Annotated in this window: 179 protein-coding genes (1 of these 179 cut by a window edge); 84 read left to right on the top strand and 95 right to left on the bottom strand. The window is 54.5% G+C overall.

Annotated elements, in window-relative coordinates:
- Positions 1-577, bottom strand: the start of a protein-coding gene (locus R3C20_20765) for a 3-oxoacyl-[acyl-carrier-protein] synthase III C-terminal domain-containing protein (protein MEZ6042942.1). The gene continues 632 nt to the left of window position 1, outside the view; 577 of the gene's 1,209 nt are visible here — the first part of the coding sequence; the start codon lies at positions 575-577; the stop codon falls past the left edge of the window.
- A gap of 322 nt (positions 578-899) precedes the next feature.
- A complete protein-coding gene (locus tag R3C20_20760; GenBank protein MEZ6042941.1) occupies positions 900-2,288 on the bottom strand; it encodes a Gfo/Idh/MocA family oxidoreductase in 1,389 nt (462 codons plus the stop codon).
- Positions 2,289-2,666: 378 nt separating this feature from the next.
- On the opposite strand from R3C20_20760, the gene R3C20_20755 reads away from it, so the two are divergent.
- From R3C20_20755 to R3C20_20740, 4 genes are all read left to right on the top strand, one after another.
- Entirely contained in the window at positions 2,667-3,455 is a 789-nt protein-coding gene (locus R3C20_20755; GenBank protein MEZ6042940.1) for an SDR family oxidoreductase, read from the top strand.
- 411 nt (positions 3,456-3,866) lie between these two features.
- Entirely contained in the window at positions 3,867-5,708 is a 1,842-nt protein-coding gene (locus tag R3C20_20750; GenBank protein MEZ6042939.1) for a cation:proton antiporter, read from the top strand.
- 149 nt (positions 5,709-5,857) lie between these two features.
- The gene (locus R3C20_20745; GenBank protein MEZ6042938.1) at positions 5,858-8,998 is read left to right on the top strand and encodes a PSD1 and planctomycete cytochrome C domain-containing protein; all 3,141 of its coding nucleotides are present in this window, start codon (positions 5,858-5,860) and stop codon (positions 8,996-8,998) included.
- Positions 8,999-9,120: 122 nt separating this feature from the next.
- Positions 9,121-10,551: a DUF1501 domain-containing protein gene (locus R3C20_20740; GenBank protein ID MEZ6042937.1), complete on the top strand. Its 1,431-nt coding sequence runs from the start codon at positions 9,121-9,123 to the stop codon at positions 10,549-10,551.
- Positions 10,552-10,655: 104 nt separating this feature from the next.
- Here the strand turns inward: R3C20_20740 and R3C20_20735 are convergent, their stop codons facing one another.
- Positions 10,656-11,216 (bottom strand): GNAT family N-acetyltransferase, encoded by a 561-nt coding sequence (locus tag R3C20_20735; GenBank protein MEZ6042936.1) that lies wholly within the window; start codon positions 11,214-11,216, stop codon positions 10,656-10,658.
- Between the two features lie 61 nt (positions 11,217-11,277).
- Positions 11,278-12,069: a copper homeostasis protein CutC gene (locus R3C20_20730; protein MEZ6042935.1), complete on the bottom strand. Its 792-nt coding sequence runs from the start codon at positions 12,067-12,069 to the stop codon at positions 11,278-11,280.
- Between the two features lie 181 nt (positions 12,070-12,250).
- Between R3C20_20730 and R3C20_20725 the strand changes: the two genes are divergently transcribed.
- From R3C20_20725 to rplX, 3 genes are all read left to right on the top strand, one after another.
- Positions 12,251-13,507: a PQQ-binding-like beta-propeller repeat protein gene (locus tag R3C20_20725; GenBank protein MEZ6042934.1), complete on the top strand. Its 1,257-nt coding sequence runs from the start codon at positions 12,251-12,253 to the stop codon at positions 13,505-13,507.
- Between the two features lie 505 nt (positions 13,508-14,012).
- The gene (locus R3C20_20720; protein MEZ6042933.1) at positions 14,013-14,324 is read left to right on the top strand and encodes a hypothetical protein; all 312 of its coding nucleotides are present in this window, start codon (positions 14,013-14,015) and stop codon (positions 14,322-14,324) included.
- 798 nt (positions 14,325-15,122) lie between these two features.
- Positions 15,123-15,464, top strand: coding sequence for a 50S ribosomal protein L24 (gene rplX / locus R3C20_20715; protein MEZ6042932.1), 342 nt, complete (start codon positions 15,123-15,125; stop codon positions 15,462-15,464).
- A 232-nt stretch (positions 15,465-15,696) separates the two neighbouring features.
- Here rplX and R3C20_20710 read toward each other — a convergent pair whose 3' ends face one another.
- The 3 genes from R3C20_20710 to R3C20_20700 all read right to left on the bottom strand — a co-directional run bounded on the left by R3C20_20710 (position 15,697) and on the right by R3C20_20700 (position 19,253).
- Entirely contained in the window at positions 15,697-17,073 is a 1,377-nt protein-coding gene (locus tag R3C20_20710) for a Gfo/Idh/MocA family oxidoreductase (GenBank protein MEZ6042931.1), read from the bottom strand.
- A gap of 429 nt (positions 17,074-17,502) precedes the next feature.
- A complete protein-coding gene (locus R3C20_20705) occupies positions 17,503-18,126 on the bottom strand; it encodes a phosphopantothenoylcysteine decarboxylase (protein ID MEZ6042930.1) in 624 nt (207 codons plus the stop codon).
- 260 nt (positions 18,127-18,386) lie between these two features.
- Positions 18,387-19,253, bottom strand: a complete 867-nt coding sequence (locus R3C20_20700) for an alpha/beta hydrolase (GenBank protein MEZ6042929.1) — start codon at positions 19,251-19,253, stop codon at positions 18,387-18,389.
- Positions 19,254-19,554: 301 nt separating this feature from the next.
- Here R3C20_20700 and R3C20_20695 point away from each other — a divergent pair, with 301 nt between their 5' ends.
- Together R3C20_20695 and R3C20_20690 are read left to right on the top strand one after the other, a co-directional pair.
- Positions 19,555-20,943: an SWIM zinc finger family protein gene (locus R3C20_20695; protein MEZ6042928.1), complete on the top strand. Its 1,389-nt coding sequence runs from the start codon at positions 19,555-19,557 to the stop codon at positions 20,941-20,943.
- Positions 20,940-24,107, top strand: a complete 3,168-nt coding sequence (locus tag R3C20_20690; protein ID MEZ6042927.1) for a DUF6493 family protein — start codon at positions 20,940-20,942, stop codon at positions 24,105-24,107. The genes R3C20_20695 and R3C20_20690 overlap by 4 nt, the downstream gene beginning before the upstream one ends.
- Positions 24,108-24,170: 63 nt before the next feature.
- Here the strand turns inward: R3C20_20690 and R3C20_20685 are convergent, their stop codons facing one another.
- The 7 genes from R3C20_20685 to pheA all read right to left on the bottom strand — a co-directional run bounded on the left by R3C20_20685 (position 24,171) and on the right by pheA (position 29,927).
- Positions 24,171-24,731: a flavoprotein gene (locus R3C20_20685; protein ID MEZ6042926.1), complete on the bottom strand. Its 561-nt coding sequence runs from the start codon at positions 24,729-24,731 to the stop codon at positions 24,171-24,173.
- A gap of 194 nt (positions 24,732-24,925) precedes the next feature.
- Positions 24,926-25,222, bottom strand: a complete 297-nt coding sequence (locus tag R3C20_20680) for a DNA-directed RNA polymerase subunit omega (protein ID MEZ6042925.1) — start codon at positions 25,220-25,222, stop codon at positions 24,926-24,928.
- Positions 25,203-25,796, bottom strand: a complete 594-nt coding sequence (gene gmk / locus R3C20_20675; protein ID MEZ6042924.1) for a guanylate kinase — start codon at positions 25,794-25,796, stop codon at positions 25,203-25,205. Before gmk ends, R3C20_20680 begins: the two co-directional genes overlap by 20 nt.
- 10 nt (positions 25,797-25,806) lie before the next feature.
- On the bottom strand, positions 25,807-26,682 hold the full coding sequence (locus tag R3C20_20670) for a YicC/YloC family endoribonuclease (protein ID MEZ6042923.1): 876 nt from the start codon (positions 26,680-26,682) through the stop codon (positions 25,807-25,809).
- A 109-nt stretch (positions 26,683-26,791) separates the two neighbouring features.
- Positions 26,792-27,343, bottom strand: a complete 552-nt coding sequence (gene secG / locus R3C20_20665; protein MEZ6042922.1) for a preprotein translocase subunit SecG — start codon at positions 27,341-27,343, stop codon at positions 26,792-26,794.
- A gap of 70 nt (positions 27,344-27,413) precedes the next feature.
- Positions 27,414-28,187: a triose-phosphate isomerase gene (gene tpiA, locus R3C20_20660; protein MEZ6042921.1), complete on the bottom strand. Its 774-nt coding sequence runs from the start codon at positions 28,185-28,187 to the stop codon at positions 27,414-27,416.
- 492 nt (positions 28,188-28,679) lie between these two features.
- A complete protein-coding gene (gene pheA, locus R3C20_20655) occupies positions 28,680-29,927 on the bottom strand; it encodes a prephenate dehydratase (protein MEZ6042920.1) in 1,248 nt (415 codons plus the stop codon).
- A gap of 565 nt (positions 29,928-30,492) precedes the next feature.
- Between pheA and dnaK the strand changes: the two genes are divergently transcribed.
- From dnaK to R3C20_20640, 3 genes are all read left to right on the top strand, one after another.
- Complete coding sequence (dnaK, locus tag R3C20_20650; GenBank protein MEZ6042919.1) at positions 30,493-32,394, top strand: molecular chaperone DnaK; 1,902 nt, start codon at positions 30,493-30,495, stop codon at positions 32,392-32,394.
- 205 nt (positions 32,395-32,599) lie between these two features.
- On the top strand, positions 32,600-35,218 hold the full coding sequence (gene clpB / locus R3C20_20645; protein ID MEZ6042918.1) for an ATP-dependent chaperone ClpB: 2,619 nt from the start codon (positions 32,600-32,602) through the stop codon (positions 35,216-35,218).
- Positions 35,219-35,338: 120 nt separating this feature from the next.
- Entirely contained in the window at positions 35,339-37,054 is a 1,716-nt protein-coding gene (locus tag R3C20_20640; protein MEZ6042917.1) for an ATP-binding protein, read from the top strand.
- On the opposite strand, the gene R3C20_20635 is transcribed toward R3C20_20640, so the two are convergent.
- Positions 37,017-37,754: a VTT domain-containing protein gene (locus R3C20_20635; GenBank protein MEZ6042916.1), complete on the bottom strand. Its 738-nt coding sequence runs from the start codon at positions 37,752-37,754 to the stop codon at positions 37,017-37,019. The two genes, R3C20_20640 and R3C20_20635, sit on opposite strands and share 38 nt — an antisense overlap.
- 4 nt (positions 37,755-37,758) lie before the next feature.
- Positions 37,759-38,247, bottom strand: a complete 489-nt coding sequence (locus R3C20_20630; GenBank protein MEZ6042915.1) for a hypothetical protein — start codon at positions 38,245-38,247, stop codon at positions 37,759-37,761.
- A 309-nt stretch (positions 38,248-38,556) separates the two neighbouring features.
- Here R3C20_20630 and R3C20_20625 point away from each other — a divergent pair, with 309 nt between their 5' ends.
- Positions 38,557-39,105, top strand: coding sequence for a DUF2617 family protein (locus R3C20_20625; protein ID MEZ6042914.1), 549 nt, complete (start codon positions 38,557-38,559; stop codon positions 39,103-39,105).
- Between the two features lie 161 nt (positions 39,106-39,266).
- Here the strand turns inward: R3C20_20625 and R3C20_20620 are convergent, their stop codons facing one another.
- The 3 genes from R3C20_20620 to R3C20_20610 form a co-directional block, all read right to left on the bottom strand.
- A complete protein-coding gene (locus tag R3C20_20620) occupies positions 39,267-40,715 on the bottom strand; it encodes an MFS transporter (protein MEZ6042913.1) in 1,449 nt (482 codons plus the stop codon).
- Positions 40,716-40,872: 157 nt separating this feature from the next.
- Positions 40,873-41,340 (bottom strand): putative colanic acid biosynthesis acetyltransferase, encoded by a 468-nt coding sequence (locus R3C20_20615; GenBank protein ID MEZ6042912.1) that lies wholly within the window; start codon positions 41,338-41,340, stop codon positions 40,873-40,875.
- Positions 41,341-41,540: 200 nt separating this feature from the next.
- Entirely contained in the window at positions 41,541-43,616 is a 2,076-nt protein-coding gene (locus tag R3C20_20610; protein ID MEZ6042911.1) for a hypothetical protein, read from the bottom strand.
- A 443-nt stretch (positions 43,617-44,059) separates the two neighbouring features.
- Between R3C20_20610 and R3C20_20605 the strand changes: the two genes are divergently transcribed.
- From R3C20_20605 to R3C20_20595, 3 genes are all read left to right on the top strand, one after another.
- Positions 44,060-44,644, top strand: coding sequence for a hypothetical protein (locus R3C20_20605; protein ID MEZ6042910.1), 585 nt, complete (start codon positions 44,060-44,062; stop codon positions 44,642-44,644).
- Between the two features lie 484 nt (positions 44,645-45,128).
- Positions 45,129-45,527, top strand: a complete 399-nt coding sequence (locus R3C20_20600) for a hypothetical protein (GenBank protein MEZ6042909.1) — start codon at positions 45,129-45,131, stop codon at positions 45,525-45,527.
- A gap of 441 nt (positions 45,528-45,968) precedes the next feature.
- A complete protein-coding gene (locus tag R3C20_20595; GenBank protein MEZ6042908.1) occupies positions 45,969-48,482 on the top strand; it encodes a zinc ribbon domain-containing protein in 2,514 nt (837 codons plus the stop codon).
- Between the two features lie 275 nt (positions 48,483-48,757).
- Here R3C20_20595 and R3C20_20590 read toward each other — a convergent pair whose 3' ends face one another.
- The 4 genes from R3C20_20590 to R3C20_20575 all read right to left on the bottom strand — a co-directional run bounded on the left by R3C20_20590 (position 48,758) and on the right by R3C20_20575 (position 52,680).
- Positions 48,758-49,309 carry a sigma-70 family RNA polymerase sigma factor gene (locus R3C20_20590; protein ID MEZ6042907.1) on the bottom strand — a complete coding sequence of 184 codons (552 nt, stop codon included), beginning with the start codon at positions 49,307-49,309 and terminating at the stop codon, positions 48,758-48,760.
- A 284-nt stretch (positions 49,310-49,593) separates the two neighbouring features.
- Positions 49,594-49,899: a hypothetical protein gene (locus tag R3C20_20585; protein MEZ6042906.1), complete on the bottom strand. Its 306-nt coding sequence runs from the start codon at positions 49,897-49,899 to the stop codon at positions 49,594-49,596.
- A 553-nt stretch (positions 49,900-50,452) separates the two neighbouring features.
- Positions 50,453-51,904 (bottom strand): DUF6513 domain-containing protein, encoded by a 1,452-nt coding sequence (locus R3C20_20580; protein ID MEZ6042905.1) that lies wholly within the window; start codon positions 51,902-51,904, stop codon positions 50,453-50,455.
- Positions 51,904-52,680: an SDR family oxidoreductase gene (locus tag R3C20_20575; protein ID MEZ6042904.1), complete on the bottom strand. Its 777-nt coding sequence runs from the start codon at positions 52,678-52,680 to the stop codon at positions 51,904-51,906. The genes R3C20_20580 and R3C20_20575 overlap by 1 nt, the downstream gene beginning before the upstream one ends.
- Positions 52,681-53,048: 368 nt before the next feature.
- Between R3C20_20575 and carA the strand changes: the two genes are divergently transcribed.
- From carA to ndk, 3 genes are read left to right on the top strand one after another with little or no spacing between them, the layout of a single operon-like run.
- Positions 53,049-54,188 carry a glutamine-hydrolyzing carbamoyl-phosphate synthase small subunit gene (gene carA, locus R3C20_20570; GenBank protein MEZ6042903.1) on the top strand — a complete coding sequence of 380 codons (1,140 nt, stop codon included), beginning with the start codon at positions 53,049-53,051 and terminating at the stop codon, positions 54,186-54,188.
- A 4-nt stretch (positions 54,189-54,192) separates the two neighbouring features.
- Complete coding sequence (locus R3C20_20565; protein ID MEZ6042902.1) at positions 54,193-54,387, top strand: hypothetical protein; 195 nt, start codon at positions 54,193-54,195, stop codon at positions 54,385-54,387.
- A gap of 34 nt (positions 54,388-54,421) precedes the next feature.
- Positions 54,422-54,886 (top strand): nucleoside-diphosphate kinase, encoded by a 465-nt coding sequence (gene ndk, locus R3C20_20560; protein MEZ6042901.1) that lies wholly within the window; start codon positions 54,422-54,424, stop codon positions 54,884-54,886.
- A 213-nt stretch (positions 54,887-55,099) separates the two neighbouring features.
- Here ndk and R3C20_20555 read toward each other — a convergent pair whose 3' ends face one another.
- Entirely contained in the window at positions 55,100-55,624 is a 525-nt protein-coding gene (locus R3C20_20555) for an MOSC domain-containing protein (protein MEZ6042900.1), read from the bottom strand.
- A gap of 202 nt (positions 55,625-55,826) precedes the next feature.
- Between R3C20_20555 and mch the strand changes: the two genes are divergently transcribed.
- The 3 genes from mch to R3C20_20540 all read left to right on the top strand — a co-directional run bounded on the left by mch (position 55,827) and on the right by R3C20_20540 (position 59,078).
- Positions 55,827-56,777, top strand: a complete 951-nt coding sequence (mch, locus tag R3C20_20550; protein MEZ6042899.1) for a methenyltetrahydromethanopterin cyclohydrolase — start codon at positions 55,827-55,829, stop codon at positions 56,775-56,777.
- 296 nt (positions 56,778-57,073) lie between these two features.
- Entirely contained in the window at positions 57,074-58,009 is a 936-nt protein-coding gene (locus R3C20_20545) for a RimK family alpha-L-glutamate ligase (protein ID MEZ6042898.1), read from the top strand.
- A 148-nt stretch (positions 58,010-58,157) separates the two neighbouring features.
- Entirely contained in the window at positions 58,158-59,078 is a 921-nt protein-coding gene (locus tag R3C20_20540; GenBank protein ID MEZ6042897.1) for an inositol monophosphatase family protein, read from the top strand.
- A gap of 159 nt (positions 59,079-59,237) precedes the next feature.
- On the opposite strand, the gene R3C20_20535 is transcribed toward R3C20_20540, so the two are convergent.
- The 5 genes from R3C20_20535 to R3C20_20515 all read right to left on the bottom strand — a co-directional run bounded on the left by R3C20_20535 (position 59,238) and on the right by R3C20_20515 (position 68,887).
- Positions 59,238-60,500, bottom strand: a complete 1,263-nt coding sequence (locus R3C20_20535; GenBank protein ID MEZ6042896.1) for a GspE/PulE family protein — start codon at positions 60,498-60,500, stop codon at positions 59,238-59,240.
- A gap of 146 nt (positions 60,501-60,646) precedes the next feature.
- Entirely contained in the window at positions 60,647-61,813 is a 1,167-nt protein-coding gene (locus R3C20_20530; GenBank protein ID MEZ6042895.1) for an STAS domain-containing protein, read from the bottom strand.
- A 375-nt stretch (positions 61,814-62,188) separates the two neighbouring features.
- Positions 62,189-63,661 carry a hypothetical protein gene (locus R3C20_20525; GenBank protein ID MEZ6042894.1) on the bottom strand — a complete coding sequence of 491 codons (1,473 nt, stop codon included), beginning with the start codon at positions 63,659-63,661 and terminating at the stop codon, positions 62,189-62,191.
- A 363-nt stretch (positions 63,662-64,024) separates the two neighbouring features.
- Entirely contained in the window at positions 64,025-67,231 is a 3,207-nt protein-coding gene (locus R3C20_20520) for a PSD1 and planctomycete cytochrome C domain-containing protein (protein MEZ6042893.1), read from the bottom strand.
- Positions 67,232-67,639: 408 nt separating this feature from the next.
- The gene (locus R3C20_20515) at positions 67,640-68,887 is read right to left on the bottom strand and encodes a hypothetical protein (GenBank protein MEZ6042892.1); all 1,248 of its coding nucleotides are present in this window, start codon (positions 68,885-68,887) and stop codon (positions 67,640-67,642) included.
- Positions 68,888-69,133: 246 nt separating this feature from the next.
- Between R3C20_20515 and arsD the strand changes: the two genes are divergently transcribed.
- Positions 69,134-69,520 carry an arsenite efflux transporter metallochaperone ArsD gene (arsD, locus tag R3C20_20510; GenBank protein MEZ6042891.1) on the top strand — a complete coding sequence of 129 codons (387 nt, stop codon included), beginning with the start codon at positions 69,134-69,136 and terminating at the stop codon, positions 69,518-69,520.
- A 99-nt stretch (positions 69,521-69,619) separates the two neighbouring features.
- Entirely contained in the window at positions 69,620-71,389 is a 1,770-nt protein-coding gene (gene arsA, locus R3C20_20505) for an arsenical pump-driving ATPase (GenBank protein ID MEZ6042890.1), read from the top strand.
- 263 nt (positions 71,390-71,652) lie between these two features.
- Here the strand turns inward: arsA and R3C20_20500 are convergent, their stop codons facing one another.
- The 4 genes from R3C20_20500 to R3C20_20485 form a co-directional block, all read right to left on the bottom strand.
- The gene (locus R3C20_20500) at positions 71,653-72,192 is read right to left on the bottom strand and encodes a DUF1697 domain-containing protein (protein ID MEZ6042889.1); all 540 of its coding nucleotides are present in this window, start codon (positions 72,190-72,192) and stop codon (positions 71,653-71,655) included.
- Positions 72,193-72,396: 204 nt separating this feature from the next.
- On the bottom strand, positions 72,397-72,603 hold the full coding sequence (locus R3C20_20495; GenBank protein ID MEZ6042888.1) for a hypothetical protein: 207 nt from the start codon (positions 72,601-72,603) through the stop codon (positions 72,397-72,399).
- 114 nt (positions 72,604-72,717) lie between these two features.
- Entirely contained in the window at positions 72,718-73,098 is a 381-nt protein-coding gene (locus tag R3C20_20490) for a hypothetical protein (GenBank protein MEZ6042887.1), read from the bottom strand.
- A 564-nt stretch (positions 73,099-73,662) separates the two neighbouring features.
- On the bottom strand, positions 73,663-73,935 hold the full coding sequence (locus R3C20_20485; GenBank protein ID MEZ6042886.1) for a hypothetical protein: 273 nt from the start codon (positions 73,933-73,935) through the stop codon (positions 73,663-73,665).
- 1,088 nt (positions 73,936-75,023) lie between these two features.
- Between R3C20_20485 and R3C20_20480 the strand changes: the two genes are divergently transcribed.
- Entirely contained in the window at positions 75,024-75,497 is a 474-nt protein-coding gene (locus tag R3C20_20480) for a DUF4279 domain-containing protein (protein ID MEZ6042885.1), read from the top strand.
- A gap of 270 nt (positions 75,498-75,767) precedes the next feature.
- Here the strand turns inward: R3C20_20480 and R3C20_20475 are convergent, their stop codons facing one another.
- Positions 75,768-76,238, bottom strand: coding sequence for a hypothetical protein (locus tag R3C20_20475; protein ID MEZ6042884.1), 471 nt, complete (start codon positions 76,236-76,238; stop codon positions 75,768-75,770).
- A 340-nt stretch (positions 76,239-76,578) separates the two neighbouring features.
- On the opposite strand from R3C20_20475, the gene R3C20_20470 reads away from it, so the two are divergent.
- A complete protein-coding gene (locus R3C20_20470; protein ID MEZ6042883.1) occupies positions 76,579-77,886 on the top strand; it encodes an enoyl-CoA hydratase-related protein in 1,308 nt (435 codons plus the stop codon).
- A gap of 218 nt (positions 77,887-78,104) precedes the next feature.
- Here R3C20_20470 and R3C20_20465 read toward each other — a convergent pair whose 3' ends face one another.
- From R3C20_20465 to R3C20_20455, 3 genes are all read right to left on the bottom strand, one after another.
- On the bottom strand, positions 78,105-78,695 hold the full coding sequence (locus R3C20_20465) for a hypothetical protein (GenBank protein ID MEZ6042882.1): 591 nt from the start codon (positions 78,693-78,695) through the stop codon (positions 78,105-78,107).
- A 44-nt stretch (positions 78,696-78,739) separates the two neighbouring features.
- Positions 78,740-80,371, bottom strand: coding sequence for a hypothetical protein (locus R3C20_20460; protein ID MEZ6042881.1), 1,632 nt, complete (start codon positions 80,369-80,371; stop codon positions 78,740-78,742).
- Positions 80,372-80,655: 284 nt separating this feature from the next.
- Positions 80,656-81,792: a hypothetical protein gene (locus tag R3C20_20455; protein ID MEZ6042880.1), complete on the bottom strand. Its 1,137-nt coding sequence runs from the start codon at positions 81,790-81,792 to the stop codon at positions 80,656-80,658.
- Between R3C20_20455 and R3C20_20450 the strand changes: the two genes are divergently transcribed.
- The 3 genes from R3C20_20450 (at position 81,791) to ruvB (ending at position 86,432) form a co-directional block, all read left to right on the top strand.
- Positions 81,791-84,232, top strand: coding sequence for a tetratricopeptide repeat protein (locus tag R3C20_20450; protein ID MEZ6042879.1), 2,442 nt, complete (start codon positions 81,791-81,793; stop codon positions 84,230-84,232). The two genes, R3C20_20455 and R3C20_20450, sit on opposite strands and share 2 nt — an antisense overlap.
- 254 nt (positions 84,233-84,486) lie before the next feature.
- Entirely contained in the window at positions 84,487-85,242 is a 756-nt protein-coding gene (locus tag R3C20_20445; protein ID MEZ6042878.1) for a YebC/PmpR family DNA-binding transcriptional regulator, read from the top strand.
- A gap of 5 nt (positions 85,243-85,247) precedes the next feature.
- A complete protein-coding gene (gene ruvB / locus R3C20_20440; GenBank protein ID MEZ6042877.1) occupies positions 85,248-86,432 on the top strand; it encodes a Holliday junction branch migration DNA helicase RuvB in 1,185 nt (394 codons plus the stop codon).
- Between the two features lie 207 nt (positions 86,433-86,639).
- On the opposite strand, the gene R3C20_20435 is transcribed toward ruvB, so the two are convergent.
- Positions 86,640-87,986 (bottom strand): PQQ-binding-like beta-propeller repeat protein, encoded by a 1,347-nt coding sequence (locus R3C20_20435; GenBank protein ID MEZ6042876.1) that lies wholly within the window; start codon positions 87,984-87,986, stop codon positions 86,640-86,642.
- 173 nt (positions 87,987-88,159) lie between these two features.
- Between R3C20_20435 and R3C20_20430 the strand changes: the two genes are divergently transcribed.
- The 3 genes from R3C20_20430 to R3C20_20420 all read left to right on the top strand — a co-directional run bounded on the left by R3C20_20430 (position 88,160) and on the right by R3C20_20420 (position 90,283).
- Positions 88,160-88,342, top strand: a complete 183-nt coding sequence (locus tag R3C20_20430; GenBank protein ID MEZ6042875.1) for a hypothetical protein — start codon at positions 88,160-88,162, stop codon at positions 88,340-88,342.
- A 113-nt stretch (positions 88,343-88,455) separates the two neighbouring features.
- Positions 88,456-90,054, top strand: coding sequence for a tRNA uridine-5-carboxymethylaminomethyl(34) synthesis enzyme MnmG (gene mnmG / locus R3C20_20425; protein MEZ6042874.1), 1,599 nt, complete (start codon positions 88,456-88,458; stop codon positions 90,052-90,054).
- A complete protein-coding gene (locus tag R3C20_20420; GenBank protein ID MEZ6042873.1) occupies positions 90,014-90,283 on the top strand; it encodes a hypothetical protein in 270 nt (89 codons plus the stop codon). The genes mnmG and R3C20_20420 overlap by 41 nt, the downstream gene beginning before the upstream one ends.
- Before the next feature lie 133 nt (positions 90,284-90,416).
- Here the strand turns inward: R3C20_20420 and R3C20_20415 are convergent, their stop codons facing one another.
- Positions 90,417-91,424, bottom strand: coding sequence for a Dabb family protein (locus tag R3C20_20415; GenBank protein ID MEZ6042872.1), 1,008 nt, complete (start codon positions 91,422-91,424; stop codon positions 90,417-90,419).
- A gap of 355 nt (positions 91,425-91,779) precedes the next feature.
- On the opposite strand from R3C20_20415, the gene R3C20_20410 reads away from it, so the two are divergent.
- A complete protein-coding gene (locus tag R3C20_20410) occupies positions 91,780-93,381 on the top strand; it encodes a sulfatase (protein ID MEZ6042871.1) in 1,602 nt (533 codons plus the stop codon).
- Positions 93,382-93,651: 270 nt separating this feature from the next.
- Here R3C20_20410 and R3C20_20405 read toward each other — a convergent pair whose 3' ends face one another.
- The gene (locus tag R3C20_20405) at positions 93,652-94,629 is read right to left on the bottom strand and encodes a hypothetical protein (protein MEZ6042870.1); all 978 of its coding nucleotides are present in this window, start codon (positions 94,627-94,629) and stop codon (positions 93,652-93,654) included.
- Between the two features lie 924 nt (positions 94,630-95,553).
- Between R3C20_20405 and R3C20_20400 the strand changes: the two genes are divergently transcribed.
- Complete coding sequence (locus R3C20_20400; GenBank protein ID MEZ6042869.1) at positions 95,554-96,018, top strand: hypothetical protein; 465 nt, start codon at positions 95,554-95,556, stop codon at positions 96,016-96,018.
- Positions 96,019-96,858: 840 nt separating this feature from the next.
- On the opposite strand, the gene R3C20_20395 is transcribed toward R3C20_20400, so the two are convergent.
- Positions 96,859-100,488, bottom strand: coding sequence for a YCF48-related protein (locus R3C20_20395; protein MEZ6042868.1), 3,630 nt, complete (start codon positions 100,486-100,488; stop codon positions 96,859-96,861).
- Between the two features lie 446 nt (positions 100,489-100,934).
- Between R3C20_20395 and R3C20_20390 the strand changes: the two genes are divergently transcribed.
- From R3C20_20390 to R3C20_20375, 4 genes are all read left to right on the top strand, one after another.
- Positions 100,935-101,591, top strand: a complete 657-nt coding sequence (locus tag R3C20_20390; protein ID MEZ6042867.1) for an OmpH family outer membrane protein — start codon at positions 100,935-100,937, stop codon at positions 101,589-101,591.
- A gap of 135 nt (positions 101,592-101,726) precedes the next feature.
- Entirely contained in the window at positions 101,727-102,644 is a 918-nt protein-coding gene (lpxC, locus tag R3C20_20385) for a UDP-3-O-acyl-N-acetylglucosamine deacetylase (protein MEZ6042866.1), read from the top strand.
- 209 nt (positions 102,645-102,853) lie between these two features.
- Positions 102,854-103,717 carry an acyl-ACP--UDP-N-acetylglucosamine O-acyltransferase gene (gene lpxA, locus R3C20_20380; protein ID MEZ6042865.1) on the top strand — a complete coding sequence of 288 codons (864 nt, stop codon included), beginning with the start codon at positions 102,854-102,856 and terminating at the stop codon, positions 103,715-103,717.
- On the top strand, positions 103,714-104,760 hold the full coding sequence (locus R3C20_20375) for a Gfo/Idh/MocA family oxidoreductase (protein MEZ6042864.1): 1,047 nt from the start codon (positions 103,714-103,716) through the stop codon (positions 104,758-104,760). The genes lpxA and R3C20_20375 overlap by 4 nt, the downstream gene beginning before the upstream one ends.
- A 168-nt stretch (positions 104,761-104,928) precedes the next feature.
- Here the strand turns inward: R3C20_20375 and R3C20_20370 are convergent, their stop codons facing one another.
- From R3C20_20370 to R3C20_20350, 5 genes are all read right to left on the bottom strand, one after another.
- On the bottom strand, positions 104,929-105,849 hold the full coding sequence (locus R3C20_20370) for a TIM barrel protein (protein MEZ6042863.1): 921 nt from the start codon (positions 105,847-105,849) through the stop codon (positions 104,929-104,931).
- Positions 105,850-106,965: 1,116 nt separating this feature from the next.
- Positions 106,966-108,024 carry a BON domain-containing protein gene (locus tag R3C20_20365; protein MEZ6042862.1) on the bottom strand — a complete coding sequence of 353 codons (1,059 nt, stop codon included), beginning with the start codon at positions 108,022-108,024 and terminating at the stop codon, positions 106,966-106,968.
- Positions 108,025-108,489: 465 nt separating this feature from the next.
- Positions 108,490-109,635 carry a PDZ domain-containing protein gene (locus R3C20_20360; GenBank protein ID MEZ6042861.1) on the bottom strand — a complete coding sequence of 382 codons (1,146 nt, stop codon included), beginning with the start codon at positions 109,633-109,635 and terminating at the stop codon, positions 108,490-108,492.
- A gap of 142 nt (positions 109,636-109,777) precedes the next feature.
- Complete coding sequence (locus R3C20_20355) at positions 109,778-110,716, bottom strand: hypothetical protein (GenBank protein MEZ6042860.1); 939 nt, start codon at positions 110,714-110,716, stop codon at positions 109,778-109,780.
- Positions 110,707-111,243, bottom strand: coding sequence for a sigma-70 family RNA polymerase sigma factor (locus R3C20_20350; GenBank protein ID MEZ6042859.1), 537 nt, complete (start codon positions 111,241-111,243; stop codon positions 110,707-110,709). The genes R3C20_20355 and R3C20_20350 overlap by 10 nt, the downstream gene beginning before the upstream one ends.
- A 139-nt stretch (positions 111,244-111,382) precedes the next feature.
- Here R3C20_20350 and R3C20_20345 point away from each other — a divergent pair, with 139 nt between their 5' ends.
- Positions 111,383-111,793, top strand: coding sequence for a (deoxy)nucleoside triphosphate pyrophosphohydrolase (locus tag R3C20_20345; GenBank protein MEZ6042858.1), 411 nt, complete (start codon positions 111,383-111,385; stop codon positions 111,791-111,793).
- Between the two features lie 118 nt (positions 111,794-111,911).
- Here R3C20_20345 and arfB read toward each other — a convergent pair whose 3' ends face one another.
- The 3 genes from arfB to R3C20_20330 form a co-directional block, all read right to left on the bottom strand.
- Positions 111,912-112,334 (bottom strand): alternative ribosome rescue aminoacyl-tRNA hydrolase ArfB, encoded by a 423-nt coding sequence (arfB, locus tag R3C20_20340; protein MEZ6042857.1) that lies wholly within the window; start codon positions 112,332-112,334, stop codon positions 111,912-111,914.
- Positions 112,335-112,474: 140 nt separating this feature from the next.
- On the bottom strand, positions 112,475-113,977 hold the full coding sequence (locus R3C20_20335; protein MEZ6042856.1) for an aldehyde dehydrogenase family protein: 1,503 nt from the start codon (positions 113,975-113,977) through the stop codon (positions 112,475-112,477).
- A 227-nt stretch (positions 113,978-114,204) separates the two neighbouring features.
- The gene (locus tag R3C20_20330) at positions 114,205-114,621 is read right to left on the bottom strand and encodes a hypothetical protein (protein ID MEZ6042855.1); all 417 of its coding nucleotides are present in this window, start codon (positions 114,619-114,621) and stop codon (positions 114,205-114,207) included.
- Between the two features lie 337 nt (positions 114,622-114,958).
- On the opposite strand from R3C20_20330, the gene R3C20_20325 reads away from it, so the two are divergent.
- The 3 genes from R3C20_20325 to R3C20_20315 all read left to right on the top strand — a co-directional run bounded on the left by R3C20_20325 (position 114,959) and on the right by R3C20_20315 (position 117,172).
- Complete coding sequence (locus tag R3C20_20325; protein ID MEZ6042854.1) at positions 114,959-115,453, top strand: hypothetical protein; 495 nt, start codon at positions 114,959-114,961, stop codon at positions 115,451-115,453.
- On the top strand, positions 115,407-116,165 hold the full coding sequence (locus R3C20_20320) for a hypothetical protein (GenBank protein MEZ6042853.1): 759 nt from the start codon (positions 115,407-115,409) through the stop codon (positions 116,163-116,165). Before R3C20_20325 ends, R3C20_20320 begins: the two co-directional genes overlap by 47 nt.
- Positions 116,166-116,266: 101 nt before the next feature.
- On the top strand, positions 116,267-117,172 hold the full coding sequence (locus R3C20_20315; GenBank protein MEZ6042852.1) for a DUF58 domain-containing protein: 906 nt from the start codon (positions 116,267-116,269) through the stop codon (positions 117,170-117,172).
- Positions 117,173-117,405: 233 nt separating this feature from the next.
- Here the strand turns inward: R3C20_20315 and R3C20_20310 are convergent, their stop codons facing one another.
- The 4 genes from R3C20_20310 to R3C20_20295 form a co-directional block, all read right to left on the bottom strand.
- Complete coding sequence (locus R3C20_20310) at positions 117,406-118,050, bottom strand: hypothetical protein (GenBank protein ID MEZ6042851.1); 645 nt, start codon at positions 118,048-118,050, stop codon at positions 117,406-117,408.
- 248 nt (positions 118,051-118,298) lie between these two features.
- Entirely contained in the window at positions 118,299-121,283 is a 2,985-nt protein-coding gene (locus tag R3C20_20305; GenBank protein ID MEZ6042850.1) for a serine/threonine-protein kinase, read from the bottom strand.
- Between the two features lie 229 nt (positions 121,284-121,512).
- Positions 121,513-122,217 (bottom strand): sigma-70 family RNA polymerase sigma factor, encoded by a 705-nt coding sequence (locus tag R3C20_20300; protein ID MEZ6042849.1) that lies wholly within the window; start codon positions 122,215-122,217, stop codon positions 121,513-121,515.
- A gap of 339 nt (positions 122,218-122,556) precedes the next feature.
- Complete coding sequence (locus R3C20_20295) at positions 122,557-123,153, bottom strand: hypothetical protein (GenBank protein MEZ6042848.1); 597 nt, start codon at positions 123,151-123,153, stop codon at positions 122,557-122,559.
- A gap of 250 nt (positions 123,154-123,403) precedes the next feature.
- Here R3C20_20295 and R3C20_20290 point away from each other — a divergent pair, with 250 nt between their 5' ends.
- The 3 genes from R3C20_20290 to R3C20_20280 all read left to right on the top strand — a co-directional run bounded on the left by R3C20_20290 (position 123,404) and on the right by R3C20_20280 (position 128,982).
- Positions 123,404-125,773, top strand: coding sequence for a PSD1 and planctomycete cytochrome C domain-containing protein (locus R3C20_20290; protein ID MEZ6042847.1), 2,370 nt, complete (start codon positions 123,404-123,406; stop codon positions 125,771-125,773).
- Positions 125,774-125,961: 188 nt separating this feature from the next.
- The gene (locus R3C20_20285; GenBank protein ID MEZ6042846.1) at positions 125,962-126,855 is read left to right on the top strand and encodes a DUF58 domain-containing protein; all 894 of its coding nucleotides are present in this window, start codon (positions 125,962-125,964) and stop codon (positions 126,853-126,855) included.
- Between the two features lie 87 nt (positions 126,856-126,942).
- Entirely contained in the window at positions 126,943-128,982 is a 2,040-nt protein-coding gene (locus tag R3C20_20280; GenBank protein ID MEZ6042845.1) for a BatA domain-containing protein, read from the top strand.
- Positions 128,983-129,045: 63 nt separating this feature from the next.
- Here R3C20_20280 and R3C20_20275 read toward each other — a convergent pair whose 3' ends face one another.
- The 3 genes from R3C20_20275 to R3C20_20265 all read right to left on the bottom strand — a co-directional run bounded on the left by R3C20_20275 (position 129,046) and on the right by R3C20_20265 (position 133,800).
- Positions 129,046-130,749 (bottom strand): alkaline phosphatase, encoded by a 1,704-nt coding sequence (locus tag R3C20_20275; GenBank protein ID MEZ6042844.1) that lies wholly within the window; start codon positions 130,747-130,749, stop codon positions 129,046-129,048.
- Between the two features lie 527 nt (positions 130,750-131,276).
- Positions 131,277-132,737, bottom strand: coding sequence for an MFS transporter (locus R3C20_20270; GenBank protein ID MEZ6042843.1), 1,461 nt, complete (start codon positions 132,735-132,737; stop codon positions 131,277-131,279).
- Positions 132,738-132,894: 157 nt separating this feature from the next.
- Positions 132,895-133,800, bottom strand: coding sequence for a sugar phosphate isomerase/epimerase family protein (locus tag R3C20_20265; protein MEZ6042842.1), 906 nt, complete (start codon positions 133,798-133,800; stop codon positions 132,895-132,897).
- Between the two features lie 81 nt (positions 133,801-133,881).
- On the opposite strand from R3C20_20265, the gene R3C20_20260 reads away from it, so the two are divergent.
- Entirely contained in the window at positions 133,882-134,868 is a 987-nt protein-coding gene (locus tag R3C20_20260) for an NAD(P)H-binding protein (protein MEZ6042841.1), read from the top strand.
- A gap of 67 nt (positions 134,869-134,935) precedes the next feature.
- Here R3C20_20260 and R3C20_20255 read toward each other — a convergent pair whose 3' ends face one another.
- The 3 genes from R3C20_20255 to R3C20_20245 are packed head-to-tail and all read right to left on the bottom strand — an operon-like array spanning position 134,936 to position 138,487.
- Entirely contained in the window at positions 134,936-135,904 is a 969-nt protein-coding gene (locus tag R3C20_20255) for a D-alanine--D-alanine ligase (protein ID MEZ6042840.1), read from the bottom strand.
- A gap of 14 nt (positions 135,905-135,918) precedes the next feature.
- On the bottom strand, positions 135,919-136,827 hold the full coding sequence (gene murB, locus R3C20_20250) for a UDP-N-acetylmuramate dehydrogenase (protein MEZ6042839.1): 909 nt from the start codon (positions 136,825-136,827) through the stop codon (positions 135,919-135,921).
- Positions 136,784-138,487, bottom strand: a complete 1,704-nt coding sequence (locus R3C20_20245; protein ID MEZ6042838.1) for a Mur ligase family protein — start codon at positions 138,485-138,487, stop codon at positions 136,784-136,786. The genes murB and R3C20_20245 overlap by 44 nt, the downstream gene beginning before the upstream one ends.
- Before the next feature lie 121 nt (positions 138,488-138,608).
- On the opposite strand from R3C20_20245, the gene R3C20_20240 reads away from it, so the two are divergent.
- From R3C20_20240 to R3C20_20190, 11 genes are all read left to right on the top strand, one after another.
- Positions 138,609-138,752: a hypothetical protein gene (locus tag R3C20_20240; protein MEZ6042837.1), complete on the top strand. Its 144-nt coding sequence runs from the start codon at positions 138,609-138,611 to the stop codon at positions 138,750-138,752.
- Complete coding sequence (locus tag R3C20_20235) at positions 138,749-139,153, top strand: hypothetical protein (GenBank protein MEZ6042836.1); 405 nt, start codon at positions 138,749-138,751, stop codon at positions 139,151-139,153. The genes R3C20_20240 and R3C20_20235 overlap by 4 nt, the downstream gene beginning before the upstream one ends.
- 154 nt (positions 139,154-139,307) lie before the next feature.
- Positions 139,308-140,591 (top strand): alkaline phosphatase family protein, encoded by a 1,284-nt coding sequence (locus R3C20_20230; GenBank protein ID MEZ6042835.1) that lies wholly within the window; start codon positions 139,308-139,310, stop codon positions 140,589-140,591.
- A gap of 126 nt (positions 140,592-140,717) precedes the next feature.
- Complete coding sequence (locus R3C20_20225) at positions 140,718-142,196, top strand: NAD-dependent epimerase/dehydratase family protein (protein MEZ6042834.1); 1,479 nt, start codon at positions 140,718-140,720, stop codon at positions 142,194-142,196.
- Between the two features lie 93 nt (positions 142,197-142,289).
- A complete protein-coding gene (locus R3C20_20220) occupies positions 142,290-143,240 on the top strand; it encodes a thioredoxin domain-containing protein (protein MEZ6042833.1) in 951 nt (316 codons plus the stop codon).
- Between the two features lie 113 nt (positions 143,241-143,353).
- Complete coding sequence (locus tag R3C20_20215) at positions 143,354-144,457, top strand: SDR family NAD(P)-dependent oxidoreductase (protein ID MEZ6042832.1); 1,104 nt, start codon at positions 143,354-143,356, stop codon at positions 144,455-144,457.
- A gap of 61 nt (positions 144,458-144,518) precedes the next feature.
- Positions 144,519-145,280: a class I SAM-dependent methyltransferase gene (locus tag R3C20_20210; protein MEZ6042831.1), complete on the top strand. Its 762-nt coding sequence runs from the start codon at positions 144,519-144,521 to the stop codon at positions 145,278-145,280.
- Between the two features lie 193 nt (positions 145,281-145,473).
- Entirely contained in the window at positions 145,474-146,427 is a 954-nt protein-coding gene (locus R3C20_20205) for a sulfotransferase (protein ID MEZ6042830.1), read from the top strand.
- Between the two features lie 12 nt (positions 146,428-146,439).
- Positions 146,440-147,927, top strand: a complete 1,488-nt coding sequence (locus R3C20_20200; protein ID MEZ6042829.1) for a hypothetical protein — start codon at positions 146,440-146,442, stop codon at positions 147,925-147,927.
- Entirely contained in the window at positions 147,927-149,303 is a 1,377-nt protein-coding gene (locus R3C20_20195) for a hypothetical protein (GenBank protein ID MEZ6042828.1), read from the top strand. Before R3C20_20200 ends, R3C20_20195 begins: the two co-directional genes overlap by 1 nt.
- A 32-nt stretch (positions 149,304-149,335) precedes the next feature.
- On the top strand, positions 149,336-150,586 hold the full coding sequence (locus R3C20_20190; protein MEZ6042827.1) for a DegT/DnrJ/EryC1/StrS family aminotransferase: 1,251 nt from the start codon (positions 149,336-149,338) through the stop codon (positions 150,584-150,586).
- A 41-nt stretch (positions 150,587-150,627) separates the two neighbouring features.
- Here the strand turns inward: R3C20_20190 and R3C20_20185 are convergent, their stop codons facing one another.
- The 4 genes from R3C20_20185 to R3C20_20170 all read right to left on the bottom strand — a co-directional run bounded on the left by R3C20_20185 (position 150,628) and on the right by R3C20_20170 (position 155,085).
- Positions 150,628-151,818 carry an aldose 1-epimerase family protein gene (locus R3C20_20185; GenBank protein ID MEZ6042826.1) on the bottom strand — a complete coding sequence of 397 codons (1,191 nt, stop codon included), beginning with the start codon at positions 151,816-151,818 and terminating at the stop codon, positions 150,628-150,630.
- Positions 151,819-151,958: 140 nt separating this feature from the next.
- Positions 151,959-152,261, bottom strand: a complete 303-nt coding sequence (locus tag R3C20_20180; protein MEZ6042825.1) for a zinc ribbon domain-containing protein — start codon at positions 152,259-152,261, stop codon at positions 151,959-151,961.
- A 76-nt stretch (positions 152,262-152,337) separates the two neighbouring features.
- Positions 152,338-153,600: a ribosome small subunit-dependent GTPase A gene (gene rsgA, locus R3C20_20175; protein ID MEZ6042824.1), complete on the bottom strand. Its 1,263-nt coding sequence runs from the start codon at positions 153,598-153,600 to the stop codon at positions 152,338-152,340.
- Positions 153,601-153,615: 15 nt separating this feature from the next.
- Positions 153,616-155,085 (bottom strand): DUF1501 domain-containing protein, encoded by a 1,470-nt coding sequence (locus R3C20_20170; protein MEZ6042823.1) that lies wholly within the window; start codon positions 155,083-155,085, stop codon positions 153,616-153,618.
- Positions 155,086-155,534: 449 nt separating this feature from the next.
- Between R3C20_20170 and R3C20_20165 the strand changes: the two genes are divergently transcribed.
- Positions 155,535-155,918, top strand: coding sequence for a hypothetical protein (locus R3C20_20165; protein ID MEZ6042822.1), 384 nt, complete (start codon positions 155,535-155,537; stop codon positions 155,916-155,918).
- A gap of 509 nt (positions 155,919-156,427) precedes the next feature.
- Here R3C20_20165 and R3C20_20160 read toward each other — a convergent pair.
- The 8 genes from R3C20_20160 to R3C20_20125 all read right to left on the bottom strand — a co-directional run bounded on the left by R3C20_20160 (position 156,428) and on the right by R3C20_20125 (position 167,620).
- Complete coding sequence (locus tag R3C20_20160) at positions 156,428-157,756, bottom strand: FAD:protein FMN transferase (protein MEZ6042821.1); 1,329 nt, start codon at positions 157,754-157,756, stop codon at positions 156,428-156,430.
- Positions 157,737-158,957, bottom strand: coding sequence for an NADH:ubiquinone reductase (Na(+)-transporting) subunit F (nqrF, locus tag R3C20_20155; protein ID MEZ6042820.1), 1,221 nt, complete (start codon positions 158,955-158,957; stop codon positions 157,737-157,739). The genes R3C20_20160 and nqrF overlap by 20 nt, the downstream gene beginning before the upstream one ends.
- 76 nt (positions 158,958-159,033) lie before the next feature.
- A complete protein-coding gene (gene nqrE, locus R3C20_20150; protein ID MEZ6042819.1) occupies positions 159,034-159,648 on the bottom strand; it encodes an NADH:ubiquinone reductase (Na(+)-transporting) subunit E in 615 nt (204 codons plus the stop codon).
- A 71-nt stretch (positions 159,649-159,719) separates the two neighbouring features.
- A complete protein-coding gene (locus tag R3C20_20145) occupies positions 159,720-160,346 on the bottom strand; it encodes an NADH:ubiquinone reductase (Na(+)-transporting) subunit D (protein MEZ6042818.1) in 627 nt (208 codons plus the stop codon).
- 5 nt (positions 160,347-160,351) lie between these two features.
- Entirely contained in the window at positions 160,352-161,143 is a 792-nt protein-coding gene (locus R3C20_20140; GenBank protein ID MEZ6042817.1) for a Na(+)-translocating NADH-quinone reductase subunit C, read from the bottom strand.
- Complete coding sequence (locus tag R3C20_20135) at positions 161,133-162,404, bottom strand: NADH:ubiquinone reductase (Na(+)-transporting) subunit B (GenBank protein MEZ6042816.1); 1,272 nt, start codon at positions 162,402-162,404, stop codon at positions 161,133-161,135. Before R3C20_20135 ends, R3C20_20140 begins: the two co-directional genes overlap by 11 nt.
- A gap of 68 nt (positions 162,405-162,472) precedes the next feature.
- On the bottom strand, positions 162,473-163,813 hold the full coding sequence (locus R3C20_20130; GenBank protein ID MEZ6042815.1) for a Na(+)-translocating NADH-quinone reductase subunit A: 1,341 nt from the start codon (positions 163,811-163,813) through the stop codon (positions 162,473-162,475).
- Positions 163,814-164,206: 393 nt separating this feature from the next.
- A complete protein-coding gene (locus R3C20_20125) occupies positions 164,207-167,620 on the bottom strand; it encodes a hypothetical protein (protein ID MEZ6042814.1) in 3,414 nt (1,137 codons plus the stop codon).
- Positions 167,621-167,837: 217 nt separating this feature from the next.
- Between R3C20_20125 and R3C20_20120 the strand changes: the two genes are divergently transcribed.
- Entirely contained in the window at positions 167,838-169,082 is a 1,245-nt protein-coding gene (locus R3C20_20120; GenBank protein ID MEZ6042813.1) for a threonine synthase, read from the top strand.
- 56 nt (positions 169,083-169,138) lie between these two features.
- Here R3C20_20120 and R3C20_20115 read toward each other — a convergent pair whose 3' ends face one another.
- Positions 169,139-170,356: an ABC transporter permease gene (locus R3C20_20115; protein MEZ6042812.1), complete on the bottom strand. Its 1,218-nt coding sequence runs from the start codon at positions 170,354-170,356 to the stop codon at positions 169,139-169,141.
- Positions 170,350-171,084, bottom strand: a complete 735-nt coding sequence (locus R3C20_20110; GenBank protein ID MEZ6042811.1) for an ABC transporter ATP-binding protein — start codon at positions 171,082-171,084, stop codon at positions 170,350-170,352. The genes R3C20_20115 and R3C20_20110 overlap by 7 nt, the downstream gene beginning before the upstream one ends.
- Positions 171,085-171,251: 167 nt before the next feature.
- On the opposite strand from R3C20_20110, the gene R3C20_20105 reads away from it, so the two are divergent.
- The 3 genes from R3C20_20105 to R3C20_20095 all read left to right on the top strand — a co-directional run bounded on the left by R3C20_20105 (position 171,252) and on the right by R3C20_20095 (position 173,192).
- On the top strand, positions 171,252-171,779 hold the full coding sequence (locus tag R3C20_20105) for a VOC family protein (GenBank protein MEZ6042810.1): 528 nt from the start codon (positions 171,252-171,254) through the stop codon (positions 171,777-171,779).
- A 164-nt stretch (positions 171,780-171,943) separates the two neighbouring features.
- Complete coding sequence (locus R3C20_20100) at positions 171,944-172,327, top strand: hypothetical protein (protein MEZ6042809.1); 384 nt, start codon at positions 171,944-171,946, stop codon at positions 172,325-172,327.
- Complete coding sequence (locus R3C20_20095) at positions 172,320-173,192, top strand: hypothetical protein (GenBank protein ID MEZ6042808.1); 873 nt, start codon at positions 172,320-172,322, stop codon at positions 173,190-173,192. The genes R3C20_20100 and R3C20_20095 overlap by 8 nt, the downstream gene beginning before the upstream one ends.
- 187 nt (positions 173,193-173,379) lie before the next feature.
- Here R3C20_20095 and R3C20_20090 read toward each other — a convergent pair whose 3' ends face one another.
- From R3C20_20090 to R3C20_20060, 7 genes are all read right to left on the bottom strand, one after another.
- Positions 173,380-174,318, bottom strand: a complete 939-nt coding sequence (locus R3C20_20090) for a type III pantothenate kinase (protein ID MEZ6042807.1) — start codon at positions 174,316-174,318, stop codon at positions 173,380-173,382.
- A gap of 6 nt (positions 174,319-174,324) precedes the next feature.
- Positions 174,325-175,725, bottom strand: coding sequence for an NAD(P)(+) transhydrogenase (Re/Si-specific) subunit beta (locus tag R3C20_20085; GenBank protein ID MEZ6042806.1), 1,401 nt, complete (start codon positions 175,723-175,725; stop codon positions 174,325-174,327).
- 64 nt (positions 175,726-175,789) lie between these two features.
- A complete protein-coding gene (locus R3C20_20080) occupies positions 175,790-176,170 on the bottom strand; it encodes an NAD(P) transhydrogenase subunit alpha (GenBank protein MEZ6042805.1) in 381 nt (126 codons plus the stop codon).
- 254 nt (positions 176,171-176,424) lie between these two features.
- Positions 176,425-177,618, bottom strand: a complete 1,194-nt coding sequence (locus R3C20_20075) for a Re/Si-specific NAD(P)(+) transhydrogenase subunit alpha (protein ID MEZ6042804.1) — start codon at positions 177,616-177,618, stop codon at positions 176,425-176,427.
- A gap of 326 nt (positions 177,619-177,944) precedes the next feature.
- A complete protein-coding gene (locus R3C20_20070) occupies positions 177,945-179,927 on the bottom strand; it encodes an NAD-dependent epimerase/dehydratase family protein (GenBank protein MEZ6042803.1) in 1,983 nt (660 codons plus the stop codon).
- 6 nt (positions 179,928-179,933) lie between these two features.
- Positions 179,934-180,896: a 3-oxoacyl-[acyl-carrier-protein] synthase III C-terminal domain-containing protein gene (locus R3C20_20065; protein ID MEZ6042802.1), complete on the bottom strand. Its 963-nt coding sequence runs from the start codon at positions 180,894-180,896 to the stop codon at positions 179,934-179,936.
- A 33-nt stretch (positions 180,897-180,929) separates the two neighbouring features.
- Positions 180,930-182,057: a DUF3419 family protein gene (locus tag R3C20_20060; GenBank protein ID MEZ6042801.1), complete on the bottom strand. Its 1,128-nt coding sequence runs from the start codon at positions 182,055-182,057 to the stop codon at positions 180,930-180,932.
- 156 nt (positions 182,058-182,213) lie between these two features.
- On the opposite strand from R3C20_20060, the gene R3C20_20055 reads away from it, so the two are divergent.
- The 9 genes from R3C20_20055 to R3C20_20015 all read left to right on the top strand — a co-directional run bounded on the left by R3C20_20055 (position 182,214) and on the right by R3C20_20015 (position 194,418).
- The gene (locus R3C20_20055; GenBank protein ID MEZ6042800.1) at positions 182,214-183,251 is read left to right on the top strand and encodes a Rieske 2Fe-2S domain-containing protein; all 1,038 of its coding nucleotides are present in this window, start codon (positions 182,214-182,216) and stop codon (positions 183,249-183,251) included.
- A 179-nt stretch (positions 183,252-183,430) separates the two neighbouring features.
- A complete protein-coding gene (locus R3C20_20050) occupies positions 183,431-183,988 on the top strand; it encodes a macro domain-containing protein (protein MEZ6042799.1) in 558 nt (185 codons plus the stop codon).
- 513 nt (positions 183,989-184,501) lie between these two features.
- Complete coding sequence (locus R3C20_20045) at positions 184,502-184,903, top strand: hypothetical protein (protein ID MEZ6042798.1); 402 nt, start codon at positions 184,502-184,504, stop codon at positions 184,901-184,903.
- A 170-nt stretch (positions 184,904-185,073) separates the two neighbouring features.
- Complete coding sequence (locus R3C20_20040) at positions 185,074-185,844, top strand: hypothetical protein (protein ID MEZ6042797.1); 771 nt, start codon at positions 185,074-185,076, stop codon at positions 185,842-185,844.
- Between the two features lie 167 nt (positions 185,845-186,011).
- A complete protein-coding gene (locus tag R3C20_20035; protein MEZ6042796.1) occupies positions 186,012-187,496 on the top strand; it encodes a RimK family protein in 1,485 nt (494 codons plus the stop codon).
- Positions 187,483-188,769, top strand: a complete 1,287-nt coding sequence (locus R3C20_20030; protein MEZ6042795.1) for a glutamate-cysteine ligase family protein — start codon at positions 187,483-187,485, stop codon at positions 188,767-188,769. The genes R3C20_20035 and R3C20_20030 overlap by 14 nt, the downstream gene beginning before the upstream one ends.
- Before the next feature lie 397 nt (positions 188,770-189,166).
- Entirely contained in the window at positions 189,167-190,753 is a 1,587-nt protein-coding gene (locus R3C20_20025) for a cation:proton antiporter (GenBank protein ID MEZ6042794.1), read from the top strand.
- A gap of 482 nt (positions 190,754-191,235) precedes the next feature.
- Positions 191,236-192,339 carry an ATPase domain-containing protein gene (locus R3C20_20020; GenBank protein ID MEZ6042793.1) on the top strand — a complete coding sequence of 368 codons (1,104 nt, stop codon included), beginning with the start codon at positions 191,236-191,238 and terminating at the stop codon, positions 192,337-192,339.
- A gap of 147 nt (positions 192,340-192,486) precedes the next feature.
- Positions 192,487-194,418, top strand: a complete 1,932-nt coding sequence (locus tag R3C20_20015; GenBank protein ID MEZ6042792.1) for a hypothetical protein — start codon at positions 192,487-192,489, stop codon at positions 194,416-194,418.
- 274 nt (positions 194,419-194,692) lie between these two features.
- On the opposite strand, the gene R3C20_20010 is transcribed toward R3C20_20015, so the two are convergent.
- From R3C20_20010 to R3C20_19990, 5 genes are all read right to left on the bottom strand, one after another.
- Positions 194,693-195,088, bottom strand: coding sequence for a DUF1801 domain-containing protein (locus tag R3C20_20010; protein ID MEZ6042791.1), 396 nt, complete (start codon positions 195,086-195,088; stop codon positions 194,693-194,695).
- A 178-nt stretch (positions 195,089-195,266) separates the two neighbouring features.
- Positions 195,267-195,512 (bottom strand): hypothetical protein, encoded by a 246-nt coding sequence (locus R3C20_20005; GenBank protein MEZ6042790.1) that lies wholly within the window; start codon positions 195,510-195,512, stop codon positions 195,267-195,269.
- Between the two features lie 631 nt (positions 195,513-196,143).
- Entirely contained in the window at positions 196,144-197,571 is a 1,428-nt protein-coding gene (locus R3C20_20000) for a DUF1501 domain-containing protein (GenBank protein MEZ6042789.1), read from the bottom strand.
- Positions 197,572-197,658: 87 nt separating this feature from the next.
- On the bottom strand, positions 197,659-198,582 hold the full coding sequence (locus R3C20_19995) for an alpha/beta hydrolase (GenBank protein MEZ6042788.1): 924 nt from the start codon (positions 198,580-198,582) through the stop codon (positions 197,659-197,661).
- Positions 198,583-198,796: 214 nt separating this feature from the next.
- A complete protein-coding gene (locus tag R3C20_19990; protein MEZ6042787.1) occupies positions 198,797-199,732 on the bottom strand; it encodes an SRPBCC family protein in 936 nt (311 codons plus the stop codon).
- Positions 199,733-200,075: 343 nt separating this feature from the next.
- On the opposite strand from R3C20_19990, the gene R3C20_19985 reads away from it, so the two are divergent.
- The 4 genes from R3C20_19985 to R3C20_19970 all read left to right on the top strand — a co-directional run bounded on the left by R3C20_19985 (position 200,076) and on the right by R3C20_19970 (position 206,444).
- Positions 200,076-200,942 (top strand): alpha/beta hydrolase-fold protein, encoded by an 867-nt coding sequence (locus R3C20_19985; protein MEZ6042786.1) that lies wholly within the window; start codon positions 200,076-200,078, stop codon positions 200,940-200,942.
- Between the two features lie 194 nt (positions 200,943-201,136).
- A complete protein-coding gene (locus R3C20_19980) occupies positions 201,137-202,087 on the top strand; it encodes an ABC transporter ATP-binding protein (protein MEZ6042785.1) in 951 nt (316 codons plus the stop codon).
- A 207-nt stretch (positions 202,088-202,294) separates the two neighbouring features.
- Entirely contained in the window at positions 202,295-204,640 is a 2,346-nt protein-coding gene (locus R3C20_19975; protein ID MEZ6042784.1) for an ABC transporter permease subunit, read from the top strand.
- A 463-nt stretch (positions 204,641-205,103) separates the two neighbouring features.
- Entirely contained in the window at positions 205,104-206,444 is a 1,341-nt protein-coding gene (locus R3C20_19970) for a DUF1501 domain-containing protein (protein ID MEZ6042783.1), read from the top strand.
- A gap of 102 nt (positions 206,445-206,546) precedes the next feature.
- On the opposite strand, the gene R3C20_19965 is transcribed toward R3C20_19970, so the two are convergent.
- Both R3C20_19965 and R3C20_19960 read right to left on the bottom strand, forming a co-directional pair.
- Entirely contained in the window at positions 206,547-206,708 is a 162-nt protein-coding gene (locus tag R3C20_19965) for a hypothetical protein (protein MEZ6042782.1), read from the bottom strand.
- A gap of 159 nt (positions 206,709-206,867) precedes the next feature.
- Positions 206,868-207,236 carry a hypothetical protein gene (locus R3C20_19960; protein ID MEZ6042781.1) on the bottom strand — a complete coding sequence of 123 codons (369 nt, stop codon included), beginning with the start codon at positions 207,234-207,236 and terminating at the stop codon, positions 206,868-206,870.
- A 505-nt stretch (positions 207,237-207,741) separates the two neighbouring features.
- On the opposite strand from R3C20_19960, the gene R3C20_19955 reads away from it, so the two are divergent.
- From R3C20_19955 to R3C20_19940, 4 genes are all read left to right on the top strand, one after another.
- Complete coding sequence (locus R3C20_19955; GenBank protein ID MEZ6042780.1) at positions 207,742-209,061, top strand: DUF1080 domain-containing protein; 1,320 nt, start codon at positions 207,742-207,744, stop codon at positions 209,059-209,061.
- Positions 209,062-209,261: 200 nt separating this feature from the next.
- Positions 209,262-209,873, top strand: a complete 612-nt coding sequence (locus tag R3C20_19950) for an SUMF1/EgtB/PvdO family nonheme iron enzyme (GenBank protein ID MEZ6042779.1) — start codon at positions 209,262-209,264, stop codon at positions 209,871-209,873.
- Between the two features lie 113 nt (positions 209,874-209,986).
- Positions 209,987-211,924 (top strand): sulfatase, encoded by a 1,938-nt coding sequence (locus R3C20_19945; protein ID MEZ6042778.1) that lies wholly within the window; start codon positions 209,987-209,989, stop codon positions 211,922-211,924.
- Between the two features lie 156 nt (positions 211,925-212,080).
- The gene (locus tag R3C20_19940) at positions 212,081-214,507 is read left to right on the top strand and encodes a sulfatase (protein ID MEZ6042777.1); all 2,427 of its coding nucleotides are present in this window, start codon (positions 212,081-212,083) and stop codon (positions 214,505-214,507) included.
- A gap of 16 nt (positions 214,508-214,523) precedes the next feature.
- On the opposite strand, the gene R3C20_19935 is transcribed toward R3C20_19940, so the two are convergent.
- Positions 214,524-214,952, bottom strand: a complete 429-nt coding sequence (locus tag R3C20_19935; GenBank protein MEZ6042776.1) for a VOC family protein — start codon at positions 214,950-214,952, stop codon at positions 214,524-214,526.
- Between the two features lie 210 nt (positions 214,953-215,162).
- Here R3C20_19935 and R3C20_19930 point away from each other — a divergent pair, with 210 nt between their 5' ends.
- Positions 215,163-218,195 carry a DUF1549 domain-containing protein gene (locus R3C20_19930; protein MEZ6042775.1) on the top strand — a complete coding sequence of 1,011 codons (3,033 nt, stop codon included), beginning with the start codon at positions 215,163-215,165 and terminating at the stop codon, positions 218,193-218,195.
- A gap of 121 nt (positions 218,196-218,316) precedes the next feature.
- Here R3C20_19930 and R3C20_19925 read toward each other — a convergent pair whose 3' ends face one another.
- The 7 genes from R3C20_19925 to R3C20_19895 all read right to left on the bottom strand — a co-directional run bounded on the left by R3C20_19925 (position 218,317) and on the right by R3C20_19895 (position 226,512).
- Complete coding sequence (locus tag R3C20_19925; GenBank protein MEZ6042774.1) at positions 218,317-218,721, bottom strand: hypothetical protein; 405 nt, start codon at positions 218,719-218,721, stop codon at positions 218,317-218,319.
- Between the two features lie 126 nt (positions 218,722-218,847).
- Entirely contained in the window at positions 218,848-219,882 is a 1,035-nt protein-coding gene (locus R3C20_19920; protein MEZ6042773.1) for an SMP-30/gluconolactonase/LRE family protein, read from the bottom strand.
- Between the two features lie 32 nt (positions 219,883-219,914).
- Positions 219,915-220,214 carry a MazG nucleotide pyrophosphohydrolase domain-containing protein gene (locus R3C20_19915; protein MEZ6042772.1) on the bottom strand — a complete coding sequence of 100 codons (300 nt, stop codon included), beginning with the start codon at positions 220,212-220,214 and terminating at the stop codon, positions 219,915-219,917.
- Between the two features lie 72 nt (positions 220,215-220,286).
- Entirely contained in the window at positions 220,287-222,863 is a 2,577-nt protein-coding gene (locus R3C20_19910) for a transglutaminaseTgpA domain-containing protein (protein MEZ6042771.1), read from the bottom strand.
- Positions 222,860-224,263 carry a DUF58 domain-containing protein gene (locus R3C20_19905; GenBank protein MEZ6042770.1) on the bottom strand — a complete coding sequence of 468 codons (1,404 nt, stop codon included), beginning with the start codon at positions 224,261-224,263 and terminating at the stop codon, positions 222,860-222,862. The genes R3C20_19910 and R3C20_19905 overlap by 4 nt, the downstream gene beginning before the upstream one ends.
- A gap of 148 nt (positions 224,264-224,411) precedes the next feature.
- The gene (gene hemQ / locus R3C20_19900) at positions 224,412-225,254 is read right to left on the bottom strand and encodes a hydrogen peroxide-dependent heme synthase (GenBank protein MEZ6042769.1); all 843 of its coding nucleotides are present in this window, start codon (positions 225,252-225,254) and stop codon (positions 224,412-224,414) included.
- 319 nt (positions 225,255-225,573) lie between these two features.
- The gene (locus R3C20_19895; GenBank protein MEZ6042768.1) at positions 225,574-226,512 is read right to left on the bottom strand and encodes an integron integrase; all 939 of its coding nucleotides are present in this window, start codon (positions 226,510-226,512) and stop codon (positions 225,574-225,576) included.
- Between the two features lie 683 nt (positions 226,513-227,195).
- On the opposite strand from R3C20_19895, the gene R3C20_19890 reads away from it, so the two are divergent.
- The 4 genes from R3C20_19890 (at position 227,196) to R3C20_19875 (ending at position 230,578) form a co-directional block, all read left to right on the top strand.
- Positions 227,196-227,588, top strand: coding sequence for a hypothetical protein (locus tag R3C20_19890; protein MEZ6042767.1), 393 nt, complete (start codon positions 227,196-227,198; stop codon positions 227,586-227,588).
- A gap of 438 nt (positions 227,589-228,026) precedes the next feature.
- Entirely contained in the window at positions 228,027-229,073 is a 1,047-nt protein-coding gene (locus tag R3C20_19885) for a hypothetical protein (GenBank protein ID MEZ6042766.1), read from the top strand.
- A 717-nt stretch (positions 229,074-229,790) separates the two neighbouring features.
- Positions 229,791-230,294 (top strand): hypothetical protein, encoded by a 504-nt coding sequence (locus R3C20_19880; GenBank protein MEZ6042765.1) that lies wholly within the window; start codon positions 229,791-229,793, stop codon positions 230,292-230,294.
- Between the two features lie 128 nt (positions 230,295-230,422).
- On the top strand, positions 230,423-230,578 hold the full coding sequence (locus tag R3C20_19875; GenBank protein MEZ6042764.1) for a hypothetical protein: 156 nt from the start codon (positions 230,423-230,425) through the stop codon (positions 230,576-230,578).
- The last annotated feature ends 108 nt before the right edge of the window (positions 230,579-230,686 follow it).

Here is a 230,686-nt window from a genome sequence, read left to right as displayed (position 1 = left end):
CGTCGATGCCGGGAATCCCCTGCAAAACGGCTGCGGCTGCCCCGGCCGATACAATTCCGCAGAACAAACGGTCCGATCCATCATGCCATGTTTCGGGGGTTTCCACGGCGAGAATGGCAATCCGAGTGTTCGGACTTCGATGCGATTCCAGCCATTCTGCGCCGTCCTGCAGCATTTTCAGAAAGCCGCAACAGCCGTAGTTGACGGGTTGGATGAGCGATCGAGGAAGCTCGTGCCGCCGCGTGAGCGTGCTTGCGAGATCGACCACTTCCTGACCACTGGTATGGGAATGACACAGAAAGACCTTCGCAAAATCCCCCAGCATGATGCCGGTGGTCGATTCCAGTCGATTGATCAGTCGTTCTGCCAGATCGATGGCGGTGCGGCCTGTTGCAAGAATCCGGCGGTTCGAAATGCCCGTCGATCGACGGATAGCATCTATGCTGGAGAAGCCGGATTGGTTGCCGAGCTTCGATAACTCCACAATGCGGTCGTTATTCAGCGATTCGAACAGATCAATCTGATCGAACACGTCGACAATGTGGGTCAATGCGGGATGTGTAAGCTGTGAAACCATCAGTGGCTACCAGAACTTGCTATTTGACTTGCCCGCGGAACATCGACAACACAACCATATCCAAGTGATCGCGTTAATGCTACGAACGAAGCGGCATTTCATTCTGAGTTGAACAGCGATAAGGGTCGATTTGCGGAATGGTCACTGCCAGCCTGGTCAGTTGTTAAGACAGCCAGCATACAGACAGTTTTCCCCGCGAGAAAAGTCGCCCCACCTTGCCCTTGTTTTGGGCCCGGTTGGCGTCAAAACCGCCCGGAACGAAAAAGTCGCAGCAGAGGATGCGTATGCCACTGCTGCGACCCGGATTCATAACCTGTCAGGCTCAAACCTGAATCTCGTAGCCTTTTCGTTGCTCACGGGCCTGCCACTGGGCTGCAGCAGCATCCCCAACGATCTGTTCTGTTTCAGGATTCCAGTTGATCGGCCGATCCAGACGAATAGCGATGTTCGCCAGGTGGCAAACGGTCATGGCACGATGGTGGCTGTAGACGTCACTGATTGGCTGGCTTCGATCGACGACACATTCGAAGAAGTTCTTCATATGGTCTCCGGGCTCTTTGCCTTTGTACAGAGTCTTCAGAGTTTCCTCTTTCAGCGGATTTTCTTTCAATCCATCAACCGCCGCCCCGGTGAGTTTACCTCTGTTCACGAAGATACGGCCTTCCGTGCCCTCGAGCATCAATCCGTTATCGAATCCCAGGTCGTCCGCTCGGTCGCGGATGTGAAGCACAGAACCGTTTTCGAAGGTCGCGGTCACATGGAATTTTGTCGCCGTGTTGTACTTAGTGTCATCTGTCGGAACGCCATCTTTCAGTGGGACGGGATGTGTCGAAGAAATCGGCTCGACCTTGACGGGGCCGGTATTTTCAAGATTGAAGGCCCACGCGGCGATATCCACGTGATGTGCGCCCCAGTCGGTCATCTTTCCACCGGAGTACTCGTACCACCAGCGGAATTCGTAGTGGCATCGTGAGTGCGGATAGCGTCCACCGGAGGCTCCGGAGCGATAATCCACTTTCGGTGCCTGACCGAGCCACATATCCCAGTTCAGACCGGCTGGCACATCCACAACCGGCAGAGAATCGCACGAAGGAGCCCCACCAATTGCACAAGTGACCGTTTTGAGATCACCGATGCGTCCCTCGCGAATGATGGCAACAGCATGCAGAAACCGGAGGGCCATTTCACTTCTTTGCTGCGTTCCGACCTGGAACACACGACCCGTCTCGTCCAGAACCTTTCGAATCTGTTTTCCTTCGTCAATAGTCAGGGTCAGAGGTTTTTCGCAGTAGACGTCTTTGCCCGCCTTCATGGCTTCAATCGCAATTTTGCTGTGCCAGTGGTCGGGCGTTACAATTGTGACCACATCGATATCACTGCGATCCAGAATCCTGCGATAGTCTTCGTGCATTTCGACCTGTCGGTCGACGCCTTTCTTCCCGTTCAGTTCGAGAGCTTTAGCCTTCCCTTTTTCCTTGTGCGCTTCGTCGACGTCGCAAACCGCCGCACATTCACTGAACTTCATCGCATTAGGACCAACGGCATTCCAGCGGTCCCCGGTGCCAATACAACCGAGCACAGGTCGATCGTTCGCACTTCGAAACGGGGCTGCAAAAGACGAAGGAGCAAACCAGTAGGGGCTTGAGGCTGCCGCCAATCCCGCAAGGCTTGTGTTCGTAAGAAATGACCGACGGGTTTCCTGACGCGGCATATGTTTGCTCCCCGAAATTAGAAAGTGGATGACTCGACTGTACGGATAAACTAAACATCAGACGGCGAACCGTCCAGCGAGACGCCCACAGCACCACTTGAAACCCTGGGTCAGATGCAGGCCGGATCTGAACCGACGGCTCTGTTTGAACCAGCCTTTGATTACTCTGAAAACCAGAACGCTCACCGGAATCTGGAAGTCACTCCTGTCCGCTGGTGATTTACGGCTAACTCCGCCACAATGATCAGCCAATTCCAAACGCTGTCCGGTGTTTGAACGTGCCTGCCGTCGGTTTCAGCGATGAGTGAAAGGCACAACATCGGATCTATAATTCCATTCCATCTGAAAATCATGGTCAGGATAACAGGGTAAGATCGCATGCACTTCGACTTTACAGGCAAGAATGCGCTGGTAACCGGTTCGTCCAAAGGGATTGGTCGCGCAGTGGCCATCGAACTTGCCAGGGGTGGCGCCAATGTCACCATCAATTGCAGTTCGAGCCGGGCGCAGGCCGACGATGTTGCAGACGAGATCCGAGCCATGGGGCGAAACGCGCTGGTCGTGGCATGTGATGTGTCAGACCAGAAAGCCGTTGAAGATATGGTCGCCCGGACCGTGAAGGAATTTGGCAGCCTGGACATCTTCGTCAGTAATGCCGTTTACAGTGACCGCCAGCTGATGGTGGAAGCCGATATGGATGGCTTTCGTCGAACCGTTGACGTCAGCATGTGGGGAGCGTTTTATGGGGTTCGCGCTTCATCCCAGCAAATGCTGAGGCAGGGCAAAGGAGGAGCAATCACCGTCATCAGCTCTCCCCATGCCATTATCCCGTTCCCGACTGCGATGGCCTATAACATGTCCAAGGCCGCAATCGATCATATGGCCCGCACCGCTGCCATCGAACTGGTGAAGCACGGGATTCGCGTCAATGTCTTTCATCCTGGCTGGATCGACACTCCCGGTGAACGCAAATTCTTTACCGAAGAACAACTGGCTGAAGGGGCGGCCAGCCTACCCATGCAACGCATGGGTTCACCGGAAGAAATGGCCTTCGGCGTTTGCTTTACTTTAAGCAAAGAGGGCGAATACATGACCGGCTCAACATTGACGATGGATGGCGGTGTCGGCCTGCCCTGGTGGTCGAAACGGACGGAAGGCAAGCAATAAGGCGTGCGCGACGTCCTCAGTCGATCTGCCAGTGTTTTCCCACTGCCAGTGTTTCCTGTCCTGTGAGTGATCTGAGACCGGTGGTCGGTTGGCAGAACCCGAAATCAGGCAGAACCTGAAATCAGGCAATGATGGCGGTGGGTGAAACGGTTTTCCAGGTTCAGGTAGCATGTCACGCTCCGGTTCCTTCCATCAAGCGCCATGTTCCCCGGTGGTGTTTTGCTCATGGAATTCAGCCATCGCGAAAGTCAAAAGCCATCTCAAACCTGTCTACATTCGTTCGAACCCCGCGTTTGTTCATGTTCCTTCATCCTTCAGAATGCCACGAAACACAGGCGAAGCTGCACAAGACGATCGACCTGAGTTGCGTTTGACAAGTCCAACATCACGGCACCAGGCCGGAGAACACCTGTGAACGAGCCCGACGTGCTGACATCACTTGCCGGGATGTTTGTGCTTGGCATTGGCAGCCAGTGGATTGCGTCACGCATTCGCCTGCCGTCAATCCTTCTTCTTTTGACAGCGGGTGTGATCGCCGGGCCGGTGCTGCAATGGATCAACCCCGATAAGCTGCTTGGCAATCTGGTTCTTCCCATTGTTTCCCTGTCCATTGCCGTCATTCTGTTCGAAGGCAGTATGAGCCTGCGGTTAAGCGACTTAAAGGCGATCGGTCGACCGCTCGCAATGCTGCTGACGGTGGGAGTTCTGGTGACGTGGGCGCTGAGTACGATTGCTGGTTTCTGGATACTGAATTTCCCGTTTTCTGTTTCGCTGCTGCTGGGATCAATTCTGACGGTCACCGGACCGACAGTGATCGGGCCCATGCTGCGGGACATTCGGCCGACAGGATCTACGGGGCCGATCGCGAGATGGGAGGGAATCGTAATTGATCCGATTGGTGCTGTCCTGGCCGTCCTCGTCTATGGAGCGCAGGAGGCATTGCTGCGGGGCGACGTGCAGAATGCGGCGACGTCGGCGATTCAGGGTTTTCTTGGAACCATGTTCGCGGGCAGTGTCGTTGGCCTGCTGCTCTCGGTGGCACTGTTGCAACTTCTCGCCCGACACTGGGTCCCTGATCATCTTCAAAGTCCCTTCACTCTGGCGGTGGTTATCGGGGGATTTACAGCGTCGAACCTGCTGTCACACGAATCGGGACTGGTGGCAGTCACGGTGATGGGCCTGTTACTGGCCAATCAGAAACGCGTGCCCGTGCGTCATATTTTTGAATTCAAAGAGAGCCTGAGTGTTCTGCTGATCTCAAGTCTTTTCATCCTGCTGACCGCGCGGCTGAACCCGGTCAGTCTGTTGAAACTGGGTTGGCGCGGTATTGGATTCGTCACGTTTCTGATTCTGGTGGTTCGCCCGGCCTGTGTCTGGATTTCAACGATTGGCTGTGGGCTGAAGAAGTCCGAACGTATTTTTCTATCGTGGCTTGCACCGCGCGGAATTGTTGCTGCCGCCGTCGCATCGGTATTCGCACTGGAAATGCAGAGAACCAGTCTGCCAGCGGAGGAATTCGCTGCAGCGACGTTCATGGTCATCATCGGTACGGTGATCGTCTATGGTTTAACAGCAGGAATACTGGCCAGAAAGCTTGGTCTGAGTTCGGCGAATCCACAAGGCATCCTGATCGCCAGCGGACATCCCGGCGCAAGGGCCATTGCGGTCGCATTGGTGAAGGAAAAGATTCCTGTCGTCCTGGTCGACAAGAATGCCCAAAATCTTTCCGTAGCCAGGATGGAAGGTCTGAATGTCTTTCACGCAGATATTCTGTCCGAAGCAATGCACCATGAAATTGATCTGGGAGGGATTGGGCGATTCCTGGCCCTGACGCCGAATGTGGAGGTCAACAGCATCGCCGCTCGCCGCTTCAGTGAGCTGTTCGGGCGTGCAGAAACGTATCGGCTTAGTTCGCCCACCCAGGGGCACGATCGCAGGAAAATCGCATCCGATGCGTTATTTGGCCGAGTCGCTTTTTCAGAAAATGCGACATACGAATATCTGGATCGACGATTCGAGTCCGGTGCGGTGATCAAGCGGACCCGCCTGACAGACGAATTTGATTTCGACGACTTTCGAGCCATGTATGGCCCGGACGCTTTAGTGCTGTTCGTCCTCGATGAAACGGGACGACTGTCGATCACCACAACGGACCGCGAGATCACTTATCGTGCTGGCCAGACTCTGTTCGCACTGACGGACCTGCCTCCGGAGCAATTACCTGCCGCTGAAGACTCGGGCGCACAGAGGTAAGATCCGGCCGCGACTCCCATGGCAAGCGGTTCGGCCGACGGATTCGCTGGTGACTTTCAAGGGGACTTTGGTATGCTGGCGGCAGCGCACTTCCCCAGTGGCGGCTCTGGCTGCCCAATCTCACCTGCCGACCCACCATTCCCACGACCATGAAGCATCTCCTTCCCAAATGCCTGCTTCGGCAAATCATCCTGATCGGCGTCCAGGCCCTGATTTGTGGAACAGGGACAGCGACAGCCGATGAATCTGGAATCGGGCAGGAAGAATCCGGAATCCGACAAGTCGATTTCGCTTCGGAAGTCCTTCCCATTCTGCAACGCCGCTGCCTGGAGTGTCATGGGCCGGACGCCCGCGAAGGCGGTTTTCGATTAACATCACGCGACGATTTACTGTTGCGAAACGATTCGGGTGAACCATCCATTGTGTCGGGAAAAAGTCGCGCCAGCGAATTGGTACGACGCATCAGGTCTGGTGATGAAGATCGTATGCCCCCCGAAGGTGACCGTCTGACTGACGAACAGATCCGGATGATCGAGCAGTGGATCGATGCCGGCGCCGAGTGGAACGTTGAGAGTTCACCGTCACCGGTCCATTGGGCATACGTGGCTCCACAAAAGGCAGACATTCCCTCCGATGTGCATCCGGTGGATCATTTTGTCAGGAAGACGCTGGCCGTTCATGCTGCCGGACTTCAGCCGTCTCCGGCGGAACTGCCGGCTCGACTGCTGCGCCGGGTTTATCTGGATTTGACTGGACTTCCACCGTCTCCGGAAGCCGTGGCTGCATTCGAAGCCGATCCTTCTTCAAGACATTTTGAACGCATTGTCGACGCACTTCTTTGCTCGCCACGCTACGGAGAAAAATGGGCCAGACAATGGCTCGACCTGGCTCGCTATGCAGATTCCAACGGATATCAGGCAGACCAGTTTCGATCTGTGTGGGCCTATCGCGACTGGGTGATTGATGCGATGAACAAAGACATGCCGTTCGATCAGTTTACGATCGAACAGCTGGCTGGCGATCTGATCCCCAATGCCACGATCGAACAAAAGATCGCCACCGGTTTTCATCGCCAGACAACGTGTAACGTCGAAGCCGGTGTCGATCCGGAAGAAAACCGAACCAATCAGGTCGCTGATCGTGTCACGACGACCGGAACTGTTTGGCTTGGCACCACCCTCGAATGCGCGCGATGCCACAATCACAAGTACGACCCGTTCACGCAACAGGACTTTTACCAGCTGTTTGCATTCTTCAACAACACTCCGATGGAAGTGGAAGCCCCCAAAGACGGCGGAGTACAGTTTGAAGTTGCAGGTCCGATGCTCGAGCTTCCGCTGAGTGAACAAGCACAGCAACGCCAGAAGCAATTACAACAGCAGATTCAGCAGCTAAAAGCACTGGCCCAAAAGCGAATGGATCAGCTTGCCAGACTGGATGCAGACTGGGAATCACAGATGCTCGCCAGGGCAAGTCAGCAGGCAACGTGGCATCCTTTGCCCATTTCGTCTTTCGAAACCGAAAGTCGTTCCTCGTATGAACTCCTCGACGACGGATCTCTGCTGCTGACCGGCAAGGCGGCAGACAAAGATGTTTACTCCGTTACGCTCGAAACCAGCGTGAGCGGTATCACAGCGATCCGGATGGAAACCCTGACTCACAAATCATTGCCAGGAAACGGACCGGGACGAACGGACGAAAAACGCCCCAATTTCGTGCTCTATGAGGTTGAAGCCGCAATTTCACCCGCCGGTGGCGACGGCAAATCAACCCCGGTTCGGTTCCGATCCGCGCAGGCTGATTACGCACAGCCAAAATGGGATCCTGCCGGGCTGATCGATGGAAAGCCGAATACTGGCTGGGCAATAGGCACGCAGTTCGGAAAATCACACCATGTGACCTTATTGACCGAGACTCCCATCGGATTTGAAGCGGGTTCGCGACTTGAAGTTCGGTTGCCCCAACACTTCGGAAGCGGTCGGCTCATCGGGCGGCTTCGATTTTCTGCCCTGACTGGTAACCCCGACATCACGATGATTCCCTCGGACATACTTGCCGCACTGAACACAGAGCCAACAGCTCGAGCCGGAGCTCAGGACCAATCCATTGCTGAATATCGTTGCCAGAATGACAAAGAGCTGGCCGAATTGACAGAACAGGTGAAATCGAAAGAAGAAGCACTGGCAGGGATTAAGCCGGAAGCGACAGCCATCATGACTGAGATGACCAGTCAGCGTGAATCGTTCATCTTCAAACGGGGCGATTTTCTGTCCCCCGGTACCAAAGTAAAACCGTGGACCCCAACGATCCTGCACAGTTTTGTCCCGAATCAGCCGGAAAAGTCGACCGCTGATCGACTCGATTTTGCCAGATGGCTGGTGTCTCACGAAAATCCACTGACAGCCCGGGTGACGGTGAATCGATGGTGGGCCCAGTTTTTTGGTCAGGGCATCGTAGATACACTGGAAGACTTCGGAACGCAGGGCAGCCGACCCACCCATCCCGAGTTACTCGACTGGCTGGCGGTTGAATTCATGGAGAGTGGATGGTCCATGAAGCACATCCATCGACTGATCGTGACGTCATCCACCTACCAGCAGTCCTCCCGCATTTCGCCCTTGCAGCTTGAAGCGGACCCGAATAACAAATGGTTGGCTCGGGGGCCACGGTTTCGCCTTCCGGCTGAAGTGATTCGAGACAACGCGCTGGCGTTAAGTGGTCTGCTGTCGGATAAAATGGGCGGCCCTCCCGTATATCCTCCGCAGCCGGAAAACATCTGGCGGCATGTTGGGCGCAATGCCCCCAAATACACGGCCAATCAGGACGAGAACAGATTCCGAAGGGGCATCTATGTTGTTTGGCGTCGCAGCGCGCCGTATCCGAGCTTTGTGAACTTTGACGCCCCGGACAGAGCGTCCTGCGTCGTCAAACGATCTCGCAGTAACACGCCCCTGCAGGCACTGACTCTGATGAACGACCCGGCCTACGTGGAAATGGCGATTGCTCTGGCAACCCGAATCGTTTCAGAAACACCGAACGGGGATTTGCGTTCGCGACTGCAGTACGCGGTGCGATTGTGTGTTGCAAGAGCACCGCAGGAAGAAGAAATTCAGACGTTGCAGCAGCTATGGGAACAGGAATCGGCACGATTCAGGAGCAACACAAAACAAGCGGAAAGCCTGATTCCAGCCGGCCAACGTCTCGGTCCATCAGAACTTTCAGAGCAGGCTGCATGGGTTAGCGTTGCCAACGTGCTGCTGAATCTGGATGAAGTCATTACAAAGAACTAGTGAATTCAGTCGCAGTGGAATTCGTGAGCATTCTTCTGCAGCTGTGAGTTTCCGCTGCGTGTTTTCCGCCAGAAGCAATGCCCACTGGTTTGGATCCTCTTTCACCTTTCTGGCCAATTGCCATGTTTCAGACATTGTCACGACGTCATTTGTTTCAGCATTCGGCTATGGGGCTGGGTTCGGTTGCTCTAAGCTCGCTGCTTGCCCGTGATTTGCCTGCCACCGAACAGGCGACAGATTCTGCTGCAGGCCATTCTGGTGGCGCAACCTATCTGCCTGCCCGCGCGAAGAATGTCATTTTCATTCACATGGTTGGAGCGCCATCTCATCTGGACCTCTTTGACTACAAGCCGGAATTGCAAAGGCTTGATGGAGAACTGGTACCGGATCAGCTTTGGGAAGGCCTGCGTTTGGCATTCATCCGCAAGCAACCCAGGCTGCTTGGGACACAGATGAAGTTTTCCAGGCACGGTGAATGTGGCATGGAAATGTCCGAATTGTTGCCGAATCTCGCAACAGTCACGGACGAAATCTGCATGATTAAATCACTGCACACCGAGCAGTTCAATCACGCGCCGGCACAGTTGATGTTTCAAACGGGCTTTGGCCAGTTTGGACGTCCGTCACTGGGATCCTGGGTCAACTATGGCCTCGGCAGTGAAAACGAAAATCTGCCCGGATTCGTCGTGCTGATCACCGGCAATGTCGCCGGAGCAGGGAATAGTTTGTGGGGAAGTGGATTTCTGCCAAGCACCCATCAGGGAATCGAATTTCGCAGCAGCGGAGACCCTGTGCTGTTCCTTTCGAATCCGGACGGGATCGATGCCTCAGCACGGCGCCGCATTGTGGACAACATTAATCGATTAAATCAGTTTCAGCTGGCAGATGCCGGTGACCCTGAAATCGCAACGCGAATCAGCCAGTATGAAATGGCCTTTCGGATGCAGTCTGCGGTTCCGGAATTGATGGATACGGCATCGGAATCTCAGGAAACGCATGAACTGTACGGGACCGAACCTGGAAAAAGCAGCTTCGCCAACAATTGTCTTCTTGCCCGAAGAATGGTGGAAAGAGGCGTACGATTCGTGCAGTTGTTCGATCAGGGCTGGGACCATCATGGAAGCGTCTTCCCTTCGCTTCGCAACAAGTGCAGGCAGGTGGACCAGCCAATTGCCGCATTAATCAAAGACCTCAAACAACGAGGCTTGTTGAACGAAACGCTCGTTGTCTGGGGAGCCGAGTTTGGAAGAACTCCTATGCTTCAGGGCGCGGAGAATACCGGACGGGTGAACGACAAGGTGGGGCGTGATCATCACAAAGACGCCTTCAGCGTCTGGATGGCAGGCGGCGGCGTTAAAGGCGGGTACACTTACGGAAAAACCGACGAGATCGGATTTCACATCGTAGAGAACCCAATGCATGTGAACGATTTCCATGCCACCATGCTGCATTTACTGGGGGTCGACCACGAACAACTCACCTTCAAATTTCAGGGTCGCAAGTATCGGCTGACTGATATTGGAGGCAACGTCGCCAGTGAAATACTGGCCTGATAACTGGAAGCATCGGAGCCCGGGTCTGCACCTGACCGATTCGCTTCGTCCGCAGGCAGCGACCACAGGTAGCGATCACGGGCAGGCCGGATCGGGCGCAATCATCACGGCTGGTTCTCACATTTCAGGCGATACAAAACATGCGGCCTCAGTTGGTGATTCTCCGGCACAAGGGGGTGATCGAAATCGTCAACAGCATCGCGGATCATCTTCAGCTTCTCCATCACACGCCGCGATCGATGATTGATCACAGCCGTCATCGAAACAACTTCCTGCAGATTGAGCCATGTGAAAGCGTAATGTAACGCGAGCCTTGCTGCTTCCGTGGCATATCCCTTCCCCCAGAATCCGAAACCCAGTCGCCATCCGATCTCAACGCACGGCGTAAAGTGGGCCTCAAAACGGGGAACTGCAAGACCAACGAATCCGGCGAATTCGGATACACCCGGAAGTTCCACGGCCCAATAGCCGAAATCATGCTGCCGGAAGTGCTGTTCGATTCTTTCGAACATCGCATCGCTTTCCTCGGCGGTCATGACAGACGGGAAGAACTCCATGACTCGCGGGTCAGCATTCAGCTCCGCCAGTCGCGAGCGATCTTCCGGCCTCCACTGCCGCAATCTCACTCGATTGGATTCGAGCATTCGGGATGTTGCTGGCGTCATCACAGATGAGTCACTTTGCGGTCAGGAAATTTCGAAGATGGATAGCCCTATCGATGACGGGTCATTCACGTGCATGCAACACCATCAATAATTTGCGGAGCTGTTCGCGATCCGCCACTCCGTAGCTCCCCGATGGCAGACCGGGGTTTCCTCCAAAATGGATTTCCGGATTGCGCTGTGCGGAAGTGTCAAGACGATGGCAACCCGCGGACGTGTGAATCTGCCGACATTTTGTTTGATGGATGATCTCAGCCACATTGGCCGCCCTGATTCCACTGCCGGGAAGGATTTCGATGCGACCATCGGCATGGTCGACGCACATTCGAATCCGATTGACACCGGCGATCGCCGTGGCCGCTGCACCGCTGGTCAGGATTCGGTCGAACCCGGCTGCCACCAGTTGATCAATGGCGACCGGGAAATCAGGAACCAGATCAAAAGCCCGATGAAAAACAAACTCTGCCTCCGGGAGGCTTCGGCTGAATTCGTCGCAACGATCGACATCGATGGTACCATCGGTCTTCAGGAACCCGGTCGCGACGCCCTCGCAGCCGACATCGATCAGACGTTTCGCATCATCGATCATCAACTGAAATTCGCGAGTTGAATAGCAAAACCCGCCCTCACGCGGACGTACCATGGCGATGATCTTTCCGGAATACGCAACGCGTGCCGTTTCGGCCAGAGCAATCGAAGGCGTCAACCCACCGACAGCCATTCCGCTGTTGAGTTCGATGCGCGGAATCTGAAATTCCTGAGCGAGCAGCACGTCGTCAATTCCTCCGGAACAGAGTTCCACCAGTGGAGGTGAATTCGGGAAGGCGTTGCTGGCTGGTAGTGAATGTTCAGACATATCCAGATTGCTTCGGCAGCGGGGATTGAGTCGAGGTGATTTTCCGAGTTGTGCCCTGCACATATGACTCGGCTTTGCTAAATTGCACCTACGGAGTCGAGACGGGATTCTTCTTCCACGTTATGAGCCGGGACTTTTCGGGCTGAATGTCCGGAGCTTTCTTTACAAATCAGGGTGAATTATGAATTTGACGCGAACGTTACTTCAACGAAGTCTGCAAACCAGCATGGCATTTGCGTTGATGACTTCGATGGCTCTTGCGGGAGACTGGCCCGCCTGGCGTGGTCCGAATCGGGATGATATTTCAAGCGAAACCGGACTGCTTTCTGAGTGGCCGGAAGGTGGTCCCAGGAAAGTCTGGACATCAGAGGCTGCTGGCCTTGGTTATTCGGGGCTCGCAATTTCCGGCGGTGTCATTTACACGATGGGAGCAGATGATTCGTCGGAATACGTTATTGCCTTGAAGGATAGCGATGGCAGCGAACTCTGGAAAACACGCATCGGTGACTTCCTTGAGAATGGTTGGGGGGGCGGTCCACGCAGCACACCAACCGTCGTCGGTCAGAATGTGATTGCGATTTCCGGCAAAGGAAACGTAGCCTGCCTGAATACCGAAAACGGCGAAGCAAAATGGACGGCCAGCCTCACGGAACTGGGCGGCTCTATCCCAAACTGGGGATACAGTGAATCGGCGTTAGTTGATGGGGAACGCGTCTTGTGCACCCCCGGCGGTAAGCAGGGAACCGTCGCCTGCTTCGACCTGAATTCCGGTAAACTGATTTGGCAGTCCGCGGACGTCACTGAAAACGCCCACTATTCATCAATCATTGCCGTCAACCACTTCGGAAAGAAGCAGTACATTCAGCTGACCGAGAAAAAAGTGTTTGGCCTGGATGCCGAAGGAAAGCTGCAATGGGAAGCGGACTGGCCGGGCCGGACAGCCGTCATTCCGACGCCAATTTACAGCAAGGGTCAGGTCTATGTGACCTCAGGCTACGGCGTTGGCTGCATGCTGCTCAACATCGGGCCCAATAATCAGGTAGAAAAGATTTACGAGAACAAAGTCATGAAGAACCATCATGGCGGCGTGATTCTGATCGGAGATAAGCTGTACGGTCACAGCGATTCCGTCGGATGGGTATGTCAGGACTTGAATTCGGGCGAAGAAATCTGGAGCGAAGGTGGAAAGAACGGTTCCAAGGGGGCCGTGACTTCGGCGGACGGTAAACTTTACTGTCTGGAAGAGGGAAGTGGCGACTGCGTCCTGGCCGAAGCAACGCCGGACGGCTGGAAAGAAATCAGTCGATTCACGATTGATCCCAAGACCAAGCAGCGTTCCGATCGTGGTAAGATTTGGACGCATCCAGTGGTCTGCAATGGCAAACTTTACCTGCGTGACCAGGAAATCATTTGCTGTTACGACATTTCAAAGCCGTAAATCTGATAGGGCGGCAATCGCCCGAGAATCGCTCAGCAATCAGTGGTGAAAGAAAGCCCGGTTCCTATGGGGACCGGGCTTTTTTGTTGACTTCGAGCCACATTTTGCGCCGCCTCCGACTGTACAGATGTGTCAGTTTGGTGACTTTGGGAAACTTTTCTGATTTGCAGGGTTAGGAGGTTGCTATCACCCACCAGGGTCAATAGATTCGGGCTGATCTGGATCAAATTCAATTAAATATGGGGGAAATACACAATGCGGGCGGCTCGAATTTTGGGGCTCTGCGCAGCGATGCTCAGTTTTGCTGGGCGGGCCAGTGCGGACACAGTGATAAGTACGGTTGGTCTGTGGGATAACTCTGAGGGCACTGAGGATTTTGGCGAAACAAACTCGGCAACCTATGGCCAAACGTTCACCGTAGGGGCTGACACATTCCTGAATAGTTGGACGGTTTACTTGAATGACAAGTTAAACCCAGATTTTGTTGATTTTGGAGTTCTATGTGATGGATTGGGATTCCGGAACTTTTCAGCGACAGGGTCAATTCTCTACGAAAGCACTGGGGTCTCCACAAACTAACAACGGTGGCACGAATGGAATGCAGAAGTTCACCTTCAACACTGGTGGGTTAAATCTCACAAGCGGAAATGACTATGTAGCGTTCATCAGTGCTTCCGAGTATTTTGACGCGTCACTGGCACCGCAATCGTTGGGACGTTTTTCAACGGAATCGACCCGTACGCCGACGGTGAATTCGTCTTTTCTAAACAACGGCAACCTCACTGGGCAGTGGACGTCAATTCTGGTCGACAGATAACAAGGTGGATCGGCTTCAGAGACATGGCCTTCACTGCAAATTTCTCGTCGACCGCAGCAGCGGTTCCCGAGCCGTCGTCGTTTGCTGTTCTGGGATTGGGCGGCCTAATTATTGGGATGCGTCGGCGTCGTCAGCTGGCAAAGCAGGGTTAGTTCCTCGTCAGCGACGTCAAGTGTGAGCAATGGGCAGCTAGGCTGACCTGTTGCCGTCAGACTCCGGTTTGCCCTTGAAACAGACTTTCGAAACCTTTACAGAGAGTTGTTTTCCCGGTCCGCTTCCCCCAATCGAAACTGCATCCACTGATCCCGGGTAAAAAGACTCGCTTCTCTGTGCATCCATTCAGAACCCGGCTTTCTCTTCGAGAGCCGGGTTTTCTTTTTGGTCTCGTCTCCGCCGATCGGAGATCGTCGTTTTCGATTTCAAGTTGCTCAAATGGCCACTTTCGTGCGTCGGTGACCACGTCCATCCCAGCGGGCCATCCGATAGTGTCGCCGAACGATCCTCCCCCATTTCGCCCCAAACGCAGGACTTTCCAGGGTCCACCAGGGAACAGGAGGCTCAGCCCTTGATTTTGACGGATTTAGTTGTCATCTTCCGCCTTCTCTAAAGATTCCGGCACTCAGCCACTGTTGACGATGGTGGAGTCTTGGAGACGGAGGAATTAAGTTTCGCCCCGAAAATGCCGATTCAGAGGGCTTCAGGTGGTGAAAAGCCAAGGAATTAAGCACTCAGGCTGCAGAAATTCTGATTGTGGCGTTGCTGTTTTGACGGTGTGAAGAGGATTGGGAGTCGAGGGAAATGCACATCCGCAAGGGTGATACAGTCGAAGTAATCTCTGGTGACGACGCGGGCACCCGTGGCGCTGTCCTGAGCGTTGATCGAAAGAACGGCAAGCTGGTTGTGGAAGGCGTAAACCGTGTTTACAAGCACGTCCGCCGAGGGCATCCTAAGAGTCCTCAGGGTGGCCGACTTCACACAGAGCTGAAGATCGACGTTTCTAACGTCCAGCTCATTTGCCCCGAAACGAACAAGCCAACCCGCGTTGGTGTGCGTTTTGCCACCGATGGGACCAAAGAATTGTATGCAAAGCGAAGCGGTGCAAAACTGCGGGATATCGCAGCACCCAAGAAGAAAGCGTAAGTGACAAGGCGAGAATGCCTGCACAGAATTATGAATCATCAAGCCGCCGAACTCTGTTCGGCGGTTTTTTTATTGCTGGACGAAATAAAAAGAGCTCCCGCCGGAATTCCGGCGGGAGCTCTTTGTTTAAGTTCGTCATTGCAAATGACGGAAATGATTAGAGCAATGTCGTAGCGTGGCAGCCTGTTGAAAAATGGGACGGGCTGTCCCGATTTTTCAACGGACGGTTCGGCTAGGCGTATTCTTTGTTCTTGATCAGGCCTGGCATAGGAATCGGATACTTGCCATCGGCTCGGGCCATCAACGGCGAATCGGACTCCATGGTCAGTTGATCAATATTCGGCCCAAATTCGTGCTCGACCTTCATGAACTGCTCAAGCGTAATCAGTTGTCCGGTGTGGGCGGCCATGCGGCCCATTGAGGTGACAGCACTGGCCATGACCCCACGTTCGACCTCGTTGTAGGTCTTGTCTTCCCGGATAGCAGCGATCAGGTGATCCCATTCCAATTGGTAGGGATTTCGTTCCGGCTGCGGAAACGCCCACAGCAGGTTCGCGTCGTCTTCATTGTGGCCTTTGTAAATTCGGCACTTCGCCGGCGTGTGAGCCGCAGAAGAAATCACGCCCAACCCTTTTGTGCCGTGAGCGTAGCTGGCGAATTCCTGATGGCAACCAGGAATGGTTCGCCCATCGACGAACAGCTTGGTCCCGTCTTTGAACGTGTATTCAATCGAATAGCTGTCAAAATTCTGGTCAACACTGTCGCCACGATAGTGGCGTCCACCGCATGCTTTTGCTCTGACAGGCCAGTCGTTCTTCATCCAGCAGGATTCGTCAATGTTATGGATGAGGAAGTCGCTGACGGCTCCGCCACTTAGCCACAGAAAGCCGTGAAACTTGCTGATCTGATACATCAGCTCGCTCATTCCTTCAGGCTTCGGACCGCAGGCGGCCGTACCGGTTGGCCCCGCCATTCGGTACGCACGCATCATGGTGATGTCGCCGATTTCTCCGTTCTGAATGCGGTCGAACAATTCACCGCGTGCTTCGCAGTGGCGGCACATCAAACCGACCGCGACTTTCAGATTCTTTGCCTTCGCCTTTTCGTTCAGTTCCAGCATTCGCCGAGAGGCAGGTGCATCCACCGTGACCGGCTTTTCCATGAAGACATTCAGGCCTTTTTCGATGGCGTACGTAAAATGTACCCAACGAAAGGCAGGCGGCGTGGCCAGGATGACGACGTCTCCGGGACGCAGACAATCCATGGCCTTTTTGTAAGCATCAAACCCTATGAATTGCCGCTCGGGCGGGACGTCCATCTTGCCTTTTTCCTGGTAGGCCCCGGCAAGTTCCTTGTGCTTGTATTCCAGATTTTTTGTAAATACGTCAGCCATCGCGACCAGCTTGATGGGGCCGTTATCGACGCTCAAAGCGTTGTTGGTGGCCCCCGTTCCGCGGCCGCCACACCCCACCAGCGCGACCTGAATTGTGTTATCCTGGGCGGCAAACAAACCCGGAGCAGCTCCGGTCAGAAAAGTAGAAGCCGCGGCCGCGACACTGGAGTTCCGGAGAAAGTCACGGCGCGAAGCACCGTTGTCCTGGTTGGTCATGAAGAAGCCCCCGTTTTAAAATCAGGTAAGAATTGGAAGGATGATTCGGCTGGAGTCTGAGTCGCATTCACATGGCATGCCTCAGTTCTGAACTGTCAACACGTGACAGAAAACATTGCGCAACATGCAGGTTACCACGTTCATACGATTCTGTCGTAAAGTGTGATGAACCCGAACGCAAAATAAAACCGAAAGCTCCCAGATTGCTGTTCCGTCGTCGACTTACAGGCATCATCTCTGCTGATTGGCAGCTGCTATTCAGAAGAATCTGACCGCCGCCCCGGAGCATGCAAACCCAAATTGCAGGTTCAATTCTTCCGGAAATTGACGGATTTGTTTTCCAAAGCGACCACCCGGTACGCGACCATCCGGTGCGCGGCCGTTCGCCGCCGCGCTTTGGACATACCACACGAACTGCTTCTGTGTGGCTTATTTGGAAAGCGTGCCCTGAATCAGTGACATCAATTGACCGGCGATGTCTTCTTTCCGACCTTCGTAGATCGCGACTGTTTCCGCGTCCGGATTCAGGATCTCCAAACGATTGGTCAGTGAAGAAATGGCACTCGTGTCATTCAGTGCGATGTAATCGCATCTTTTCATGCGAAGCTTCCGCATGGCGTTGTTGCGGGGATCCTGCGATTCCAGGGCAAAGCCGACGATCCACTGGCTCTTCCTGTTGGCTCCAAGCTCCGCCAGCACATCGGAGGTTTCAACGAGTTCAAGAACGACGGGCTCACCCGTTTTCGTTATCTTGCCGGTAATCCGTTCCTTCGGACGATAGTCACACACAGCTGCGGTCGCGATCACTCCATCACATTCCTCGAACAATCGAAGGCATGTTTCACGCAACTGCCCGGTTGTTTCAATACGATGAATCTCGCATCCATCGGGGGGACGCAGATCGGCTGGTCCCGTGACCAGAACAACCTGATGACCAGAATCGATTGCGGCCTGCGCCAGTGCGTATCCCATCCGACCACTGCTCGCATTCGAAAGAAAGCGAACATCGTCGATGTATTCGCGAGTGGGACCAGCCGTAATCAGAATCTTCATTCGTGTTCACTCCGAATCATCACGCCAGTTAGCGTCAGGTTAGGTGTGCAGGAAGGACTGCCGGCCATGATCCTGCCTGCTTTTTTCGTCTGCGACCGCTGCTTTTCAGGCAGTCTTAAGCGTCGCGGGCCAGCCACTGAAACTGACAGAAAAACGCGGGTGAAATCTACTGCCAGTGCGTAATACCCACAACCAGACCGATCCCTCTCAGAATCCGCATTGGGGCGTCGTCGGCTTCGGGCGGCTTCGCGACGGTAAGTTCAGCGCGGGGCCAACAGGTGGTTCTTCACGAACTCTGTTGCCTGACCGGCCACCGTGGGGCCGGCACCTGCAACACCGTGATTTCCTCCCGGGATGATGACCATTTCTGTCGGAGCACCGACTGCCTGCAATGCCTTGTGCAGACGTTCGGCGTGAGCCAGTGGGACGATGTCATCCTTATCACCATGCACCTGCATCAGAGGTGGATCGTCATGCGTTGCGAACGTGATCGGAGAAACATCTTTCATGCGATCTGCGGACATGTCTTCGGCGGCGGTGCCGGGTGCATACCCGATGAGCTGACGATAGGCTGGATGCTGGTGAGCGATCGTGCTTAGAAGCGACCAGTCTGTTGGTCCTGCAAAACTGACGCCGCACGTCACACGCGATGACTCGCGCTCAACCGGGTCCGGGGAATTAGGGTTGGCGACATCGTCATGCAATGCCACATAGGCGGTCAGATGCCCTCCCGCCGAACCTCCGGTGACGCCAATCCTGTGAGAGTCGATGTTCCAGCGTGCGGCGTTTGTTCGCACAAACTGAATCGCTCGCAGGCAGTCATTGACCTGAGCCGGATGCAGCGCCACATCAGTAAAACGATATTCAATCGAGACAACAGACAGTTGGCCCTTTGCCACAAATGCGAGCAGCCAGCCAGGCACGTGAGCCTTTGAGCCCGCTCGCCACCCACCTCCATGAATATGAATCATGGCAGGGACCGGCTTGTCCGACTTTGCCAGATAAAGATCCAGACACTGTGCAGAATGATCATCGTCGTACGGCACATCTTTCTCCGTGGGAGCCTGCCCGAACAGAGAGCTGTGTGAAACGAACAGAAACGCCATCACGAATAGCATCGATTTCATTTGTTATCCCGAGATCTTACAGCCCGTAAAATCAGCCTTCTCCCGAATCATCCTGTCCCGACGGTGTCGGGGCACGGTTGATTCGTCAATCTTCGTCACCCTTCCGGCAATTGTCCAATCGGCCCGCAAACAATCTCGGTCGGATGTCCATTTGACCGGGCTTGACGTGTGTGAGCCTGGCAGACTATTGCAAATTGAGAGGTAACCCGGTGCCTTAATAAAGGGGCAAATTGCAGGATTGGTTGTTGTGCGAACCAGATCCAAACATAATTGCGGGCTCCCGACAGAAAGGAGTGCCGAGATGTCAGCGACGACGCTCAACTATTCTTACCAGTACCCCTTCGCATCCGCAGTGCTGGAGACAGCTTCTTCCCCGGCGATGCGACTTGCGACGAGCCTGGACGGAACATCCAACGATCTGTTTTTTGACGGGATGCTGAAACAGCCTGCGTTGATCGGTAAATGTTTAACCGTTCTGTCGTCCATCGTTCGCACGCGATTTTATCAACCGCTGAAGCCCATGTTGCTGGATCCCGTCGTGACCAGCGGCGGCGGAATGTTGAGGTTCGAGGGATTCAGTAGCTGCTGCGGCGTCTATGCAAGAATCGACCTTGGACCGGAGGCGTTCGAAGGTGAACTTCAGGGTAAAGGCACTACAAACGTCGATTTTAATGACACGATGCGCACTGCACTTCGACGCTTATCAGACAATGACCAAGCACATTTACAGGTGGGAGGCAACAGCGTCACGCTGCGTTCAGACAATGACACCATCGTCGAACGCAAAGTTAAGCTGCCGGTTCGCTGGATCAGAGGCTTCTGCGAAGTACAGGCCTATCAGGCTCGAATGACACCCCACTTCGAGCTGGATCAAAACGATATTCGAACACTGTTCAAATTACTTCCGAAAGGTTCGAACGGTCGACGGCCTGTTCACATCACTCGCACCGGTCAGACGATTCGCCTTGCATCGCGTGCGTTGCCCGGATCGGTGCAACTGGAAGGGGCAGATCGAGTTCGCGCGATGGAACCTTTAGCGCCTTATACCAGACAGTTGAAGATCTGGTACGACGAAGCCGCTGGAACCAGCGGTTGGCAACTGCAGCTTGAGAGCGGGCGAATGTTTATTCTGGTCAGCCCGGAACTGAATCGCGGATTCAGCGGTGAAGGTCAAATGCTGTCCCGACTGGCTGCAGGCCAGTGGGAAACGGCGATGCCTGCTGTTGCAGATTCGCTGAACTGGCAGTCTCAAATCGATGTTGCAAGTGTCTGTCGCTTCAGCAGAAGCAGCGAAGCGGAAATTGAAGCTGCGCTGGCTGTGCTGGGTGCGCGTGGAATTGTGGGGTTCGATGTCACAAGTGGAAAGTACTTTCATCGAGTTCTGCCGTTCGATATCGAAGAAGTGGACAAGCAACAACCCCGACTGATGGCAGCACGAAATCTTGTCGAATCGAACAGCGTTCGCCTCTTCGAACAAACCTCTGATGGACCAAACTTTCAGGTGCCGGGTTCGGACACACAGCATTTCGTGCGACTCAGGGACTCCGGAGACCGGTGTACCTGTCAATGGTTTCTCAGATATCAGGGACAGCGAGGGCCCTGCAAACATATTCTGGCAGCAAGAATCACCTGCGACGGCCAAACAAGTTCCCAAACAAAAGCCGCGGAAGAACGGGAGACCTGGCAATGACAGTGTCGATCGACGTTCGAAAGCCGGAAGGTTTTCTGCATTGCCTGCAAACCCTGCCACCGGAAGATTTTGTTGATACCGTGAAAGGTCTGACAGACGCAGACCGCCGTAAACTTTCGAAAACGGCGCAGGACCACGCTAAGGCACTTCGAAAAGAAGAGCAGTCAGCCACGACAATGTCGGGCGTTTCGATTCAGGAAATGATCCGGCGGTCCAGCGAACGCATCGATCGTGTCAACATTCCACTTGCGATGGCTCACCTGGGTCTGCTTGCTGTTGCCCCGAAGTCGGCCAACATGGTGCCGCTGCCCGGTACGCGTCCCCTTCGATCCACCTGGACAGCAACGGAGCCCACCGTGCACGAACAGGCGGCCATTTCCATTCTGCTGCAGCGTCGGCCGGAGTGGGCACAGGAATGGATGCTTCGACAGCTTCAGCCATCGGATACAGGATTCGCATTGAAATGGCAGTCATTCCGACGACTGCTCGAAGATGGACTCTGTTCACCGCCTGATACGCTTGAATTCGCCGTGCTGATTCGATCAGTCATTCAGCAGGCGAATCTCCGGGACCAGCCGGAACTCGTGGAACACATCGGGTTGCTGTTTCGTCACCGTACAGGTTTTCTGGCATGTAACGCAAAACTCAGGAAACGCACAGAAGAACTCAAGCCGGGCGTCTGGATTCCGGGAGTGGAATGGTTATGGAATCAGGTTCATCACGGGCAAGTTAACCGCGTTCAGGTTATCGATGCAGCGATAGAAGCGCTCTGGCGAGACTTCAGCGTTCAGGAACGTTCGGCTTTGATCAAGCTCATCGACGCACTGGAACCAACCTCAGATGAGTTCGTCACTCGCCAATCAGAACTGCGTCGCCTGCTGACACATGAAACGCCAGTCGTGGCTGGCTTTGCGATTCAAAGCATCAAAGCCATCAGAGATAACGACCAACTGGAAACAGACAGAGTCATTTCAGAACTCGCGGTTGTGTTTACTCTGTCCACAAAGGCACAACCCAAATCAGCCCTTGTGCTGCTGGCAGCGAAAGATAAAACGCGAATCACCCATGCAGTCGACTCTGCAGCTGCCGCATTGCAGCACCCCGAATTGGATGTCCAGGAAGCTGCAGTCCGACTGCTCGAGCAATGGTCAGATGTAGCAATCCCCGTGGAAGCACTTCAGCAGGCGATTACTTCTGCATTTCCGACTCTTCATCCACGCATCCATGACCTTCTGGTCCAGGCGGGGGCTGTTCACGAAGCGACTGATTCCACAGCGACGTTTGTCGAAGAATTGGCAGACACAAGAAACACTGCGGAGGATTTGTTTCGACGTATCGAAAGTTGCACGCCGGCGGTGCGCACCGCATGGAAGCTCGATGAATCTCTTTGCGCCGCAATTGATGAGCACATGTTGCCTGAGATGGATATCAATGCGATGCCTTTTCAGCTTTCTCTGTTGCAGCCTGTCGCTGCAATAGAAGAAGTTGACGAGCTGATTGACGAAGTTGCGAGCCTGATCGAAGGCATTGAATCGCCAATGCAACTCGAACGAATTCTGGATGGCATCAACCGTCTTGGCGCCGAATATCCTGATGATTTCGACGCTCGTGTGGCGCCAGTCATCAAGCGAGCAGAAAGAGATTCTGACTGGAATGAGTGGACGACTCTGACATCGATGTTCATGTCAACGTCTCGACTGATAATTGACTGGCTGAAGCGTCGTCTTCACGTGCCGCTTGCAGGCAAATTCGCGCAGCAGAACTGGTCACGCCTGAACCTGCCGGAAATTGTTCAGACTCTGGATCGTCGAGCATCGGAAATTCGCGAACGGTTCGTCAATCTTCAACCGAGTCTCCCCTTACTTTCCACGCCAACTCACGAACACGGGTGGCTGGATCCGGATGTCCTGCTGCGACGGCTGCAAAGCTATTCCATGGCTTCAGTTAATCCGAACAATGCCGACCTGACTTTCGCACTCTTGCGGTTGCCACCATCAACGTGCTACTCGGACGATCAAATTGCTGGCACTCCGGAATTGACGCGTCGTTTGCTGCGTTATCTTTCAGGTAAACCGATCGAAACCGCAGCCTCTGATTGTCCCGGATTGTGGCTTGCAGCCGCGCGGTCTCGAAGTCCTCGCGAAACGCGGCGTGAATTGGCGGGACTAGCGATTCCTGACACGGCCTGGGGAGTGCGGGCTGCCGAGATTCATGTCCATCTCAGAAATTCACCGCATGCCATCGAAGCCATCCGCCAGCAACAGGATCGCGAGCTTCGCAGGATGGATCCTGAACCAGGCCGCGGGCCTTTCATAATGCAGGTCAACACAGGCAGTGCGGCGATTGTTTCCATCGAACCTGAAGCGGAGGCTCAGGACTTGCGTTTCCCCACCGTAATTTTTGCGGGACGACCCGGCTACGCGAAACACCTTTATGAGGGTCGTTTACCAGGATGGGCGGAAGAATGGCAGGCGACCCACTGGCCCGCAAACACGGACGGCTCGTTGGCATTGGCAATGGCTTTCATGCTTTGCCGCATGGACTCGAACACATCCCGTTGGGAACCGACCGCCCCCACGCTGAGCTCCCTGCTTTGGTCAGAGCGTGGATGGTCCTCCACTGCCATTAAGGCACTTTGGCTGGCATTGTTCAGCAAGGACGGGGACGCACGAGCCGTGGCTGCAGACGCACTGATCGAGGGAATTCTTGATGGGCGAGCTCATCCGGCAGCATTGTCTGCTTCCCTGACGGAACTTCTGGAGCATCGCTGGCTGAAACTCAATCGCCTGGCCGAGGCTCTTGCTGGTGTCGCTCGAGTTTCCAGCTGGACCGCGCTGGTCGTTACGGCGATCATCGACTCAGTGATTGCGAGCTGGAGCGAACTGCCGGGTGACGCTCACCATCTCCTGTCGGTTCAGCTGGAAGCCCTGATGCGAATCAACGGTTGCCTGACTGATGCTGCCAGAAAGCCTCTTTCTCAACTGACCGGAAGCAGCAAAACAGCAAAGCTTGCCAAACAGCTTTTGACGCTGTCCCGATCTGACAGGTCAACCGCCCGAAAAGCGGCTCTGCTCGAAGGTGTGGAATGTCGAGTGCAGCGGGCAGAGCGACTTTGCAGGCCGACAGCCTGTCAAACACATGCACCAGGTGAACGACCGCAATAGTAAGATAAAGAGCGAGCGGTCATCTGAAATCAATTCTGCCGCAAGAAGCAGGAAAGCAACCGATCAGGAATCCCGATGCAGGCATTCTTCAGCGCGACTAAGAATGGTTGCTGGTGATGCCATGCGACCAGCGCCGATCACCCCGCAACTCAACCAGCCCTCTTCCGGATCGACAATCACCGTGCCATCCTGTCGCAATTGGTTCACATTCCGTTGCACTGACGCTTTGGCCCACATGTCGCAGTTCATTGCCGGAGCAACGATCAATGGGCATGTCGCCGCAAGTACGGTCGTCGACAACAGGTCGTCGGCAAATCCGTGAGCGAGCCGTGCAATTGTCTGGGCGGTACAAGGAGCAATGATGAACAGTTCCGCACGACGTGCGAGGCCAATGTGTTCGCCCTGAAAATGCTCTATTGCAAGGAAAGGGCCATGATGCACTGGTCTCTGTGTCAAGCCCTCGAAAGTCACGGCACCAATGAACTGTTTCGCCGATTCGGTCATGATGACGGAGACGTTCGCACGCTGCTGGACAAGCTGACTGCAAAGATCTGCAGCCTTGAAGGCCGCAATCCCGCCAGTGACTCCCAGTAGCACTTCACGACCTTCCAGTGGAGATGCCATTGCCTGACTTTCTTCTCGGGAAACCGGTGAAACCGTTTGAAGCGACGCTCCGGCACCCTTCAAATGGCAAAATCACTGACGCAGCACTTCAAGAAAAAAGCTCCCATCAAAAGAGCAAAGATGCGCAAATGAGGGAGCTGTGGTCGATGCTCAGAGACCGCCTTCATGCGTCTCTGACCAGACTCGCCTGTCGCTTAGAGATCGTCCAGCGATGGGCCACCGTCGTCGGCCAGCAATGCATCCAGTTTGTCGATGGTTGCAGAATTATCTTCAATTGCCTGTACGTTTCCTGAGGTATCCAGGTAGATCTTGTTCTGCATGATCTCTGCGACAACAACCTGCATCAGGTCCTTTGTCTGCAGGTCGACCAACGGCCGCGCGCCGCGATTCAGCGCGACCATGCGTTTCTGAACCAGTGTGGACAGTTTGAATCGCCCGCCAACTCGTCGAACAATGTCATCTTCTCGAAAGTCATCCAGCATTTCGGGCATTCTCCTCGGACTTCAAAATCTCGCAAATCTCTTTTACGGCCTGATCCAGCTGATCGTTCACCACGATGTATCGGTATCGATGGGCTGACTGAAGTTCTTTCGCAGCGGTCGCAAGTCGCTTTTGAATGATCTCTTCCGATTCAGTCCCTCTGTTTCGCAATCGGCGTTCAAACTCTTCCGGCGATGGCGTCGAAAGGAAGATCGTAACAGCGTCCGGGTACCGCTGCACCACCCTCATCGCCCCCTCAACATCAATTTCCAGGAATGCCCATGCATTCTGATCCCAGGCCCGGTGCAACTCGGTCCCAAGAGTACCGTAGAAATAGCCGGAGGCGAATACCTCTGCGTGCTCAATGAATTCGCCGCGGTTCAGTTTTTCCCTGAATTCTTCGGCGGAAAGGAAGAGATAGTCTTCACCATCAATTTCACCCGGCCTGGCCGACCTGGTCGTAGCGGAAACGGATTTGACCAGGGGGACATCGGATTCTTCAATCAATCGTTTCACAAGGGTTGTTTTTCCGCTGCCACTGGGGCCCGAAAGCACAACGATACGGCTCGTCTCGGCTGGGTGCATTCCGCTGCTCCTACTCGACGTTTTGAAGCACTTCGCGGATTCGTTCGATTGAGGCCTTCATTTCAACGACGCAGTGCGCGACGTCGACACTGTTTGCCTTGGAACCAATCGTATTAATCTCCCGAAACATTTCCTGACCGATGAATTCGAGCTTTCGGCCCTGAGACGTTTCGCCATCCAGCATTCGCCGAAACTGATCCATGTGACTGGAAAGCCGAGTTGTCTCCTCGTTGATGTCACATCGATCCGCAAACAACGCCACTTCACGGATAACGTCGTTCGGGCTGACGCTGATCGAAGCATCGTTTGTGAGCCGGCGAACGCGTTCCAGCAATTTATCCCGGTAGTCACTGATGACCTGCGGAGCGACCGCGATGATTTCCGACAGGTGCGATGCAATGGCATCACACTGCTTCTGCAGATCAATTCGCATCGACTCACCCTCGCGTTCGCGAAAGTCGTGAAAATGCTCCAGGGCCCTGATGATGGCTTCTTCTGCGATCGGCCAGACAGAATTGACAAGTTCTTCCGGCAATTCGGCCTCGGCAACCACGCCAGGTAACTGCAGCAGGCTGGCAAGCGAAATGTCGGAGCGGCCTTCGTCCATCGCAAGTAACTGTTGCTGGTAACTGTTCAGCACTTCGGTGTCGATGCGATAGCCTGACTGGCCGCCGGGAAATCGCAGCCGAACCGACATCTGAACAGTTCCACGGGCCACTCTCGCGCGAACGAGTTTTTCAACTTCGCTTTCAAAGCGAGCGACGGCATCAGGCAAACGGGCCGAAAGTTTGAGGTAACGATTATTGACCGATTTGATTTCGACGGAAAGGTGAACGCCATCCCGGTCAACCGTAGAGCTACCGAAGCCAGTCATGCTAAGCAGCACGATGAGAGATCTTTCAAATGAGACAATTCAATTACCCAGGCGGCAGCCCCGAAACGGAACTGCCGCCTGTTGAAAGTGTTTTTGCGTCTATCGGAGACGGAAGCTGCTGCTATTCCTGCTTTTCGCCGGGCTCAGCACCTGTATCAGATTCAGTCGCCGGAGCGGCATCTTCTGATTTCGGATCTGCCTGAGCAGGTTCATCAGAAGACGGGGAATCAGATTTCTCTGGTGTTTCCGCAGCCGGTGTTTCGGCAGCCGGTGTTTCGGCAGCTGGAGTTTCGGCAGCTGGAGTTTCGGCAGCTGGAGTTTCGGCAGCTGGAGTTTCCGCAGCCGTGTCATCCGCTGGCTGCACAGGCGTTTCGCCGTCCTCAGACGCCGCGCCGGAAGTGAACCGACTATCAGCTCCTGAGTCTTTCGCAGCAGCAACACTCCGCATCGACATGCCCAGACAAGCTGCAATCAGTACCCAAACCACAGCAACGACGATCGTCACCTGGGTAAAGGTATCTCCGGCACGCGTCCCAAACGCACTTTGTCCACCGCCGGATCCAAACGCTCCGGCGAGTCCGCCGCCGCGGCCTCGCTGAATCAGGACCAGCAAAATCATGAAAAGGCTGATGACGACCAACAGCACTGACAGGATGCCAACAAGAAACGACATCGAACTGCCTTCTCCCAATCCATAAGAAAAATGAGGGTAGGTCGCTTTTGATTGTCGCGACCCCGGAATACTACGACTGAGCCAGTTTTCGGGCAGCATCGATGATAGGCACGAAGGAGGATGCTTTCAGGCTTGCTCCACCAACCAGCGCTCCGTCGACATTGGCCTGACCGAGCAATTGCTCAGCGTTGTCGGCCTTCACACTTCCGCCGTAAAGAATCTGCACTCGATCAGCAAGCCCGGGATTGTAGCGATTCGCGAGCCACTTGCGAAGATGTTCATGGGCAGATTCAGCTTGTTCGGGACTAGCCGTGACCCCGGTCCCGATTGCCCAGACGGGCTCGTAGGCGATAACCACCTTCGCCATGTCAGCTTCGGTGACGCCGGAAAGCCCTCCTTCCATCTGCGTATCCAGGACCTTTTCCGTGCTGCCAGACTCCCGTTCGCTGAGCAATTCGCCGACACAAAGCACGACAACAAGGCCACCTTTCAATGCGGCATGGACTTTCTTGTTGATAACGGCGTCGGTTTCTCCCAGTACATGGCGGCGTTCGCTGTGGCCCAGAATGACGTGCGAACAGCCGCAGTCGGACAGCATCGGAACAGCGACTTCCCCCGTAAACGCTCCCGGAGCCTCAAAGTACACATCCTGAGCCCCCAGTTTCACCGCGCTGCCATCCAGCTTTTCCGCAATACTGGAAAGATACGGGAACGGAGGGCACACAAGCACGTCGACACCAGCTTCTGCAGCCGGGACCGCTGCGGCCAGGTCAGCGGCCAGCGCTGTCCCTGAAGCACGGTCTGTATTCATCTTCCAATTGCCAGCCACAAGATAACCACGCATCGAACAATTCCTTCTACCACCCTGTTCCACAGGGGTAATCACAATCAGAACTTCAGCCCGGCCAAACTTCAGGGAACTCTACGCACGCTCACCAGATACCGAAAGCGGAGCCACCGCAATACTCCTGTGTTTTCCCAAGGTCTCGCCAGGATTCCCAATCAATCAGTCGATTTCCCGCTGACTTGCAGCTGTGCTTTGCCTGGAATGCCTCAGGTCATGTTTCCCCCACGGTAAATCATCCTGAGGGATAAGAGTTGAAAACCTCCGGATTTCACAGAACGCGGAAGCGTCCGAAAATCCAGCGGAATTTACAATCTTTGAACCCGAAACCCGGTAAGCCGCCACTTCTAACCGTCCGTTGAAAAACCGGGACCGGCACGCAGGATGACTGGAAAGCATCGTGCTTTCAGATCTCCTGCCTGAGCCAGTCCTGTTTTTCAACAGGCTAAGCCGAAGGGGCTCTCATCCACCCGGCAGATTGGCGACTGGCCGCTACTTCACAGGTTCGCTGCGTGGATAGGAGCCAAGCACTTCCAGCCGATCCGGGGGCAAATCGTGCAGATCCTTCAATGTCCGCTTAATTTTTGCATCGGAAACATGCCCCTCAAAGTCCAGGAAGAACAAGTATCCAACTTCAGGCTGCCGGAGAGGAAACGATTCAATCCACGTCAGATTGATTTTGTTCCTTCGAAACGCTTCCAGTGCGTCAGACAGTGAGCCTGGTTTGTGGGGAATCTGAAGCAGAATCGCGGTCCGGTCGCTTCCTGTCGGTTCTGCAACCGAATCGCCAATCACAGCGAATCGCGTCACATTATCTCGGTTGTCCTCGATACACTCGGCGACAATCTGAACATCGTACTGAATCGCCGCCTGCTTGCTGGCCACTGCAGCGGCCCTTGGCTTATCCCGCGCGAGCTGGGCGGCGGTCGAAGTGCTCGTCACCTCGATGAGTCTGGCCTGCGGCATATTCCGTGACAACCACTCACGGCACTGAGAAAGTGCTTGGGGCTTGCTATAGATCTCCGTGATTTCGCTCCGGTCACATCGGGCCAGGAGGTTGTGGTGAACGTGCAGCTGAACTTCACCGCAGATCCGGATCGGCAAGCGAGTGAACATATCCAGAGTGTCGACGATACGGCCGTCAGTGCTGTTTTCAATGGGCACCAGACCAAAGTCCACGTGTCCACGATTCACCTCTTCAAAGACGGCAGCAATCGTACTGACCGGAACCAGATCGGCCATTTCGCCAAATCGCGTGATTGCCGCCTGATGGGTGAAACTGTAGGCTGGCCCCAGATAGGCAACCCGAATGTTCCTGATCCGCTGTCGTCCAGCGCTCAGTAACGGACGGAAGACAGCCCGCAGCTCATTGCTGGTCAGCGGGCCCTGATTCAGGCGGTCGATCATTCCGAACACCTGATGCTGATCCTGGTCGCTGAACACAATTTTCGAAGGCGAAGTCACACCCTTCATTTTCTGCAGGTACAGCGAAGCCCGTTGATTCAGCAGGGTAATTAACTGCTCATCGAGCCGTTCCAGTTGCAGTTCGGGTGAGAGCTCAGGCTCAGCAGCCGCGGCGGGAGTTCGAGGAGGGCGTTTCGCAGATGAACTGGGTTTTGCGGACTTCTTTACAGCCTTGACGGACCCTGTATTCTTGCCAGCTGGACGAGCATTCCGAGGAGCCGGGGCCTTCTTCGCCACTTTCTTTTCAGGCTTCCGAGCAACCTTCTTCTTTGCCATTTCAAACCTCAATCAGGGATACTGAAGTCCTGGAAAGAGGTCTCTGACAGTGTCAGAATTCGTGACTGAATCGCTCGGGCGTCGCCAAGCGAGTTCGGGCCCCCCCGCTTTCCGCATTGTTGTCCGGCGGTCACTTGATTGCCGGAAATTTGTGCTGCCCTTGTACAGATGGCAAAAATCACTGTCAAGCTGCGCGATGCCGCCCCCGGAATTCTAATAGTTTTAGACCTTTGACAGCCCGAGCATTTGGCGCTGCCAGAGACGCAACCTGCCAAAGAGACAGACATTACACAGGAAGCGGAATTGCCAAAACGGCACCCACAAACGCGAGACTTCCTGAACCGGAATCTGCCATATTGACCTAAACAATGTGAGCACGATCGAACTTTCCTTTCATAAGCACATAACTTGCAACCACTTACAGCACATTCACACATTGTGGCACAGAAGCTGCTAATCCCGTGGCCGTTCGCATGTTGACCCCCGAATTTAGTCGCGAGAGTGGTCGACAATTTGAAGTGACGGGATGCAGTGATTGATCCACTGCGAGGAAAGGAAACTTATCATGGCTGTTTCTGGTGAAAAGATTATTGGCATCGACCTTGGCACAACCAACTCGGTGGTGTCTGTCATGGAAGGCGGCGAGCCTCGTGTCATCGCCAATCAGGAGGGCAGCCGTACGACTCCCAGCGTGATCGCGTTCACACAGAAAGGCGAGACTCTGGTTGGAGAGCCGGCGAAACGTCAGGCGGTCACAAACCCGAGTAACACGCTGTATTCGATCAAGCGTTTCATGGGACGACGACACAAAGAGGTCCATTCGGAAGAGAAACTTGTCCCGTACGGGATCGTTGGATCCGAGAACGACTATGTCAAGGTGAACGTGAATGGCAAGGAGCACACGCCACCTGAAATCTCAGCCCTGGTTCTCCGCAAGCTGAAAGAGGCGGCGGAAAACTATCTTGGCCACAAGGTGAACAAGGCGGTCATTACCGTACCAGCCTACTTCAACGATGCTCAACGACAGGCCACCAAGGACGCCGGGCAAATCGCAGGTCTGGAGGTTTCCCGAATCATCAATGAGCCGACCGCCGCTGCTCTCGCCTACGGACTGGACAAGAAGCGTGAAGAGAAGATCGTCGTTTTCGACCTTGGCGGCGGCACATTCGACGTCTCCATCCTGGAAGTTGGCGATGAGCTCATCGAGGTGCTCAGCACAAACGGTGACACACACCTGGGAGGAGATGACTTTGACGAAGCGTTGATCGATCATCTGGCAAAGACATTCCAGAACGAGCAGGGAATCGATCTCCGCAAGGATCCAATGGCCCTGCAGCGGCTCCGCGAAGCAGCTGAAAAAGCCAAGAAGGAACTGTCGACTCAGCAAACGACGGACATCAACCTTCCGTTCATCACAGCCGATGCAAGCGGCGCTAAACACCTTCAATTGAGCATTAGCCGTGCGGAATTTGAAAAGCTCATCGACCCACTCGTGGAGCGATGCCGTCAGCCGGTGCTGAATGCACTGAAAGATGCCAAACTGAAACCGGGCGACATCCACGAAGTTGTGCTCGTCGGGGGATCAACACGGGTTCCTCAGGTGCAGCGACTTGTCCGGGAAATGTTTGGCAAGGACCCGCATCAGGGTGTAAACCCGGACGAAGTTGTGTCGCTCGGAGCTGCCATTCAGGGCGGGATCATCGCCGGGGACGTCAAAGACGTGGTTCTGCTCGATGTAACCCCGCTCTCACTCGGTATCGAAACTGAGGGTGGGATCATGACGGTGCTTGTCGAGCGAAACACCACGATCCCGACCACCAAGACGGAAACCTTTTCGACCGCATCTGATAATCAGCCTGCGGTGACGGTTCGAGTCTTCCAGGGGGAACGAAAAATGGCAGGCGACAACCGACTGCTGGATGAGTTCAACCTGGACGGAATTCCGCCGGCACCTCGTGGAACGCCTCAGATCGAAGTAAAATTCGACATCGACGTGAACGGAATTCTCAGTGTGTCGGCCAAGGACAAAGCCACCGGCAAAGAACATTCGGTTCAAATCAAACAGTCCAGCGGATTGTCTGATGATGAGATCGAACGTATGCGAAAGGATGCCGAAGCCCACGCAGACGAAGATAAGAAGAAACAGGAGCTTGCTTCTGCAAAGAATCAGGCGTCGGCACTGGTCCATCAAACGGAAAAGACTTTGAAGGAACATGCTGACAAGCTGGACGCCGCATCCAAATCGGCTATCGAAGCGTCTGTTGAACGCGTGAAAAAGGCATCGGAAGGCGATGACGCTGCGGCAATCAACAGTGCTTGTGAGGATCTGGCAAAAGCATCGCACGCCCTGGCAGAACACATGTACGCCGACAAGGGGGCAGCCGGAGGCGAAGCTCCTCCGGAATCGTCTGCCTCCAGCTCAGATGGCGACGACGTGATCGACGCCGAATTTGAAAAGAAAAGCTAGAGTTCGAATGATTCAGAAGCCCGGTATCCGAATGATGCCGGGCTTCTTTCAGAAAATTGAGGAACAGCTGTCACCCCGCCCCACCGGTTCGATGTATGACATCGAGCTCCCATCCCTGAATCTCCCTGTCTGGACCTGTTTGTCTTTCCGAATCTCCGCGCGGGCTCCCGTTGCGCGCGGAGCTTGTGCCTGAAGGAATTCCGCCATGGCTTTTGATCCCGGAAAACTCACCGTCAAAGCGAGCGAAGCTGTGCAGCGATCGCAGCAACTCGCAGAAAGTCGTCAGCATCGCATCCTTCGCCCGATTCACATCCTGAAGGCACTTCTTGATGAACAACAGGGGATCGTAAAACCGCTGTTGCAGAAGATGAATGTCAATCTCGGCCAGCTGACCACCATGATTGAAGGCGAGTTGAATCGCCTGCCTCAATCAACCAGCAGCGGCAATGAGCCGGTCAGTGCAGGAAGCGAAGCCATCAGGGTGCTGACGGCCGCGCAAACTCAGGCCGATTCGATGGGAGATCAGTTTACATCAACCGAACATCTCCTGATCGGTTTGACTCAGGTGGAGGATCAGGCCAAACGCCTGCTCGAACTGAATGGCGTCGATCAGAATGATATTCTTGAAGCAGTGAAAGATATACGAGGAGGCCAGACCGTGCAGGACCAGAATCCCGAAGACAAATATCAGGCCCTTGAAAAATATGGGCGCGAACTTGTTGCCCTCGCCCGCGAAGGCAAAATTGACCCCGTGATTGGTCGAGACACAGAGATCCGTCGCGTCATTCAGGTTCTGTCGCGCCGGCGCAAGAACAACCCGGTGCTGATTGGTGAACCGGGAGTTGGAAAGACAGCCATCGTTGAAGGTCTGGCACACCGAATCGTTCTGGGCGATGTTCCCCAGAACCTGAAGAATAAGAAAGTATTCGCCCTGGATATGGGTGCGCTGGTTGCTGGTGCAAAGTATCGCGGAGAGTTCGAAGACCGCCTGAAAGCGGTGCTCAAAGAGGTCGGCGATTCCAACGGCCAGATCATCATGTTCATCGACGAACTTCACACCGTCGTTGGCGCTGGAGGTGCAGAGGGAGCGATGGATGCGTCCAACCTTCTGAAACCAGCGCTGGCTCGAGGTGAATTGCACTGCGTCGGTGCAACAACGCTCGACGAATACCGTAAGCATATTGAAAAAGATCCGGCTCTCGAACGGCGATTCCAGCCGGTGATGGTGCAGGAGCCCAATGTAGAAGACACAATCTCTATTCTGCGAGGTCTGAAGGAGCGTTACGAAACCCACCATGGCGTCCGCATTACGGATGATGCCATCATTTCAGCCGCTACTTTGTCCGACCGATACATCTCAGATCGTTTTCTTCCGGACAAGGCAATTGATCTCGTCGACGAAGCTGCGAGTCGTCTGCGCATGGAAATCGATTCGATGCCGGCGGAAATCGACGAAGCGACACGACAGCTCACTCGCATGCAGATTGAAGCAGCCGCGCTGGAGAAGGAAACCAGTGACGAAAGCAGAGAGCGATTGCTGGAACTCAAGCGTCAGATTGCGGAACGTGAAGAATCGACAAATCAGCTGAAAGCGAAATGGGAAGCAGAAAAGGGAGCTCTGTCAGGCCTCAAGCCCCTGAAAGAAGACATTGAACGGCTGAGAACCACGTTTCAGCAGGCCTTTTCCCGAGCACAGCAGACACTGAGGAACGAGGACTTCGTCGAAGCGCAAAATGCTGAACAACAACTCAAACAGGCCGAAGCCCAGTTAGCGCAGCTGGAAGCAAAGAGTGCAGAATTGAATGACAACCCTGACGATCGACTTCTTCGCGAAGAAGTGACCGACGAAGACATCGCGAAGGTTGTCAGCTTGTGGACAGGAATTCCGGTCGCTCGCATGATGCAGGGCGAACGAGAGAAGCTGATCCGCATGGAAGATGAAATTCATAAACGCATGATCAATCAGCATGAAGCTGTTGAAGCCGTCAGCAATGCTGTTCGACGCGCTCGCTCTGGCATGCAGGACCCCAATCGCCCCATCGGCTCTTTCATGTTTCTGGGCCCTACCGGTGTCGGTAAGACGGAATTGTGCAAGGCACTTGCCGGCTTTCTGTTTGACGATGAACGAAACATGGTGCGAATTGACATGAGCGAGTTCATGGAGCGACACAGCGTTGCTCGGTTAATTGGTGCGCCACCGGGATACGTGGGGTATGAAGAAGGCGGTCGACTCACCGAAGCTGTTCGGCGTAATCCTTATTGTGTTCTTCTGCTGGATGAAATCGAAAAGGCCCACCGCGATGTCTTCAATGTGCTGCTCCAGCTGCTGGATGATGGCCGACTGACAGACAGTCAGGGAAGAACCGTCGACTTCACGAACACCATTGTGGTGATGACTTCCAACATCGGCAGTCACATGATTCAGGAGATGTCCGGTACATCTGACGAAGCTGCGATTCACAAGGCTGTGATGGGAATTCTGCAGAAAGAGTTCCTGCCGGAATTCCTAAACCGAGTGGACGAAGTCATTGTCTTCCATCCACTGGGGCGGGAGGAGATTCGCGAAATTGTCGATCTTCAGCTTGGGCGACTGAATTCACAACTGGAACGCAATGGATATAAGCTGGAAGTGAGCGACAATGCAAAACTACTTCTGGCGAACGAAGGATATGATCCGGCCTATGGCGCTCGTCCCCTGAAACGCGTCATTCAGCAGCGTCTTCAGAACGGGCTTGCGAATGAAATTCTTTCGGGGAGGTTCAATCCGGGCGACACGATATTTATCGATGCCACGCCTGACGGCTTCGTTTTTACGGCAAAGTAGTCTCAGGATCTTTTTGCAAAACCTATGGTAACCGGGTATCGTCTCGTATCCGGGGCGATTCACCCCTGGGCCTGTGTGCGATCACAGCTGACAAACGGGTACAGTTTTTCCCGGTGAGATATGGCGCTTCAAGAACGGGATAATGACGCCCTTCAACGATACACCTCAAGAGTCATCGACTACTTGGCCAATGTATCGTCGCCCCGAAAAGTGCGAGATCAGCTGCAGGAAGTGCTCCTGGGCCTGGCAAGGCGTGTTGGTATTCCGGAAGTGTTCTACTTCCGGATATCCACCGGTAAGACACAGCCGCGCAGAATCTCCCTGCTGTCATCGTCCGCAAGAACGCGTCTTGATTTGCGAAAGTCCATGGCAGATGTGCCACTCACAATCCTGTCATCACAAGTCATCAGAAGCCTGGACAGTCAGCAGCCCCTGCACCTGGAAAAAGGTCAGTTCGGTGGAAGCCGCCTGCTGTTGACACTCTTGTCTGAGACCCAGTTGAACGGCCTGCTGCTGATACCCATTGATCGAGGGAAGAAGCTGCGTGGCTTGATTGTTCTGGCTCACAGTGAGGGCAGCCAGCATATCGATTCGAGAGGGTGTCAACAGATTCGAATCATCGGCCAGCTGCTCGCGGAGAAAATGCGATCTGCCAGACGGATGGCGATTCAAAAACGGCAACATCGTGAATGGAGACGAATTGCCGACGCGTCATGTGATTTTGCCGCCGTGACGGGACATGATTTCCGCGTGAGAAAAGTCCTCTCATTCGGAGCCACAGCACCCGAAATCGTCGGAACATCTCTGTCCGCGATTCTCCCTGAACAAACAATGGCAAAACTGAACCAGTCCGTTCAGCTCGCAATGACCGAAGACAGGCCTGCATCCTGTGACGTTCTGATCGGATGGGAATTAGGCGCAAGGTCATGGTATCGCGTGCGGGTGCAGTCGAATTCAGCGACAGAGACCTTTACGTTTTACTTCACTGATATCGACGTGGACAGGACGCAGCAGGAGAAGCTGAATGAGCTGCAGGCGCATGTGAATCGCGTGGCTCGGCTGACTCTGCTTGGTCAGATCAACACAGAATTTGCCCATCAGATCAATCAGCCACTCCAGTCGATCATGTTTCAATGCGGCATTGTGCAAATGCGGCTGAAAGGATCGAAACTCTCTCGTAGAAGTGTATCTGGAACGATGCAGAAGATTCTGGATGCAGTGGAGCATGCGTCTGGTATCCTCGTCCGCATTCGTGAGTTTGTTCAGTTTCGTTCTCTCAGGATTGAAGATCACGACATGATCGAAATCTGCGAACGTGCTGTTCAAATGGTTGAAAGTAAGGCCATGAATCGCAATGTCCACCTGCGATGCTCGTGGCGTTTGGATACCGGACGATGGGGCCAAAGCCACGACCAACAACTATGGATTGCAAGAGTGGATGAAATTCAGACAACGCAGATTCTCATCAATCTGCTCGTCAACGCGATCGAAGCCTGTGAAGAACAGACCTCGCCGGCACCTGAAATTCTGGTTTCCGCGGCATGCTCGCAGGATCAGCGATTCATCGAAGTTTGTATCCAGGACAACGGACCAGGGTTACCCAAAGAGAATCCCGGAAAAGTGTTTGATCGCTTTCATACAACAAAGCAAGAAGGTCTGGGCATCGGACTCGCTATCAGTCGAAGCGTTGCAGAATCGCAAAATGGGGCGCTGAGAGCACTGAACAATGCGGAACGCGGCTGCACATTTTGCCTTTCTGTCAGGCGGTCGTCACTGGCCGGTTCAAAAACTGACGAGATCAAGACAATTCCTGCGGATAATCTTCCTGCAGACTAAGCTGCACGAGCAGGCGCTTCAGGATTCGTACAACAACAACCATGTAAACAGTCGCTGCAATTAAAAACGGATAGAATAATTGTGGCAGGGCGTGGAAGACGCTGTCCGAGAGCCAGGATTGCAGGAAGCAGAGGGGAGCCATTCCCAGGCCCGTCGCCACTACCACATGCCATGTGCGAACACCGGCCAGGCCTGCAGCATACGAAACAAGATCCGAGGACGTCAGCGGATTCAATCGCAATGCAAAAATCAGTTTGGGACCTTGTTCCGTCAGGCCGACGCGCAGCTTTTGAGCTTGCGGCGTCCTCAGGAAGTTCCCTTGCTGAGTCGATTCGAACCAGGCAGCCAGCCGCCTGGCAAGCGCGCAGGCGATTCCAGCACCAGCGGCGTTGCCCAGCGTTGACAGAAATCCGCCCCACAATGTCCCGAACAGCAGACCTCCCGGTGCATAAAGCATCAGGCCCGGAATGGGAGCGATCACGACTTCCACAATGACAAAAACAACGTAAATGACCGGGGCCAGGAGACCATAGGACTGAATCCACTGTTTTAGCAATTCCAGCTTGTCTGCAGCCGAGTCGGCGGCGCCAAAGAGTTGGCTGACGATGCCGCCTGTTAACCAGGAATAACCGGGGCACGCGAGAACAGGTATCAGGACAAGCCACGGCCAGATTCGATTGACTCTCTGAAACAGAGACACGTCGTTATTCTTCAAGCTTCTGATCCGTGGCTGGCTTGCCCGGCAGGCGAATTGCAGGAGGTGCTGGTCTGGGGACAATACGTTCGGCTTCGGTCAGAAGTTCTGACAATTGCTCACCGACGAAAATGGCACAGATGGCTGCCTGCTGGAAGTTCGTGTGCGTGGAAGCGTGCCACGCGTCCTTTTGGAACTGAACCGCAGCAGCCTTCAGCTTAGGCAGTTTTTTTCGGACGATGGTGAAATATGATTGCGGATCGTCTGTCTGAGTTTCCAGCGCGCGGTAGACATCAAAAATAGTCCGGGCCATCTCATTCAGCTCCGGAAAGTCATCGACTTCATCCGAATGCTTGACGAAGGTTCGCACTAACCATGCCGCAGACATTACCTTCTGACATCGATCAACCATCGGCTTGAGCTGTTCAATCTTCTCCTGAGATACCACGCCCTTTTCTGGTAACGAATTCTCTGTGTTGTTGGGGGATACTTCTGACATGTGTGAGGCGAGCAGTGTGGTTGTTGAAAAATCAGAACACGATGTGCTCGGATGGTAACAGGCAGAAACGCGAAACGACAGCACATTTGATTCGTCAGTTTCCGTTCGTCAATCAAGCCAACGTGCCAATGCTGGTTGCCGGGCAGGAACAGGGCCCGCCCGAATGCGAGGGAATTCCCGTCAGAATTTGTCCTAATTCCGGCGTCGAAGTTTCCGGCAGATCCGCAGTTTTCTTCGCCTGCAGGAACCTCCTATACTTGTGTGATCAAGTGTTAGTTTGCGTCGGCATTTTTGAAAACGGTGAACGTCATGAGTGTCAGTTTTGCTCGACCCGATGTCGCAGATATGGTTTTGCGCGTTTTCGAGCGACCTATACACCCTGAATTGTTTGACACACTGCGGGAGACTCGCATTGGGGTCGGCAACGATACAGCCGTCATGCGACTCACAAACCACGGCCATGTCATCGAGTATCGGTCCCCGGAAGGGACACTCACGGAAGTAGCCACGTGTAAGCAAGCACCATTGCCGGTGCAAATGCGGATTATTGATCGCAGGCTGATCGGCTACCGGACGCACATGATCGACGGGTTGAGAATGCGTTACCATTGCAGCTATCAGCTGGAATCCGTTCCGCTGGACATCTACCTGCAGCTGCATCAGGAGTTGGAATTCGACGCCAGGACTGCCACACTCGCCACAGTAACTCCCGGTAGTAGTCCAGCAAGCCCGGAATGCATCAGCCTGATGAAATGTGATCTGCTGAGCGAGGGGTTTGTCGTGCACACCTTTCATACTTTTCCGGGCAACGCCGCCGTGCTGCGCATCCAGACTCTGTTCGAACGACTTCCGGAGTAACTCCGCGTTCGGGAATTTGCCGTCGCAAATCTGGAACGGTCAGTTCAGGAAACCGCCGTTCGCACATCAGTACCCGCTCAATGCTGAGGCGACGGGTGAGGCAAAAACCCCAGCCTCGCATTTCACACGTTTAACACGCTCAGATTCTTCTGAGCGGTTGATCAATCGGGCAACTCTTCGCCCCGGGTTTCTCGCGCTAGAAGAGTGACAACGACGCCGACGGCGAACAATGGAATCATATATTGCGACGACTGGGACGGTGTCCATTTCTGTATAGCGGAAATTGCGATCACCATAGCCGAACCAATCCGGCCTGCGTTGAAACAGAATCCGGTTCCGGTACCGCGAAGGCGAGTCGGAAACAATTCCGGAAAGTAAACGGCATACCCCGCATGCATTCCCAGCGTCAGAAATCCAAACACCGGAAGAAACAACAGAAGCACGGTCCTGGAATAGTCACCTGGAGCCAGCACAAAGAACAAGATCATTGCGGCGGCAAACGCACCGACATGATAAAACACGAATGCCCCCTTGCGTCCGAGGACATTCGAGATGGCTCCGAACAGCACGAGCCCCAATCCGCCGCCAAGCACCATCACAAGAAACATCCCGGTCATCTCTTCGCGTTTGACAACGCTCTTGTGATTTCGCATCGCCGTATCTCGAGCAGCCTTTTGCTCTTCATTTGCAGATTCCCAGTCGATTTCACCCAGACCCGCTTCGGTCAGAACGATTTCCTGATCCTTGTCGACGCGACGCTTCAGTGTGTCTTTGCCGTAGATATGGCATCCCCAGAATGTCGTCAGACCAATCGTTGCCAGGGCTGTGCCGACGATGGTGTTGCGAATGTATTTGCTGTGGAAAAGGTCGGGCAGTGATCCGGTTGCCTGGGTCGCATCCTCTGATTCCCGCTTCTTGGCTTCGACCCATTGTTCTGGCTCCCGCATTTTCCAGCGAATGAATACCGTCAACAGTGCAGGTACGACGCCTATAACAAATCCCAGTCGCCAGGTATTCTCGCCCAGGATCTGAGCACTGATGATAAAATAGCCCACGGCGACCGCCATCAGCGTTCCGAAGACACTGGACGCATGAAAGATTGAGCCCATCACTGCCCGCGAACGGCGGGGCATCACCTCGGCCACCATGGCACTGGCTACCGCCCACTCCCCGCCGACACCCATCGCAACCAGGAATCGCAGAGCCACCATCTGCCAGGGAGCATTTGCAAGTGCCGTGACGCAGGTGAAGATGGAATAGAACAGGATCGTGATGATCATCGTCCTGGAACGCCCGATTCTGTCGCTGAGCATTCCAAAGAGAATTCCACCGAAAGCTCCGCCCAGCAGAAACGAAGCAAGAGCGTAGTTATTCCACGAGGCGATGACCTTGCGGGTCACTTCGTCGACCGCTGTTGAGCTTGCCCCAAGCAACTGGGGCATTGCGTCGTTCATACTGGCGACGAACACCTGGCCCTCGAAGACATCGAAAACCCATCCCAGTGAGGCGATCAAGAGCACAAGCCACTGATAACCTGTGATGCCCTCGAACCAGCGCAGCGGCCGTTCACCGGTTCCCGTTACGCCATCCGTTGTATGCGACTCTGTCATTGAAAAGACACAACTTCGTAAACGTTTAGATGAGAGCCAATCCAGCATGGAAACGTTCATCCGCGCGAAGGGCAGACGGCTGGTTTGTCGGACGCGTCAGAGTAAGCACTTCTGAGCAGCGCGACAAGCGGGTGGGCGAACATCGCAACAAAGCCATCTAATTGCCCGGGACTTTCGATGAATCCGGGGCCTGACCTTCCATGTTTCCCATGGAAGTTCGCACAGCATTGGCTGAAACAATTTCCATCGGCATGACGACGACATCCTTCAGCAGAACGGCTCGGCAACAGATCCACGCCCCATGTCCCACTCTGATGGGCCCAGTCTGCAATTCAAACGTCGCCGATCGGTGGTCGTGGCTTCCTGTGCAAAGATAGGCTGCCTGAGAAATACAAACATCACTCGCCAGCACAACATCATCCAGATTGTCAATCCAGACATCTCTCCCGATCCAGCAATCGTTTCCAATGGTCAGACGCCAGGGATATTTGACGCGAACATTCGGCCGAATCACTACGCCATCTCCGATGCTTGCACCAAACAGACGCAACAACCAGACTCGTACGCTCGACAGTGGATTCCAGGCACATTCCACGAACAATACGCTCACGAAGTACCAAGCCATGCAGGTGAAGAAACCGCGACCGGGGTGGTAATGATCATTTCGGTAGTCGCGAAGCTTCCGACTCGTGGATTTCGGTTTCGGTTGGGATGGTCCGTCAATAGTCATCCAAAAAGCCAGCTCAGTGAAGTTCGTGAAGTCTCTGAATCGGAACAGGGTTGAATCGGACCGCCAGCGTTTCGCACAGTTGTGGTGTCGGGCACCTACGGAGAGATGCGCACTCTCTGACTCTTCTTTCCGCCCTGCGGCATTTGGAAATCGAACGACATACCACTAAACATCCGATTCTGCGATTCAATGTACTGCGCTGCGAAGAATTTAGCGACCCCGGTCCCAACCGTTGCGTCGATCATCAGTTCCTGTCCCGCCGCGCGAGCGACAATTTCCAGTTGAGAATTCTGTGAGCTGAAGACTTTCTTCGCGTAGCTTTTGAATTCTGTTTTCTGCGGATCCGGCTGGTTCATCGCCTTGCCGTTCATGGTGATGGCAATTACCTTCGGGCTGGTCACTCTTGAAATCCATCTTTCCAGTTGTGTCAGCAATTCCTGCGGAATCTGATTGAACTGTTGATCCGATTCTCCAAGCCATTTGTCGAGACGGAAACGAACCAACAGTGGAATAGCCTCGCCCGCCCGCTCTCGAGTCTCAACGTCTGAGTTCACGAGAGATCCAAGAAACTGCAAAGCTGGATCGTCCAGAAGACTGGTGGGTAATGCATCGCCACCAGAAGCTATCCAAAGCCAGGACCCGGTTGCAACCAGATGCAGATTGACCGTTGGAGACGATTTGAGGCCCGGAATTTTTGTCATCGGGCTTCGAATGGAAACAACCTGATAATCTCCCAGCAGTGAACGGCTTACAGAAATCCGTGATGGATCCGAATGCACCAGCAACAGTGATTCAAGACTGGTAAGAAAATGTTCGGCATCCAGCAAACGGACGCCGGCGGCGATAACAAGCCCCTCTTCCATCGACCCCTGAAGACTGCACGCGGCATCGAGGATTCCGGATTGAACAGAATCCGTAATTGGCTGCATCAGATTATCGACAAGAATTCCGGCACCGTCATCGCCGCCGGCTGCGACCCGCAGCTTCATGCGTACGGAATCTGCAAAGGTGCCGGCAAACGGTCGGATCCAGTCCGGTAGTTGCACGGTCGTCGCCAGCACGAACGGAGCGTCGTCGCTCTTCAGGACAGCCAATTGACTGTTTCCGCGACTCATTGCAGCGAAGGATTGAGCCAGGAGGCTGTTCTCGCGAGCAAAAATCTTTAACTGACTGACCACGGGTTCGACGCCGTCCGGGGACAAAGACAGCGAAAACAACGCCCTGTCGACATCAAACATTGCTGCCCGCAACAGCTCTAACTTACCTTCGCCGAGCACCCGTCGCAGTGCATAGTCGCTCTGCTGTTCATTGTCATACCGCTGAAGGAGCGTTGATGCCGAGGATTCCAGTGTGGCCCAGAACCCTCGCTTCAACTCAAGCGGAACTTCTCTCAAGTCGAAGTCCGCGTAGAGGTCATGCCGGCTCGGTTCTTCCGCCAGTTTTAACTCATCCTGATTTGGCAAATCGAGCGAATAGAGTAGCCGCGACGAACTTGCATACATCACGCCTTCGAAGTAGCGATAAAAGGTTGAGATGGCCTTCAAAGGTTTCGCCAACTTCGGCGGCTTGCCATTTCCTCCGACTGAAGTGTCCGCCTGAATCATGATGGAAAAACTTCGGACTTTCGGCGTCTCTCCGTCGCTGTCCTCGGCATTCGATGCCTGTTTGTCGGCTGCCATCAACCTGTCCAGGTTGATTCGAACCTCATATCGATCACCTTCTCCAATGAGCTCGGTCGCCGGCCCCCGGGCAGCGACATCTGCGTCCAGGCGACGTTTGAACTCCTGCTCGTCCCCAACAAAAGAAAACGACACTGGATTGTTCAGGCTTAGCTGGGGCAGTGTCTGCAAAACGAACAACGTACCCTTCACAGCGGTAGGCGTCTCTTTCTTCCCCGGGGCCGATTTCGCAAAAGTCCCGGGCCCCAGCGAAACACGCGGTGCCATGAAGACCATGGGCGAATCGGGCATCCCCAACTCTTTTCGAAGGTCCTGCAGGTAGGAGAAACTCGATTCAAACGGCACTCCAGTGTGCCAGACTTTTCCAACGATATGTCCAGCAAGCGGTCCCGAGTCATCATCATCCTGCGCTGACAACGGTGGAGACAAATTGATCAAAAGCGACGTCAGCGCAACAGCCTGAACAAAATTACAGAAGAAACAAGAACGCATCGGACAGCTTTCAAGATTGCGAGGGGCGATGATGTCCGGGTCGAATGTCGCGGAAAACAGCGACTTCGATCCTCGTGCGGCACCGTTGCCACCGGGTCCTGAATTCCGGCAGATTTTGCCGCCAGACTTTCAAATCGCGGTCGATTCGTTGTTTTCGCAACATTGTGCCCAACTCGGGCGGTTTTAGCCCAGACGTCGGCCACCCTCAACCGATCCACGAGGAATGATCAAAACAACCGAATTGATCGATTCCGGCAGCTTGATCCTCAAAATCGAAATATTTTCACAAGTTGCGAGGGATGTCGGATCGATACCAACTAGGACGTTCGGTGTATGGTGCTTGCTGAGAAGGACGAGGTCTCGACCAGCAAACCCGAAACGGTGATTGAAAGCTTCGTAATTCGACTGGGCTGTGCCCCAAGACTCTATCAGGGATGAACGCGATGCAGACGTTTGGCAGGCAACTACGACGAGGGGTCGTGCTGACGGCGATCTGCCTGATGACGTTCGCGAACAGCGGTTGTACGCTGACCAGCGGATTCGTGGGTGTGACGTGGCGATATATGACCTTCTGGAAAACATTGCCTCCTGTTCCCGTCCCGGCAGTCCTCAGCCAGCGCATGGAAGATAAACTCTGGGAAGACGAACGCTACAACCGCGTTCCGGTTCTGGACCCGGTGAATGGCGAAAATGCTCCCATTTTCTGCGTTGACCCGCCGAGCGAAGATCAGGTCATGCGGGCACTGCCAAATGACGGCTCCGGCGGAATGGCGTTCTTCCAGGAAACTGCGATGAACAACGTTCGGATCGTGGTAGAACCGATCGTCGATCGACTCGATGAATGTAAAGTCTACCCGCTGGTTGGTCCCTGTCGCCTGCACCACTGCCACTACAAGTGTACAGTATACTACGACAAGACCATCCGAAGTTACTGGCCGATCCCGTTCACACACACCGATCAGTCTGTGGAAGTTGTCTACATTGACAAGGATCATCTGATTCGCTGTGCCGGACCTTCCAGCAACTAAACGAAGAAAACAGATCAAAGCAAACTTCAAAGCCCATCCCCTTCAGGATGGGCTTTTTTCATGCGCGAGCGGCCGACCGTGAAGGCTGGCCCTCGAAACGAGTTCTGATGGTAGCAGGACGTTGTTTTCCTGATCGATTTGTTGACTGCAGGCAGCATTCAGAAGTGCCTGAAATCGGGCACAGAGCTGTCAACCTAAATGTCTACTTCGCTCATTCCCCGTGGACGATCTTTCCCGAATTATGCGACTATTCGCCTTGGGCTCGCCAATTCACCCCAGCCTCCTATAATTCCCGAGCTCGCTTCTCGGTGTATCTGTCCTTCATGAGGGGCAATCTGAAAACAGCTCCGTGAAAGAAATTGACGTGGGGCTCTTTTAAGGGAATCCTTCAGGAAACAGTTCGGGCGACCGTTGCCCGTGATCGAATTCTGGCGAGTCGATTGAGGTCGAATCTGCATTTGTGCACGGAAGGAAAGGTCGAAGTATGAAATCTGTAGCGAAATTGATGGCTCTTTGTATGGCTTTGTCGGGGTATGCTGTCGCAGGACAGGTTCCACCACCGGTGCCCGACTACAACGGCGTTTACGCAATGGACGCTGCTCCAGCGGTTCCCATGTTCCACCACGTCAAGTACAAAGATCGCGACGAAATGGCGCCTTGTGCGCAGCCGAAGTTGATCATCGTCAAGAATCCATGTGCCGATCCCTGTGATCCATGCAACACGCAGCCTGCCTGCGTTGCGATTCAGATCTGCGTTCCAACATGTGGCTGCGAATTGGTGAGCTGCAAGCGAAACGGTGATCGCGTTCGGTATGACTACGGTAAATACGCCGTAGACGTGCGGATCAAGAAGGACTACATCGAAGTCGATTATCAGGACTAAACAGACTCCGGAACCAGCTTTTCCGAGCTGAGCCGCTCGACGAACACAAAAAAAGAGGACGATGGTTGAACCCCATCGTCCTTTTTCGTTTTCAAACAGGGAAGTTTGCGTGATTCCGGAACCTTCCCGCCATGCTTCTCGTCTCAAAATGGTCCTGTCCTCGTCCTTTCCACAGCCGTTCCTGTCTCAGGTCCTGATCCAACTGCAGAATTGCAGCCCGAAATGTGAATGGGTCATGGGTTTGATGCCTTTCTTCTGTTCGCACATACTCATCGCCTGAACTAGACTTCTCCTCCCGACACATCATCGGGTGAAATCGAATTTCAGAAGATGACTGACCTGCTCCTGTGTGGATGCCGCTTTCGACGTACTCTTGCTGGTGAGGCCATCCCACATCTGCAGATCTGCGTGCTTCTACACTTCTGACAACTGAGTAAGACAATGGATCTGAAGTTTTGTCCTTCCTGTGGCCAGTCGGTACTGGATGACGAGGCCGTGGCGTGTCCGTTTTGCGGCGCGGCCATGGACGGTTCCGACAAGGGAAAACGCAAGGCGCCGCAGGGCAAACCACAAAAGCCACCAGCGAAACCTTCGTCCGAAAAACGGGTGGCGGATCCCGCAAAGGGAGCGAAACCTGCTCCCGTTGGCATCAAGCCCATCAAAGCGACCACCGACGAGGAAGACCCGTTTGGCCTGGGGGGCGGAGGCCCGGCTTCGAACGCCATTCAGGCATTGCCAAAACCAGCCAAGGGCTGCCTGCATCGAGTCATTTGCCCGATGTGCGAAAAACCTGGGTTTGTGCCAAAGTCGGCCATTGGAAAACAGGTTCGCTGCGCAAACGAAAAATGCATGGTGCCTGTCTTCACTGCTCCGGATCCAAATGCCAAGCCCGCCCCTAAAGCCCCGGCTCGTCGAACTCCGGTGGAACCCGTCGCTGCAGCAGGAGGAACCAGTAAGTCCGGCTCCAATTCCATGGTGATGTACGGAATCGCTGGTGCGGTGACGATTGGCCTGGGAATTGGTGTGGCGGCCTATCTGAATCAACCGCCCGCAATCCCGGAAGACCTCACAAAGGGGATTGAATACGTACCCGGAAGTTTTGGACCAGATCCTGCTGACATCGAAGCAAAGGAAAAGAAGGCTCGGGAAAAGGCCGCGGCGGAAGCTGCTGCCAACGACCCTCGCGCGAAAGCTGAATCCTATGCGATGCAAATGATTCAATCAGCCCGACATGCTGCCAATCGAGACAAAGCCTACGCCCGGCGGCTGACGGCGGATGTTTTCCTGCGGACAGGGAACGAAAAAGCAGCGGAGAAGGAATTCTCCCAAATGCTGACTGTCGATCGACAGGCAGGCTACTATCAGATTGAACCACGTGTCCTGGATTACTGGCGCCGCAAGCGAGAAGGAAATGCGGACGCAGCGAAAGCAAGTCTGACCAAAGCCACCGCACTCATCGGGGACATTCCGCGAAACGGTCGAATGGCACTTGAGTCATCCATGTCAATTGCCTCGGTGTTGCTTGCAGAAGGTCGCGCCGATGAAGTCAACGCGATCATCGAGAAAGTTCGCCGGGATGATTCCATCATCATCAATCGTGATGCAATGGCCGGTGCTGCGTGGTTCTTCACTTCGGCTTCATTGCGATCTGTTGACAGACCGTCACTTGCGGCAAGCGATGTCTTCGCCTGGAAAAGCCCCCTGCGAACTGCGATCACCGCCGATCTGGCGAACCACGCGCAGTTCAATGCGGCAATGACCTGGTCCAAACAGGGAGGTGATATTCAGGAAAAAGCAGACGCATTCGCGATTGTCGCAGAGCTTTCCGAATTGACGCCGGAGCAGGAACAAGTCCTTTCTGCTGCTGCTGCAGAAGTGCACCCGCTGGTGGGCGCCCGAGTTAAGGCGATTATCGCAAGTCATCGAAAGTCACAGGAATCACTAACAGAATGCGACGCGATTCTGATCCAAACGCCATTGAACGGTGAGCGACAAACGGTACCGTCAATCGCTGAAACGTTGCAGTTAACCGTCAGGGGCTCACTGGAAGGTGACTTAGCAGTTGCTGCCCTGACAGAATTCGTTCAAGCAGCCATCGCCTGCGAAAATAATGAACTGGCCGAAAAGGGATTGCGGCGGCTTGTGGAAACCGCATTTCGGATCGCTCCTCCGACGGCGGAAACGCGTCGGGCAGTTCAGGAAGTCGAAAAACGCGATTCGGAGGTCAAGCGACGCATTCGCAGCGAAATGCGAATTGCCTCAGACACACAGGTGAATACGACGTTCAGAAACTATCGTCGCAAGATCGATCAACTGGCCGTCCTGGCAGAAGAACGTCGACTCGATTTAATGGTCAGCCTCGCACGCATTGTCAGAGGCGGAGGCGTTCCTGTCATCCAGGCAGTGTTTGACGACGCTTCTTCCGGATTAAAACAGGAAGTCATGGTTGACCATCTGGCCGGTATGCTTGGAGCCGCGGCAACCCGAACGGGCACCTCGTTTGCTGCCAGCGAAGAATCCAATGGGTCACTTGCCGTACCACTTCCCCAGCGGACTGATGCGCTTCATGAGATTATCGTTGGGCCCAGGCTGGTAACAGCGTGGCAAATGGCCCGAAGCAACCGTCTGCCCGAAGCTGTAAATGCTCTGCAGAGAGACGTTGTCGAGCTTCCTGGTCTTCGCGAGGCTGTGCTCAACGAAATCTTTTTCTTCGCCGCGACCAACGCAGAATCTCCCGAGGCCGTTTACAAGGCCGTGGGAGCGATCAATAACGCTGTCTGGCGTGAAGAAGTTCTTCAGACGATCGGAAGAATCTTTGCTCGTCGCGGTCTGGACAACGCTGCTATTGCCTGGCTGCAGGCAGAAAGCCGAATGCCTCCCACGGAAAGCGTTTGTGGTATCTATGGTCTGGCAGTGGGGCTCACTGACATGCAATACCGCAAAGAATCTGAATGATACAGGATCGGGCCTTCCTGCAACTAAGTCAGGGCTCCAGCACCACATCCGGAATAACATGGTCACATTCGGGGCACTGACAAGGCTCGAAAAAACGAAGCCTGGTTCTCGCGAACCAGGCTTCAATCTTGTTAGCGTCCCACGGATCATAGCTTAGCGGCCCATTGAAAAACGGGACTGGCTCGAGCTGGAGACCTGAAAACATGACGGTTTACAGCCGTCCAGCCTGCCTGTCCCGATTTTTCATCAGACAGTTAGCGACCATGACAGGAAAGCTAAGCTGGGGCCAACGTCCCCAGCACATCTTTCAAACGTCCACGAGCGGTATGCAGACGTCGCTTGATGGTCCCGATCGGGCTGGAAAACTGATCGCTCATCTCCTTCAGCGAGGATCCTTCAAAGTAGAAGGCCCACAAAGTTTCACGATCCAGATCGCCCAGTCGGTTCAGGCCATCTCGCAGTTGCTCGATACTTTCCTGCCGCAGCAGGTGATCAAATGGATTATCGGGAGCAACCTGAAGCGCTTCGAATGTTTCCGGCTCAACGGGTGACTCGTTGGGACGTCGAACTGCTCGGTTAATGGAGAGTCGAGTCGCGATTTGGCACAACCATCCGGCAAACCGGTCAGGCTCGTTTAACTGAGACAGCTTTCGAAAAGCTCGCAGAAAAACTTCCTGAACCACTTCGTCCGCTTCTGCGGTATTTCGAAGTCGCTGCATAACAATACCAAAAACTCGCGATTCGAATTGAAGAACAAGTTCGTCAAACGCTTCGCGGTCACCGTTCTGAGCGGCAATCACAGTTTCATTCAGAGTTCGGGCGGACATCATCTGTAATCCTTACAGTAATCGTCCGACATGATTCATTGAAGTGGCTGATACATTCGTGAACGAACGATCCAGCCTCAATGCATAATGCAGGGACGAAGGAATTCGCGGTGGAGGGCGATTGCAAATCGATGCTTAGGCAAAGCAACAATCGATTGGCAGAACGCTTGAAGGTGTGCCCGATAACGGGCAGTCAACACCTTCCGGCGGCTCGCACAGCACTGACCTGAATTTCGCAAAGTCATCCTGGTTAGAAGGACTCCGCGGGAAGCTCAGGCAACGCTTTAGCTGTGGCAGCCGCAACCAGATGGACAACAGCAACAGGAGATGGGCACTGTTCTGCCCGACGACATCAGGCGACTCAATATGGCACCGCCTAAGCGATGCCAGCGATCGACTGGTGTGTCCTGCAATCCTTCCTGTTGATGCGACGCCGCATACCGTTGCAGGTATTTCGCGCGCGGCATTCCCATCGGTTCCGATCCGATCTTCCCGAGGAGGCCTGCAAACACACGCAGCTCGGCAATCACGTTGCTCAGTGTTGTCTGAGTAGTTGTGACGACGGCATTGGTAATGTTTGTCAGCAGCATGTTTCTGCCTCCTCTTACTGGTCCCGATCCCCGCAGGGCTTATTCGGTCCATTGGCTTGCGTCGCCACGGTGGACAACGCCAATTTTGGTGAAAGCCAACGCTGGCTCTCAAACGGTTTGGTTAAAATGTATCCGGATGAAACGAAACGTGTCGGACGACACACAGAATTGAATGTTCAGGTGATTTTCTGCACCTTCGAACCACTGCGGTCCTGAAAAATTCATGGGCGGAACCGCAGTCAGTCTCCCGGAGGAGTTGCCCGTTAGACATCAGCAAACGGAAAAAGGTTCTGAGATTCTATCGACATTTTCTCCAAACAGTGGAAGAAAGTTTCCAAAATCGCCGTAACGCATTTCAATCAAACAGGTTATGAAAATTCCATTTGCGGTTGTTTGTGGCTGATTTTCAACCAACTCGACGCGGGAAGGCGTCAATTCGTCTCTTCGCCCTGAACCTGCGATGGGTTCCTCTGCAGCGGCCACATTGCAGCGAACTCAATGGAAACTCCCTTCGACCCTTTCTGTCAGCGTCACAAGGACTGGCATGGAAAGTTCAGGATGGGGCCGATTCGTTATCCGGATGGCGATTGTGACCGCCGCCATTGCTGAGCAGTCCCCAGCGGAGCGGAACGTCCTGTTCGTACTGCTTATGCAGCTGCAGTGCCAGTTCCGCGCGGGCGAGTTCGTAGCCGAGATAGAACGCGTGGCTGGCGTCGATTTCTGCATGGGTTTGATTGGACGGGCTGTTGGTGACTGCCTGAGCCGACGCAAATAAGTCAAACGGATTCGTTCCGGTCCAGTGTCCGTGTCGGTTCATCAGATGCAATTCGCCCGCTTCAGCAAAGATGCGGAAGTTGGAGTCCGTCAGTCGATCTGCCAGTGCTCGCAGTTGCTCTGCGGTTCGTACGGTCCATCGAGGGTCCCGCAACATGACCAGCGACGATATCAGATGTTTGGGGATGACCTGCTGCGTAACCGCATGATGAGCCAGACGCCGCGCGATGTCGAATTCTGCCACGGCCGTCCGGCACCAGTTAATGACCTGAGTTGTCAGAACACTCTGAATGCCCAGTTCTTCGCAGATGGCCGCCAGCAGCATATTCATCCCGGCTGAATCGGCTTCCGTTAGCTCGGTGACGTTCCCGATGCCCATCATCATCGCGACATCCGGAAAGCGGCGTCGGGCCCTCATGTAGCGTTCAAGGGAAGCGGTAAACCCCATGCCGATGGGTTCGATGATGGGATCGATGCGAAATGCCACTCGATCAGCCGTCAGCTTCTGGACGAGTCGTTCCAGTGATTCCGTGTCCGCCGGGCTGTCAGGAATCGCCACCACCTCGACACCCAGTCGGGTCACCCAGTCATAATTCGAATGATTACAGCTGAGGATCAATTCGGCGCCGTTCTGCACCGCCTGTTCGACTTCGTTCTGGTCGAAACTGTCGATGGAGACTCGCAGATTCAGGTCCCGCACCGCACGAACAATTTCCGAAACACGCGGCGACGATTCACCGGGAACGCATCCAATGTCAATCAGATCCGCGCCACTGGCAGCCAGTGACGACGCTTCGGCCAGGACATCCTGCAGCGGCATCCGCGTGGCGTGATTGATTTCGCCGATGATAGCGATGCTGTAACGATCCAGCGCAACTGTCCGGCGTTTGCCCAGTCCAAAGTATTCGGGAAGATCCCTCAGATCTTTGGGACCACGCTCAAAGGAAAGGCCGAAGTGCGCGGTAAGAAGATTCAGGTCTCCCTGCACCCACCCCGGAAGTACAACGCGCGTGGTTTTTGGAGGAATGACCAGTCGCCGGAGTAGCAGGCTCACATGCAATAAAGCGGCAACCTGAATGCCGGGGACAGCGATGTCATAGGTGAAGTTCTTCTGTTGACTTATCGGCGCGAGCACTTCGCGAAGGCTGGCTTCCGCAAGGCGACCGGTGACAAATAAGAGGTGGTCGGCTGATCCCTGCGACTCGCCATTCAGCGAGGGTGCCGATGGCATCATCGAACAGCTCCGCCGTTGACGTTAATCACCTGACCCGTCAGGTAGCCAGCTTCGTCGCTCAGCAGAAAACGGGCCATATTGGCGATATCTTCGGGTGTGCCCCACCGTTTCATCGGAGTCTCGTCCAACACACGCTGCTGCCAGTAATCGCTTGCACCTTCTCCCCAGGCGGTCAGAATCCAGCCAGGAGCAATGCAGTTGACCCGAACGTCTGGTGCAAGGCTTACCGCGAGCGATCTGCTGAAGCCCATGATCGCATTCTTGGCCGTGGCGAAGAGCTCACCGCTGTCTCCTTCCATTCCCCGGTCAGACTGGTCCCATCCGATGTTGATTATGCAGGGTAGGGGACAGGAGGGATCGGCCCGACGATGTTCGCGAAATCGGTGGCCAAACGCGCGGGAAAGTTCGACAGTCCCCGCGACATCGGTTTGCAGTAATGCGCCGAGCTTTTCAGCAAACGGAGCGTTCTTCAACTCTTTGGTCAGAAGGTCAGCTCCTGCATTGTTGACCAGCGCGGAAACCACTCCGGAATCAAAACAGCAGTCAACAAAGTTCTGTCGGCAGGTCGAGTCTGACAAGTCGGCCGCGAAAACCTCAGCCCGAACTCCCAACCGGCGAGCAGCATCCGCGGTTTGATTGGCTTGCTCGATTGAGCTGCGGCAATGGACCACAATATCGGCCCCTGCCTCTGCGCAGGACAATGCGATGGCTCGACCGATTCCACTGGAAGAGCCTGTCACAACAATTCGTTTTCCCGACAGCGAAGCAAACATGCGGGCAGGGTAATCATCGGACCGCGGGCGGTAAACGCTGGAGCGATCTCCTTTCTCCCGTTTGGAGGTTGAGGCAGACGCAGGACGGTGAGCTGTCCGTGGAAAAACCAGGACAGGCATGCAGGACGACGGGAAACCGTCGTATTTCCGGGTCTCCTGCTGGAGCTAGTCTCGTTCTTCAACAGGCTGTCAGCTCGGTGTGGGCACCAATTCTGCGAATCTGTGAGCTGTCAGTGCTGACTGCTTTTCCGGGGCGGATGGCATTGGTAAAACTCCCTGAATCTCCGTTCCCTCCTCTGCGGTGATTCTGCGCGCGGAGGGCGCGGAGGAAAAAGACTTCGAAAAACATAACAACGGGAACTATCGCAATGGCAGGTCGTCCGGCAAAGTTGGCTCTGGCTAACGGCAGTGTGTTTTCGGGGCAGGCGTTTGGCGCAGATGGTGAAGTCTGCGGCGAAGTCGTCTTCAATACCAGCATGACGGGATATCAGGAGATTCTGACGGATCCATCCTACAACGGCCAGATCGTCACAATGACTTACCCGCTGATCGGTAACTACGGAATCAACAAAGAAGATGTCGAAAGTCGCGGCCTGTTTCTTCGGGGTTTCGTGATCAAGGAACTCTGCGACATCCCCAGCAACTACCGATCGACGGAATCGCTGGATGCGTACCTGAAGCAAAATGGCATCATCGGGATTCAGGGCGTCGACACCCGTTCCATCGTTCGACAGATTCGAACTCAGGGCGCGATGAAAGGCATTCTGTCCACGACAGATCTGAACGAAGAATCCCTCGTCCAGAAAGCCCGGCAAAGCGCAGATATTGTGGGACAGGACCTGGTGCGCGAGGTCATGAACATTGATTCCTGCCAGTGGAATGAATCGCTGCAGGAACTTGGACGGCCCACCAGCTTTCACTCGTTCGCCGATCGAACGGATGGTCCTCATGTAGTCGCCATCGACTATGGCATGAAGCTGAACATCCCTCGCTATCTCAAGGACGCCGGATGTCGCGTAACGATCGTCCCCGGCACATCGACCACTGAAGATATCCTGGCACTGAATCCCGACGGTGTGTTTCTGTCCAATGGTCCGGGAGATCCGGAGCCGCTGACTTATGCGATTGAAACGATTCGCGGACTTCTTGGTAAGAAGCCGATTTTCGGGATATGTCTTGGTCTGCAGTTGCTGGGCCTGGCCTTCGGTGGCAAGACCTTCAAGCTGAGATTCGGACATCGAGGTGCAAATCAGCCTGTTCTGAATAAGCGGACCGGACAGGTGGAAATCACCAGCCAGAATCACGGATTTGCTGTCGATCCGGATTCACTGCCCGCCGATGTTGAGGTCACACATATCAATTTGAATGACGACACCGTGGAAGGTATTCGGCACACTGTGCACCCTGCATTCGGTGTTCAGTACCATCCCGAAGCTGCCGCGGGGCCACACGACAGTCATTATCTTTTCACTGAATTTGTCGACTTGATGCAGGCGACCGCAGTATAGACAGATGACAGTGCAGATCGATGATGGCGTATCAACGGCGGATGGACAGATCGCCTTGAGAATCGATTCTTCAATCCATCGGTGGCCGGAACGATTCGACCTGCCATCACCGCGTTCACCACAAAAATTCGGCGCACATTTCAGCAACACGGGACGCCTGAACGGCGAATCCTGTGATTCGAATAACACTCAATCGTAACTTTTTTCATCATCCTGACAGGCGAGCAACAAACATGGCAATTGAGCGAACTTTGATTCTGGTGAAGCCTGACGGTGTGCATCGTCGGCTGATTGGTTCTGTGATTTCTCGCATCGAAAACAAAGGACTTGGCATCGTTGCGATGAAAATGCTGCAGGTTTCATCGGCGCAGAGTAAGCAGCACTACGCTGAGCATGTCGAGAAGCCGTTCTATTCAGAACTGGAAGACTTCATCACTTCAGCCCCCGTTGTGGCGATGATTGTGCAGGGACCAGAAGCGGTCAGTGTCATGCGAACTCTGATCGGGGCCACCAACGGTCGCGCCGCAGCTCCCGGCACCATTCGCGGCGACTTCGGAGCCAGCAAACAAATGAATCTGATTCATGGCAGTGATTCTGTGGAATCCGCCAACCGTGAAATTGCCATCTATTTCGGTGCCGAAGAAATCTGTGACTACACGTCTGCACTGGTCAACTGGTCATGGGCAGAAGGCGAGTAATTGTCCGGCCTCATCTCATCTGTCCGTTGAAAAACCGGGACAGGCAAGCTGGACGACACTAAACGATCGTGTCTTAAGGTCTCCTGCCTGAGCCAGTCCCGCTCTTCAACTGGCTGTTATCCTCCACAACAAGAATCCAGTCGCCCGTCATCTTTTTGATGCCGGGCTTCTTGTTGTCAGTGGATTGTTGTGAACCCATCCCTGGAACGCGTGTTATTCCTCATCTTCGTTTTGTGTGCCGGCATCTGTGATTTCGATCCTTACGCTGTCCCCGCAAGTGACGGATCCGTTTTCGAGCACGATGGCAGTGATCCCCCCGTGTCCAACCATGGCCGCGTAGCCGCCTTTTCCCAGGTTAGCGTCCATTCTGGAACACGGTGGACAGCTGCCTGTTCCTTTCAGCAATGCCGTCCCGATCCGGAAAGTGGAATGGCGGAGGACGTTCAGATTAATTCCCGAGACGACCAGATTGCGGCGTAGAAGCTCGGGCGAAACAGTGACATCTTTGCGGTCGAGGAGTGACTGAATCACGGAAAGATGTTCGTGCTGGATGAGCGTTACCTGTCGTTTCGATGAGCCGCCTGGGCGAGCATGATGCTCACCTTCGATACCGGCTTGTTCGATCAACTGAACGGACGTTTTCACCTGCATCGGTGCCATCCGTTCGGCAGCGACGCCAATCCATTCGACTCTGCCGGTTACGGGTCGGGAATTCATCAGTTCTTTGTGGATTTCCATCTGTGTATTCCTGGCAAAGAAGTCGGCAGACACCGTGGCCCCCTGATCTGCTTGACCCGGGGTGGTCATTCAAAACAGCACACCGAGAGATCATTTCATTCTCGTCTGCAATAGTTCGCTGTGGTCGAATGATGATTGATCCCGTGAATCTTACAATTCCGACCAGTGTTTTTTGTTCAGGAACTCACAGGAGCGCAGCAAATTGGGTATCTCATTTCTTAACAGGCGCGCCGATGCGCTCGCCGATCATGCTGCAGCACTGGCCGCCGATCTGCGTATCGACAGCCATCTGGTGGATGGTTGTCGTGTACTGGATTTCGGTGTGAAGCAGGAAGGTGGGTTAGCCGCCGGATTGTTACTTGCGCGCATGTGCATGTCCGATCTGGCAAACATTCAGTTGAACGTCGCGGATGAATCCATCGTCCTGGTACCGCAGGTTCTGGTGCAAACGGATCACCCGGTGGAAGCCTGTTTGATGAGCCAGTATGCGGGATGGAAAATCGCAACGGACGACTATTTCGCGATGGGATCCGGCCCCATGCGGGCTCTGGCACGCAAGGAAGAATTGTTTGATGAGTTCGAAGCGATCGATGATGACGATGCAGCCATCGGTATCCTGGAGACCGCCGATCTTCCAACCGCGTCTGCTATCGGTTTGCTCCGGGAATCTCTGCCATCCAAAGTTAAACTAACGCTGGCGGTCGCCCCGACGGCTTCCCAGGCAGGAAATATTCAGGTTGTGGCCAGATCTCTGGAAACAGCGATGCACAAACTGCATGAACTGAAGTTTCCTCTTCAAACAGTAGTCAGCGGAACCGGTACCGCGCCACTGCCGCCGGTCGCAAAGAACGACCTGCAGGGAATTGGTCGCACAAACGATGCCATTCTCTACGGCGCCACCGTCAATCTCTGGGTGCGGGCAGATGATGATTTGATCGAAGAAATCGGGCCACAGGTGCCGTCCAGCAGCTCAGATGCGCACGGTGAAACCTTCCTGTCGTTGTTCAAAGCTGCGAACCACGATTTTTATGCTCTTGATCCGGCTCTGTTCAGTCCGGCCGTTGTCATTTTTCACAACCTGAAGACAGGACGTTCGTTTCAGTTCGGGCATAAGCTGCCAGCTTTGCTAAGGGAATCATTCGGCTTGACCTGAGCAAGCTGCTGTTTTCCCTGAACAGTCAATGAGCATCGGCAAAGATGAAACAACACGGCTGCGTCCCTTCTGGATGACGCAACGATTCCCGAAATGCGTGCGAGAGATCAGGATGGCCGAAAGTCAACCTGTTTCTGCGACCGGGCTGCGAATAACCTGCCGCCACGAAAGCTGATGCCAAAATGCGATCATCAGATAGATTCACATTCAATCACGGCACTAACTGGCCACTCTGACCGGCCACATTCATTCCTCCAATGGCATGACATCGCTCGAAACGACGGGAACAACGGAATATGCGGGTGGGTGTCTTTGGAAATCATGACAGCTGGTACGTGCATGAGCTTTGTCGATTTGGCATCTCACGGGGGCATGAAGTTTTCCCGTTGTTGTTCGACAAGGTCACCGTGATGATGTCGTTGCAGGGCGTGTCGTATCGCTGCTGGAATACCGACAACACTGAGCCTCGACCGGATTCCGTGCCTCAACCGGATTCCGTTGAACTGGAATCACTGGATGTCATTCTGGTTCGAACGATGCCCCCAGGAACGCTCGAACAGGTCGTATCCCGCATGGATGTGCTGGCTGGTCTGCAGTCGTCCGGAGTGCGTGTTGTGAATCCGCCGAAATCCCTGGAATGTGCGGTGGATAAATACCTGACGACACAAAAACTTGCGGAAACAGGTTTACCCGTTCCCGCCACGGCTGTGTGTGAGGACAGCGACGCCGCGATGTTAATGTTCGAACAGCTGGGTGGCGATGTTGTCGTCAAACCGTTGTTTGGCGCTGAAGGACGAGGAATCATGCGAGTCAGCGATCCGGAGCTGGCATTGCGTTGCTTTCGAACGCTCGAGCGACTTGGTGCTGTCCTTTATCTGCAGCAATTCCTGCAGCCCGGTGCCGGAGCTCAGGCGGTCTCAGATATCCGCGTGTTGCTGCTGGACGGGGAAGTCGTTGGTGCCATGAAACGAACAGCCCGCGCGGGAGATTTTCGAGCCAACGTGGCACAACAAGGCACTGCCGTGCCGCATGCGCCGTCCCCCCGTGAAGTGGAACTTGCTCGGCGAGCAACGGAAGTCACCGGCTGTGTATTCGCCGGAGTCGATCTGATGTACGATGCAGCTGGAAATGCATTTGTGATCGAAGTCAACGCCGTACCGGGCTGGCGGGGTTTACAGAAGACGTGCGGTGTGTGCGTCCCGACCCGACTGTATGACTGGCTGGAACGCTGAATCGTCTTCAGGAACGCGATAGACCATTCGAGTCAGACACTTGTTTCCACTGCACAGAACTCACGGAAATCCCCATGCATATCATGCAGATGGTTTGAGCGATGATTTTCTGCAGGATGAATACTTACTGATTGACAGGCATCAAGACATGGATACTTCAGAAATCATTTCTGCTCTTCAAACTGCACTTCCGCCGGTCATGCGCTGGGCCGGCGCGGTGGCCAGGCGATTACGTCATTTCAACATTGCAGTGGAAGGCAAATCGTCCGGCAATGCTAATACAGACGCATTAACACTGGCCGATCTGTCAGTGCAGGAGTTGTTAGTGGCAGCTCTTCGTGATGCCGATCCCATTTTGCGGACCGTGCGAGTTGAAGGAGAAGAAGAGACGGGCGACATGGCACGGTTCAGTCACGATGCCTCGATGGCGATCGCCATCGATCCCATTGATGGCACGAAACAATATCGGGACAGAACGGGCGATGGTTACTCAATCATCGTCCATCTGCACGACGACAATACTCCGCTTTATTCCATCGTCTTCGCGCCGGAAATGGGTGAGTTCGGGACGTGGGTTGAAGTCACGCAGAATAAACTGGTCTGTGGCGAAGACAATCCGGAAGCAACAGCAAGGCAGGTTCTGGATGCATTGCCGGACTTGTCAAAGAATCGATCGCCCGTGGGTAAGGGAGTCTATCTGATCGGCTTTCAGCATCGAGACACCCAGCGTGCTCGGGAAGTTGATCAACTTGGCTATCAGGGCCGGACTTCCGATGAGATGAAAGGAAGCATTTATCCACTGATGGCGATGGGCAAGTATGGTGGATCACTCATTCATTCGCCGAACATCTATGATTTTCCGGTTTCCATGCATATTGCCCGCTTGCTGGGCGGCGACGCCGTCTGGGTTCACAATCATGAACCCGTTCATTACCGCGAACTATGGATGGATAACCGAGCGAACATGCTCAGATACCCCGGCATTGTCGCGTGCAGTGAAGACTGGACGATGATTGATAAGCTCTGCGAATTGTCTCACGACTGGAATCCAGTGCGGTACGCGGACTGAGGTCGATTCTGAATCCGCCATCTCTCTGCGACTGAGAAGGCTGCCACCACACGGCGTTCTTCCGCCCTGCGACCTCGGGGCGCTCAACAGTCGGCCGAAAATTAACTTTGCGGGTCGCTTACTTCAATGGGCTGTCACGACGGGACATGACAGAAACGATTACTCGCCAATTGATAACGCAGTTGCGTGGAACTGATCCATTGATGTCACTCTCGCAAGAACCTTGTCGCGGATAGAGCGGGCAAGTGTTTTCATGCCGTTCAGTTCCGCGAGCTCCATGAGTTCCGTTGCAGAGGAGCCCTGCAGAATTCCCCTCTGCAGCGATTTGTTAATTTCCATCACTTCGTAGACGCCGCACCGCCCCGAATAGCCTGTGCGAAAGTTTTTGTCAGCGGGAATTCCGCGAACCAGTTTGACGGTTCCGGCATTCGAAGGATCGACATCCAGCATCTGACAGACCGGTTCATCAGGGATGTATTCTTCCCGGTGCTCTTCGCATACCTTCAGAACCAGACGCTGAGAGATGATGCCTCGCAGGCAGTCTGCGATGACCATTCGTGGCACTCCAAAGTTATGCAGAACATCGATAGCCGATGCGGTGTTGTTTGCGTGCAGAGTACTGAGTACCAGGACACCGGTGAGTGCCGATCGACAGGCGATCTGAGCTGTTTCTGCATCGCGAATCTCGCCTACCATCATGATGTCCGGGTCCTGCCGGAGAACACAGCGCAGAGCGTCCGCAAAATTAAAACCGATTTTGGGTTCCACCTGAATCTGGCAGGCGCCGGGGAGATGACGTTCAACCGGATCTTCAATTGTCACAATACTCTTGTTGGGACTATTCAGTTCCTGAAGAAATGAATACACAGAGGTGCTTTTTCCTGAACCGACCGGACCGACGACAAGAATCAGACCGTATGGGGCAGCAAGACACCTGCGCACTGCGCTGAGTTCTGAATTGTCAAAGCCAAGGCCATCCAGTTGCGTAAAGTGTTCCTGATCCGGCATCAGTCGCAGGACGACGCGTTCGCCGTGGATTGTCGGACCACTGCCGACACGCACGTCGCGTTTGCCATGACGGGTGTTCAGCGAAATATGTCCATCCTGAGCAAACCGGCGTTCTGTGATATCCATTCCGGCCAGAACTTTGAATCGTGATATCATGGGCGATGCGGCCGATTGCGGCAGTCGGGCAATTTCATGAAGCAAACCATCCACCCGCATCCGAATTCGCAAACCGTCGCCCGTGGGTTCAAGATGCAGGTCTGTAGCGCTAAGTTCAAAGGCTCGCTCCAGGACAACGTCGCCCACTTTGCCGGGGCCCACAACATCCAGCAGCTCGGTAAGTTCATCCCGCAACCCTTCGTGTGGAGTTGCCATCCCTGATTCGCTCGCCGTTAACCGATTCGTGTCGTTTGTCATTGTAGTTTGGTTCCGGATTCAATTGGCGAAATTGTTCGGTGGACGAGACTGGTCGGTCCTGGAAACGCACTATCGTCACGGGCAGATGTTATGTCGACTGGCCCCGTCAGTCGGTCGTATTGGGATGCATCCCGCGATTTCGGGAACTAATCAACGGATTCCACCGGAGTGCCCGCCCCTGGAGACGATCCATCAACAGTCAGATCACTTTGCGGCGCGGCTGGAGCTGTATCCGAGGAAGATGCGTTGTTGTCTTGCGGAGGCGGCATGTCGGCTGAAGCGGGCTTATCGGGTGCATCGATTGCAGGGGCCGGCGGTGCTTGTCCGCCAGACTTCGATGGCTCGATTCCGGAGCCGTCGCCCTCAGGGGGATCGGTCTTTGCTTCATCAGGCGTGACAGACGATGCTTCTGCCGTGCCCTGGCCCGCTGTCTCAAGCCTGAGCATGGGACGGTCCGGAGTATCTGCGTTGTCAGTGGCACTGTCCTGAGGCCTGGTCGCCCTGTTTCCTGCCTGATCGCCTGAAGTTTCATCGCCTGAGGACTCCTCGACTGAAACTTCACCATCGGAGGCAACAGAAGTTTCATCGCCTGATTCGGTAGATTTGAGCGGAGGGAGTGGCAGAGTGAATTCTTCGGACGGAGGGGTTAGATCGTCGATAGGAATTCGAACTTCTTCGTACCAAACGAACCAGCCGAGCAGCGGAGCAGCAATCAGGAAGACAATGATGGAAAGGGCTCGTCGCCAGCCGGACTCGCGAAATGTCGAGATGGCAGATGCAACAACGGAAAGCCCCATGATTCCATATACAAGTGCCGTGGCTGTTTGTTTGATCGCGGCAAAATGTGGCAGCACACGTATTGCGATGGTAATGGCCCCCAGAACTAAAGCGGCGGGCCCCACAAACGCAAGTATGCGACGCTCACGTTTTTCGACTCTGGCTTCTGGAGAATAGCCAAGGGAGTGAACAGCCAGTTCAAATGTCTCAACCACAGTCCAGACTTTCGTCAGACCAGTGGTCTGAAGAACTTCCACGATCTGCTGGTTGGGGGCGACCACGACCATTTGTCCGCCTTTTTCCTTGACGGACTTCCAGATGCGAATGATGGATGCAACAAGCGAACTGCCCATATAATCGAGCGAAGTGAGGTCAACCACACAGGATGGCGTTTTTACTGCTGCAAGTTGCTCAATCACCTTCACAGCAGCGTCCCTGATATCGCCCATATGAGCGGTTCCGAGTTCCTTTGGAAAGGCAATCACCGAATAACCATCTCGATGGCGAAACCAGAACGCTTGACTTGATTCGGACAAAGGTGGCCCTCCCTTTTTACAATTCGCACCCGGAACCGCAGAATCGGCGGCCGACTATACAGAAGTTTGGCATTTGCCGAAACCGAATGTTTCAGACGCCCGCCGCTTCGCACGAATGCTGACTCAATGTTTCATGTCATCTTTCAGAAGCTGTCAGATTTCTGACAAACTCAAAATCCCCCGTTTAGCTTAGCTGTCCGTTGAAAAATCGGGACAGGCACGCTGGTCGGCGGTCAACCGTCGTGTTTTCACGTCTCCAGCTCGGGCCAGTCCCGTTTTTCAACAGGGTATTAGCCTTCAATCCACAGTCGAAAGCGGTCTGCACAGCAGAAAATGTCAGGTCAGCATCAGACGTAGCCGTCGCTCGAAGCTCAGTCAGTCCAGGTTCTTCAGTATGCCAGTGGCATGCAACTCAAACATCTGCTGCCATTCCGGTGCCAGAATGCAATCGCTGTCCTCCTGCGCGCCGCCGACATTCTGTAATTGCTCCGCAGTTGGGCAGTAATAGATGTACCCATTCGTATAACCAGCGATGAATGTTTGATCGTGTTCCACCGCCTGTTTGATGTTCAGTCCAATCTGGCATGTCAATTCACCGGGAAACGTCAGCAATCGAAAATCGTTGATACGAATCGCAGCGACTTCAACATCTACGGTACGACTTCCGGCCGCTACGTTCTGAGCCTGATGCTTCTTCAACAGCGCCAGATTGGTTTGCATGCGTGTCAGTTCTTCCATGATGTGGATATTGCGAATGTAAGCCTCAATGTTTCCGCGATTTTCAACGTCCAGGTGATGGACGGCATTTGAGCCTGTCGCCTGCTCGCGCAGATAGCGGTGCGAATAATATGAGGGGTGTTCCGGATCGATCCGATATTGCACCAGCAGCGGAATGAATGTCTTCAGGTTCAGACTTGTGCCGCGAAGACTTTGCATCAACGTCTGCTGCTCCTGCTCCAGCCGACGGATTCGGTCGACCAGATCAGCTCTCGGAAGCACAAGCTTTGTATGATTCAAACGTACATTTGATTCATCACCGCATTGGATACTTCGAATGACCTTCAGTGTACTAAGCCCCAGTTGATTCCCCAGCGGTCGTGCATCTCTCGGAGCGGCGACATCCTTGTAAGCGATTGGGTTGATGTCACCACCACACCCCTGAAAGAAAAGTGCAACCGCTTCACCATGATCATCGCTGAGATTCTGTTCAATCACCTCAGAAGCAAATCCTGTGATATCCGCTGTGTTCTTCGCGCCAGGGACACCCTGTATTGGATGGCACGCGAAGTTATAAAGTACGGCCAGCGTTCCGCCTGTTTTTCGGTCGATCCTCAGCACCCCAATCTCAGGATCGACCGGACCAGCGCCTGTTACTTCGTCATCGGGAGGAAGTGCATACGCATGTCGAACATCCGCTTCCTTGCCACTTCTTAATTTCAGGCGCCGGTTTTCGGAAATACCGTCTTCCGTACCCACTCCCGCATTTGCAACGACAGGAACCATACTTCGGAACGCCCGTTCAACGACTTCTGTCGTCAGTTGCTCCACATCGTCCGACGGAATTCCATGGCAATGACTTGCATTCACAATCACGCTGTCCGGAGACAGTCCGATGGATTCCTGAAGTTTCTGTCGGACGCGAGGAAGGAAATCGTTCGGAATGTGCCCGATTTCTCCTATCGCCACGACATCCATGGAGACGAATGCGACCGTTTGTTTTCCATCAGAGACAACCAGAGCCCGGGCATGAAGGGGACCGACGACAGGACCCGCATCTCGATTCGTAATATCTACTTTTGCAGCGCCGGCAATAAGCTCTCCAAACACGCTGGGCGTGCAAAACAACATGGAAAGTAGTGCCGGCAAGACTTTGCATAAAATATTGCAGCCGACGCTTTGTTTTGATGAACCTGATTCCACGGACGTGGCCCCCCGATGTTGCGATTGGGATGGAGAATCGAAGCAGATGCGAAGATTCGAACCGTTCCTGCTGACGAAAATTTATCCTGCCTGCTGACAGCCTTGAAGAACGGAACCGGCTCGAGCAGGAGACACCAAAACACGACGGTTAACAGCCGACCAGCGTGCCCGTCCCGATTTTTCAACGGACAGCTAATGCCTGCCTGAGTTCATGGCCCGCCGCATTCAAGATCCACCGATAACATGGAATCTTCCCGGCAGGTTCTGCACACATGCAAGACTGGCGTTCCTCTAATCGACGTACAGAAATTCATTGGAACTGAACAAAGCCTGACACAGGTTTGTCATTGCCTGTTGTATTGGTGATCGCCCATCGGCAACGAAATCTGGTCTACGCTGAAACGTTTCAAGTTGTGCTGTAATATGGTTGGCTGCCAGAACCAGCTCGTCTGGTTGCGGTTCACGACAAAACCCTAGTTGCCAGGCCCGCACAATCTGTCCAACGATCGCAGCAGGCTCCACATCGGGACCACGAAATTCTTTAGACGCATCCAACGCGACAACGCCGTCCTTCGAATCACGTGACACCGGCAGCAACTTCAGCGAAGCCGGCCACGAGAAGGAATCGGAAGTCACGCTTCCTACACAGTCGGTGATGAAGTCAATCGTATCTCCGGCTTCGACCGTCAGCTCCGCGACATTGGTATCCGCAGCGCCATTAAATACGCTCCATTCGCCAGCTTTGCCGGACCGGCTGCTGACGATTCGTCCTCGGACACCGTCACCGTTTGGAGAGCCGTGGCTGAGTTTACCAGCAATAGTCAGGGTGCCTGACAGCGGAGCGGTCCATCGTCGAATGACCGCTCGCTCCAACACGTCCGGATGCCCGCCTGTGGCGTGAAGCAGAACATAGCCCAACTTTGCATCGGGAAGTTCAGGCCCTGCCTGCCACTGCGAACCAGTGAAATGCTCTAGCCTTGTAAAAAGACTCGTTCGGTCGTTCTTTGCGTCGTACATTCCATAGCCGTAAGACCAGTTTGAGACGGGAGGCCGCGGAATGCTGGTTAAAGAATCCAGTACCGACTGTGAAACCGGCGTCGCTTCAGCCGCACAGCGTTCAGCGAGTCTGAAAGCCTGTCCCAGAGTAAACTCACCGTTCATAAGGATCAGTGACTGTGTTGCCACAGTGGAGGAGGGTCGCAATTCGCAGTTTGTCTGCATAACCGGTGCATCAAACGCCTGCAACATGGCGACAGGGCGGCTGCGTTTGGTTTTGATATACAGGCTCCGGCGTGTTTGACTGCCGTCGACGATCACCTGACCGGTGTCATCTTCTTTGATATTGACCGGTACGCCAAACAATGTGCGGTCCAGTTGGCCGGATGCGGCTAACATCCGATCGCGAATGGTTTCTGCATCCAGGCGGATCAACTGTCGTCTGGTCAGTGGGATGGTTGTGACGGAATGATCCGCATCCCCTCCCGATGGCGGCAACGATGCCGTTTGGCGCCAGACGGTTGACGTCATGATCAGACGATGCAGCTCTTTCAGGCTCCATCCGCGTTTCATAAACTCGTCCGCCAGCAGGTCGAGAAGCTCTGGATGCGATGGTTGAACCCCCAGGGTGCCAAAGTCCGACGGTGTTTCGACCAGGCCTTTTCCAAAATGGTGCAACCAGATGCGATTCGCGATAACGCGTGCGACCAGGGGGTTATTCGAGCTGGTCAACCACCTCGCAAATGCCAGCCGTCGCCCTGTCGTTGACAGGTTCGGATCGTTTTCCGGAAATTCAATTCGTTGATCTTCCGGGCAGGCAACGGTCAAAGCAGCTGGTGCCACTGCATACCTGGGTTGCTGGTAGTCTCCGCGATGAAACAATTTTGTCTGGGGAACGTGCCCTGGCGGTTCGATGAGTGCACGGATGAATTCCTCGGGCGGTTTCTTTGCCCGGATTTCATTGATGCGCTGGTCGAACTTCGCCAATTCTGCCTTTGACGATTCAATATACTGATACAGGTTTCCGGGCGTAATGTTGACGCTGGGATGTTTGGCCAGTAACTCTTTGTGGGTATCCGATCTCTTGTCGGCAGGGGTCTCGTACGCTTCGCGCAGCTGTGTTCTCAGAGGTTCGTCAAATTTGGCGAGTTCCGTTTCCAGCGCCTGCTTCATATATTCCGCGAGCTTCACGGACTTTTCGTCCGAAATCGCTTTCGTTTGGGCTTCCAGTTCGTTTGCTGCTGTTCGATCAGCCTGCGTATAAAGCGAGATCCGCCGGGAATTGGGTACCTGCCACGCCTGCCAATCCAGAGTCGGCTCGAAGACTGCTCTGAGCGCATAGTAATCCGTCTGCGGAATCGGATCGTAACGGTGATCGTGACACTGCGCGCACTGCAGACTGAGCCCCAGAAGCGATGTTCCAACAATCTTCAGCGTGTCGTTGACAACCTGATTTCGTGCTTCGGCATTGTCGGCGCCGCTGCCTGTTCCGTCGGCGGCCATTCGAAGAAACCCGGTCGCCGTCAACAGATCGATTTGCTGTGGTGTCAAATCACCTTCGCGCGGGCCAGCCAGCTCGTCACCTGCAAGCTGCTCGGTGATGAAGCGATCAAACGGCTTGTCTTCGTTTAAAGATTTGATGACCCAGTCGCGATACTTCCATGCCCAGGATCGATCGGCATCGGTATTTGTGTAGCCTTCTGAATCTGCGTAGCCAGCGACATCCAGCCAGTGCCGCGCCCACCGTTCTCCGTAGTGCGGTGAATTCATCAGATCCGTCAGAAGTCGATCGTACCAGTCATCTGCAGAATCCTTTGACCATGTCTCCATCTCCTCGGGTGAAGGCGGCAAACCAGTCAGATCCAGAAAGGCTCTTCGTACAAGGACGCTTCGGTCCGCATCGGGCGCAAAGCCTGTATTTTCGGGGAACGACTTCACAAGAATCGCATCAATGGCCGTGCGAACGCGCTGATTTGCCGGAAATTCTGACAAGTCTTCAATCACCGGGCGTTCAATTGGCTGGAACGACCAGAATGCCCGCTCTTCCGGGGTGATTCCCAGACCGGGTGGTAGATTCTCTGGCTCAGGTCTTGCCGTTTTCGCGCCGCTAGTGATCCATGTTTCAATGATGGCAATTTCTTCTGCTGGCACGTGCCCTTTCGGAGGCATTTCTCCGCTGCGAATCCGTTCCAGCAGCAAACTTTCAGAGGGCCGTCCAGGCTGGATTGCAGAACCAGATTCGCCACCTTTGTGCATCAACCGGACCTGACGCAAATCCAACCCACCCTGCAGCTCTTCTGTTGCACCGTGGCAGTCGTAACAGTGGGCTCGAAAAATCGGACGGATGTCTTTTTCGAAGGTAATTGCAGACGCATCAGCAGAAGCGGCATGAATCTGTTCCTGCGGCTTTTCTTCCGCCAGACCTGACTCCATGCAAATCAACGAGGCCACGAAAAAGACGCAGGCAGTCAACTTGTTAATGTTGTAGGACGAAATTTTCATTGCTGTGCTCATGAAGTTTTGAGGCGACCGTACTGCCCGTGATTCGTGGGAGAATCGAAACGCCGGGCAATAACGCCAGGCGGAAGTACACGGCATTATCTGGTGGGCCGATGCGGGTTTGCCATACGATGCGGCAACGCACAACGGATGTGAAACAGTAACTGGGATGGAGATCCGGTGGGACAGACATTGTCCACGTAATCGCCCCGGAAAACAATGCCGAGCAGCCGGGAAAGGGAAATCGTCTGCCACCAAAACGACTCTGTCACCCGTACGACTCAGGGGTTGAAATCCGGCGAAATTCGCCACGATATCCGAGGCATCACAGATCTTTGAGCTATCAGTTGAGCAACGCACGACGGCAGATTTACCCGAATACTCGGCATGTGCCTGCCGATCCATCATCAGTCAAGGTTCGCTGATGGGAGGTACCGAGGGCAATGAAAATCGTTTGTTCCATAACACATCAACATTGTGCAGATGCTGCATATGATGTTGACCGGTCTCGCCTTCAAATCCCATCACTTCAAAGTAACCCTGACGTGCTGTTGTCGATGGTAGAAATCCGGTCTGGTGTATCTGATGGGTTTGTGTACGGTTAATTCCCAGCGAGTTCAGCAGGTATCCGGCGGTTTCCGTTGTGCTGGCGTATGGAGTCCGCTGTGCGGAATGAGATAAAATAAACACCTTCCTTTTCTGCGTCGCTGCGTCAGCAAACCGCAGAAAGTCCTGCATGTTGGTAACTGAGACCATACGCACCGGGCTTTCTGAATCGAGCCCGGCATAGATGGAATCCGCGGTCACGATTGCGTCCACTCGATCAAAGTGTTCCCGCGACTTCAGAATCTCCCGGATCGCACCATACCCCGCGCTAAACGACGACAATGTCAGATCGGGTTCATGTGTTGCAATATCTCTACCCGGCAAGCATGCTTTCAGGATGGTCTCGAATAACTTCGGGTCAGCTGTAAAAGGTTCGGAGTAAGCAGAAGACAACCCCGGGAAGTTCACCACCGCGACCGTTCCGGGCACTCTGCAGCGATTCAATGCGGTTTGAACCGTAGGTACAGCGCCGTGAAAATGAATGAGCAGTCTGTTGTCAGATGCATCGGAATCTTTTGCTCGCTGAATGATTGTCAGCTGACCGTTTGCGACCGCAATCGACGACTTCTCCACCGGGGTTTCGTTCGTCAGCGATTGTTGATTGCCATGATTTGTATCGCAGAACACACGCGCGGTACCGACCGTCTCATGCCAGCACAGGAAGAAACCAACAAGGCCGCTCAACAGAAATCGTCGTCGCACACAAAGTTTCATAGCATCGGGCTCCGGCAGGAAGTGACGCAATAACGCCGTTAAAAAAAAGACCGAAGTCATTGCAGTCAGGCGTCTGGCTGAATTCAGAGACAAAACGAACGAACGTGAACAAAGCCGCAAAGTGTCCGGCTCGATTCGACGCATTTCCATCGGCACAGTTGGCGTGAATTCTACCAGAATCACCCAGCAAAGGGACTCTGGGCTTCCGTCCATCGCTTCATTTGCAGGGGTAACCGGCCGATTCAATGACTGCGGCACGCGGCTGTTGATGGCCGAGGCGGATCGCGCAAACGCAGGACTCACGTGAAGGGCGGCTGCATCGACAGCACGATGGCGCATCGCAACAAGTCCGTCAGTCTCCAGATTGTTCGGTGAAAAACTGCTTCCGGCGTTCGTTGGTCAGCACCCGTCTGGCCGGCGCCGAACCCGTCCTGCTGGCGTCTGAATCGGGAATGCGCGTACGATCTTTGCGACTCGTGAAAACATTCCGGAATGGATTCGATTGTGTTTGATGAAAACTTGTAAGAATTAAGATGGTGCCAGAATCAAATCGACCGCGTTGACTACAGCGAAAGGAAGGCTCGCATGAAAACAATTCGAATCTATGACAAGCCCATGTGTTGTTCGACCGGCATATGTGGACCTCAAGTCGATCCAGTACTTCCCAGGTTCGCTGCGGATCTGGAAACGCTGAAAAATGCAGGACACACAGTCGAAAGATACAATCTTGCGCAGCAGCCGCAGGCTTTCATCGAAAACACGACGATTCATGCTTTGATTTCAACCAAAGGAACGGATGTCCTTCCCGTGATCATGGTAAATGATCAAGTTGTGAGTCAGGCCACGTATCCAACTCTTGACATGCTTCACGACTGGACGGGCGATCGGGAACAAGGCAAAGATTCTCTTCCCAGGGTTTCACTGCCCATCGCATCCGATGGCTGCTGCAGCGGAGATACAGGCTGCTGCTGATAACGCTGAACTCCCGGGGTACCTGCCAGCAGCACAGACGTCTGGTGTCGATGTTCGCTGATGTCATCAGCACAGTTCTTCAGGAAGGGGCTCCTGCAAATGGAATTTCTAAACGCACCAACTCGCAATCTGTTCTTCACCGGCAAGGGTGGCGTTGGTAAAACGTCAATTGCCTGTGCGACAGCAGTCAGGCTGGCGGATTCCGGAAAACGAGTGCTGTTGGTTTCGACGGATCCTGCTTCAAATCTTGACGAGGTTCTGGGGTCAGAACTTGGGCAGAAACCGACACCTGTTGAAGCGGTACCCAATTTGTTCGGGATGAATCTTGATCCTGAACAGTCGGCAGCCGAGTATCGCGAACGAATGGTGGGCCCCTATCGGGGTCTTCTTCCACCAGCAGCCATTCAGAGCATGGAGGAACAGTTTTCGGGATCATGTACCCTTGAGATTGCTGCGTTCGACGAGTTCTCTCGACTGCTCGGAGATTCTGCGGCGACCGCCGAATTTGACCACGTGATATTTGACACCGCTCCGACAGGACACACCCTTCGCCTGCTGACTCTGCCATCGGCGTGGTCAGGGTTCATGGAATCGAATACCACTGGCACATCATGCATCGGACCGCTCGCTGGACTGCAGGCTCAACAATCACTCTACAAGCGAAGTGTTGAAGCGTTGAGCAATCCTGACATCACCACCTTAATCCTCGTCACGCGCCCGGAGGTCACCGCTTTTCGCGAGGCGGATCGTACGAGTCGCGAATTGAGATCACTCGGCGTCAACAACCAGTCTCTGGTCATCAATGCCGTATTTCAGGTATCCGATCCCTCCGATGGAATTGCAAATGCGATGCAGCACCGGGGAGACGCGGCAATCGCAGCAATGCCGGAAACGCTAACGGTGCTGGACCGGACCGTGATCCGCATGAGGCCTGGCGGAGTCCTTGGCATTGAATCGCTGCGTCAGCTAGGCAGGCCGGAAGATTTCGATGGGGGCACTCAGAAAGTTCATCTCGATACCCTGCAGATGGCTGAATTGCCGCCGTCGTTAAACGTCCTGATCGAAGAGCTTGCGGCCCCGGGACATGGACTGATTCTGGCTGTGGGAAAGGGCGGCGTTGGCAAAACGACCGTTGCGGCTGCTGTCGCAACAGCACTTGCGGGTCGTGGCTTTCAAGTTCATCTTTCGACCACGGACCCAGCGGCTCATGTCGCAGCGGCGGTCAGCGGTCAGAGCCTTCCCAATCTTAAAGTCAGTCGCATTGATCCTGTTGTTGAAACTGCAAAGTATTCCGCAGAGGTGATGCAGAACGCCGGGGCAGAACTGGATGAAGCTGGCAAATTGCTGCTGGCAGAAGACCTCAGATCGCCCTGCACAGAAGAAATTGCGGTCTTTCGAGCGTTCGCCGACGCAGTCGCAGAGGCTACCAATACATTTGTCGTTCTTGATACCGCCCCGACAGGACATACCATCCTGCTGCTGGATTCTGCGCTAGCCTATCATCGTGAGGTCACTCGGCAAGCCAGTAAGATGCCCGAAGCAGTGCAGAATCTGTTGCCACGTTTACGGAATCCGGAACTTACGAGAGTGCTGATCGTCACGCTGCCTGAAGCGACCCCGGTGCACGAAGCTGCTCAACTGCAGCGAGACCTGCGACGAGCTGAAATCGAACCATTTGGATGGGTCATCAATCAGAGTCTGGCACCATTAAAGGTGACTGATCCAATCCTGATGGAACGGCAGATGCACGAGTTTAAGTACATCAAAGAAGTCACGTCTGAACACGCGGCTCGCACGGCCCTCATCGCCTGGCAAGTAGATCCACCGGTCGGTCGCGAGGCGCTTGAAGCCGCAGCAGCTGAAACCTGACTTTGGGTATCCATGAACGCGAAGGCCAAATCTGTTCCACAACTGTGGGTATGGATCGAGCACCACCGGATTGGGCCCAGTGACTGAATTTGCAGACTCCGTCGCCGAGCCCAGTTTCAGTGCATGTGATTCATATGCGGCACTCGACAATCCGCGAGTATTGAATGGTTCGGCCTTTCCGAAGCGCCAGCAGATTACGCATGCACAATCGAAGTGTGAGCCAGACACCAACGTTCCGGACCCGTCTCAATGTTAGTCAGTTGTTAGTCAGTGAAGAATTTCGAGACGAGCCTTCGGATTGTCGTTATATTTCGCACGGTGTTGCGAGGGAGCTGGATCGATTTTGTCTCAGGCAGTGCCCAAACCTTCGATTCGGAGATTCTGGTTGTACAGATCCAGTAGAATTCACGACCGATCACGCGAAATGAATCGTGTTCGGTTCGAACAGATTCCAGCTTGTCAGCTGTTTTGGCATCCAATTCGTTACGCATAAATGCGACATTAATCGTGGACTGCCCTGATTCGTGTTCGTCGAGAGTTTCCGCGTTCGCGATCGTTTTGAGGTCGTCAAAACTGCGCACGAACACGTTCACCTCATACCCCAGTCTCTGCCGAAGAGCATCGCCTGCATTGTCCTCAATCAGAGATTGTTTTCGCTTGTTGCTTTGGAAAATGACGTTGCCGCTGGCGATGAACGTGGCGACGTTCTGATGTCCAAGTTCCTCAAAGACTTCTGCAAGGACCGGCATTTTGACACGTCTTTTGCCGACGTTTATTCCGCTCAGGAAAGCTGCGTACTTCATTTGCCTGCTGCAATGTTAAGGGATGCATCGCCCGGATTGTCGGCTGTGAGCCTGGCATTCGTAACGCGGTGATGGCAACACCGCTTCAACGTTTTGTTTGTCTTCTCGCAATCCTCTTCTCGTACCATGGGTCGAAATCGCAGAATCTGAGTCCGTGATCTTCACTCAGATTCTGCTCGACCATGTAATCCAAATCAATTTCGATCATTGGGGGAGGCGAAGTTCCTGTATGGTCAGCAAAGTAGTCACTGCAACCATTTGATGCAAACGCGACCAGTAACGATGGCCAGCAGTCACATCGGCTGGCGTCGTAAAGAAACCTGTTGACGTTGCACGCCGCAACAATTCGTATCCCGAGTTGAAAAGTAGCAAATCACTCGCTTCATCGATTGGATCAGCAGGAATCGGCATGGCGTACCAATGCCATTCGGAAATAGTCCCTAAGAGAGAGATTCAGCTTCTTCGAGTGTCATGCAAAATGACGGTAGGCGAACGCGTTTGTTCGCAGTCCTTTGCACCAGCGCGTCAGTCGCCGAAGCCACTCTCAGCAGACCAGGAGCTGACATTGCCTTGATTGTCATACCGGAATTCAACACGTCGGCTGGCAAGAATCGTTCGGCCGTACTTGCTCAATTCGGTCCAGGTATTCTTAGGCTCTCTCGTGCCCCAAAGCATGACAAACTCCATACCGTAACCGTTTGAAGGTTCTGCGAGCTTTCGCCGCGTCCGATAGGTTTCGGTGGTACCAGATTCGTTCTTTCGTATCTCAATGGGATTGCCAAAGACGGCATGAACTTCTTCGATCGATTTGAACGTCCATAGTTCTGTCCCAGACCTGGCGATCAGAGTCGAACAGCCGGTTTGTCCAAGTGCGAAGCACGTCACAATCATCAGTGGAATCCGCATGAAAAACGCCGTGCTGGCTCGCCACCCAGGCTATCAGACCTCAGGAATTATCACAATATCAATCTTTGCATACCGCGAAGTAGCGAGTGCCGGATACTGGAGCTGGACTTCGAACGTTCGCAATCACCCGATCGAACCGAGAGTTCGTCGATTATCAAGACACCCGGCTTCGCCACCCAGGTCCATTCCTGCTTCCGCTACGCATCTTCATTGCACGGTTCGGCGATTGTCGTAAGTTGCCGTTTCCAGCGTCGGTTAGTGCCAACCACATCATGCCCACCCAATCGTCAGTCGACATCAGGACTGGCTGCGCATCGTCCCATAGCCAATCAATCACTGTCCTTGTTCCTGCCCTGATCTCGAATGGAAACGGTTCCTGCCACCTTTTTGAATTCTTTTTGTTGCCACATCCTGCGATTCGTCCCAAAGGGACATCGAGATTAGCCGGTGGTCGCCGCCGAGCGGCGCACCACCGGAACCCCAACAACGAGATTGCATCCCGGAGGGATGCTGGATTTCTTCAAATCGCAATCAAATCCTCCGATGCATAATTCCGGCATCCCTTCAGGATGCGGGCGATTGTGGGCTGGTGACCGGTGGTGCGCCGCTCGGCGGCGACCACCGGCTAATTTCTGCAAGCCCTCCGGGCTGAATCGTGGGAGCGAATACAGCATACTCGCAGTGTCGTGGAAATGACGCCAGTGACGCGAAGGCAACAGAACCCCGCGTGCCTTCCCCGAATACAGCATCGACGGTAACGCCCGCGTGCTGGCGATAGAGCCGTGTCCCGAGATCGCCGCCGGCCCCGGTCGAGTCGTCACGGGGACGTTTCGGCATCGAGTGGCCCGCACGATCGATCTGACGATTGCCGGTGAGTCCTCACCGATCGGCTGCACGGGCAATCATCCGTTCTGGAGCGAAGATCGGCAGGACTTCGTCAGAGCCGACTCACTAAAATTTGGCGAAACTCTGCGAACGCCCAACGGCCTGACCACCGTCGTCTCCACAACCCCCGTCCCCGAACAAACCTTCGTCTACAACCTCGAAGTCCACGTCGCACACGTCTACCATGTCGGCACCAGCGGTGTGCTGGTGCATAACGGGAATGACCTGTGCGAGCAACTTCTGAAAAATGGTGGTCTTGTTCGGCGAGAAATTAAGAATTTCCGCACCAAAAACCGGAACACACATTCCTTGAAAACACGGCAAAGGCGCTCAACGAAAAATTTGGAAAGAACCTCACATCGCGAGAATGGGGTCGAGCCCTCGAGTCGCTCAAAGACCCGGGCAAGAACTTGGGATTGGGGAATGATCATCACGGAATCATTGATGAGTTTGGAAAATACTTCGACCTTGATGGAAACTTCATCGATTCGATTCTTGATTATCTCTGATGTTCACGGAGTTTCGTCATAGTGACAAATGCGACATCCCAAACCTGCGACGAATTCTCAATTCCGTTTGTCGAGTTGAGATGTTTGACAACTAGCGAAGAGGTCCGTCGGTTGTGCCTTGAACTAGGCTTGGATGCTGCGACCTCGAGTCAATCCGAGACCGCAACATTCAAGACTTCGACCGAAAACGAAGTGGAGAGCAACCGAATTGATTCGCACATTGCTCACATCCGACGCAAACTCGGTTCTTCAGTTGACCGATTGAGAGCTGCGTTATCAGATAGCAATTCGTGGTTACAGATCTACACGCTTTCTTGGTCGCGGTCACCCTCAACAGGGCCGTCACTAGATGCTGAGTCATTGCAATGGCTGGCCGCACTCGATTTGGAGTTCACGATTGCGGTATTGTTTGAGAGTGCAAGCGGTGACTGGATCTTGCGAGTGCACCGTCAGGCAAATGTCCATCACGAAGAATCCGGTATTAACAGAGAGTGTTTGAGGCCACATTGTAGCCCGCCTCGTTTGATTCCCATGGATGTTGATTATCCATCAGCAGATGGAACGTTTGCTGCAATTCACTTTGAAGCCGATCACATTGACGTAGATGAAATGAACTCACTGTTCGGTCGCGAACATTGCATTTTTCATAACAAGGGTGATTTACTCGACGACACATCGGGATTCTTCTGGAAGTGCGATTATGACACGTGGCAATTGAAATCAGAGCCGGCTGTTGATTCACTCGATCTCCGTCACCACGTTGATTGGCTGGAGGCACAGATCACACCACGACTCTCCAAGCTCCGGGAAATTGCGAATAGACCGTCAGCAAGAAAACTGGTGGTCCGCTGTTATTGGTGGTCGACTGAAGGGCATGGTGGTCCCGCTCTGTGGCCAAAACAGTTGTTGTGGTTAAGTCAAAGTAATCTGCCATGTGAGTTCCGCTTCTATTTTTCGACAGACGGGCGGAATGACTTTCGCGTTTCAATGAAGGCAAAAAACTGAATCGACCGCGAAGCTGTTCGACAATCACGTGGTACCAGCAGCGATTGGATGCCGTTCAACGGGAATGTTGGAAACCGACTTTGGAACTTTCCGCGTCAGGACCACGAGATTTCATCATGAAGCATCACTCGCTTTTATTTGGATACCGCGTGCGGGTTTTGTTTGCTGTTGGGTTGTTGTTTTGTGTTGCTGGGTTCAGTGTCCACAAGGCGACGCAGGCGAGGGCGGCGGCGGAGAACTCAGGGACGGTTTCTTCGCGTGTGGAACCGCTCAGTCAAAGTGATGCTCGGCCTGCCGCAGATGTTGAGCTGGCTGCGTCATTCTCCGGCGACGCGGCGATTCTGACTCACTCGTCTGGAACGCGCGACGCCTCAGACTGAATTCTGTGATTCGTCCCGGAGGGACATCAGAGATTAGCCGGTGGTCGCCGCCGAGCGGCGCACCACCGGAAATGGCCCCAACAACGAGATTGCATCCCGGAGGGATGCTGGATTTCTTCAAATCGCAATCAAATCCTCCGATGTATAATTCTGGCATCCCTTCAGGATGCGGGCGATTGTGGGCTGGTGACCGGTGGTGCGCCGCTCGGCGGCGACCACCGGCTAATTTCTGCAAGCCCTCCGGGCTGAATCGCAGAGGGTCATCAACATCTACATCTACATCTACATCATCGTCATCTACATCATCGTCGCAATCCCATGGCATCGACGCCAGCGTGACGCTGCGGCAAGAGAATGGCATTTCCGGCCCCGAATACGGCATCGATGGCCTTGTTCGAGTGTTGGCGATAGCCCCATGTCCGGAAATTGCCGACGGCCGCGGGCGAGTCGTTACAGGCACCTTTCGCCATCGTGCACCTGCCACGATCCCATTGGCGATTGCCGGTCAGCCGAAACCGATCAGCAGCACAGGCAATCATCCGCTCAGGAGCGAAGACCGCTGCGGGTTTCCTGTTGAGCAGGTTTCTCGGAGGCGTTCCGGGGATCCTTCCATTCGCAAGGAACGGGCTGCTGTTGACGGAAGTTGTTTGCTTGTTTCCATGCTCAGACCCAAACACAACTTTCGGCGGTAACTTTTGTCGATGACCAGAAATGGTTACCTTCTGAACGCAGCGCAGCACGCAGCGATTCACTCAACACAGAACGAAACTGATATGAGATCCGGACTGGCAGCAGGAACGATTGGGCGACTCACCTGGGTTGTTGACGCAAACATGGTCATCACGCTGGGCGGTGACCCTCGCGCGACAGTATTTTCGACCCCCAACATGATCCTGCTGATGGAACGATCGGCTCGCGAAGCTCTGCGCCCCTTCCTGGAAACCGGCGAAGAAACAGTGGGCGTTGATGTAAACATCCGACATATTGGGGCCGCTGGCATCGGTTCAACGGTGCACGGAGTTGCCAAGGTGACGGCGGTGGAAGGTCGTCGCATCCGCTTCGATGTGCAGGCCTATTGCGGAGAGCGATTGATTGGCGAAGGAACCCACGTTCGTGCTGTCGTGCAGGTGGACCGAATTGTGGAAAACATCGTCAAACTTTCTGCAGCCGATCGCGGAGACGATAAACAACTGCGGGCTATGTCTCTGACCGCAAACATGGGTTCTCTGCCACAACTAAAAACCATTCAGGTCAACATTCAGAATCGCATCGCCACGGTCATGCTGAATCGTCCCGCATCACTGAATGCGGTGAATGTTCAGATGACGCACGAACTTGGTTCTGTTGTTTCATGGTTGCTTGGACATCCGAAGGACGTTCGAGTGGTGTTGCTGACGGGGGCGGGGCGAGCTTTCTGTGCGGGCGATGATGTGAAAGAACTGCGATCACTATCGATGGAAGCCGCCCGATCGCTCAGCCATCTGCAGGCAGAAACCTATCTGGCTTTCGAACGATTGCCGCAGCCTGTGATTGCACTTGTGAACGGAGACGCATTCGGTGCAGGGTGTGTGGCGGCCTATTCGGCGGACCTGCGTCTCGCGACGCATTCTGCCCGTTTTGGGATGCCGGAAATCCTGCTGGGCTGGCCCCCGGGTTACGGGATCGCACAGCTCACGTCGCTGGTTGGCAAGAGTCGTGCCCTGGAAATGTGCATGATGGGCCAGCCGATTTCGTCGGCAAAAGCCATGGAGTGGGGACTGGTGAACGAGGTTGTTGCCGAAGTGTCACTGCTGCAGCGCGGTTTTGAATTGGCAGAGCGATTGCTTGCAATGCCCGCTGACGCACTGCGTGAAACCAAACGTCTGGTTCATCTGGATGAAGGCTCTCAGCCCAAAGTTGCCTATCGGGCTGACACGGACGCTTACATTCGATGCCTCGAACTTCCAGACGCTCAGGAAGGACTGGCCGCATTCGCTGCGAAACGGCCTGCGGATTTCAAAGGCGAGTAGGCCGGTGGCCTCAGCCGCACACGGGCCATCTCGCAGTGAATGCTCAGAAAGAGGCTGGCGGTTGCCTCGACAGGGTAAGGCGCTGCCGTAGGAAGTTTGAAACGCAACGAAATTCTGACGAATCCGGCTTCTGAGCGGCGCAGAGCCTGCTGGCGTCACCATTCACCCGCAGGAGACCCACCGGCGAGATACCCACCGGTGGGTGATTGGCAGGGTGATCATTCGGCCAACAGGGGTTGATGGATTTTTCTTAGTTCGTCGGCAGACAGCTTGATCACTCGCCGGTCGTAGGTCACCAGTCCGTTGATTTCGCCTTCGACATCGGTGGTTTGAGTGTAAACGCCTGCGGCGATTCCCTGCTGTTTCAGTTCCGTCAGCAAGCGGATCGATTCGATATAGCGAGCTCGGTATTCGTCCTTGTTCTTTGGCAGATCGCCATAGCCCCAGTTGCGGCGGTTGGGATCCCAGAGGTGTCCTTCGGTTGGCAAACCGTGCCCGCCGAATTCTCCCACGACCATGACAAAGTCGGCATAACGCCTGGCATCGAATGGAAAACCGGGATGTGGATAACGATGTTCGTCGACGATGTCGCCCACCGGCCAGAAGTTTCCTCCACTGGCAATATTGATTAATCGCGAAGGGTCACGCTGAACGGCCCACTCGCCAACTTCCACGGTCTTGTGCTGTCCCCAGGCTTCGTTGAACGGTGTCCACACGACGATGGATGGGTAGTTTTCCAGTTCATTCACCATCGATTCGAATTCAGCTTCAAACTGCGAATGATCGGCATCGGTCCATTCTGCGTCCATGGGATCTGGTCCCCAGTCGAGTCACATCAGCGATGACCCACTGCTCACCTGATCCTGCCAAACCAGCATGCCAACCTGATCGCAGTAGTGGTAATACAAGCGTGGTTCGACCTTGATGTAAGCATGGATCGCGTTGAAGCCCGGCGTCTTTCAGATAGTCGATATCTCCAGACCATCGCTGAACGATGGTGGCGCCAGCAGGCCATCGCGGGCCACCATCCTCGATCCAGCGGTCCCCAGTGAAAGACAGGCTTGCCGTTCAGCGTCATGCGCCAGTGGCCGTCTGTATCTTTCGCTTTGCCAACGGATCGAATCCCGGCGTAGGATGAGATCTCATCGACGATGTTGCCCGATGCATCAAGAATGGCGAGTTTCAGGTCGTAAAGATGTGGCGATGATGGCGACCACAGCTTCGCATCCGGAACAACGACCTTGACTGTTCCCTGAGAAGAGCCTTGCAGCATCTGATCTCCGGAAACAACGGACAGTCGAATTGTTTCGCCATCAACGGCGGGACCTGTCGTGACAGGAGTGACGCTGATGCTGCCGGTATCGACATTGGTCGAAATCTTCAAATCGGCAATGTGACGCACGGGGACGGTTTCCATCCAGACGGTCTGCCAGATGCCGGAAACCTGTGTATACCAGATACCACGTGGTGTGCGTGACTGCTTGCCTCGCAACTGCGATTCTTCGGTATCGTCGGTGACTCGCACCACCAGTTCATTTTTTCCGTCGACAATGACGTCTGTCGCATCCACGCTGAAGGGTGTGTTCCCGCCTTTGTGATGCCCCGTTTCTGTGCCGTTTACAAAAATCCGGCATTCATAATCCACGGCTTCGAAGTTCAGCATCAGTCGCTTCTGCGGATCTCGTTTCGCATCGAAGTTTCGATGGTACCAGAGGGCCTGATCACTGTGCAGAAGTTTCTGGACACCGCCAAGACGTGATTCGAGACAGAACGGGACGAGAATCTTTCCGTCCCAGGCATTCGGAATCGTATCAACGGTTCGATCGGTGACAGCATAATCCCAGTTTCCGTTCAGGTTGGTCCAGTTCTGGCGAACCAGGCCAGGCCGCGGGTACTGCTGCCAGACGTTGTCGGCAGTGACGGCCTCTCCCCATTTTGTGATCAGGTCCGATTGAAACGGGCGTTCCTTCCGTTTTGGAGCTGGAAGGGCCGGAACGTTTTTGCCATCAATCACGTGCACATCAATGAATTGACCGCCACCGGTTTGAGCACAATGAACGGCGATCAGGTTCCTGCCGGTTTTCAGGGCTGTTTTTCCATCCTCATCCAGAGGCATGACCTGATACTTCGTTGTGTACCCTTTGACCGCAAGAACTTTCCTGCCGTTGATGTAGACTTCAGCGTCTTCATCATGATGGATGTACAACGACGGGTTTTCAGGAATGTTCTCCAGAACGATGGTCCGTCGCAGCCAGATGTTATTCGTACTCCAGTCCGTTCCGACGCGCGCTCCAGGGGTATCGGCATCCCCGAAACCTCCGGCACCGTCCAGCCAGTTCTGATCATCAAAGTCAGGCTGAAACCAGCGCTGAGGTGGCCGACGCAGCACGTACTTCCACGCCGGGTCCTGAAGAGTCTCCTGAGCCGAACACTGCTGGCCCGACACAAGAAACGCGAAGCATGTCAGGAGAATCGCAAAAAGCATGCAGCAGTTGCCTGCAGAATTTCTGCCGCGGAAAAGTTGGAATTGCGTCAACATGAGATCTTTCACCGGAATCGTTTCTTTTGTATTGCCCGAACCAGAACAGTGATTCTAGCAGGAATCGACAAAACAGACGACCGACCGCCGCACGAGTTCAACCTCGCACGGGTCATTCCAGGCACCGCCGGCCTCGCAAGGTTTGGGCACTCCGGCACGCAGTGGAGAAAGCGGGCGGCGGTGAATAGCGGGAAGTGGTGCAAGCGAAGATTCGGGCCAGCCTTGAAAGTTCAGCGTGTTTCACGGGCTTTTAGGGTTATCGTCCCGGAATAGTGGCCCTGAGTCATCCGGGGATACCACGCGTTGTAGCGCAGTCGCACATCAGAGCGTTTGCGTTTTGCAGCTCTGTCTCGAAGAGCATCCACGAACTCGTCCGTGACTGTGAACAATGTGACCAGTTGCGGCGACGATTTATGATGGTCGTGAATGCTGTAAACCAGAAGCCATCGTTCGGCAAATCCCTTCTCTGCAGCTAACGGAAGTTCGACCAGATCTGTGACGAGTTCCAGGGGCGACTTTCCACCGCCAGCCAATGGCAGCGCAACCACCTCCGTGAAGCGAACGCCCGGCATTTTATCGATCGACAAATTCTTCAAAGGGTCAGAGACATGGCGAGCAAGACAGCGTTGCAGCCACGAACGGCGGTCATGGCCCTGAAAGGCGATTTGTCCGGCCAGCCAGGTGGCATTTGAGAGCAGCGTGCCCTGTTTCGGCGCCGGTCCCAGCACATCGTCCGGCAGTCCAAGCGAAAGCTCCAGAGTGTTGGAGACCCAGCGATCGCGTTTTTTTCCGAATGGCGTTTCAATCAGGCTGAACAGGTAACCGTAGGTGTGCTGCAGACCGGCATGGGGCGAACTCAGATTCGTCGGGCGACCTCCCAGATGCAAAATGGTTTCCAGGATCGACGCATCGACAATCACGCTCTTCGTAAATTCATCGAGATTCACGGAGCGTCCCCAGAAAATCGTGGGCCCGGACAGTCCGCGATCCGTTTCAATCTGCCGCACGATTTCCGGGCAGGCAGATCGAAGCAGGTCAGTTCTCTGCGCCACGGGTTGTTCCCTGGCGCGGATGAGGTTTCCGGCGATTGCCTCAAAGTTTTGCATCTGAGAAAGAATATCTGCGTGACTGAAACGCTGCCAGTCCTGCACGTCTACGGCATTCGGCCTGCCTTTAATTCCATCGTCCGACATCGCACGAATCAGGTCACAGGCGACCGGCAAACCGCCGGATATCCATGCGTTTCGGAATGGAATGTACGCATTGAGACGCTTTTTTTCAGGCTCGACACCTGTCCTGGAGTCAGAGATACTTCTATGGTATTCCGGGACTTCCGTTTGTTTTCGACCTGAAAAGATTCGAACCATGACTCGATCTAAGCAGTCACAGCAATCACTGAGATTAAAACAATCGCAGAGATCCAGACAGTCACAGAGATCAAGACAGTCACAGAGGTGGATTACCATCCTTTCTGTTATTGGGCTGGTCATCAGTCAGGCGGCCTGGCCATCAAGCCTTCGGGCTCAGACTGAACAGAAACCTGCGCTGGAAGGCCTGCGTCAACCTGGCGACGACGTTGCTTTTGAGTTGAAAGACGAAAGCAATCAGATCGACCCGGCCAACACCGAAGCGCTCTCGTGGTACATGGCGGGTTTGCTCGCGCAGAAGCGCGGCAATATGCAGGAAGCGGCCGATGCCTTTGAGAAATCTGCTGAGGCTGCTCCGGGAGTCGCCAGTCCTCGAAAAGCACTTGCCCTGGTCCTGCTGCGGATGGGCCGCAATGAAGAGGGAATCCGGAAGGCTCAGGAAGCCATTGAACTGGATCCGAACGACTACGAAACGCGCCTGCAACTGGCCATGTTCCTGGTTTCTGCCCGCCAGCCGGTTCGTGCCGTTCAGATGATCGATTCTGCTTTGACTTCGAAAACACTGAAGCACGATTCCCGCGAATTCGTTTCTCTTCATCAGGTCCGTGCGCGGTTGTTGCTGGCGCTTCGCAATATGAAGGGCGCGGCAGACAGCTACGAAATTCTGTTGAAGGCCCTGGAACGGCCTGAAGACTTTGGACTCAGTTTTCGCGAGCATCAGTCGCTGCTGAAAGACCGCGCGTCCAGCTACGAAGCGGCCGGTGCGGTGCTGATGGATGCCGGAAGGACCGACCTGGCGATTGAAGCCTTTGAGGCCCTGAACCGAATTGAGAAGAATCAGCCTGGACAGCATCATCTTCTGCTGGCTCGGGCATATTTCATGAAAGACAAACTGGACGAATGTCAGAAGAACCTGGACACGTACTTCAAGACGGGTGGTCGTGTTGACGAATCCATCGTGCTGCTGAAGGATCTTTACGAAGCCACATCAAGAACCGATGAACTGATTCCACAGCTTGAAAAGCTGATGGATGGAGCCAACGACCCGACCGCGTTGCGGATGGCCATTGCTCAGGTCATGCTGGACAGGGGCGAAATTGATAAGGCGGCCGATACTTATCAGGCGCTTCTGGACAACACCGGCGAAGTGGCCGCCTATCAGGGCCTGATGCGCATTGAGGTGATTCGACGCAATGCCGACACGCTGATTGCCACCATGAATCGAGCGGTGCGTGCAAGACTGCAACTCGTGGAAATTCTGCCACTGGTCCCCGTCGTTCTGGAATCTCAGCCGTTTGCAAAACAAGTCGTAGAGTCATGTCAGCGGATTCGTACGGAGAAACCCAACAGCCTGCCACCTCAGGTGTTGTATTTCTGTTCGCGCGTGGCGAAGGACGCGGAGCTCAGCGATGACGAGGGCGATCTACTAAAGGCAACTCTGGAAGGCAATCCGGAACCTGCGCTCATCGTTCAGGCGTTGGAGGAATATGGTTTCTATCTGCTGATCGCTGAAAAATACGCCGAATCCGCTCGCACCTATACTCAGCTGGTTCAACTGCCCGGCCTGAATAACGGAAAGAAACTTGAGGGCCTTTACCGACTGTCTCAGGCACATGCGTTTGATGACAACCACGAGGCAGCTCTGGAAGCAATTCGGCTTGCGGTCAGCCTGAGTCAGAATCAGATCCCTTTGCTTCGCTATCAGCTGGGGTGGGTGCTGGCACAGGCCGAGCAGTTTGAAGAAGCAGAACGGGTCCTTCAGTCGTGCCTGCAGGACTTCGCACAGGACGCGGAAACAGTACTGCGAAGCCGTTCAACACTGGCTGGAATCTATTCACAGCAGGGACGGTGGAAGGAAGCTGTCCAACAATACAAAGACCTGATCGAAGATGAAAAAACGGATCCGGATACTCGACGACGTCTGAAAATGGGGCTGTCGAATGCCCTTGTTCAGAGCGGTGAACTGGACGAGGGTGAAAAAATTCTGGAGGAAGTCTACGAAGAAGATCCCACAGATGTCGGCGTCAACAATGACCTGGGCTATCTGTATGCCGACCACAACAAAAACCTGGAGAAGGCGGAAAAGATGATTCGCCTTGCCGTCGAATCCCAGCCGGACAACCCGGCTTATCTGGACAGCCTTGGCTGGGTTCTGTTCCGACTTGGTCGCCACGAAGAAGCGCTGGCGGAACTCCAGAAGGCCGTCAGTGATCCCGACTATCAGGATTCAACGATTCTGGAACACATGGGCGACGTGCTGGACACCATGGGGAAAAAAGAGGAAGCCCTTGACGCCTGGAAGCGGGCGCTAAAGGCGGAGCAGGATGCGAGTCGTCCGGATCCCAAAATCGTTGAACGCATTCAAAACAAAATCGACGGAGAACCAGGCAAGCCGGGCGTTGAGGCAGCGTCTGAATCGTCATCTGCTCCTGCGAACTAAGAAAGGCTCCCCAAAGGGCAGCCTGTGTTCATCCGTTAGCATTGGGTTCGTCTGCGTCAACAAGACAGCAGGATCCATCACGAATGGAGACAGCGTTGGACGCGTCCGTCATCGGGGGCCTGGCAGAAGTTCAGCCGAGGCATCTGTTCCGGTGCGTTTGTTGTTCGGCTTTCTGATTCCCCGCGGATCGGTTCTTCCCTTGCATTCTCGTTGAGTACTTCCGGAACTTCAATTTTCGTCTTTGTTGCACGATCATGGCTGGACACTCTCACTGGGCAAACATTGCCATCAAGAAAGCTCGCGTCGACAAGAAGCGAGGCAAGCTGTTCACCAAACTCAGCCGCGCCATTATTGTTGCGGCTCAGCATGGTGGGCCCGATCCGGACAGTAACCTGGCACTGCGTTACGCCATCGAAAAAGCCCGCAAAGCCAGTATGCCCAATGACAATATTGATCGAGCCATCAGGCGAGGTTGCGGTGATGTTGGTGGCGATAAGTACGAAGAACTGCTGTACGAAGGATACGGTCCGGCCGGAGTTGCTGTGCTCTGTGAGATTCTGACGGAGAATCGAAATCGGACCGCAGGAGAAATTCGGAGGATTTTCGAAGTCAACGGCGGAAATCTGGGTGCAACGGGATGCGTTGCCTGGATGTTTGACCGCAGAGCCCAATTTGTGATCGATGAGTCCGTGGTATCCGAAGAGGCAGTGTTTGAGCTAGCTCTGGAGGCCGGCGCGGATGATGTGAGTCGTTCAGGAAACCATTTTGTCGTTTTGGGTTCAGTCGATACATTTCAGGCGATCGCCTCTACCCTGGAAGCCGCAGGGATACCGACAGTTTCGTCCGAAATTGCCCGGATCCCCCAAAACCAGGTCGAACTGGACGGCGAATCTGCATCAGGAGTTTTGAAGCTGATTGATGCCCTGGAAGACAATGACGACATACAGAACGTAACAGCCAACTTCAGCCTGCCGGAAGATGTCATGCAGGCCGCACTGGCAGGAGGCTGATTTTAGTGGCTCGCAAAGCAACGATCCGAAACGAAAATGCTCCGGATACAGGTTCATCCGGTGGCAAGGATGGACGCTCTAATTTCGGAGGCGGGACAGCGGTCGGAGGCGGATCTGAATTCGCCGACGAATCGAAGTTCGAGGGCCCCCCCGGAAGCCAGGTTGACGAACGTCTGGATGATGAACTTCGCCCGTCGCGACTGGAAGATGTCGTTGGGCAGCGAGATGTCGTCGAACGATTGCAGATTCTTCTGCAGGCAACAAAGAAACGCAAAGAACCGCTGGGGCATCTTCTTTTTGACGGCCCTCCTGGACTTGGTAAAACGACACTGGCCTCGGTAATCCCGAAGGAACTGGGGACAGAGCTTCAAATCACATCTGGTCCTTCGCTTGCAGCGCCCAAGGACCTGCTTCCGTACCTGACGAACGCAAGCTACGGCTCCGTTCTTTTCATCGACGAAATTCACCGACTGCCCCCGACAGTGGAAGAGTTCATTTATCCGGCCATGGAAGACTTCCGCATCGATATCACCCTGGGAGACGGGCTGAACGCGCGGACGATCAACATGCAGCTTCAGCCGTTCACGCTGATCGGAGCGACGACCCGCAGCGGAATGCTCACCGCTCCACTGCGCGATCGCTTTGTGAATCGGGAACATCTGAGCTTTTATTCTCTGGAAGACCTAGCCGATATCATCACACGCAACGCCGCCAAACTGCGGACGACGATTTCTCCCGATGCCGCCCGCGCGATTGCTCTGCGTTCACGCGGCACGCCGCGAAAAGCGAACAACTGGCTCCGCTGGACTCGCGACTACGCGGATGCCCGTGCGGACGGCAGGATTACGACAGAGGTCGCTACAGCGGCTCTGCGAATGAAAGGCGTTGATGACGCAGGGCTCGAACAGCAGGATCGCAGCTATCTGGAGACGATCATCAGCGTTTTTGCGGGCGGCCCGGCAGGTGTGCAGGCAATCGGGCATACCATCAACGTGCCCCCGGATACCCTGGAAGATGAAGTCGAACCATTCCTGCTTCGCGAAGGCTTCGTTCAGCGCACACCGCGCGGCCGAATGGTGACACTGAAGGCCCTGAATCACCTGGGCCGATCGCTTCCAAAACCGGAATCCGAAAAAGGGAGCAGGAAATCGAAGTCACAGGCCGATGCTGGCCAGCGTGAGCTTTTTTGATTAACTCCTGCTGATTGGCCGATGGCACACAGCTAGTTGCGCAAAGCGGATCTAACCTAACACCTGTTGAAAAACGGGACTGGCTGACTGGCTCGAACAGGAGACCTCAAAACACGACGGTTTCCAGTCGTCCTGCGTGCCTGTCCAGGTTTTTCAGCGGACAGCTAACCTCACACCCGGTCAGAAAAAGAAATCCCGATGCGTTCGCTATTCGGTGGCCCCGATGCAGAACAGATGCTGTTCGCCCCGCAGAAAGATTTCGTCGCCCCGAATGGCTGCGGACGCGGCAATGGGCTCATCGAGCCGATTCACTGCCACCAGTTTCGGTGATGAAGCATGCGTAATCACCATAGTGGTTCCTGACAGATCGGTAATGTAGACATGACCATTGGCGCCGACCGGTGACGAATAGATGTTGCCCAGTGGCCCCAGTCGCAATGCGCCGGGATCGTCCTCTCCCGTGGGGCCGTGCACTCGGGTCAGCACATTCTGATAGTGCGTCAGAAAATAGACGGCATCGTCGTACAACAGCATCGATGGAACATAAGGCGTACCGCGTGACCGGACCCAGAGAACGTGATCCGTTCCCGTCAAATCACCGCTCACGTCTTCTAACTTAATTGCGATCAGTACTTTCTTTTCGTAACTACTGCCGACGTAAAGGACGCCATTCGAATATACGGGCGTTGCAACAACGTTGGACGACATGCCGCTACATTCCCAGAGAACTTTGCCGGTGCTGAGATGATATCCACGGACACGATTCGTGCCGCACACGACGATTTCCGGTTGAATTACTCCTTCCTGATCCCGACGTTCGATCACGATCGGTGAACTCCAGGAGGTATCTTCTGTTCGTTCTTTTTTCCAGATTTCTTCGCCCGTTGTTTTTTCCAGCACCAAAAGAAATGAGTCGTCTTCGTGATCCTGATTCAGGACCAGGCATTCACCATAAAGAGCGGGGGATGATCCATGACCATGTCCGTGTTTTGTATGGACTGGTCCCGTATCTTTTTTCCAGACAACCTTTCCGTTCATGTTCAGGCAATACAGCCCCTGCGCTCCAAAACTGGCGAAAACGAATCTTCCATCCGTCACCGGGGATGCGGAGGCCAGGCTGCCGGAGTAGTGCCCTGCTTCGATTGGGACTTCTTCCCGAACGACCGTTTGCCACAGGATGGTGCCATCGCGGCGATCGAGAGCAATCACGGCAAACTGGTATCTGCTGTCGACCGGCAGATTGTCGTGTTCGCCCGGCCGACCGCTCATGCGCGGAGGCAGCTTCGGCCCGATCGGAATGGCTGCCGTGACAAACACGCGATCGTGCCACAGCACCGGCGAACTGTGTCCTTTGCCGGGCAGCCGTGTTTTCCACCGCACATTCTTCTCGGTCGTCCATTCCACCGGAGGTGTTGCGCCAACGGCCACGCCGGTGCCAAGTGGACCTCGCCATTGATTCCATGGTGCCAAACTTTCTGCGATGCTGTCAGCAGGCTGGTCATCCGGCATGGGGGCTGTCAGGCAAAACAGCATCAAAACGGCAATCCGGATCATGATTCCTCCTCAGGAACGGCAGTCTCCCGTAGCATTCCTCATCCGTCCGTACGCGCATCGTCGCAGGGAAAGTCCCTCAGCGATGCGGGCTGAAATTCGGACGGGAACATTGTGTCGTGCATTTGTAAGGGAAACAGATGCCACAATAACACCCTGAAACATGAGATCAGCAGATGAATGCTACTCGACTGAAACGCCCGCAGTACTTGGCCAGAGGCTGCACCTGCGTCATTTGCGGTTTGACGGCGTGTCTGAATCTTGTGGCCGCTGATCAGATGGTCCTGGCACTGCTGCTGACGATCGCGACGGCTTACCCGGGTTTTGCCATGATTGGCCTCGCGATCTGGCCTGACTGAGAGAATGTCTGCCGAGCAGCTTGGGATTTCTGTGTTTGACATCGCCTGAGCTCGGACCGTCGATATTATGCGTGGTCAATACAAGGTGGTCACATTTTGGAATTCATGCGCCCATGTCATCTCGCTGTACTTATGATTTTGATGTTGTCGTCGTTGGGGCCGGTCATGCTGGCGTTGAAGCGGCATTGGCGGCGGCTCGTATTGGGGCAAAAACCGCACTGTTAACGATGAATTGTGACACCGTTGCGGCGATGAGCTGCAATCCGGCGATTGGCGGTGTCGCCAAGGGACAGATTGTTCGGGAAATTGACGCCCTTGGCGGAGAAATGGGCCGCGTCATCGATGCGACGGGGATCCATTTTCGCATGCTGAACAGCGGAAAAGGGCCGGCAATGCACAGCCCCCGCGCGCAGGCCGACAAGAAGGCCTATCAGTTTGCGATGAAAAACATCGTCGAACAACAGTCCAATCTCAGCCTTCGTCAGGAGATGGTTGAAGCAATCGAAACGGAAACCGATGAATCCGGTCGCGTGCTGGTCTGCGGAGTGCGCGTAGCGGGCGACGCCGTCTACAGAACTCGCGCCGTGATTCTTACAACAGGCACGTTCCTGAAGGCCATTATGCATACCGGCGAATCCAAAGCCGAAGGTGGTCGCGCTGGGGATCAGTCGGCGGTAGGCATGTCTGGATCGCTTAACCGACTGGGTTTCGAACTTCAGCGGTTCAAGACCGGTACCCCCGCTCGACTCAACGGTCGAACGATCGATTTCAGTCGTTGCGAACCTCAGCCCGGTGACGAAACTCCTCAGCCTTTTTCGTATATGAACGATCGGATTCAGCAGACGCAGATCCATTGCTATCTGACGAGCACAACACCGGAGATTCACGAAATCATCCGGGCCAACCTTCACCGCGCTCCCATGTATTCCGGGCAGATTCAATCCACTGGCCCGCGATACTGTCCGTCCATCGAAGACAAGGTTGTTCGATTTTCGGATAAGGAAACACACCAGATCTTTCTGGAACCCGAAGGAGTCAATACGCAGGAAGTCTACTGCAACGGAATTTCGACCAGCCTGCCGCGCGATGTTCAGGATGAAATCATTCGCCGGATACCGGGCTGCGAAAACGCCGAAATCATGCGCTATGGATACGCGGTGGAATACGATTTCGCACCACCAACACAACTGTATCCATCAATGGAAACGCGCAAAGTAGCCGGGTTGTATTTTGCAGGACAAATCAACGGAACAACGGGCTACGAAGAGGCTGCCGGGCAGGGCCTGCTGGCTGGAATTAATGCCGCCTTGAAACTCAAGGGTAAAGAACCGTTCGTCCTGGACCGCAGCCTGGCCTATCTGGGTGTTCTGATTGATGATCTTGTGACGAAGGGTGTTGACGAACCTTACCGAATGTTCACTTCAAGGGCTGAGTACCGACTGTTGCTCAGACAGGACAATGCCGATCGTCGACTGACCCCTATGGCCATCGAGCTGGGGATTGCATCGGCGGAGCGGGTTCAACGGTTTCGTGCCTATGAAGCCGAACTGGATCGAGCATTTTCCGCCGCGCAGAAATTACGATCTCAGGGTATGTCGCTGGAAGAATGGCTGCGCCCGACCGCAGGTCACATGGAATCAGCTTCACGAAATATTCCCGCAGTTAACAGCCATGAACCTGTCAGAACGAACACGTCAGCAGCTGACAATTGAATCGCAGTATGCCGGCTACATTCGCCGTCAGGAATCAGAAATCGCCCGCCTGCAGAAGGTAGAAGCGGTGCGAATTCCGGATACGTTCGACTACGACTCCATCAAACAACTGCGTACGGAAGCCAGGCAGAAACTGGCCCGCCTTCGTCCGACAACAGTCGGGCAGGCAAGCCGCGTTTCCGGAATTACACCCGCCGATATTGCCGTGCTGATGTTCTATCTGTCCTGATGCGGTTGCCTCGATAACTTTCTTTGACGGCAAACCGGCGGGCTCGGTACGATTGGACAGAACCATTACCGGGAAACCTGCCTGCATGTCCGACAGGGCTGCAAACATTCGTTTCCCGGCCTTCAACTGGTCGTTATTCAACAGTCCAGTAATCGAACACCATGACGTCGTCGATTTTTCCGCCAATCAGTTCTACAAACTGCTTATGTGCGGGATGTGGCAGGTAGGCCGCTCGATCTTCTTCTGTGGCAAATGTAACGGTGTAGGCATGCGTGAATCCTTTGTCGAGCCCTTCGGGACTGTTGTTCGTTCCTCGTTCGAAGTCTTTGATTTCTGAGATCTTGTGTTTCAGCTCGTGGAACGCCAGGTTGATTTCATCAATCTGCCTCGGTGTCACTTCGGGCTTAAACTTAAAGATCACGATGTGCCGAAGCGCCCGGGATGGTGCGGCAATTTCTCCAACAGCTTCCAGCATTCGAACTGCAACAAAGCGATTCCCTTCATTATTCAGATGAACGCCATCGGTCGTCAGAATTCCTTTGGATTCGCGGGCAATGTTGTAGGCTTTCAGGTGATTCACGAAAGCAGCCCGCAAATCCAGCAGGGTGGTGCTGGTCTCTGCCGCTACCTTCCGACTGACAGCTGAATAGTCTTCCAGCATACTGTCAAGATCGTTGGAACCATCGGCCTTTTCGCCGATGACACTGGGCGTTGCCAGAATCACCCGAGCGCCAGCGTCGTTACACCGTTTGATGAGGCTTTTGAGACCACTTTCATACTTCCCAATCTCCGTTCCCTGCCCTCGTGTTGAATGCCAGACATCGTTGATCCCGATGTAGATCACGACGACGTTGGGTTTGTGTGCCAGAACGTCGCGGTCGAGACGTTCTTCAAGGTTGGGCACTTTATGGCCGCCGATACCGGCACCAATCACGTTGATGCCGCTGTCTGGGCGGTTCTTCTCGATCGCTTTGCGAAACAGAGTGACATATCCGTTTTCGCCAGCGCCCTGCTGCGTGATGGAATCGCCGAGAAAAACGATAGTTTCTCCGTCGTTCAGCTGGGCCATGCAGGTGGCCGAAGCTGCTGCAGCGGTCGTCATTGCGATTGTCATCGAAAGCAGTGTCCTTGTGATTGTCATCTAATACGGGCTCCCGAAATGTGAATGGTTCTTCAGGCAGATACGAAACTCTGCAGGGGAATGTTCGCCAAATTTGCCTTCGCCGACAAACGAATCCGGACCGGACGACGCAATCTGCTGAGTGTCACAGTGAAGTGCAATGGTGCCGTGCGTTTTGTAAAGTACTCAGGCATGCGGTTCGGTGTCGCGACCCAAATGAAAAGTTTACGAAGCAAACCGCGCAATGCTGAGCAGGTGATGTGGCGATAGTTGCCGCAATGTCAGGGTGGTATGTATGCCTGCTCCCGGTGTACTGCCTTTCCAGCATGGACACGAAGGACAACGTATGGTTTTCAGGAACAAAGTGAGAGAATCAATGACGAAAGATCGATGGAATTTGTCCCTCCGAAGAACAGTTTCTTTTGCCCTTGCCGCGATCATTATAAACACGGTGGTCGTAAACACGATCGTGTCTGTCCACGCTCAGGATCGGGATGCTGCAGACCTGAAGCTCAAACGCGTGTCCGACCGAAGGCCAATGAACGTGGTCTACATTCTTTCGGACGATCATCGGTACGATGTGATGAGTTTCCTTGGTCACCCCTGGGTCGAAACTCCGGCAATGGATGCGATGGCCAAAGAGGGTGTGTACTTTAAGAACGCGATGGTAACGACGTCGTTATGTTCTCCCAGTCGTGCATCGGTGCTGACCGGTCAGTACATGCACAAACACGGTGTTGTAGACAACAATGTTCTGGCGAATGAAGGCTCCGTCTTCTTCCCACAGTATCTGCAGGCTGCGGGATATCAAACAGGTTTTTTCGGAAAGTGGCACATGGGTGGGCATTCTGATCAGCCGCAACCGGGCTTTGATCGATGGGTCTCCTTCCGCGGCCAGGGCCACTACTATCCACCCGAAAATCAGCCCCAGTGGTCTTTGAATGTTGACGGAAAATCTGTGCCTCAAAAAGGCTATATCACCGACGAATTAACCGACTACGCAATCAACTGGCTGAACGAATCCGTCAAGCCGGATAAAAAGCCATTCTTTATGTATCTGAGCCACAAGGGGGTTCACGGAATGTTCCACCCCGCAGAGCGACATGCGGGACGGTACAAAGATAAGCCGCTGCCGATTCCGTCAACCATGTCCAACACAGAAGAGAATTACGTCGGCAAACCGATGTGGCTGAAGAATCAACGAAACAGCTGGCACGGAGTCGAATTCGCCTACCACGAAGACACCAATATTGAAGAACACTATCGCCTGTACTGCGAAGCGCTGTTGAGTGTTGACGAATCTATTGCCCGAGTTCGGCAATGGCTGGCAGACAACGGGCTGGCCGAAAACACGATTGTCATGTACATGGGTGACAATGGTTTTCAGTGGGGTGAACATGGTTTGATCGACAAACGCACTGCCTACGAAGCTTCGATCCGGGTTCCCCTGTTGGGTGTCTGTCCGAAGCTTTGGAAACCCGGAACCGTTGTCGACGAAGTTGTCGCCGGAATCGACATCGGCCCCACGGTCCTGGCAGCCGCAGGACTCGAAACACCTCCGCAGATGGATGGGCAGAGCTTTCTGAAGCTGGCTGCCGGACAAACTCCCGAATCCGGCTGGCGCAAGAACATGCTTTATGAGTACTACTGGGAGTACAACTTCCCGCACACTCCAACAACATTTGCGCTGCGTACTGATCGATACAAATTCATTCAGTATCACGGGATCTGGGACCTGGACGAACTGTACGATCTGAAAAACGACCCGAATGAAACCAACAATCTGATCTTCAGTGAAGAACACCAGCCGCTGATTCGCAAGATGCGGACAGACCTCCACAACATCCTGGCCGAATCCAATGCCGCTCAGGTGCCGTTTAGCCACAAACGCAGCATGGGGGCCAATCTGAGGCTGGAAAGCGGGTCAAAGGCCGCTGAATTTCCGCCGCAATTGCTGCGAGAAAAATCGGGGCCATAAACAGGTCGTCGGTTGAGGAATCAAAAATCAACTCGAAGCGTTGGCGAGGGACGTGTATACGGGCTTTTACAGGCCATCGATCCCTCGCTGAAGCATCGGAGCTTTTCGTCGAGGCTGCTGCTGAGGAACACCGACGCAGCAGCACGCTTCACTGAGTCCTCGACAGAGTCATGACCGTGTGCCTTCGGCTGCAGCATTCAAACCTGAGACCAACACGAATCGTCTTCGGGACCCCCTGTTTCTGTTGACCGAAGATATGCCCCATCCTGCTTAAAGCTGCTGCCGACCGTCCGATTCTTCTTTGGCCAGTCGCCCACGACCGATTCCATGCCAGGGGCGAATATCGATTTCATACGGACCATGCTCGTCATCGAAACCAAGGTCCGAATGAAATTCCGCAAGCCGCTGAAGTTTTTGCTCCACGGTCAACTCGCCCGGATGCCGTGTGTTGGGAGCCCGGCCCCAGAGGATGTGTGATCCGCCAACCGTTTCGAGCTGATATTCCAGCGAATCGGCGCTGTCGGCCAGCGCAACGCGGCGAGGCACAAGAATGGACTTCACTTCCAGCTGCTTCCACCAGGATGGCTGATCCCCTTCCTGCTTATTCAGTACCGCGGCAAGTTGGGCCGCTCCTTCAACAACAGGGTCACCCCACGGTTCCCCTAGTTTGCCCATCGGCACACTGGCGACTCGTTCGATGACGGGATAACGCTCAATATCAGCGATGCTGAAATCCGCTGGCGGAAGCAGGATGCCATTCCGATCGATCGGATAATAGCCATCAACGCCTTTCACCATCGCAACGGGCTCTCGATAGACCAGCTCCACGGTCAGATGAGCCGGAAACGACTTTCGGACGGTCCGGACGTTCTCGATCCACGGATGGGTGTAGAATGCTGCGGCAATACGCTCGCTCAGAGTTTCGTCCAGCAGAGATTCCGAATCTCCAAACTCCGCTCGCTCGAAGACCTGCGCCACCAGATCCGGAGGAATCCAGCGGGGTGGAGGATTAATCGTAATCTGCCCCGGTGAGACTCGATATTCCGGCCGAGCGTCCAGCTTTGGCAATTGCCGCACAATGACCGGTGCCAGAATCCAGACCGACGCAATTGCCGCAGTCAGCATCAGTGTGCCCGGACGAAAGAACCAACGAAGCAAAGAGGGAGAGGAGGGTTGAGGGAGGACAGGAGTGACTTCAGCATCCTTCTTTCTGGACGGCCTTGGCTTGCGACTTGTTGATTTCGCCATCGTTACTCACTCACTTTGAAATTGAGAAAGAGCGACACATCAAGTGCCGTCTACCCCATCCAGGCTCAAACACACTGCAGGTTACGGACTGAATTCGATAATCCGTCAGATCGATATTCGAGATGAGCACTCCCGGACACCACATTGTTCGGCAGGAATTGCCGATCCAGGTAAAATGCGACGCTGATCGTATCGACCAGCCAGGCTGCACAAACTTTTCGGGACGACGATCCGAAATTCAAGTCTGCTGGGAATGACGACCTGCGGGGACCAGCCGCGTCGCGATCTATACAATGCATCTCCGGATCAGACCAACTATCACGCGGAATGCGGCGCGTTCGCGGAGAGATGCTCTGCGGAGAGACTTACGAATTGCGGGGACAATGTCGTAGATACCTTCTGTGGGATTCTCGCTGCCGAATGGAGATTCCAACAGGCGGATGGTCCCCAAAAGCGCTGGGCCGGTGGCTGTCCCGTTTGATGCAGTGTGTCTGGTCGCAGGAAGTTGTGCTTCCAAACGATGAACGTCGCTTCATCAGTGAGCTGGGAAACTGGGGCGCGCACTGTTTCGTGGAATGTTCAAGTTTCGTGAGATTGTCGGGGCACGAAGCGTGGTCGACAAGGTATGGCGTTTGAGCCGACCGGCTAGGGCCGAAGCGACGGCACTGAAACGCAGGAGCCCACTGGTCAGTTGAAGTAACCCTTTACCCGATGCGAAATCCATGCGGCACACTCAATGAAAGATCGTCTGACACGCTCAGATACGATACAATCCACGCCCTGCGTGGCCCCTGATCACGCGTTTTCGAAATTAGATTTCTTACGGCGGCCCCCTTACCTTCGTCGTTCTGTGAATACCGAAACATGGCCAAAACAAACCACCGGATCCCACGAAGAGATTTGCTTACATCAGCTGCGGCGTGCATGATTGCATTGCCTATTCTCGGGTGCAATCATGACGAGACCACCCCGACGTCCGCTGTTGAATCCGTCCCCGACACGAGCACTTCCAACGAAAAACGCTACACAGGAGACAAAGAAACCATGCGAGTTCATTACCTTGAAATCGTAACGAAGAATGTAGATGCTGCATGCGATATCTACGCGGGAATTCACAGCGTGACGTTCGGTGATGCCGACCAGAGCCTGGGCGGTGCTCGAACCGCCAGGATGTCCGACGGAGCAACGATGGGAATTCGCGCTCCAATGCATGATGGTGAAAAACCGGTAACTCGGGCCTACATGCTGGTTGACGACATCGAGGCGTCGGTCGCAGCGGCAAAGTACTCCGGGGCCGAGATAGCTGTTCCGCCGATGGAAATTCCCGGCCATGGTAAGTGCGCCATCTATATTCAGGGCGGGATTGAGGCAGGACTTTGGCAACTCTGAATAGGAAACGAAGCGTCATATGGCGATGGGTTGAATGTGTGTTCGCGAGCTCATCAGAATTACTCAACAATTAAACCCACTTACCGCACTAATTCGTCCATTATCTGGTGCCGCAGGAGTCACAGGAATCGTTGTTGCTGAGAATAGCTTCTCGGCTGATACCGCCTGTGTTTCTCTGGCAGTTGCGAGTCACTCGCGAAGACGTGCCATTGTGCAGGAATCGAATCTCTGCGGAATGGGATTGCTGCAATCTGCGGGCGGAGGGGATTCGCTCGATCGTCGGTCGAGCCATGGGCTGATCCAGCGGGACCGCTAGTTGTTCGTCGATATGATCGCGATTGCCGTCGAGACGCCATTTGTTTGTCGAGATTTCCGGAGCTCCCGTGAACTCGAAAACGAATTACAACCTGGACTTCTCTTGAGTCGCTTCACACATGTAGAAGTCTGACCGTGTCTTGGCTGCTCGTCACACTGTCCATGCACGCAAGCCGCCAAATAACAAGCGGTCAACCTGAACCGTCGTCCAACCATTTTCACAAGACAACCGGCGCACTCCAGCTTCGTTACCCGTGGCATTCGCATCGAAAAAGTGTTCGTCGACTTACATGAATGAGAAAGATTCCTCATTCTTGTTTCTTTCGATGTTTGATGACCTGAGCAGTCTCTGCCCCATTCGCGATTGCGGTTCGAGAGTTGAGCGTATTCGTGGCGTGTTTGCTTCAAGAATTTGCTGCAGGACCCTCGAATGACCCGGTGGTGAGCATTGGCTGAACAATCCGAGGGAACATCCAATGCGGTTGAGTTTGTGAATGGCCCGCTCTGTCGTCGCGATTCTGATCTCTAACGTGATTGTTTTCTGTTTGTTCGGATCAGACGAATGAGGGCGGTGTCCGTTGTGGGAATGCGCCGATTGACTGCCGTGGCCGATTCGCTGGTGTCGGGTTCCACGATCCCGGTCAGCCTCATCGTTTGTTCAAAGTGCCCCGGAAGAACCCGCCGCATGCGCATCGCCCAGATATCGCCGGCGCGTGTTCGCTTCAGATCCAGAGTATTCAAAGGAATTGCAAGTTCAATACGCCATGTATTGCTGTCGCTTTCTACTGCGGCAAACCATTGAGGATCCCAGTCGGTCAGCAGATCACAACGTTCACTTGTCTGACCAGTTTGATCAATACTGAACACGAATGAGGTTGAGTAATCGCGATCGAGGTCAAGTTCCAGTTCGAATCGATCACGAGCTGCATGCTTTGCATCATGTTGGCGATTCAGAACAACGCGCTGCGGTTCAGGACCACCCTTCTGGTGTTCGAAGCGCCCAGCCACATAAAGAAAATCGTCATCCCACGACATCATCACTAAAGCACCTGCCGAACGACTCAGCATTGGATTCTTTCCCTCAGACAGTGGCATTTCGTCCGATTCCTGCCAGCACTCGTCAGCCAGTGACGCATCAAGCCATGGTCGGTGCAGGGCCTTGCGAATGTTGATCACAGGTAGAGACGGCAATGCAGCATTTCGTCCTGCCTGCGATTCTGCCTGAGCGTAGCGTTGCCAGTCATCGTTGCGTGAGGCCACTTCTGCCAGCAGCGCGCTCTGATCCCCGGATCGACCAGCAATTCGAAAGTTGGCCGCCTGTCGAAGCAATGATTCAGATGTGAGGTCCGATTGGAGCCGCGTGGACAGGATCTGCAGAGCTCTGGCCGCCTGGCGATCCCACGATTCGAGCAAAGTTTGCTCATGATCACTCGCTGCCGTTCCGAACGTCACTGCGCTGGCCTGTTGAATTCTGGGTGTCATCAGAACACCTTCCGCAGGGACCAGTGGTGATGGCAATGGGCCTGCAGGAGTTGAATCGAACGGCAAACGCTGTTGTGGGAAGGTTCCGTCTGTTGGCTCCTGTCCGGGTGCAGGAACGCCACTTGCGTCGAGCACAGGGCCGCCTGCAAGCTTCTGAAATCTGGCCTGTTCCAAAGCATTTTCGGCTGCATTCACAGGTGCACGGCGTCGATTTTTCTCCGCCGAATGTTCGTGCATCTGAACAAGACGGTGCTTGCGAATTTCAGACGACGAGTAGTATCTGAAGAGAAAAGTGGCTGCTCGAAGTGCATCATCCGAATTGGGAAATCGACGAATGATCTCCTGTTGGGTTGAAATCCAACCATCCAGATTACCGGTTTCATAGTTCAGCGTGGCCACGTCAACCAGTTGCTGCAGCGCAAGCGAAGGCGGAAGTCGTTTTCCGATACTCTGCAGCTCCGCTTCAAATGCGCCGGTCAGGCCAATGGATCTGATATTGCCTGCCAGTGCTGCACTTTCCATCCGGCACGCGGTGGCAATGAGCCGCAGTTGCTTCAGGTGTTCCGAATCCATTGGCAGAGTCTGACGTCGGGCATCAGAGAATATCCGGGCAGTCAACCCGTGCAGCAGACTGGTGGGGGTCTCTACTTCACTGTTTGCAGGATCGCCGTTGTCAACATGACGAACTTCATAGCACGAGAACGGTTGCACATCACGACGAGTTCCGGAGAGTGCTGTGAACTCGGCCGTTGCCGATCGCACAAGCAATCCGGACTGTGTCCCGGCAGATGTCAGAAGCGTGTCGCGTTCGAACCTGAGCGGAGACGAGGCATCGCTGCGACAACGAACAACCACACGGCTCACGGTCCACGGTTCCAGGTGGATGGCGGAAAGTGTGTCAGCGACCGGATCCGCTCCTGGAACCGCACGCGCGATCTGCAGGGCTCGAGGCATCACTTCGACCATCAGCTGAGCAACACGGTCTTCGTCCGAGAGCGGTTCAACAGCAATAACGGTCGGTTTCCACATGCGAATCTGTCTTGCGAGTCGCAACGGAAGCAGATCCCTCAATTCTCCGTCTGTTTGGCGATTCCATTCGGCAATGAGCTGGTCCGCGGACAGAAAATGTTCGGGCTGATTGCGTGGAAACATCCACTCGCTGTCAAACGTTGCAGCTCCCAGGATGTTCAAGGCGTGTTGCGCGGCCACGGTTGTTTCCGTTGGGCTGAGCTTCGCTATTGCAGAGGCGCCCGCAGCGGAGGAGACTCCCCGAGCATTCCCGGAAACCGGGCGAGTTTCATCGGCCGACATCTGAAGCACAACAGCTCTCAGGCCCGAGTTTGCTGTCACATCAGCAAGCAGATCGAAAGAGGCCGATTCTGCTTCGGTCACCAGATTCAGCAGCCCGGATCGATATTCCGGTGACCTGACAACGGTCCATGTCAGACCGGCGTCGATTGACCTGGCGATGGCCCCGAATGCTCCAATCGCGAGCAATTCGTCGGGGCCAACAAACAGTAGTTGCCGAATCTGACCATTCAACGGGCTTCGTGATGTGTGCCATGTTTGTCCTCCATCTTCCGACCGAATGATGCATGAAGAAGGCGATCCCGCCATAACCACTGAAGAACCCTGATGAGCCACAGCCCGGAGATCGACGATTTGTCGGAAGCGCGAAGGTAAGCCCGTGTTGACCGCCTTCCAGGTAACTCCGGCGTTTGTACTTGCCAGAAGAAACATGCCGTCACCAACCATCCAGGCCGTCCCGTCGACGCTGGCCGAGATGGCTCGAACCTGCCGCAACGTTTGTGACGGTTGCCCAATGGTGACCGCATTCTCCGAGACGAGTGTGGCATGAGCTTGTTGTTCGCCAGCGATCAGCCCCTCTGACAGGCTGGAAAACGCCCCGACGGTCCATCGGGCCGCCGTTTGATCGCAGTTCACAACAGACCATGTGGCACCGCCATCTCTGGTTCGGAAAAGTGTCGGTCGCGAATGACGTCCATCGGATACCGCCGAAATGGCGGCATCAGAGGTCGGTAACGTCACAGCCAGAGCGTCGCTCAGCCCAAAGAACTGAAGATGCAGTATCCCGGGGATTCTGGTGACCGGCGTATTGATCGATCGCGTGAGTCCGGCGGTTGCTTTTTGAGATCTCTCTGATTCTGCAGCGATATCTCGCCAGGTCTGTCCGCCGTCTCGGGTCTGCAGCAACACGGCGGTTCTGCGGGAGGCGTTGTTGTCACTCAGACGCGTTCCGGCAACCCAGCCGATCTGGTCCGTCAGGAAACAAACGCAGTGCAGACTGCATTCGAATGGAAGCAACTGCTGTTGCCAGGTTGTTCCGCGGTCTTTGGAGAAGCAGATGACGCCTCTCTCGCCGACCGCCCAGCATCGGTCACCCACTGAGCAAAGCTGATTCAGCTGCGCGTCTTCGGCAATTGCGGCGGTTCGTGGAATGGGACCGCTGTAAAACGGTTCCGGCACCGGATCGGTGTCAACCAGCTGCCAGATAACCGGTTCGACTGTGGTACCTGCAACAGAGGTCTTCCCCTGATCACGAACTGTGACCTCTGGCTTCGGGCCGACGGGTGCCTGTTCATCCATGACGATCGTTGGCATCGAATTACCAAGAACGACAGTCAGCAAGACAATTTTCTGGAGGACGAACATCCCGTGTTCTCCTGTGGATTCCGTTCGAAAGTGGGACTGCTGGCCGAGGGAAACTTGAATCAGACCCCTGAATTTTCCGGGGAGCTCCGCCATTCGCCGACGCGAGGTTTAGCAGAAAACGGCATTTTGCTGCGAGGCGGATTGCCTGAGCGGCAGATTTCACCGTAACACAATCCCTGCGGGACAAATTCCATCTCTCTCGCGGTGAAAACAGTCGAGGTTTTATTCCACTCATATTGACCTGAAACCTGAGGTCTGCGAAAACCCACGACCTTCGCAGATTTGGTCGTCCTGGTCACCCCGCGGGTGGTACCAGGTCGGGAAATCAGACGGATTGAATGAAGACAAGCCGAACCACACTGTTGACGGGTTCGGTCGTTGAGATTTTCAGTGCGAATCTGCCCCACGGAAACGGGGCTTTCAATTGGCAAAGGAGTGCCCTTACCGTGAAGAAAACCGTGTTTTCATTGTTGGCAGCGCTGGTGTTTTCCGTCGCGACGCCCGTGATGGCCCAAAGCGGAGCTGCACCAACCAGCGAGCCTTCTCGTGTTGGATTGATTGACATGGCCCAGGTGTTTCAGGGCTACAAGAAGTTCGAAGACCTCCGCAACTCGCTGCAGGCAGAAATCGAATCGAATGATGCTCAGGCCAAGGGCATGCTGGAGCGACTCCAGAAACTTCAGGCTGAAATCAACGAGAAGAAGTTTACTCCTGGAAGCCCACAGTTCGAGCAGGCCGAAAAGCAACTGCTTCAGGGTAAGTCTGACTTCGAAGCATTCCGTGAGCAGGTTCAGCGAAAGCTGGCTCGCAAGGAATCTGAGATGTTCAAAGAAATCTATGGAGATACGACCAACGCCGTTGCCCTCTACGCTCAGTACGCCAAGTACACCATGGTTCTGCGTTTCGACAGCAAGAACATTGATGACAACACGGCTCCTTCAGAAGCTGTGCAGCGAATGAACAAGCAGGTGGTGTTCCATAATCCTAACGATGACATCACAAAGACTGTTCTGGACTATCTGAACAAGCAGTACGACAAGTCACGCGGTGCTGGTGGTCAGCAGAACGCTGTCCGACCTGTCAGCAACACACAGCCCCGATAACCATCGGGCGAAAGCACAGTGAATGCTCGTGGCCGAATTGGTCACGATCAACCTGCACTCCACCGGTAGCAGAACTCTGGTCTCTGCTGCCGGTTTGTGCGTACGTGAAATCTGCTTTGACTTGGGGGAAGTCATATGAATCAGACTCAATCAGCATTTCAGGACTCTGATTGCCTGCGACCGTCTTCGTTTCAACGCACACTGACAAGGTCGGCGACCATCACAGGGCCTGGTTTATTCCACGGCGTAGATTGCAAACTGGTTCTTCATCCTGCAGGCGAAAACACGGGAATTCGCTTCTGCCGAGTAGATCTGCCAGGAAAGCCCACCGTTGCAGCCCGCGTGGAAAACGTCACCTCTGCCACGCGCCGCACCGTGTTGTCGGCAAACGGCGCTACTGTTGAAACAACCGAGCATCTGATGGCCGCACTCGCCGGGCTTCAGGTTGATAACTGTCTGATTGAACTGAACGCACCGGAGGTTCCTGCTGTTGACGGATCCTGCCTGCCCTTCTGCGAAGTGATACTGGACGCCGGAATCTCTGATCAATCCGTGGCAAGGGCCCTGTATCAGGTTCCTGAAGCTCATGCCGCGGCCGGTGAGGGTGGTGAACGGCTTGAGATTACACCCCTGTTCGGAAACGAACTGGCCATCTGTTACCAACTGGACTACGGATGCGATTCTGCTGTACCAGGCGGCGCATTTTCGCTGACAGTCACACCAGAAGCGTTCCTGAACGAGATAGCCGCTGCTCGCACTTTCGTACTGGAAAAGGAAGTAGAAGCGCTTCGCCAGATGGGTTTTGGTCGTCATCTGACCGAAGCCGATATCGTTGTGTTCGCAGGGGACGGCACCATTCCGGGAAACAGTCTGCGTTGGCCGGATGAACCGGTTCGGCACAAGATTCTGGATTGCATTGGCGATCTTGCACTCTGCGGTTTTCCGTTTGCCGGGCAAATTATTGCGCGGAGGAGTGGTCATAAACTCAATCATGTCATGGCATCGATTGTGTCGATGATGTCGGGTAGAGGGATTTTGCGGCGAGCGGCCTAGTCGCTGCGGCCTCCTTTTTGAAAATGGGGCATTTTGGCTGTTTGGATTAGACTCGAATTGATCAGTGGACTCCTGGGTTGGTCCATTGCACACGAATACCAGGCTGGCCTAAACTGCTGCGATCCGGCGGAGCTGGATGGCGTCTCCCGGGGTGTTATTCCTCTGTGGCGGGATTATTGAACGGATTCTCAGAAGATCAGGATGATCACATGACGCAGATCTCTCCACTCTCTCAGGTTGACCCCAAAGCCCGGATTGGTCAGGACGTCCATATCGGCCCGTTCTGTGTTGTAGGACCCGACGTCACCATTGGTGATGGGTGCACTCTTCAAAGCAACGTGGTGCTCTACGGTCATACCACGATCGGGCAGAATAATCGATTCTGGCCTGGCTGTGTTATTGGCGGAGAGCCTCAGGACGTCAGCTACCACAATTCGACAACAGAGATTCATATTGGCGACAACAATCTGTTTCGCGAAGGCGTCACTGTAAATCGCGGCGCAGACAAGGAAGATGGCGTCACAAGAATCGGTAATAACAACATGTTCATGGCGAACAGCCATATCGCCCACAATTGTCGCATCTTCAACAATGTTATTCTGGTGAACGGTGTTTTGCTGGGCGGACATGTTCATGTGCACGACGGAGCGATCGTATCCGGGAACAGCGTTGTTCATCACTTTTCGACGGTGGGCCGGCTGAGCTTTGTCAGCGGTGGTTGCCGAGTGCCGCACGATATTCCGCCGTTCATGCTGGCGGCAGGAAGCGACAATCCGACACTGAAAACCATCAATGTCGTTGGAATGCGACGCGCTGGCATCTCTGAAAAAGCCATCGAGACCGTCCGTGAAGCATTTCGCCTGATCTACAAAAAGCATCGGCCCCTGACTGAAGTCAGAGAGTATTTCGATAACACTCTGCAGGAAACCATTCCGATTGAGCTATCGACTTTGCTGACATTCATCGAAAACCAGCGCAAGGGTAAACTCGGACGAGCTCGGGAAGCATTTCGAAATGCACCGTCTCAGGCAAACGAATCCCACAGAACTTCAGAAGAACGCGAAGCCGCATGAGCAAACTACGGATAGCCGTCATTGGTGTTGGCGCACTAGGTCAGCATCACGCACGAATTCTTTCTGCGTTCGACGATGTTCAGTTGACCGCAGTCGTGGATGCCAATCAGCAACAGGGTGAGAAGGTTGCATCCGAAAGAAATACGCAATGGTATCCGGACGCGACGTCTATCCTGGAAGAAGTTGATGCAGCCGTACTGGCTGTTCCAACAGTGCTTCACCACGACCTGGCCACTCAGTTCCTTCAGACCGGTGTCCCCCTCTTGATCGAAAAACCGCTGGCTGCATCGCTGGAAGAAGCCGAACGCATTCATCGAATTGCCACACTCCGCCGTGTGACGTGCCAGGTTGGACACGTTGAACGCTTCAATCCCGCCTTTCAGGTGCTGCAACAGAAGGTTACGAATCCGCTGCACATCCGATGCACACGCGTCAGTCCGTACACATTCCGTTCGACCGATATCGGCGTTGTTCACGACCTGATGATCCACGACATCGATCTGGTACTTGCCCTGACGGGAGATACGGTGGAAACCGTGGAATCGTTCGGTGCTGTAACATTCGGGCCGCATGAAGATATGGCTGTCGCACGGCTGAGGACTCGCGGCGGCGTGATCGCTGATCTCACAACCAGCCGCATGAATCCCACGGCTGAACGCAGCATCCAGGTCTGGTCTGCAGACGGATACTTCACTGCTGATCTGCAGACGCGCAGAGTCAGCAGTTGGCAAGCTGCAGGTCAGTTCCGCAGCAATCCTGCTCTTGTCCATGCAATCGCGGCGTCGACAGCGGATCCCCGTACGCTGAAGGACCAGGTCTTTTCGGAATGGATGCAACACGAAGAGATTCAGGCTTCCGACACGGATGCCCTGACCGCAGAACTGCGGGAGTTCGTTGATTGCGTCCGAAACAAGACCACACCCACTGTGTCTTCCCGACAGGCCGTGCAGGCCATGTCCGTCGCAGAACAAGTTGTCGCAGGCCTGAAGCTGTGGAATTATCAAACTGGCCAGTCGTCCTCCACGCGTTCACGTGCTGCGTAACTTCAACGATTCCTGGAAGACGTCCGATGGCACGGCAGCGTCTAAGTTCGCCGCCGCCGGATGCAAATTCCTTCGCCACCGAATCTTTCTCGATTGATCAGGAAGAGACCTCAATGCGAGATCTCTTCGAGCGTCATTTGAATAGCCACGTCCGGATGCCATCTGTGATCAGACATCGCAAACGCTGGCAGCGTGGCGCAGAGCAAGAACCGGGTCGTCCCATGTGGGGATGAATTCCTGACAGACGAATCCGTTGTAGCCGGTTTCCAGAATGGCCTTCATAATAGCCGGATAGTTAATTTCCTGATTCTCATCCAGTTCACAGCGGCCCGGGTTTCCGGCAGTGTGATAGTGCCCGATGTAGTCGTGGTACATTTTCAGGCGACGAATGACATCCCCGTTCATGATCTGCACGTGGTAGATATCGAACAGCAATTTGAAGTGGGGCGAATTCATTTCGCGAACAAGTCTTACGCAGCGTTCGACATCATCTCCAAAGTAGCCGGGGTGCCCCTTCATGGGATGCGTATTGTCGCGACTGTTGAGGTGTTCGAGGACCAGCGTCACCTCCTTTTTTTCTGCGTAATCGATGGCCTTGCGCCAGCAAGCCAGGCAGTTGGCTTCGGCAACGTCATCCGGCATTCCATCGACGCGCATGCCGGTGAAGGTTATGACCACTGGCCGGCCGAATTCAGCAGACGTGTCGATTGATGACTTTAGCTTTGCAATACATTCATCGTGATTCGCCGGATCCGCAGGTCCCGTCCCGAATCCGTGACTGCTGACCATCGAAATTTTAAGTCCTGCCTGAACAGCTGTGGGATAAGCCGACGTCGGAATTCCCTCAATTCCCTCGATACCAATGGCAACGGCGTGGCGGATGAGATCTTCTGCTGGCATTGGCTTGAAGCACCAACCCATCACCGCCTGGCGGATGCGCCGATTCTGAATCCGGAAATCTTCCGGCACCGCGTCTCGTGACTTCTGTGACGGCGCTCCCTGCGTTTCCAAACCACCCATCGCAGCAGCTCCTGCGACACCGAGAGAGGAGATCATTGACCGTCGAGAGATCGAGGAGTTTCGTGTCATGCGAATGGACCTTCACTCAGACATCGGGAAAGGAAACATACCGGGGGCTCAACGCATTGACGGACTTGCCCTCGGGCATTGTAACAAGGCGGGCGACCATGCCCATCGACCATGCCCATCGCACACGGATACGAAACAAGCGTTCGGAGTCACTCTGGATGGGGTCATCCGGTCGAAGGCTTCGATTTCTTGTCCTCCAAACGCATTCGAAAAAGATGGGACGGGCATCGGTCAATCCGTGGCGGTCCCAGCTGCCACAATGAAATGAAAAGGACGCTGAATTGAATAGGACGCCGGCGGATTCGGTATGCGCCTGCACAATCGGACGACGACTTCAATCACTGCCGCTGTGAGCCAATTCGGGCGAAGCCTTGGTGTGGATCGTTTGAGCAAGAGCCTGATGAAGTCCTGACGAAGCAATTTGCACCACGGAAGGGATTGGCCATCTCCGGTGTTGTGTCGGACGATCGGAGGCAGCCGATGGAAGTTCCAGTCCCATTCGCACCAACGAAGTCTGGCAATGACCTCGGTGCAGCGAGCCGAACCATGCCCGGCCATCACATCCCCTGCGCGTCCCACCAAACGGCGATCCGGCGTACTGCAGAATGTCAAACCCTAACCTAACTTAGCAGCCCGTTGAAGAATGGGACTGGCTCGAGCAGGAGACCTGAAAACACGATGGTTTCCAGTCGTCCTGCGTGCCTGGCTCAATGCCGAAAGTTTCGAGCAGCATGGATAGTCGGCCGAAGGATGTTGAGCTACGGGAGTGAACGCTGGAACGACGGCCGCGCCCGCAGCGACGAAGGAGCATCGTCAGGCGGAACCGGATGCTCCATTTCAAGTCACTGAATGCCATTCCGTCGGACGCCGTCTGAAACACTGGGAAATCAACAGTCTGAAAAGTGCTTGACGGGCGAAACACCAGTGAATCGTGCGGACTGCCTCATGTAATGAGGAGCCACATTGGTGTCGCGTGGCCCCTGCATTTCAGGAGAACAGCGGAAGGCTCGAAAATACAAGCAGCGGTTACCTTGACCTGCTGAATAAGAAAAGCTCGCCAGTAACCTTGGCAGGTCAATGGCGAGCTTCGTCGTGATCAGATGGTATCGGGCCGGATTACCAGCTCTTTGGATTCAGGATCCAGTACCATTTGTCTTTCTCTTTGTTGAAGTTCAGCTGCCAGTAGCCGTCGTCCCATTCCAGTGATACTTCACGCCACCCCATTGGAACTTGTGGGTATGGATAGAATGGACCGATGTAAGGCCACGCACTTGCACTGTACTGAGTCGGGTAGCTGACCGCTGCCGAGTTCGGGTATTGTGCATAGGCTGGCCATGCATGTCCCGGAAGTTGTGGATTGGTGTAGCTCGCAGGAGATGCACCCATCGGTGATGGCATCATTCCAGGAGACATACCAGGCTGCATCATGCCGACCGGCATCATACCGGGCTGTGGCATCATACCTGGTTGTGGCATCATCGCTGGATTGAATGACGTCTGCTGGATGGGATTTACCTGTAACTGGTTGTTGACAGATTTCACACCAGAGACGCGGGAAACCGCATCTGATGCGGCCTGTCGCTGACCAACAGTGGCCACGTTTCCACTCAACGTGGCAACGCCCTCGTTGTAGCGAATTTCCACGTCGTAGCCGACCAGTCCGGCCTGCGACAATGCAGCACCGATCTGTTCAGCGACCTGCTGATTTCCAGGAGCCGGTGCCGAGGACTCATGGTTGACTCGCTGCACACCGCGGCCGGTCTGCAGAGATGTATCCCATGACGCGTGCTGTACTGTTGCCGGTTCGACAGCAGCAGAAGCCTGCTGAACGTTGCCCTGTGGGACAAATTTCAGGTTATTCTGGACCTGTTTGACACCGGCCACACTTCCGGCTGCCTTGCTGGCAAGGGCTCGGTGGCTGGCATTACGAACTTTGCCGTTGATTGTGGCGACGCCGTCGCGGACTTCGATGTCAACATCGTAGCCGTCAAGCTGAGCCCCACGCAGGGCACGTGCCACGTCTTCCGCAATCGCCTGATTGCGAGACTGGGTGGATGCACCGGCAACAGACGCAGATGGGCGTGATGCTGTGCCGGGGAATCCGTCTGCGTTGACGACAGCAGGACTTGCTGCCATCACACCCAGAGCGAGTAACCATTTTCCGTACTTTCGCATGAAAGCTCTCCTCCGTGAGATACCTTCCGTTCCGGACCGCACTCGAACTGCTGGGAGGCCGTCCCGGGGGATCATGAATTGGGGTTGAATTCGCAAAGGTTGACTTGTTCTGTCGTTACAGAGGAATCCGGCACCTTTCCGAATTCCGGCCGCCCCCACGCGCTTTGCCTCTGAGAACTCTCGAAAGAGTGTCTTCAGCATTTCTGCGCAAAGGAACAACACAACAACTTCATCGGACGCAGGATACCGTTTGGATAAACCTTTCTGGTTATTTGTCTGGTATCGGTCGAAACGCAGGCACTGGTTATTTGTATTGCGCCTGGATACCTATGTTCAGCATTCTGCTTTTCAGCGTGCTCACCAAAAAAAGGCTCTGCCATCCATGGATGACAAAGCCTTAGGTACGACCGCGTAGGCATTTCGAATATCGTACTTTCCAGCAGATTCTGCCGGTGAAGTCGCTGCCTATTTCTGTACTTCGAGCTGCTTGACGCGTTCCTCGAGCAACTTGTTGGCACGTTCCAGTTCAGCAATCCGGTCGTTCAGCATGTCCCGTTCCTTGCTCGAAACGCTGAACGATTTCTCACGAGCCGCCTGAGCGGCTTCCATTGCATCCGCCACAAGCTTTTCCATGTCTTCTGCGCTCATGGACTTGTTCACAGCGATGCCCGGAGAGAAACGATGAATCTGACCGTTTCCGAAGAGTCCCCTCAGCCGCTGAAAATCCTTTAGCTCGCCGGGCGGCACGGCAGTTTCCACGTCAAACCAATGACCTTCGGATGGTGTTCCACCCATTACGATTATGTTCCCTGGCTTCATCTTTTTCGGTGACAGCGAAAGATTCAGGGTTTCGCCATCGTGGATCAGGTGGATTTCGATCTCATTCCCTTCAGATTCCTTGATGACCTGCTGCAGGTCTTTCGGTTCCTTGAGTTCGACGGCAGCCGCTTTAATCAGGATGTCTCCTTCCTTCAGACCGGCTGCTTCCGCTGGCGATTCCGGAACCACGGATTCGACCACCAGACCTACGTCCCCGATCTTTAGATGGCGTCGGACGATCTCAGGAGCAGAATCACAGTGGATGCCAATCATGAAACGTTCCTGGGTTTCAGCAGTTTGAATCTCAATCCGCTGGTTTCGATCCCCGGGTTTGACGTCGAATATCTGCATGTCCGTGTCATTGTCTTCGCCCATGTCATATTCCGTCGTGCGGCCATCCGGCGTCGTAATGACAATCTTGCCGGAGAATTTTCTTACGGTTTTTTTATCGCTGTCGGCCGGTTGTTTCGCGTCCGTCTCCTCGGGGGGGGCTTCATCCTGATCTTCCGCGAAACCAAAATTCAGTCGTGAAGTTGTCACATGGGTTTCTTTGGTTTTTCCGTCGCCATCCGACTCCACAACGCGTATGGTGATCTTTCCGGTATTTTCCTGACTGTTGTCTCCCGATCTATCGTCGCCGGGGCCATCGACCCGCGCAAAGACAACCTCTTCAGTCACTGTGGCTGTTTCGGGGGAGTCAACAACTGTTTCGTCGGCAAACAGCCCTGCTGCACCAGCCGGGATCAGCAGGATATTCAGGCACCAGAATGCCCGGGATTTACGGAATTTCATAAAGCGTCTCCTTATGCGATTGTTCGATCGTCTCTGTGGCAATGAGTAAGAATGCAGACATCCCGGCTTACAGGACCGATCACCCGAGAAAACAGATGTCGTAATATCGACCCCAACATGAAATAGACCATGTGGGTTTGACCTATTGAACGCGTCGGCTGATGTTTCCATCCGGAACGATAAACAGAATATCCTTCTGATCGTCACCCGGGATTCGGATTAGCTGATAAGAATCACCGCCGGACGAGGCGGAACCGTTGATTGGCACATCTTGTGAAGATCGTGGTGCCAGGAAACCTCGCCCCCATTCGCGCGGGTCGTTGACAATGGGCAATTCCACACCCTGACCATCTTCACCCGGAACCCACTTCATGGTGTAACCAGGCTGGCTCGACAGGCTGCCTTCGCCGACCAGTTGCCCGGACTGGCTGATTCCCGGAATTGTTGCTGACTTCAAATTGCCCGTATCTCGATTTGCAACCTGACGTGAACCCTGACCCGCAAAGTCCGGTACCAGCAAACCCGTGACAAATGCAATGGCTCCACAAAGCGACAATGACACGATGGGGTGCGACCACCAATGTCGAGCTGTCTGACGCAGTCGACTCTGGCTCGGAAAAGTACTGATTCCGCCTGTTGCGTCGACAGATCCTCCGGCATCCACGTTCGAATGGTTGTTGGATTCAGCAGGTCTGGATGGTGACAGGTTCGGCAGATTTCGCTGGCCCGATGCATCGCGAGAAAGAATCAGGCCACTCAGTCGCGCGCCTGGGTCGGTTGAAGATTCGGGCGGTTTACGTCCCCGAATCGCGTGCTGGAACAGGCGATCCTCCAGAAATCCGCATGCCAGGGTCTTCCATCCCTGCGGGACACTTTCCAGTCTTGACATCATTTCACGCGTTTCAGCAGAAGTGAGTTCATCATCAACGCACCGCTGAATCATCCGTGAAATCGACTTCTGCCCATCGTCATCCAACTCACCGGCCGCTGAGCATCTCTCCCGAATCTCAGGCGAGACACGCCTGGCTGAAGCGGTGCTGCCGTGGTTGAGGTTCTTATTTTTTGGGTCATCTATGGACATTCGCTGCCCCCTTCTCCCATTTGCGTCAGGACACATCGAAGGTTCTTGCGAGCCTTCGTTAATCGATACTCAATGGTGTCCTCCTTGACTCCAAGCAGGTCCGCCAGTTCCCGGTAGGACCAGTTATCTTCGTATTTCAGCATCAGGATTTGCCGGTCGAGTTCCGTCAACTGATCCAGAGCGTCTCGAACATTCTGCTGAGTTTCCGCAGCAATGACTCTTTGCTCCGGCGTCGCGATCGAGCGATCCACAACGGGTGAAGCAAAACCCTCATTCAAACGGTCCTGCAGTTTGCGTTTGCGTCCAGTCGTTCTTCGGTACATCAGCACCTGTCGAACGGCAACCTGGTACAACCAGGCCCCGACACGATTGACCTCATCCAGCATCTGTTTCTGGCGAACTATCGCCATCGCAATATTCTGCATAACGTCGTCCACCGCCTCGGGTTCGCGCAGGCGACTGCGCACAATCGTGCGCAGCCACGATTCGTTTTCAAGAAAAACTGATTGGGGTGTGGCACAGGTCAATGTTGCCGATTCCGATCAAGCCTCTGATTTCGTTCCGCAAACTCAGGTGAATTCACATGCCCGAATGGTTGCCGTGGGGCATCATTTCCGACAAGAATTTCCACCGAAATCCACGAAATCTTACGGGAACAACTCTGAAATGACCTCCATGACCCGGATTGGCATCGCCGTCGTTGAATCCGCAGGACTTGTCCTGGTGGGGCGAAGGCCGGAAGGCTTGCCGCTGGCCGGCTTTTCCGAGTTTCCCGGAGGAAAGTGCGAGTCGGATGAAACGCCTCGATCCTGTGCGGTGCGCGAATGCCGCGAAGAAACCGGACTACTCGTAATTCCCCGCGAGCATTTGGCCACTGTCGAGCACTCTTATGCCCACGGGGACGTCCAACTGCACTTTTGGCGATGCGTCCTCAGTCCCGGGCTGCCCGACAACGCTCGCCCGACGCCTCCATTCCGCTGGGCGACCTACGACGAGCTTCGCACATTAAATTTTCCAGAGGCCAACAGGACCGTTCTGGACGCGATGCTGAATCCCCTGCGTTCCGAAAATCCCTGAGCCGCCTCAACTTCCGAGACCTTTTCAAGCCGGTCGCAACGCGCGCTGCCCAAACCGGATGATACACCACCGGCAACACCAGGGCAGCCGGATGAATCGGTCCTGTTTGGTCAGGCCGTCAGTCATTGATTGATGGACGCCGGCGGCCCTGTTTCCGTTCGGAATTTGCCTTCTTCTCCGACAGCCGCCTCTGTTTTGCCCCGCGGGTTGGTTTCGTTGCTCTTCGCTGCGTAGGAGCTATCGCGACACTCAGTATCAGGTCACGCAGTTTCGACAGGCAGTCGGCAACATTGCGGCCTTGATCGCGGTAACGCTGGCTGGAAATCACCAGGATCCCTTCTTTTGTTAGTCGCCGCGCATATGCAGCAAGAAAACGTTCCCGCACTGCCTCCGGAAGCTGAACAGATCGGGAAGCATCCCACTGCATGATGGCTTTGGAATTGACTTTATTGACGTTTTGTCCGCCGGGGCCACTGCTTCGCGCGAATGAAAAGCTGAACTCGGTATCGGGGATAGAAATCGTTTCGTTCACATACAACATGGCTCAATCCGGTTCAGAACATGTCTCTGAATAAAAAAGGCAGGCCTTTCGCCTGGTGGAATCATGGAATGATTCCGCCAGAACGTGTCAGGCCTGCCGGTTCGCTGGTCAGCAGATCAGTCGATCACCCGCTCAGGACGCTAAAGCGGACGAACAACAGAGATCGGCCGCAGGTAGTCATTCAGAGTATCAGGGCTGACAACGCCGCCGCCCATACCGCTCTTTCCGACCCCCGCATAAGGAACCCCATGGACGACAACATTGTGTGCATTGATCCAGCCGTTGCCGGATTCAAATGCTTCCGCGACTCGGGCACAGCGAGCAAGGTCATTCGACCAGACACTGTTACCAAGTCCATAATCCGTATTGTTGGCCATAAAGATGGCTTCTTCTTCAGTGGTGTAAGGTGCCAGGTAGGCCACCGGCCCAAAGATCTCTTCACGTGCGGCCACATTGTCCAGCGATCCTGCCAGCAATGCGGGTTTTACATAGAAGCCGTTTTTCCCCGGGACGGTTGCTTCTCCGCCTTCCAGGATCAGATCGGCTCCGCCTGCGACCCCCTTCTGCAGATAGCCAAGGACACGCGCTTTCTGTTTCGCGTTCACCAGGGGCCCCATTTGAGTCGAAGAATCGAGCGGATAGCCGATCTGCACGGACTTCATCCGAGTAATGCATTCTTCGACGAAGTCTTCGTAGATGTCTTTTTGAATGAGCCATCGAGTTGCGTCGCAGCAAACCTGTCCACTGTGAAAGGTGATTGCCTTGACCAGCTTGTCCGCGGTTTCCGGAATATCAACATCGTTGAAAACGACCGCAGCCCCTTTGCCACCCAATTCACACTTGATCGGCACCAGATTACGACCGCACGCTTCAGCCACCATCCGTCCGACCTCAGGCGACCCTGTGAAACTCATACGGCGGAATTTCGGGTTCTGAGAGACGGCTGCCCCGGCTGTTTCTCCCAGACCCGTGACAACGTTCAGCACGCCTGCCGGAAGTAATTCCTGTTCCTGAAGTACGTGGCACAAATACAGTGCTGACAGTGGAGTATCTTCGGCAGGCTTCAGCACACAGGTGTTGCCCGCGGCAAGCGCTGGGCCGATTCCCCAGCCAGCCAAAAGAAATGGGAAGTTCCAGGGGATAATGAAACCGCATGGCCCCCACGGATGTCGAGCAATCCAGGCTTCGTGATGTTTGACTGCCAGCACGCTGCGATAATTGACCGAAACAGCCAGGTCCGCGAAATATCGGAATGTGTCCACGAAATTCTGGATGTCGTCAACCGCCTGTGCGTACACCTTGCCGCAGTCCAGTGATTCAATCTGCGCAAACTCGTGCAGTCGATCCTCAACGGCATCGGCAACACGGTGCAGAATGGCTGATCGCTCATTGACCGGCATCTTTGCCCAGCCACTGTTCCTGAACGCTTCCGAGGCCGCATCTACCGCCTGATCGACATCGTCTTTTTTCAGGCTGGCAACCGTTGCAATCTTTTCACCGGTGCCGGGATCCAGCACGTCGAAAGTGCTGCCGTCCGCGGCTTCAACCCACCGTCCACCAACATAAGCTTTGTGCAGGTCTTTCCCGAGAAAAGCTTTCACCTGTGGGCACAATTCTGAAGACGTTTCGACGGTCATCGACATAACCAGGCTCCTTTGATTCGCGGACTGAGATCGGTCACAAGAAGTCATGCCAACTGTGTTGGCAAACTCCTGATGCTCCCATGGAACATGACTCGCTGTCGCTCGATAATACCCAGCATGCCTGCGGTTGGAAACCGACAGAGGAATCCTGAAGTCAGCGAATCCGCAGACCACACCGCTGCTCTTCAACACCAGTGTCATCCTGAACGCATTCCGTGGGGAGCTTCTCAGGGGATATTGTGACGCTTTCTGAACCGCAGGTAAAAAGCCAGAAGGAACGATGGCACCGAAAAGCCAATCGCCAGAGGCAGGCAAAGATGGAACTGCGCGTACTGCCAGCTTTTGACAAACGCTGCCGTCAGGTCACCGCAGACAACCGATAGCAGGCAGCACAACGGGGCAACCAACAAATCCCGCGTGAAACAACTTGCCACAATGGCCCCGGCCCCTGCCGTACAGAGCATTGGCCAGGCCCCGAAAGATGTTGCAAGAACCACTTCATCCAGATACGTGTAGCTGACGGCGGCAATAATGAACACCCAAAGCATCGCCAGGGCAAGCCGCCGTCGAACCGGGAGGCCTCGAACGCTTTCCACGGAAACGGCCTGGTCGACAGGCGGCGCGTAGGGGTTGAAGTCTTCCATCGGTCATTGTCCCATCGCGATACGCCCGCTGCGTGAAAGCCCGCCCTATCCCGACTTTTGCATCCGCCGTCATCTTTTGATTCGCTGCACCTGCGATGGTAGCGGAGGTTCATCAGAATTACGAATCTGCTGACACGGCCGGGGGCCAGCTTGTGCGGCTGCGTTGATCTTCCGATGGCAGGCTCAGTTTTGCTGGAACACCCTTTGCCCGCATCCATTGTTGGCGTCTTGTGGAATTTCGGCTGCTTTGGTGTTAACGTAGGGAGGTGATGTGAACGTGGGGTAAACGCAACATCACAACCGTGGCAGTTGTCGAAAGGCTTGAACGGTAAGTGGAATGAACACGCAGGAAGAGAATTCGAACAACCCGACGCCCGATGAATTTGCCAGCCAGCTGATTCTGGCCATTTACGACTCTCGGCCAGACCTGAACCCCCGCTACGACAAAGAAGAATTTCGAATCATTGACGACAGCGAAAACCGTCAGACCAATTTGACGAATGTCTATCAGGAGCACTGCCGACTGGATGCCTCCGATCGACCTTCGCACCTGAAAATGCTGGCCGCGATATTCGCTGACGCCGGTGGGGATATTGCCGAAACGTACGAAGAAGCGCGCGAACACCTTCGCCCGAAAATCTGGAACCGTGCGACGTTCGAGGAAATGGAACTGCATCGCCGTATCAAAGGTGGCGTTCAAAGGTGCGAGATTCCTTTGTGCCCGCTGGGCGAACACTTGTACTCATCCATTGTTTACGACTTACCAACCGCCATGCTCGGTTTCGATGACAGACCTCGAACGCTGGGGCGTGACGATTTATCAGGCGATTGAAGATGCCTGCCAGAATCTCGAAGAAGCGCCGTCAACGATTGGGAAGATTGGCGATGGTCTGTACATGGCCATTACCGGAGACAACTACGATTCTGCTCGCGTTCTTCTGATTGAGCGACTGCAGTCGCTGGAAGTGCAGGGAGATTTAATTGCCATCGTTCCCCAGCGCGACCGTTTAATGTTTTGCGGCAGCGACGACGTCGAAAGCATGAGCCTCATGCTTGATATGACGACCGAAGCACTGAAGGACGAAATTCGACCGCTGTCTCCGATACCGCTTCGGTTGGTCGATGGCGAATGGGTCGACTGGATGCCCGACGAAGACCATCCTTTGTTCAATCGATTTGCAGAAATGCGGAACTGGTTTCTGGGATCACTTTACGCGGCTCAGAAAGAGCTACTCGAAAAACTCTACGAGCAACAAAACGATGACGTTTTTGTGGCATCGTTTTCCGGTATTCGGCAGAAAGACACCAACAAAGTGCTGTCGTATTGCGTGTGGGGAGAAGGTGTCGATTCGCTTCTTCCGGAAACTGATCTGGTGATGCTGCCCACAGAAACAGACCTTGCCGCCATGGGAGAATGGTCCACTGTTCGTATCGCTGCGGGAGCATTGATTCAGCCGGTGCCGGATCTTTACCCTCGCCGCTATCGCGTTCGGGAGTTTCCTTCTCAGTTGCAACTGGAAGAGATCGGTAAGATCTCGCTTTAAAAATTTCGCTCTGATTCATTGCGATTCCGCCTGGCCGGGGATGCAAACATTGAACTTCCCGGCCGTCTGACACATTCCTGTTATCACCGATCGCGTCGCCGATGAATTCTGCATCGACTGTTATCAAGCCTGATGACCTTGGCCGTTTCGGCAATCTGCAGCTGCTGGCACGCCAGGTCGTTGAGGGGTTTTGTTCGGGATTACACCGTTCGCCACACAAGGGATTCAGCGTCGAATTTCGCGAACATCGTTCGTATGTTCCGGGAGATGACATTCGTTCCATCGACTGGAAGCTTTTTGGCAAGACCGATCGGCTTTACATTCGGGAATACGAAGAAGACACAAACCTTCGTTGCACGATCCTGTTGGATTCCAGTGGTTCAATGGCTTACTGCGGTTCACGCAGTCAGGGGATCAGTAAACATGAGTATGCTGTCCGAACAGCAGCATGTCTGGCATACCTGATGCTTAATCAGCAGGACAGCGTGGGCCTGGTGACATTCGATACCGAAGTTCGAAAATACATCCCCCCACGCGCACGACCTCGCCATCTGCATGCCATTGTGCAGGAACTGCAATCGCAGAAACCCGCATCAGAAACAGAGCTTGGCGACGTTTTTCATCAGATGGTGTCACGACTGCATCGGCGAAGCCTGCTTGTGGTGATTTCGGACCTTTTTGGTGATGTCGATCAATTGATGAAATCTCTCGCACATTTTCGACACGCCAACCACGAGATCGTGCTGTTTCAGATTCTGGATCCTGACGAACTGGATTTTCCATTTCGACAATGGACACAGTTTGCCTCACTCGAAAATGCTGCCGCCCGACATCTGGTTGACCCCGCTCAGATCCGGCAGGCCTATCTGAAGAAACTGGCAGAATACCGCGACCAGCTTACCAGAGGTTGCAATCGGCATCGCATTAATCTCGTGCCTATGACAACAGATCAGCCGCATGCGGACGCTCTGGCCGCATGGCTTGCCCTGCGGCGCGGAAAGGGATGAAATCACATTCCGACTGCGTCCGCTCCCTCCGCGTTTGAACCGTCGCGGGCCAGTCCCGGCCTTTTCTGAATCGATTCAGTGTCACTCGCCATTCAGTGTCACCTGTCATTCACTCGCCATTCAATGGCACCGTCGATTCGGAATGGCTGCCGATTCAAATGATGGATCCAGCTGGTTTCTTCTGACAATTCCGAGCGACACGGGATCGTTTCTTCGCGCGGCGGACCAGTTGTTCACCGGCCGTACTTTCGCGTGGGTGAAGCAGACTGCAGCTCGAAAGAATCAAGAAATGCCGTGCTCTGCGCACTTCGGACGAATTCGGGTTCACCAACAGAAGCGATTTGATAGAAGCGATCATCGGCAATCAGCATTCGCACGCGATATTCGCCCCGTGCCGCAGGGATGCTCACAAGAAATTCACGGACGAATGTTCCATCTGAAAGCGATGTGTCCGTTGTCTTCAAAACCTGACCATCAAGTGCTTTCAGCAATCCGTCCCGCGCGGCATTCAGCTGAAGCAGGAGGTCCCGTTTTGAAACAACTCGGTCCGAATGAGGCTGATGCGAAACCATTTGGATGCCTTTGGGCAATTCTGCGATCAACTGGACCTGTTCGACGTCATTGCCGAGATCCTCCACGTCACGTCGAGGTGGTGAGGAAAAGTTGATTCTGAAGCTGCCGTCACTCGATCGAAAGCTTTTGGAGTTTTTTTCGCCACTCGTGACTGCAGACGCGGAAGAACTTTTCGTCTGGCTGCAGACCGTTATGCCTGTCTGTGCCAGAGCGGAATTCTGAGCAATTGCGGTGGTGCAAAGAACGAAGGCACCGATGGCTGCATGACGAGCGAGGAACGAGAAACACGATTTGCAAAATATCATTTCAATCTCCTGACTGGATTCGGGACCGACTCAACCAGAGTCAATCCTTGAAACGCAGTCCGCCGCCGGCACCGGACACAATCGACAAAAAAATCATGACGGTGGTATCGTTCCACAAACAGTCCGCCCGAACGGATTCTGTCGGAGCCAATTCAACACCCGAGGCGCGGCTGCGAATTCGAGTGTTCGGCGTTGTGCCGGGCAGTCTTGCCAGCGCGCCACCGGGCCAGATGATTCAGCCTGACGAACTACTCGACCGGGGCATGGTCTATGCCGAATTCCTGACGGAAGGCGGGGCTTTGTCGCAGGGCCGCGAATTCAGAAAATCGAACGTAAATCAGCTGATCGGATCCGGGGCTCTCGAGGAGTTCTTTTAACGTCGCGATGCATTTGAGCTCGACAGCCTTCTGTTTCTCCGGACTGGCTCCGGACTCACTGAGGTTGCTGAAGTACTTCGCGTAGCACAAGGCAAGGTTGCTGGACAACATGGCCGCGATTTCCGGTCGTTCAGCATTCTTCCAATCGGCGTTCAGCCGTTCTTCATTCGTCTCGAATGGTTCGTTGTTCCCTTCCATCAGTGCCCGCCAAACCTGATCGCTGAGGGAACCGGCAGCAACATCTTCAGCTGCCGCTTTGCTCTCTAGTCCAGCCATACCGGCCAGAGTTTCTGTCAGATAGTCGAGCGTTGCATGGATACTGCGAGTGTTATACTGATCAATGATTGGATCCAGTTGTTCCGTTGCGCGGCGAAACGAATTCGTGGCTTCCTTCAGCTCATTCCGGCGTACCTGAACACTTCCGACCATCAGCCATCCCTGCATCACGGCATATGCCTGAATCGCGTAGGTTGGCCCGCCGAGTCGCATACCTTCCAGCGTTTCTTCAATCTGTTTCCGTGCGTGCATTTCTGCTTCGTCGTATTGATCGAGCGCCAGGCGGCAGTCGGCCATCACATCATGCATGGTCCCGAGTCGCAAATGGAATCCAGGTCGGTTGGGTTCGACGGTGGCCAGACGACTGTAGACCCTTATCGCGATCTCAAGACTTTCAATGGCTTCTGCGTATTCAGCAAAACCAAACTTCAACTGTCCCTGAAAACGCTTCAGACTGCTGTAACGTCGCTGCATTTGCACATCCTCGGTTTGCGTCGGATTTTGTCGTTCCAGCAATTTGAGGCTTGTGGCCACTTCATGATCTGCTTCGTGCATCTGACCAAGATTGATGTGTTCCTGAATGATACTCAGGTTCAGATCAATCAGCTGATTCTGAATTCTGACGTCCTCCGGGTGCTGTTCGATAAGCTTCCGGCACAGATCCTGCGCCTGCTGGCGAATCTTCAGCGCCGTCAAATTGTCCTGATTCACAGCCGCCGCGCTGGCCCGCTGTGTATGTGCCTGAACCACGATATTCAGCAGGTCTTTATCTTCTGGTGTCGCGACAAGCAGAGAGTTAGCGAGAGTCAGAGTGCGATCGGCCCAGTTGCTGACTTCATCAAACTTCGCCGCGCGCACGTAATACTGCGCCAGGTTCGAATAATTTTGAGCCCGCTGTTTCTGGCCGTGTTGTGACGTCAGAGTCTCAGCCACTTCAATCGACTTCAGATAAATCACTTCCGCGTCTTCGTTGCGGCCCTGCTGAGTCAGGATGTAACCATAACGCGTCAGAGCTGTCGCAAGTGTGATACGCGTATCCTCCTCATCCCCGGCTTCTTCCATGATCTTTTTCAGGCCTTCAATGGCCGACTGAAGTACCTCTCCCCGAGCTTCAACGCTGGCTTCTCGTTTCTCCAGGTCATCATGAACGTTGTACACCAGATCATTCATCGCCTTGACAGCAACGTCGCGTTGCTGCTCTGCCAGGGTCAGTGCATTCTGTGTGTCTGTCAGTGCCTTTGAAACACGTCGTTGTGAAGCGACCGCGACGATGGCCACGGCCAGAAGCGACGTCGAGATCACCGCGATCACGGTGGATGTTGCAGGATGCCGTCGAATCCATTTCAGAGTTCGCTGCAATCGTCCAATCGGTCTTGCCAGAATGGGAATACCGCTTCGAAGGCGATCCAGCTCCTCATGAACTTCGTCCGCCGAGGCGTAGCGTCTGGCAGCGTCTTTCTCCAGGCACTTCTGACAGATGGTCTCCAGGTCCAGTGGCAGCGACGCATTCAAACGCGTGAGCGGCACGACATCGTTGGTCAGAACCTGGTGAAGAATCTCCCACGGTGTGGCCGCCTGAAAGGGAGGCCGACCGCTGAGCAGTTCATACAGCACTGCTCCAAGAGCGTACACATCGGCGCGTGCATCCACCTGTTCTCCCCGCGCTTGTTCCGGAGGCATGTAGGCTGGCGTACCCATCACGTCACCTGTGACATGCACGGTCTCGTCCGAATTCAGATGTCTGGCCAGACCAAAATCGCAGACGTGCGGAAGTCCTCTGGCGTCCAGCAGGATATTTCCCGGTTTCAGATCGCGATGAATGATGCCCTTTTGGTGCGCGAAGCGAACAGCATCCGAAACCTGCAGCATCAGATCAATGGCCGCTTTGGGCGGCATCGGCCCCGCCTTTAACTGCTGGGCCAGCGAACCGCCGTCAATGAATTCCATCACCAGAAACGGTGTTCCATGCATTTCCCCCACCTGAAACACCTGAACGATGTTGGGATGAACCAGGGACGCGGCCGCTTCGGCCTCTCGAAGCAATTGGCGCGAACGTACCGGATCCGCGCTGTGAGAAATATCCAGAACCTTAACTGCAACGATCCGCTTCAGTTTGTTGTCGATTGCACGATAGGCCACTCCACTGCCGCCGCGTCCGGCAACATTCAGTATTTCGAAGCCCGAAATCTTTGGCAGCTGACCGGGGCTCGAAAGCAGGACCGTGCCACTCTCGCTGGCGTTTCGAGGCAGCTCTTCGTAAGTGACCGCAAATTCCTCGGTTACCTTTCCGGTTTCGGATGGCAGATCCTGCAGCAAAGCACGGTGGACCTGAAACTGCCGAACGATGGATTCGGCAAGGTGCGGAAAACGATCGGTGTATTCTTCCGACGCCGGCTTCTCACCAACATCCTCTCGCAGCAGCACTTCACTGTAAATCAGATCAAGGAGCGTATCGTCCTGTGCGGCCAGCCATGCGAACCGCTGGATGATTTCTTCGATTCGGACGTGCCTTCCGAGTTGCCACTCATCCTGCTGCCATAGGATCAACTCGTCTCGATTGTGAATCTCAAATTCTTGCATCTTTGATCACTTGATGTTTGAACGACTCACCGCTGTCGCGAGTCTTCTCCGGAATGCTCATAGATTGGGGCTGAGACGCACCACACGCCGCAACTTCGATTTCAGTTCGATCCGTAAAGAAATGCTCTCTTCGGTCGCTCTATCACGGGAAAGCGCGATCTGGGCGCCCCCCCTGTGACAACTGAACGAAGTTCAGACTTCCGTCAGGACAGCATTTTTCAGGTTTTGATCATTTATCATCGCCGGTTGCGACATTCAGTTCTTCACGAACTCTTTGCAGGGCACGCTCCAGTCGCTTGCGAACGGTATCCGGGGATTCGCCAAGGTCGCGAGCAATCTCGTCCCAGGACTGCCCTGAGTTCCGGCGATCCGCGAGGTTTAATTCCTCCGGGCTCAAACGCGAACGAATTTCCGACAACATCTCTTTGGCGACTGCAGCTGTCCTCGGCCCGGCCGTATCGGCAATCAGTTCGCCTGGATCCGCGCCGTCAATGAGATCGCCGCCCCCTGAACGTTTCGCTGCTGTCTGTTTGCGATGTTCATCGATGATACGATTGCGAGTCATTGTTGTCAGCAGGACCAGGAGTTGCTCAGGGCGCTCCAGGTCGAACGAGCCATCCGTCGCACTTCGAAAGAAACGTCCGAAAACCGACTGGCAGATGTCGATGGAATCCACAATCCGTCTCAGTTTCGGATCCGTCAGACGCAACCGTGCCGCTCGACGAATCTCCGGCTCATACTCGCGGACGAGTCGCATGGCGGCCTCCTGATCACCACTCCTGGTTCTCGCCATCAGGTCAGCAAATTCTGCGTCGCTGAGCATAATATTGTCCCGAGTAAAATGATGTCTCCGGATGGCGTCCCCTTTGGCCCGCAGCACTTGCCCCTGAAGAACAATCAATGAACAACAAATCCCACCAGTAATGAGACTCACGTTCAAGCTCAATTCGCTCTCACAGCCCATTTCGTGAGTTCTGCCCCCGGAGCCAGCCGAACACGCTGATACAACCGGCCATTTCAGCAACGCTTTGCCAGCAAAATACAGTGTCAACGAAGCGAATCGCAGCTTCCGGGTGCCCAATTTCGCCGAAAACTGCCATGACGGCAGCAGCCTCTCGATTGCTTACGTGACGTCACTGAGTGTTTTCAACCAGAAACGTGTCCGTCAGACTCTGTACCACTCTCTGCGGTCATTACTGGTCGAAACCCGACATCCGAAGGAAAACGCTGCGGCCCTCCGGCCTGTCGGGGACAATCTGCTCGCGACGCCGGATTAACTTCGATCCGCCGATGCCGGATTCGGAAAAGCGCGTCCTGAATCTCGCCGCAGTTTATACCACTGCCAGAACAGTGGAAGGTAGTACACGGCTCCCAGAATGTGGGCCGGGATTCCAATCAGGACAGAGACGATTAAAAAATTCAAACGTCCCGCAAAGATTGCAGCGATCCAGATCATCCACAGCAGTACACCGAACAACAGCAACAGACGCAGCCTTCCTGTGCTTTTGTAAAAAACATGCTGCCATCGGACAGGATCGACGTTGGCCGCGACAGTAGCTCGTATCTTCTCTGAAAACAGCTCCAGAACACGGAAAACAAAGAACCACATCAACAGTGCAACTGACAGGAAGAAGCCGATATGGAAAGCGACGACAATGACAGCCGCTGAATTCGGCAGTCGGGAGACCCAGGCGGCACTCAGTGCGATATCGTTCATCACCGCTGGAATTAACAGCACCAGCGTCCATCGAACCGCAGCATGAGCCTGTTGTCTGGGATCCGCCGGTTGATGATCCGCGCCTTTTCGGCGATCAAGATCGATCATCAACGGTCGAAAAGGATTCTCGTCGCAGGTCTCGTCAGGTCGCATGTTTCAAACTACCAGTGCCTCGATCGTTCCGTTGCGTTTTTCAGAACACGCTTGATTTGAATGCTGCGATTCGTCCGAGTGTAACGAAATCACCCAGAATTTGCTCGATTCTGTGTCGACTTCTTTTCGCCGATTGCATTCGAGGCGATGTCGTTCAAAATGAACGGCTCCAACCGATTCGATTTCCCGCCCCATCAGAGACCGCGGAATTATGTCAACAGGCCCCGGATGTTCCTGCAGTTTGCAGCTTTTGAATCAGATAATTTTGCTCGCAGGAATCTTAGTTTCGAACTCTGCCGACTCCGTCTTTGCGCAGGACTCGCGGCCTCTTGACTACAGCCGTGACGTTCGGCCCATACTATCGGACAAATGTTTTCGTTGTCATGGCCCCGACGAAACACACCGTGAGGCTGGACTTCGCCTGGATACGAGGGACGGTGCCATCGCCGCAATCTCCGGGGGACGCGCCATTGTTCCCGGCAACACGGATGACAGCGAAGTACTCACACGTATCCTGACCGACGACGCTGATTTAAAGATGCCGCCGGCCAGTACGAATAAGTCGCTCACGAAACAGGAAATCGCAGTCCTGACCAGATGGATCGAGCAGGGCGCGGGTTACAACGACCACTGGGCGTTCCGTGAAGTCGTCCAACCGGAGGTGCCCGTATTCGATCTCCCATTGCCAATGGTCGTTCGCAATCCAATCGATGCGTTCGTCTATCAGGAATTGCTGCATCATCAGATTCAGCCTTCGCCGGCTGCTGAAAAACATACTCTGATTCGGAGAGTCTACCTGGACGTCATTGGGTTGACGCCTTCCATTGAAGATCTCGAACTCTTCCTGAACGATGAATCGCCGGATGCGTATCGCACTATGGTTGATCGCGCGCTGGCCAGTCCGCATTACGGCGAACGATGGGGGCGTCACTGGCTGGATCACGCTCGTTACGCCGACACCCACGGATACACCGTAGACGGAAATCGCACTATCTGGCCTTACCGAGACTGGGTGATCGCAGCGTTCAATAACGACATGCCCTTCGATCAGTTTACCATTGAACAGATTGCCGGTGACCTTCTGCCCGAACCGACACGTTCGCAACTGGTGGCCACAGGATTCCATCGTAACACGCTGGTCAATCAGGAAGGCGGTACTGACGCTGAACAATTTCGCAACGAAGCCGTCGTCGATCGTGTTAATACAACCGGCGCTGTCTGGCTGGGCCTGACTGTTGGCTGCGCGCAATGCCATACGCACAAGTATGACCCGATAACACAGCACGAATACTACCAGCTGTTTGCATTCTTTAATCAGGGCAAAGACGTAAACAGTACGTCGCCTGTGCTGTCGCTACCCACGGATGAGCAAACCGCAGAACTGCAGATGCTGGATTCAGAAATGGCTGAAATCAGGAAGCACATCGCCGCCATTGATCTGCAGCTCAGGAACGGTGAAACCATCGAAGCTTCGACCCGTGACCAACTGAATCAGGACAGGATGGTATGGGACGAAAAACAAAAAACGGCAGACGCTGCACGGAAAAAAGTTCTGAGTGCGATTCCTCAAACCATGATCATGGGGGATGTGGATCGGCCTCGAGAAACACACGTTCTGATTCGAGGTGATTTTCTGCGGCACGGCGATGTGGTTCATGCAGACACTCCCCGCGCGCTGTCCGGAATGGCCCCGAAAGAATCGCCTCGCAATCGACTGGATCTGGCGAAGTGGCTGGTCAGCCGCAGCAATCCTTTGACCGCACGGGTCACGATGAATCGCATGTGGGCGAGATACTTCGGGCAGGGGCTGGTCGAAACTGAAAACGACTTTGGGTTTCAGGGAACCCCGCCAACTCACCCCGAATTGCTCGACTGGCTGGCCGCAGAATTTATGGATGCAGGCTGGTCGATGAAGCACATGCATCGATTGATTCTGAATTCCGCAACCTATCGTCAGTCTTCGATCGCACGGCCGGATCTGTCAACGGTCGATCCACTGAACAAACTTCTGGCACGGCAGTCGCGCCTTCGGGTTGATGCGGAAGTAGTGAGAGATCTTGGCTTAGCCGTCAGTGGTTTGCTCAACGAAACCATCGGCGGTCCCAGCGTTTTCCCTCCTCAACCAGACGGTGTTTACGCATTCACACAGCGCAATGCAGGCTGGCCGACCAGCAAGAACGAAGATCGGTTTCGGCGGGGCATGTACACGTTTTTTATGCGAAGCGCGCCCTATCCGATGTTAACCACGTTCGACACGCCTCGATTTAACACCACATGTACGATGCGGGTCCGTTCGAATACGCCGCTTCAGTCGCTCACCATGGCGAACGACCAGGCGATGACGGAAATGGCATTGGCTCTCAGCAAACGCATTTTCGCAGCGGCGGACAACGATCGCGATCGCATCATCCGGGCGTGGCGGCTGTGTTTCTCGCGAACTCCACAGCCGAATGAGCTGAAGCGTTTACAGGATTACGCGCTGCAGCAACGCCTTCTGATGGGAAATGGAGCTCGGTCGGTCGAAGATCCGCCGAAAAATCCGGAGGAACAGGAATTACGAATCTGGTTTCTGATTGCGCGGACGTTGATGAATCTGGACGAATTCATCGTCCGCGAATGATGAGTCGTTTGTGGTTGCCCCGTGACGTGTGAAACAATCCCTTTTGTACCGATGGGTGTGAAATCGTGCCGTAGTGTTTCCTGCGATTCCGTCACTGGCTGAATTCTGCCCCGGAACCGTTTCTGCCATTGTGTCGTAGCCTTCGGTCAATCTCTCCATCGATTCTCCCGCAGAACTCAGCAACCTTTATGCGTGACTTCCTTGATCCAGCCGTCATTGCTCGCCTGTCAGCCTTACCACTCGACGCTCGCATACCGATGGTTGGCAATGTCTCCGGACGTCATCGCAGCCCGACTCGGGGTTCCAGTCTCGAGTTTTCTGAGTATCGGAAGTATGTACCGGGCGATGATACGCGCCGGCTTGACTGGCGAGCCTGGGGACGCAGCGATCGTTTTTACATCAAAGAATACGAAGCCGACACGAATCTCAGGCTTTGCCTGATTATTGACGTAAGTGGTTCGATGGGTTTTGGTGCTAACGGCAGTAAAGAAGCCGGAAAAACCAAGCTCGATTACGCTCGACGGCTGGCAGGCACACTGGCTTATCTGGCGGCCGGACAGGGCGATGCCGTTGGTCTGTTCTGTGCGGGTGAGGGATTTCGACGGGAAGTGCCTCCGAAACGAAACAGTACCAGTCTGCGCGTTGTGCTGGACGAATTGGCGCAAATGAAGTCCGAGGGCGAAACCGGATTGCCTGTGGCTCTGCACGAAGTGGCCGAACGTGTGGCTCAGCGGGCACTGGTGGTCATCATTTCGGACCTGTTTATGGATCCCGAGGAATTACGCAGCTGTTTTCAGCACCTGCGATTTCGCAAGCATGATGTGGCCGTGTTTCATCTGATGGAACAGAGTGAAATTGACTTCGGCTTCGATCGCCCCATGAAGTTTGTTGACCTGGAAGGAGTGCCTGCCATGATGGTCGATCCGACTTCCATCGCCAGAGAATACCGCGCGGCCGTGCAGCAGTATCTCGAACAGATTCGACATATCACAAGAGATTCGGGTGTCGATTACCGGCGTGTTGGCATCGAAGAAGATTACTCGGACGTATTGGCAAAATTCCTGCTTGGACGGAAAAGGTAGCCCTTTCCAGGGTCTTGTTTTGCAAAGTTCTGCTGTTCCCGATGCTGTTCCCGATTCCGTCCCCACCTGACTGCTGCCACAGACCTTATGACCTTTCTTCAACCCCTGATCCTGTTTGCAATTCCTCTGATTGCGTTACCGATTGTGATTCATCTCGTGAATCAGAACCGGCATCGCTCGATTTCCTGGGCTGCCACCATGTTTCTGATTCAGGCTCAGAAGATGGTGACTGGAATGAGGAAACTCAAGTACTGGCTCATTCTGGCAGCTCGAACACTTGCCATGATCGGGCTGGTGTTTGCGTTGAGTCGACCAATGTCCGGAGGCTGGTTGGGCCTGACCGTCGGCGGCGCACCCGATACGACAATCGTGGTTCTGGATCGATCGGTCAGTATGGAGCAAACGGATCCTGTCACGGGTAAGTCCCGTCGCGAATCCGCTGTTACAAGGCTGGTCGATCTCATTCAAACCGCCAGTACCGGGACGCAGCTGGTCCTGATCGACAGCGCGACAGGGCAACCAATTAAGGTGGAATCCCCCGGTGATCTGATCGACCTTCCGGAGACTCAGGCTACGACCACCAGTGCCGACATTCCATCGCTTGTTCAGGCAGCCGCCGAATATCTGACAACGAATCAGACGGGGAGAGCTGACATCTGGGTCTGTTCGGATCTGCAGCAGAGTGACTGGAATCCCAACGGGGGGCGATGGGATGCTGTTCGTGAACTTCTGAAGAAGCGTGACGGAGCGAAGCTTTATCTGCTGAATTATCAGCCATCAAACGAACGCAATCTCTCGGTCAGTGTGTCCAATGTACACCGTCGCGAGACAACCGCCGGCGCAGAACTGGTCATGGATATCACCGTCCAGCGCACCGGTGATATCCGACAGCCGGAAACAGTTCCACTGGCAATGGTCATCGACGGAGCCCGATCCACGCTGGATCTGAAGATCACCGGCGGACAGGGAATTCAAAGCGGTCATGCCATCTCTCTGGATGCCGAATCGAAACGGGGCTGGGGACGCATCGAACTACCAGCGGATTCGAATCCTGCGGACAACGTTTTTGATTTTGTTTATGCTGAGCCTGCGGTACAGAACACAGTGATTGTCTCTGACAATGAAACTGTGGCCGAATATCTTCGCATCGCGGCAGCCACGCCGTCCAATCCCTCTTTGTCTTACGATGCGACGGTACTGACTTCGGCGCAGACCGTGGCCATTCCCTGGGAGACTGCCGGATTGATTGTCTGGCAGGCTCCGCTTCCGACAGGAGAAGTTGCAGAACGGTTGCAGCAATTCGTTGCGTCCGGCCGCAGTGTGCTGTTCTTTCCGTCTGAAGAGACAGACTTGCCCGGTGATCCATCTGTATTTGGATGTCAATGGGGAAACTGGATCGACGCAGAATCGTCATCAGAATCTGCGGTGGCTGAGTTTTCTGTCAGTCGATGGCGCGTCGAAACGGATCTGTTGTCGAACAGCCAGGCCGGCACTCCTCTGCCGCTGGGATCACTCAGAGTGTTTCGTTATCGACAACTGACCGGCAGCAGTGTCGCGCAGCTTGCCGATCTGTCCGACGGAGGTCTGCTGGTTGCCCGCGCTCTGGATGAAAATGGTGGTGAACGTGGTGCCGCGTGGTTCTGCAGCACACTGCCGCTGGAATCACATTCTACGCTGGTGCGTAACGGAGTCGTTTTCTACGTGATGCTTCAACGCAGTCTGGCTCAGGGCGCTGCCGCGCTGGGAGCAGCCAGGCAAATGGAATGCAACGCGTCACTGGCCGCCGTCGTCGATGACTGGCAGCCACTGGATGAGGTATCCAGGAACAGGCTGTTGTCGCAAAGGTCCATCGCTCCGGGCCTTTATCGCAACAAAGACGACATCCTTCTGGCACTCAACCGACCGCTGTCCGAAGATTCGATGGAAGTGATTGACGACGCACAGCTGGATCGCATGCTGGGGGACGTTGGCTACACACGAATTGACGACGCGGCAGGCAATCAGGCATCACTTGCCAGCGAAATCTGGCGAGCGTTCTTGTGTCTGATGATTTTCGCCCTGCTTGCGGAAGCTCTACTTTGCGTTCCGGAGAAAACTTCCCCGGCAACGTCCCGAATGGTTGCGTAACATTGCCACGGCAAGGCGAAGGGAGTGCCTTTGGCTGATCTAAGGAAGCGCCCTGTGCAGATGTTATGGTTTGACCTGCTTTGGGGCCGACTTATTCAGGTTTGCCAGCATCTGTGGGTTTGTCAGGTTCCACATGTGACCGTGATCAGCGGTGACGATCACGATCGATTCGCTCCAGTTGCTGTGTTTTTCAACCCAGTCGGTGATTGTCTTCACAGCGGCGGCACCACTGTTGACAGCACCGATTGAGCAATCGATGTTGTCGTCGTGGTTAGCCCAGTCGACGTCACCCGATTCGACCATCAGCCAGAACCCTTTTTCGTTGGTCGAAAGAACCGCAATTGCACTTTCAGTCATCTGGCTGAGTGTGGGGTTCTCCTTTAAATCGCCCTCAGAATACGCTTCTGCTTTTCGGCCGACGCCTGGAGCCGGGTCGTAATTTCCATCAGCTGTCGCGAATGGCAGGTGGCCGTTGTACTTACCCACTCCGAAGAAACCCAGAAGTCGATGGTGTCCATTCACGGCCTTCGTTGTGGCTTCGGCCAGCAGTTCTGCCCCTGATTTCCCTTCGGTGCGAACGGCCGTGACGTATCTTCCGCCGTTGGCAACATCAATGGCCTTCAGATCTGCTTCATCCAGATAGATGTTCCCCGAAACATAGTTATCTCCCTGATCCTTGCCGGTTGGTTTTTCAGTCCCGTAGCCGCCGCCAATGACAACATCCATGCCTGGCAGAGGCGTGCTCGGGTGCTGAACAGAAGGTCGGCCGATCATGTCACGTGTCAGATCCTGGTAATCCTGCCGGGTGACGTTGTGGGCGTACGCGGCAGCTGGTGTTGCGTGGCTGATGGGCACCGAAGAAACCGCGCCCACTGCGAACCCCTCTTCCTGCAATCGATGTGCGATCGTCGTAACGGGTTGACCCGTTGCATCAACATTTACGGAACCGTTGTAGATCTTGACGGCTGCAGTCATGCTGGATGCAGATGAGGACGAATCCGTGTAGGCATGTTTCGGACTGCCTTCGGATGGTTTGGCAATCAGATACCCAGGATCGGACGGCGCTTCCCAGGGCTTCCTGCCAGCTGCTGTCGCATTGTAGCCGCCGCGAATTGTGCCACCGGGATTTGTAACCTGCTGAGTTGTCGCGTCGGCATCCGTTCCTTCGTTGTGTGGACTGGTGACCATGAAGGAATACTGAGCCGTACCTGCCGCGTCGTAATCCTGAAAGTGGGTTCCTGCCCCTTTTCCTCGGGTGTAGATGACGCCCGAGTTATAAATGGCTGCGGCCTGAGTTGTCTGCCAGTCCATTCCGTCAAACACGACCAGAAAAATATATTTTCGCCCCGCTGCTGCCGCCGCCATCTGGATGTCCGCAATATTGGTCTGATCCATCCACGTGGCTTCTGCATCGACGGTTTGGTCAGGGATAAAGCCGTAGATCTTCTGGAGTTCTTCTTCGGATCGGTAGGGGCTGTTTTTTCCTCGGTACGAATTCAGATCGATTCCCTTACCTGCGCCTTTTGTGCCGAAGGCATACACAGGGATCAGGCGATTGGAATGTGTCTTCCAGCCAAAAAAGTTTTCCGGATCAGTGCCCCAGTAGCCAAGGTCCGATTTACCATCAGCCGCAGCCCGAACCTGAATCTCTCGCATCACATCGTGATTCGCAGCCTGCGTTTTTTCTTCAGCAACCCCCGGGCCGACTTGAATAAACGAAAGGCCGAGAAGGGACACCGCGAAACAGCGAACACGTGAGCGAAACATAGAACCGATTCCGAATTGAATTTGCGGGAGTGATTTTTGCGGATGGGGAAGAACGACTTTCCGAGTACACGACCTCGCCTGTCAAACAGGCGACCGCAGCAACTTTAAACGCCTCAAAGTCGCATGAGTCAACCAATGGCCTGCCTCGGGCGGATTCGGAGATGAAGCCAACCAAAAACAACAGCCAACCAAGAACAACAGGCAACAGTCAACAACGGCCTGAGGAAAAGATCACGTTGGCGACAGTGTATGCTGCGTTTCTGATTAATCCATCACAGCGAGGGGAGATTCACAGGCTGTTAACATGAAGCCCTGTAACCGAGCTGGCCACTTCAGGACGCAGGTCCACTCAAGAGAGTGAACCCGTCCCGAAGTATCACTGGAAAGCAGACAACTCTCGCCTCATGGAAGTTTCCAGAGTTCGCTTTTCGTTGAAAAACCGGGACAGGCGCGCAGGACGACTGGAAACCGTGGTGTTCTAAGGGCTCCTGCTCGAGCCAGTCCCGTTCTTCAACAGGCTGTTCAACTCAGGATGCCGCGACCGGTGTTTCTGGTTCTTCCACTTTCTTGTCCCAGAACAGGGCAAGAAACGCGACCATAACAACTCCGGCAAACGCGGCGGGAGCGTACCAGAACTTGCTCCAGTCGAGAGCACCATCAACGGTGCATTTGGTCGTCCAGTAACCAAAGGCTTGCGCGCCAAGTCCCAGTCCCAGACCCTGAGTCAGCATCACAATCAGCGATTGTGCCTGGCTCCGGACTTCCGGTTTGGCCTTCTTATCGGTGTAGATCATCCCTGTCACGAAGAAGAAGTCGTAGCAGATCCCGTGCAACAGAATGCCGGCGAAGATCGGAGCTGATAGCATCACGCCCGTCTGGCCGAATGCCCAGCCCCAAAGACCGTATCGAACCACCCAGGCCAGCATTCCGATTGCCAGCATCTTCTTGACGCCCAGACGAGCGAAGCAGAGCGGCATCACAAGCATGAAGAAGATTTCACTCATTTGCCCGGTGCTCATCGCACCGGTGCTTGATCCGAACAAAGTGATGTTCATTCCTGAAACGTAGCCGTAGCCCTTGGCGTAGTAGCCCGCCAGCGGAATGCAGACCAGGAAGGAAGCCATTGCGAAGACGAAGAATGCCGGATTCTTCAGCAGCGACCAGGCATCAACGCCAAGAATTTTTCCCACGGAAATCGGTTCCCCTTTTGCCGGTGGCGCTGTTTTGGGCAGCGTAAAGCAGTACACACCCAGAATTGCTGAGGCAATAGCGGCCGCATGAAAAATGTGGGGTGAGTTATCCATGAAGCTCAGTGCTGCAACGGCCTGGTCGAAAGTCGTTTGAGCTGCCACCGGGATTTCTCCGTTAACAGCAGAGGCCTGCAGGGCAGCAGTGGCTTCGCTCAACTTGCCCGATTCTCCTGTGAACAGCCGACAGCCCCACATGGCCCAGTTGCCAACAATCCAGCCGATTGTTCCCAGCACGCGAACAACCGGAAATTCCTTTTCGCCGTTTGCAAGATGCTTGAACGAAAGACTGGCGGTCAGGCCCAGCGTGGGCATATAGCAGATCATGTAACACAGCAGGCACAAAATCATCGGATGCGTGAATTGTTGCCCCAGGGTCTCCGGAGCCCCGGCCTTCGCCAGCGAGGGTGCAATCCACAACAGGACTGCACCAACCAGGTTCAGGATTGCCAGCACCTTTTCGGTGTTCATCAGGCGGTCAGCGATTAACCCCAGAGTGAGCGGAGCAAGAATCGCTGCAATTGGAGCGACGGTGTAGGCCGCCGCATCAAATGATCCACCTTCTCCAGCGGCTGTCATGCCATTTTCATCCAGGAATCCCCACATCGCCACATACCAGGCTCCCCAGACAAAAAACTGCAGGAACATCATGATCGATAATCGCGGCACCACGCCAGGACGGGTGACGGCTAATGACTTTTGTCCTGACGTTGCCCCGTCAGAAGAACTGGCAGCGGCCATGGGTTGGATTCCTCAGCAAGTATTGACAGCAGATGTATTCAAAAAAGTCATCCGGCAATTCATTGGCCCACCACAACCGCTCCTGCATGCTTTGGGCAAAGCTTCAGTACAGCAAGAGGATGGACCAACAATTGCCTGTCCCGGTGCGGAAAAGTGGCTAGGCAAGTTCTCCACGAACTTTTTCCAGCAACGATTTTGTGGCTTTGATGCCCGCGTATTCGTCCAGTTTGCCGCCTTCGTATTCGATGCCCACCCAACCGTTGTAACCTGCGTCGAGTACGATCTTCATCATCTTTCGATAATCCGTGTGGATTTCGTTGCCGGCATCGTCGAAATCATGAGACTTTGCACTGACGGCTTTTGCGAACGGCATCAACTCCGTCACACCCTTGTAACGGTCGTACATCTCATCTTTGCTGACTCGGAAGTTGCCAAAGTCCGGCAGAGTGCCGCAGCCCTTATGATCGACCTTCTTGATGACCCCGGCCAGCCAGGCACCATTCGATGAAAGTCCACCGTGGTTTTCGACGATCACACTGATGTCGTGTTTTGCTCCAAATTCTGTCAGGGCTCTCAGTCCATCAGCCGCCCTATGTTGCTGGTCTTCATAACTGCCACTGCTGCCAGCATTCACGCGTATCGCGTGGCATCCAAGTGTCTTTGCTGCCTCAACCCACTTATAGTGGTTCTCGACGGATTTCATTCGTTCCGTCAGGCTGGCAGCGCCCAGTTGACCTTCCCCATCAATCATGATCAGCAGTTGCTTCACGCCAGCGTCACCAGCTCGCTTGTTCATTTCTGCAAGATAGGCGGCATCGTTGGCTTTGTCCTTGAAGAACTGGTTCACATACTCAACGGCTTCAATGCCAAATTCGTTCCTGGTTGTGGCGGCAAAATCCAGATTGTCCAGCTTCCCGCCCTTCAAGGCGCGGTGCAGTGACCACTGAGCCAGTGAAATCTGAAACTTAGGCTCGAATGCACGCGCTGCCGCAGACACAAAGCCTGAAGTGCTGAGGGCGGCTGCCGCTGCCAGAAACGTTCGTCGAGAAACGGATGAATTCATAAGATAGTGCACTCCGAACAATCAGAAAATTACAAGATTCGAAATCACTGCCACAAAACAGTGCCGCCAAGGATAACTCGCATGGAACCAATTTTACAGTCGGGCGGCTCCGCGCTGGTCGCCGGATGCGGATATCTTGGCAGACGCGTGGCAGATCGGCTGCTGGCACGTGGAATAACCGTTTACACTCTTACTCGCAGCACTGAAAAGGCGGATCAATTTCGCCAGGCAGGCCTGCAGCCCATTGTCGGTCACCTGGAAAAACGACACGGTTTGCCAGTACTGCCGCCAGTCGACGCTGTGCTTTGGGCGGTCGGATTTGATCGCCAAGCGGGCAATTCACGCGAATCTGTGTGGCTTGACGGTCTTCGGCAGTTGGTGCAATCGCTTTCTCGCAATCCGCCGCCACGCCGGTTCGTCTACGTCTCCAGTACCGGAGTTTATGGTGACGCCGGTGGTAGTGCGGTGGATGAATCGACCGCCGCCATTCCAACAACCGAAAGTGGCCAGGTCTGCCTGAAGGGCGAACAGTTGCTTTCCACGACTTTGTCGCATCATCTCCCTCAAACTCTCGGCGTTATCCTGCGGATGGCAGGAATATTCGGGCCGGGCCGACTGCTGCGGCGGGTTCAGGATTTGCGAGAGGGAACTCCCATTGCCGCGGCTCCCGATGACTGGCTGAACCTTATCCACGTCGACGATGCCACAAGCGCAGTGGAATATTTTCTGACACAACCTGTGGCAGTGAACGATCTGCTGTGCCAGCCCTCAGAAATCAGCAGTGCTGCCACAGCCAACACGCATGATCTACCGACCATCAACATTGCTAATCAACCGACGTTGACTCGCCGACAGTACTACTCCACCCTTGCAAGAGCATGTGATGCTCCGGCTCCGGTGTTCGCATCTGCTAAAGCCGATCAGAGCCGGGAAGGTGAGACTCTTCAGCAGGAACGGCACCGTCCGTCGTCTGGAAATAAACAGATTACCAGCATCTTTCGATCGCGGCTGAAAGGCCTTGAATTCCAATACGATGACATTCAAAAAGGGATCCGCGCGTCCGTGTGAAAAACCGCTGATCCCGTTAGTTCATTAATCCCAGTGGTTCATTTGCGGCAGGCAGAAGGCAGGCCATTCATAGCCCGGACCTGAGCCCGTGATTGGGATTTCGACAGACATGCTCGCAAAGCTGACCGAGCGACATTCCGGCGGCGGCCGCGGACATGGGAACAAGACTGTGAGACGTCATTCCGGGGATGGTATTGATCTCCAGAATAAATGGCTGGCCTTCTTCTGTGACCCTCAGATCAACGCGGCAGATTCCGGCCACATCACACACTTCACAGGCTCGTCGAGCAACCTCCAACACTTCCGGCGACAAGTCGGGCGGGTCCACCAGATATTTTGTCGCGTCGTCTGTGTATTTGGCGTGGTAGTTGTACCAGTCTTGTGACGGAATGATTTCAACGGCCGGAAGCAGCTGCCCATTGATCCAGGGCACTGTGATTTCGCGGCCTGGGATGAAGGATTCCACCAGGGCATGATCGCCATACTGCCATGCCAGTCGCAACGCGGGTACAAAATGGTCAATGGCCTGAACTATCGATATTCCAACGCTGGAACCCTGTGATGCCGGTTTCACAACCACAGGGAACATCAGATGCTGCCTCCCTGCTCTTAGTGCATCAACGACGTCGACGCGTGCTTGCTTTGTCAGAGTGACCCCGGCAGGCACCGGCAATCCGTTCTCCATCAGTCGTCTGCGAGTGGCGACTTTATCGAAGGTCAGGGCGGAAGCTTCGGGCGAACTTCCGATCCATGGAACACCAGACCGATTAAGCCATCGCTGGAGGGTTCCGTCTTCGCCCCCTGTACCGTGCAGCATCGGGAGAATCACGTCGTAGCGGCGAAGCGCCGTCAGAAAAGTATTGACGTTATCTTCGTCATCAATTGTGAATTCGGCAGGATCGAGCACGTCAACGACATGTGATGCTTCCTGAAGTGCAGCGGCCACGTTCTTCCCACTTTGCAGACTCACCTCTCGCTCAGAAGAGGAACCGCCGGCAAGCACCACAATGGAAAGTTGCTCGCTATCCGCCAACATGTGTTCGTACGTGGTCAACCGACGTCGGAAACGGGCATCGGAGGCCAGATTTTAATCTCTGTCTCCAGATCAACCGCAAATTTTTCGGCCACTGATTTGCGTATACGCTCAATCAATTGCTCAACATCGCGACTGGTTGCACCGCTTTCGGTCACAATAAAGTTCGCGTGACGATCACTGATGCGTGCATTGCCGACTGTCATACCTTTCAGACCGCTTTGTTCGATCAAAGCCCCTGCGCTCAGCCCACGCGGATTTCGAAAGATGCAACCAGCCGACTGATCTGCCAATGGTTGTGTGGATCTTTTCAGGATCCAGTTCTTTCGCATGCGGCGTGTCAACTCGTCTGAATCGTCGCGAACGAGTTCAAGAGCCACCTCCAGTACAAGCAGATCCTGCACACTGCTGCGGCGATACGAAAACGAAAGCTCATCTCCATTCAGTTCCACGACTTCGCCCGCGTTGTTCAGCACGGTCACACTGCGGACCATTTGCCCTACATCTCCGCTGCGGCCTCCGGAATTTCCTGCGACAGCGCCGCCAATGGTGCCCGGAATTCCGACAAGGTGTTCCAGCCCGCCAAGACCTGACCGGACGGCTTCGCTGATTACGTGAGACAACAACGCACCACCACCAGCAGTCACAGTCGCACCGTCAACTGTGACGCTCCCCAGCAGGGGCTCCATGATCTGGATTACCGCGCCCGGAATCCCCTGATCGCGCACGAGCACATTGGAACCACCTCCAAGAAGATAGACTGGCCATCCCTGCTGGCTGCAGAACCGAGCAACGGCGAGCAGTTCGTCCCTCGTTCGGGGGCGGAAAAAGTGCTCAGCGTTTCCACCAACCTTGAGCCACGTGTGGCGGCTCATTGGTTCGTCACGCAACAGAATCTCTTTGAAGTCGTCGATTGAATTCGTCATGAATCTGATTTGTCCTGCCAGCTCCCATAGTGATGACCACATCTCCGGGTCGACCGGCATGGTCTATTCTTCCGATCACCTGGTCAAGATCCGCAAGCAGGAATGCCCGCCCACCCGCAAGATTGATACTGCGAACCAGTCGCCCGGAGGTTCGACAGCACAAAGCTCGCGTCGAATTCTCACGAGCGGCAAGAACCGGAAGAATGAGGCATTCATCAGCGAGTGTCAGCGAATCCCGGAATTCCTCGAACATTTGCTCCAGTCGGCTAATCTGATGTGGTTCGAAAACAGCAATCAGCCGACGCCCTGTAAACATCGCCCTTGCGGTCTGAAGTGTGGCCCGAATCGCGGTCGGATGATGGGCGTAGTCGTCAATCAGACGCATTTGCCGCCATTCTCCCCGATATTCAAATCGACGCCGGACGCCCCGAAAACCTTCCAGTGCCTGCGTGATCTGCTCGAATGGCACCCCAATCCGGGAAGCCGTTGCAATGGCCGCCATCGCATTTCGAACATTGTGAAGTCCAGGCAAAGCGATCTGAATACGTCCCTCAATCTGTCCACTTCTCACAACTTCAAACTGGGTGAGCCCGTCAACGCTACGAATGTTTTCCGCCCGCCAGTCGGCTGAATCTACCCCGCATGAACTATGGGTAATTACGCAAATATCTTCGCCCAGCCCTTTCAGTGCAGCCATCGCTCGCCTGTCACCACTGTCGGTAACGACGAATTTGTCCCCGGAAGTCTTTGTGGGCGATTTGAGTTTGCTCACGAAACTTCGGAAGACTGCATCTTCTGTTGCCTGATCCGGAAAACAGTCAAAATGATCCCGCTCGACGCCCGTCAGGACGATCGCATCAGGCGAAAGCGAAGAAAACGCGTTTCGGTATTCACAACTTTCCACTACCGCCCATGGTTTTCCGCCGGATGAGCCGGCGTCGAACCGTTTCAGGCCCGTGGCACCCGGATTTTGCGAATCCCTGCCTGGTTGGAAAAACCCGCTTCGATGCGCTTCTAGCATCGGGCCACCAATGAATGCCGCACGGGCAAACTCACCCGCAAGGATCTTCCAGAGCATCGCTGTTGTCGTGGTTTTACCATGCGTACCCGCAATGCACAGTTGCCGGCAATTTTTCAGCATCAGGTTCAGAGCGTGGGTCAATCGGAATACCGGCTGCCCTGCTTTCTGAGCCGCCGTAACGCAATCTGCATGATCCGGAATCGCATTCGAAACAATCACGGCATCGGTGTTCGAAGCACATCGACCGTCCTGTGAAACCGAACTCCAGTCAGTAATGAAAATCGAATCCGGTGATCGCCCCGATGCAAGCCAGGCCCAGCGTTCAGCCTGGGCTTCCGATTCCGCCGTCAACTGCGAATCAGCGCCCGTGACTTTGTGGCCCTGATCCAGCAGCATCTCGCACAACGCTTTCATTCCCGCTCCGCAAATGCCCAGCAGCAGGAAGTGCCTCTTTGTGGGGGCAATAGCTGCGTCGGAAAGCGTATCGGTAAACGGCGTGTCTGCGAAAAGATTCTGCGGGGGGGAAAGCAGAGACGGCCTGTCGGCAAACAGATTCCGAACGGAAGCGTCCCCGGAATGGGTGTTTGGCAATTGATGGGGCAGTGTTGGAGTGCCATCCATGGCATTTGAACCTGTCACGCTGTTGCGAGTTTCAGAACGGGAATCCTTCCTGCCGGGATTCTAAGCTGAATTTGCAAATTGTGAACAGACGGCCATATGAAGGTTCGCCAAAGATGGCGTTTTTTGCCGGTTGAAATCCGTGTTGTGCGATTTCGGCGACATCGCTAAAGTTCGCGACCAGAATTCGGCGGAATCGGCTGGTGAATCCATTCGTCCCGTCGCACATGTGCAGGATGCACATGATTCATTGCACGACTTCAATCATGGATGGTTGCTGACATGACAACGCAATGTACATCAACTGCCGACGCAATCAGCGGGGTTCTTCTTGCCGGCGATCTCGTCCTGAATCTCTCGCCGCAGCCGCTGAACACAACATCGAATACTCGACATCTGACGGTTCAGAACGACTGCCTGACGGCGGGAACCACTGGCGGGACGGTCGCCTGGGAGGATGAGTACGCCGATGCCATTTGCGCACTGCTGAGCAGTCAGGATGCTCGTATCGTTGTGGTTTCTCAGGAGTCCGACGCGACGGCCCTGCTCGTCATGCAGGAACTCACCAATCGCTCTGTTCCCTGTACCCACTGCGTGCTGGCCGCAGATTGTGAATCCGATTCGTACATGGACGAAGAAGATGCCGAAGCCGTCGCCGAACGCCTGCGACAGTTGGGCTATCTGTGATCAGGCCCTTTGTGGGCTGTTGACTGTGGCGCTGCTATTGTTGCGGTGCTGCTGAGGCTGTGGTGATTTCGAAGCTTGTGTGGCTAACCTCTCCTGTTCTCCTCTGGATACTAATCATCAGATCCTGACCACTGGATATCGAAAACCATTCGCTATGAATCTTTTTCTGCTTGGAATCGATGGACTGCCGCGATGGATGTGGCGGGAATTTGCTGACAGTGGTGTGATGCCCAACAGCAAGCCTCTGCTGGATTCAGGGACACTGGTCCCGATGAAGTCCGCGCTGCCGGAAGTTTCATCTGCAGCGTGGGCGTCGATCGTCACAGGGGAAAATTCGGGCGGTCACAATGTCTATGGCTTTACCGACCTGATGGATGGCAGCTACACCCTGGGATTTACGTCATCGCGAACATTCCGCGCCAAACCGTTCTGGGCTCGCGAGGGGGCAGGTCCTTCCCTGATCATGAATGTCCCGCAAACGTATCCGGCCCAGGCAATGAACGGCATGCTGGTCAGTGGCTTTGTAGCTCTTGATCTGAAGCGAGCCGTTCATCCGCCCGAACAACTCGACTGGTTGCAGAGCATCGATTATGCGGTTGATGCCGACATGTCTCTGGTCGCGAAAGGCAAGCAGGTCTTCGTCGAGGAACTGCGTCGAGTCATGGATGCTCGCTGCACCGCCCTGCATCATCACTGGGATCGCGACGACTGGCAGAACATCATGTTTGTGTTCACTGGTACCGATCGCCTCAATCACTACCTGTGGGAAGACTACGAAGACAGCTCATCACCGTTCCATCAGATGTTTCTGGATTTCTATCACGAAGTAGATCGGCAGATTGGCCTGATTGTGGATCGCCTGAGCGATGATGTCACACTGGCTGCCGTGTCTGATCATGGATTTGCTCGCCAGGGGTGCAGCATCAATGTGAACTGTCTTCTGGCGGAATCCGGCTACCTGACGCTGAAGCCATCGGATCGTCCATCGTATATCGACATGCTGCCGGAAACCAAAGCGTTTGCGATGGATCCCGGACGTATCTACCTGCATCGGGAAGGTCGCTATCCCAAGGGTGGCGTAACGGCGGAAGAGGCCGAGTCGTTGATGCAGCAATTGACTCAGTTCTTTTTAAACGTCGAAGTTGACGGTCAGAAAATCGCCAGTGAAGTTCATCGCGGCAAAGACGTTTACAGCGGGCCGTTCGCTCACCGCGCTCCGGATCTGGTCGTGATGCCAGCGGGAGATGTAGCACTATCTGGTCGTATGAATCTGTCCGATCTGATTGAACCTACTGCAATTAACGGCAAACACACATATGTGGAATCATCGTTCTTTGTCCGAGGCACCAGTCTCGGTCAGATTCCGTCAGACATGAAAGTTGAAAACGTGCTGGATGTCATTCTGCCAGTTCAACAGCAAATGAGAAAAGCGGCCTAGAAGATCGGTGTTCGGCAAATACGGTCGTGATGGGGGCCGCGGACGAATCGCTTGCGATTCAATTGAGTGTGCCCTGCAGACATGTCGTGAGAATTGCGATTTAGACACGGAAATGGACTTCCTGAAATGACTGAAAATTCCTGCCACAACGCGAATCACACCTGCTGGAGCTGTCCAGCCGTTGAATTTAAGGGCCACGTCGACTTCCGTGCCTGTGGTCAGGCTGCGTTCCGCAAGGCCGCGCAGGGGCAGCTGGTTGTCGAATGCAAGCGGCGACCGGAAATTGGTTACTTCGATCCCATGTCCATCACGTATGGAACATGCAGTGAATGGAAGCAGACCGATAACGGCTACCTGCTGGACGGCATGCGGGTGATGATCCTTGGAATGGATGGTTATCTGGGCTGGCCGCTTGCGCTGAGGCTGGCAAAGCTCGGATGCAAAGTCTACGGCATCGACAACATGCTGCGTCGCAAGCTGGTTGAAGAACGCGGCGCGCACTCAGTAACTCCAATTCAGTCGATGGAGGATCGCATTGCTGCCGCAAAGGCCGAGCTGGGAGTGGAGATCGACTTCCGCGAAATCGACCTGATGGATCGTGACGCTCTGTTTGCCTACATCAAAGAAGTGCAGCCCGAATCGATCGTCCAGTTCGCTGAAATCCCCAGCGCACCATACAGCATGGCCGACGTTGACAAGGCCGTGAACACGATTCAGAACAATGTCGTTGGTACACTGGGCCTGTTGTTCGGCGTCCGGGATCACGCACCCGATGCATCCATCATCAAGCTTGGCACGATGGGTGAATACGGCAGCCCGCTGACCGGTCGTCCTTTGTTTGAAGGGCTGTTTCCCGGTGACGCTGTGCTTCAGTATCAGGGACAGGAATGGAGTCTTGGCGGTGAACTGACACCACGCGATCCCGTGAGCTTTTATCACGTCAGCAAGGTGCAGGGCACGTTCAGCGTTTATGAAGCCTGCAAATACTGGTGGCTCCGAAGCTATGACGTGATGCAGGGCGTAATCTATGGAAACTATTCCGATGAACTTGCCGTCAGCCCGGCATTAAACACACGCTTCGACATCGACGAATGGTGGGGCACGGTTGTGAATCGTTTTGTGGCTCAGGCTGTCATTGGTATGCCTCTGACGATTTATGGAAGTGGCAATCAACAGCGAGGCTACATCACGTTGCGAGACGCGATGCAGTGTATCACCCGGCTGATTGCCGCGCCGCCGGAACCCGGTCAATACGATGTCGTCAACCAGGTGACGGACGTTTTCAGCGTGATGCAGATCGCAAAGATGGTGGCGTCGCTCGGGCAGGAGTTCGGTCTGGATGTGGAAGTTCAGCGAATCGAAAATCCCCGCGTCGAAGCCGAAGAACATCCGTATGAAGTGATTCACGAAAAGCTGTCGGACAACTTTGGCTTTCAGTCCGAATCGTCATTTGCTGAAGAGGTACGACACCTGTTCAAAGTGCTGATGCAGGCTGAAAACCGAGACCGAATCCTCAAACAACGCGACACGCTGTTCCCCAGAACCAAATGGTCGGGAGAACACGGCAAACTAGCCGTATTGGAAACCTGGAAACCGGCCGCATAACGGCGAATCGAAAACAGCTGCGGGAGTCGTTGGTATAGACCGGCCCCCGACGTTTGACAACAACCCCCACACACGAAACCCCGGGAGCACACCATGGAACTTCGCGATTCTGATTTCGACGATCTGGTGCTGAACAACGACCGCCCGGTATTGGTGGATTTCTGGGCTTCGTGGTGTCCGCCATGCAAAATGATGCAGCCGGTCGTCGATAAGCTCAGCAACAAGGTCATTGACTGGGCCGATGTTTATTCGGTCAACATCGATCGCTGCCCCGGTCTCGCCGGCGAATACAACATCAGCGGCGTGCCAACCTTTGTGAGCTTTGCCGATGGAAAAGCCATCGACCGCAAAACGGGTGCACTGACCGAAGGTCAGCTTATCAACCTGCTGAATGCAGCCAGAGATGCCATGCCGGCTGATGAAGATGATGTGGAAGCAGACCCACTGGAAACGCTTCCCGTAAATTCAGGCCTGCAGCGGTCGTACATCACCATTGTGTCCGGTCTTCCCAGGTCGGGCACCTCCATGATGATGCGCATGCTGGAGGCAGGCGGCATCCCGGCCCTGACCGATAAAGAGCGGATAGCAGACGAGGATAACCCCAACGGCTACTACGAATTTGAGGACGTGAAGAGCATCGAAAGCTACGGGCAATGGATTGAAGGTGCTCCCGGATCGTCCGTCAAAATGGTCTACAGCTTGCTAAAGCATCTGCCCGCCGATCGCGAGTATCGCGTGGTATTTATGAGGCGACATACGGACGAGATTCTGCAGTCGCAAAAGAAGATGCTGGAACGCAACGGAATCGAAACGGACATCCCGGATGACGTCATGAAGGCCATGTTCGAACGAGAATTGAATCAGTTTTACGCCTGGTTGCCCTCCCAGTCTCATTTCAAACTGATCAACGTCAGCTACAACGAACTGCTGGCAAGTCCCATGGCAGTCATCGGCAGGATTAATCACCATTTCGACGACACGCTGAAGACAGACGCCATGCAGGCCATGGTAGACCAGAACCTGTACCGCCATCGCGCTGCCTGATGGCTTTTCCTTTCCGACGCATCATTTCGTCTTTGCCCTGAATCACTTCGACATTCTCTTCCTTGTTCAGCTGACCTCCTCGCTCAACAGCCACTCTCTGATCTGGACTCTCTATGTCATTCTTCACCAATAAAACCATTCTGGTCACCGGCGGTTGCGGAACTGTGGGGCGAGAAATTGTGCGGCAACTGCTGGAACACGGGCCCAAAGAGCTGCGAGTAATTGACAGCAATGAATCAGAAATCTTCTTTCTTGAGCAGGAGCTGATTCAGCACGCAAAACAGAACCCATCGCCGAGAATCACCAGTCATTGCCAGGTCGGAGATATACGCGATGCTGACAAACTAACCATGATGTGCGAAGGCGTGGACATCGTGCTGCACACTGCCGCGCTGAAGCACGTGATTCTTTGCGAGCGAGCTCCCTTTGACGCTGTGCAGACCAACATCATGGGCGTTCGCAACGTTATCCAGGCCGCTCTGGCGTGCAATGTCGAACGAGTCATCTTTACGAGCTCCGACAAGGCCGTAAACCCAACCAACGTGATGGGCACATCGAAGCTGATGGGCGAACGGCTGATCACAGCGGCCAACAGTCTGAAGATGAGCCGTCGAACGATTTTCAGTTCGACACGCTTCGGCAACGTGCTGGGGTCACGTGGCTCAGTCATCCCCATCTTTGCACGACAGATTGAACAGGGTGGGCCGGTCACGCTGACCGACCGGAGAATGACACGATTCATCATGACGCTCGAAGAGAGTTGTCGTCTGGTTCTGTCAGCTGCTGAGAAGGCCAGAGGGGGCGAAGTCTTCGTCACAAAAATGCCGGTAATTCAAATTGTCGATCTGGCCCGAGTCATGATCGATGAGCTGGCCGATCAGCATGGCTACAATCCGCTCAGCATGGCGATCACAGAAATCGGCTCCAAGCCAGGAGAAAAGCTGTATGAAGAGCTGATGAGTGATGAGGAGACTCGTCGCACTGTTGAGCTGGAAGAGATGTTTGCCGTGATGCCTGCCTTCCGCAGTGTCTATGAAGACATTGCTTATGACTACGCAGATATCATCAACGCGAATGTAACGGATCCCTATATCAGCTGCCCGGCCAACTCGATGTCGATCGAATCACTCCGAAACTATTGCGAATCAAACTCGCTGCTGCGTCCATGGCAGAAGAATCCTCAGACTCCGGGTCTCACAATTCGTCGCGCTGCCTGAAGTGGACCAATCTTCCAGTTGTCTCATACGGAATTCAGATATTCTGAACGAAATGAATGCGATGAAAAAACAATACACTCGAGCGCCACAGCGGAAGGTTTGGCTGACGCTCATCGATCCGCTCAAACGTCTGCTGACTGTCTTCGGTCGCGTTCTCCCGGCTGCTGTCATCAGAAATCTGGTCTCCATGACCATGTATCTGCAGCTTGGGAAATGGGCGAAGAATCACGGTTTTGAATTCAGCTTTCGCTCACGAAATCGCGACGACGTCTTTCGGTTCGTGTCTGAGAAACTCAAGAATGAAAAGGCTGTCTATCTGGAGTTTGGCGTGTTCGAAGGGAACAGCATGCGATTCTGGTCGGATCATCTGCTGAATCCGGAATCGCAACTGCACGGTTTTGACAGTTTCGAAGGGCTTCCAGAAGCAGGAGGCCTGTGGTTTAAAGGCGAATTCGATGTTGGTGGAAAGATACCTGCGATTGATGACCCCCGTGTGAAGTTTCACAAGGGTTGGTTTGATCAGGTACTGCCGGGTTTCAAAATGCCGGAACACGACGTGCTGATCATCAATATTGATGCTGATCTGTATTCATCCACGATTTTTGTTCTTCAGCAGCTGAAAGACTATATCAGGCCGGGCACTTACCTTTTCTTCGATGACCTTGCGGCCTTCGATCATGAGCCACGTGCTATCACGGAGTTTCTGCAGGAAACAGGAATGAAATGGCGCGGCGTCAGTGCACATGTTTCCCTGAATCATGCGTTTTTTGAATGTGTTGCAATGGCTGAGCCTGTCACCTCTGAACTGAGAATTGCCGGTTAGTGGACCTCCAGCGGTCAGCCATTTCAGGGAAGAGCGTTTGGATTCCTGATCCATTGTTTGGTGTGGCGACATGCACGGTCAGGCTTCCTGACGACGTCTCCGACGTGTTGTTTCAGATAGCCAAATGACAGGTAATACAAGGTAAGACATCGAGTTTGCAATTCTTGCGGCAGAATGGCCAGGGATAGACGTAATGGCGTGGCAGCCTGACATTATAGGCATCGGGGCAGAGAAGAGTGCGACGACGTGGGCATGGTCCATGCTCAACCAGCATTCTGAAATGTGCATGAGTCAGCCGAAAGAACTGAACTTCTTCAACACAAACTTCGATCGCGGAACAGAGTGGTATCGATCGTGTTTTCGATATGACGCTGCGACACAAAAGTGTGGTGAAATTTCCCCGTTGTATATGGACAGTCCGCAGGCCGCACAGCGAATCGCCTCTGCCTGCCCGCAGAGCCGAATTCTCGTGATGCTGAGAAACCCGTTCACGAGAACGATTTCACATCTCTTTCACGACGCGCAGAACCTTCTGGGCGGAGTGACTTATGTCACTCCGGAGGCAATGAAGGAGTTCGCCGCGAAGGACGACAAGTACCTTCGTCGCAGTCAGTATGGCCGACAATTACAGCCCTTCTTTGACCATTTTGATGTATCGCAGATTGGTGTGTTCTTCTTTGAAGACATTGCTGCAGATAGTTTGGGTACTGTATCGGCACTCTATCGTTTTGCCGGAATCGATAGCGCGTTTGTACCCGAAGGTCACTGCGAGAAAGTGAATGCGTCATCTGATTTCCGCTTTGCTGGCTTCACTCGCGTGCTGATGCGAGCTTCACAGATGGCTCGATCATTCCCCCTGACCCGTCAGTTGATGGAATGGACTTATCACCATACGAAACTCCGCGAGCGAATCATCGACGCGTTGTCAGTGGACAGAGGACGGCCGGAGATCGTGTTCGAAGACGTTTTCAGCAGCGACACGACCGACATGATCTACAGAGATCTCGAATTGCTGGATCGATTGCTTCCAAATGGATGCCCGGAATCCTGGGAGGGTCTGTCTCCGGCGATTGAACGCAGTAACGCCCCTGTCCAGACAGGTATCGAACTGACAACCGCCCGTGAATCTCATCGCTCAGCGGCTTAACTGGTGATCTCAATGCAGACGGCAGCTATCCCGAGTCCGGTATCCTTTGATCCGATCGCCCACGCAGCAATTCAGTCTGCTCGCCTGACAGAAGCAGTCAAGGGCATCCTTCTGTGCAGCGCCTATTATGCGGTCGCGCATCTGCGATTGTTTTCGGTGATGGACGGAGCCATCTTTCTGGCAGCAGCATCATTGCTTCTGCCAGCATGGCGACCCTATTTGTTGCTCATTGGGTTCTCCGTTCAGGATGCGCGTGGACAGATTGTTCCGTTTGACTACGCAGCTGTCGCTGCCATGTCGGGACTATTGATGCTGTCTGCCGCAATCAGTGGATCAGAGATTCCATTGACACGCGGCCTGAGACACTACCGGCACCTTGTGCTGATGGGGATCTTGCTGGTCGGGTACGGACTAGTCACCTCAACGGTGAATCACACAATGGGTATCCGGACGCAGTTCGAAAGTCGGCCGTACTATATTGTCTGCATCCTGATGGCCAGCATGATTTTCACGGCATGGCTCGCCACCAGACAGATGTATATGGATGCATTCGGAAGTACACGAATTAAAGTTGTTGCGGTTTGCATTCTGATACATATCTTCTTCATCGCGATCATGCAGTTTCGCTTTGGCCCTGCGTTTGCCGCCTCTCCTCAGGGCATGGCAGAAATCATCAAGCAGGACCAGGCATCGAACCCCGGTGTGCGGGGCGTTGCCAGATTGACTGGCCCGTTCCTTTCACCCAACGCCCTGGCAAGTGTACCGGCATTTTACATGCTGATGCTGTTGGGAGCTCGAAGAGCCAGAGAACTCTCAATGCTTTTCGTTGCCGGATTCTTTGTAACAGGCATCACTGCTGCTGCACTCGGAGCAGCCAGAACCATGTTTGTATATTACCTGGCCGCTGCAGCTGCCATGACGTGGACGCGTTCCCCGTCAAAGACCATGCTGGCGATGTTTCTTGCCCTGCCGATGGTACTGCTGGTCAATTTTGATGTCGACGGAATCATGACCGTAATGCGACTCAAGAACCTTAACAGTCTCGGTGCCCGTGGTGAGTTGTGGCAGTGTGCCATTGACAATCTGGGCTGGGCGGAATGCCTGTTCGGAATGGGTGTCTCTCATTTTCCGAATATGTATTATGCCGGACTGGGGCATCCTTCAACGGATCCCCACACCTGGATACTTTCGATGATTGGGATGTTTGGGATTTCCGGAGTGATTGTTTACCTGCTCATCTGCTGGCGGATTTATCGGTTTAGTCGAACGCAAGCCGCAAGCAGAGCCGCGATGGGAGTTGCGTTAGCCGTTTTCCTGTTTGGCCGAGAGCTGGGGAATACTCAATATCTGTTCAACCATCACCCTCTTTGCTGTCTGTACTGGACATGTATCGGTTTCGTTTTTGTACGGCCGGGAGAGTTCTTTGAATCGAGGGATGACGTTGACTACCCTGTTCGAATGAATGATGGTTATTCAGCACCTCTTCCGGGAGGCTCGTAATGAGCACAGTTGCCGGAAGTCCATCACTGCCAGGTGCTCAATCAACGAGCGAAGTGGCGAAACCTGTCCGACAATTTCGCAGAAATGTTCTCAGCAGCGCCGGAGGGAATGTTGTCAATATTGTGCTGCAGCTTGGCTTGCTGTATCTGCTGCACGAAACGCTGACGACAGCCGCGTACGCGATGATGCTGACGGCGACGGCTCTGATTGGTGTCAGCGAAATGGCCTCGGACTACGGTTCGCGTCTCTGGGCCACACGCGAGTTCTCTTTTACAGCGCGACCAGTGAGAATCCTTCGGCTTTCAGCCTGGTGTAAGGTATTCTACACGATCGTTTCGGCAGCAGTTCTGACGTTGCTGCCGTTAAACAACCTGACCCTTCCCATCGCATTGCTGTGTTTCGCCATTGCGTCCACGCAGCCATCGACTGATCCGTTTCTCTGGTACCTGCGCGGGCGTGAACGCCTGGATGTTGAAGCAGCGATCATGCTGGTTTCACGCACGCTTGCGGTGACTGGCATGGCGCTGGCGGCCTGGATGCAGATGAGCATACCGTGGTTGCTGACGATCTGGCTGTTGACAAACATCGGCCGGATGGGTTTCGAAGCAACGCTTTCCTGTGTCCGCCCTGTGTTTGGTGATGGGACAGCGGAAGAAGCCGCCGACGATCGTGGACGATCAATGAGCTCTGTATCAGTCGTTCTGCGTGAAGTTTTTCCGGTCGGCACGACATTATTTCTGACCAGCCTGTTTCAGCGGATTGGCGTTTTGTTGTTGAGCATATTTGCAACGGATCTGGATGTGAGTGTCTTTGGCACCGCATTTCGTCTCGTTTCGACTGCCGGATTTCTTTCAACCAGCATGTTCGTGTCTTCGTTTGCGGCGCTGGTACGGGCCATTGAAATCAACGATGTCCGGAGCGTCGGCAGGATCGTTCGGCGTGAGATGCATCTGGTTTCTCTGGTTTTTGTGCCTGCCTGTCTGCTCGGAATTCTTTTCTGCATTCCCCTGACCCGAGCGTTACTGCCTGCGGACATGCTGCCCGTTGCGCAGGCCATGGTGATTCTCTGTCCGGGACTCTATTTGTCGTGCATTAACATGGGAATGAAGTATACGGTCAATGCCTGGTCGCTGAACTGGCCTGACGTCGTGGCAGTCGTGATTGGGATCCTCATTTTTGCCGATTCAATCTGGATGTTCAGCCACATTTCGTGGTCCGTCGGTGCTGCGATTGGTTGGGGCGCCGGAGAAGGCGGAGTTCTGTTGTTACGGATCGCTCTGCTGCGGTATGCCGGTAAGCCATCCGGTGTCCCAGTCGCCTCGATACTGATGTCGACCTGTGTTCTGGTCGTTGCTGCATTCTGGGCGATCCACTAAGCACACCAATCACACCATTGAAGGGCTACAACATGATTCCACGTCACCGTCCTTCATTTGGAATGGGGCACCTTGTATACCAGTTTCTGCTCGGCATGTTTCCTGCAAAAATTGAAGCGGCAGAGGAGATCTGGGCAACACGGCTGAAGGTTCCACACGCCATCTGGGTACCATCCGGTCGTTATGCAATCTGCCGCAGCCTTGAATTTGCCACTTCAGATGAATGCACAGTCTACACGCCCGCATTCACGTGCGGTGTCGTTCGCGAAGCGGTTCGTCGCAGCGGTCGACGGCTGAAGCTGATGGATAGTGAGCAGAATGGCCTGCTGATGTCGGGAAACGCCGATCGTTCTGCAACAAGGCATGACGCCGTCATTCTTTCTGAGGTGTACGGGCTTCGCTATTCAGACAGCGACTTGCCGACGGCGCTGATCGACGCCGGAATGCGAATCTTTGACATGGCGATGAGTGTCCCCACGCAGAATGATATGCAAAGACTACGCAAATCTGATGTTGCCATCGTCAGCTTTGGCCTTGGCAAGCCATTGTATGCCGGTTGGGGCGGACTGCTGTTAACTCACGATCAGCAAATGGCAGACTGGATGAGAGCCCAACGGTGTATCGATTTGGCCCCGAAGCGACTTGTACGCAGCATTCGACAGAACGCAGAACTGCTGCTTCGATCGGCTGCACACGTGCCGGCATGTTATGCCCTGATTCGGACACTCCAGGATCGCCTTCGCCGCGGAAGTTCTCCCGTCATCGCTGATGGGAACTCAGCGGACGATCAACTCCCGCCGATGTCTCGTGACTGGTCTCATGGTCCAACCTCCCTTCATCTGACACTCGCCAGCAACCTGGCTCGCGGCACTGACAGAATCATCTCTCAGCGGCGGCAGCTCTTCAGATCATACGAAACGCTTCTGTTTCCGGACTCCAGTGTACCGGTACCTGACGCGGCGTTCAGCCATTATCCGATCCGCGTGCCAGGTCTGCATCGAGATACATTGAGAGCTGAACTATGGGAAAACGGGATCGACACCGCGACACTATTTGAGTTTCCACGGGGCGAACGACCAGAGTCGTTTCCCAATGCTCATCGACATTCGCACGAGATTCTTGCGCTGCCTCTCTGGAATAGCCTGCCGGTTCAGGCGATCGCTACTGCATGCAGGGTGATTCGCGACTTCTGTTTAAAGAACCAGATCAGCATCTCACCTTTTCACTGGCCCGGTGAAATCGAGAGCGATCGAAAACTGGTCGACCGACAATCTGCGGCATAGCGAATCAGGGATTCTCGCGCCGAGACTCTCGGTTAATCTTATCAGGGGCTCCATTCAGCTTTTGGCTCCGAATGAACCGTGCGAGGAGTTGCTACCTGCAGTGTCGTGACTTCGTCGACAAGCTGTCGGACTCGTTTTCGATCGGCAGCGGCTTCAAAGCTCAATCGAAACGTGACCGAATGATGCGGAGCCAGTTGGATGACACGGCCATTCTCCCGTTCCACCGAGCGAAGATTCGGAAAACTGCTGGCCGGCTCCAGACCTGTGCAGTATCCATCTTCCAGCGCCTGTGTATTCTTCCACAAAGCGAAATAGGGCAACGTTGCAGTGTCGTACCGCACACAGAACGCATGCTGCGCGTCTTCGTCCGTCAGCACTCCGATCCCCCAGCCATTGACATCTGCCGCCGCCGCACAGAAGTAGACCTGTTCCGCAAATCCGCGGCTTGGCCCTTCGTAGATATTCCACATGCTCAAGCCTTCCGCGGCTCGAGCGTCTCGGGGAGCAACTTCACTTGCCGCACCGTGGTAGACGGAACCTGCCGCAAGAAATGGTTCCCCAACGTTGCAGTGGTAAAGCATTTCGACTTCGGCCTGAGTGCTGCCGAGGTTGGTCACGGTATCTGCAATTTCGAATGAGTTGCTTCCTGTTACCGTCGACAGCACAGATGTCAGCCGCAGTCGCCCGCCGAATACACTTGTCTCATCAACAACCCCGGTCACGGTAATGAGGCCACGATCGTCTTCAGAGATCTCAACTGTGACCTGGTGAGCGGCCAGATTAGCGATCCGACCATGCAGCGGAAGGAATTGCTCGGACACGACGCTACCATCCGGGTTTCTAACAATGTCGGTGCCGGGGGCTCCATGCCATCCGAGACCACAGCGGCAAATCAATTCGTTGAAACCATCCAGCCAGCCTATACCACCTCGTCTCGACTGATCCACGAATGATGGATGCACAGGCATTTCGACAGGAGAATTCCATTGCAGCGGGATTCCATCGACTTCTCCGCGCCAGACGCCCATGCCGCGTGTTGGCAGAATCCACAATGTCATTCGACCGTTGTTCAGCGTGATCACATCGACGCCATCGGACAAACCTCCGTGCATTCGATGCATCGAGACAGACCAACCTTCACCACTTTGCTGCAATACCGAGTGCGAGGCCGACGTGATTCGTGACTGGGTGTCGTGAATGCCCTGGCGGGTGTTAATCAGTTCGAATTTCATACGATACTCTGATGCAGTAACGGTGGTTGTTTCAGGAGCAGATGCATACGCAGCAGTCTGCTGGATGCTTTCGTCTTGTCCGCAGTTAAAACTGGGCGAAACGATTTCCCTGGCTGTGATTTTCCAGACAGGCGGCCATCTTAAAAGAAGAACGGCATGGCGCCGATGATCATGCTGATCACAAGTGCCAGGATCACCCAGGCAACGAATTTTCTTCCTGCCATGGCCGGAGCATCCGGATCCAGATGTTCTGGAAATTCTCTGGCAATGTAGTCGTCATATTCAAAGTCATCCTGGCCATAATCCGGTTCAGCAGAATCGTCGTGATTCCATCCGACACTGGCATCGGCGCCACAGTGCCGACAAAAGTGACTTCCCCCAGGCAGCATTTCGCCGCAGTGCAGGCATTCAAAATCCGGCTGACTGCGACGGGATTTGTTCATGCGTTCAAACTCGCTGAGGTCAAGGGTGGCCGTTCGGTTTGTTGAAACCGCCGGTTCAGAGTGAAACGAAATTGCATCAATCGGACTTCATGGCCTGCGCGGATCCTCGGGCGGGATTCTTCCAGAGAAAAATGTCTTCTTCCCGCAGCCGAAGATAACTTTGATATCGCGCTTCGCTGATCATTCGGGAGGCCACTGCCGTCTTCACAGCACAGTCGTTTTCGTGGATGTGACTACAGTCAGGAAATCGACAGTTCGCGATAAACGGACGAAATTCAATGAAGTAGCCATCGACTTCTTCGAGCGAGACATCCCAAAGTTCGAATTGCCTGATTCCGGGTGTATCCGCAACCCAGCCGCCGAATGAAAGTGTCATCAGTCGAGCCCGTCGCGTGGTATGTGTACCTTTGCCGGTCCAGTCGCTGACATCTGCCGTGCGGAGGTTCAGGTCGCCATCCACACAATTCAGCAGCGATGATTTGCCAACGCCACTCTGTCCGCTGACTGCTGTCTGGCGACCTTTCAGACAGCGTCGAAGCTGGTCTACTCCCTGTCTGTCCTTTGAACTGGAAAGGATCACCGGATACCCGATGCGGCCGTAGATGCGGACTGCATCCAGCAGAATATCCGGGTCAACCAGATCCACTTTGTTGATGCAGATCAGTGGCCGAACACCGTGGCGTTCTGCCACCACCAGATAACGATCGATCAGTTGTGGTTTGAAATCCGGATCAGCGGCGGACGCGACGATCAGGACCTGATCGATATTGGCGACAATCACGTGTTCGCGTCCCTGACTTCCCCGCGACAGGACGCCATGGCGCGGCTCGACACGTTCAATCACGCCCTGATAGCTGTCGCCTTCCTGACGAAACAGCACTCGGTCTCCTGTCACCACGACATTACGGCTGTCTCGGGCGAGTGATCGAAGAACCCCGCGGATCGTACATTCGTATTCCTCACCGGTCTCATTCTGCACGATGCAGTTCAGACCGATAAAACTGATCACCCGACCGCGCTGGCAGTCGGTTTCGTCCACGGATCGAATGATCTGATCACCTTCGACTTCAACGCCAACAACGGTTCGTCGACGAGAAACCTGATTACGTGAAGTGACGCGTTCCTCAGTGCTCGCGTCTTCGGCCAGTTCTTCGTCATTCAGCAGTTCGCTGGTGAGATTTTGCTGCCGGGCTTTGGCCTGTTTGTTTTTCTTCAGATCGACGCGAACTTTTTGTGGGCCTCGTCCAGATGGCCCACCTGATCCGGATTCATCGGAGACACTGCTTCGGCGTCCGTTGCTCGACGTTCTTCGTTTTCCCTTACGACCCTTTGCACACATGCGTTTTCGCGACTTTCAAAGAATTTCATGAACCACGCGACCATGCACGTCCGTCAAACGAAAGTCCCGGCCCGCCAGATGATACGTGAGTCGCTCATGATCCAGACCCAGACAATGCAGAATGGTTGCCTGTAAATCGTGCACATCGACGGGATTTTCAGTGATGTGGAATCCAAATTCATCGGTCGCACCCAGCGTCATGCCCGGTTGAACGCCACCGCCAGCCAGCCAGACGGTAAATGCCTGCGGATGATGGTCCCTCCCAAGTGCCCGACCGAGAGCCGGGTTGGATTCGACCATCGGCGTTCGTCCGAATTCTCCGCCCCAGACCACCAGTGTTTCGTCGAGCATTCCCAGTTGTTTCAGATCCCGCACAAGAGCCGCTGAGGCCTGATCGGTGGCATTGCAGTTGTTCTGCACATTGCCTTTCACGTTGCTGTGCGCGTCCCAGCCACTATGAATGATACTCACGCAGCGCACACCGCGCTGAACCATACGGCGTGCCAGCAGGCAGGCTCGCGCAAAGTTCGGCTTTGCAGGATCACAGCCATAAAGATCGAGCGTTTCTTTGGTTTCGTTGCTGAAGTCCATCAATTCAGGAGCCGAAACCTGAAGGCGCGCAGCCATTTCAAACGACGCGATCCGTGTAGCAATTTCGGGATCTGCCAACGCTTCAAGACGCCGTCGGTTCATCCGATTGATCAGATCATAAGTGTCGTCCTGCAGTCCATCGGAAACACCCGGAGGACTTGTGACATCCAGGATAGGGTCGCCCTGGCTGCGAAACTGAATTCCTGTGTAAACTGTTGGCAGAAATCCGCTGGACCAAAGTGCCGTTCCGCCGCTGATACCCGCCCCGGTGCTCATGACGACAAACGCGGGCAGGTCGCGTGTTTCCGATCCAAGACCGTACAGCAGCCATGATCCCAGACTTGGACGCCCGGGTTGGGAAAACCCAGTGTTCATGTAAATCTGTGCTGGAGCGTGATTGAACTGCGTTGTGTGCATCGACCGGATCAGACAAATGTCGTCCGCAATGGAAGCCAGGTTCGGCATTGCGGAGGAAATTTCTGCTCCACATTCGCCATGTCGACCAAATTCAAATTGGGGTCCCAGAACCGCCGCATCCGGCTGGATGAATGCGTAACGCTGCCCCCCAATGACCGAAGGAGGCAAAGGCTTACCGGAAAGCTCCGTCAGCAGTGGTTTGTTGTCGAACAGTTCCAGTTGACTGGGGGCGCCCGCCATGAGCAGATGGATAACCGCTCTGGCCTTTCCGGGATAATGAGGCTGTTTCACGGACAACGGATCATTGGACTGAGACGCCGCTGCCTGGGAAGAGTCAGCTGCAACAGCCGACCCGGACAGCAGGTCCGACAGTGCAGCGATACCCGTCAGAGATGCTGCACCGCCCCCAGCACGACTCAGGAAATGGCGACGACGCAATTCTGTCAGCAGTGATGGGTGATGTGCCGCCTTCCTCATGGATTCCGCCTGTGTTCTCGCAAAGGTTCTCCGCCGTTGATGGCAGTTTGTTTCTGCCCGGATTTCAAACCATCTTCGCTTAGTTTGACCGTCACGACAATGGTCAGCCGGAATTCGAACGCGGAACGGCTGGCGGTGATCCAGACGGTCCTGCGTTCAGCTGTCCGTTGAAAAACCGGGATAGGCACGCAGGACGAACAGGAACCGTCGGTTTCAAGGTTTCCTGCTCGAGCCCGTGCCGTTGTTCAACAGGCTGTTATCGCCCCAATTCGCCAGCTAACGGCTCATCCCATTCAGCCGGCGTCTGCATTCAGTCCGTCGGGGATTGTGCGTCAGTCGACTCGAACTTGTGCCAGGTCTGACTGAATGGCAGAATCCTGCGTGCGATAGAACGGGACAAGAACGGTAAACATCCGAATCACTTCGGCAATGCTGAGCCTCATACAGTCATGAACACCAATCCCTTTCAACCTCCATCGACTTCGACGAACGCACCTCTCCACGGACCTGCTGTGCCTGTTCGATTTTCCGGCTGGGCAATCGCCGGTATGACAACGGCGGCAATTCTCGGCATCTTCTATTTGTTTGTGTTTGCCGCATCGATTTATGAATGTGCAACACTTGCGGCTCCGGGATTGAAATCCATTGGCTACGTTCGCGAAGGCGCACTGGCAGCCATCTTTGTGGTGCTGTGCTTCGTGACATTTTTGAATTTCGTTGCAGAGCGTCGTCGTGCCGTACTTTGGCTTTGCATCTGCCCCGTGCTACTGGTTGTCTTCATCTATCCCGGTACAAACGCTGTTTTCAGTTTCTTTGAAACATTGGTTTCGTGACAGACCATCGGTTTGATGTCCCTTTGATTCCGTCATCCTGGCTCCCGGAGATTGAGACTCAACATGAGGCCATACATTCAGTTGAGGTCTTAATGGACAGTGCACTTGTCTGCAGCTGCCTTTATGGGGACGGAGCCGTCACTTGCATCACGATCGACTGCGACTTCCGATGTGAATTGACCGCAGGTTATGTTGGCCCAGCCTGATCGTGGCCACAAGGATGCTCGACGACCATTGACACACGGACAACCATTGACGCACGGACAACCATTGACACAAGGGCGTCCATCGACACACAAGAGCGATGGAATCGGAATCTCGGGTGTGGCCAGCAGACACAGCGGATTCCTGAAATTATTCAGCCATCCCGGCTGTTTGCGGAGCCTGCCGGCGACCGTGATATCGCGTTAGCTGTCCGTTCAAAAACCGGGACTGGCAGGACGACTGGAAACCATCGTTTTTTCTGGTCTCCTGCTCGAGCCAGTCACGTTCTTCAAAAGGCTGCTTAGCTAAGCATCCCCATTCTTGTCACCTGCAGCGGCATTTTGCGCCTGTTCCCGCAATTCCGGATTGCGACATTGTTCAATAGGTTTCGTGCACAACATGCAGGGGGAATCGGAGTTGCTTTCGAATGCTGCAATTCCACCGCAACTCCCTTTCAGGGACTTGTTTCGAACGATGACACCGATGGCCATGCCAAGCATCGCGAGACTAAAGACCGCGGCTGCGATACCGATCATCGTCAGCAATGACGCAGGGGAGTCGCTGGATTCTGTCGTGGTCTGCCCCGTCGCCTCTTCGGTCGGTTCCTGACTGAACAGTCCGCGAGCGGATACGGTGAGCTTTCCTGAGTCGACATACATAAACATGACATCCAGGTTCTGTTCTGTGGCGATCGCCATGCCTTTATCAGCGCCGAGCACCATCATGGCTGTTGCCCACGCATCCGCAGTCATACAGGAGGGATGAACCACGGAAACAGAAGCCGGCGGATTCTCAACAGGCCATCCTGTCACGGGGTTCAGAGCGTGACTGAACTTCCTGCCCTCAACCACAAAGAAATTTCGATAGTCGCCCGAAGTGGCGATGGAAGTCTGCTCAAGCGGTAACACCTGATGGACACCGCCAAGTGGGCTTTCCACGCCCAGTCGCCACTTGTCGCCATTGAGCTTTCGAACACCTGTGCGATCTTCCCCGCCGATATCAACCACATGGGCCGGGTAGCCGAGCGAATCCAGTAGCTTGCTGACCTGATCGACTCCAAATCCTTTGGCAATCGCCGACAGGTTCAACTGAATCTCTGGCCTGAGCTTACGCAAGGCGGGGGGATCATGCTGCACATGGATATTGTCCATGCCAACGGAGACCAGAGCGTCATCAATGGCGGATTGAGCCGGTACCGTCCTCGGACGCTGGTCACCAAACCCCCAGATATCAATCAAGGGGGCAACAGTCGGGTCGAACGCGCCCCCCGTCAGTTCATGGATTCGCTTTGCTTCTGCGACAACGAGGGCAAAGTCCGCACTCACCTCAAACCATTCGGATTCTCCGAACTGATTGAAGCGACTGATCTCCGAATCCTTCATCCAGGTCGACATCTGTTGATTCACGACCAGAAGACAGTCTTCAATCCGGCTCTGCAGTTCTGCTGTATCGACGCTGGTTTCGCTATCGACGGCCACCGAATAGTAGGTCCCCATTGTGGATCCTTCTATCCGGGCCAGTTCTGCCTGTGCCAGCTGGGGACCTGCTGACAGGAAACCCAGAACGACCACGACAAGTTGTCGCGGAGTGGGGAATCCGAGGCCTGTGATCCTGCTAGCCGCCGAAGTCGTCATATGCAATATTCTCTGGTTCAACACCCAGACTTGACAGCATGTCAGTCACGGCTTTCAACATCATTGGAGGACCGCAGATGTAGTATTCGCAATCCTCTGGTGCCGGATGTTTCGCGAGGTATTCGTCATGAAGTACCTGGTGAATAAATCCGCGCATCCCTGTCCAGTTGTCTTCTGGCTGGGGTTCGGACAATGCGATGTTCAGCTTGAAGTTGGGGTTGTTCTTTTCGAGTTCGTCGAAGTCGTTCAGATAAAACAGTTCCCGCACACTTCGACCACCGTACCAGTAAGAAACCTTACAGTCGGTGTGCATCCGCTTGAACAATTCGAAGATGTGGGAGCGAAGCGGTGCCATTCCTGCACCACCTCCGATATAGATCTTCTCGTTTGGCGTATCCTTGATGAAGAATTCACCATAAGGACCTGAAATCGTGACCTTGTCGCCTGGTTTCAGGTTGAAGATGAATGAGGACATCTTCCCGGGTGGTGTTCCAGGGGCAGACCGGGGCGGAGGCGTTGCAACGCGGACGTTGAGCATGATGATGCCTTTTTCGCCCGGGTAGTTTGCCATGGAATAGGCACGAATGACTGGTTCGTCGACTTTTGATTCGATGGTCCAGAGATTGAATTTGTCCCAGTCGCCACGGAACTTCTCGGCGACTTCAAAGTCGGAGTATTTCAAATGGTGCGGTGGACATTCGATCTGAATATATCCGCCTGCCTTGAAGTCGACTTCCTCGCCCTCTGGCAGTTCCAGAACCAGTTCCTTGATGAAGGTCGCAACGTTGTTGTTCGACCGCACAGTGCACTGCCACTTCCGGGTACCGAAGACTTCTTCCGGAACTTCGATTTTCAAATCCTGCTTGACAGCCACCTGACAGGAGAGTCGGCAGCCTTCGCGCGCCTGCTTCTTGTTGATGTGGGCCTTTTCTGTGTCCAGAATCTCACCGCCACCCTCAAGCACGTGTACCTTGCATTGTGCACAGGTACCACCACCTCCACATGCGGACGAGACAAAGATCCCGTTGGAGGCCAGCGCGTTCAGCAGTTTGCCCCCGGCGGGGACAGAAATCTCTTTCTGGCCGTTGATTTCGATCTTAACGTCACCACTGGGAACCAGTTGTTTCCGTGCGGCTACGATCATCACTACAAGAGCGATAATAATGCCGGTAAACATCATCACGCCGAGAATTATCGCCATCGTCTACACACCAACAGAAAAGAGCTACAGGTCAGAAAATGTACGCTGAAATGGAGATCGTTCTACCGGGTAGAGATCAGAGCTTGATGCCGGAAAACGCCTGAAAGGCGAGAGCCATCAATCCGACCGTGATAAATGTGATCCCCAGACCCCGAAGTCCGGATGGAACATCACTGTATTTTAGTTTCTCACGAATCCCGGCCAGTACAACGATCGACATTCCCCAGCCAAGTCCGGAGCCCCATCCGAAGACGACACTGTCGGTAAAGGTCATGCTTCGCTCCACCATCAACAAAGTTCCTCCCAGGATCGCACAATTCACAGTGATCAGTGGCAGGAAGATACCAAGGGCGTTGTAGAGGGCAGGGAAGTAACGATCGAGCACCATCTCCAGGATTTGAACCATGGCCGCAATAACGCCGATGTAGCTGATCAGACCGACAAAACCGAGATCCTGTTCTTTCAGGCCCGGGCTTAGCCATTCCAGTGCTCCCGGTTGAAGCAGGCACTGGTAGATCAGATTATTCACCGGCACTGTGATGCCCTGAATCACCGTGACCGCGATCCCCAGCATGAACGCTGTCTTCACGTTTTTGGACAAAGCCAGAAACGTGCACATCCCCAGAAAGAAGGCTAATGCCAGGTTTTCCGGGAAGATCGACTTAACAAATAAGCTCAGATAATGATCCATCTTTCAGCCTGATAGTCTGAGAGATTAAGGCAATTCAAACGATGCGGATTGCATCACGGGAGTAATCAGCGTTAGTCGGGTTCCACCTGATTGGGCCGCAGCGTGCGGTTCAGCCAGACCAGAAGCCCGATCAGGAAGAACGCACTGGGCGAAATCAACATCAAACCGTTGGTGACATACCAGCCACCATCGGTCACTGGTTTCAGTATAGTGATTCCAAAGAGCTTGCCGGACCCTGTGAGTTCGCGGACAAAACCTACGAGCAAGAGCACCAGGCTGTAACCCAGACCATTTCCGATGCCATCAAGGAAGCTTCGCATCGGAGGATTCTTCATTGCAAACGCTTCCGCGCGGCCCATCACGATACAATTGGTGATAATCAAACCCACGAACACGGACAGCTTCTGGCTCAGCGAAAATGCATAGGCCTGAAGAATCTGGTCAACGATGATCACAAGCGACGCGATCACGGTCATCTGCACAATGATGCGGATGCTGCCGGGAATCGACTCGCGGATGAATGAAACAGCCGCACTCGAGCAGGCTGTTACCAGCGTCACTGCAATGGACATCACAACCGCCGTCTGCATGTTGGTCGTGACAGCCAACGCACTGCACAGACCAAGAATCTGCAGAGTGATCGGGTTGTTATTGAGCATCGGATCCAGAAGGATCTGTTTTTCGTTTGGTTCTGCCATGACCTTTATTTCCCGGCCAGAGTTGACTTGATGTAAGGGCCAAATCCATGTGGTCCAAGCCAGTACTTCAGCATGTTCGTGACACCATTGGAGGTCAGCGTTGCCCCCGAAAGTGCGTCCACCTGATAGTCGCCAGCAGCACTCTTGGAGACTTCCAGAAGTACATCACCCGCTTCGTCGTAAACCCGCTTACCCTGCCACTTGGCTTTCCAGTTTTCGTTATCAACTTCACCACCCAGTCCGGGGGTTTCGGCGTGCGAATAATAGGTGAGCCCCTTCACTGTCAGTGATTGGGGATCCGCGGTGGTATCTGAAAAGTCAAGTGCGATGAAGCCCCACAACGTGGACCAAAGTCCATAGCCACGAATAGGCAGAATCAGGGTTTTCAGCTTTCCGTCTTCGCGGACTTCATAAACAACCGTGTATGTCTCGCGGACCCGTATGGACGCAATATCGTCCCCGGTTTCTTCGCTGCCATCGATGGGCTTGCTCATGCTTGAGTCGCGAGTTGAGAGCTTCGGATCCAGTTCTTTGGCATCCGGCTCGTATCGCTCAGTCGTTCGACCTTCTTCGAAATCCAGCACCTCAGCGGTGATATACTGATTGAAGAGCGCCTTGGCGTCGGCACCTTCTTCCCAGAGACCGGCCGCCTTCAGGATGTTCTGCTGACGGAATTCTTCCTTCTTGGCCTGTTGAGTACTTCGCAGACCGACGGCTGTTGCGGAAACCATGACGGAACAGACCAGACACAGCAGAATTGCCATGCGGAATGTGTTTTGAATCGAATCACGCTGCATTGCGGGCCATCCTTCGCTTGATGTTTTGTCCAACAACGACGTAGTCAATCACTGGAGCGAAAACGTTGCCGAATAGAATTGCCAGCATGATGCCCTCAGGAAACGCTGGGTTCAGAACACGAACAACGATGGTCATAAATCCAATCAGAATCCCGTAGATCCACTTTCCTTTTTCTGTCATCGCTGCAGAAACGGGATCCGTCGCCATAAATACCAGGCCGAATGCCAGCCCGCCGGTCATCAGATGCCAGCTTGCAGGAATTTGAAACGCCGCATTGGTGTCGCTGCCCACACCGTTCAGGAAGGTGGCGAATCCCATCGAACCAATCAGGACTCCCGCCATGATACGCCACGAACCAACCCCCGTGATAATGAGGAAGGCCGCTCCGATTAGACACGCCAGCGTCGATGTTTCGCCCATGGAACCCGGAATGCACCCCAGAAACGCATCCAGCCAGGTCAGATCCAGTTGCTTGCAGACGTCTGCAAATTCGCTGCCAGCGGCGGTACGCTGAGATCCCATTGTCGTCAACAGGGTTGCACCTGTGTAACCATCCAGAGCCACCCACACTTTGTCACCGATGACATATCCGGGATAAGCGAAGTACAGGAACGCTCGAGCTGTGAGAGCGGGGTTCAGGAAGTTCTTGCCAGTACCGCCAAAGACTTCCTTGCCCAGAACCACGCCAAAACTGATGGCAATGGCCACCTGCCAAAGCGGGATGGTCGGAGGCAGAGTGAGCGGAAAGAGCATACCGGTGACCAGAAAGCCTTCATTCAGTTCATGCTTTCGCAGGATGCAGAAAATGGCTTCCCATGTCCCCCCGACGATATTCGTTACGAGGTAAACAGGCAAAAAATACAGCAGGCCGTGCATCACGTTGAAGAGCCATGAAGGGCCAGCGGCAAAGTCGAAACCCATCGCCTGCAGGGCAGCACCACGCCAGCCAATGGAATCAACAATTGCCTGAACGGCTTCAGGTGTTGGTGATTCTCCGAACTGAGCCTGAATGGCCCTGTTGGCCTGAAACCCCGTGTTCCAGCAAGCCATGTAAATACAGGGCAGCAGGGCGATGACAACGGTAATCATCATTCGCTTCAGGTCGAGTCCGTCGCGGATGTGCGACGCGCTGGTTGTGACTTCCCCTGGTGTGTAGAGGAAAGTATCCATCGCCTCGTAGACCGGGTAAAACCGCTCCAGCTTCCCACCTTTGTGGAAAAGCGGCTCGACCCGATCGAGTGTGCTTCGTAAGAATTTCATTCGTTGGAACTCAAAACGAGAATCGTGACAAACTGTCGTTATTAAATCCGGCGAACCGCAACGGCGGATCAGCCCTCAGTTTCAATCTGCTGGAGACGCGACCGCAGAATGGGGCCGTATTCGTACTTGCCAGGACACACGAAAGTGCAAAGCGACAAGTCTTCTTCGTCCAGCTCCAGAGCACCCAGCAACTGGGCCTGATCGGTATCACCGGTAATCAGAGCTCTCAGCAGGAAGGTTGGAATAATATCCAGCGGCATCACCTGCTCATACATACCGATCGGCACCATGGCCCGCTTGCTTCCCTCTGTACTGGTGGTGAAGGCGAATCGTTTCGCCCGATCCAGAGCAGATGTGAAGACGCGCCGCACAGAAAACTTTCCGGCCCCGGGGGACATCCAGCCAAGAAACTCGCGCTGATCGCCTTCCGGAACTGCACTGACCTGAAGGTGGAATCGCCCAAGGTAATCCATCGGAGCCACGACTGCCCGACCGCTCAGCGGACTGCCCGAGATCACTCGTTGCCGACCGTCCTTCAGTCCGCCATCCACCAGCTGAGTGACCGATGCACCCAGCCGTGTTCGAACGTTTCGTGGTGCCTGAACGCCAGGTCCCGCCAAAGAAATAATACGGTCCACAAACAAACGACCGGTCAGCATCAATTGACCGATAGCGATGACGTCCTGGTAATTGATGTGCCAGACGACTTTGCCGGGACCAACCGGATCCAGCAGGTGAATGTGGGTTCCGGGCAAACCGGCGGGGTGCGGACCTTCGAATTCTGCTCGCTGCACACCCTGCACAGAGTCACCTGGCAGTGCGATGGCAGTCGGACGACAGACAAATACCGTACCATCCGTTAACTTGCTGAGTGCGATCACACCCACCTCAAACGCACGTTCATTCTCCCGAATGAAGGGCATCGGATTTGGTGCGAGCGGATTTGTGTCGATGGCCTGTACAAAGATCGAACGCGGCGTTGAGCCCGGCACGGGAGTCTTGCTGAAGGGCCGTGTTCGAAGCGATGTCCACATGCCGCTTTCGACAAGCAGGCTGGTCACTTCTTCGCGGCTGGCCGTGTCAAGTTTTTCGCCCAGCTTCGGGAACTCCACAGCATCATCACCATCGATTTCGATGTTGACGGACTGGAACGCTCGCCGATCGCCTCGATTCACCTCGATGACGCGACCTGCGGCCGGCGCAGTGAACACGACACCTTCGGTCTTCTTGTCTGCGAATAAAGGCTGGCCCAGTTTCACTCGATCGCCTGCCTGCACAAGCATCGAGGGTTTCATGCCAACGTAATCCGCTCCGACAACACCAACCTGAGTGACCAGAGGTCCCTGCACGATAGAGGGCTCCGGAACGCCGCTGATTGGCAAATCCAGCCCTTTGGTAATGCGATGCATGTGCGTGTTTCAATCCGCAGATACGAGATCAAATCGATAGATTGCTGCCACTTCTATTGGAAGTGACAGCACAGAAATGTGAGCCGCAGCGATTGCCCTCTGTTCCACGGGTCAGTCGCTGATGAAGGGTCTTCGCCTTCGCAAACCGGATTCACGAAACCTTGATCACCTGTTCGATGTCCACAGAGTGTGCATCCTGGTCGCGGTTGTGGGCGGCTTTCGGGCGTTATCTTAGTAACGCGGTTCCCTTTTGGAAGCCCTTTCGGATCTCGCGCCGATTCGGTCGATTTCCGCTTTCTTTGTTCTCGACTGCGAGAACTTCGCTTCCCAGTTTTGCGGCAACCCGGTCGGTAAAGTGCCCGGTTTAACATCCAGAAGGCCCTCAACCATGAATCAGTTGGTGGACATCAGGGTGTCGGGGTCCGGGCTGACCAGCATTGGAAGGTCATCCGGGTCCTCATTGCCGGGGACGCTGGCCGGTGCCGTTTTCATACGGTGAGCCAGAACCTGATCGCGGTACTGGCGAAGCGGGCTGATCAGGGCAGCGTTCACATAACGGCGACGATTGAGAAAGTCGTCTCGACTGACACCGGTAACCGCATGCAACTCTTCCATGAGTTCCACCGCTCGATTTGTCGCTCGCACCGACTGATCGACGTCATTCTGGACGCGAATGGCAGATCGGGGTTCCCAGGCCGTCCGGGCTTCCCAACGTTCAATCAGTTTCTGCACGAGCGAATTCAGCATGTCGTATCGCTCTGTATCCGATGGAATCATGTCCGGATGATCCACAAGCTGAGTCAACGCCGCTACCACGGGCCGAACCGACGCGTCGGAAGCTTCCGTAAAGTACACCGTGTGTAGACGGTGGCGGAATTCATCGGCCGGTGCAGGATGATCCGCCATCTCGTGCAGGCGAACGATTTCATAATGCGCAAAAAGACTCAGCAGTGGCTCATACCGCGCCGTAAACGTATCCAGGGATTCAAACGCCGCAATGTTGTGTTCTCCGGTCATCACCCGCCGAATCGAATTACTCAGCGATCGAAAGTAGTCCAGATGATACTGATCGGTGGGATGCCGCGAACGAACGATCTTTCCGTTTGAGACCGTCTCTACCGGCGGCCGAGGACTTCGCTGCATTTCAACACGCAGAGATTTTCGGTACGTCCAGGGTTCATCCGGCATACCAGCCAGAATCTCAACCTGCTGCGACAAAGCGGTCAGGCGGCGTTTGACCTCGTGCTGCATTTCGGTGTCGTCAACCGCTTCACCAATTCGCATCTCATAAGCTGCAAATGCCTGCTGCATTTCAGACTGCCACGCGCGGGGTTGTGTCAGCGTCAACGGCATCTGCAGTAGAGATTCGCTGCTGCTCACTCGTGCGATGGACGGCAGGTCGCCCTTGTTGAAGACACCAAGAGGATCATTGGCATCCAGCATGGGAAGGATGGCCACCTGTGCCCAGTCCCAACCGGCCGTGGCGATCTCTGCCCGAACAAAATCCTGCTGCAGACGCGAAAGAATATGATCCCCGGGCAGAGGTCGGGAGGCTTTCGAAGCCATCAGAACCATGTCGCCGGGAACTGACTGCACCAGGACGACATTGTCGAATACCGACATTGCCGTCGCCAGCACGCGGCGAACGTCATTGGCTCCCAGATGCGCTGTGACGAGTCTCTGGCAATAGATGCCATCGTCGCTCAACTGGATCTTTGCTGTCTGATAACGTTCTGCCGAAAACGCTGACGTCTGTCCGGATATCAGCGTTGCAGGCTGAGCATCGATGACGACATCAAACGCCGTTTCCGGCTGCTGATGCAGAGCGATCTCTGAAGAGGCGTGGCGAATCGTGATTCGTTGATCCTGGTCAACCGTCGGTTCCTGTGTCTTCCAGGTGTATTTACGAGCCAGATTCGTGGCAGGCAGGTCAGTACGAATCGCCACGACTCGACGCACAGGGAATTTCTGGCAGGTTTTCAGGCACACGCCCCCATCGTCACCGAGCAGCAAAATGCGGTGCGGCGACGGGTGCGCCGTCAGTGGCAAAATAGCAGGAAGCATTTCTTCGATGGGTTGAGGTGTCAGTTCGGTATCTGTACTGACATGGCCGAGAAGCTCCCCGTTGCGTCGAAACTCCAGCAACTTGGCTGATCGCCTCCACACAGTCACCGGGCCGTCGTGGGAAAGAGATTCTTCCACAAGACGACTTGCATCCGAATGCGTAATCAGGTCGTCTGAAACGCCCAGCTGAACGGCAACAACCGCACGATCAGAAAAAACCATCCGTGACAGAGTTGCCATATCCGGCGCTTTCAGTCCGGCATAGAAACAGCTCGCCACCACAATCACGACAAGAGCGATGGAGACTGCTGAACTTCTCAGGGAGGCACGAATTCGCCCTGATGGTTCTGAAACCACCGCTCTGTCAGAATTCTGCAACCAGACGATGATGGCATTACCGATCGCAAGACACAACACCGACAGCGTCAGAAGAACAGTCACATCCTGAAGGTATGGGGCCGCCCAACTACCGCGGTACGCCACAAACACCAACGCAGCTGCGAGCAACAGCAGCGACGACGCAACCGATGTCGAGCCGAACGGGGGAGAAACTGCTTTTTGCGGGCGACTTTCATCGCCCGGTTTCAAGGCAGGTCTGCGTTTGGCCAACGGAATAGAGAACAACGAAAAGGAAGCAGCGACAAACAGCAGGGTGAGCGGAAGTGTCGTGAAGGCCAATTGATAGATGGCTGATCGCCCCGAAGACTTTAACGCCAGTTGCTGGTCCGCAAATGTTTCAAGACAGACCGGAAGCAGGGCCAATGCAAGTAGTCCGGCAATAGCCACCAGACTGCCGGGAATGAATCGCTGGATGGCCGAATGCAATTGGAATCGCAGGATAAAGACGGTCGTCAGGAGCGATGCGACGACCAGCGGCCAGCTGATGGCCACAACCCCCGATAACAGACAGGCGCCGCATGAAAATCCAACGCACGCAGCGAAAAGTCTTCCGTAATGCAGCGACAGAATTGCCTGACTTACGGGCATTGGATTGTTTTCTTTGTCCCCACCCGAGCGACCGACGACGGGAGAAATCTCCGGATGCATCAGCCGTATGAGAAGCGAGAATGCAATCAAAACGATCGGCGCCAGGTTAAGCGGCACAGATTCCCACACATTCAAAAGCAGACACCCCGCGCCAACGACGAACAGTGTCAGATCGTTGACCGTCAGGAAATCCGAAAAGGATGCGTTCTCCTGATTGTCTGCGGATTCGTCGCGCAGTTCGAAGGTTACTGCCCGCTTAAAACCAATCTGATAAGTCCCGATGACCACCAGTACGATCAGTGACATCAAGGCAATCGATGGCACCAGGAACATCGCCGAATCCAGAGTTGTCAGCTGGATGCTTTCCGACGCGGCCGTCAGGGACGGAAGCATCAAATCGGCGGAGAATGCGAAAGTGCGCGTCAGCATAATCGTCATCAGGCACACAATGGCGAGCTGAGCGGCTGCGGAGAAACCTGCAATTGCCGCAGGATGCCGCATCCATATTACTTTCGAACGGACCACCGCCAGCAATCGACTCGCGCCGGCACAGAAGGCTGGCAGCAAAGCGAATGCGACGCTCAATGCCAGTATGAATGCAATGAGTGACGACGTACTTGCGCCGTTCAACCCCAGCCAGACAAGCGACAAACGGGCAATCACAGCCCCGGCAGCAAGTGCTGGTGCCGTCTGTTGTGCGAATTGAAGCCCGAGATTCGAGAGACGGGTGAAGTGGATTCCGTTCTTCGCCGGCATGGCGTCCTTGCCTTCCAGTGATGTTCTCTGTATTCATGCCCACGTATTTCAGCCCTCGCTGCGGCCCCGACAGTGATTGGGATCCGCTGGAGAGCGACCGCTCAGAACGACGGCACAATTCAGGTCATTGCCCGAAAATGCAGCTGGATGTCGCCCTTTGGCAGTTTTTACCGAAAGGTGGCGAAACGCCACAAGACTGAAGCCCGAACATATCAAAATGATCACATCTCTCGTTTGCTCACAGACTGGCGAAATTCACGATCACAAGGTTCTTCAAGGGCTTAGCAAAGCGGGGAAACCGCTGCTGGCAAGGTACGATCTGGAGGCGATTCGCAGCGAATTCACTCCGGAAGTCGTCAGAAGTCGACGAATTCGATCGATGTGGCGGTTTCACGAAGTCATGCCGGTCAATCATATTGACGACGCCGTAACGCTGGGCGAAGGGCAGACTCCACTGCTCCCATGTACATCTCGGGGACCGTTTGGTGCATTTGATGATTTGCTGATCAAGGACGAAGGTTTCAATCCCACCCAAAGCTTTAAGGCTCGTGGGATGTCCGCCGCAATCACCCGCGCGAAAGCACTCGGTGTCGCAACCGTTGCTCTGCCATCTGCTGGCAATGCCGCAGGCGCTGCTGCAGCCTACGCCGCAAGAGCCGGCATGAAATGCGTGATCTTTGTCCCGCAGGATACTCCTCCTGCCAACATTCTGGAATCTGTTTGCGGAGGAGCTCGGGTTTACCTCGTCAATGGCCTGATCAGTGATTGTGGACGCATCTGCCGGGCTGCATGTGATCGGTTCGGATGGTTCGACCTGTCGACGCTGAAAGAACCGTTTCGCATCGAAGGCAAGAAGACAATGGGCTACGAACTCGCATTCGATCTGGCCGACTATCGAAAATCCATCAGCCTTCAGTTGCCGGATGTCATCCTGTACCCGACAGGTGGTGGTACAGGACTGATTGGCATGTGGAAGGCATTCGACGAAATGCAGCAGCTGGGGTGGATCGGCCCGGAACGGCCCCGAATGGTGGTCGTTCAGGCCGAAGGCTGCGCTCCGATCGTAAAAGCGTTTCAGGATGGCCAGACCTCCGCCGCGATGTTTCCGAATGCATCCACGGTAGCGTCCGGGCTTCGAGTGCCCGCAGCCGTGGGCGATTTCATCATGCTGGACATCCTTCGCAGGAGCAACGGTACGGCCATCACGGTCAGTGACGCAGAACTGATGCAGGGGGTTTACGAACTGGCACAACATCAGGGAATTCATGCCGCACCCGAAGGTGGTGCGATCTGGATGGCCGCTCAAAAACTGCTCAGCAATGGCTGGATCCAAAAAGATGAGACAGTGGTGTTGTTCAACACGGGAGCGGCCGTCAAATACAACCATCTGCTTTCGGCCGACAATCTGCCACGGCTCGACCAAACCGCTTCGGATGTGCTCGACCGGATCTCAGACGTCTGAAGCCACCGCAGGATTGGTTTTCATTCTTTTCGGTGAGGAACAATCCCGGGACTGCCTCAGAACAGCATCTGGCGGATCAGCCCCGCCAGCTGATTGCGACAAAGCATCGCAATGGATACCGCCAGGGCTGCGGACAGAATCAGCATCAGCGCAAGTTCCGTGGATACAATGGCAGCGATCATTGAACGACTCCCACCCAGTCGGAACAACGTATCCATTTCGGGCTGTCTGAGCCGAAGTGACAGAAACAACACCAGGCCCAGCAGGATCATGGTCACGAAGACGGCGATCAGAGAACTGAAACGGACGAACTGCTCCACTCGAAACACCATGTTCAGCAATTCAGCCACAACGGCGGGAGGCTGAATCATCTGCACGGACGAATCGGCCGCCTGATAGCGTCCCATCAACAGCAGCCGATCACGTTCACTATGTGGTTCTACGATGACACTGCTTACAGGGAATTCCGATGGTTCACCGTGAAAGTGAAACGAATCGATGTTGTCCTCAGTGATTTCCGTATAGGGCAGCACGGCAGCGCTGGCAGTGACGCTGCTGCGATTCTTCTTCAGCAGGAGATCTTCGTCCGACTGCTGGTTGAGCGATTGATGTCCATGTCCAATTCCGTCGATCACCCAGACTGTACGGACATCAACAAAGACTGCGTCGTCATCGGGAGAATGCGTGGGAGCAAGCACGCCCGCAACATTCATCTTCAACGGGTAATCGGCCGCCAGATCAAATGCATTTTGAGGGGCCGATAAGACGGAATCGCCCGGGTGAAGATTCAGGCGGATGGCCGCGCGAGAACCAACAACGCAATCACCCAGAAATGCCAGCGGCTGCCCCCGCGCGATTGTCAGATCGCGGAACTCAAAATATTCGGGAGTTGTTCCGACAATGGCCGCTCCGTGATTGCCATTGCGACTTTGTGTTCGATACCGCTGGTAAACTGGAATGGCTGTGGCAAAACCCGATTTCTGCACGGAGTCCACTTCCTGCATCGTCGTTCGAGCCGGGGCGGGCCCGTCGAAATACATCGAATGCAGTGCCAGATCGATCCGGCTGCCGGCCGCGCCGATTAACAAGGGCGTTGCTTCGGCTCTGGCGGTAATCTCGTGGCGAAAATCTTCCAGCATGAAACGCATCGTGACCGGAAGCCCCAGCACGATTGCCAGGCACATCACAATAATGGCCGACCGACCTCGGTACCACTTCAGTGCCTGAACTGCCAGAAACGAGGCCTGTCTCAGCGTCGACAAAAGCGTTAGCACGGACATTGTTCTCCCGACGCTGCCTGAGAGCCGACGAAGAACTGTTCCATTTCAATTCGCCGGTCAAACACATCCAATTGTCCGTGATCGTGGGTGACCATCAGCAGCGTGGCATCGACGGCTCGTGCCTGCCGGATAAGCAGTTCCAGGATCTGTCTGGAATTTACGGGATCGAGATTGCCAGTGGGTTCGTCCGCCAGAATCAACGACGGCTGCCGAATCAGCGCGCGGCAGATGGCGACGCGCTGTCTTTCACCCTGAGACAATCGTGTCACCGGCCTCTTTGATTTATCTGCCAGGCCAACTGAGGCCAGAAGATCGGTCGCCCGCGTTCTTTGCTCTGCTGTAATCGTGGATTTTCGTGACAAGCGGCACGGCAGTAATACGTTCTCCACAACGGACAGATAATTGATCAACTGAAAGTCCTGAAAAACCATCCCGATCTGCCGCAGTCGAAAATCGCGGCGCAGGGCTTCGGACATATGACAGACATCGCAGCTATCCACGACGATGGTGCCTGATATTGGTCGCAGGATACCCGCAATGAGATTCAGCAGCGTGGTTTTCCCACATCCGCTGGGTCCTGTTACGGCGGCGATTGTGCTGTCAGCAACGACAAGTGAAGGGATGACCAGTTCGAATCCGGACCCCGGAAGCCTGTCCAGCTCGTCGCCTTGCGGCGATTCCTCATTCTGCCAGCAGAATCTTAAATCAGAAATTGTCATCATGAGAAAATGGCGCCGTGGATCGGTAAGTCGCAGTGAATACAAGCACGCCTGAGAATTCAGGACTGCGGATCAGTCAAATTCAGGACCGCCGCATTCGAACATCAATTCTGAGGGAGTGCTCAGAGACGCCGGAAGTGGCTTTCGAAACAGGTCACAGATCGTACACTATGGCTGCATCAATTTCCCGCAGCGTCTTCCGTAGTTCTTTTCGCGAAGGAACCAACTCCGTGAACACCCCGGTTTCTCCGATTCCCAGCGGCTATCATTCGGTCACCCCGTACCTGCTGATTAAAGGTGCGTCAGAGGCGATTGAGTTTTATCAGCGAGCCTTTGGTGCTGAAGAGGTTCTGAGATTGCAGGATCCGGAAGGCCGAATCAGCCACGGCGAAATCCGAATTGGCAATTCCCACGTGATGCTGGCGGATGAACATCCCGAAATGGATTTTCTGGGGCCTCAAACACGCGGGGGGACCACCGTCAGTCTGTTAATTTACGTTCCGAATGTCGACGAAGTGTTTGCGGCGGCCATTGAAGCCGGCGGCACCGAACTTCGGCCCTTGTGCGATCAGTTCTACGGAGATCGCTCAGGCACACTGACCGATCCGTGGGGCCATGTATGGACCGTGGCGACGCACGTGGAAGATCTGTCACCCGAGGAAATCACTCAACGCTTTCAGGATTTCTTCGGCGATTGAAGCCCCACGGAATTTGCCCGCCCAGTCGTGAATTCTGACCCGTTGTGAGTTCTGCCCTGTCGTGAATTTTGCCCTGTTGACTGTTCAGCTCAGCGGATTATCTGTCTTCACGCATTGACTTGTTCATTGCCTGTTTTTGCATGTTCGATGAAATGTGAGATGCCATGCGCGGACCAGGTTCTCGTCCCGGTTTGTTGTTCAAACTGATTGTTCCCGCAACAGCAGTATTCATCATCACCATCTTATCGTTGATTGCCTTGTTATTCAGTGACCAGAAAGCGCCGCTCGCGCAATGGCTCGATGCCAACGCGAACCGCCTTCTCGCAGTGGAACTGATCGTTGTGATCGGTTTGGCGCTGATGGCGATGACGATCGATCGGATGCAGATTCTCAGAGCACAAAGGCAGGCTTCCACAGAAACAACGAATGAGGCTGAATCGCCTGCCTCTCGGTCTGCCGACGATTCCCGGATGTCACATCAGATTTCCTCTGGTCAACCGGGTTCCGAATCACCTGACTCCAGCACCGAAAAATCATCCCATGCTTGATCGCGAAGAATACGTGGAACAGCAGTACTTCTTTCGCATCTATCGGGAGCGATTGCAGCAAAATGTTCCGTCACAGGAGTTTCTGCAGACAATCCAGGAAGAGCTGCTGGCAACAACCCGCCTGCCGATGGCGATCGATTTTCTCCGAACAGAAATTCTTCACAGCGGGAGGGTGAGCGATGCGATGACTCGGCTTTCCCACTACTTCACCCCGTTTCAGGCGTTTGTTATGAGTCGCGCGGAGGATGATGTTTCGCGATTCGAACAATTAATCGCACTGCAGATTCTGGAACACGAAGCGGAGTATCGGACGAAGAATCCAGTCAAAGCGGGGATGTTTATTTTTCAGTTTGAATGTGTAGCCCGCAATCGACTGGGTTACAACGACGGTCTGCTTGCCATCTCCAGGGACCCCATTTACGACGAGCCATGGAAGACGTGGATTATGAATCTGCGTCGCGATCTGGGCGCTCGAGAATTATCCGAGATGGTTTATGCGGCGTCGGCATACTACACCAGACTTCAGCAGGGGGCATTCCGTTCGGACAATGGTGCGACAGAGCGAGTTCATCTTTTTGGGGATCAGGAGGGACGCATTGCGAAGGCTAATATTGGCCGCGATCCCTTCTACTTCTTCGCCGCACTGCAGCGGCAGCTTGGCTATCCGGCTGTCCCGCGATCCAGCAGTGCCGATGAAACAGAAAAACTTCCAGGGTTCCTGGAGTCCCGACTGAATAAGATAGAGCAGCGATTAAAGCTTCTCGAAATGGAACAGCGGGGCGGCATTGACCTCACCAACTTTTATCGGGATTCAAAACCGGGCGAGCCCCCCAAATTCAACGATGAGATTCCAGACCTCTCGTAATGGATTTCAACGTGAATACCGCCGGAGTTAGACAGACTCCCGATGTCGTTGATAGCTTAGCTTAGCAGCCAGTGAAAAACGGGGCTGGCTCGAGCAGGAGACCTTAAAACACGAAGGTTTCCAGTCGTCCTGCTTTCCTGTCCCGGTGTCTTAACGGACAGTCAGCATCGAGAACGTGTTTTGGAGGCTACACTTCGATCGGTGCGAGCATGGCAAGACCATGTAATGCAAGGCTGTCCACGAATAAAGCACCTGGAAGGTGACGAACGAGCTGTCGCCCTCCGCCTCCCGTGACAAACAACGATGGAGGCGTTGATGTCTCTGGTCCTGATGCCAATTCTGTTGCGACGGGCGATCCTGATGTCGTTCTGCCGATTCGACAGTTGGCTTCGTTCAAACGCTGAACAAGTTCCCTGACAGCTCCCAGTTGTCCAATGAACAAGCCGGCTCTCATGGCATCCTCAGTGTTGCGGCCGGGCAGCAAGGGTAGCTCGATTTGTTCTGCATCTGTATTCAACAAAGGCAGTCTTGCTGTGTAGTCATGCATTGCGTGGGCCGACAATCGCAAGCCGGGCAGAATGCTTCCCCCGCGAAAAATCCCGTCGCTGGTCAACAGATCCACCGTCGTTGCGGTCCCTGAATCCACTGCGATGACTGCGTTTCGACAACCAGTCATCTGCCATGCTGCCCAGCAATCCAGCAATCGATCGATTCCCACTCGGTCCGGCATCTCGACATCAACGCCGATGGGAATCTGGCCGAAATGATCGATCACTACCGGTCGGCAGCGGTCAAGCGGCCAATCGGAGACCAATTGATCTCGCTGGTCCACTTCGCTGCCTGCAACCACAGCAATTTTCGGCAAGTCGCAGGGCAGGGAGCGTGTCCATTCACGGAGCATCTCACCAGGCGCAACGGCTTTTTCCAGAACACTCGCCACAATCGCAATCGCTGCCGGCACTGACTCTATCGGGGATGCCGCAGAGTGCCTGTTTGCTGAGCCGAATTCGTGTTTCTCAGATGCAGATTCAGACTTTGCACCAACTTTGCAACGGAACAAACCGAATTTGGCTCTCGTGTTTCCCACGTCGATAGCAAGTACTGTGAATGACGATTCGTCTGCCATCCAACGTCAGCCTTCCTGCAGCGCTTTCACGATGTCGACAATGGCCTGCTTGCCGTCCGCAAACAGCATCAGAGAGTTGTCCATCGCAAACAATGGGTTAGCGATCCCTGCGAATCCGGGACTCAGACTTCGTTTCACCACGACAACTGTCCTGGCGCGATCGGCATCGATGACGGGCATTCCGGCAATGGGGCTGTCAGGGTCTGTTCGGGCCAATGGGTTCACGACGTCATTGGCACCAAGCACAATCGCGACGTCGACCTGATCCATCGTGGAATTGACTTCGTCCATCTCTTTAAGCCGTTCGTAGGCAATGTCTGCTTCTGCCAGAAGAACGTTCATGTGGCCCGGCATTCGACCGGCGACCGGATGAATGCCGAATTCAACATCAATATCGCGTGCTGTTAACAGGTTGGTCAGATCTCGAACTGCATGCTGGGCCTGAGCCACAGCCATACCGTACCCGGGAATGATCAGGACCTTTTGAGCAACCTCCAGCATCATGGCCACTTCTTCGGCCGAAGACGATTTCACGTTGGCATAAATATCGTCATCGGATTTCGATTTTGTCTTTGCCTGCAGCGTGCCAAACAGTACGGCGGCAAGGCTCCGATTCATGGCTGTACACATAATGCGCGTCAGCAGAATACCCGAAGCGCCGACCAGGGAACCCGCGATAATCAGCAGGTTGTTTTGAAGAACAAACCCCGTCGCCGAAGCAGCAATTCCCGAATACGAATTCAAGAGTGCAATGACCACCGGCATGTCGGCACCGCCAATCGAAACGACCAGCAAAACACCCATCGCCAGTGCCAGCAGCGACATGATCCAGAAGTAGGCCTGTGCATGCGCTGGCTGCAGCACCATCAAAGCACAAAGCAAAATACACGCGCCCGCAAGGAACAAATTTGCCGGCTTTTGCCAGGGGGCATTGAAATCACGAATGAACTTCAGTTCCTGCAGCTTCGCGAAGGCAACCAGACTTCCGGACAGGGTAACCGCACCGATCAGGCCTGATGCCCCCGTCGCCGTCAGAGCGTCGGCGACACTGTTGTTTGCTGCAAGATCACCTGCAAATTCCTTTCCGGCCAGCCATGCCCCGGCGACCAGTACCGAAGCACCACCACCGAGTCCATTGAACAACGCCACCAGCTGCGGCATGGCGGTCATTTCAACTCGCAGCGCCAGAATGACTCCGATCACGCTGCCGATCAGCATTCCCACGATCAGGCCAGCATAGCTCACCACCTGATAATGCATGAGGGTTGCAATGACGGCCAGCAGCATTGCTGCCGACCCGATCAGGTTCCCGCGGACCGCCGTTCTGGGGCGAGTCATGCCTTTCAGGCCGATGATAAACATCACTGCCGAAATCAGATAACACAAGTCGATCAATGCCGTGTTCACATCAGTCTTTCTGCGGAAATTCAGTTTCTTTACGAATCTCTGAAGTCAGTGAAACAGTCTCTTGCTATTTCCGGGACTTAAACATCGACAACATGCGATTTGTCACCACGAAACCTCCAACGACATTCACCGTCGCCAGAATCACAGCCGCCATCCCCAGAACTGTGGCCAGTGTTCCGCTGTCATTCCCGCCGGCCAGAATTGCACCCAGAAGTGTGATCCCGGAAATTGCATTCGATCCCGACATCAGGGGCGTGTGTAACGTGGGAGGGATTTTCGAAATGATTTCCGTACCAACGAAGACCGCCAGAACAAAAATCGTCAACAACAGCAACAGGGTGCTGCTGCCTGAATTCTGCGCGGCGGCAATTGCCTCAGTCAGCATTTCGGCTGCCCGTTCCCCGGCTGGTGATTCGTCGGCAAGAAGTAAGATCAGTGGTGTCATGGACAGACTCCGATGGTTTCGTCGTTCTTGAAAACTCTTGATTGCTATTGTGGATTGAAATTCAGGCCGATTCGATCCGTCGGTGCCTGCGATTGCTTCTGAGGAATCTCTGGAAGTCGCTCTCAAATCCTGCTCAACCGCCTTGTCTCCCCAACAAACGGTTCCGCAAACGTCGCGAATGCGGTGAGTGACTTCCAAATGACCGGGTCAGGAAGATTCGGTCCCGGAAGCCTCAGTGAGTCGGCCGATCTCTCTCACGTCGTACCAGTAACCGGGGCCAGATCGGGAAGCTCCAGCAAACTTCGAACACGTGGATTCACAACCTCACCATCCCTGGCAACCAGTGTTTCACGCAGGACTTCGTCATTCAGATCAATCTTCAGCTCTCCGGACTTGATCAGCGGTGTGAGAAAAGTGGTGATGTTCTTGCTGAACATTTCACTCGCATGGACAGGAATACTGGAGGCCAGATTCACGGGACCAATCACCGTAATTCCATTGTGCTGAATGGTCTGTCCCGGCACCGTCACTTCGCAGTTACCACCTCGTTCTGCCGCGATGTCCACAATCACAGATCCCGGCGCCATCGCTTCGGCCATCTCTTTTGTCAGCAGCACTGGCGCTTTCCTGCCGGGAATGGCTGCTGTGGTAATCACCACATCACATTCTGCAATGACTTTCTTCAATGCTTCCTGCTGCCGTCGATAAAAGTCGTCCGACATTTCTTTGGCGTAGCCGCCTTTCGATTCGGCATCGTCTGCCTTGACATCCAGCTCCACAAATTTGCCGCCCAGACTTTCCACCTGCTCGCGAACCGCGGGACGTATGTCGTAGCCAAGCACGACAGCCCCCAGTCGTTTGGCCGATGCGATTGCCTGCAAACCGGCGACTCCGGCGCCAATCACCATGACCCGGGCCGGCTTTAGTGTGCCGGCTGCTGTCATCATCAGAGGGAACATTCTCGGCGCGGCGGTTGCGGCCAGCAGGACAGCTCGGTAGCCGGCGATTGTCGCCATCGAAGACAGAATATCCATACTCTGTGCACGCGTGATCCGCGGGACCAGCTCCAGCGAAAAAATCGTCGCGCCGGATGCCGCGGCTCGCTGAACGCCCTGAGGACACCAGAGCGGTTCACAACCGCTGATGACCACCTGTCCGGAGCGAAACCGGCCAACATCTGCGTCTCCATAATCTCCGCAGGCACCCAGTGTTCGCACCTGAAGGATGATGCCAGCCTGAGAATAGACAGCATCACGATCATCGACAATGGTCGCGCCCTTCTCGCGGTACAACGCATCAGGAAACCCGGCTGCCTCACCCGCTCCCGCCTGCAGAATCACGTCCACATTCAGCTTTTTCAGAGCAGGCAGAGACTGGGGAACAAGGGCGACACGGCGTTCTTCCGGATCCGCCTCGCGCGGAACTCCTGCAACAAACGTCTGACTCATCAGAAACACGCACTCCTTCAATCTCGTGGAACGGCCAATCTCGCGGAACGGCTTCGAATACCGTCAGAACACCACCACCGAACTGGTATCCGGCCGATCCAGCCACTGAAAAGTTTCAGGCAGGAACCATCCCAATTCAGACATGGTTATAGGACATTTCATGCTGCGTTCCCAGTGGGGCACCAATCGCAGGAATTTGACCATACTGAAGTGATCCGAATGGGAAATGGGATTCTCAGCGGCACGTCGTTTTCTCATCCTGAACGACGTCCTTGATGTCCATCGGAATCTCCAGAGACTGCGTCAAATACAGTCGCTGCAAGACTTCATTCTTCCATGGTGTTGATCTGCATCATCAGAGGCGGCCGTTCCCGTACACTCAAAAGCACTTCGTCGAACTGCTGTTCTCTGGCAAAGTCCGGGCAGTGCGTGCACACGAACTGGATTGACGGGACCTGCTGCGCGAGATCGCAAATCGACTCCCGGGTTCGTAAAGCAGCCCGATAGTGATCAGCAATCATTCGAAAGTCGCGTGTCGGTTTGAGTCGGCGTTGAATTTCTGTGCGAGTCCAGAAGGAATCGGCGACCAGAAACACCTGCTTTGCTCCTTCGGTATTGAGCAGCACTCCCATTTGACCATGCGCGTGTCCATCCAGGTTAAACAACCTGATACTGCCATCTCGAAACAAGTCGTGGCACGTTCTCAGCTGACCATCACCGAGACCCGGGTCATGGAGTTCATGGATCGTGTGAACTCGGTTTCCGAAATCCCGTGGAATTAAGTCGGGAAGAATGCCCCGCCGAACCGCATCGAACCCACTTCGGTGACGCGCCATCTCCCAGGTTTTGGCGAGTGTAATGAATTCTGCATTCGGAAACGCGTTCAGACCACAGATGTGATCGCCGTGAAAATGCGAAACCAGAATCAGCCGCAAATCTTCCGGGGCAATTCCTTCTCGACGCAGCCAGGCTTTCGGTGTCCAGTGTTCGTCCGTGTGGACTTTGGTTGCCCAGCGATAAAGGCGATACGGCCAGCGCTGCGTTGCAGCAAAGAAATCAGGACTGTATCCAGCATCGAACAAAATCGAACCAAACCGGGGATGCGTAATCAATGCAATGGTTGCGTGAAAACGAGTGCGTTCCTTTGAGCCTGAACGATCCGCGCGATGTCGACCGAATTCGATGTAGCCGGTCGAATAGAATCGAACCGTGACCTGCGGCGAATGGGTACCGGAAAGCAGAGGCCTCTGCTTCATGGATGTCAGGGTGCGCTGAATGCCGTCTTCCACGGATACAATCGGTTGATAGTCGAGGTCTCTTCCTGCTGCAGCGGATGTAAATGTTTGCTGGTGAGCAAGCAGGCCAACGGAATACCGCGTGATACCTGGTTCTCCACGAAGTTTCAGCAGACGATGTTTCCACTCCATGCCACGCGCAAACAACATCGCCAGCCATCGGGGAATCTGGCGACTCGGATCATAACCTTCCGTTGTCTTTGCAAGCACCTCGTGCAGCAGCGGCCACAGCCGGACGGGCGAATTGTTTGTAATGGTGCAACAACCAACGGTGCGTCTCACATCAGCCGCCAGAATCAGGCCGGCCAGAAGGTTATCAATGTACGTCAGATCGCACAGATTGTTACCAATCTGCCGAAGCCGACCCTGCTGAGCCGCCAGGATCAAACGCGGTAATAGTGCATTGTCTCCCGGTCCAAACACAGCGCGAGCTCGAACGATGTAAGCATTCAGCCCGTTTTGAATGGCGGCCTCAACAACACGTTCTGCTTCAGCTTTCGATTGAGCATACGCACAACTGAATCGTGATGGCAGCGGGCTTTCATCGGTAATATCACTGTCACGAAACTGAAAGTAGATGGCCGTTGAAGAGACGTGAACCAATCGCTGCACCTGATGTTTCACGCAGGCTCGAACGACATTTTCTGTGCCATCCAGATTCACAGAGCGGTGCTGGTGAAGCGATCCCCATGGTGATGTCATTGCCGCACAATGGAAAATGATTTCCTGATCGCGGCACAGTTCATCGACCTCTTCCGAATTAGAAATGTTGGCTGCGACAAATCGACCGTCACTGCGAACACGGAAACGGCTGCGTCCTGTTATGGTCACATCATTTCCGGCGTCACAAAGCACCTGTGCCAGTGCCGAACCCACAAAGCCGGTGCCACCTGTGATCAGAATTCGTCGGCCGGACCCCAGCGAACGTTTGGCCATTTCGATCAAATCAGTATTCGTGTGGGTCGGCTGCACGGCGGTTCGTCGGGTTTCCTGCAATTCTAATTCTTCCTGCATGGTTGATCACCACGTCCAGAGCATGGCGCCCAGCGAAAGGCCAGCCGCGCTCCCCAGAAACAAAACAAGATCACCGGATTGAATTTTGTTGCCTTGAACGGCCACGGCCAGGGCCATCGGTAAGGATGCGGATACGCAGTTTCCATATCGAGCGAAGATATCAATCGTACGGTCTTCCGGAATCCCCAGCCGTGGCAGGACCTTCATACCTGCGGCCGAAGTTTGATGGGGAATGAGCCAGTCCACAGACTCAGGCGTCATGCTGGCGTCACGAAAAAAATCGTCCAGAAACGGCTTGAGTCTGGGCAGGGTCGCCCGAAGCAGATTGTCGCCGTCCATCTGGAAGAGGTGATCTTCCGGTGTCGTTTCCGCGAATTCGGGATGTCGAAGCAATCCACCTCCACGAATCTGAGCGAGTTCCGCATGAACCGGCCAGGTCTTCTGGCAATAGTAAACCGGCCCCGATTTCCGCTCACTCGGTTCGACCATGACGGCTGCAGCACCATCGCCAAACAACGCTGCAGATTCCTGATGACGAATATCACGACTGAGTGTGGCCATTTCTGCACAGACGATCAACACCCTGGAACACTGTCCGGCATCGATCACGAGACTGGCATGGTTAAGTGCAATCAGAAAAGACAGGCAGGTGGCATGAACACAAAAGCAGGGCACACCATCAAGCCCCAGTTCGCGAGCAACAAAGACGGAAGTGTCGGGGATGAATTGTCGGACCGTCGCGCTTGCATAGATTATCAAATCCGGTGCGCCGCGTTGTTCCATTGCCCGGCGAGCCGGGATGCTGGCGAAGAACGCAGGATCATCACCCGGCCTGCAGGTGTAACGCGTGGCAACGCCCATCTTGTTTTCCAGCCAGTCGACGTCACACTTCAGCAGTGTCGCAAGTTGTTCGGCAGTTTGTATGTCGCCCGGCACACAGAATTCTGCAGCAGTTATTTCTGCGTTCATGGCCCCGTCCTGTTCACCACACTGATCCGATTTCTACTGCTCATCCCTCTGCCGCTCATTCCTCTGCTGCTCATTGCGATCCTCTCCAATGGCTCCGGCTAACGCGCCGGCGTGAAATGTATACAGACAAGTGTGATCCATTTTCCTGAGCTGTTCTTCCAACTCAGAATTTCGAACTTTCAACGCGTTCATCTGTTCGTACTTCACAAGGAAGAACCGTTCGCAAAAACGTGCACCCGGTTTGGCCGCACCAGCTACAGCCCGCCAGATGTTCTGGTAGGCTTCCGGGGTTGCATAGGATGCAAAGTCCGATAGCGAAAAAGCGTCAAAGCATCGCTCCTGACTCAAAAGAAATGTATCAATCGGGGCGGTGTGAATGTGAATACGATCCAGGTTGTCCCGGATGTGTTCGAAGTTCTCTTCCTGCAGATGAATTGGCAGCCGACAATGCGTTGTGTACCTGCCGCAGAAAATCAGGTTTGCGTAGGGATTCTCCCGCAGCAGCGAATGATTTGCCATCTGCTGAAGGCACGAATAGAGATAGTCCGCAACATTGAATTCCCGTGGAATCAATCGTGCTCCGGGTTCGCGAATGATCCTTGTCCACAGAAACCGGTTTGACAGGATTCGAAGAAAATTGCGAAAGAAAGACCCCGCCCAGTGCTGACGCCAGTAGTCGCGTTGCTCATTAAGGTCGGCCGCATTCAGCAAGCCATCGACGTGTCTTTGCCGCAGACATGTGGCCCGCGACATTTGTCGCAGCAGTTTTTCCCAGGTGCCACAATACAACAGGCCTCCTTTGAGAGCCGGCCTGTTCTGCTTCCAGAATTCGCGACTGTCGGCGGGCAAATACGACAGCATCTGGTCTGCCAGTTGTTCTGTTCGAGGGGACAAATGGCAGCCGGTGAAGTGTAGAAAGTCCTGATAGTCCAGGTGACGGTATCCGGCAATCTTGAGCTGAAGCAGGTGATTCTGGGCCGCAGAAAAATCAACGCTGACGATGCGTGCCGGTGTTGCAGTCAGCAGATCCAGAGATCGGGCGCCGCTACCGGTGATGCAGACAACAGAATCCGAATCGGACAGCCGAAGCGCACTCAATTCGGCTTCGCTGTCTTCTGTGCTGGAAGAATAGTTAATTCGCTGAAAGAATTTCTCTGACACGATCGATCGTTTGCAAACGGAGATTACGACGGAAGTCGAAGTGCTGAAACTTAACCGTTGTGAGCAGTCTGAGTACACTGTGGATCAACTGAAAGCCTGAGAACGTTCGACGCAGTGTCCGTCTGGCAAACAATCTTATCCGGATTCGCGATTCCCGTGATTGAATCGATTGGTTACCTGCAGAATTTCTGGCACGCCATCGCGTTCTCCACCGAACTTCGACGCGGACGTGCGCTCAGACGACGAATCTATGACCGCCCTCTGCTGATCTGGAGAGACACAGACGATTGCATCCATGCCATGGATGACTGTTGCCTGCATCAAAAAGCTCCCCTCGAAGTGAAAGACTATTCCGGAAACACGCTCGTTTGCCCGTATCATGGTTGGCAGTACGACCAAACCGGGAAAGTGACTTCCGTTCCGAGCGACTCGTGCGCGGCCGAGAAAATTTGTTCCAGAATCCCCGTTTATTCATTGCGCGAAGCGGATGGATTCGTTTGGATTTCGCTTTGCAAGACGTTGTCCAGCGAAAGCTCGTTGCCGGATTTGAGCAGTTTCGAGCATTGGCCCCGCAGGTTCAGAATGCTTGAATTTGCAACCTCCGAAGAATTGCTCATTGACAACTTCATGGATCCCACGCACACCGCGATTGTCCACGATGGAATCATCCGCAGCAGCGGCGAACCGACCGACCATCAGTTGACCATAACCAGCCATGCGAAGGGTGTTCGTGTGGATTATGCAGAACGACACGAGAAAGTCGGGCCGGGCATGAGTTATCTGTTTGGGGACTCGGTTGGCGTGCAGCATACGGACGAATTTCTTCTACCGAATCTGGTTCGTGTGACCTACACCATCAACCGCGTTCCGCGTTTTCTGGCGATGATCGCCTGCACTCCCATTGGTCCACTTAACGGCGGCCAGACTCTGGCATTCATCCAGCTGCGATATCAACTGGGATGGCCCACTCGTTTTGTCGGTCCTTTTGTCTCCTGGATTGCGAACAAGGTGCTGCGTCAGGACTACAAGATCACTGCTCTTCAGTTTGCCAATCGACAGGCCTTCAGTGAATCCCCTGATCACAGAGTGGCAGCAGATGCGGTGGCCGTTCATGTCGCAAAGTTACGAAAACAGATGATTTCGTGTGACCAACCCGTTGCAACCAGTCGCCAAACGATCAACCTTCGCTTCTGATAAACACCAGCGGAGGGCAGGCCATTCGGCATCGGACGCCCAATGAACGCTGATGGAGAGGCAGGGTCCGCAGGTTCGCGGGGGGGAGTTGTTCGGCAGGTGCATTCGCTCGATTTCCCTGCACGCGGGCCGGTCAGGATTTGAATCGCAGAATTTCGAAAGTGGACGGACAGGGGTTCATGAAAGTAAATATTGGAAACTGCCAGCTCGAACTTGTTCAGGGCGATATCACCCAGCAGTCAGTCGATGCAATTGTCAACGCAGCCAACTCCGGGCTCGCCGGTGGTGCTGGTGTCGACGGCGCAATCCATCGTGTCGGCGGACCAGCGATAATGCAGGACACCAATGCTCGGTACCCGGAAGGCTGTGCGACCGGAAACGCAGTGGAATCCGTGGCCGGCAACCTGAATGCAAAACATGTCTTTCATGCGGTGGGACCGGTTTGGCGCGGCGGAAGAGACAACGAACCTCAGATGCTTGCGTCGGCCTACCGCAAATGCATGAAATTGTCGCTCGAACACAAGTGCAGCAGTATCGCTTTTCCTGCCATCAGCACAGGGGTCTATGGATATCCGCTGGATCTGGCCGCACGAACGTCACTCAAGACAATCGTCGACTTCATCAAATGGCACAAAGAACCTGCATTAACTCGCTTTGTGCTCTTCGATGCGGCAGCATTGGCAGCCTATTCCGCAGCACTCGAAGACGTTGTCTCGCAATTTACTCGAACTCCCTGAGGTGGGGGGGGCCCTGCGAAGAGGCCGGTCTTCGAACCATCGTTGACCTGCATTCGGGGCCGCCTTTTCGAGCGTGACTCGGACAGCGAATGTGCCATTCCGCTGGTTTTGCCATTCAATTTCAAGGTTGGGCAAGTCCCGAAAGCGTGGACCCACTGACTGGGCAATTGACCCCATGGGGCTTTCCCCATGCGGCGGGTCTTCGTCATTCAATCCGCACAATTGGCATTGCTTCGCTGACCGATACATCCATCAGGATTGAACGTTTTCGTGGTTCTCACGGTACGGATGCAGGTCATGAACTTTGGATTTCCAGCTTCTTCGCTCCTTTCCACTGGCCTTTTGGTGTCAGCAATCTTTGCTTCCACCTCGGGCTGTGCATCGTGGCCCGGAATAAAGAAGGAAAAGGAATGTCCCCACTGCGCAGGAATAGCGACCGCTGTGCAGACGCCCACCTGCAGCGCGCCGTGGGCAACACAACAAGCAGGATCGAATCCCCAAACGGCTGCGCCGATGGCTGTTCCCGCAGTGCCGTCGACTGTCATGGTGAATCCGGGAGCGTGTCCGCCGATGCCGACGATGGCTGTGACAGATAACGAATTACAGGAATGTCGAAACGCAACGGATCAGCTGCAGGAAGAAATTGTCGACCTCAAAGAACAAATTGAATCGGCCAAAAGAACCAACTCGGCGATGGCGGATGTCATGCAATCCATGAACCGACAGGTTCAGAGACTGTCATCGGACGTGAACTACTATAAATCGGAGAGTGAGCGCCGCGAAGATATTACCCGCCGCCAGATTCAGGCGGAGCGGGAGATGTTCGACCAGCTTCAGCAGATGCTGCAGTCGGGTTCTGTGGGCGCACAGTCACCGTTGCAGCCGATTCCACCACTTGATCCGCAAATGAATTAAGGCTGTATGCAAAGCGGGTTGCCCGACAGAACAGGACTCGCCAATCGCGGTGGAAAAGCGTCAGTGGCTGATCAAATTCGTTGAATGCTGCCTCTCTGTTGCAGGGACAGCGGCGCCCGTGACCATTCGGGCTGTTTTCCGGACCCGCAGCAGATGGAGGCCGTCGTTCCATGCAACGTGCTGATGTTCTGACGCCATTCTTCGCCTCCGTTTTCCTGAGCCTTCTTCTGGTTTCGACCGGATGCGAAACGGTACCCGAAGCACCTGTCGGCCGTTCTCCTGTCCGACAACGTTTCAGCCCGTGGGACGCGTCGACAGGTGCACCACAGGTTCTGGGGCTCGCCGTGCAGTGTGCGGCTGATCCCGTGCAGGTCCGGTTTTCCGAACGGCTTGCGACTCTTGTGGCACGGGAGATCGAATTAGCCGTCTCAAGCACGCACTGTGTCGCATGGCAACCGGTCGTCGCATACCCCAGTGCTCCGCAGGAGTTCATGCCCTCTTCCCAGGATGTGATTACCGTTTCATTTCAGGAACCACACTCAATCACGCCGCCGGAATCCCCGGTCTTTCCGACTGTTGTCGATGTCGTGCCGGAAACTCCTGCGCGGTGCCTTCAGATTCGGGTTATGGAATTCCGTCCCTACTCTCCGCTTGCTGCAACCTTACGCCTGACGATTCTGGATGGACAGACGCAACAGATCATCTCGTCCACGTCCGCTTCCTGGAACATTGGCAACCTGCAGACCACGGGCACGTCCGGCGGCAACTGCAATTCGGTCGTTACGCTTGAAGAAGTTTCACTGCATGACGAGCCACCGACCTGTGAAAGTTCGGCCATGCGGCACAGCCCTGAAGCGTTGACGCAGACAATGGCGAGTCGCATTGCTGCGTGGTACGCCATGCGGTCCGCAGTTGTGATTCCATCAACGGTTCTCCCTTAAATGTCCGCTGTCCGACTTGTAGAAAAGGATCACGATTTTTTCCTGGAATGGGCAAGTCGCCATTTGACGTGGACGGACGGACGTTAAACTTCCGCCGGCGCAGTCGATCAAGAATGGGTGGAGCATCACCTGTTTCGGCTGCGAGCGGCTTGTGAACAGGATCACGAATGCCCGTCTTGATAGTCACGTCCCACCCGGACGACTGGCCGTTTGAAATCCCGGGCGTCGATAAGATCGATGCCTGGACCTACTTAACTTCTCCGGAAACGCTCGATCAGGCCGGCAAGACACGCGCGACGCGTGTTTTCAATCTGTGTCGGTCCTACCGCTATCAGAGTCTGGGGTATTACGTCTCGCTGCTGGCCGAAGCACGTGGTCATAAGCCCCTGCCCGGTGTGATCACGGTTCAGGATCTGAAGTCGCGTGGCGTTTCCAGACTGATACCAGATGAAGTCGACGAAATCCTGCAGCAGAGCCTCTCCAGCCTGACTTCGGATGACTTCACGCTGAGCATCTATTTTGGCCGCAACTTTGCCAAACGTTACGAACGCCTCGCCCAGCATTTATTCAACCTGTTTCCTGTCCCGTTGATGAAGTTCGAACTGAATCGCCGTGACGGACGCTGGCAGATTCGTCGTGTCGCAGCCGTGGCCGGGTCCGAAGTGCCCGAATCACATCGAGAATTCGTGGCCGAATCCGCAACGCGGTATTTTTCACGTCGTGCCTCGGTCAAATCACCCCGACGAACGCGTTTCGATATGGCGATCCTGACCAATCCGGCCGAACTGCATAACGCGCCGTCCGATCCCACGGCCCTGAAGAAGTTCATCAAAGCCGCCAGGGAACAAAGCGTCTATGCCGAACTGATCACACGAGATGACAGCGGACGACTGCTGGAATTCGATTCACTGTTTATCCGCGAGACCACAGCGATCAACCATCATACCTATCGGTTTTCGCGCCGGGCGGCCAGTGAAGGTCTGGTGGTCATCGACGATCCGGTTTCCATTTGCCGCTGTACAAACAAGGTCTTTCTGGCCGAAATGATGACGCGGCAAAAGGTGGATATTCCAAAGTCCATCGTTGTTCACCGCGACAATGCCGGACAGATTGGTGAGCAGCTTGGTTTTCCATGCGTGCTTAAAAAGCCTGACAGTTCGTTTTCCATGGGCGTTGTCAAAGTCCATTCCAGTGAGGAACTGAAGTCGCGACTGGATGAATTTTTTGGCGAATCAGATCTGTTGCTGGCGCAGGAATATCTGCCAACGACCTTTGACTGGCGGATTGGCATTCTGGATCGCAAACCACTTTTTGCCTGCCGCTACTACATGGCTCCCGGACACTGGCAGATCATTCGTCAGGAAACGCACGGCAGTGGTCGCTACGGTAAAGTCGAAACGCTGCCCGTCGAACTTGCACCAGCCAAAGCCGTCAAGTCGGCTCTGAAAGCCGCCAACCTGATCGGTGACGGGCTGTATGGAGTTGACGTCAAGGAATCCAATGGGCGGTTCGTGGTTATCGAAGTCAATGACAATCCCAATATCAACGCCGGTGTGGAAGATGCTGTGCTGAAGGACGAACTCTACCGCCGCATTGTGGAAGTGTTCGTTCGTCGAATGGAGCACAAGAGAGCCCGTTATGATGTCGCCTGAACCACGCCGCCTGAATCTGTTCGAAGCATTTGGTGTCGAACTGGAATATATGATCGTGGACGCTGCGTCGCTGGACGTTCGCCCGATCACAGATCAACTCATCCGGGCAGAATGCGGTCGGATCGAATCCGAAATCGATCTCGGTCAGATCTCATGGTCCAACGAACTCGCATTGCACGTTGTCGAACTGAAAACAACCGCCCCGGAATCCGGTCTTCGCGGACTGGCAGGCTTATTCCATCAACATGTGCAGCGCATCAACCAGCACCTGTCGTTGATCGAACCAGCGGCGAAGCTGATGCCATCGGCCATGCATCCATGGATGAATCCGGATGCGGAAATGAAACTCTGGCCTCACGAATACAACGAAGTGTACGAAACCTACAACCGCATCTTCGATTGCCGTGGCCACGGTTGGGCAAATCTTCAAAGCGTGCACCTGAATCTGCCATTCAATGGCGATGAACAATTCGGACGTCTTCACGCTGCCATTCGACTGTTGCTGCCGATTTTGCCTGCCATTGCCGCCAGCTCTCCTGCAATGGACAATAAGCTGACCGGAACACTGGACAACCGCCTGAATGTGTACCAGGGGAATTCTGCCAGAGTTCCCTCGCTGGCCGGTCGAATCATTCCGGAACCCGTCTTCACTGAAGAAGACTATCGGGCACAAATCTTTCAGCGAATGTACGATGATATTGCTCCGCTGGATCCACAGGGTGTTCTGCGGGATGAATTTCTGAACTCTCGAGGCGCTATCGCAAGATTCGGTCGCGGGTCGATTGAAATTCGAGTGATCGATATTCAGGAATGTCCCGCCGCAGACCTCGCCGTTCTGCAGGCCGCTGTCGGCGTGTTGAAGGCCCTGTGTGACGAACGCTGGAGCAGCTCAGCGCAGCAGAGGTCCATTCCGGTTGAGCCACTGTACCAAATCCTGGCACTCGCAATTCAGGATGCCGATCAGGCACGGATCACGAACACCGAATATCTGAGCCTTTTGGGATACCCGCACAATTCCGCCACAATGCAGCAGATCTGGCAGCACCTGATACAACAGACATCCCCCGATCTGGAGGCGGACTGCTCCAGGGCTCTCGAGACAATCCTGTCGAAGGGCCCGCTTGCCAGACGAATTCTGAACGCCATCCCGTCTGCCGACGGGAGTCTGTCACAAAGAACAAATGTGCGAAGTGCCGGTTCGCTCTGGGAACAACTGTGCCTTTGCCTGCAATCAGGCCAGCCCTTCGACCCGCCTCAACTGAAATCCGCCTGACGACGAGCCTTCGCTCCCCGGGGTACACGACTGTCTCCGGATTTGCTCAGCGAAACCCTGCACTGTGTGAGGGGACAGCATCGCCGGGATTTGCCCCCGCCGGGACCGCCCGCTCGGCCCGTTCCCGCCGTTCCATTGTTTTTTCCTGACCGGGGATCACGGAAGGACATACTGCGCCCCCGCTTTCGCACCGAAATGCCGCCCCGTCAGCAGTCTCATGGCCGGGAAATGTGGGGAGCGGTCCCGTGTGGAACGGGTGAATCGTTGATTGTTGTTGCGAAGGCGGTTGAGGGTTAGTACACCACGGTCAGAATCAGCCGCAGCCAAGCTGCCACAACGTGCAGGAATTGCTTGCGAGGCGAATCATCATGACGCCACGCCACGGGGAGGGTTAGAGTTGTCATCCAGGTTTCTTACAACGCCGCGCAAACGCGCGATTTCATGGCGTGCTGTGGCGTTCTTCGGATTTCTCTCACTGGCCGCCTGGGTACATCACAACGTCGATTCAGCGCCGGTGGCCCGCGCTGATGAGGCTTCCGGGCCTGCAGCCAGCGATCCATCGGCCGAAGCTCAGCATTCGGATTCCGACTCCCACAAACAGTCTGACGTGCATTCACAACCCGCCGGTGACCACAACGAACACGGTGATGCGGATCACGGAGAAGGTGAACACGGTGAAGGCTCACACGGTGAGGAGCATTCCGGAGGTCACAAGGATCCGGTTGCCGAAATTCTACTGGGGATCACTGTCATTCTTTTGGCAGCAAAAGTCACAGGAGACCTTTTCGAACGCATTCACATGCCAGCGGTGTTGGGGGAACTGACCATCGGAATTCTGCTTGGCAACTGGCATCTGTTGACCGGCAGCGAATACTTCGACTTTCTGAAAGCTGACATCACCGATGCCTCGGCACTGACCGGCAATGTTCTGGATATGCTGTCGCGAATCGGAGTCGTGCTGCTTCTGTTCGAAGTGGGGCTCGAATCTCGGGTGAAGGACATGATGTCCGTTGGCGTTTCATCGTTGCTGGTGGCACTTCTTGGGGTCGTCGCGCCCATGGTTCTGGGCTTCGGTGTGGGCTATTTGCTGTTGAGCGAATCGTCGGCCGAATGGCAGGTTCCCGCTTTTCTGGGAGCGACACTTTGTGCGACAAGTGTCGGGATCACCGCTCGTGTCATCAAAGATATGGGACGCAATCAGGATCGCGAATCAAAAATCATTCTGGGTGCCGCCGTTATCGACGACGTGCTGGGGCTGGTTGTTCTGGCGATTGTGTCGGGCGTCATTCAAAAGGGTGCCGACTTTGAAGTGATGAGCCTGTTCAAGATCGTTGGGCTGTCCTTCATGTTTCTTGCTGTGTCTCTCGGTCTCGGCGTGATTCAGTTGCCTCGGACATTGTTTCGCTGGGCAAGCTACCTGCATGGCCATGGCATGCTGGTTGTGACCGCTCTGGTTATTTGCTTCAGCTTTTCGTACGCGGCCAATATGGTCGGTCTGGCGCCGATTATCGGCGCGTTTGCTGCCGGTCTGATTCTTGAAGGAACACACTACCAGGATGTCGGCGATAAATGGCGCCACCATCATCTGGAAGAAGCGCTGTCGCCGCTGTCGGCATTGATGGTGCCGATCTTTTTCGTCGTGATGGGCATGTCAGTAAATCTTAGCGCTTTTGGTGATTCATCCGTTTGGCTTCTCGCCACCGGACTCACCGTCGTGGCAATTCTCGGTAAACTTGCCTGCTACTGTGGCGTCACGGAGAAGGGTCTGAATCGTCTGGCCGTCGGGCTGGGCATGATCCCACGCGCAGAAGTGGGGCTGATCTTCGCCGCGGAAGGAAAGCGATTGTTCACCGCGACCGGAGAGCGGGTCATCAATGACAGCACGTTTTCTGCCATTGTTGTGATGGTCATGATCACGACGATGGTGACCCCACCGCTACTGAAATGGGCGATGTCCAAATCCGCGCCGCCAGCATCCACCTAACCGGGGCATCCACCTGACCGGGGCCAGTTCCCTCAGCAACGCCGCAAGTGTGAATTGGGTTTGCCGATGCGCGATGAAATTCTCGCTCGGCCGACTCAGATCGCTTTGGCGTTTCTGCATGAAGACCTGCGAGACCTCATCCTGTTTCCTGCAGAGCTCGCCTGAAATACCCGTCCGGGACTTTCTCACACCGTCCGGAGTCTGATCACATCCCCTGGCCAAAGTCACTGCAGCAATCAAGCCACATTCTGATTCGCATACGGGTTATCGACGAAACGCGGCATGCCGTTGAAAATTGCCGTCCCGAACAGGTGACAAACGGTCACCATTTTTGGATGCTTTCCGGTTCTCCGCGCTTGATCGCGGGGACATTCACATCGATTCGACGACGACATTGCGGGCAAGTGCCCCGTCAAAGCGATTGAATTCACAGCCCCTGTCTCACCAGATCACGATAACCAGATCACCAGGAAAGTCCTGCCATGGCCAAGAAGAAAGCCTCCGCATCGAAGCCCGCTTCTCCCTCTGTCGACCCGAATTCAGCCATGAATCCGGCAGCCATGAATCCCATGATGGGAATGATGCCGCAGATGGGACAGGGACAGATGAATCCCATGATGCAGATGGCGCAGATGATGCAAATGATGATGTCGGGGGGCGCGGCCACCGGGATGATGGATCCCTCAGCAATCCCTTTCAGTACTGGTCAGGCGGTGGATGATGGCGATGCCGGCCTGAATGAGGATTTTGTACGGCCCGCACTGCTGGATGATCTGATCAAGCATCAGGAGGCCGTTCCGTTGGGATGTGTGCTCGATCAATTGTGCCTGACTGAAGACGGTTCCAAAGTTCTGGGGGGCGTTCCCAAAGGCTGCACCATCGCCTTCGCGGGACCTCCGGGAAAAGGCAAGACCCGCAGCACACTGGCCGGGCTCGCACGAGTGGCCATGAGTGGAGAAAAGGTCGCGTTTGTCGTGGCCGAGGAAGGTTTCCATGACCCGGATGGAAACGGTCGCGATGATCTGTGTTCCCGCTTCGTAAAGATCGGAATGTCGGTCACAGGACTCAACGAAAAGGACTTTCGGAAGAAGGTGCTGGAAAACGTGTTCGTCCTGGAAAGCCAGTACCATCGTGGCCACACATGGGACGATTTCGTCGGCAAGTACCGGTTTCTGGTTGAAAAGGAAGAGATCAGTTTTGTTGTCATCGACTCGCTGAACATGCTGGATCCGAGCCGAAACAGAACGGCCGACAATCTGTCAGCACTGAAAACCTACAATCACGAACAGGGTGTGACCTGCATTTGCATCGGTCAGATTCGGGATACCGGCGCTCCGGTCGGCGGCGAATCCCTTGTGCATACCGCAGATGTCGTGTTTCTGATCGAAGAAATGTCGCTGGGTTCAAAGGAAATTGCGGAACTGTGGGGCGGCAGCTATCGCGATCGTATTGACGTCATCCGGGCTGTGAAGAGTGTCACAACTCCGACCTTCCCCCACGCCGTCCGCCTGGATCGCGAAGAAGAAACCGGGGTCCTGCGAATTCATGATTCACAGCCCGAAATCTACGCCGTCCCGAGCGCTTAGCTTAGCAGCCTGTTGAGAAACGGGACTGGATCAAGCAGGAGACCTGAACACTCGATGGTTTCCGGTCGTGCTGCCAGCCTGTCCCGGTTTTTCAACGGACGGTGAGTGTCATAGCTGATTCGTACCTCTGCATTCGGTGAGACAAGAATGAAGATTGTCGGGACAAACGATGTACGGCGCTGGTTTCGCGAGGCAAGCGGTCTGGCTGAGTTCACCAGAGGCATCGGCGCGACTGGTTCTGGTGCGATGGACTGTGAGCTTGGTGTACCGGATCACCTGCAGTTCCTCATTCGCCGCCTGGTTGCCGATCAGGGGCACGAAATCCCCGCCACGGCGCTGGATTCCATTCCCTTTTACAGCTTGTGTAAGGGATTGTTTCTCCCGCTCTCGATGCTTGATCCGGCCCGAACCGCTTCGATGTTCGGTATCCGGACAGTGGCTCCCCCCGACACTGCGGGCCGTGAAAAACTGCTGAAGGAATTCCTGAACAAAGACGTCGGTATTTCGCTGCCGGAAAAGATTGGCTGCATCCTGGGCGATGTCTTTCAGGGAAAACGAAGCAGTGTCCGCCGTGACAGCCTCGTTCAGCTCTTCATGACTATGAAGATGATGTCGCGTCGGGATTGTCTGGATCGATTGACTCAGGTCGGCGATATCGCCGTGATGTTCGCTGAATTACCCAGCGAGATTAAGGGTGAGATCCCGTTGACGGCGGGCGAAGTCATCCGAACGCTGCGCTACCTTCCGAGTGCTCGCAGAACTCAGAAGTTCCAGGTGCTGCGATCGTTGTACCGCCGCTGCGGTCGACTGGAATCGTATTTTCTGACGCGACTGATTCTGCAGAAAGCCGGACTGGGATTCGAATACCAGGGGACCGTCATTGCACGATTGCTCGCAGAACAATTCGGCGTTGAAGAGGAACAGGTCGGACACGCCATGGCTCTGACCGACGCATTCAAGGTTGCGCAGGTGCTGATTGATGAAGGGGCTGAGGGACTCAGAAAAATCCAGCTTCAGCCATTGGTTCCCGTTCGCCCGATGCTGGCCGGTGGAATCACAAATGACTTGAAAGACAGCGAATTCCCGGTCTGGGTCGAACGAAAGTACGATGGAATTCGACTGCTTCTGCACAAGTCGACGGATACTCGCGGCTCTGTGCTGTGCGGGGCCTACACGCGAAATCGTGGCGACTGGCTGGAACAAATCAGTGGACTGGATGCGTCCATCCGCTCCATCCCCGCGCATAACTGTATCGTCGACGGAGAATTGTTCGGAACGATTCTGGATATCGAAGAAGGGATGCGCCCAGCAACAGTCTACGAAGTTTATGCCGCCCTTCAGGGAGAATCCGCTCAACCGGTCACGTTGAGGTTTGCGGCCTTCGACCTGCTCTATCTGAACAACATGGACATCACCAGTCAGGCACTTCAGCAGCGGCGTCAGTATCTGATGAATCTGCTTGCTCCGCTGACGCAACGGCAGCTTCCCATTCCCATTACGGTATCCGAAGGGCAGATGGCAACCGGCCACGAAGACGTCAATCGGCTGTTTCAGCATTTCAGAAGCCAGGGCTACGAAGGCATTATCTGCAAACAACTGAATGCGCCCTATCGCCTGGCCTCGCGCGATCCCGGCTGGAAAAAACGAAAACCCGAAATCACGCTCGACCTGGCAATTCTGGGAGCCACCCAGGCGGTGACCACCAGGGAGAATGCCGGAATGTTTGGTTCCTACGTGATCGGAGCCCGAAACGCGAAGGGCGGCTTCGACTTTGTCGGCGACGTTGCTGGTATCGACCGCGTCCGTGAACAGGAAATCATTCGGGAGATCATGCAGAACGGATTAATGACAGGTCAACGGATCGAGCGCCCAAGCGCCTCCGGGGCCAGACCCGGCATCGCACTGAGACCCCATGTTGTGGTGACCGTGCGATTTGAAGGAATCGCGCGTGATCAGACCACCGGCGCGCTTAGTCTGCGAGATCCAAAGCTGGTCGTCATTCGTTCAGACAAGCCAGCCATGGAAGCAGACACAACGATGGATATCCAGGAAATGTATCTCCGACAACGCGTCGGCTGACACACGCGTCCGCACGCAAACGAAATGCGTGTTGCATTGCCCTGACGATTTCCTCGAATAAAGCAGGCTTCTACGCCAAGAAGGCCACTTCTCCGTCAACTCACAGATCGATGGTCCGAAGATGGCGCAATCCAATCCACAGTGACACCACTTGGGACTTCATCCTTCGCACGTTGGATTCTTTGTTCAGCGAGTTGCCGGATCTGTTGAAGGTGGTCCTGGGGCGCCCGTCACAATTGAGCTCCGCAGGCGTTTCTGCCTCAGTTGGCCGAACTTATTGCAATCGAACCAATTGCCCTTTCCGCTTGGCAACATTCTTGTAGTCCCACTGTATTGATTTCGATTTCTTCAGCCAGCGTTTGAGGTCCGTCAGCCTCATATCTTTCGCGAGACTGAAGAGGATCGAAGCATCCTTGAATTTACCGGTTCCGGGCTGAAGTTTCTCTTCCTCAAAGCTTGCTCCACTCCAGAACATCAGTCGGATGCCTCCTTTCTGTTTGCTGTAGCCGACGATTGGATTCCCGTCGAGAAACCAAACAGGATGCCGATGCCAGATCCTGCTTTCCGCTTCAGGAAGGTTGTCTGAAATCGTAGTCGCAAGGATCTGGCAGATTGAACGTTCTTCTTCGTTTGTTTGCGACGCGTTGTAAGTTTCGATATCGGATTGCATAAGCCTGGCCAGTAAGAGTACAAACGGCACGATGTGGCCGAGACACACGCTGATGAAACGTTTAGATCTGACCGCCTGCGTGCGACGTTGTGCGTAGAATGATCAGTCGTAGCTCAATTCTCGGCCGGACCCGATCAGCCTGGCTGAGTCGACTTCTGTTTCTGCACATCCGGTCTGCTTAAGTCTCTGTCCGCCGCTTAATCTCAGCCGCGATCTTCTGAGGGGCGATGTTTGTAATGGCAGCGCTTGTCAGTCCCAACGCAATGGTCGAGATGAAGACAGGAACGTTGGATTGCCAGTAACCAAGGACCACCCATACTGTGATGATCACTCCCCAAATACTCCCAACGAGCAGCTGAAGTCTCCTCGCGTCCTTCAGCTTTTGATTTAGCTCATCGTCGGTCATCTCTTCAATACTGGACATCGCTCTTCCCGTGGATAATACGAACCTTTAAAGATTAACAGACCATTGGAATTCTGTGCCGAACGGATGATTGATTCTTTTCGTGGACATTCCTTCGGCCCCGGGGTGCGTTAACGAGAGAAACGAACCACAGGTGGCGAGTTGCCATTGAGTCGGTTGGGCGACGACTGCGGTGCCCATCCACATGTCATCTGGCTGGCCGCTGCCGCTTGCCATCTGAGCCTCCGGCCGCGCTGAATAGCTAACCCACCGAATCCGTCGGAGTCTATGCACTCCGCATTCTTTTCCAAGCTCCGGTAACGCAGGAAATCCTGACAAACAGCCAGGAAATCGATCGCTGATTCAACCGTTCCGCCCCTGTGGCTTTAAAACGTGCCACGGCACGAATCCACGTCAGACTCTCGGCCTCTCGGCCCCACCCACCGAGCTACAGTTTTCACCGCCGGGCCCAACTTCGGTGCATGCAATTGATGATTGGCATTGGGGTGCAGGTCGAATGACAACACCCGCACGCCAGCGGACGTTTCACATGCGGGGCGTCTTGCGGGCAGCCTCTGGAAGAGATTTCACCGGACGTTCAGATGCTTCTCCGCCAGATCAAATGACTCAGCAGTTCCGTCGACCAGGCGACTCAGCCGAAGAGAGGTGCAATGACTTGACCATCACAGATTCGAACCGGGCGGTTCTGAAGATCGTGGTACAGTGAATCCGGCTGGATACCGAGCGACGAAAACATCGTGGCCATGATATCCCATGGACCATAGGCTTCGGTTCGGGGATAGGCTCCCTGGGCGTCCGATTCACCAACACAGGCTCCTCGTTTGACCCCGGCACCGGCAAACGCCACCGAGTACACATCGCTCCAGTGCTTCCGACCCGGGGAAGCGCCAGCAAAGCGTGGCTCCAGTGCCACCAGCGGAGCGCGTCCGAATTCGCCCATGCAGACGACAAGCGTGTCGTCCAGCATACCCTGCTGGTCCAGGTCTTCGATCAAAGCAGAAAAGCCATGGTCGAAACGTGGCAGTAGATGATTCTTCAATCCTTCGAAGATGTCATTGTGGGTATCCCATCCGTAAAGGTCGGTATTCGCGGGATCGATGTCCTGTCCACGATTGTTGTGGCTCCAGATAACAGTCACCAGAGGGACGCCTGCCTGCACCAGTCTCCTTGCCAGCAGACAAGCCTGACCAGAACGATTGCGGCCGTAGCGATCTCGCAGCGCCGCCGGTTCGCGGGACAGGTCGAATGCGTCGCCGATGTCGGGACGCGACAGCATGTCGAACGCCTGATGATACAGCGTGACCTTCTCCTGGCCGACGGGGTTTTGCCGCAGCGATTCCATTCGATCTTCGAGTGATCGAAGCAAATTTTCCCGCTGCTGCATCCGACTGGCGCCAAGGTCCGGGCGACGAATCAGTGATGGAATCGGCATTGAACCCAAAGTCACATCACCAAGTGTCAACGGATCAAACCCTTTGCCCAGATATCCCCCAAACTGACCCGGTCCAACCACCAGCGGAACCTCTGCCGGACCATTCAAATGAATGGCCGTTTGCGGAAACTCCTGGCTGGGACGCACCCGTTGCAGCACGGCGCCATGACACGGCAAATCGTCGGGGGCTGGCAACGGATTTGATGATTTTCGGCGGTGATACCTTCCGGTCATAGACAAGTAGAACGCCGATCCATGATCCCGATCTTCATGCGACATCGTGCGCAGGACGCAGATCTTGTTGGCAATTTTGGCAATCTGCGGCATGTGTTCACAGAAATGAATCCCGGGAACCGCTGTCCGAATTGTTCTGAATGCTCCCCGCACTTCCACCGGTGCATTGGGCTTTGGGTCCCACATATCAATCTGGCTCTGGCCGCCACTGGCAAACACAACGATGACAGATTTTGCGCGGCCAAATCCAGGCGGTTTCACCTGTGGCTGACCTGCTTCCGCCGCCAGTGTGCGACTACGGCCAGCGGACGCCAGGGCAGCCAGTGCGGTCAGCCAGTCGCGACGCGATTGCGCTGTCGATGATGTCGCACGGTTGTCTGGCGAATGAATCATACGATTGGGCAAGCTCTGGCAATCACTGGCGGCGATCAGAAATTAGACACTGGCTGGTCATGGTACTGGCTGGTGATTTGATGAGAGCTATTCGGATTTCTTCTGCCTGTCCGATTTTTTCTTCCGAGCAGATTTCGCTTGTGGATCAGTCTTCGACGTCGTAGCAGGTTCCGGCACCGGAGAAATCGTTGGAGGACCAGTGATCCAGCCGAGAGAGTTCAGAAACTTGTCCGTTTCGATCAGTGTTTCCGTGAAGTAAGGATCATTGTTGAAGAATCCGTGTCCCGCACCTTCGTACACGCGTGTATCGCAGCGAACACCGGCGGCCTTCATATCGTCTCTGAATCGGTTCAGCACGTCGACGGAAATCAGCTTATCCATATCGCCAAGGAAGACGATTGTTGGCGGGGCAGTGCCGGCGATATTGTGAGCGGGAGAAAACTCTTTGTACCGATCACCCACCCGATTGTGCCCCCATTCACCAGGGCCGTTGTTAAAGACCGGGTTGAACAGCACTAACGCGTCCGGACGGCAGGAGACACTTGTGTCGTCGGCTGGATCGTCCAATCCGGGAACCATTGCGGTGAACGATGCAAGATGACCACCGGCCGAACCTCCTGCTGCGGCAATTCGACCGGGATCAATACCCAGTTGGGCCGCATGCTTTCTCACATAACGCATCGCAGACTTCGCGTCAGCACAGCAGATTTCCGGCAGCCCGGGTTTGGACCTGTCGATGGTGCGGTAACGCACCCGAATCCCAACCAGACCACGCGTCGCCAGGTATTGACTCTGCTTTTCGAACTGTGCCGGACTTCCACCAACCCAGCCACCACCAAAATAAAACACGACAGCCGGACGCCTGTCGGCGGCATTCCAGTCCTGCGGTTTGTCGACGTAAAGATTCAGCTTTTGGTCACCCACCGTCTTGTAGACCAGCTGTTCTTCCCCGTGGACTGCGGCATTCACGCTTAAAGCTAGAATGCTGGCAATCAACATACGTGATTGCATTGGAATTGAATGGTTGCCCATCTGTCCGCCCGTCTGTTGCCTGTGGTAATGAAAATCCATCCTGCCCGAGATGAGCCGGACTTCAAATGCTCGCGCGGCAAGACGCCAGTTGAACGACGCTCAGCCCTGTCTATTCTCTACGGATCACACCGCTGGATTCAAGCAACAACAAGTTACAATCGTGCATTGGTCATCGGCCATCAGCACAGATCTGTTATCTGAGAGGCAGGTAGATGTCCGTCTTTAGTTCTGACTCGGGAGATTCCGGAGGCGTCGTGCGATAGATTTCATAGGTTCCACAGCGTTGCTGTTTCAACTTGCGGTACCGCGTGACCTGATTCGCAACGCTCCACGCATTTCCAAGGTGTCGGTAGCTGCCGATGTGTTCGACCCTGAATGATTCTGCTGAGCCAATGGACCATTCTTTCAGTCCGGATGATGCGGGAACATCAGCGTCGGCCGGAATGACAAAGCCACTGATGTATTCGAACACTCCTTTCGACATTCGAAATTTTGTGTAGACCGAGATCGCCGGACCGTTCATCGGCAAACCGTGAGAACGAAATAATTCGCGAGCCTTCTCAAAGGCAGCCTCCATCGAAGGGCCAACAGTTTCGACCTCGCACGTGCTGGAGACTCCAGCCATGCGAAGCGGTTCTGTTTGCTGCACACCATGCTGAATGACTTTTGAAGGAATTGATCCCGTTTCAATCCAGTCTTTAAGCATCTTCAGCCCGCGCGAATAATCCATACTGATGAACGTTTTCATCATTGGAATCATCCAGAACATAAACCATGGCATGCTCCCTTCCATGTACCAGCTGAGCATTGTTCCGGTCGCTGTTGGCTCCAGCAGAAACCCGACCCTGGCCTGAGACTTGAATGGCTTGAGGAACCGAATTTCATCTTCGATCCGCGAATACGGGACCAGTTCCTTGTGTTCCACTTCGCCCTGGCCCGTCAATTCACCAACCCAGGAATACACAGAACCTACGGATTTTCCGTCGGACGATACGGTCACGCTGGCGTCGGGTTCCGCGATCAGCCAGGGCGACCAGACTGTCCATGTCCCGAAGTCCGCGACGACTTCAAAGACTCGGCTGGTATCAGCCTCTATCTCGATGGATCGAACAATGCTGTAGGCTGGCATATCTAAACCCGATTCTGATGATACGGATGTGGGTGATGTGAATCCCTGGCAGACGGCGCCATGGAATCGTACCTGCAGAAGACCGGGGTTGCCAGGACAATTGCACTCCCGGAATGACGATAGTTGTGGAGTGCTGGCACTGCCCCCCCGGCAAAGTCAGCCCCACGCACATTGTGATCCCGAACGATCCACGCTACCGTTCGGTGAGATCGCTTCCGGGGCTGTGTCATTCTTACTGGGCGTCGTCTTGCTAATGACGCTCACGTTCCCTGGAACCCATTTCTGAACTGCCGCCAATTCGTGCACCGGGTTTCACAGAAGCCACTTTTGAAGAAGTCGAACGATGGTTGTTTTCCGTTTCGTAATCTCATTCATTCTCGCGGTCGATTTGTCCCTCTCGGCCTATTGCCGCGCGGGAGAAATACGAACTCACACGTTGCGTTCTACGAATCAGGCTCGGGAAACCAGTGTTCGTGTATTGCTGCCGGATCAGTTGGAGGAATCTGTATCTTATCCTGTTGTGTATGTTCTTCCGGTGGAAGCAGGAACGACCACCCGATGGGGCGATCCCGTTCAGCAGGTACTTCGGAATGATCTGCACAACAAGCATGGTGCCGTGTGCGTGTTTCCTTCGTTTGCTGATTTGCCATGGTACGCAGATCACTCAACGAATCCGCAATTGAAGCAGGAAGCCTACCTGCTGGAAGACGTACTGCCATTCGTTGAGTCCAGCTATCCAGTTATCACCATGCGGAAGGGGCGATTGCTGGTTGGATTCAGTAAGTCGGGGTGGGGCGCGTGGAGCCTGCTGCTGCGTCACCCCGATACATTTGAAAGGGCCGCCGCTTTCGACGCTCCGCTGATGATGGACAGATCGGGTCGTTATGGATCAGGACCGATATTTGGAAACGAAGAGAACTTTCGAGCGTACCATGTTGCGGATCTGCTTCGGCAAAGGCAACGTACCTTTCAATCTGAGGCCCCTCGACTGATGTTTTCAGGCACAGGAAACTTTGCCGGCGAACATCAGCGCATGAAAGAACTGCTTGACGACATCTCTTTTCCGCATGTGCAGATCCCCGGCCCGCCGCGCGAGCATTCCTGGGGCAGCGGATGGCTACCGGAAGCATTTGAATGGTTGCTGCCCGTGTCATCCCAGCCCGTGTCAGGTAAACCGGCGTCCGATGAGCATCCTGCGTCTGGTCACTGAATCCTGCGCTTGGTCACTGAAATCCTGCACTTATTCACTAAAGTGATGGCGAGCGGATGACTCGTGAAAACAGGAATTCAAAGCATTCTCGTTGTGTCAGAGTCCAATTATTGGCCCACACAGGCGAATATGCTGGCTGAACATCCCGGACAACTGCAATTCGTTTCCGTCGGAGCGTACGAGTGACTTCATCGATGATGATCGAAATTGATCATGTAACCAAGACCTACAGGTCGGGAATCTTTCGACGAAAATCATTTCAGGCGTTGAAGGGTGTTTCTCTGCAGGTGCCGCGTGGCAGTATCTACGGTCTGCTCGGGCCGAATGGGGCTGGAAAGACGACGCTGATCAAGATTCTTCTTGGCATCATTCGCAAATCCGGTGGCAATGCCATGGTGCTTGGACATCGTGCCGGTTCGATTCAGGCGCGGCGCCAGATTGGCTACCTGCCGGAAAATCACCGCATTCCACGGCACCTGACCGGATTTTCAGCTCTGGAATACTATGGCGGACTCAGCGGTCTGGCTTCGTCTGAAATTCGTCGACGGACACCCGAATTACTGCAACTGGTGGGACTGAACGGCCGGGGCGCAGAAAAGGTTGCGGGGTACTCCAAGGGAATGCTGCAACGTCTTGGCCTGGCGCAGGCAATGCTGCATCAACCGCAATTAATCATCCTGGATGAACCCACCGACGGTGTGGATCCGGTTGGGCGCAAAGAGATTCGCCAGGTTCTTCAAAAGCTGGCCGCGGACGGGACGACAATCTTCCTGAACAGTCACCTGCTGCAGGAGATCGAACTCATTTGCGAAAGTGTGGCCATTCTGACGGAGGGCGAGGTTCGAAAGACCGGCAGCGTTCGCGAACTCAAAAGGGCTCTCTCTGATGCTCCCGTTCAGATGCAGCTCACCGGCGCGGAAGAAGACATTGTGGGTGCCATCGGGCATCGTGACGGGTACAGAAATCAACAAGTCGCGGAAAACGCGTGGCAGTGTGAAGTACGAATTGCCAGTCAGGCAGAACTCGATCAGATCGTCGATGAATTGCGAGCCAGACACATCAGTATCTGGCAGATGGGACGTCGCGAGTTCACCCTGGAAGAGGCTTTCCTGGAAATTGTCCGCACAACTGGCAACTCCGGATGACTGGTGCTCCGGATGACTGGCAGCTCCCGAGGTGGGTGGTGGCATTCTCGCTGGCAGGGTGCCACAAGACATGGTCTGTCAGACGATCGGTGAATACGAATGTCGGAAATTGCATTCGAACTGAACTGCTTTGGAACTGGAATGTCCGAAAGGTGTTTCGGCGGATCGTCGAGCGACACCATCTCCTGATGGAAACTCATTGAACCCATGCGTGCATTCATCGCCATTCTTAAAGACTCCTTCCGCGAAGCCATGGCGTCACGAGTTCTGTGGATCGCACTTGTGGTGATCGTTGTGGTGCTGCTCGCGCTCTCGCCGATTGGCCTGCGCACAGAACGCAGTCTTCGACTACGACAACAGGAGCTCAAGGATCCCGAACAGCTTGTCCAAAGCCTTGCTGAACCTGGGGCTGATCTTGCGAATCGTTCTGCAATCGTTCATCTCAGGAATCTGTTGAATGAAAACGACAGCGAACGACTGAAAGCCTGGACCAGCAAAGAAGAATCCGAAAATCGCGGTACAAATCGACGCGGCCGTGGATTACGCCGCGACATTGTCGAAATGCTGAACAGGCTTCGGGAAAACGAATCGTTTTATGACGCTGAGGCGTTCTCTTCGCTGAACCTTGACGAAGAGATCGTCGCCCAACTGACTGCCGGAGAAACAGAATCAGATGACTATTTGTTTGCATCACTGACGACGCTGGCCAGAGTGTTTCCGGAATCTATTCAGCTGAAAGACGACCCCGCAACGGTTGTGACCTATCTGGGAACAGACATGACCGATCCGGTCGATTTGCTGCCGTCTCAGTTCCGGATGGCCATGGACGGAATCATCGTTGGGGTGTTGTCCGTCTTTCTGGGATTCTTCGGCATCTTTGGTTCGCTGCTGGTCACCGCCTCTATCATCCCGCGCACCTTCGAACCGGGCGAAATCTCACTTCTGTTAAGCAAGCCGGTTTCTCGCACTCTGCTGTTCCTCACCAAGTTTCTTGGCGGATGCATCTTCACGTTGCTTTGCGCGACTTTGCTGGTCACAGGAGTCTGGTTGATTCTTGGATCGCGACTGGGCGAGTGGCGCACCGAGCTATTGTGGTGCATTCCGGTCTATGTCTTCCTGTTCGCAATTTATTTTTCTGTCTCAGCCGTCACAGGTGCCATCTGGCGAAACGCAAATGTATCTCTGATCCTGGTCATCGTCTTCTGGATCTGTCTTTTCGTTATCGGTGCGACGCATGGATTCATGTCCGAGAATATCATCAAGTCGCAACGGATCATTGAGATCACTTCGGCGGGGAACCAGTTGATCACAGTCGATGGAAGTCGCAGCGTCTTTCGATGGGATGAGGACAGAAAAGACTGGGAAGAAATCTTCAAATCGGACGGGCAGGGAATGCCTCGGATTCTCCAGCGACTCATGATGTCAGGCGTACGATTCCTGCCAGTCTACGACTTTCGCAACGAACGAATCATTGCACTTCAGACGCAACCCTCTCGATTCGGAGGCTTAAGCGCAGCAACCGTGGTGTCCGGGAGTGAATTGGGAGGATGGGAAAGAGAATCCGAAGGGACGACACCTGGCCCGGTACTTGATTTGCTGATCGACAAGACCGGTCGAATTCTTCTTCCCGCCAGCGGCGGTATCTATCAGTTCAACAGTCGTTCGGACGAACAAAAGCAGACGTCTGAATATCTGAGCAAAGTGACTTTCGGGCTGTTCAACGGAAAGTCGTCCGACGCCTTCGTCGAACTGCAGACCGAAAAAATTCCTCGGTGGACGGCAAATGCATCCGCTTGTCTTGATGCCACCACCGGCCAGATTCTGATTCTGGACGAAGGTACGGTTCATACGTTCGTCAGCAACGAAGAAGGAAAGTATGACATCGGGCCAACACGCGAAATTCTGAAAGATGCCAGCGGGCTCATTGCCTGTACGGGCAACGTGGCGATGGCAGCATTTTCTGACGGGACAATCCATCTGCTGGATTCTTTGTCACTCGAAACAATTGCAGAATCAAAGCTTCCGGATGACGGACTGCCCCTTGTGGTCACATCTGACCGCATTGGCAGGACCATGGCTCTTTTATCGCATGATGGCCACGTTGTGTTGGCGGATGTCGAACAGAAGACGCTCATGGACTGGAAGAGCAACTGGAATGGTCGCGTCTCGGCCATCGCTTTTGATAATTCGGGACACCTGCTGACAAGTGATGGACGAAAGACCGTCATGGTGTGGGATGGAACGCAACAGCTCACCGATCAAACAAAGTCGGGGCACCCTGGCTGGACATTTCCGGTTTTCGATTACGTTGTGAACCCTTTGCACAGCATTCTGCCGCGACCATCAGATATGGACAACGCGGTTCGCTACCTGATCACCGGCGAACGCTCCGCAGTGATCGACGCAAACAACGATGGCCCGGCAAATGCCCATCAGGACCTGCGTAAGGATCGAATCAAACTGGATGTCTGGAGGCCCATCGCAACTAACGCTGTTTTTATCTGCGTTGTCCTTGCCTTCGGTTGCGTTTACCTGAAGTACTACGATTTCTGATTCGTGATCGGCGCACGTTTTGGGCCGCCTGATCAACCTGCTGAATTGAGTTCTGGCACTGCTTCCCCGCAAGAATCCTGCAATGAAATATCGCAGGTCGGTTATCACGCGACGTCCGCACTGCGGTCCCCGGTATCCAGCACACCCCCCGGATACTGCCCGGTGAACATCTGGAAATGCTGCGTATACGGGAGAATCCGCCCATTTTACCCAGTGGTATCCCCTCTGTTTGCGTTGTTGTGTTGATTGTGGCCATCCCGATGGAATACTATGGCAGCGGAATTCCCGGCAAAGATTTGTCTGTCTTCCGTGCGAACATGAAGAAGCGCCGGTGTTTCCCACCTCCAAACCCGACGCGGTCGCAATGACCTGTTTGTTTTGAATCCCACCTGACCTGCCTTCCCGACACGCCACCACGTCGCGCGAATACTCCCTGTGTTCGGCTATTTGAGGAATTCGAGCCATGCTTGACTTCGAACACCAAACTTTTGTGGACTGCGAACGAAAGACTCGCCGAGGAGCCTTGAGAATTGGCGGACTGGCCGGACTTGGGATTTCGTTGCCGGGGTTACTGGCAGGACGTGCGAGAGCAGCGGATGCAGAGGCGCCCTATCGGGATCAGCCAGCCCGTGACACGAACTGCATTCTTGTCTGGACACAGGGCGGAACCAGCCACCACGACACGTTCGATCCCAAGCCCAACGCCCCGACAAGCGTCAAGGGTGAATTTGGTGTGATCGATACGGCGGTGCCTGGCGTGCAGTTCACCGAGATCCTTCCGAACATGGCTCGCGAACTGAATCGGTTTGCATTGCTTCGAAGCTGGAATCCGGAGAACGGAAGTCACGGTGTGGCGGATCAGTTCGCAATGTCGGGCAGAAGGTTCAACGCATCGTTGCACTATCCCACCTACGGTTCCGTTGTCAGTTGGTATAAAGGTTTCAAGTCGGCCCTGCCGCCATTTATTCAGCTTGGTAGTTCGATCGACCATCGGTTTGGTGGCGGTTCATCAGGAATCCTCGGGCTGGAACACAATCCCTTCGAGATTCTTGCTGACCCCAATGGCAAGAACTTCAACGTGCGGGATATCAGTTTTCCAACCGGCGTGAATTCATCACGTGTTGATCGTCGGCAACGCATGCTGACCGCGATCGATTCACTTCAACGGAAGGCAGATGTGCAGGCGGAAGCCTTTGATGCACTGGACGAACATTACAAGGCTGCCTTCAACATGATCACGGCGCCGGAAACGAAGACGGCGTTTCGGATCGAAGAAGAATCAGAAGCTCTCCGGGACAAGTACGGCCGTCACAAATTTGGTCAAAGCTGCCTCCTGGCTCGACGCTTAATTGAAAGCGGCGTGCGATTTGTCACGGTCACGGACGGTGGCTGGGACACACACCAGAATAATTTCAAGACCTTGAAATCCAGCCGCATTCCGCCAATCGATCAGGGTCTGCCTGCTCTGCTGACGGATCTCCAGGAACGTGGGCTGCTGGACAGCACACTTGTCGTCTGGCTGACAGATTTTGGACGCACGCCGAACGTCAATTCGGCCAGTGGACGCGATCACTGGGCCAGTGCGGGATTTGCAGTCATGGCCGGGGCCGGTGTGCCTGGTGGTGCGGTGCTGGGTGCCACCGACGAAGAAGGGGGACGGCCGATTCGCGATGAATACACCACCGCTGACCTGGCAGTCACAATCTACGAAAAACTGGGAATGCCTGCCGACCTCATGGCGCAAGCGCCTGATGGCCGCCCGGTTCGATTGCTCGAAGGTCACCCAATCAAAGAGTGGATGTAATTCGGCAAAGCAAGAAGATTTTCCTTTGGCTGGATCGTCGGAGTAAGTCAGGTTCGTGTTGCTTGCGACATTCTCCAATCGCCCACAGAGTTCATTGTGGGGTCAGTGCTGCCGATCTCTTTGGCCCTGATGGATGGAGGTGTCGATTTGTCCCGACCTGCGAGTGCCGATGGCATCGCCGCGACAGATCTTCGTATCACGCAGTGTGGGCGACTTGCCTGCAGCGTAGCGGGCTGTGGATCTGACATCTACGGAATCGCGCATGTCTGATGTTGCCAGGCATTATCCGGATCGGTGCATCACAGAATACCTGACACCGACGTTCTAAGTGCAATCAGGCCGGGCTGTGTGGCCGTTGGATGGCGACACTGTGATCACCGATGGTCAGATTCAGGGATGCTTTAGCCCTGATCGGCCATCGATCTACGACACACGGTGTGGAAGGCGGATACGAGCAAATCGGTGCCCGGTCGCATCGTAGAACAGAATCTCGTTGGACGGCTCGGCCCAGACGGCCGCCAGTTTGACGGAACGGGGCCCATGCAGAACGAATTGATACCCACAACGATTCCCGTTTTGCATCAATTCCAGTTCGGACATCGGGAAGTGATGTTCGAGCAGGTTTTCTTTGCGGCACAGTGAAATATGCACAAAGTTCTTGAGTTGGTCGAGTGTACGGACTTCAGCGGGAGACTCGATGTTGTTCGAGACACTGGCTGGCGGATACATGCAGGGGTCCAACTTTTCAGGATTTGATGAAGGGGCGGCCTGGGGAAGAGTGGCTGCTGACATAGTGGAATCACCTGAAAACGGACTTTTTTGGTGGCAGAAGATTCAAGCCGTTGAAACGGCTGGGTCTTTGAAATCTGCGGCGAGTCCATTCGTCGTGGAATTCCGTCGAGTGCATCATCGTCCTGAACAGATTGAGGTCTTCTGTAAGAAGAGCCTGCTCGCAACAATCTGCATGGCTGTCTCAGCCGACACGATTTGAAACCAATTCGCTGGAAAATTCGGCGGCATCCGTTTCAAAAGTAAATCCTGCAGAAACGCTGGTAACGGATTTAAATCCGAACCTGCAAATTGATCATGATCGACAAACTTTCAACCTGCGCCCTTTGACAGGCATCGGATCACCACGAATCCTTGAACCCGAAATCGGCGGTAAGCTGACAATTGGAGGCGGTTTCGATAGTCTGTTGCTGCGATGTCGGACTGATCAGGTGAACCTGATCGTGAAGTCCGCTACGCTTGAATCAGATCATGAACATCCCACCTTTATTCCCACCGGAGAATTTCAATGTTGCAAAAGCCGCTGGTGTCGGCCCTCCAATGCCTGGCCGGTTTGGCCCTCACGACCGCCTGCCTTTCGACGGTTTCAGCTGCCCCGCCAGCTGGCTTTCGAAGTTTGTTCAACGGGGAAAACCTTGACGGCTGGTACGGTAAGGTAAGCTCTAACCCTGTCAAATTTGCAGAGCTGCCGGAGGAAGAACGAAAAGCGAGAATTGACGCATGGACAGCCGAAGCGAAAGAACACTGGACCGTAGAAAACGGAGAATTGGTGAACGACGGTAAGGGACCTTATCTGATCACCAATGACGAATTCACGGATTATGAATTGCTGATTGACTACAAGACGGTTGCAAAAGCCGACAGCGGCATTTACCTGAAAGGAACACCGCAGGTTCAGATCTGGGACTACACCGACGAATCCAAGTTTAACCTGGGTGCCAACAAGGGAAGCGGTGGCCTCTGGAACAACAGCCCCGGCGCTCCAGGTAAGGATCCCACCGAGCTGGCCGACAAGGCATTCGGCGAATGGAACAGCTTCCGTATTCGCCAGCTCGGGGCTCGAACAACCGTCTGGCTGAATGGCAAAATGGTTGTTGATCACGCCACGATGGAAAACTACTGGGATCGAAAATCCCCTCTCTCCGCCAAAGGCCCCATTGAGCTGCAAACGCATGGTGGTGAAATTCGATGGCGAAATATTTACCTTCGCGAAATTCCGTCAGACGAAGCCAATGCGATGCTTGCCAAGGCTGGCAACGATGGATTCGATACGATCTTCAACGGCAAAGACCTGACAGGCTGGATGGGCCCTGTGGACGACTACGAAGTCGTTGACGGTGCTGTAAGGTGCAAGCCTGGAAAAGGCGGGAACCTGCTGACCAAAGAAGAATACAGCGACTTTGTAGTGCGGCTGGAGTTCAAGCTGCCGCCAGGTGGCAATAACGGGCTGGCTATCCGTTCGCCCGGCGAAGGAAATCCAGCATATGCGGCGATGTGCGAGTTGCAGGTTCTGGATAGCGAACACCCCAAGTACGCAAAACTCGATCCTCGCCAGTACCATGGATCTGCATACGGTATGGCGGCAGCAGCGCGCGGGTATCTTCGACCGACAGGCGAGTGGAACTTTCAGGAAGTCACGGTGAAAGGCAGCACGATTAAGGTCGAGCTGAATGGAAATGTGATCCTGAATACCGACCTCTCCACAATTACCGACTACATGGCCAACAGCGCGCATCCAGGCAAAGACAGGACGTCTGGTCACTTTGGATTTGCAGGTCACAATGACCCTGTTGAATTCAGGAACATTCAGATCAAATCGCTGAAGTAGAGACAGCGTCAATGTCATTTCAATGCCCGACCGAACACGAAGATTTCGTGTTCGGTCGGCAATGATTCACAACATTGTCGATGCAGCCGGTACCCGGGTCAGGCACCGGTCTGTTTGTGAGTCGATCGTGATTCTGTACCCACTGGATCGACACCAGTGTGCCGGATCTGTGTCTATGTCTGGTCCAGACGAAAATCATCATGATCCATTTGATGAGACGCAACTGGTCAATTCGCACAGCACCGGAAACGAATCGAAAGATCTGTCGTCATCGAGCGAGTTTCAGACGACCCGGTACAAAGCAATCCGACTCCTCGGATCAGGCGGGTTCGGGGTCGTCTATCCTGCAGAAGATCGATGGTCGCACCGACGTCTACAGTCTTGGCGTCGTGATGTCCGAGATGCTTTCCGGAAGAAAACCGTACCGTGCGGCAACACCGATCGAAATGCTGCGCGAAGTCTTGGAACGTGAGCCGCGGCCACTGCGGCAGATCGATGAGACTCTGCTGCCCAACTCTGCCTGGTTTATTGACAACTCCGATATCCCCGGACCGAACCGCTATGACAACGGCCTGCACCCGGTAGGGCAGCTGACGCCGAATTGCTTTGGTTCGTTTGATACTCCGGGCAACGCATTCGAATGGTGTGAAGATGAATTCACAGCTTATGGTCAGGCGATTCGAGAAGAACGCGGCGACGACGCGAGCAGTGAGATTATCGACGAGTCCTTCGCGAAGGCGGATTTGGTTACCGCGCCTATTTCTGCCGATCGGACGCCCGGGCAGATCTGCGTGCCGGTGATCTGGATCTGACCAACGGTTTTCGTGTTGTTCTGTCCCTGTGAATCTGTCCCTGTGAATTGGTTCGCTACGATTCGGTTTCCTGAATTTTGCTCCTGACTCTTGTACCTGTTGAGAATGCATCGATGAAGTATGGACTTGTTTTCGTGCTGGTCTGCATGCGATGTCTGGCGATATCGGCATCGGAAAGACAACTTCCGAATGTTGTTTTTATTCTCGCCGATGACCTCGGATTTAACGACACGACGTTGTACAACGGAACGACTTTCTACGAAACGCCCCATATTCAGCGGCTTGCGGCCCGTGGTATGACATTCAACCGCGCGTACACGCCGAGTCCGCTTTGTTCGCCGACGAGAGCCGCCATTCTTTCGGGACAAAGCCCGGCACGCACAGGCATCACAACACCCGCCTGCCATCTTCCACAGATCGTCCTGCAGAGTACCGTAGCGGAAAAAGCATCTGCCAATAGTCCGGTTGTTATGCCCACAACCGTCACGCGTTTCAGCACCGACTACTATACGCTCGCAGAATCACTTCGCGATGCGGGCTATGCAACCGGCCATTTCGGGAAATGGCATCTGGGAGCAGCTCCGTATTCGCCGCTGGAAAATGGATTCGACATCGACGTTCCTCACTGGCCAGGACCGGGGCCAGCAGGCAGCTACGTGGCTCCCTGGAAGTTTCCGGATTTCGATCCGGATACTCCGGATCAGCACATCGAAGATCGTATGGCTGAAGAAGCGGTCGCGTTTATAGAGCAACACCGGGGTGAACCGTTCTTTCTGAACTACTGGATGTTCAGCGTGCACGCGCCGTTCGATGCGAAGCCATCATTGATCGACAAGTACCGAAAGCGGGTGGATCCCGGAAATCCGCAGCGAAGTCCAACGTATGCTGGTATGGTGGAAAGCATGGACGACGCCGTGGGTACGCTGCTTGATACTCTCGATCGTTTGAACCTGTCGGATAACACGATCATCGTGTTCACCTCCGACAATGGCGGAAACATGTACAACGAAATTGATGGCACAACGCCCACCAGCAACGCTCCATTGCGAGGGGGAAAAGGAAATGTCTTTGAAGGTGGTATCCATGTGCCGTGCGTTGTCTGCTGGCCCGGTCATGTCATGCCTGCATCCCGGAGCGATGCGCTGATTTGCAGTTATGATTTCTATCCGACTCTGCTGGACATGCTTTCGCTGAAGCCTCAGGCAGGGCAGGTATTTGATGGCCGGAGTTTCACCTCGGCGCTGCGTGGCGAAAAATTTGAGCGAGATGCAATCTTTACGTACTTCCCGCACGCGACCCGCGTTCCGGACTGGCTGGAACCATCGGTCACGATCCATCATCAACACTGGAAACTGATCCGTATTTTCCACAGCACTCCCTCCGGAATGCATCGTTACAAACTGTTCGACCTGAATCAGGATCCGGGGGAAAAGAACGATGTGTCATCTCTTCATCCTGATGTAGTCGCCAGACTGGACACAAAGATCGAAGAATTTCTGCAGTCAACCGCCGCCGTCACACCGAAGCCAAACCCGGCGTTCGACCCTTCCAGATACGATCCTTCTGCAGAAGGTGTGAGCACGCCGAAGAACAATGCCGCAAAAAAACGGGTCACCTCATCATCGGGGTCACTGAGCGAAGGAGCCGCAGAATTAAAAGGCTGGAAGCCCAGGAACTGTTCCGCCCGACTTCAGGATGGAGCTCTGCTGGTGACATCAAAGAGCGAAGAAGCATTTCTCGGCATCCCGGCGAATCGATTTCAGGGGCCGGCGAAAGTATCGGTCCGCATCAGATGCATCAACGAAGCCTCCGCGCCCGACCTGAAATCCAGAGTCCAGCAAATTCCATCCGGCAAGGCGAACGATCTGGCAAACGCTCGCGACGTGCCGTACAGCGTTGTACCTGGTGAATGGCAGGAAATCACGGTGGATCTTGATGCCGCTATTCCTTTGGGGATCGTCCGCTTCTATTGCCCGGCAGCGAAGTCAAAGGTCTCCATCGACTGGATTAATATCACTTCCTCCACCCGGACGGAACTCTGGGATTTCTGAACGACCGGATTTCCAGTTCACTGGATTTTCTGAATGCCCAATTGTTTCTTTTCTGAATGCCGCCCGCCTGCCGTAAAGTTTCAGACTTGTCGTCACGCGGCATGGTGTCTTTTCATTCAGGACCTCTATTCCATGTCCATGCAGGACCCAAAATCAATGCTCCAACTTCTGATCAGTGACATTCAGCCCCGCTTTATTGCGGCTCTGCTCCTGGTTTGTTCAACCTCTGCCACAACCGCGGCCGTAATTCGGGATTCCGCGACGGGCCCGGAGGAGGCCGTGAAAGTCGACTGGGAAATCCCAGGCGCATCAGAGGTTTCGGTTCAGGGAAATCGGATCCTGGTTCAAATCCACCAGATGCCACCCAAAAATGAATTGATGATTCCGCGTCTGGTGTGCGTGGTGAATCGCGTTTACTGGAAGGGACAGGAGCCCGATCCCGCTTCACCCATCACAATTGCCGATCAGCCAGGAAGGCCGGCCGATCCCAAAGCCATGATGGTGCAGCCGGAAATCATGGATTGGCGAATCCGGCTGTCGCAGCAACCGGATTCTTTTCCAGCGACTCTTGTCATCGAAACAGACGCGCCTCCGGTTGTCTTCGACCCGAATATCACTTCAAAACCAGACGACAAGGGCGTGATTTCTCTGCCCGCACGCAAGGCATCTGTGCGAGGAGAGAAGCTTCGGTATGAACCACAGCCCTATAAGAACACAGTCGGATACTGGGCTGTCCTGGCGGATTCGCCGTCATGGAATTTCTCCACAACTGTAGCCGGCAAGTACGAAGTGGAAATTCTGCAGGGTTGCGGCAAAGATCAGGGAGGAAGTACCGTTGAACTCCGTGCTGACGATCAAACGCTGACATTCACGGTTGAAGACACAGGGCATTTTCAGAATTTCATCTGGCGAAAACTTGGCAGGATTTCGCTGAAGACCTCAACGAATCATACGCTGCAACTGACAGCCGTGAAAAAGCCCGGTGTCGCGGTGATGGATGTTCGGGAAATCCGCCTGACCCCGGTCACAGATACTGCGGACAGCACGCCAGATCATGAAACCCATCCGGCTGGCCGCCCCAATATCCTGTTCTGCATCGCAGATGATGCGTCGTGGCTGCACATGGGCGCTTATGGATGCAACTGGGTTCAAACTCCAGCCTTCGATCGAGTGGCTCGGGAAGGACTCCTTTTCACCCGCGCCTATACTCCAAATGCCAAATGCGCACCGTCGCGTGCATGCATCCTTACCGGAAGAAACCCCTGGCAACTGGAAGCCGCGTGCAATCACTGGCCCTACTTCCCGCCAGAATTCAGGACATGGGCCGAAGTGCTCGGGGAACATGGTTATCACGCTGGTATGACAGGCAAGGGATGGGCTCCGGGTGTCGCGAAGGACGAAGACGGAAAGCTGCGACAGCTCGCCGGAAAACCATGGCAGGCAAAGAAGAAGCAACCGCCTACCAAAGCTATCAGCAACAATGACTATGCGGCCAATTTCACGGAGTTTCTGAATGCGAATCCGGACGAAAAGCCCTGGTGCTTCTGGTACGGCAGCACAGAACCGCATCGCGGCTACGAATATGGAACAGGCGTATCCGTCGGGGGAAAAGCACTGGCCGATATCGACGAAGTGCCGCCGTTCTGGCCCGATAACGAAGTCATCCGAAATGATATGCTGGACTATGCACTGGAAATCGAGCACTTCGATACTCACCTGAATCGCATGCTGTCTGAACTCGAAGAAAGAGGTATTCTGGAAAACACGATTGTTGTGGTCACCGCCGATAATGGCATGCCGTTTCCACGAATCAAAGGCCAGGAATACGAACTCAGTAATCATTTGCCTTTGGCCATCATGTGGAAAAATGGCATCCAAAAGCCCGGTCGAATCGTCGACGACCTTGTGAGCTTCATTGATTTCGCCCCGACATTCCTCGAAGCAGCTGAAGTTGAATGGCAGCCATCAGGGATGTCTCCTTCTCCGGGGCATTCTCTTGTTAGCAGTATCTTCACCGTTTCGCAGCAGAGTGAACAGGGGCCCCGGCTTCGTGATTTCCTGCTGATCGGAAAAGAACGCCATGATATCGGTCGCCCCGAAGATCAGGGCTATCCAATCCGTGGCGTCGTGAAAGGCGACTACCTATATATCAGAAACTTTGAAACGAACCGCTGGCCTGCCGGAAACCCCGAAACAGGCTATCTCAACTGTGACGGAAGTCCTACAAAGACTGAAATTCTGAACGCACGACGCTACGGTGCAGATACGGCCGGACGCTGGCAGTTGTCCTTTGGCAAACGCCCGTCTGAAGAGCTTTATCTTTTAACCCAGGATCGATACTGCCTGCGTAATCTGGCGGCGGTGCCGTCTTTCGACGACATCCGACAGAATCTGGCAGAAACGATGACGACGGCACTGAAGTCCGAGGGAGATCCCCGAATTCTCGGGCCTTCCGACTATTTCGAATCCATGCCGTACGCGGATCAATCGGGCCTCGGATTCTACGAACGCTGGAAGAACGGAGACAAAGTACGTGCGGGCTGGGTCAATGCTTCGGATTTCGAAACTGAATCCATCGACTGATATCGTGTGCCGGGGCTTACTTCCGAGCGGCCAGCGCATCGGCGCTGGTCGAAAGCTCAACGACGTGACCGTCAGGGTCGGCAATGAAAACCTGAACAGCACCATCCGGTCGAAGCTTGGCGTCATCAACAAGAGGAATCCCCAGAGACTTCAGAGTTTCAGCCGCCTGCCAGGCATCGTCGACTTCGAAGGCGAAGTGATGGTTGCGGCTGGAACGAACGGTGTCCCCCGGAAAACCCGCCGGGCCACTCAGGTCATGTTCTTCAATCAGGTGTATCAGAGTCGCCCCGGCCTGAAACCACGCACCACCGAATGAAAACGCCGGTCGTTCGACCTCCTGCATTCCCAGAAGTCCCACGTAAAAATCGCGGCTCGCCTGAACATCCCTGACAATCAGTGTCACGTGATCGATATATCGTACCTGGATTGGAGAGGGCGAATTCATGGTCCTGCTAACTTTGATAAATGTGGGGGGCCAAATCTGCATCGGTTGCCTGCGGCTGCAGTCAGGAAGGTTCTGCAGCCAGCCTGGGATTGATGCGTAATCGGCTGGAGTTTCTGCGACAAAGCCACCATCATAGCAGCACTCATCCCATGGCACAGCAACCGCCAATGCCGCGATGACGTCCGCGAATGAATTTTTCGAGCAATAGTGATGATGATGCCAACTTCAGATTCTCATTCCACACGGCCCCCCCGAGCCTATGCTGTCACTGCTCTCTCCGTCCTCATGTTGCTGTGGCCGGTGGGATTCAACAGCGCCGACGAATCCGTACGGGAGACAGTTTCAGGCCGGACCACACCAGAGACAGTTCAGGATCGGCAGAAACTCGAGTTCTTCGAAAGCCGCATCCGGCCAGTCTTAATTCAGCACTGCTACAAATGCCATTCGAACGAAACCGCAAAATCAGAAGGTGGTTTGCGGGTGGATTCCCGAGACGCTCTGCTCGCAGGTGGAGACTCCGGTGCAGCGGTTGTTGTTGGTGAGGCTGCTGGCAGCCTGATCATCGAAGCACTCAAGCACTTATCTCTGCAGATGCCTCCGGATGAACGCCTGAATGATGCGATCATTCGGGACTTCGAACAATGGATCAACGATGGTTTGGTGGATCCAAGGCATGGAAAGGTGGAAGCAAAGACTTCCTCAGTCGATTTGGACAAAGGGAGGAAATTCTGGAGCTTCCGGCCAGTCCAGAGACCTCCGGTGCCAGACCTTAACTCTGACTCCCGCGCGTGGTCTCGCACCGACATTGATGCGTTCGTCGCAGCCGGACATGAAAAAAACGGTGTGAAACCGGGACAAGATGCAACACCCGAAGAACTGATTCGGCGGCTTGCATTCGTGCTCGCCGGTCTGCCTCCGACTCCCGACCAGATCGACACATTTGTGGCGGCATGGAACATAGATCCCGAACAGGCCATGGAACAAACAATCGATCACATGCTGGCTTCACCTCGATTCGGCGAGCGCTGGGGACGTCACTGGCTGGATGTCGCAAGGTTTGCAGAATCAAGCGGCGGTGGCCGCAGCCTGATGTATCCCCATGCCTGGCGGTACCGAGATTACGTAATTCGATCCTTCAACGACGACAAGCCCTTCGATCAGTTCGTGCGTGAACAGATTGCCGGAGACCTGCTGCCGGCCAGCACTGACAAACAACGAGACGACCAGGTGACTGGTTCAGGTTATCTGATCATGGGAGCGATCAACTTTGAGCAACAGGATAAAGAATCGCTGCGGATGGATGTGATCGACGAACAGGTGCACGCCGTTGGTCGAACATTCATGGGGATGACTCTGGGTTGCGCAAGATGCCACGACCATAAGTTTGACCCCATCCCCGCGTCCGACTACTACGCGCTGGCCGGAATTTTCCGCAGCACCCACACACTGACTCCCGGGAATGTTAGTGGTTACGTCACCACCGAATTGCGAACCGGTTTCGACCCGGCGCAGCTGGAACTGTGGCAGCAAAAAGAGAAGAAACTCAAAGACGGCATTGCCGCACTGGACCAGCAAACGAATACGCGTGCGAAGCTCAGAAACGGCATCGCACTGGATTCCCTGCAGGGTGTCGTTGTTGATGATTCTGCTGCAGAATTTCAGGGAGAATGGCAGCAGTCAGCGATTCAGCCACCTTTCGTCGGAGCAGGATACCATCACAGCGGTCACGACCGCACCGGGATCCAGGTTCGTTATTCCGCAATGCTGCCGACAGAGGGGCGATGGGCTGTTCGTATGGCCCACAACTTCAGCCCAAGCCGATCAGCATCGGTGCCAGTCACTGTACATCACGCAGATGGGTCCACGGAAGTGCGAATCAATCAACAGCTTGCCCCGAATGCTGATGGCGTGTTTACGAAACTTGGTGAATATGAATTCACAGCCAATAGCCCTGCTGTGGTAGTCGTGGACGTGTCTGGTGCATCAGATGGTTATGTCATTGCGGATGCCGTGCAGTTCCTGCCCGTGGACACTGTGGCAAACGTCAAGTCACCCGGGGACGACGAACTTCGCTCTAAAAAGAGCCTGATCAGCGCAGAGGAACAGGCGGACCGTGAGACTCGGCTGAAGTCGCTGCGAGCCGAACTGGCCGCGCACATGAAGCTCAAGCCAGAATTGCCGTTGGCCATGTGTGTTGAAGATGAATCTCAACCGGCCGACTGGCATTTGCATCTGCGTGGTGACCCGCACCGGCTTGGACCAGTTATTCCACGGGGCTTCCTCACGGTCGCCACCCCGGTAAATCACTGTCGGCAGGTGGAAACCGATAAAGGTGCCGAAGGAGCCACCCTTGCAGCTGTTGCGGAGATTCCGTCGGATCAAAGTGGTCGGCTGCAACTGGCCGAATGGCTGTCTTCTGAAGACAATCCTCTGACAGCACGCGTGTTCGTCAATCGAGTCTGGATGCACGTGATGGGTGAAGGGCTGGTACGCGATCCTGACAATTTCGGAACAACAGGTCAGCCCCCGACGCATCCGGAACTGCTGGACTTCCTGGCCCATTCGTTTATGCATGACGATGGGTGGGCTCCTCGAAAACTGATCCGTCGAATGTGCCTGTCCCGCACATTTCGAATGTCGTCCGTGGTCGAAGCATCAAGGTCTGCCGACCCCGGCAACATGCTTCTCACCCGGGGATTTCAGCGCCGTATCGATGCCGAAATGCTGCGAGACTCGGTGCTGATGATCAGCGGTCAACTGGATCTGACAGTGACAAGTGGAAGAACAATTGGGCGACTATCCACCTACGATAACGGCTATGTTCACGACGATCACCCGGTGAATGCTCGCAGCGTCTTCGTTCCGTTCTTCCGCAATGCCATGCTCGATCTGTTCTTCGTATTCGACATTGCGAATCCGAATACTGTCACCGGGCGCAGAACATCAGGTACATTGCCCGCCCAATCGCTGTACCTGATGAACAGCCCGTTCATCTCGCAGCAATCCAGATTGTCCGCAGAACGATTCCTTCAGACTGTTTCTGTGGATGATCTGCGGGAAGACCAGTCTCTGGAACGCCTCCTCGATGATGCCTTCCGGCTCACAGTGGCCCGCAACGCAACGCAGGAGGAACGGTCGGTGCTGATGGAGCATCTGAAACACTGCGGCCCGGATTCCGTCGAAGCCTGGTCTGAAGTATTTCATGCCATCTTCGGATCCACCGACTTTCGGTTCATCGACTAAGCCCACCACAGTCCAGCCCTCGGGCGAATCCCCGATTCTCCGGAGCCTCGCCCGGTTCCCGAAGCAACCCCGAACACCGCACGGATAGACCCCATCGCATCAGCCAGCCTGAAGATCATGGCTACAGCAACCACCTCTCGGCACTGTTATCATCCGGCAGGATAAACGGCCGCAACACCAGGACATTGCCGTCCAGTTCTCCACGCACCGTTCTTGCCGTCGCCCCGGTTTCACGATGGTCATTGCACGCGACGAATAATTCCCATGGCAGGACGTAGTCAACTGCAATTGCCGTGGAGATTTCAGGCCTGACGTCGTCCTGCCGAACCGCAGTGACGCTGATTTCCGATCGATTGATAATGGCCTTCGAATGGATGTGCGACAAGTCGAAATCCAGCGCCGCATAAAGGTCCGGGAGATTCGAATTCAGGTACCCGGCAATGGAGTGATAATCCAGCGATCCCTGAAGATTGATGTGTACTTCCATCATGATGGCTCGTCCGGGCATCCCGAGATACCGGTCCATTCGCCAGACTGCGAGTGGACCATTGAAAACCAGCCACGTCCGCGAGACATCAGTGGCCCGTAGATTCTGTGACGAGGTCTCTCACAATTTTGCCGGGTTCCCGTTCGTTTGGTCTTCATCAGTTTGTCATGGGCTCTTAGTCGCAATGCTGAGCAGAGATCCGCCTGCTGTGATGTACAGAGTGCCGGCATCGTTCCCCACCCCGAAACTGCAGTTGGTTGGCAATTCCGACGTGGTCAGGAAATCCAGTTCTTTCCCCTGCAGATCAAAGACACCAATGCCAAACCGGGATTCACAGCGAACCGCTGCAAAGATGCGTCCATGGCTGTCGATTGTCATTCCATCGATTCCCGTTTCCGTTCCAAAATCAAACAGCGTCCGGGGATTTGTAAGTGTGTGGTTCTGTGTGATTTCGAACAGCAAAAGACGCATGGGGCCAGGGGCCTGTTTTGGTGAGTCGGCAAGTCCGACCCAACCGTTGTTGGTATCTGCCACAAGCATTTGTTTTCCACCCGGCAACGCTTCCACACCATTCGGTTTAGATGCGTCGGCAGATGCCCTGATGACTGCCCCTGTGGCAGGGTCGAACCGATAGACAGCCATCTCTGACAATTCCATCGGTTCCTGCCCAACATAACGTGGATCTGAAAAATAGATGCTTCCATCTGTCGCGACTGTCAGATCGTTCGGAGAATTGAATCTTTGACCTTCGATTCGATCTACCAGTGGTTTGACAACGCCGGTGCCGGATACTTCGCACAACGCTCGCAAACCGCCATTTGCTCCACAGCACGCGAACAATCGATCGCCCGAATCAAAGACCAGCCCGTTACTTTTGTGGCTGTCGAAACAGAACGTGGTCGTCCTTGTCGTTGATGGGTCGTACATCCAGATGCGACCGCTTGCGGCGGCGTTTCGCGGGATATCACTGAAGAAGACCAGGCCATCGGATCGAACCGCAACGCCTTCGGTGAACTCGCCATCCGCCCAAAGTACGCGTGCAGCATCGGCAGCAAAAATGGGATGATCGTCAGCAACACACGAGTTGATCCGGCCAACAAGGGCCAGACACGCCACACCGAAAGACATCAGGAGCTTTGCACACATTCCTGGAGGCCGTTCAGAGTCACAGGTCATGTCTGCAGAATTGAGTACGGGCATGGTACAACCTCGTTGCGATGTCGGGCGAAGATTCAGGGTTTTTCCGATTCGGCACAGGTACAAATCATCTGCCCGCACCCCGGACAGCCATTGCCATATTTCTGCTGGATCGCTTCTGTCAGATTGATTTCAGCAATATTTGCGATCGTCGCCAGCCAGGCAAGAACGTCTGCAAACTCACGAGCGATCTCTTCCTTCGGTGATTCTCTGAGCGCTGCGGCCAGTTCTCCGATTTCTTCCATCAGCCACATAAAAGTGCCTTCAACTCCGCGTGCCTGATCCTTTCGGGAATACATCTGATCAATCAGTTTTTGTAGTTCATCCAGTGTCATACGTCAGCCTGCGAAATCAAGATTGTGAATGAAACCGAGGTGGGAATACGAATCGCTGATCCGAAATCGATCTCAGGAATGGTCCGTTGTGGAATTCCGTAATGCCTGCTCCAGTGCGTCCAGTTCCCGCGCGATGACGGACATCGACTGTTCGTCGAGCGTTTCGTGTCCGAATCGCACGCGATTAAATGCGCTGGCGATTCTCATGGGGACGGTGACCAGTTCCGATTCACCCAGTCGCGAATGGAGAAACCGTGTTGCAGAGCTGGCGTTTTCCAACGCAGTCGAAGAATCCGTGAAGGTGATTCCGTAGGTGGTACACAATTGCTGAAACCGTTCGTAAAATCGAATCACGGATTTTGTCACGACGGCTTCATGACTGAACCGTCGCCGCAACATCTGCAGCAAACTCAACAGGCGTCGAATCGGGTGCAGCTGATACAGGCCAGCGCCGAAAAGCAGCAGCACGAAAGTAACAACACCGCCCGAGACACTGAACAGATTCCTGGGCGACGTGAACAGATGTCGAAAGAAGGCTTTGGTCGCTTCCCACAGCCCCTGTTTTTCGACGTTGTCTTTAACGGACGTGCCAAGCTCCAGAACGGGATTGAAGAAGGCCTTCTGCCGTTCCAGAGTCATATTATGAATCCCGCCGTTCCACAGATCGTTGAACGCTGTCGAAAGGTCGGTCAGAAGATTTCTGCTCTGCACGCTCGAAACCGCCTGCTGACGATCCGACGCTGGAACGGGATCCAGGGTCAACCAGTTGCCGTCGACCCAGGCTTCGACCCACGTATGCGAATGGTGTTGCTTCACTTCGTTCCTGCCGGTAACGGAGTTCAGCTCGCTTCCTGAAAACCCATTGACCAGACGAGCCGGAACGCCGGCCGACTGCAGCAGCAGGGTGCAGGCTGATGCGAAGTATTCGCAGTGACCCGCTTTTGTATTCATCAGAAAGTCTTCCACCGGGTCGATCGACTGATCCTCCCGTGTCAGCGTCAGCGAATAGCGAAATCCATTCTCCGGAGAAAGATACGCCATGACGCGATTGACCCGATCGATCTCCGGCAGAGGCATACCATTCGTCGTCGGACAGATTTCATGGGCGATGTTGTACAACCGGGGGACTGATCGCTGCAGATGATCGGTGATAAAAAAGTGCGTGGCATACCGATCGATGTATCGCAGCATCCGAATTCGTAATTCTTCGCCCAGCATGCTGGGCACCTGCCAATGCTCAAATCCGCCTTTCACAGCCGAAAGAGCACGGTCGCATTCGAATGTAAATTCACGTGGCGCATTCTGATCGATAGCAGCCCCGGACGCCCAAATCAGGGAACCCGTAACTTCACGCTGCAGAATTGATCCTGATCCCGGGGCCGCGCGCGCGTTCTTGATCGGAAACACGGCGAAGGCGAACTGACTGACCGGAGGATCCTGAATCACACGCACACGGTAATCCGCCATGTCTTTTTCACTGACCGGAGATTCTCGTTCACCAAACCTCACACGCCGTTCATCCAGCCCCCTCGACCACTTCCCATCCTTGTAGGTCCCCATCGCATTGCCACGGAACCGAATCTCATCCAGATTCATTGCCGCCGTAAAAATATCAACGTTGACAGGCTTGTTGGTGCGAGCGTCTGCAATTTCGAATTGAAAGACTCGCCCGTTGCTCGTCAATAATTTGCCAATTTCACCCAGTTGAACACTTTCGGTGAATCCCGTGCGATGAAAGATTCCTCGACGTCCGGGACCTTCTTCGTGGCCTCCCGATGTAAATGGCGAACCGGGCACCCACATTCGCGGAAAGGCGGTGAAGACGATAAATGACAGGCAAAGAGACACCAGAAACGACAGGAAGACCATGCCACGAAATCGCAGGCTCATCCAGTGTTCGTCCGTGTCCCGCTGAAGTCCATCTGTAACAACAATCAGTCGAGCGACCGCTGTAGACGGCCTCGATGATTTCTTCTTCCAGGGCAACCAGCTCCACCAGGAACGCAACCCGCTCCGCCATGACGCGTTCGACGATGGCTTCCCGGTCAAGGATTCTGCCGCACCAGAACTGTCCGCACCGGAACCTGCCGCAAGTGTCGCGGAATTTCCTCGTACATCTGATGTCGCTTCTTCAACGGTGTCTTCAGAACGCAGCACCCGGTAAAAGGAAAACAAAGACAACGTCCAGATCAACATGAACAACATGCCAATCAGCGCCGATCCAAAACCGGAGTGACTGGTCAAAACCGCCGCCACGGCCAGTTGCAGCAGACACAAAGTCACCGTCCACCAATACTGCCGCATGCTCTTTTGCAGCAGCAAAACGATCCATGTCAGATAAACAATCAGGTGACCGCCCGACAGCAGTTTTGATTCGATATCCCCCGAAACAAACTCCCACGCCGCCGCCACCAGAGCGACAATCCCAAGCGTGTTCGCCAGCAGAATCGGCAGGCGAAAGACCTTGAGTTCTTCGACGAACAGCCACGCCACCACAGCGATGACAGGAGTCAGCCCCGAAGGCAGCAACGCCCCCTCGGCACCACAAAGAATGCACGCACTGAAACACGCCGTCAGCATGATGCTGCGATGGAATGCGGATCGCAGACGTTCGTCCGACGATTTTCGTTGTTTCCCCGGAGAAGTCACTGATCGTCCTCCGACAGAGTGAAGACTTCATCCAGCTGCTCGCGATGGGCATCGATGATCGTCGTCCTCGAAAGAATCGAACCCATGCGGGACGACGAAGACCCCGTTCGATTTGCCAGCAATTCTTTGGCCTCACCAGCTCTGGGCGTAATCAGCAGGTAGCGTTCGCTGCCGTGACCGCCATCCTCTTCCGCAGAATCAAAAAGCAACTCAAGCGATGCTTTCGGTGACGTCTTCGTGATGGCCAGCGAATTCAGAGCGGCCTCACGAAATCGCGACGCGCCAGGACACTGCACGCTCGAAACCGTTTCGCCCGCGATGATCAGCCGAAATAAACCCGTTGAACCGCGACGCGTCTGTTCGACACATAACGTCGCCGCCAGGCTGATGGCCCGTTCGGACTCTTCAAAAGAGAGCTTCTGGCTGTCAAACAGATCCAGCAGCACAACCATATCTGATTCTCGCTGCTGCTCGAATTCCCGCATCAGCAGCATACCGCGGCGAGCAGAACTGCGCCAGTGAATAGATCGCGGATTGTCGCCAGTCCGGAACTCCCGAATCCGATGGAACTCGTCATCGAAGATGCCTCGACGAGATGTCGATTTGTTGATCGATTCGGCATATTCGCGTTCACGTTTCATCCAGCGTGGATTCAGTCTTCCGATGGCCGGATGCACAATCAATTCCGTGCGGTCATTCACCACCATCCCGCGTTCGCCGATACCCAGCGGAAAACGAGAACTCACGCGGATGGGACCAAGCCTGTAGATACCACGCTTTCGGATTTGTAATTGATAGCTACCCGTGCGAACCGATCGGGGCGGAACACGAACAAATGTGATCTCGGCCTCCTCACGAACCTGAGACCCCTCAATCACATCACGCACTTCAATCAGACGCGACGACATCAGGCGTTTTCCATTGGAAAGCGTCATCTGAACACTGAACACCGCACCAGCGCTCACCGATTCCGGCGCGTCACGCGTCACTGCCACCTTTTGCAGCATCAGAATGACGACCCACCCGTTCAAAACAAAAGGGCCCGCCATCATTCCGAAGACCAGCAACAACATGTTCGAATGCCCAAGCAAAGCAGCCACTGCCAGCATCAGCATGACGCCCAGGTAAACGATCCCTTCACGGGGCAGCAACACACGCGACCGCATCCCCGCTCGCTGCATCATGGCAACGATGCGCTGCCCAACGAACAGATTCACAATGCCGATCAGCAGAAACGCGGCGCCCACAATATTCAGGATGGTGGATGTATTTCCGCCAAACTCCGGAAAGTTCAGCGGCAACACCCACGCAGCAAGGAACGAAGCGATTGCCCCCAGAAACTGCAGCACAGATGACGCGCTGAAGGAAATCGGTATTCGGCTGCGAGTCGCATTACTCATGGGCTATGACCGGGCTTCCGATTGCGTGTACGGCTTGTCGAACTTGAGCTGTCGCTTCCGAACTGTCGATATCACGACAAAATCCCGTGGGCAGCAGGACCGCTGCCGCACGAACAACCGCCTGAACCTATCCGACGCCTGAAACCCGTCAGACGCGACAGTGCTCCAGAGCCTCCTTCGCTCCCATGATGTAGCTCACATAGAAGGGGCCGAATTCAGCATACTTCGCGGAGGCCTTGTCGAAACGCATACTGTACACAATGTCTTTGATGTGTTCCGGTGCGCGACTCCAAAGTGTGACTCCCCATTCCCAGTCGTCGAAGCCGGTGGATGCAGTGATCAGCTGAGACACCCGACCAGCAAAGCGAATCCCCGATGTGGCATGTTCGGCCATCAGTCGAGTCCGCTCACTGAACGGTTCGGTGTACCAGTTCGCCAGCGGATGCCTCGCCTTGTTCATCGGGTAAAAGGTCATCACCGGAAAGGCTGGAAAGTCCGGGTACAGCCGCTGCTTATTCATGGCTGGCAGCCGCTGTTGATAAGCATTGACTTTCGCCTGAAACGCAGGATCCTCGGGACTGCTGCCTTCTCGCTGAAGCCGTTCGGAATACTGCTCGATGGTCGGCACATATTCACTGACTTCCGTGATCGAAACAAAAGAATACGTCGGCACCAGTGCCGTCCCCAGTCGACTCGCACGAAGACGCTGCGTAATGGCGTCAATCTTCAGCGGGTCCGCATCCATCATCATCAGCCCCAGATCAGCTCGGTGGCCACTGACGACAGACACCTGCAGTCGATCCGGTACATATTCGCCTTCCGGATTCAGAATGTCGATCACCTCCGCCCGCCCATGCGCTCGATCTGCGGGATCGATTGCATTCAGCGCCGCCTGATCGATGCGATAGTAGATGTGCAAACAGTGCCAGCCTTCTGCAAGGCATACCGTGGGTTCTGGTAAGGGCTCAGCGTGAGCATGAGGGCGGTTCACGAGTTCACTTTCACGACAAATTGGTTGTCCGATACGTCCGTCGATCCGCGGCCATTTGAAAGGTGGTCGCCAATCGGCACTTCGCTCTTCCTGAAGAGGCGGCTTTCTGCCGGTCACTATAGGTCACGCGTCGCTGAATTTCATCCCACCCCTCAATTGCCAGACAGATTCAGCTGGCCCACCCCTGCCCGGCAACTCCCATTTCTGTCCCGGACACTCCCGGTCCCTGCCCGGCAACGCCCGGTCCCCGAGAGACAGCTGCACTCTGCCGGTGGTGAGAACCACCGGATTTGGTATGCACAACTTTGCCGTTGGGTTCCTACAAACGATCGAGCGGGCTTTTCACACCCAGAGGGCCTTGTTGCAGAACGTGCGTATAGATCATGGTGGTGCTCAAGTCGGCGTGGCCGAGCAATTCCTGGACGGTCCGAATATCGCTGCCGGACTCCAGAAGATGCGTCGCGAAGCTGTGTCGAAACGTGTGCGGAGTCACTCGTTTTTGGATGTCAGCATTCTGGACCGCCCGACGCAGCGCCTTGCGAAAAACGCTTTCATGCAGATGATGGCGATGCGTTGATCCGTCGTGCGGATCGGTCGAAAGCTTGTCGGCTGGGAAGACAAACTGCCACGCAAATTGTCGAGGAGCTTCAGGGGATTGACTCGCAAATGCATCCGGAAGCCAGGCCGATCCAAAACCGGCTTCAAGATCCTGCTCATGCAACTTTCGCACATTCTCAATCTGCAGTTTCAATGGCTCAACCGTCATTTCGGGCAACACAGTGACTCGGTCCCTGGCTCCTTTGCCGTCACGAATGATGAGCTGCCTTCGGTCGAAGTCAACATCCTTGATTCTTAATCGAAGAACTTCGTAATGGCGCAGCCCACCGCCATACAGGAGTTGAGCAAACAGCAGGGATTCTCCTCGAAGGTGTCTAAAAATGGCGGCGACTTCTTCTCGCGAAAGAACAACAGGCACTCTTTGTGGACGTTTGGCGCGAACGGCCTCCAGAAATGCAAGTTCGCGTTTGAGGACATCGCGAAAGAGAAACAAGAGAGCGTTGAATGCCTGATTCTGAGTGCTCGCGGCAACACGCCCCTGGACGGCCAGGTCACTCAGAAACTCTTTGATCTCGACTTCGCCAACCTGTGAAAAACTGTCCGCCCAGCCACCGAAGGCCTGCGCAAACCGTTCTACCCAGCCAGCATAGGCGCGTTCTGTGCGCGGAGCATAATGACGGACACGCATAAGCTTGCGCATGGATTGCAGGATCTCTGGTTCCCGCGAATCGATCTTCCCGATCAACATGGCGTCTTCGGCCTCCTTCAGAGCTTCGGAAGTTTCAGCACGAGCATTTCGGACGTCCCCTGCCTGTCTTTCATGGTCCGCCCTGGTTAACCGCTCGAGAGTCGTGCGAATCTCGGTTAAGTCCGCCTTCGTGACTTCAGAAGATGAAGAAAGTTCGGCAAGCTGCTGGTAGAACTCCAGCGCTCGAACCACTTGCAGGCGAACGAAAGCGGGTTTGCCACCGTCGCGTAGTGTTCGCAGGAAACGAATGAGGCTTTCCGGCTGAATCTGAATGCGAGTGTCGGACGACTGGCGTGTCCATCGTGCGTATCGATCAAGCCAGTAAGGAAACCATTGCGCATCGCCATCACTTAATTGTCCATTCCGGACCGCCTGTTCCATGATCTGCACCGACACAGGAATGCCCCTTTCGTGCGAACCTGGTGTTGCCTCAAGACGCGACACCTTGACACCCGTAAGCTGTGTGGGTATTTTGATACCTATCGATTGAGTGTCAATCGCACAATATCTGCCTACTGCGCGTGATATTGGATATTACTGCCTATCGCGTGTTTTTTGCCTCCAATATCAGGATATCACGCGCACTAGGAAGATAATGAAGAGTTATCCGGCTGAGATTTCTCCTGAGTACCAACATGGGACAGTTCGCTGAAGAACAGTGGTATCACGATCACGTCGCTGACATGATCGCCAAATACGGTGACATGCCGCCACCTTGGGTTTACCGTGATAATTCGCATCCGTACAGCATCGGATGGCGAATGGGTGGCGGTGAATCTCACATCATGGCACTTGGCGAATGGTGGGATAGCAAGAACAAATCTTTCGATGAACGTATTGCATATTTTCGCAAATGGCCCGCCCCGCCCCGATGGTGTGCTTGGATGGCAGACATGATCTGGGATCTTGAGCCTTGGGAGAACGAAGGCGAGTTTGACTATTCGGACTATTTCGCGAAACTAAAGGCACTCGGATTCGAGGGCACGGATGACTACGAAGCTGACCTGGATCGCGACGACTACGACTGACTTGATGTCGGACACCCAGAACGTCGGATAACCAAGCGGTGAACGGGAGCCGCGTGTGGCGCGGGTTTTGAAATCACAGTTTCTTGGCGGCCCCGTTACCGTAGTCGTTCAACTTAACCGCTTTGCGAAGTGTGTGGCTATATAGCTTTCTTTGCTGTTGATGTTTGGTCCGGATATAGGATGTCTCCAGGTTGCGTGCTTCTTCCAGGCTGGAGCGAAGATCTAGGTTCGCCTGGTCGTGTGGGAACTCCAGGTTGCGGCAGCGGTCCACGTTGTGATTGATCTCCAGGTTGCATGCGACGAAGCAGCGTGTTGAGAACTGGCACGGTGATTGATCAAAGCACTCGAATGGTGCCATCCACCTTGTCGACGGAAGCGGTTGCTGCCATTAGAGTTCAGGCGAGATTGATGTTGGTTTGTTTTTGAAGGATTTGTCCGATGCCGCGAGTGAATCGGGTGGAGATTTGTGCTGAGGATGAGGTTCAGGCATTTCATTTGATCAATCGATGCGTGAGGCGGACGCATCTTTGCGGCAGGGATCGTCGGTCGGGGAAAGACTATTCGCATCGGAAGGAATGGGTTCGGGAGCGGCTTGAGGAGTTGGCCGGCATCTTTGCGATCGATGTGCTCAGCTTTGCGGTGCTCAGCAATCACCTGCATGTGGTTGTGAGGACTCGGCCGGATGTGGTGAAGGCGTGGTCGGATGACGAGGTGGCTCTGCGGTGGTGGCGACTGTTTCCTCAGCGGCGGGATGAATTCGGGGCTGCCGCTGAGCCCACAGAATTCGAGCTCAACGTCATCCGCAACGACACTTCTGGCCTGAAGGAGAAGCGGCGTCGGTTGAAGGATATTTCGTGGTTCATGCGGTGTCTGGCTGAACCGATTGCTCGCCGAGGCAACAAGGATGACAACGTCACGGGCCGTTTTTGGGAGGGCCGCTTTAAGGCTCAGCCGCTGCTCGATGAAACGGCCATCACAGCCTGCATGGCGTATGTGGACATGAACCCAATTCGAGCAGGCATCGCGAAGACTCCCGAGGAAAGCGACTTCACCAGCGTGAAGGAACGCATCGACGATCAAGCCACCGCAGCAGAGGTCGCAACTGCGGATGCTCAGGACGCTCGCATCGAACACGGACCGAAGGCCGGATGGCTTGCGCCGATTGCGCTTGATCCGCCGAGAAAGAGAGTTCGCGAAAAGCCGAACGCTCGCCGAGCCAGCAACAAGGGCTGTCTGTCGATGACTTTGGACGAGTATCTGGAACTGCTCGACTGGACCGGCCGTCAGCTGAAATGCGGCAAGACGGGTTCCATCCCGGCATCTGCCCTGCCGATCCTCGAACGACTCGAAGTCAGCCCCGAAACCTGGATCGACCTCATCAAGAACTTCCGCAAACGATTTCGTTCAGAAGCCGGTCTGCCAAAGACTCGCCAGTCATTCCGAAGCACCCGACGCCAGTCCAGAGTCAACACCGAATTCGGGTGACTCAACACCCAGAGTAACGTATCCTCAATCCGGCTGGTGGGTTATTAGGATCAGAAGGTGGATGGCACTGATGTCTTGCACCAATCCGCTTATCCGAACGCGTTATCCAGCAAAGGCTCACCTGATGAGATCGTCGTAATCGGACTACCCGTGGCGCTCGATGACACATTGCCTTTCGTCAAGGCCGTAATGGATGTAGTCCGACATCCATCCACCCTTCGTAGTGCCGACAACGTTCTGTGGCTAATTGAGCGCAGGGACGGCGTCAAGGTTCTTCTACTAGCCTTTTGCAGCGATTTATCCTTGCCTGCCGGTGCTGCACTAAGCCGGAAGGCAGTGCTGTGATTGCATCGCGTTCACCGACAGTTCACAATACCAAGCAAATATATCCGACGCTCCTGTAAGTTTTTGGTAGCTTCAGGGCAAGTCGATTGATGTAGTCGCAAACCCTACATTTTGGCATCCATTGCACCAAGTCATGAAACACAATCTGTTCTCTTATTCGTACAGTTGGATATGGTTTTTTGCGGGCATGCTCGCCTTCGGTCTCCCAGCCGAATTCGTCTTTAGCAGTTCTCGCAATTTTTGGGGCGCGGTTGGTGGTGTCTTGTTCGTTGTCGTTGGGGAGATGGTTCACAAGCGGCGTGACAACGGAACTGCGGATGGCGATGGATAACAAAAAATGCAGCCGAGTTGCGGTCGCTGCCAAATTTCCAGTTGAGAATCAATCGCCGCAACCGGCTGATTTTGGACGTTCCTCCGCAGGTCATGCCCGCTAAGTTGCCAAACGAAACTGACTTCGATCCGTATCATGGCGACTTGGATGCGCAATGTGCATGGAGGCACTTCGGCGGCCTCACGTTGGAAGAGGCCCTCGCAAGATTTGAAGAATGCCCTGAAACCTACCAGGAAGATTTTATGTTCATGGGCGGCAAGGCGTTCGCATTTTATTTTCCGGTGATTGACCGCTTCCTGCGAAGAACAATCGAACTGCCGGAGGACCAGCGAGGAGATCGTCAATCATGGATTCTTCCGCAGTGTGTCAAAAATCAATTTGAGGGGCGGGAGTTCCGTCATGTGCAACACTTAAGGCATTCAGTACTGAGCTTATGCGACTTCATGCTGAAGAATATCGACTTGTTTGCAGGCGACTGGAGCGATGCTAAAGAAATCCAAACACAATGGAATCAACTCAAACTGGCGGTCGAGCACAATGTTTAGCGTGGATGAGCGGACGAACCATGCCATGCACGGGAGTGGCGGTGGCCAGCGTTTTGTGAAATCGAAGTCAACTCTCGCCAGCCCGTGATGCGGGTCGTTCTGTCAGCAAGGACCCAGTAGTGACGCGAATGAATCCGTATGAAACGCCGGATCACAGTTCGAATCCCGAGGAATCGCCGCCGCGCAGGAAATCCATTTCGCGAATCATGTTCATTGAGGTGCTGATTGTTGTCGGAATCATTGCTGCGCTGGTAGCGTGGTTGCCTGGAGAATGGAACAAGTAGATTCTCGCCCTGTAACCACGCTCCAATTGAGTAGAATTTCAACATCGTACTTTACCAAACCCTGTGGTCTTTAGCTTAGCTGTCCGTTGGAAAATCGGGACAGCGACG

Source organism: Planctomycetaceae bacterium, from assembly GCA_041398825.1.
Classification (GTDB): Bacteria; Planctomycetota; Planctomycetia; order Planctomycetales; family Planctomycetaceae; genus F1-80-MAGs062.
Note: the sequence above shows the minus strand (reverse complement) of the source record. Positions and strands in the feature narration are given on the sequence as shown.

Bases quoted from the DNA above. Each gene is read 5' to 3' on its own strand.
- R3C20_20760 (MEZ6042941.1), bottom strand. From the start codon at position 2,288: ATGCCGCGTCAGGAAACCCGTCGGTCATTTCTTACGAACACAAGCCTT.
- R3C20_20755 (MEZ6042940.1), top strand. From the start codon at position 2,667: ATGCACTTCGACTTTACAGGCAAGAATGCGCTGGTAACCGGTTCGTCC.
- R3C20_20745 (MEZ6042938.1), top strand. From the start codon at position 5,858: ATGAAGCATCTCCTTCCCAAATGCCTGCTTCGGCAAATCATCCTGATC.
- R3C20_20740 (MEZ6042937.1), top strand. From the start codon at position 9,121: ATGTTTCAGACATTGTCACGACGTCATTTGTTTCAGCATTCGGCTATG.
- R3C20_20735 (MEZ6042936.1), bottom strand. From the start codon at position 11,216: ATGACGCCAGCAACATCCCGAATGCTCGAATCCAATCGAGTGAGATTG.
- R3C20_20730 (MEZ6042935.1), bottom strand. From the start codon at position 12,069: ATGTCTGAACATTCACTACCAGCCAGCAACGCCTTCCCGAATTCACCT.
- R3C20_20725 (MEZ6042934.1), top strand. From the start codon at position 12,251: ATGAATTTGACGCGAACGTTACTTCAACGAAGTCTGCAAACCAGCATG.
- R3C20_20720 (MEZ6042933.1), top strand. From the start codon at position 14,013: ATGGATTGGGATTCCGGAACTTTTCAGCGACAGGGTCAATTCTCTACG.
- rplX (MEZ6042932.1), top strand. From the start codon at position 15,123: ATGCACATCCGCAAGGGTGATACAGTCGAAGTAATCTCTGGTGACGAC.
- R3C20_20710 (MEZ6042931.1), bottom strand. From the start codon at position 17,073: ATGACCAACCAGGACAACGGTGCTTCGCGCCGTGACTTTCTCCGGAAC.
- R3C20_20705 (MEZ6042930.1), bottom strand. From the start codon at position 18,126: ATGAAGATTCTGATTACGGCTGGTCCCACTCGCGAATACATCGACGAT.
- R3C20_20700 (MEZ6042929.1), bottom strand. From the start codon at position 19,253: ATGAAATCGATGCTATTCGTGATGGCGTTTCTGTTCGTTTCACACAGC.
- R3C20_20695 (MEZ6042928.1), top strand. From the start codon at position 19,555: ATGTCAGCGACGACGCTCAACTATTCTTACCAGTACCCCTTCGCATCC.
- R3C20_20690 (MEZ6042927.1), top strand. From the start codon at position 20,940: ATGACAGTGTCGATCGACGTTCGAAAGCCGGAAGGTTTTCTGCATTGC.
- R3C20_20685 (MEZ6042926.1), bottom strand. From the start codon at position 24,731: ATGGCATCTCCACTGGAAGGTCGTGAAGTGCTACTGGGAGTCACTGGC.
- R3C20_20680 (MEZ6042925.1), bottom strand. From the start codon at position 25,222: ATGCCCGAAATGCTGGATGACTTTCGAGAAGATGACATTGTTCGACGA.
- gmk (MEZ6042924.1), bottom strand. From the start codon at position 25,796: ATGCACCCAGCCGAGACGAGCCGTATCGTTGTGCTTTCGGGCCCCAGT.
- secG (MEZ6042922.1), bottom strand. From the start codon at position 27,343: ATGTCGTTTCTTGTTGGCATCCTGTCAGTGCTGTTGGTCGTCATCAGC.
- tpiA (MEZ6042921.1), bottom strand. From the start codon at position 28,187: ATGCGTGGTTATCTTGTGGCTGGCAATTGGAAGATGAATACAGACCGT.
- pheA (MEZ6042920.1), bottom strand. From the start codon at position 29,927: ATGGCAAAGAAGAAGGTTGCTCGGAAGCCTGAAAAGAAAGTGGCGAAG.
- dnaK (MEZ6042919.1), top strand. From the start codon at position 30,493: ATGGCTGTTTCTGGTGAAAAGATTATTGGCATCGACCTTGGCACAACC.
- clpB (MEZ6042918.1), top strand. From the start codon at position 32,600: ATGGCTTTTGATCCCGGAAAACTCACCGTCAAAGCGAGCGAAGCTGTG.
- R3C20_20640 (MEZ6042917.1), top strand. From the start codon at position 35,339: ATGGCGCTTCAAGAACGGGATAATGACGCCCTTCAACGATACACCTCA.
- R3C20_20630 (MEZ6042915.1), bottom strand. From the start codon at position 38,247: ATGTCAGAAGTATCCCCCAACAACACAGAGAATTCGTTACCAGAAAAG.
- R3C20_20625 (MEZ6042914.1), top strand. From the start codon at position 38,557: ATGAGTGTCAGTTTTGCTCGACCCGATGTCGCAGATATGGTTTTGCGC.
- R3C20_20620 (MEZ6042913.1), bottom strand. From the start codon at position 40,715: ATGACAGAGTCGCATACAACGGATGGCGTAACGGGAACCGGTGAACGG.
- R3C20_20615 (MEZ6042912.1), bottom strand. From the start codon at position 41,340: ATGGCTTGGTACTTCGTGAGCGTATTGTTCGTGGAATGTGCCTGGAAT.
- R3C20_20610 (MEZ6042911.1), bottom strand. From the start codon at position 43,616: ATGCGTTCTTGTTTCTTCTGTAATTTTGTTCAGGCTGTTGCGCTGACG.
- R3C20_20605 (MEZ6042910.1), top strand. From the start codon at position 44,060: ATGCAGACGTTTGGCAGGCAACTACGACGAGGGGTCGTGCTGACGGCG.
- R3C20_20600 (MEZ6042909.1), top strand. From the start codon at position 45,129: ATGAAATCTGTAGCGAAATTGATGGCTCTTTGTATGGCTTTGTCGGGG.
- R3C20_20595 (MEZ6042908.1), top strand. From the start codon at position 45,969: ATGGATCTGAAGTTTTGTCCTTCCTGTGGCCAGTCGGTACTGGATGAC.
- R3C20_20590 (MEZ6042907.1), bottom strand. From the start codon at position 49,309: ATGTCCGCCCGAACTCTGAATGAAACTGTGATTGCCGCTCAGAACGGT.
- R3C20_20585 (MEZ6042906.1), bottom strand. From the start codon at position 49,899: ATGCTGCTGACAAACATTACCAATGCCGTCGTCACAACTACTCAGACA.
- R3C20_20580 (MEZ6042905.1), bottom strand. From the start codon at position 51,904: ATGCCATCGGCACCCTCGCTGAATGGCGAGTCGCAGGGATCAGCCGAC.
- R3C20_20575 (MEZ6042904.1), bottom strand. From the start codon at position 52,680: ATGTTTGCTTCGCTGTCGGGAAAACGAATTGTTGTGACAGGCTCTTCC.
- carA (MEZ6042903.1), top strand. From the start codon at position 53,049: ATGGCAGGTCGTCCGGCAAAGTTGGCTCTGGCTAACGGCAGTGTGTTT.
- R3C20_20565 (MEZ6042902.1), top strand. From the start codon at position 54,193: ATGACAGTGCAGATCGATGATGGCGTATCAACGGCGGATGGACAGATC.
- ndk (MEZ6042901.1), top strand. From the start codon at position 54,422: ATGGCAATTGAGCGAACTTTGATTCTGGTGAAGCCTGACGGTGTGCAT.
- R3C20_20555 (MEZ6042900.1), bottom strand. From the start codon at position 55,624: ATGGAAATCCACAAAGAACTGATGAATTCCCGACCCGTAACCGGCAGA.
- R3C20_20545 (MEZ6042898.1), top strand. From the start codon at position 57,074: ATGCGGGTGGGTGTCTTTGGAAATCATGACAGCTGGTACGTGCATGAG.
- R3C20_20540 (MEZ6042897.1), top strand. From the start codon at position 58,158: ATGGATACTTCAGAAATCATTTCTGCTCTTCAAACTGCACTTCCGCCG.
- R3C20_20535 (MEZ6042896.1), bottom strand. From the start codon at position 60,500: ATGACAAACGACACGAATCGGTTAACGGCGAGCGAATCAGGGATGGCA.
- R3C20_20525 (MEZ6042894.1), bottom strand. From the start codon at position 63,661: ATGTTGTTTTGCACGCCCAGCGTGTTTGGAGAGCTTATTGCCGGCGCT.
- R3C20_20520 (MEZ6042893.1), bottom strand. From the start codon at position 67,231: ATGAAAATTTCGTCCTACAACATTAACAAGTTGACTGCCTGCGTCTTT.
- R3C20_20515 (MEZ6042892.1), bottom strand. From the start codon at position 68,887: ATGCGCCATCGTGCTGTCGATGCAGCCGCCCTTCACGTGAGTCCTGCG.
- arsD (MEZ6042891.1), top strand. From the start codon at position 69,134: ATGAAAACAATTCGAATCTATGACAAGCCCATGTGTTGTTCGACCGGC.
- arsA (MEZ6042890.1), top strand. From the start codon at position 69,620: ATGGAATTTCTAAACGCACCAACTCGCAATCTGTTCTTCACCGGCAAG.
- R3C20_20500 (MEZ6042889.1), bottom strand. From the start codon at position 72,192: ATGAAGTACGCAGCTTTCCTGAGCGGAATAAACGTCGGCAAAAGACGT.
- R3C20_20495 (MEZ6042888.1), bottom strand. From the start codon at position 72,603: ATGCCGATTCCTGCTGATCCAATCGATGAAGCGAGTGATTTGCTACTT.
- R3C20_20490 (MEZ6042887.1), bottom strand. From the start codon at position 73,098: ATGCGGATTCCACTGATGATTGTGACGTGCTTCGCACTTGGACAAACC.
- R3C20_20485 (MEZ6042886.1), bottom strand. From the start codon at position 73,935: ATGCCGAAACGTCCCCGTGACGACTCGACCGGGGCCGGCGGCGATCTC.
- R3C20_20480 (MEZ6042885.1), top strand. From the start codon at position 75,024: ATGGATGTTGATTATCCATCAGCAGATGGAACGTTTGCTGCAATTCAC.
- R3C20_20475 (MEZ6042884.1), bottom strand. From the start codon at position 76,238: ATGCCATTCTCTTGCCGCAGCGTCACGCTGGCGTCGATGCCATGGGAT.
- R3C20_20470 (MEZ6042883.1), top strand. From the start codon at position 76,579: ATGACCAGAAATGGTTACCTTCTGAACGCAGCGCAGCACGCAGCGATT.
- R3C20_20465 (MEZ6042882.1), bottom strand. From the start codon at position 78,695: ATGGACGCAGAATGGACCGATGCCGATCATTCGCAGTTTGAAGCTGAA.
- R3C20_20460 (MEZ6042881.1), bottom strand. From the start codon at position 80,371: ATGCTTTTTGCGATTCTCCTGACATGCTTCGCGTTTCTTGTGTCGGGC.
- R3C20_20450 (MEZ6042879.1), top strand. From the start codon at position 81,791: ATGACTCGATCTAAGCAGTCACAGCAATCACTGAGATTAAAACAATCG.
- R3C20_20455 (MEZ6042880.1), bottom strand. From the start codon at position 81,792: ATGGTTCGAATCTTTTCAGGTCGAAAACAAACGGAAGTCCCGGAATAC.
- R3C20_20445 (MEZ6042878.1), top strand. From the start codon at position 84,487: ATGGCTGGACACTCTCACTGGGCAAACATTGCCATCAAGAAAGCTCGC.
- R3C20_20435 (MEZ6042876.1), bottom strand. From the start codon at position 87,986: ATGATCCGGATTGCCGTTTTGATGCTGTTTTGCCTGACAGCCCCCATG.
- R3C20_20430 (MEZ6042875.1), top strand. From the start codon at position 88,160: ATGAATGCTACTCGACTGAAACGCCCGCAGTACTTGGCCAGAGGCTGC.
- mnmG (MEZ6042874.1), top strand. From the start codon at position 88,456: ATGTCATCTCGCTGTACTTATGATTTTGATGTTGTCGTCGTTGGGGCC.
- R3C20_20420 (MEZ6042873.1), top strand. From the start codon at position 90,014: ATGAACCTGTCAGAACGAACACGTCAGCAGCTGACAATTGAATCGCAG.
- R3C20_20415 (MEZ6042872.1), bottom strand. From the start codon at position 91,424: ATGACAATCACAAGGACACTGCTTTCGATGACAATCGCAATGACGACC.
- R3C20_20410 (MEZ6042871.1), top strand. From the start codon at position 91,780: ATGACGAAAGATCGATGGAATTTGTCCCTCCGAAGAACAGTTTCTTTT.
- R3C20_20405 (MEZ6042870.1), bottom strand. From the start codon at position 94,629: ATGGCGAAATCAACAAGTCGCAAGCCAAGGCCGTCCAGAAAGAAGGAT.
- R3C20_20400 (MEZ6042869.1), top strand. From the start codon at position 95,554: ATGATTGCATTGCCTATTCTCGGGTGCAATCATGACGAGACCACCCCG.
- R3C20_20395 (MEZ6042868.1), bottom strand. From the start codon at position 100,488: ATGTTCGTCCTCCAGAAAATTGTCTTGCTGACTGTCGTTCTTGGTAAT.
- lpxC (MEZ6042866.1), top strand. From the start codon at position 101,727: ATGAATCAGACTCAATCAGCATTTCAGGACTCTGATTGCCTGCGACCG.
- lpxA (MEZ6042865.1), top strand. From the start codon at position 102,854: ATGACGCAGATCTCTCCACTCTCTCAGGTTGACCCCAAAGCCCGGATT.
- R3C20_20375 (MEZ6042864.1), top strand. From the start codon at position 103,714: ATGAGCAAACTACGGATAGCCGTCATTGGTGTTGGCGCACTAGGTCAG.
- R3C20_20370 (MEZ6042863.1), bottom strand. From the start codon at position 105,849: ATGACACGAAACTCCTCGATCTCTCGACGGTCAATGATCTCCTCTCTC.
- R3C20_20365 (MEZ6042862.1), bottom strand. From the start codon at position 108,024: ATGCGAAAGTACGGAAAATGGTTACTCGCTCTGGGTGTGATGGCAGCA.
- R3C20_20360 (MEZ6042861.1), bottom strand. From the start codon at position 109,635: ATGAAATTCCGTAAATCCCGGGCATTCTGGTGCCTGAATATCCTGCTG.
- R3C20_20355 (MEZ6042860.1), bottom strand. From the start codon at position 110,716: ATGTCCATAGATGACCCAAAAAATAAGAACCTCAACCACGGCAGCACC.
- R3C20_20345 (MEZ6042858.1), top strand. From the start codon at position 111,383: ATGACCTCCATGACCCGGATTGGCATCGCCGTCGTTGAATCCGCAGGA.
- arfB (MEZ6042857.1), bottom strand. From the start codon at position 112,334: ATGTTGTATGTGAACGAAACGATTTCTATCCCCGATACCGAGTTCAGC.
- R3C20_20335 (MEZ6042856.1), bottom strand. From the start codon at position 113,977: ATGTCGATGACCGTCGAAACGTCTTCAGAATTGTGCCCACAGGTGAAA.
- R3C20_20330 (MEZ6042855.1), bottom strand. From the start codon at position 114,621: ATGGAAGACTTCAACCCCTACGCGCCGCCTGTCGACCAGGCCGTTTCC.
- R3C20_20325 (MEZ6042854.1), top strand. From the start codon at position 114,959: ATGAACACGCAGGAAGAGAATTCGAACAACCCGACGCCCGATGAATTT.
- R3C20_20320 (MEZ6042853.1), top strand. From the start codon at position 115,407: ATGACAGACCTCGAACGCTGGGGCGTGACGATTTATCAGGCGATTGAA.
- R3C20_20315 (MEZ6042852.1), top strand. From the start codon at position 116,267: ATGAATTCTGCATCGACTGTTATCAAGCCTGATGACCTTGGCCGTTTC.
- R3C20_20310 (MEZ6042851.1), bottom strand. From the start codon at position 118,050: ATGATATTTTGCAAATCGTGTTTCTCGTTCCTCGCTCGTCATGCAGCC.
- R3C20_20305 (MEZ6042850.1), bottom strand. From the start codon at position 121,283: ATGCAAGAATTTGAGATTCACAATCGAGACGAGTTGATCCTATGGCAG.
- R3C20_20295 (MEZ6042848.1), bottom strand. From the start codon at position 123,153: ATGCGACCTGACGAGACCTGCGACGAGAATCCTTTTCGACCGTTGATG.
- R3C20_20285 (MEZ6042846.1), top strand. From the start codon at position 125,962: ATGCGTGACTTCCTTGATCCAGCCGTCATTGCTCGCCTGTCAGCCTTA.
- R3C20_20280 (MEZ6042845.1), top strand. From the start codon at position 126,943: ATGACCTTTCTTCAACCCCTGATCCTGTTTGCAATTCCTCTGATTGCG.
- R3C20_20275 (MEZ6042844.1), bottom strand. From the start codon at position 130,749: ATGTTTCGCTCACGTGTTCGCTGTTTCGCGGTGTCCCTTCTCGGCCTT.
- R3C20_20270 (MEZ6042843.1), bottom strand. From the start codon at position 132,737: ATGGCCGCTGCCAGTTCTTCTGACGGGGCAACGTCAGGACAAAAGTCA.
- R3C20_20265 (MEZ6042842.1), bottom strand. From the start codon at position 133,800: ATGAATTCATCCGTTTCTCGACGAACGTTTCTGGCAGCGGCAGCCGCC.
- R3C20_20260 (MEZ6042841.1), top strand. From the start codon at position 133,882: ATGGAACCAATTTTACAGTCGGGCGGCTCCGCGCTGGTCGCCGGATGC.
- R3C20_20255 (MEZ6042840.1), bottom strand. From the start codon at position 135,904: ATGTTGGCGGATAGCGAGCAACTTTCCATTGTGGTGCTTGCCGGCGGT.
- murB (MEZ6042839.1), bottom strand. From the start codon at position 136,827: ATGACGAATTCAATCGACGACTTCAAAGAGATTCTGTTGCGTGACGAA.
- R3C20_20235 (MEZ6042836.1), top strand. From the start codon at position 138,749: ATGACAACGCAATGTACATCAACTGCCGACGCAATCAGCGGGGTTCTT.
- R3C20_20230 (MEZ6042835.1), top strand. From the start codon at position 139,308: ATGAATCTTTTTCTGCTTGGAATCGATGGACTGCCGCGATGGATGTGG.
- R3C20_20225 (MEZ6042834.1), top strand. From the start codon at position 140,718: ATGACTGAAAATTCCTGCCACAACGCGAATCACACCTGCTGGAGCTGT.
- R3C20_20220 (MEZ6042833.1), top strand. From the start codon at position 142,290: ATGGAACTTCGCGATTCTGATTTCGACGATCTGGTGCTGAACAACGAC.
- R3C20_20215 (MEZ6042832.1), top strand. From the start codon at position 143,354: ATGTCATTCTTCACCAATAAAACCATTCTGGTCACCGGCGGTTGCGGA.
- R3C20_20210 (MEZ6042831.1), top strand. From the start codon at position 144,519: ATGAAAAAACAATACACTCGAGCGCCACAGCGGAAGGTTTGGCTGACG.
- R3C20_20205 (MEZ6042830.1), top strand. From the start codon at position 145,474: ATGGCGTGGCAGCCTGACATTATAGGCATCGGGGCAGAGAAGAGTGCG.
- R3C20_20200 (MEZ6042829.1), top strand. From the start codon at position 146,440: ATGCAGACGGCAGCTATCCCGAGTCCGGTATCCTTTGATCCGATCGCC.
- R3C20_20195 (MEZ6042828.1), top strand. From the start codon at position 147,927: ATGAGCACAGTTGCCGGAAGTCCATCACTGCCAGGTGCTCAATCAACG.
- R3C20_20190 (MEZ6042827.1), top strand. From the start codon at position 149,336: ATGATTCCACGTCACCGTCCTTCATTTGGAATGGGGCACCTTGTATAC.
- R3C20_20185 (MEZ6042826.1), bottom strand. From the start codon at position 151,818: ATGAAATTCGAACTGATTAACACCCGCCAGGGCATTCACGACACCCAG.
- R3C20_20180 (MEZ6042825.1), bottom strand. From the start codon at position 152,261: ATGAACAAATCCCGTCGCAGTCAGCCGGATTTTGAATGCCTGCACTGC.
- rsgA (MEZ6042824.1), bottom strand. From the start codon at position 153,600: ATGTGTGCAAAGGGTCGTAAGGGAAAACGAAGAACGTCGAGCAACGGA.
- R3C20_20170 (MEZ6042823.1), bottom strand. From the start codon at position 155,085: ATGAGGAAGGCGGCACATCACCCATCACTGCTGACAGAATTGCGTCGT.
- R3C20_20165 (MEZ6042822.1), top strand. From the start codon at position 155,535: ATGAACACCAATCCCTTTCAACCTCCATCGACTTCGACGAACGCACCT.
- R3C20_20160 (MEZ6042821.1), bottom strand. From the start codon at position 157,756: ATGACGACTTCGGCGGCTAGCAGGATCACAGGCCTCGGATTCCCCACT.
- nqrF (MEZ6042820.1), bottom strand. From the start codon at position 158,957: ATGGCGATAATTCTCGGCGTGATGATGTTTACCGGCATTATTATCGCT.
- nqrE (MEZ6042819.1), bottom strand. From the start codon at position 159,648: ATGGATCATTATCTGAGCTTATTTGTTAAGTCGATCTTCCCGGAAAAC.
- R3C20_20145 (MEZ6042818.1), bottom strand. From the start codon at position 160,346: ATGGCAGAACCAAACGAAAAACAGATCCTTCTGGATCCGATGCTCAAT.
- R3C20_20140 (MEZ6042817.1), bottom strand. From the start codon at position 161,143: ATGCAGCGTGATTCGATTCAAAACACATTCCGCATGGCAATTCTGCTG.
- R3C20_20135 (MEZ6042816.1), bottom strand. From the start codon at position 162,404: ATGAAATTCTTACGAAGCACACTCGATCGGGTCGAGCCGCTTTTCCAC.
- R3C20_20130 (MEZ6042815.1), bottom strand. From the start codon at position 163,813: ATGCATCGCATTACCAAAGGGCTGGATTTGCCAATCAGCGGCGTTCCG.
- R3C20_20125 (MEZ6042814.1), bottom strand. From the start codon at position 167,620: ATGCCGGCGAAGAACGGAATCCACTTCACCCGTCTCTCGAATCTCGGG.
- R3C20_20120 (MEZ6042813.1), top strand. From the start codon at position 167,838: ATGATCACATCTCTCGTTTGCTCACAGACTGGCGAAATTCACGATCAC.
- R3C20_20110 (MEZ6042811.1), bottom strand. From the start codon at position 171,084: ATGATGACAATTTCTGATTTAAGATTCTGCTGGCAGAATGAGGAATCG.
- R3C20_20105 (MEZ6042810.1), top strand. From the start codon at position 171,252: ATGGCTGCATCAATTTCCCGCAGCGTCTTCCGTAGTTCTTTTCGCGAA.
- R3C20_20100 (MEZ6042809.1), top strand. From the start codon at position 171,944: ATGCGCGGACCAGGTTCTCGTCCCGGTTTGTTGTTCAAACTGATTGTT.
- R3C20_20095 (MEZ6042808.1), top strand. From the start codon at position 172,320: ATGCTTGATCGCGAAGAATACGTGGAACAGCAGTACTTCTTTCGCATC.
- R3C20_20090 (MEZ6042807.1), bottom strand. From the start codon at position 174,318: ATGGCAGACGAATCGTCATTCACAGTACTTGCTATCGACGTGGGAAAC.
- R3C20_20080 (MEZ6042805.1), bottom strand. From the start codon at position 176,170: ATGACACCACTGATCTTACTTCTTGCCGACGAATCACCAGCCGGGGAA.
- R3C20_20075 (MEZ6042804.1), bottom strand. From the start codon at position 177,618: ATGAGTCAGACGTTTGTTGCAGGAGTTCCGCGCGAGGCGGATCCGGAA.
- R3C20_20070 (MEZ6042803.1), bottom strand. From the start codon at position 179,927: ATGCAGGAAGAATTAGAATTGCAGGAAACCCGACGAACCGCCGTGCAG.
- R3C20_20065 (MEZ6042802.1), bottom strand. From the start codon at position 180,896: ATGAACGCAGAAATAACTGCTGCAGAATTCTGTGTGCCGGGCGACATA.
- R3C20_20050 (MEZ6042799.1), top strand. From the start codon at position 183,431: ATGAAAGTAAATATTGGAAACTGCCAGCTCGAACTTGTTCAGGGCGAT.
- R3C20_20045 (MEZ6042798.1), top strand. From the start codon at position 184,502: ATGGCTGTTCCCGCAGTGCCGTCGACTGTCATGGTGAATCCGGGAGCG.
- R3C20_20040 (MEZ6042797.1), top strand. From the start codon at position 185,074: ATGCAACGTGCTGATGTTCTGACGCCATTCTTCGCCTCCGTTTTCCTG.
- R3C20_20035 (MEZ6042796.1), top strand. From the start codon at position 186,012: ATGCCCGTCTTGATAGTCACGTCCCACCCGGACGACTGGCCGTTTGAA.
- R3C20_20030 (MEZ6042795.1), top strand. From the start codon at position 187,483: ATGATGTCGCCTGAACCACGCCGCCTGAATCTGTTCGAAGCATTTGGT.
- R3C20_20020 (MEZ6042793.1), top strand. From the start codon at position 191,236: ATGGCCAAGAAGAAAGCCTCCGCATCGAAGCCCGCTTCTCCCTCTGTC.
- R3C20_20015 (MEZ6042792.1), top strand. From the start codon at position 192,487: ATGAAGATTGTCGGGACAAACGATGTACGGCGCTGGTTTCGCGAGGCA.
- R3C20_20010 (MEZ6042791.1), bottom strand. From the start codon at position 195,088: ATGCAATCCGATATCGAAACTTACAACGCGTCGCAAACAAACGAAGAA.
- R3C20_20005 (MEZ6042790.1), bottom strand. From the start codon at position 195,512: ATGTCCAGTATTGAAGAGATGACCGACGATGAGCTAAATCAAAAGCTG.
- R3C20_20000 (MEZ6042789.1), bottom strand. From the start codon at position 197,571: ATGATTCATTCGCCAGACAACCGTGCGACATCATCGACAGCGCAATCG.
- R3C20_19995 (MEZ6042788.1), bottom strand. From the start codon at position 198,582: ATGCAATCACGTATGTTGATTGCCAGCATTCTAGCTTTAAGCGTGAAT.
- R3C20_19990 (MEZ6042787.1), bottom strand. From the start codon at position 199,732: ATGCCAGCCTACAGCATTGTTCGATCCATCGAGATAGAGGCTGATACC.
- R3C20_19985 (MEZ6042786.1), top strand. From the start codon at position 200,076: ATGGTTGTTTTCCGTTTCGTAATCTCATTCATTCTCGCGGTCGATTTG.
- R3C20_19980 (MEZ6042785.1), top strand. From the start codon at position 201,137: ATGATGATCGAAATTGATCATGTAACCAAGACCTACAGGTCGGGAATC.
- R3C20_19975 (MEZ6042784.1), top strand. From the start codon at position 202,295: ATGCGTGCATTCATCGCCATTCTTAAAGACTCCTTCCGCGAAGCCATG.
- R3C20_19970 (MEZ6042783.1), top strand. From the start codon at position 205,104: ATGCTTGACTTCGAACACCAAACTTTTGTGGACTGCGAACGAAAGACT.
- R3C20_19965 (MEZ6042782.1), bottom strand. From the start codon at position 206,708: ATGCGCGATTCCGTAGATGTCAGATCCACAGCCCGCTACGCTGCAGGC.
- R3C20_19960 (MEZ6042781.1), bottom strand. From the start codon at position 207,236: ATGTCAGCAGCCACTCTTCCCCAGGCCGCCCCTTCATCAAATCCTGAA.
- R3C20_19955 (MEZ6042780.1), top strand. From the start codon at position 207,742: ATGTTGCAAAAGCCGCTGGTGTCGGCCCTCCAATGCCTGGCCGGTTTG.
- R3C20_19950 (MEZ6042779.1), top strand. From the start codon at position 209,262: ATGATCCATTTGATGAGACGCAACTGGTCAATTCGCACAGCACCGGAA.
- R3C20_19945 (MEZ6042778.1), top strand. From the start codon at position 209,987: ATGAAGTATGGACTTGTTTTCGTGCTGGTCTGCATGCGATGTCTGGCG.
- R3C20_19940 (MEZ6042777.1), top strand. From the start codon at position 212,081: ATGCTCCAACTTCTGATCAGTGACATTCAGCCCCGCTTTATTGCGGCT.
- R3C20_19935 (MEZ6042776.1), bottom strand. From the start codon at position 214,952: ATGAATTCGCCCTCTCCAATCCAGGTACGATATATCGATCACGTGACA.
- R3C20_19930 (MEZ6042775.1), top strand. From the start codon at position 215,163: ATGATGATGCCAACTTCAGATTCTCATTCCACACGGCCCCCCCGAGCC.
- R3C20_19925 (MEZ6042774.1), bottom strand. From the start codon at position 218,721: ATGGACCGGTATCTCGGGATGCCCGGACGAGCCATCATGATGGAAGTA.
- R3C20_19920 (MEZ6042773.1), bottom strand. From the start codon at position 219,882: ATGCCCGTACTCAATTCTGCAGACATGACCTGTGACTCTGAACGGCCT.
- R3C20_19915 (MEZ6042772.1), bottom strand. From the start codon at position 220,214: ATGACACTGGATGAACTACAAAAACTGATTGATCAGATGTATTCCCGA.
- R3C20_19905 (MEZ6042770.1), bottom strand. From the start codon at position 224,263: ATGAGTAATGCGACTCGCAGCCGAATACCGATTTCCTTCAGCGCGTCA.
- R3C20_19895 (MEZ6042768.1), bottom strand. From the start codon at position 226,512: ATGCGCAAGCTTATGCGTGTCCGTCATTATGCTCCGCGCACAGAACGC.
- R3C20_19890 (MEZ6042767.1), top strand. From the start codon at position 227,196: ATGGGACAGTTCGCTGAAGAACAGTGGTATCACGATCACGTCGCTGAC.
- R3C20_19885 (MEZ6042766.1), top strand. From the start codon at position 228,027: ATGCCGCGAGTGAATCGGGTGGAGATTTGTGCTGAGGATGAGGTTCAG.
- R3C20_19875 (MEZ6042764.1), top strand. From the start codon at position 230,423: ATGAATCCGTATGAAACGCCGGATCACAGTTCGAATCCCGAGGAATCG.